The organism is Geomicrobium halophilum (assembly GCF_014207655.1).
In the GTDB taxonomy this organism is placed as follows: domain Bacteria; phylum Bacillota; class Bacilli; order Bacillales; family Marinococcaceae; genus Geomicrobium; species Geomicrobium halophilum.
Map to the genome: position 1 here is coordinate 173015 of NZ_JACHHJ010000001.1, position 230686 is coordinate 403700.

218 protein-coding genes, 1 tRNA gene, 1 pseudogene, 4 riboswitches and 5 other annotated features (2 of these 229 cut by a window edge) are annotated in these 230686 nt (G+C 43.7%); of the genes and pseudogenes, 163 read left to right on the forward strand and 57 right to left on the reverse strand.

Translation table 11 applies throughout. The features are described 5' to 3' along the window. The 5 genes from HNR44_RS00845 to HNR44_RS00865 all read left to right on the forward strand — a co-directional run. Window positions 1-74 carry the end of a CitMHS family transporter gene (locus tag HNR44_RS00845; protein ID WP_184402244.1) on the forward strand. The gene continues 1300 nt to the left of window position 1, outside the view, so 74 of the gene's 1374 nt are visible here — the last part of the coding sequence; the start codon falls outside the window, past its left edge; it ends in the stop codon at window positions 72-74. Between the two features lie 216 nt (window positions 75-290). Next, a complete protein-coding gene (locus HNR44_RS00850; RefSeq protein ID WP_184402245.1) occupies window positions 291-1403 on the forward strand; it encodes a PrpF domain-containing protein in 1113 nt (370 codons plus the stop codon). Window positions 1404-2016: 613 nt separating this feature from the next. Continuing rightward, window positions 2017-2234, forward strand: a binding site (T-box leader). 62 nt (window positions 2235-2296) lie between these two features. Then, entirely contained in the window at window positions 2297-4228 is a 1932-nt protein-coding gene (gene thrS / locus HNR44_RS00855) for a threonine--tRNA ligase (protein WP_184402246.1), read from the forward strand. Window positions 4229-4237: 9 nt separating this feature from the next. Then, window positions 4238-4657: a GNAT family N-acetyltransferase gene (locus tag HNR44_RS00860; protein ID WP_184402247.1), complete on the forward strand. Its 420-nt coding sequence runs from the start codon at window positions 4238-4240 to the stop codon at window positions 4655-4657. Window positions 4658-4769: 112 nt separating this feature from the next. Beyond that, window positions 4770-5537, forward strand: coding sequence for a dimethylarginine dimethylaminohydrolase family protein (locus HNR44_RS00865; protein ID WP_184402248.1), 768 nt, complete (start codon window positions 4770-4772; stop codon window positions 5535-5537). Between the two features lie 176 nt (window positions 5538-5713). On the opposite strand, the gene HNR44_RS00870 is transcribed toward HNR44_RS00865, so the two are convergent. The 9 genes from HNR44_RS00870 to HNR44_RS00910 all read right to left on the reverse strand — a co-directional run bounded on the left by HNR44_RS00870 (window position 5714) and on the right by HNR44_RS00910 (window position 16596). After that, the gene (locus HNR44_RS00870) at window positions 5714-7009 is read right to left on the reverse strand and encodes a solute carrier family 23 protein (protein WP_184403491.1); all 1296 of its coding nucleotides are present in this window, start codon (window positions 7007-7009) and stop codon (window positions 5714-5716) included. A gap of 327 nt (window positions 7010-7336) precedes the next feature. Continuing rightward, the gene (locus tag HNR44_RS00875) at window positions 7337-7666 is read right to left on the reverse strand and encodes an XdhC family protein (RefSeq protein WP_184402249.1); all 330 of its coding nucleotides are present in this window, start codon (window positions 7664-7666) and stop codon (window positions 7337-7339) included. Then, a complete protein-coding gene (locus HNR44_RS00880; RefSeq protein WP_184402250.1) occupies window positions 7663-8430 on the reverse strand; it encodes an XdhC family protein in 768 nt (255 codons plus the stop codon). The genes HNR44_RS00875 and HNR44_RS00880 overlap by 4 nt, the downstream gene beginning before the upstream one ends. 72 nt (window positions 8431-8502) lie before the next feature. Next, the gene (locus tag HNR44_RS00885) at window positions 8503-10857 is read right to left on the reverse strand and encodes a xanthine dehydrogenase family protein molybdopterin-binding subunit (protein ID WP_184402251.1); all 2355 of its coding nucleotides are present in this window, start codon (window positions 10855-10857) and stop codon (window positions 8503-8505) included. After that, a complete protein-coding gene (locus HNR44_RS00890) occupies window positions 10854-11732 on the reverse strand; it encodes an FAD binding domain-containing protein (RefSeq protein ID WP_184402252.1) in 879 nt (292 codons plus the stop codon). The genes HNR44_RS00885 and HNR44_RS00890 overlap by 4 nt, the downstream gene beginning before the upstream one ends. Next, window positions 11732-12343 carry a nucleotidyltransferase family protein gene (locus HNR44_RS00895; protein WP_184402253.1) on the reverse strand — a complete coding sequence of 204 codons (612 nt, stop codon included), beginning with the start codon at window positions 12341-12343 and terminating at the stop codon, window positions 11732-11734. Before HNR44_RS00895 ends, HNR44_RS00890 begins: the two co-directional genes overlap by 1 nt. 1 nt (window position 12344) lies before the next feature. Next, on the reverse strand, window positions 12345-12830 hold the full coding sequence (locus HNR44_RS00900) for a (2Fe-2S)-binding protein (protein ID WP_184402254.1): 486 nt from the start codon (window positions 12828-12830) through the stop codon (window positions 12345-12347). A 162-nt stretch (window positions 12831-12992) separates the two neighbouring features. Continuing rightward, window positions 12993-13092, reverse strand: a riboswitch (purine riboswitch). Between the two features lie 485 nt (window positions 13093-13577). After that, entirely contained in the window at window positions 13578-14921 is a 1344-nt protein-coding gene (locus tag HNR44_RS00905) for a 5'-deoxyadenosine deaminase (protein ID WP_184402255.1), read from the reverse strand. Between the two features lie 172 nt (window positions 14922-15093). Continuing rightward, window positions 15094-16596, reverse strand: a complete 1503-nt coding sequence (locus HNR44_RS00910; protein ID WP_184402256.1) for an NCS2 family permease — start codon at window positions 16594-16596, stop codon at window positions 15094-15096. Window positions 16597-17501: 905 nt separating this feature from the next. On the opposite strand from HNR44_RS00910, the gene HNR44_RS00915 reads away from it, so the two are divergent. The 15 genes from HNR44_RS00915 to HNR44_RS00985 all read left to right on the forward strand — a co-directional run bounded on the left by HNR44_RS00915 (window position 17502) and on the right by HNR44_RS00985 (window position 29456). Continuing rightward, a complete protein-coding gene (locus tag HNR44_RS00915; RefSeq protein WP_184402257.1) occupies window positions 17502-17861 on the forward strand; it encodes a Na-translocating system protein MpsC family protein in 360 nt (119 codons plus the stop codon). A 215-nt stretch (window positions 17862-18076) separates the two neighbouring features. Then, window positions 18077-19549: a dihydroorotase gene (locus HNR44_RS00920; RefSeq protein ID WP_184402258.1), complete on the forward strand. Its 1473-nt coding sequence runs from the start codon at window positions 18077-18079 to the stop codon at window positions 19547-19549. 30 nt (window positions 19550-19579) lie between these two features. Continuing rightward, on the forward strand, window positions 19580-20170 hold the full coding sequence (locus HNR44_RS00925) for a cysteine hydrolase family protein (RefSeq protein WP_184402259.1): 591 nt from the start codon (window positions 19580-19582) through the stop codon (window positions 20168-20170). 10 nt (window positions 20171-20180) lie between these two features. Then, the gene (locus tag HNR44_RS00930; RefSeq protein WP_184402260.1) at window positions 20181-20768 is read left to right on the forward strand and encodes a UbiX family flavin prenyltransferase; all 588 of its coding nucleotides are present in this window, start codon (window positions 20181-20183) and stop codon (window positions 20766-20768) included. Further along, entirely contained in the window at window positions 20737-22074 is a 1338-nt protein-coding gene (locus HNR44_RS00935) for a UbiD family decarboxylase (protein ID WP_184402261.1), read from the forward strand. The genes HNR44_RS00930 and HNR44_RS00935 overlap by 32 nt, the downstream gene beginning before the upstream one ends. Before the next feature lie 28 nt (window positions 22075-22102). Beyond that, the gene (locus HNR44_RS00940; protein ID WP_184402262.1) at window positions 22103-22366 is read left to right on the forward strand and encodes a BMC domain-containing protein; all 264 of its coding nucleotides are present in this window, start codon (window positions 22103-22105) and stop codon (window positions 22364-22366) included. Between the two features lie 19 nt (window positions 22367-22385). Then, window positions 22386-23333, forward strand: coding sequence for a hypothetical protein (locus HNR44_RS00945; RefSeq protein ID WP_184402263.1), 948 nt, complete (start codon window positions 22386-22388; stop codon window positions 23331-23333). 35 nt (window positions 23334-23368) lie between these two features. Then, entirely contained in the window at window positions 23369-23821 is a 453-nt protein-coding gene (locus HNR44_RS00950) for a BMC domain-containing protein (RefSeq protein ID WP_184402264.1), read from the forward strand. Window positions 23822-23839: 18 nt separating this feature from the next. After that, complete coding sequence (locus HNR44_RS00955) at window positions 23840-24118, forward strand: BMC domain-containing protein (RefSeq protein ID WP_484494489.1); 279 nt, start codon at window positions 23840-23842, stop codon at window positions 24116-24118. A 2-nt stretch (window positions 24119-24120) separates the two neighbouring features. Further along, a complete protein-coding gene (locus tag HNR44_RS00960) occupies window positions 24121-24864 on the forward strand; it encodes a hypothetical protein (RefSeq protein WP_184402266.1) in 744 nt (247 codons plus the stop codon). A 14-nt stretch (window positions 24865-24878) separates the two neighbouring features. Continuing rightward, on the forward strand, window positions 24879-25160 hold the full coding sequence (locus HNR44_RS00965; RefSeq protein WP_184402267.1) for a EutN/CcmL family microcompartment protein: 282 nt from the start codon (window positions 24879-24881) through the stop codon (window positions 25158-25160). A 5-nt stretch (window positions 25161-25165) separates the two neighbouring features. Continuing rightward, window positions 25166-26977 (forward strand): adenine deaminase, encoded by a 1812-nt coding sequence (ade, locus tag HNR44_RS00970; RefSeq protein WP_184402268.1) that lies wholly within the window; start codon window positions 25166-25168, stop codon window positions 26975-26977. Between the two features lie 9 nt (window positions 26978-26986). Continuing rightward, window positions 26987-27676 carry a cyclase family protein gene (locus HNR44_RS00975; protein ID WP_246406894.1) on the forward strand — a complete coding sequence of 230 codons (690 nt, stop codon included), beginning with the start codon at window positions 26987-26989 and terminating at the stop codon, window positions 27674-27676. A gap of 35 nt (window positions 27677-27711) precedes the next feature. Then, on the forward strand, window positions 27712-28332 hold the full coding sequence (locus HNR44_RS00980; protein ID WP_184402269.1) for a DUF1989 domain-containing protein: 621 nt from the start codon (window positions 27712-27714) through the stop codon (window positions 28330-28332). Then, complete coding sequence (locus HNR44_RS00985; protein ID WP_343069318.1) at window positions 28284-29456, forward strand: M20 family metallopeptidase; 1173 nt, start codon at window positions 28284-28286, stop codon at window positions 29454-29456. Before HNR44_RS00980 ends, HNR44_RS00985 begins: the two co-directional genes overlap by 49 nt. Window positions 29457-29546: 90 nt before the next feature. On the opposite strand, the gene solA is transcribed toward HNR44_RS00985, so the two are convergent. The 3 genes from solA to HNR44_RS01000 form a co-directional block, all read right to left on the reverse strand. Next, complete coding sequence (gene solA, locus HNR44_RS00990) at window positions 29547-30713, reverse strand: N-methyl-L-tryptophan oxidase (protein WP_184402270.1); 1167 nt, start codon at window positions 30711-30713, stop codon at window positions 29547-29549. A gap of 43 nt (window positions 30714-30756) precedes the next feature. After that, window positions 30757-31164 (reverse strand): GlcG/HbpS family heme-binding protein, encoded by a 408-nt coding sequence (locus HNR44_RS00995; RefSeq protein WP_184403494.1) that lies wholly within the window; start codon window positions 31162-31164, stop codon window positions 30757-30759. Window positions 31165-31268: 104 nt separating this feature from the next. Continuing rightward, entirely contained in the window at window positions 31269-32159 is an 891-nt protein-coding gene (locus HNR44_RS01000) for a LysR substrate-binding domain-containing protein (protein ID WP_184402271.1), read from the reverse strand. A gap of 214 nt (window positions 32160-32373) precedes the next feature. On the opposite strand from HNR44_RS01000, the gene fdhA reads away from it, so the two are divergent. After that, entirely contained in the window at window positions 32374-33585 is a 1212-nt protein-coding gene (gene fdhA / locus HNR44_RS01005) for a formaldehyde dehydrogenase, glutathione-independent (RefSeq protein ID WP_184402272.1), read from the forward strand. A 575-nt stretch (window positions 33586-34160) separates the two neighbouring features. Here the strand turns inward: fdhA and HNR44_RS01010 are convergent. Continuing rightward, window positions 34161-34850: a TetR/AcrR family transcriptional regulator gene (locus tag HNR44_RS01010; RefSeq protein WP_246406897.1), complete on the reverse strand. Its 690-nt coding sequence runs from the start codon at window positions 34848-34850 to the stop codon at window positions 34161-34163. A 382-nt stretch (window positions 34851-35232) separates the two neighbouring features. Here HNR44_RS01010 and HNR44_RS01015 point away from each other — a divergent pair, with 382 nt between their 5' ends. The 18 genes from HNR44_RS01015 to aceA all read left to right on the forward strand — a co-directional run bounded on the left by HNR44_RS01015 (window position 35233) and on the right by aceA (window position 51287). Further along, entirely contained in the window at window positions 35233-36528 is a 1296-nt protein-coding gene (locus tag HNR44_RS01015; protein WP_184402273.1) for a glycine cleavage T C-terminal barrel domain-containing protein, read from the forward strand. A gap of 66 nt (window positions 36529-36594) precedes the next feature. Further along, entirely contained in the window at window positions 36595-37425 is an 831-nt protein-coding gene (locus HNR44_RS01020; RefSeq protein WP_184402274.1) for a methylenetetrahydrofolate reductase, read from the forward strand. Window positions 37426-37604: 179 nt separating this feature from the next. Next, on the forward strand, window positions 37605-39275 hold the full coding sequence (locus HNR44_RS01025) for a formate--tetrahydrofolate ligase (protein WP_184402275.1): 1671 nt from the start codon (window positions 37605-37607) through the stop codon (window positions 39273-39275). Between the two features lie 23 nt (window positions 39276-39298). Next, window positions 39299-39475 carry a hypothetical protein gene (locus HNR44_RS17530; protein ID WP_246407175.1) on the forward strand — a complete coding sequence of 59 codons (177 nt, stop codon included), beginning with the start codon at window positions 39299-39301 and terminating at the stop codon, window positions 39473-39475. After that, window positions 39394-39858 carry a 5-formyltetrahydrofolate cyclo-ligase gene (locus tag HNR44_RS01030; protein WP_246406900.1) on the forward strand — a complete coding sequence of 155 codons (465 nt, stop codon included), beginning with the start codon at window positions 39394-39396 and terminating at the stop codon, window positions 39856-39858. Before HNR44_RS17530 ends, HNR44_RS01030 begins: the two co-directional genes overlap by 82 nt. Window positions 39859-40098: 240 nt before the next feature. Next, complete coding sequence (locus tag HNR44_RS01035; RefSeq protein ID WP_184402276.1) at window positions 40099-42090, forward strand: oxidoreductase; 1992 nt, start codon at window positions 40099-40101, stop codon at window positions 42088-42090. Window positions 42091-42689: 599 nt separating this feature from the next. After that, window positions 42690-43112, forward strand: coding sequence for a GlcG/HbpS family heme-binding protein (locus tag HNR44_RS01040; protein ID WP_184402277.1), 423 nt, complete (start codon window positions 42690-42692; stop codon window positions 43110-43112). Window positions 43113-43212: 100 nt separating this feature from the next. Next, window positions 43213-43318, forward strand: a riboswitch (glycine riboswitch). Window positions 43319-43320: 2 nt separating this feature from the next. Beyond that, window positions 43321-43398, forward strand: a riboswitch (glycine riboswitch). Window positions 43399-43488: 90 nt separating this feature from the next. After that, window positions 43489-44742, forward strand: a complete 1254-nt coding sequence (glyA, locus tag HNR44_RS01045) for a serine hydroxymethyltransferase (RefSeq protein WP_184402278.1) — start codon at window positions 43489-43491, stop codon at window positions 44740-44742. Window positions 44743-44757: 15 nt separating this feature from the next. Beyond that, window positions 44758-45279 carry a serine dehydratase beta chain gene (locus tag HNR44_RS01050; protein ID WP_184402279.1) on the forward strand — a complete coding sequence of 174 codons (522 nt, stop codon included), beginning with the start codon at window positions 44758-44760 and terminating at the stop codon, window positions 45277-45279. Window positions 45280-45297: 18 nt separating this feature from the next. Further along, a complete protein-coding gene (sdaAA, locus tag HNR44_RS01055; protein ID WP_184403496.1) occupies window positions 45298-46158 on the forward strand; it encodes an L-serine ammonia-lyase, iron-sulfur-dependent, subunit alpha in 861 nt (286 codons plus the stop codon). Between the two features lie 136 nt (window positions 46159-46294). Next, a complete protein-coding gene (gene gcvH / locus HNR44_RS01060) occupies window positions 46295-46675 on the forward strand; it encodes a glycine cleavage system protein GcvH (RefSeq protein ID WP_184402280.1) in 381 nt (126 codons plus the stop codon). A gap of 269 nt (window positions 46676-46944) precedes the next feature. Next, window positions 46945-47097, forward strand: a complete 153-nt coding sequence (locus HNR44_RS17975; RefSeq protein WP_425489434.1) for a hypothetical protein — start codon at window positions 46945-46947, stop codon at window positions 47095-47097. Window positions 47098-47150: 53 nt separating this feature from the next. Beyond that, window positions 47151-47324: a hypothetical protein gene (locus HNR44_RS01070; protein ID WP_184402281.1), complete on the forward strand. Its 174-nt coding sequence runs from the start codon at window positions 47151-47153 to the stop codon at window positions 47322-47324. A gap of 51 nt (window positions 47325-47375) precedes the next feature. Further along, the gene (gene lipA / locus HNR44_RS01075; protein WP_184402282.1) at window positions 47376-48263 is read left to right on the forward strand and encodes a lipoyl synthase; all 888 of its coding nucleotides are present in this window, start codon (window positions 47376-47378) and stop codon (window positions 48261-48263) included. Window positions 48264-48335: 72 nt separating this feature from the next. Continuing rightward, window positions 48336-48465, forward strand: a sequence feature (ribosomal protein L20 leader region). A gap of 128 nt (window positions 48466-48593) precedes the next feature. Continuing rightward, complete coding sequence (infC, locus tag HNR44_RS01080) at window positions 48594-49115, forward strand: translation initiation factor IF-3 (RefSeq protein ID WP_184402283.1); 522 nt, start codon at window positions 48594-48596, stop codon at window positions 49113-49115. Between the two features lie 16 nt (window positions 49116-49131). Then, window positions 49132-49332: a 50S ribosomal protein L35 gene (rpmI, locus tag HNR44_RS01085; RefSeq protein WP_184402284.1), complete on the forward strand. Its 201-nt coding sequence runs from the start codon at window positions 49132-49134 to the stop codon at window positions 49330-49332. A 33-nt stretch (window positions 49333-49365) separates the two neighbouring features. Then, the gene (gene rplT / locus HNR44_RS01090; protein ID WP_184402285.1) at window positions 49366-49719 is read left to right on the forward strand and encodes a 50S ribosomal protein L20; all 354 of its coding nucleotides are present in this window, start codon (window positions 49366-49368) and stop codon (window positions 49717-49719) included. Between the two features lie 278 nt (window positions 49720-49997). Beyond that, window positions 49998-51287 carry an isocitrate lyase gene (gene aceA / locus HNR44_RS01095; RefSeq protein WP_184402286.1) on the forward strand — a complete coding sequence of 430 codons (1290 nt, stop codon included), beginning with the start codon at window positions 49998-50000 and terminating at the stop codon, window positions 51285-51287. 364 nt (window positions 51288-51651) lie between these two features. On the opposite strand, the gene brnQ is transcribed toward aceA, so the two are convergent. The 3 genes from brnQ to HNR44_RS01110 all read right to left on the reverse strand — a co-directional run bounded on the left by brnQ (window position 51652) and on the right by HNR44_RS01110 (window position 54690). After that, window positions 51652-52956, reverse strand: a complete 1305-nt coding sequence (gene brnQ, locus HNR44_RS01100) for a branched-chain amino acid transport system II carrier protein (RefSeq protein WP_184402287.1) — start codon at window positions 52954-52956, stop codon at window positions 51652-51654. A gap of 110 nt (window positions 52957-53066) precedes the next feature. Then, window positions 53067-53720: a carboxymuconolactone decarboxylase family protein gene (locus HNR44_RS01105; RefSeq protein ID WP_184402288.1), complete on the reverse strand. Its 654-nt coding sequence runs from the start codon at window positions 53718-53720 to the stop codon at window positions 53067-53069. 73 nt (window positions 53721-53793) lie between these two features. Further along, the gene (locus tag HNR44_RS01110; protein WP_184402289.1) at window positions 53794-54690 is read right to left on the reverse strand and encodes a LysR family transcriptional regulator; all 897 of its coding nucleotides are present in this window, start codon (window positions 54688-54690) and stop codon (window positions 53794-53796) included. 122 nt (window positions 54691-54812) lie between these two features. Between HNR44_RS01110 and HNR44_RS01115 the strand changes: the two genes are divergently transcribed. Further along, window positions 54813-56978: a malate synthase G gene (locus HNR44_RS01115; protein WP_184402290.1), complete on the forward strand. Its 2166-nt coding sequence runs from the start codon at window positions 54813-54815 to the stop codon at window positions 56976-56978. A 69-nt stretch (window positions 56979-57047) separates the two neighbouring features. Here HNR44_RS01115 and HNR44_RS01120 read toward each other — a convergent pair whose 3' ends face one another. Continuing rightward, on the reverse strand, window positions 57048-57437 hold the full coding sequence (locus HNR44_RS01120; protein ID WP_184402291.1) for a sigma-w pathway protein ysdB: 390 nt from the start codon (window positions 57435-57437) through the stop codon (window positions 57048-57050). A gap of 213 nt (window positions 57438-57650) precedes the next feature. Here HNR44_RS01120 and HNR44_RS01125 point away from each other — a divergent pair, with 213 nt between their 5' ends. After that, the gene (locus tag HNR44_RS01125; protein ID WP_184402292.1) at window positions 57651-58736 is read left to right on the forward strand and encodes a M42 family metallopeptidase; all 1086 of its coding nucleotides are present in this window, start codon (window positions 57651-57653) and stop codon (window positions 58734-58736) included. A 43-nt stretch (window positions 58737-58779) separates the two neighbouring features. Here HNR44_RS01125 and sspI read toward each other — a convergent pair whose 3' ends face one another. Beyond that, complete coding sequence (gene sspI / locus HNR44_RS01130) at window positions 58780-58986, reverse strand: small acid-soluble spore protein SspI (RefSeq protein ID WP_184402293.1); 207 nt, start codon at window positions 58984-58986, stop codon at window positions 58780-58782. Window positions 58987-59083: 97 nt separating this feature from the next. Between sspI and HNR44_RS01135 the strand changes: the two genes are divergently transcribed. From HNR44_RS01135 to HNR44_RS01145, 3 genes are all read left to right on the forward strand, one after another. Further along, complete coding sequence (locus tag HNR44_RS01135) at window positions 59084-59830, forward strand: TrmH family RNA methyltransferase (RefSeq protein WP_281381329.1); 747 nt, start codon at window positions 59084-59086, stop codon at window positions 59828-59830. Window positions 59831-59842: 12 nt separating this feature from the next. Next, window positions 59843-60643 carry an SDR family NAD(P)-dependent oxidoreductase gene (locus HNR44_RS01140; RefSeq protein WP_184402295.1) on the forward strand — a complete coding sequence of 267 codons (801 nt, stop codon included), beginning with the start codon at window positions 59843-59845 and terminating at the stop codon, window positions 60641-60643. Between the two features lie 89 nt (window positions 60644-60732). After that, complete coding sequence (locus tag HNR44_RS01145; protein ID WP_184402296.1) at window positions 60733-61044, forward strand: MTH1187 family thiamine-binding protein; 312 nt, start codon at window positions 60733-60735, stop codon at window positions 61042-61044. 74 nt (window positions 61045-61118) lie between these two features. Here the strand turns inward: HNR44_RS01145 and HNR44_RS01150 are convergent, their stop codons facing one another. The 4 genes from HNR44_RS01150 to HNR44_RS17790 all read right to left on the reverse strand — a co-directional run bounded on the left by HNR44_RS01150 (window position 61119) and on the right by HNR44_RS17790 (window position 62475). Continuing rightward, complete coding sequence (locus HNR44_RS01150) at window positions 61119-61463, reverse strand: DUF421 domain-containing protein (protein WP_246406903.1); 345 nt, start codon at window positions 61461-61463, stop codon at window positions 61119-61121. Between the two features lies 1 nt (window position 61464). Then, window positions 61465-61788, reverse strand: a complete 324-nt coding sequence (locus HNR44_RS17490) for a DUF421 domain-containing protein (RefSeq protein WP_221434187.1) — start codon at window positions 61786-61788, stop codon at window positions 61465-61467. Window positions 61789-61883: 95 nt separating this feature from the next. After that, on the reverse strand, window positions 61884-62246 hold the full coding sequence (locus HNR44_RS01155; protein WP_184402297.1) for a DUF4363 family protein: 363 nt from the start codon (window positions 62244-62246) through the stop codon (window positions 61884-61886). Window positions 62247-62340: 94 nt separating this feature from the next. Continuing rightward, window positions 62341-62475: a hypothetical protein gene (locus HNR44_RS17790; RefSeq protein ID WP_281381330.1), complete on the reverse strand. Its 135-nt coding sequence runs from the start codon at window positions 62473-62475 to the stop codon at window positions 62341-62343. Between the two features lie 252 nt (window positions 62476-62727). Between HNR44_RS17790 and HNR44_RS01160 the strand changes: the two are divergent. The 18 genes and pseudogenes from HNR44_RS01160 (at window position 62728) to sdhB (ending at window position 86474) form a co-directional block, all read left to right on the forward strand. Then, window positions 62728-63589 (forward strand): annotated as a pseudogene (locus tag HNR44_RS01160) (SDR family oxidoreductase). A gap of 337 nt (window positions 63590-63926) precedes the next feature. Then, window positions 63927-65495 carry an FAD-dependent oxidoreductase gene (locus HNR44_RS01165; protein WP_184402298.1) on the forward strand — a complete coding sequence of 523 codons (1569 nt, stop codon included), beginning with the start codon at window positions 63927-63929 and terminating at the stop codon, window positions 65493-65495. A 63-nt stretch (window positions 65496-65558) separates the two neighbouring features. Further along, window positions 65559-65770, forward strand: a binding site (T-box leader). Between the two features lie 43 nt (window positions 65771-65813). Then, window positions 65814-66848: a phenylalanine--tRNA ligase subunit alpha gene (pheS, locus tag HNR44_RS01170; protein ID WP_184402299.1), complete on the forward strand. Its 1035-nt coding sequence runs from the start codon at window positions 65814-65816 to the stop codon at window positions 66846-66848. A gap of 123 nt (window positions 66849-66971) precedes the next feature. Beyond that, entirely contained in the window at window positions 66972-69389 is a 2418-nt protein-coding gene (pheT, locus tag HNR44_RS01175; RefSeq protein ID WP_184402300.1) for a phenylalanine--tRNA ligase subunit beta, read from the forward strand. Between the two features lie 410 nt (window positions 69390-69799). After that, on the forward strand, window positions 69800-70045 hold the full coding sequence (zapA, locus tag HNR44_RS01180; protein ID WP_184402301.1) for a cell division protein ZapA: 246 nt from the start codon (window positions 69800-69802) through the stop codon (window positions 70043-70045). Window position 70046: 1 nt separating this feature from the next. After that, window positions 70047-70574, forward strand: coding sequence for a CvpA family protein (locus HNR44_RS01185; RefSeq protein ID WP_184402302.1), 528 nt, complete (start codon window positions 70047-70049; stop codon window positions 70572-70574). 15 nt (window positions 70575-70589) lie between these two features. Next, window positions 70590-72317 (forward strand): DNA polymerase/3'-5' exonuclease PolX, encoded by a 1728-nt coding sequence (polX, locus tag HNR44_RS01190; protein WP_281381331.1) that lies wholly within the window; start codon window positions 70590-70592, stop codon window positions 72315-72317. A 10-nt stretch (window positions 72318-72327) separates the two neighbouring features. Beyond that, window positions 72328-74694, forward strand: a complete 2367-nt coding sequence (locus tag HNR44_RS01195) for an endonuclease MutS2 (RefSeq protein WP_184402303.1) — start codon at window positions 72328-72330, stop codon at window positions 74692-74694. 405 nt (window positions 74695-75099) lie between these two features. Continuing rightward, a complete protein-coding gene (locus HNR44_RS01200; protein WP_184402304.1) occupies window positions 75100-76812 on the forward strand; it encodes a long-chain-fatty-acid--CoA ligase in 1713 nt (570 codons plus the stop codon). Window positions 76813-76979: 167 nt separating this feature from the next. Continuing rightward, window positions 76980-77579 (forward strand): fatty acid metabolism transcriptional regulator FadR, encoded by a 600-nt coding sequence (gene fadR, locus HNR44_RS01205; protein ID WP_281381332.1) that lies wholly within the window; start codon window positions 76980-76982, stop codon window positions 77577-77579. Between the two features lie 25 nt (window positions 77580-77604). After that, window positions 77605-78375, forward strand: coding sequence for an enoyl-CoA hydratase (locus HNR44_RS01210; protein ID WP_184402305.1), 771 nt, complete (start codon window positions 77605-77607; stop codon window positions 78373-78375). A 114-nt stretch (window positions 78376-78489) separates the two neighbouring features. Next, entirely contained in the window at window positions 78490-79263 is a 774-nt protein-coding gene (locus tag HNR44_RS01215) for an electron transfer flavoprotein subunit beta/FixA family protein (protein ID WP_184402306.1), read from the forward strand. A gap of 13 nt (window positions 79264-79276) precedes the next feature. Continuing rightward, window positions 79277-80254, forward strand: a complete 978-nt coding sequence (locus HNR44_RS01220; protein ID WP_184402307.1) for an electron transfer flavoprotein subunit alpha/FixB family protein — start codon at window positions 79277-79279, stop codon at window positions 80252-80254. 226 nt (window positions 80255-80480) lie between these two features. After that, a complete protein-coding gene (gene trxA, locus HNR44_RS01225; protein WP_184402308.1) occupies window positions 80481-80795 on the forward strand; it encodes a thioredoxin in 315 nt (104 codons plus the stop codon). Between the two features lie 81 nt (window positions 80796-80876). Beyond that, window positions 80877-82655, forward strand: coding sequence for an excinuclease ABC subunit UvrC (gene uvrC, locus HNR44_RS01230; RefSeq protein WP_184402309.1), 1779 nt, complete (start codon window positions 80877-80879; stop codon window positions 82653-82655). A 635-nt stretch (window positions 82656-83290) separates the two neighbouring features. Continuing rightward, window positions 83291-83923 (forward strand): succinate dehydrogenase cytochrome b558 subunit, encoded by a 633-nt coding sequence (locus HNR44_RS01235; protein ID WP_184402310.1) that lies wholly within the window; start codon window positions 83291-83293, stop codon window positions 83921-83923. 14 nt (window positions 83924-83937) lie between these two features. Then, a complete protein-coding gene (sdhA, locus tag HNR44_RS01240; RefSeq protein WP_184402311.1) occupies window positions 83938-85719 on the forward strand; it encodes a succinate dehydrogenase flavoprotein subunit in 1782 nt (593 codons plus the stop codon). Continuing rightward, the gene (gene sdhB / locus HNR44_RS01245) at window positions 85716-86474 is read left to right on the forward strand and encodes a succinate dehydrogenase iron-sulfur subunit (protein WP_184402312.1); all 759 of its coding nucleotides are present in this window, start codon (window positions 85716-85718) and stop codon (window positions 86472-86474) included. Before sdhA ends, sdhB begins: the two co-directional genes overlap by 4 nt. Window positions 86475-86603: 129 nt before the next feature. Here the strand turns inward: sdhB and HNR44_RS01250 are convergent, their stop codons facing one another. Next, a complete protein-coding gene (locus tag HNR44_RS01250) occupies window positions 86604-86828 on the reverse strand; it encodes a helix-turn-helix domain-containing protein (protein WP_246406906.1) in 225 nt (74 codons plus the stop codon). A gap of 717 nt (window positions 86829-87545) precedes the next feature. Here HNR44_RS01250 and HNR44_RS01255 point away from each other — a divergent pair. The 9 genes from HNR44_RS01255 to HNR44_RS01295 all read left to right on the forward strand — a co-directional run bounded on the left by HNR44_RS01255 (window position 87546) and on the right by HNR44_RS01295 (window position 94572). Further along, window positions 87546-87809 (forward strand): phosphocarrier protein HPr, encoded by a 264-nt coding sequence (locus HNR44_RS01255; RefSeq protein WP_184402314.1) that lies wholly within the window; start codon window positions 87546-87548, stop codon window positions 87807-87809. Beyond that, window positions 87809-89521: a phosphoenolpyruvate--protein phosphotransferase gene (gene ptsP, locus HNR44_RS01260; protein ID WP_184402315.1), complete on the forward strand. Its 1713-nt coding sequence runs from the start codon at window positions 87809-87811 to the stop codon at window positions 89519-89521. Before HNR44_RS01255 ends, ptsP begins: the two co-directional genes overlap by 1 nt. A gap of 154 nt (window positions 89522-89675) precedes the next feature. Then, on the forward strand, window positions 89676-90113 hold the full coding sequence (locus HNR44_RS01265) for a MarR family winged helix-turn-helix transcriptional regulator (RefSeq protein ID WP_184402316.1): 438 nt from the start codon (window positions 89676-89678) through the stop codon (window positions 90111-90113). Window positions 90114-90127: 14 nt separating this feature from the next. Further along, window positions 90128-90931 (forward strand): glutamate racemase, encoded by an 804-nt coding sequence (racE, locus tag HNR44_RS01270; protein WP_184402317.1) that lies wholly within the window; start codon window positions 90128-90130, stop codon window positions 90929-90931. A 378-nt stretch (window positions 90932-91309) separates the two neighbouring features. Beyond that, window positions 91310-92377 carry a GerMN domain-containing protein gene (locus HNR44_RS01275; protein ID WP_184402318.1) on the forward strand — a complete coding sequence of 356 codons (1068 nt, stop codon included), beginning with the start codon at window positions 91310-91312 and terminating at the stop codon, window positions 92375-92377. A 139-nt stretch (window positions 92378-92516) separates the two neighbouring features. After that, complete coding sequence (gene rph, locus HNR44_RS01280; RefSeq protein WP_184402319.1) at window positions 92517-93284, forward strand: ribonuclease PH; 768 nt, start codon at window positions 92517-92519, stop codon at window positions 93282-93284. Then, entirely contained in the window at window positions 93281-93895 is a 615-nt protein-coding gene (locus tag HNR44_RS01285) for an XTP/dITP diphosphatase (protein WP_184402320.1), read from the forward strand. The genes rph and HNR44_RS01285 overlap by 4 nt, the downstream gene beginning before the upstream one ends. Further along, complete coding sequence (locus HNR44_RS01290) at window positions 93892-94404, forward strand: metallophosphoesterase (protein WP_184402321.1); 513 nt, start codon at window positions 93892-93894, stop codon at window positions 94402-94404. The genes HNR44_RS01285 and HNR44_RS01290 overlap by 4 nt, the downstream gene beginning before the upstream one ends. Window positions 94405-94495: 91 nt before the next feature. After that, a tRNA-Arg gene (locus HNR44_RS01295) sits at window positions 94496-94572 on the forward strand. Between the two features lie 143 nt (window positions 94573-94715). Here HNR44_RS01295 and HNR44_RS01300 read toward each other — a convergent pair. Beyond that, entirely contained in the window at window positions 94716-94940 is a 225-nt protein-coding gene (locus tag HNR44_RS01300; RefSeq protein WP_184402322.1) for a hypothetical protein, read from the reverse strand. 450 nt (window positions 94941-95390) lie between these two features. Between HNR44_RS01300 and ilvE the strand changes: the two genes are divergently transcribed. The 15 genes from ilvE (at window position 95391) to yihA (ending at window position 115618) form a co-directional block, all read left to right on the forward strand. Continuing rightward, window positions 95391-96296 carry a branched-chain-amino-acid transaminase gene (ilvE, locus tag HNR44_RS01305; RefSeq protein WP_184402323.1) on the forward strand — a complete coding sequence of 302 codons (906 nt, stop codon included), beginning with the start codon at window positions 95391-95393 and terminating at the stop codon, window positions 96294-96296. Between the two features lie 411 nt (window positions 96297-96707). Beyond that, window positions 96708-98438, forward strand: coding sequence for an acetolactate synthase large subunit (gene ilvB, locus HNR44_RS01310; protein WP_184402324.1), 1731 nt, complete (start codon window positions 96708-96710; stop codon window positions 98436-98438). Then, window positions 98435-98950 carry an acetolactate synthase small subunit gene (gene ilvN, locus HNR44_RS01315; RefSeq protein ID WP_184402325.1) on the forward strand — a complete coding sequence of 172 codons (516 nt, stop codon included), beginning with the start codon at window positions 98435-98437 and terminating at the stop codon, window positions 98948-98950. Before ilvB ends, ilvN begins: the two co-directional genes overlap by 4 nt. A 25-nt stretch (window positions 98951-98975) precedes the next feature. Further along, the gene (gene ilvC / locus HNR44_RS01320) at window positions 98976-99998 is read left to right on the forward strand and encodes a ketol-acid reductoisomerase (RefSeq protein ID WP_184402326.1); all 1023 of its coding nucleotides are present in this window, start codon (window positions 98976-98978) and stop codon (window positions 99996-99998) included. After that, window positions 99985-101529 carry a 2-isopropylmalate synthase gene (locus HNR44_RS01325; protein WP_184402327.1) on the forward strand — a complete coding sequence of 515 codons (1545 nt, stop codon included), beginning with the start codon at window positions 99985-99987 and terminating at the stop codon, window positions 101527-101529. Before ilvC ends, HNR44_RS01325 begins: the two co-directional genes overlap by 14 nt. Window positions 101530-101544: 15 nt before the next feature. Next, a complete protein-coding gene (gene leuB, locus HNR44_RS01330; protein ID WP_184402328.1) occupies window positions 101545-102621 on the forward strand; it encodes a 3-isopropylmalate dehydrogenase in 1077 nt (358 codons plus the stop codon). Window positions 102622-102634: 13 nt separating this feature from the next. Next, window positions 102635-104047 carry a 3-isopropylmalate dehydratase large subunit gene (leuC, locus tag HNR44_RS01335; protein ID WP_184402329.1) on the forward strand — a complete coding sequence of 471 codons (1413 nt, stop codon included), beginning with the start codon at window positions 102635-102637 and terminating at the stop codon, window positions 104045-104047. Between the two features lie 13 nt (window positions 104048-104060). Then, window positions 104061-104642 carry a 3-isopropylmalate dehydratase small subunit gene (gene leuD, locus HNR44_RS01340; RefSeq protein WP_184402330.1) on the forward strand — a complete coding sequence of 194 codons (582 nt, stop codon included), beginning with the start codon at window positions 104061-104063 and terminating at the stop codon, window positions 104640-104642. A gap of 402 nt (window positions 104643-105044) precedes the next feature. Next, window positions 105045-106472, forward strand: a complete 1428-nt coding sequence (locus HNR44_RS01345; RefSeq protein WP_184402331.1) for a sodium/glutamate symporter — start codon at window positions 105045-105047, stop codon at window positions 106470-106472. Window positions 106473-106500: 28 nt separating this feature from the next. Beyond that, complete coding sequence (locus tag HNR44_RS01350; protein WP_184402332.1) at window positions 106501-107508, forward strand: tetratricopeptide repeat protein; 1008 nt, start codon at window positions 106501-106503, stop codon at window positions 107506-107508. Window positions 107509-107640: 132 nt separating this feature from the next. Next, window positions 107641-108969 (forward strand): trigger factor, encoded by a 1329-nt coding sequence (gene tig / locus HNR44_RS01355; RefSeq protein WP_184402333.1) that lies wholly within the window; start codon window positions 107641-107643, stop codon window positions 108967-108969. A gap of 408 nt (window positions 108970-109377) precedes the next feature. Next, on the forward strand, window positions 109378-110655 hold the full coding sequence (clpX, locus tag HNR44_RS01360) for an ATP-dependent protease ATP-binding subunit ClpX (RefSeq protein WP_184402334.1): 1278 nt from the start codon (window positions 109378-109380) through the stop codon (window positions 110653-110655). A 315-nt stretch (window positions 110656-110970) separates the two neighbouring features. Continuing rightward, complete coding sequence (lonB, locus tag HNR44_RS01365; protein WP_184402335.1) at window positions 110971-112641, forward strand: ATP-dependent protease LonB; 1671 nt, start codon at window positions 110971-110973, stop codon at window positions 112639-112641. Window positions 112642-112707: 66 nt separating this feature from the next. After that, entirely contained in the window at window positions 112708-115044 is a 2337-nt protein-coding gene (gene lon, locus HNR44_RS01370; RefSeq protein ID WP_184402336.1) for an endopeptidase La, read from the forward strand. Then, window positions 115031-115618, forward strand: a complete 588-nt coding sequence (gene yihA, locus HNR44_RS01375) for a ribosome biogenesis GTP-binding protein YihA/YsxC (protein ID WP_184402337.1) — start codon at window positions 115031-115033, stop codon at window positions 115616-115618. The genes lon and yihA overlap by 14 nt, the downstream gene beginning before the upstream one ends. Here yihA and HNR44_RS01380 read toward each other — a convergent pair. Beyond that, entirely contained in the window at window positions 115615-116112 is a 498-nt protein-coding gene (locus HNR44_RS01380) for a LiaI-LiaF-like domain-containing protein (RefSeq protein WP_184402338.1), read from the reverse strand. The two genes, yihA and HNR44_RS01380, sit on opposite strands and share 4 nt — an antisense overlap. Window positions 116113-116409: 297 nt before the next feature. Between HNR44_RS01380 and hemA the strand changes: the two genes are divergently transcribed. From hemA to HNR44_RS01530, 30 genes are all read left to right on the forward strand, one after another. Beyond that, complete coding sequence (hemA, locus tag HNR44_RS01385) at window positions 116410-117825, forward strand: glutamyl-tRNA reductase (protein ID WP_184402339.1); 1416 nt, start codon at window positions 116410-116412, stop codon at window positions 117823-117825. 35 nt (window positions 117826-117860) lie between these two features. After that, window positions 117861-118691: a cytochrome c biogenesis protein CcsA gene (locus HNR44_RS01390; protein ID WP_184402340.1), complete on the forward strand. Its 831-nt coding sequence runs from the start codon at window positions 117861-117863 to the stop codon at window positions 118689-118691. A gap of 27 nt (window positions 118692-118718) precedes the next feature. Next, the gene (hemC, locus tag HNR44_RS01395) at window positions 118719-119651 is read left to right on the forward strand and encodes a hydroxymethylbilane synthase (RefSeq protein ID WP_184402341.1); all 933 of its coding nucleotides are present in this window, start codon (window positions 118719-118721) and stop codon (window positions 119649-119651) included. A gap of 5 nt (window positions 119652-119656) precedes the next feature. Beyond that, a complete protein-coding gene (locus HNR44_RS01400) occupies window positions 119657-120403 on the forward strand; it encodes a uroporphyrinogen-III synthase (RefSeq protein ID WP_184402342.1) in 747 nt (248 codons plus the stop codon). Between the two features lie 7 nt (window positions 120404-120410). Further along, window positions 120411-121403: a porphobilinogen synthase gene (gene hemB, locus HNR44_RS01405; protein ID WP_184402343.1), complete on the forward strand. Its 993-nt coding sequence runs from the start codon at window positions 120411-120413 to the stop codon at window positions 121401-121403. A gap of 5 nt (window positions 121404-121408) precedes the next feature. Then, complete coding sequence (gene hemL / locus HNR44_RS01410) at window positions 121409-122701, forward strand: glutamate-1-semialdehyde 2,1-aminomutase (protein ID WP_184402344.1); 1293 nt, start codon at window positions 121409-121411, stop codon at window positions 122699-122701. 274 nt (window positions 122702-122975) lie between these two features. After that, window positions 122976-124292 carry a LysM peptidoglycan-binding domain-containing protein gene (locus HNR44_RS17915; RefSeq protein WP_184402345.1) on the forward strand — a complete coding sequence of 439 codons (1317 nt, stop codon included), beginning with the start codon at window positions 122976-122978 and terminating at the stop codon, window positions 124290-124292. After that, on the forward strand, window positions 124285-125304 hold the full coding sequence (locus HNR44_RS01420; RefSeq protein ID WP_184402346.1) for a phosphotransferase: 1020 nt from the start codon (window positions 124285-124287) through the stop codon (window positions 125302-125304). Before HNR44_RS17915 ends, HNR44_RS01420 begins: the two co-directional genes overlap by 8 nt. Window positions 125305-125537: 233 nt before the next feature. Then, window positions 125538-125990: a GNAT family N-acetyltransferase gene (locus HNR44_RS01425; protein ID WP_184402347.1), complete on the forward strand. Its 453-nt coding sequence runs from the start codon at window positions 125538-125540 to the stop codon at window positions 125988-125990. Between the two features lie 412 nt (window positions 125991-126402). After that, window positions 126403-126621 (forward strand) — a binding site (T-box leader). Window positions 126622-126668: 47 nt separating this feature from the next. Then, window positions 126669-129320, forward strand: a complete 2652-nt coding sequence (locus tag HNR44_RS01430) for a valine--tRNA ligase (protein WP_184402348.1) — start codon at window positions 126669-126671, stop codon at window positions 129318-129320. 22 nt (window positions 129321-129342) lie between these two features. After that, window positions 129343-130620: a bifunctional folylpolyglutamate synthase/dihydrofolate synthase gene (locus tag HNR44_RS01435; RefSeq protein WP_184402349.1), complete on the forward strand. Its 1278-nt coding sequence runs from the start codon at window positions 129343-129345 to the stop codon at window positions 130618-130620. Window positions 130621-130709: 89 nt separating this feature from the next. Next, window positions 130710-131459: a prepilin peptidase gene (locus HNR44_RS01440; protein WP_184402350.1), complete on the forward strand. Its 750-nt coding sequence runs from the start codon at window positions 130710-130712 to the stop codon at window positions 131457-131459. A gap of 119 nt (window positions 131460-131578) precedes the next feature. Beyond that, complete coding sequence (locus HNR44_RS01445) at window positions 131579-132532, forward strand: hypothetical protein (protein ID WP_184402351.1); 954 nt, start codon at window positions 131579-131581, stop codon at window positions 132530-132532. 64 nt (window positions 132533-132596) lie between these two features. Beyond that, complete coding sequence (locus tag HNR44_RS01450) at window positions 132597-133187, forward strand: Maf family protein (RefSeq protein ID WP_184402352.1); 591 nt, start codon at window positions 132597-132599, stop codon at window positions 133185-133187. Between the two features lie 39 nt (window positions 133188-133226). Further along, complete coding sequence (gene radC, locus HNR44_RS01455; RefSeq protein ID WP_184403499.1) at window positions 133227-133901, forward strand: RadC family protein; 675 nt, start codon at window positions 133227-133229, stop codon at window positions 133899-133901. A 562-nt stretch (window positions 133902-134463) separates the two neighbouring features. Further along, window positions 134464-135501, forward strand: a complete 1038-nt coding sequence (locus tag HNR44_RS01460; RefSeq protein ID WP_184402353.1) for a rod shape-determining protein — start codon at window positions 134464-134466, stop codon at window positions 135499-135501. Between the two features lie 152 nt (window positions 135502-135653). Next, window positions 135654-136577, forward strand: a complete 924-nt coding sequence (gene mreC, locus HNR44_RS01465; RefSeq protein ID WP_184402354.1) for a rod shape-determining protein MreC — start codon at window positions 135654-135656, stop codon at window positions 136575-136577. Then, the gene (gene mreD, locus HNR44_RS01470; RefSeq protein ID WP_184402355.1) at window positions 136577-137098 is read left to right on the forward strand and encodes a rod shape-determining protein MreD; all 522 of its coding nucleotides are present in this window, start codon (window positions 136577-136579) and stop codon (window positions 137096-137098) included. Before mreC ends, mreD begins: the two co-directional genes overlap by 1 nt. A 213-nt stretch (window positions 137099-137311) precedes the next feature. Next, the gene (gene minC / locus HNR44_RS01475) at window positions 137312-138010 is read left to right on the forward strand and encodes a septum site-determining protein MinC (RefSeq protein WP_184402356.1); all 699 of its coding nucleotides are present in this window, start codon (window positions 137312-137314) and stop codon (window positions 138008-138010) included. A 15-nt stretch (window positions 138011-138025) separates the two neighbouring features. Further along, the gene (minD, locus tag HNR44_RS01480) at window positions 138026-138826 is read left to right on the forward strand and encodes a septum site-determining protein MinD (protein ID WP_184402357.1); all 801 of its coding nucleotides are present in this window, start codon (window positions 138026-138028) and stop codon (window positions 138824-138826) included. A gap of 752 nt (window positions 138827-139578) precedes the next feature. Beyond that, on the forward strand, window positions 139579-140391 hold the full coding sequence (locus HNR44_RS01485; protein ID WP_184402358.1) for a M23 family metallopeptidase: 813 nt from the start codon (window positions 139579-139581) through the stop codon (window positions 140389-140391). Beyond that, the gene (locus tag HNR44_RS01490; RefSeq protein WP_184402359.1) at window positions 140384-141232 is read left to right on the forward strand and encodes a M50 family metallopeptidase; all 849 of its coding nucleotides are present in this window, start codon (window positions 140384-140386) and stop codon (window positions 141230-141232) included. Before HNR44_RS01485 ends, HNR44_RS01490 begins: the two co-directional genes overlap by 8 nt. Before the next feature lie 85 nt (window positions 141233-141317). After that, window positions 141318-141394, forward strand: a sequence feature (ribosomal protein L21 leader region). A gap of 13 nt (window positions 141395-141407) precedes the next feature. After that, a complete protein-coding gene (gene rplU / locus HNR44_RS01495; protein WP_184402360.1) occupies window positions 141408-141716 on the forward strand; it encodes a 50S ribosomal protein L21 in 309 nt (102 codons plus the stop codon). A gap of 12 nt (window positions 141717-141728) precedes the next feature. Continuing rightward, the gene (locus HNR44_RS01500; protein WP_184402361.1) at window positions 141729-142061 is read left to right on the forward strand and encodes a ribosomal-processing cysteine protease Prp; all 333 of its coding nucleotides are present in this window, start codon (window positions 141729-141731) and stop codon (window positions 142059-142061) included. Between the two features lie 14 nt (window positions 142062-142075). Then, complete coding sequence (gene rpmA, locus HNR44_RS01505) at window positions 142076-142360, forward strand: 50S ribosomal protein L27 (RefSeq protein WP_184402362.1); 285 nt, start codon at window positions 142076-142078, stop codon at window positions 142358-142360. A 242-nt stretch (window positions 142361-142602) separates the two neighbouring features. Next, the gene (locus HNR44_RS01510) at window positions 142603-143670 is read left to right on the forward strand and encodes a zinc-binding dehydrogenase (RefSeq protein ID WP_184403500.1); all 1068 of its coding nucleotides are present in this window, start codon (window positions 142603-142605) and stop codon (window positions 143668-143670) included. Between the two features lie 252 nt (window positions 143671-143922). Continuing rightward, a complete protein-coding gene (locus HNR44_RS01515; protein WP_184402363.1) occupies window positions 143923-144318 on the forward strand; it encodes a DUF1516 family protein in 396 nt (131 codons plus the stop codon). A gap of 97 nt (window positions 144319-144415) precedes the next feature. After that, complete coding sequence (locus tag HNR44_RS01520) at window positions 144416-145093, forward strand: superoxide dismutase family protein (protein WP_184402364.1); 678 nt, start codon at window positions 144416-144418, stop codon at window positions 145091-145093. Window positions 145094-145346: 253 nt separating this feature from the next. Next, the gene (locus tag HNR44_RS01525) at window positions 145347-146021 is read left to right on the forward strand and encodes a superoxide dismutase family protein (RefSeq protein ID WP_184402365.1); all 675 of its coding nucleotides are present in this window, start codon (window positions 145347-145349) and stop codon (window positions 146019-146021) included. 131 nt (window positions 146022-146152) lie between these two features. Next, on the forward strand, window positions 146153-147727 hold the full coding sequence (locus HNR44_RS01530) for a chemotaxis protein CheA (protein ID WP_184402366.1): 1575 nt from the start codon (window positions 146153-146155) through the stop codon (window positions 147725-147727). A 193-nt stretch (window positions 147728-147920) separates the two neighbouring features. Here HNR44_RS01530 and HNR44_RS01535 read toward each other — a convergent pair whose 3' ends face one another. Next, a complete protein-coding gene (locus tag HNR44_RS01535; protein ID WP_184402367.1) occupies window positions 147921-148241 on the reverse strand; it encodes a hypothetical protein in 321 nt (106 codons plus the stop codon). Between the two features lie 124 nt (window positions 148242-148365). Between HNR44_RS01535 and HNR44_RS01540 the strand changes: the two genes are divergently transcribed. Together HNR44_RS01540 and HNR44_RS01545 are read left to right on the forward strand one after the other, a co-directional pair. Next, window positions 148366-149160, forward strand: coding sequence for a polysaccharide deacetylase family protein (locus HNR44_RS01540; protein ID WP_425489435.1), 795 nt, complete (start codon window positions 148366-148368; stop codon window positions 149158-149160). A 283-nt stretch (window positions 149161-149443) separates the two neighbouring features. Further along, on the forward strand, window positions 149444-150604 hold the full coding sequence (locus HNR44_RS01545; RefSeq protein WP_184402369.1) for an FtsW/RodA/SpoVE family cell cycle protein: 1161 nt from the start codon (window positions 149444-149446) through the stop codon (window positions 150602-150604). Window positions 150605-150666: 62 nt separating this feature from the next. Here the strand turns inward: HNR44_RS01545 and HNR44_RS01550 are convergent, their stop codons facing one another. Next, a complete protein-coding gene (locus HNR44_RS01550) occupies window positions 150667-151119 on the reverse strand; it encodes a DUF4064 domain-containing protein (RefSeq protein WP_184402370.1) in 453 nt (150 codons plus the stop codon). 251 nt (window positions 151120-151370) lie between these two features. Here HNR44_RS01550 and HNR44_RS01555 point away from each other — a divergent pair, with 251 nt between their 5' ends. From HNR44_RS01555 to HNR44_RS01585, 7 genes are all read left to right on the forward strand, one after another. Then, window positions 151371-151793, forward strand: coding sequence for an organic hydroperoxide resistance protein (locus tag HNR44_RS01555; RefSeq protein WP_184402371.1), 423 nt, complete (start codon window positions 151371-151373; stop codon window positions 151791-151793). Window positions 151794-152232: 439 nt separating this feature from the next. Then, complete coding sequence (locus HNR44_RS01560) at window positions 152233-152445, forward strand: hypothetical protein (protein ID WP_184402372.1); 213 nt, start codon at window positions 152233-152235, stop codon at window positions 152443-152445. A gap of 159 nt (window positions 152446-152604) precedes the next feature. Continuing rightward, window positions 152605-155832, forward strand: a complete 3228-nt coding sequence (locus HNR44_RS01565; RefSeq protein ID WP_184402373.1) for a DEAD/DEAH box helicase — start codon at window positions 152605-152607, stop codon at window positions 155830-155832. 460 nt (window positions 155833-156292) lie between these two features. Then, window positions 156293-157267, forward strand: coding sequence for a hypothetical protein (locus HNR44_RS01570; RefSeq protein WP_184402374.1), 975 nt, complete (start codon window positions 156293-156295; stop codon window positions 157265-157267). A gap of 595 nt (window positions 157268-157862) precedes the next feature. Beyond that, a complete protein-coding gene (locus tag HNR44_RS01575) occupies window positions 157863-158471 on the forward strand; it encodes a transglutaminase-like domain-containing protein (protein ID WP_184402375.1) in 609 nt (202 codons plus the stop codon). A gap of 107 nt (window positions 158472-158578) precedes the next feature. Beyond that, complete coding sequence (locus tag HNR44_RS01580) at window positions 158579-158863, forward strand: GIY-YIG nuclease family protein (protein WP_184402376.1); 285 nt, start codon at window positions 158579-158581, stop codon at window positions 158861-158863. Between the two features lie 84 nt (window positions 158864-158947). Then, a complete protein-coding gene (locus tag HNR44_RS01585; protein ID WP_343069323.1) occupies window positions 158948-159238 on the forward strand; it encodes a reverse transcriptase domain-containing protein in 291 nt (96 codons plus the stop codon). A gap of 86 nt (window positions 159239-159324) precedes the next feature. Here the strand turns inward: HNR44_RS01585 and HNR44_RS01590 are convergent, their stop codons facing one another. Beyond that, window positions 159325-159492: a hypothetical protein gene (locus tag HNR44_RS01590; protein WP_184402377.1), complete on the reverse strand. Its 168-nt coding sequence runs from the start codon at window positions 159490-159492 to the stop codon at window positions 159325-159327. A 396-nt stretch (window positions 159493-159888) separates the two neighbouring features. On the opposite strand from HNR44_RS01590, the gene HNR44_RS01595 reads away from it, so the two are divergent. The 3 genes from HNR44_RS01595 to HNR44_RS01605 are packed head-to-tail and all read left to right on the forward strand — an operon-like array spanning window position 159889 to window position 162591. Continuing rightward, on the forward strand, window positions 159889-160842 hold the full coding sequence (locus HNR44_RS01595; protein WP_184402378.1) for an ABC transporter permease: 954 nt from the start codon (window positions 159889-159891) through the stop codon (window positions 160840-160842). Beyond that, a complete protein-coding gene (locus HNR44_RS01600; RefSeq protein ID WP_184402379.1) occupies window positions 160832-161782 on the forward strand; it encodes an iron chelate uptake ABC transporter family permease subunit in 951 nt (316 codons plus the stop codon). The genes HNR44_RS01595 and HNR44_RS01600 overlap by 11 nt, the downstream gene beginning before the upstream one ends. A 5-nt stretch (window positions 161783-161787) precedes the next feature. Beyond that, on the forward strand, window positions 161788-162591 hold the full coding sequence (locus tag HNR44_RS01605) for an iron ABC transporter ATP-binding protein (RefSeq protein ID WP_246407064.1): 804 nt from the start codon (window positions 161788-161790) through the stop codon (window positions 162589-162591). A gap of 478 nt (window positions 162592-163069) precedes the next feature. Here HNR44_RS01605 and HNR44_RS01610 read toward each other — a convergent pair whose 3' ends face one another. Then, a complete protein-coding gene (locus HNR44_RS01610) occupies window positions 163070-164305 on the reverse strand; it encodes a YeeE/YedE family protein (RefSeq protein ID WP_184402380.1) in 1236 nt (411 codons plus the stop codon). A 330-nt stretch (window positions 164306-164635) separates the two neighbouring features. Between HNR44_RS01610 and HNR44_RS01615 the strand changes: the two genes are divergently transcribed. From HNR44_RS01615 to HNR44_RS01625, 3 genes are all read left to right on the forward strand, one after another. Next, window positions 164636-166525, forward strand: coding sequence for an ABC-F family ATP-binding cassette domain-containing protein (locus tag HNR44_RS01615; protein ID WP_184402381.1), 1890 nt, complete (start codon window positions 164636-164638; stop codon window positions 166523-166525). Window positions 166526-166540: 15 nt separating this feature from the next. Further along, on the forward strand, window positions 166541-166975 hold the full coding sequence (locus HNR44_RS01620) for a peptidylprolyl isomerase (protein ID WP_184402382.1): 435 nt from the start codon (window positions 166541-166543) through the stop codon (window positions 166973-166975). Between the two features lie 146 nt (window positions 166976-167121). Next, a complete protein-coding gene (locus HNR44_RS01625; RefSeq protein WP_184402383.1) occupies window positions 167122-167658 on the forward strand; it encodes an HD domain-containing protein in 537 nt (178 codons plus the stop codon). Between the two features lie 43 nt (window positions 167659-167701). On the opposite strand, the gene HNR44_RS01630 is transcribed toward HNR44_RS01625, so the two are convergent. Beyond that, window positions 167702-169198 carry a BCCT family transporter gene (locus HNR44_RS01630; protein ID WP_184402384.1) on the reverse strand — a complete coding sequence of 499 codons (1497 nt, stop codon included), beginning with the start codon at window positions 169196-169198 and terminating at the stop codon, window positions 167702-167704. Window positions 169199-169436: 238 nt separating this feature from the next. Here HNR44_RS01630 and HNR44_RS01635 point away from each other — a divergent pair, with 238 nt between their 5' ends. From HNR44_RS01635 to HNR44_RS01670, 8 genes are all read left to right on the forward strand, one after another. Then, the gene (locus HNR44_RS01635) at window positions 169437-170693 is read left to right on the forward strand and encodes a M20/M25/M40 family metallo-hydrolase (RefSeq protein WP_184402385.1); all 1257 of its coding nucleotides are present in this window, start codon (window positions 169437-169439) and stop codon (window positions 170691-170693) included. Window positions 170694-170789: 96 nt separating this feature from the next. After that, window positions 170790-171434, forward strand: a complete 645-nt coding sequence (locus tag HNR44_RS01640; RefSeq protein ID WP_184402386.1) for an SDR family oxidoreductase — start codon at window positions 170790-170792, stop codon at window positions 171432-171434. A gap of 181 nt (window positions 171435-171615) precedes the next feature. Beyond that, window positions 171616-172284 carry a phosphatase PAP2 family protein gene (locus tag HNR44_RS01645; RefSeq protein WP_184402387.1) on the forward strand — a complete coding sequence of 223 codons (669 nt, stop codon included), beginning with the start codon at window positions 171616-171618 and terminating at the stop codon, window positions 172282-172284. A gap of 228 nt (window positions 172285-172512) precedes the next feature. Continuing rightward, on the forward strand, window positions 172513-173724 hold the full coding sequence (gene pgsB / locus HNR44_RS01650) for a poly-gamma-glutamate synthase PgsB (protein ID WP_184402388.1): 1212 nt from the start codon (window positions 172513-172515) through the stop codon (window positions 173722-173724). A 19-nt stretch (window positions 173725-173743) separates the two neighbouring features. After that, a complete protein-coding gene (pgsC, locus tag HNR44_RS01655; RefSeq protein ID WP_184402389.1) occupies window positions 173744-174193 on the forward strand; it encodes a poly-gamma-glutamate biosynthesis protein PgsC in 450 nt (149 codons plus the stop codon). Window positions 174194-174209: 16 nt separating this feature from the next. Then, window positions 174210-175358: a CapA family protein gene (locus HNR44_RS01660; RefSeq protein ID WP_184402390.1), complete on the forward strand. Its 1149-nt coding sequence runs from the start codon at window positions 174210-174212 to the stop codon at window positions 175356-175358. A 33-nt stretch (window positions 175359-175391) separates the two neighbouring features. Next, window positions 175392-177092 (forward strand): gamma-glutamyltransferase family protein, encoded by a 1701-nt coding sequence (locus HNR44_RS01665; RefSeq protein ID WP_184402391.1) that lies wholly within the window; start codon window positions 175392-175394, stop codon window positions 177090-177092. A 28-nt stretch (window positions 177093-177120) separates the two neighbouring features. Continuing rightward, complete coding sequence (locus HNR44_RS01670; RefSeq protein ID WP_184402392.1) at window positions 177121-177831, forward strand: hypothetical protein; 711 nt, start codon at window positions 177121-177123, stop codon at window positions 177829-177831. A gap of 54 nt (window positions 177832-177885) precedes the next feature. Here HNR44_RS01670 and HNR44_RS01675 read toward each other — a convergent pair whose 3' ends face one another. The 8 genes from HNR44_RS01675 to HNR44_RS01710 all read right to left on the reverse strand — a co-directional run bounded on the left by HNR44_RS01675 (window position 177886) and on the right by HNR44_RS01710 (window position 186263). Next, window positions 177886-179064 carry a serine hydrolase domain-containing protein gene (locus HNR44_RS01675; RefSeq protein WP_184402393.1) on the reverse strand — a complete coding sequence of 393 codons (1179 nt, stop codon included), beginning with the start codon at window positions 179062-179064 and terminating at the stop codon, window positions 177886-177888. A 120-nt stretch (window positions 179065-179184) separates the two neighbouring features. Further along, window positions 179185-180075, reverse strand: coding sequence for a metal ABC transporter permease (locus HNR44_RS01680; protein WP_184402394.1), 891 nt, complete (start codon window positions 180073-180075; stop codon window positions 179185-179187). Further along, window positions 180072-181370 carry an iron chelate uptake ABC transporter family permease subunit gene (locus HNR44_RS01685; protein WP_246406910.1) on the reverse strand — a complete coding sequence of 433 codons (1299 nt, stop codon included), beginning with the start codon at window positions 181368-181370 and terminating at the stop codon, window positions 180072-180074. Before HNR44_RS01685 ends, HNR44_RS01680 begins: the two co-directional genes overlap by 4 nt. Next, on the reverse strand, window positions 181363-182115 hold the full coding sequence (locus HNR44_RS01690; RefSeq protein WP_184402395.1) for a metal ABC transporter ATP-binding protein: 753 nt from the start codon (window positions 182113-182115) through the stop codon (window positions 181363-181365). Before HNR44_RS01690 ends, HNR44_RS01685 begins: the two co-directional genes overlap by 8 nt. A gap of 43 nt (window positions 182116-182158) precedes the next feature. Next, window positions 182159-183097 carry a metal ABC transporter solute-binding protein, Zn/Mn family gene (locus HNR44_RS01695; protein WP_184402396.1) on the reverse strand — a complete coding sequence of 313 codons (939 nt, stop codon included), beginning with the start codon at window positions 183095-183097 and terminating at the stop codon, window positions 182159-182161. 709 nt (window positions 183098-183806) lie between these two features. Beyond that, the gene (locus tag HNR44_RS01700) at window positions 183807-184676 is read right to left on the reverse strand and encodes an SMP-30/gluconolactonase/LRE family protein (RefSeq protein WP_184402397.1); all 870 of its coding nucleotides are present in this window, start codon (window positions 184674-184676) and stop codon (window positions 183807-183809) included. Between the two features lie 66 nt (window positions 184677-184742). Further along, a complete protein-coding gene (locus tag HNR44_RS01705; RefSeq protein WP_184402398.1) occupies window positions 184743-185306 on the reverse strand; it encodes a cysteine hydrolase family protein in 564 nt (187 codons plus the stop codon). A gap of 21 nt (window positions 185307-185327) precedes the next feature. Beyond that, window positions 185328-186263, reverse strand: coding sequence for an AEC family transporter (locus tag HNR44_RS01710; RefSeq protein ID WP_184402399.1), 936 nt, complete (start codon window positions 186261-186263; stop codon window positions 185328-185330). A 152-nt stretch (window positions 186264-186415) separates the two neighbouring features. Between HNR44_RS01710 and HNR44_RS01715 the strand changes: the two genes are divergently transcribed. The 4 genes from HNR44_RS01715 (at window position 186416) to HNR44_RS01730 (ending at window position 191003) form a co-directional block, all read left to right on the forward strand. Further along, window positions 186416-187402 (forward strand): metal ABC transporter solute-binding protein, Zn/Mn family, encoded by a 987-nt coding sequence (locus HNR44_RS01715; protein WP_246406913.1) that lies wholly within the window; start codon window positions 186416-186418, stop codon window positions 187400-187402. Window positions 187403-187665: 263 nt separating this feature from the next. Continuing rightward, window positions 187666-189693, forward strand: a complete 2028-nt coding sequence (locus tag HNR44_RS01720) for a thioredoxin domain-containing protein (protein ID WP_184402400.1) — start codon at window positions 187666-187668, stop codon at window positions 189691-189693. A gap of 81 nt (window positions 189694-189774) precedes the next feature. Beyond that, complete coding sequence (gene resA, locus HNR44_RS01725; protein WP_184402401.1) at window positions 189775-190332, forward strand: thiol-disulfide oxidoreductase ResA; 558 nt, start codon at window positions 189775-189777, stop codon at window positions 190330-190332. A gap of 53 nt (window positions 190333-190385) precedes the next feature. Then, entirely contained in the window at window positions 190386-191003 is a 618-nt protein-coding gene (locus tag HNR44_RS01730; protein WP_184402402.1) for a CPBP family intramembrane glutamic endopeptidase, read from the forward strand. Window positions 191004-191137: 134 nt separating this feature from the next. Here the strand turns inward: HNR44_RS01730 and HNR44_RS01735 are convergent, their stop codons facing one another. The 5 genes from HNR44_RS01735 to HNR44_RS01755 all read right to left on the reverse strand — a co-directional run bounded on the left by HNR44_RS01735 (window position 191138) and on the right by HNR44_RS01755 (window position 195798). Continuing rightward, window positions 191138-192037 carry a cation diffusion facilitator family transporter gene (locus HNR44_RS01735; protein ID WP_343069325.1) on the reverse strand — a complete coding sequence of 300 codons (900 nt, stop codon included), beginning with the start codon at window positions 192035-192037 and terminating at the stop codon, window positions 191138-191140. A 12-nt stretch (window positions 192038-192049) separates the two neighbouring features. Beyond that, window positions 192050-192343 carry an ArsR/SmtB family transcription factor gene (locus HNR44_RS01740; RefSeq protein ID WP_184402403.1) on the reverse strand — a complete coding sequence of 98 codons (294 nt, stop codon included), beginning with the start codon at window positions 192341-192343 and terminating at the stop codon, window positions 192050-192052. A gap of 374 nt (window positions 192344-192717) precedes the next feature. Then, entirely contained in the window at window positions 192718-193449 is a 732-nt protein-coding gene (locus tag HNR44_RS01745) for a (S)-benzoin forming benzil reductase (RefSeq protein WP_184402404.1), read from the reverse strand. 7 nt (window positions 193450-193456) lie between these two features. Then, window positions 193457-194113, reverse strand: a complete 657-nt coding sequence (locus HNR44_RS01750) for a DUF4328 domain-containing protein (RefSeq protein ID WP_184402405.1) — start codon at window positions 194111-194113, stop codon at window positions 193457-193459. A gap of 206 nt (window positions 194114-194319) precedes the next feature. Beyond that, window positions 194320-195798, reverse strand: a complete 1479-nt coding sequence (locus HNR44_RS01755) for a spore germination protein (RefSeq protein WP_184402406.1) — start codon at window positions 195796-195798, stop codon at window positions 194320-194322. 145 nt (window positions 195799-195943) lie between these two features. Beyond that, window positions 195944-196107, forward strand: a riboswitch (M-box (ykoK) riboswitch). 205 nt (window positions 196108-196312) lie between these two features. Here HNR44_RS01755 and mgtE point away from each other — a divergent pair. Next, entirely contained in the window at window positions 196313-197677 is a 1365-nt protein-coding gene (gene mgtE / locus HNR44_RS01760) for a magnesium transporter (protein ID WP_184402407.1), read from the forward strand. A 138-nt stretch (window positions 197678-197815) separates the two neighbouring features. Here mgtE and HNR44_RS01765 read toward each other — a convergent pair whose 3' ends face one another. The 5 genes from HNR44_RS01765 to HNR44_RS01785 are packed head-to-tail and all read right to left on the reverse strand — an operon-like array spanning window position 197816 to window position 202893. Further along, entirely contained in the window at window positions 197816-199471 is a 1656-nt protein-coding gene (locus HNR44_RS01765) for a CocE/NonD family hydrolase (protein ID WP_246406916.1), read from the reverse strand. Window positions 199472-199487: 16 nt separating this feature from the next. Continuing rightward, window positions 199488-200150, reverse strand: coding sequence for an ABC transporter permease (locus HNR44_RS01770; protein WP_184402408.1), 663 nt, complete (start codon window positions 200148-200150; stop codon window positions 199488-199490). Then, window positions 200150-201067, reverse strand: coding sequence for an osmoprotectant ABC transporter substrate-binding protein (locus HNR44_RS01775; RefSeq protein ID WP_184402409.1), 918 nt, complete (start codon window positions 201065-201067; stop codon window positions 200150-200152). Before HNR44_RS01775 ends, HNR44_RS01770 begins: the two co-directional genes overlap by 1 nt. 14 nt (window positions 201068-201081) lie before the next feature. Further along, window positions 201082-201726: an ABC transporter permease gene (locus tag HNR44_RS01780; protein ID WP_184402410.1), complete on the reverse strand. Its 645-nt coding sequence runs from the start codon at window positions 201724-201726 to the stop codon at window positions 201082-201084. 15 nt (window positions 201727-201741) lie between these two features. After that, entirely contained in the window at window positions 201742-202893 is a 1152-nt protein-coding gene (locus HNR44_RS01785; protein WP_184402411.1) for a betaine/proline/choline family ABC transporter ATP-binding protein, read from the reverse strand. Window positions 202894-203161: 268 nt separating this feature from the next. Here HNR44_RS01785 and HNR44_RS01790 point away from each other — a divergent pair, with 268 nt between their 5' ends. The 5 genes from HNR44_RS01790 (at window position 203162) to HNR44_RS01810 (ending at window position 207423) form a co-directional block, all read left to right on the forward strand. Then, window positions 203162-203752: a GbsR/MarR family transcriptional regulator gene (locus HNR44_RS01790; protein WP_246407067.1), complete on the forward strand. Its 591-nt coding sequence runs from the start codon at window positions 203162-203164 to the stop codon at window positions 203750-203752. Continuing rightward, complete coding sequence (locus HNR44_RS01795) at window positions 203745-204629, forward strand: beta-keto acid cleavage family enzyme (RefSeq protein ID WP_184402412.1); 885 nt, start codon at window positions 203745-203747, stop codon at window positions 204627-204629. The genes HNR44_RS01790 and HNR44_RS01795 overlap by 8 nt, the downstream gene beginning before the upstream one ends. 13 nt (window positions 204630-204642) lie before the next feature. Further along, window positions 204643-205608, forward strand: coding sequence for a 3-hydroxyacyl-CoA dehydrogenase NAD-binding domain-containing protein (locus tag HNR44_RS01800; protein ID WP_184402413.1), 966 nt, complete (start codon window positions 204643-204645; stop codon window positions 205606-205608). After that, a complete protein-coding gene (locus HNR44_RS01805) occupies window positions 205598-206068 on the forward strand; it encodes a thioesterase family protein (RefSeq protein ID WP_184402414.1) in 471 nt (156 codons plus the stop codon). The genes HNR44_RS01800 and HNR44_RS01805 overlap by 11 nt, the downstream gene beginning before the upstream one ends. Before the next feature lie 155 nt (window positions 206069-206223). Continuing rightward, window positions 206224-207423, forward strand: a complete 1200-nt coding sequence (locus HNR44_RS01810) for an aminotransferase-like domain-containing protein (RefSeq protein WP_184402415.1) — start codon at window positions 206224-206226, stop codon at window positions 207421-207423. A gap of 22 nt (window positions 207424-207445) precedes the next feature. Here the strand turns inward: HNR44_RS01810 and HNR44_RS01815 are convergent, their stop codons facing one another. Further along, the gene (locus tag HNR44_RS01815; protein WP_184402416.1) at window positions 207446-207673 is read right to left on the reverse strand and encodes a hypothetical protein; all 228 of its coding nucleotides are present in this window, start codon (window positions 207671-207673) and stop codon (window positions 207446-207448) included. A 536-nt stretch (window positions 207674-208209) separates the two neighbouring features. Here HNR44_RS01815 and HNR44_RS01820 point away from each other — a divergent pair. Together HNR44_RS01820 and HNR44_RS01825 are read left to right on the forward strand one after the other, a co-directional pair. Continuing rightward, window positions 208210-208347 carry a lmo0937 family membrane protein gene (locus HNR44_RS01820; protein ID WP_184402417.1) on the forward strand — a complete coding sequence of 46 codons (138 nt, stop codon included), beginning with the start codon at window positions 208210-208212 and terminating at the stop codon, window positions 208345-208347. 65 nt (window positions 208348-208412) lie between these two features. Continuing rightward, entirely contained in the window at window positions 208413-209153 is a 741-nt protein-coding gene (locus tag HNR44_RS01825; RefSeq protein WP_184402418.1) for a YwaF family protein, read from the forward strand. Here HNR44_RS01825 and HNR44_RS01830 read toward each other — a convergent pair. Next, entirely contained in the window at window positions 209105-209482 is a 378-nt protein-coding gene (locus tag HNR44_RS01830; protein WP_184402419.1) for a YhjD family protein, read from the reverse strand. The two genes, HNR44_RS01825 and HNR44_RS01830, sit on opposite strands and share 49 nt — an antisense overlap. A 187-nt stretch (window positions 209483-209669) precedes the next feature. Here HNR44_RS01830 and HNR44_RS01835 point away from each other — a divergent pair, with 187 nt between their 5' ends. From HNR44_RS01835 to nfsA, 4 genes are all read left to right on the forward strand, one after another. Further along, the gene (locus HNR44_RS01835) at window positions 209670-209987 is read left to right on the forward strand and encodes an IDEAL domain-containing protein (protein WP_184402420.1); all 318 of its coding nucleotides are present in this window, start codon (window positions 209670-209672) and stop codon (window positions 209985-209987) included. 190 nt (window positions 209988-210177) lie between these two features. Continuing rightward, entirely contained in the window at window positions 210178-210708 is a 531-nt protein-coding gene (gene dcd / locus HNR44_RS01840) for a dCTP deaminase (RefSeq protein ID WP_184402421.1), read from the forward strand. 65 nt (window positions 210709-210773) lie between these two features. Further along, window positions 210774-212183, forward strand: coding sequence for an allantoinase AllB (gene allB, locus HNR44_RS01845; protein WP_184402422.1), 1410 nt, complete (start codon window positions 210774-210776; stop codon window positions 212181-212183). Next, window positions 212173-212916, forward strand: coding sequence for an oxygen-insensitive NADPH nitroreductase (gene nfsA / locus HNR44_RS01850; protein ID WP_184402423.1), 744 nt, complete (start codon window positions 212173-212175; stop codon window positions 212914-212916). The genes allB and nfsA overlap by 11 nt, the downstream gene beginning before the upstream one ends. A 219-nt stretch (window positions 212917-213135) precedes the next feature. On the opposite strand, the gene HNR44_RS01855 is transcribed toward nfsA, so the two are convergent. The 4 genes from HNR44_RS01855 to HNR44_RS01870 all read right to left on the reverse strand — a co-directional run bounded on the left by HNR44_RS01855 (window position 213136) and on the right by HNR44_RS01870 (window position 216235). Next, the gene (locus HNR44_RS01855) at window positions 213136-214566 is read right to left on the reverse strand and encodes an MDR family MFS transporter (RefSeq protein ID WP_184402424.1); all 1431 of its coding nucleotides are present in this window, start codon (window positions 214564-214566) and stop codon (window positions 213136-213138) included. 601 nt (window positions 214567-215167) lie between these two features. Further along, on the reverse strand, window positions 215168-215590 hold the full coding sequence (locus HNR44_RS01860; protein ID WP_246406919.1) for a DUF948 domain-containing protein: 423 nt from the start codon (window positions 215588-215590) through the stop codon (window positions 215168-215170). A gap of 17 nt (window positions 215591-215607) precedes the next feature. Next, window positions 215608-215745 (reverse strand): DUF5665 domain-containing protein, encoded by a 138-nt coding sequence (locus HNR44_RS17545; protein WP_246406922.1) that lies wholly within the window; start codon window positions 215743-215745, stop codon window positions 215608-215610. A gap of 211 nt (window positions 215746-215956) precedes the next feature. Continuing rightward, on the reverse strand, window positions 215957-216235 hold the full coding sequence (locus tag HNR44_RS01870; protein WP_184402425.1) for a 4a-hydroxytetrahydrobiopterin dehydratase: 279 nt from the start codon (window positions 216233-216235) through the stop codon (window positions 215957-215959). Window positions 216236-216514: 279 nt separating this feature from the next. Here HNR44_RS01870 and accC point away from each other — a divergent pair, with 279 nt between their 5' ends. From accC to HNR44_RS01900, 6 genes are all read left to right on the forward strand, one after another. Then, entirely contained in the window at window positions 216515-217855 is a 1341-nt protein-coding gene (accC, locus tag HNR44_RS01875; RefSeq protein WP_184402426.1) for an acetyl-CoA carboxylase biotin carboxylase subunit, read from the forward strand. A gap of 163 nt (window positions 217856-218018) precedes the next feature. Next, window positions 218019-218495, forward strand: coding sequence for an acetyl-CoA carboxylase biotin carboxyl carrier protein (accB, locus tag HNR44_RS01880; RefSeq protein WP_184402427.1), 477 nt, complete (start codon window positions 218019-218021; stop codon window positions 218493-218495). Window positions 218496-218600: 105 nt separating this feature from the next. Beyond that, on the forward strand, window positions 218601-220136 hold the full coding sequence (locus HNR44_RS01885; RefSeq protein ID WP_184402428.1) for an acyl-CoA carboxylase subunit beta: 1536 nt from the start codon (window positions 218601-218603) through the stop codon (window positions 220134-220136). 172 nt (window positions 220137-220308) lie between these two features. Next, window positions 220309-221850: a flotillin family protein gene (locus HNR44_RS01890; RefSeq protein WP_184402429.1), complete on the forward strand. Its 1542-nt coding sequence runs from the start codon at window positions 220309-220311 to the stop codon at window positions 221848-221850. A gap of 173 nt (window positions 221851-222023) precedes the next feature. Then, window positions 222024-222599, forward strand: coding sequence for an NAD(P)H-dependent oxidoreductase (locus HNR44_RS01895; protein ID WP_184402430.1), 576 nt, complete (start codon window positions 222024-222026; stop codon window positions 222597-222599). A 16-nt stretch (window positions 222600-222615) separates the two neighbouring features. Beyond that, entirely contained in the window at window positions 222616-223521 is a 906-nt protein-coding gene (locus HNR44_RS01900; RefSeq protein WP_184402431.1) for a fumarylacetoacetate hydrolase family protein, read from the forward strand. A 49-nt stretch (window positions 223522-223570) separates the two neighbouring features. On the opposite strand, the gene HNR44_RS01905 is transcribed toward HNR44_RS01900, so the two are convergent. Further along, on the reverse strand, window positions 223571-224761 hold the full coding sequence (locus tag HNR44_RS01905) for a KamA family radical SAM protein (RefSeq protein ID WP_184402432.1): 1191 nt from the start codon (window positions 224759-224761) through the stop codon (window positions 223571-223573). 348 nt (window positions 224762-225109) lie between these two features. Here HNR44_RS01905 and HNR44_RS01910 point away from each other — a divergent pair, with 348 nt between their 5' ends. Further along, window positions 225110-226492: an aspartate aminotransferase family protein gene (locus HNR44_RS01910; RefSeq protein WP_184402433.1), complete on the forward strand. Its 1383-nt coding sequence runs from the start codon at window positions 225110-225112 to the stop codon at window positions 226490-226492. Between the two features lie 51 nt (window positions 226493-226543). Continuing rightward, window positions 226544-227398 carry a MurR/RpiR family transcriptional regulator gene (locus HNR44_RS01915; protein ID WP_184402434.1) on the forward strand — a complete coding sequence of 285 codons (855 nt, stop codon included), beginning with the start codon at window positions 226544-226546 and terminating at the stop codon, window positions 227396-227398. 45 nt (window positions 227399-227443) lie between these two features. Here HNR44_RS01915 and HNR44_RS01920 read toward each other — a convergent pair whose 3' ends face one another. Then, a complete protein-coding gene (locus HNR44_RS01920) occupies window positions 227444-229363 on the reverse strand; it encodes a TRAP transporter permease (protein WP_184403508.1) in 1920 nt (639 codons plus the stop codon). Window positions 229364-229588: 225 nt separating this feature from the next. Further along, window positions 229589-230686 carry the 3' portion of a TAXI family TRAP transporter solute-binding subunit gene (locus HNR44_RS01925; RefSeq protein WP_184402435.1) on the reverse strand. Its footprint extends 3 nt past the window's final position, so only the last 1098 of its 1101 coding nucleotides appear in the window; its start codon lies off the right edge, out of view — the gene reads right to left on this strand; its stop codon occupies window positions 229589-229591.

Sequence of the window (230686 nt, forward strand, 5' to 3'; positions counted from 1 at the left end):
CTTTTTTCTGGATATGGGGCTTCAGTATCGTTATGCTCGTGATTGCTTATTTCATAGGTATCTTTACCATTTAAGTGATGTTGGATGGTATCGGATCCATTTTCTGCAAATGTTCCAGGGGCCAGGGGCTGTTACGTTACTCGTGCAACATTTCATAAGATATGTTTTCGGCATTCTTCCCGGTTCTAGAATGTATGAATGCTTGTAATCTTTTTCCGAAGTATTTAGGAATGAATGTCTGAAACACGCCGCTAGTGTCAAACACAATGCAAGCATCAGGAGGGTTACGGATGACACAATATTCCATTCCGTGTAGTGTCTATCGCGGAGGAACGAGCCGTGGTCTGTTTTTTCACGAGAAAGACTTACCTGCGAATCGCCAGGAAAAATATCGGGTTTTTCTAGAAGCGATTGATGCCTATAACCCATCACAAATCGATGGACTTGGTAGCGGGACAAGCCATACGAGCAAGGTTGTCGTGATCTCACCTTCCGGACAAGAAGATGCCGATGTCAACTATACGTTTTACCAAATCGGGATTGGGCAAGAAATTGTCGATGATAAGGGGACGTGCGGGAACTTGATGGCTGCTGTTGGCGCGTTTTCCGTCAATGAAAAGCTCGTCGAGCCTTCCGATGGTACTGGTGTAACGGTTCGAGCAGTGAATACAAACATTGGAAAAATCGTCTCGATTCATGTGCCGGCCGAAAACGGTGCGGCTAAAGTTCAAGGTGCCTTTCAAATGCCCGGAACCGCGATGCCCGGGGCAAAATATACCGTCCGCATTCTCGATCCCGGTGGCGGAAAGACCGGCAAAACTTTGCCACTTGGTAGTGTACATGAAGAGAATGACCGGGCTTATTCATTCGTTGACCTCGTGAATCCCTTTGTCCACCTAGAAGCGAGTGCTTTTCATCTGGATGGAACGGAAAGCAATGCCCGGATTAGCGACAATCAAGACCTGTTGGCTGCACTGGAAATCGTCCGGGCCGGATCAGCAGTTGCCTCCGGTATGGAGGAGACAATTGAAAATGCACGGAAAGCGCCTGCTGTTCCAAAAGTTACGCTCGTTGCACCTCCGCAGACCTACGTTTCTACATCGGGAACAATGATCAACAAGAAGGATATTGATATCATGGCTAAAATGATATCGATGGGAAAGGTACATCGTACTTTTGCCGGCAGTGGTTTGCTTAATCTTGCTGCCTCGACACTCCTGCCGGGGACAATTCCCAATCGGCTTGTAAGCGCACAGCCAAACGGAGTTGTACGTATTGGACATCCAGATGGTATCGCAGAGGTGATGGTTTCCCTCAACGATGAGGGAAATGACATTTCCTCTGTTGGATTAAACAGAACGGCACGGCTGATTATGAAAGGGGAAGTATATATTCGTGCATAGACTTCTTTAAATTTCAATATCCCGACCCACTTTCAGTGTGGGCTGGGATTTTTTTAATACCAAATTCACTAGCGTTGCATAAATATAGTAAGAAATCGAGCGAAAAAAGATAACTTTGAACAAAGGGTCGCTCTGTTCATTTGGTAATTTTATACAATAGCGTCTAATCTTCCATTTATTTTGATGGATCTGTTTGTAACTCTAGTGATGCAGTTACTATGAAAAATGCGTTAGCTAAAGAAGTGGAATGTATCTTTCCCTGAATTCTTCCATCAAAGGAAAAGTTCTTAGGCGAATGATCGAGAGCGAGCGAAACTGGATTCGGCGCGGGGGGGTTTTTTCGGCGAAGCAACACGTTTATTCAGCGCGTGACTTAGATAATTCGGCGCGCCGGGCATTTTATTCAGCGTTTTAGGAACTTTATCGGCGCGCTCGCCGGGCAGCATTAGCCGAAAGAAGAAAGAACTTCTGGCACGGAGCACTGGAAGTCAAAGCGCGAGCGGCTTGGTGATAAAAAAGCTAGAATGAAGAAACCTTACCGTGGGGATTAGCAAGTGAATAGGATTCGATCGCTTGCATTTTTCTTCGTTTCTCTTTATAATACGGACAATAAAGAAAAGCACGGAAGAGGACACGAGTGTCAGGATACGAATGACAGAGAGAAAAGCCGGCGGCTGAAAGCTTTTTATTACGGTCTTGATGTCTTACCCCCTCAGAGCTGCAATGAAGAACGGAGTTAGTATTTGTTGCCGTCCCGGGCGTTAACCGGATAAAGCGTCTTGCCTTTGGCGAGGCACTAGGGTGGAACCGCGGGTTAAGCTCGTCCCTATTTAGGGACGGGCTTTTTTGTGCTCTTCCTATTTTGTAATAACGTGAAGGAGATGAAGAAAAAAATGGCAGAGCAGTTAGCATTAACGTTTCCAGATGGATCTGTAAAATCCTTCGATCAAGGGGTGACATTAGAAGATGTTGCATCGTCCATTAGCTCAGGCTTAAAAAAACAAGCGGTGGCTGGGAAATGGAACGGGCAATCTGTGGATCTGCGCACCCCGTTAAGCGATGATGGAGAGATCGAAATTTTGACGTATAAAGATGATGAGGGGCTGAACGTGTTGCGTCATAGCAGCGCTCATTTATTGGCGCAGGCGGTGAAGCGGCTATACCCAGATGCTAAGTTTGGTGTCGGTCCTGTTATCGAAGGCGGCTTTTATTACGATATCAAATCAGAGCATACCTTTTCTCCGGAAGATTTACCGAAAATCGAAAAAGAGATGCAACGCATTATTGATGAAAATCATGAGATCTTGCGTAAAGAGGTATCTAGGAAGGAAGCAAAAGAGATATTCAAAAACGATGAACTGAAACTTGAACTCCTAGACGACATCCCTGAGGGTGAAACAGTTTCCTTATATGAACAAGGGGAGTTCGTTGATCTTTGTCGTGGTGTCCACGTGCCGTCGACAAGTAAGCTCAAAAAGTTCAAGCTCATGAATATTTCCGGTGCCTACTGGCGAGGTGACAGCAACAATCAGATGTTGCAACGCATTTACGGTACTGCTTTCCCGAAACAAAGTGAGCTGGATGAGCACTTGCGTCTGCTTGAAGAAGCAAAGGAAAGAGACCATCGTAAGCTTGGCAAGGAATTAGATTTATTTACGATCGATCAAAAGGTGGGCCAAGGGTTGCCGTTATGGTTACCGAAAGGGGCGACCATCCGTCGTACGATCGAACGCTACATCGTCGATCTGGAAGAGCGCCTTGGCTATGACCATGTGTACACTCCCCTTCTTGGCAGTGTGGATCTTTATAAAACATCAGGGCATTGGGAGCACTATCAGGATGATATGTTTCCAGCCATGGAAATGGATAACGAGGATCTTGTGCTGCGTCCAATGAATTGCCCTCATCATATGATGGTCTATAAACATGATATGCATAGTTACCGGGAGCTTCCACTGCGCATTGCTGAACTAGGTACCATGCACCGCCACGAGATGTCCGGGGCACTTGCTGGTCTGCAACGTGTACGTGCGATGACGTTGAACGATGCCCATATCTTCTGTCGCCCTGATCAAATGAAAGACGAGTTTTTACGCGTCGTTGATTTGATTCAAAACGTGTACAAAGACTTCGGGATTGAGGATTATTATTTCCGTCTCTCTTATCGGGATCCGGAGGATAAGGAGAAATACGTAGATAACGACGAGATGTGGGAAAAAGCGCAAATTCTTCTGAAAGAAGCGATGGATGAACGTGATGTGGAATACGTAGAAGCGGTTGGAGAAGCAGCGTTTTACGGACCTAAGCTTGACCTGCAAGTGAAAACAGCCCTTGGAAAAGACGAAACCCTTTCGACTGTACAATTGGACTTCCACCTTCCGAACCAATTTGACCTTACGTATATCGGGGAGGACGGCAAAGAACATCGTCCGGTAGTCATCCACCGCGGAGTTGTTTCAACGATGGAACGCTTCGTTTCATTTCTCATCGAAGAATATAAAGGCGCGTTTCCGACATGGCTTGCTCCAGAACAAGTACGGTTAATTCCGGTATCCCTTGATGCTCACAGCGATTATGTACACCAAGTAGAAGAAAGGCTTCAATTTGCAGGCGTTCGAGTAGAAGTTGATGTCCGGGAAGAAAAGCTGGGGTACAAAATTCGGGAAGCGCAAACGCAAAAAATTCCTTATACACTTGTTTTGGGTGATCAGGAGCAGGAAGCGTCTGCGGTTAATATTCGAAAACACAAAGAGAAAGAAACGGAGACGAAATCGCTGGATGCATTTGTCGATCACATTTCTAGTGAGATCCAAAAAGGACAATAAGTTCGCCATATGAATATTGAATCGGTAGATTATGAAAGCACGAAAGATGCGATTGTCCGGCATCTACAAGCCGATACAAAAGTGAAACGGCCAGCATTTGTGAATAGGGAAAAGAAACTGATCGGTTTCGCGGCCTATGAGAAAGGCGAAATCGTAGCTGGAATTAACGGAGAGATTTTTTGGAACAATATGCATCTCTCTCTTCTCTCCGTTAAACATTCCTATCAAGGCCAGGGATTGGGGAAAGCACTGCTAAAGAAAATGGAAGAAGAAGCAATGGTTCATTCCTGCCGCATGATGTATGTAGAAACGATGAGTTGGCACGCGCCAGACTTTTACAGAAGGTATGGTTTTGAAATCGTAGGAACGTTGGATGGCTACCCAATAGAAGGTGAATGTCAATATTACATGCGAAAATGGTTGGTATAGTTGGTAGAAGAAGGCTTTCCGGTAGCGGAGCCTTCTATTTTTGAATGAGAGTTCCATTTTGTGAAAAACTAGGAAGAGCCGACATGCATCCTTTAAAAAACGGAGGGATCCTATGTTTACATTTTCACAAGCTATCGTCCGCCAAGTAGGGAACAGCTACGTCGACGGTTTAACCGACTACGATTTAGGGACGCCAGATATTGAAAAAGCACGTGAGCAACATCAACAATACGTGGAAGCGTTGCAATCCTGCGGGCTTCGTGTAACGGTTCTTGAGCCAGATGAAGAACATCCTGATTCCATTTATGTTGAAGACCCTGCCGTGGTAATTCCGGAATGCGCAATTTTGACAAACCCGGGAGCCCCAGCGAGGACGGAAGAAAAATATGAAATGGAGCCGGTCTTGAAACGGTTTTACGAAAAGGTCGAAGTCATGAATACACCTGGATACTTGGACGGCGGGGATGTCATTCAGGTAGAAGATCATTTTTATATTGGCCTTTCTGATCGAACAAACGAGGATGGTGCCGAACAATTTCGAGACATTGCGGCAAAGTATGGATATACGACTTCTTTTATCCCCGTCAATAATTTTCTTCATTTAAAGACAGGCGCAACCTATATTGGGGATCAACATGTGCTTGTGGCTGGAGAATTCATCGAGGGACCTGCTTTCTCATCACTTAAAAAAATTGTCGTTCCAGACGATGAAGCATACGCGGCCAACTGTCTTCGTATCAACGATTGTATCTTAATGCCAAAAGGGTACCCTGATACATACAAACAAGTAGCGGGTCTCGGATACCCTATCATTGAATTAGAGGCGTCGGAATTCCGGAAAAAAGAGGGAAGTTTGACTTGTCTTTCGCTAAGGTTTTAAACAGAAGGGTGGCCAGGGCTAAATATCTACTTTTTGATCAAGACGGCACATGCCGTTTTCTAGTCAACACAGCCCGGCTCACCTACTCATCATCAATGAACGCATCCTGTGGAATAAAATGGATGATCTTACGTCGTTCGTCATTTAAGACGGCCAACTACTTTCATAAGCAAGATCTATACCAACCAAATAAAATACACGATAAAAATAACGAGCAAAAAATACATGATAGGATGAATTTCTTTGTAAGCCCCTTTTACAATTTTTAAAATAGGATAAGAGATAAACCCTAATGCAATTCCATTAGCAATACTATAGGTTAGGGGCATGGCAATAATTGTTACGAAGGCAGGTATGGCATATTCCATATCGCCCCATTTTATTGAGCCCAAAGAAGAGGCCATTAAAACTCCAACAATGATTAATGCGGGAGCCGTAACAGATTCAGTAACAACTTCCAAAAGCGGTGATAAGAATAAGAACAAGAGAAAGCACCCCGCTGTAACCACTGAAGCAAATCCTGTACGTGCGCCGGCGGCAACACCCGCAGCAGAATCAATATAAGAATTGGTGTTGGATGTACCTAAGATCGATCCAAGGACAGAAGCGATAGCATCAGCTCCTAATGCTTGTTTAGCCCGTGGTAAATGATTATTCTTAAGAAATCCTGCTTTTTTAGCGATTGCGATAAGTGTTCCGGTTGCATCAAAAAAGTTCACGAACAGAACGGTGAAAACTACCGTGAATATTTCTGGTTCAAGAACGTTTGGCAGGTGGGTAATGGCTGCACCAAAAGTGGGGGCTAAACTCGGCACGGAAGAAACCACTTGAGAGGGGAGAGGAATTAACCCAGTAATGATTCCAGCCGTAGCGGTAATGACCATGCCGAAAAAAATAGCAGCATGAACCCCCCGCACCATCATTACGGCAGTTACAACAAAACCAAACATAGCCAATACAGTAGTCGGATCAGTAAGTACACCGAGCGTCAGTAGCGTTTCACCATCTGCAGCAACAATTCCTGCATTTTGTAATCCAATAAAGGCGATAAACAATCCGATACCCGCAACAGTCGCTTCCTTTAATTGGGGAGGAATAGCATTGAGAACCTTTTCTCTTAATCCCGTTAATGTCATAACGAGGAAGATCAATCCTGCTACCAGCATACCAGCAAGTGCAGTCTCCCACGGAACTCCCATACCTATGACAATCGTGTATGCAAAAAACGCATTCAAACCCATCCCGGGTGCTAACCCAATCGGATAATTGGCCCACAAGGCCATAATAATACACGAAATAGCTGCCGTAAGGCCTGTAGCCACAAACACAGCCCCATCATCCATCCCTGCATCACTTAAAATCGCTGTGTTAACAAACAGTATATACGACATAGCCATGAAGGTTGTTACTCCACCTATGGTTTCCCTTTTGAAATTCGTATTTCTTTCTCTGAAACCAAAATATTGTTCAATTTTATTCCCTTTTGGTTCTTTGTTTTTTTGAATTTGAGGTTCTAAGTTTGAATTCATATTTTTCCTCCATTGTGTACAATTATAAATCACGTTAAAAGTAACGCACCCTCCTGGTGGGATATCTAAACTGACTTAGAAGAAGCCTCTAGAAACATTACGTTTCATTAAAAGGTTGTTCAAAGAATCCGGGAAAACAGCTTTCTATCTCTTCGTCGTTACTAGCAGGATGCTCGAACTTGCGTCTCCTTGACTCTTTATTCCTTCTTTCTGAACACGCTCTTTAAACACTTAAAGAGCGGTTTTCCCAGGGATAGAATTATAAGTCTTTTATGAGTGATAGGGGAGGGTTGATTCGATAAACACATCCATAATCCCTCCGCAAATTCCGCCATCTTCATAAAGAAGGCCTTCTGTTAGGTCAACTTGGTGCTGTTGAGGTTTTCCTGTTTCAATAACAAGAAGTGCTTTTTCAATGACTTCACCTTCACCGCAGCCACCGCCAATTGTGCCGTGCAATTTACAGTCGGGATAAACAATCATTTTTGTGCCTGTTTTTCTAGGAGTGGACCCTTTTGTCCGTATGACAGTAGCTATAGCTGCTTTTTGTCCTTGCTTACGGAGAGACATCACTTTCTCATAAAAATCTAGATGATTCATTTTCTATCCCTCTCATAAAATTTCAGTTTTTCATAGTCCTGGATTTTCTCTCGCTTTGATCGACCGGGCGAGCTGTTTTGGACTTTTAATATTTCCGCCATAATGCTGATAGCAATTTCAGCGGGTGACTGGGCTCCGATATCCAATCCAACGGGTGAGTATATGTTTTTAAAATGATGATGGGTAAATTCACTTTTAAGCTGTTCAAAAACACCGGCAATGCGCCTTCTGCTTCCGATCATTCCGATATATGTTGTTCGTTCTTGAGCTTTCAGTTGTTCTTCGCGTTTGAGTAATTCCTGTAGACTGATGACATCGAACTTGTGTCCACGGGTAAGAAGTAAAATGTAAGTTTTAGGTGTGATACGGACTTCTCTGAAGAAATCAAGATAAGACATGCAAATAACCTCATCGGCTTCCGGGAATTTTTCGCGATTTGCAAATGCCTTTCGATCATCAATAACAGTGACATAGAACCCGAGCATTCGTCCAATTTTCTCCACGGGTTCAGAAACGTGTCCCGCCCCAGCTACAATTAGACGGGAAGGGGCAGGGAAGACTTCGATGTAACATTCTACTTTTGCCGTTTCCCATGGAAATGTAATGGACTTTGTTTGTTGTTTCAATAACAATGGCAGGCCATGGGCAACCAGCTCATTGGAAAAAAGTTTTGAGTATGCATTGTCGCTAAATATGCTCCCGTCAGACCAAAGTAACGATTTTGTCCCAATTAGATGAATGTTGGTGTGTGAAGTTATCGTCATCAAGGCAACCTCATGTTGCTTCTTCAGTGACTCAGACAACTTCTCAAATAGTTTGGTGCTGAGCAATTATGATCACCTCGATGAGATAGGAGCTGACTTATTCATGGGTTTCATTGCTTCAAAAATTCGTTCCGGGGTGGCAGGTAAATGCCTGACCCTTGCACCGGTTGCATCGTAAATCGCGGACATAATCGCTGGAATGATCGGGATCATGACCACTTCGCCAATTCCTTTGGCGCCAAATGGATTTGTCGGTTCAGGATCTTCGACGGGGATGGTTTCAATCTCTGGTGTTTCCCTTATGGTTGGGAAAATATAATCGGCGAAATTTTTTGTTTTATGGTACCCTTCTTCGATGGCGACATCTTCGTACAACGTATATCCGATCCCCATAATGGCGCCACCTTCTGTTTGTCCTTCAAGACCTTGTAAATTCATAACTCTGCCGCAATCCGGTATGGATACAACACGCAAAACATCTGTTTCTCCGGTTAATGTATCTACCTCCACCATAACGACGTGTGTCATGTACCCGTAAATATGATGGGGGGCTCCACCGGAACCTTTGATTTCTTCTTTCTCTTTCGGTAGATAGAAGTGTCCGTTTACTTTGGTAGATGCTTTGGCTTTCGATAAATAATCGTAAATTTCGATAAATGTAAGAGAATTGGAAGGATCTTTTTTATCAATCACTGTACTATTTTCGATTTCCATATTTTTTGCTGGCGTATGAAGTATTTCAGCTGCTGTTTCTGCGAGCAGTTGAATCATCTGTGGTGCTACCGTGGCGATAGCTTTTGAGCCGGTGTATATGGACCTAGAAGCAGTGACCGTACCACCGTCTAGCGTCTCAGAAGTGTCTCCCTGAACAACCGTTATGTCAGACATGTCGCAGTGAAGCATCTCGGCACAAACTTGGGCGTACACCGTTCCATTACCGGTGCCGATTTCTTCACATCCGACTGCGACTTTCAAGCGGCCATCAGGAAGTAATTCGATGGAAGCCGCACCGTAATCAGGTGTTCCAATGCCCATTCCCACACCGTGAAAGGAGGTTGCAACGGCCACACCTCTTTTTTTCCACGGTTCACTCGGTTGTTTCTTATAGGATGCACGGTTGACCCACAAGTCGCAGTTTTGGGCCTTATCCAATGTTTGGTGAGTACCGACGCTAGATTTGACAACGTGTCCGATACTTGAGGTTTCACCTTGACGGTAGGCATTTATCTTTCTGATTTCAATGGGATCCATTCCGATCTTTTCGGCGGTCATATCGAGATGTGTTTCAATGCCGACACAGACCTGGTTAACACCAAAGCCTCGAAAGGCACCGGCAATGCCGTTATTGGTATACACACAAAACCCTTCAATATCAACATGGGGAATTTTGTATGGTCCGCACGCATGCTCGACGGCCAATGCTATCACGGCCGGACCTAGAGAAGCATAAGCACCTGTATCTGCAACCGCTCTTACTTGATTGGCAATGATGGTTCCGTCTTTTTTTGCGGCGGTTTTGACTTGAACTTTAAAAGGATGCCTTTTCATACCGGCTTGAACGGATTCTTCCCGGCTCAAATGAATTTTCACGGGACGGCCGCCGCTATGCAGTGCTAATAATGCAAGATAGATTTGCACAGTGATTTCATCTTTGCCGCCAAAAGCGCCTCCGTTAGGGCTGGAGATGACATGGATGCTTTCCGGGTTCAATCCAAGGGCACGCGAAATCTGCAAACGGTCTCTGTAGGCATACTGCCCAGGGCATTGAATGGTCAATACACCGTCTTCCTCAAGCATTCCCCAGCCGCCTTCAGTTTCTATGAAAGCGTGCATTTGACGCGGCGAGTAATACGTGTTTTCAAAAATATAATCAGCTTCCTCAAAAGCCTGGTTCACATCTCCATTGTTGATTTTGACGTGACTGTGAATATTACCGTCCGGATGCAGTTGTGGTGCTTGCTCGGTCATGGCGTATTCAGCATCTGCTACAACCTCCAACGGTTCATAATCAACTTGGATGAGATTGAGGGCTTCTTCGGCAATTTCGTTTGTTTCCGCAGCAACGAGTGCAACAGCATCCGCGGTACATCGGACAACGTCTTCACAAAGAACAGGCTGATCGGGTGTAACAATACCAAAACCGTTAAAACCTGGAATATCACGATAAGTTAATACACAAATAACGCCGGGTAATACTTTCGCTTGGGTTGTGTCGATGTTTGTAATTCGGGCATGAGGATATTTCGCTCTCAGCACTTTTCCCCATACCATGTTAGGGTAACTTCGGTCCGTCATGTATTGGAGCTCTCCGGTTACTTTTTCAGGACCATCGATACGAGGAACTCGTTTACCAATCCATTGAAACCGGTCACTAGAAGTTTCTTGCCGATGCTTTTTACCAATGGGATTGTTAACTTTAATGCTCATTTGTTCTCCCACCTTTTCATTAATCGATATAACCCTCTTTCTAACAGGGCGCTCGCCATATCTTTTCTGTAGTTTGCTGAAGCACGAATGTCAGAAATTGGGGCGACTTCTTTCCAAGCAACCTTTGCAATGTTTTGGATCATGTGCTCATCTAGAGGATCCAATAAGAGCATGGACTCACATTTTTTTGCACGGATGATGGTCGGCGCCACTGAACCGAAAGCCAATTTCCCGCCAATACATTGTCGTGTTTGCGCTTTTATTTTTAGCGAAGCAGTAAAATTCACGATGGAAATTGATTGTGCTTTACGCGGCCCTAATTTTTCGAATATGCCAATTTCATTTTTTTCTTGGGGTCGGATCACGATATCCGAGATCATTTCGTCGGGTTTTATTACGGTTTTGCCAGGGCCGATAAAAAAATCCTTAATAGGAACTGATCTTATTTGGTGAAGGGAACTTAATTGAATGTGGGCATCCAATACGTAAAGCGCAGGAATGGTATCGCCGGCAGGGGAAGCGGTCCCTAAATTGCCACCTAAAGTGCCCATATTTTGCATTTGAGTGGCACCGACTTCTTTCGCGGCAAACGTTAAAACATCCGCTTTACTTTGTAGAAGTTCGGACTTAACAATATCGGTGTGTGTCGTCAGGGGACCAATGTGTAGGCCACTGGCATCCTCACGAATGTAGCGAAGTTCTTTCAGGCCTTTGATATTAATCCAAATATCAGGCATCCAATTTCTATCCTTCATGCGAACGACCGCATCTGTTCCCCCGGCGATCAGCCGGCTGCTTTTTTGTTGGTCAGTAAGTGCATGTAAACATTCATGAACGGACGTCGGTGAAATCATTTCCATTTCCGATACCTTCATCAGGATTCTCCTTTCGGCTTTTTGAACTGTGACCAATAGTCATTGGGGGTGTTAAGGTTAAACAGAATATTAGGATCATCTACCTCCAAATGGGATACTTGATGACTGAATTTTTGTAATATACTGCGTAAACCTTTGGTTTCTTCATTGACATTTAGTAACTCTTGCCTAAAATTATTGTGAAATAACACAGGGTGTCCGCGTTTTTGTTGATACACAGGAACAACAATAGGTGCGTTTGTTTTTTTGAAGTGATCGATGATCAAGTTCAAGGTAATCTGTGAAACCGGTTGGTCTACAGCACAAATTAATATTCCTTTTGCCTTAGCGTTTGCGGCCTCGATGCCTTTTCTAATCGATGAACTTTTCCCTTCGTAAAATCGATGGTTCCAGACAATTTGTACGTCATAGGATTGAATCATTTCTGCGATTTTTTTATGCTTGAAGCCTGTTACAATAAGGAGATCTTTGACTCCAGTATTCTTGAGTTGAGTGATTTGATACTCGATCAGACTTTTCCCTTCCCACGGCAGGAAAGCTTTTAATGTGCCCATGCGTGTAGAGCGGCCAGCGGCTAATAAAATAGCGGAGCAGTTGTGGTCATTTATCATTTCATTTCACCGCGTAAAAGGGATTCTGTATTTTTGCAGCCGTCTGAACGGCTTTGATGATTTTTTGGTAACCAGTACAGCGACACAGATTCCCGCCAAGAGCGGTTTTCACTTCATCAGTTGTTGGTACGTGCTCAATACTGTTTAAAAAAGATTTAGCGGCTACGATGATCCCGGGTGTACAATAACCGCATTGGGTCGCACCTTCGTTTATAAATGCCTCTTGCACAATGTCCATGTTTTCCCTAAGTCCGACTCCTTCAACTGTGATGATGGTTTCATTTTCAATTTGTCCGGCTAATACGAGGCAAGAACAAATCACCTCATCACCGATCATGACCGAACACGACCCACATTCCCCCTTACCACAGCATTCCTTACTACCTATCAATTCCAGGTCTTCCCGTAATACATCGAGGAGTGTTTTGGCTGGTGGACATTGAACATTACTTTCTTTGCCATTTACATGAAATCGAATGTTTTTCATTAGTAAACCTCCTAATTTTAGCATCTTTACATATCGTTAAAGATGTGGATTCCTTTTTAAACAATGAAAGAATATCGAAAGAAGATCGGCATAAGGCATCTCCAAGCGATGTAGCATAATGATTGGTCTAGGCATTAAAAAAGCTACAAAAAGGTTTCCAAAATAGAAGGAAGCCCTTTTCGTAGCAAGGAAATTTACGGTTTCCTGTAGAGACCCTCAATCCGATTATTGAGGCTATACGAAAGAGTAAAGTTGTTGTTCTATTCATGCATTTAAAGGTTTTATAGAAAAAATAAACCGCAACGATAGAATCAACCTCGAGGGTGATCTAAAGTTGCGGTTCATATTTAATCCGTAAACAGAAAAATACGGAACCACTTCGTATATGTGGGTAAAAGGTAAGATGCTCTTTTGATTTTCAAAAATATATGGTTGCTACTAGGCTGTAGAAATAAGGAGTACTTACCTTATTTAACAAATCCCTCTCCATGTTCATGGATGGATCAGCTCATAGCTCTTCGAATAAGCTTATTAAATTCAAAGGGTATGAACAATATAAGAAGAATTTTAAAAAATTCTAATAAAGGATCATGCTATTGTCAAGGGTAGAATTCAGAATTTCAATGCGTAACTTTGCTTTAAAGCTACTATGAATATTGATTTTATGGCAATACAAACATATTCATTGACTACCCGGTAATAAAAAAATTCATATTATGAATCATGGTATCTTTCAAAATGTGGTTTCTAACTATACTGTATAGTAGGCATCCGTTTTAAAAGTCGATCAATCGACTTATTGGATTCTTTCAAGATTATATCCTTGTCAATGGTTTTCATCACTCGATCTTCCATAACAGGCCGTCCATTAATGATGGTCGTTTCCACGTCGCCTCTTGTAGCAGAATACACGATACGGGAAACAGGATCCACACCGAAGGAAGGGTAAACATGGAAGTCATTTAAATTTAGAATGGATAAATCTGCCTTTTTACCAACTTCCAAACTCCCAATTTCATTTTCTAATCCTACGGCCTTTGCTCCTTCTATGGTTGCCATACGAAGGACTCTTTGGGCATCCATAGCTGTCGGTCCGTGTATCGGCTTTTGGATCGTCGCTGCTAACCTTATTTCATTAAACATGTCCAGATTATTATTACAGGGGGCCCCGTCTGCTCCCAAGCTAACAAGCAAATCTTTATCCAACATATCAGGCACTTCGGCAACCCCTGATGCTAATTTTAAGTTAGAGCCAGGACAATGGCTGACTTTAACTCCCCTGTTTTTAATAATTGATTTTTCTTCATTATCCAACCAAACACAATGGGCAAGAATTAAACGCTCATTAGCTAATCCAATGTGATCTAGATAGACAACATTTCTCATTCCAGTTTTCTGTTCAACGATCTCAATTTCTCCTCTGTTCTCTGCGGCATGAGAGTGAACGCGAACATCATAATTTGAGGAAAGATCTCGAACTTGAGTCAGCAAGTCTTCCGAGCACGACACGACAAATCGGGGGGAGAAGGCGTATTGAATTCTTCCATTATCATGATTATGCCATTTCTCCAATAAATCTACGCTTTCCTGAATAGAAGTTTCTGTTTCTTCTTGCAGCAATAAGGGAACTTCATCACCATAATCCATCATGACTTTTCCGCTTAATGCCCTCATGCCGCTTTCAGCGATGGCTTGAAAAGCTGAGTCAGAGTGATGAACCGTTTCCATATCAACGACAGTGGTTGTTCCACTCTGAAAAAGTTCTCCTATACCTAACATGGCTGAATAGTAACTAGATTCTTCATCATGGGATGCTTCCAGTGGCCAGATTCTTTTTTGGAGCCAATCGAGCAGCTCTAAATCGTCTCCTTGACCTCGGAACAGTGTCTGACACAAGTGAATATGGGTGTGGATAAAACCTGGAACAACCGTTCGATAACGAGCATCAATCACTTTGTCTATGTCTACGTCATCTATATGTGAATCAATTTTGGCAATCTGATCATTTTCAATCAATAAATCTCCGTATACGATCTCATTCTTCGGATTTACGGTCACAATTTCAGCATTTTTAATAAGTAGTTTTGACATGAGAATTCCTCCTGTATTAAATGTGGAAAATTTTAGATCCAAGATGAGTGAATATTAGAATCGCAAACGATTTTATTTTAAGAGGTTATTCAAAACAGCCCAGGAAAAATAGCTTCGTATCTCTCCCTCGTCTTGCTTCCCTCCCTCCTCACGTATGTTGAAAGCAACTTGTTCATTGATCTAAATGTTGATTTCTGTCAATTTTTACATCTTTGAGTGCTTGATAAAAGAAGAAAACACCCATCATTAAATATCCCAATGCAAACTCCGGTGACGCATTGAACGATAGCTCCGGGGCGTGCATGAATCCAAAAAAGGAGAAAACAGCTCCAATACCAGAAAATACAGTTGCTTTTTTAAATTCACCATCAATAATAAAGACGGTAATAGCTCCAAAAATTAAGGCTGTGAACATGGCCCCTTCTCCCAACGGGACAATTCCTGCGGAAATATCCGCTACAACCTCACCGGCATCACCATTAAACCGTGTCATTATATAATTTGAAAAATACGGCAGCATGGCTACCACCACAGCAGGGTAGTATTTTGTAGCATTCGACTCAAATGCCGTGGCCACCATTGAAACACCCACATAGACAAGGATAGGAGCTATAACAGCTACAGGAATAATGGACGAAATGGCAGCGATTAAACCAAACAAGGCTGTGAGCGTATACACTATCGCATTTAAAATACTGTAACCTCGTCCTGCACCCATGTGCTTAGCACCGATGGTTGCAAGATAAACGGTGGTGGGGAACAGTCCGCCGAAAAGAGTCCCAATCATTGTCCCTACCCCGTCAACTGCCTGACATTCTCGTACATCATACTTATCACCGGCTGCGTCCATGGCTTCCACATTATTCATCGTTTCCACTGCATTATAAATAGTGATAGGAAGCACAGCGGCGAGTAGGGCAATCATGGTTCCGAACAGGTAGGTCATTCCTTCGAAAACTGCTGTCGTAGGCAAGAACGGGTAAAAGCCCACATATGCTAATCCTTCCGTAATCTGATCAAGGCTGGCGTGTCCTAATGTATACGCCAAAGCGGTACCGATGATAATAGCAAATAAAGAAGCTGGGATTTTAAATGGCATGGTTACCTTACCGATAACACCTACAATAATAATAGCCAATGCCAAAAGGCCCGCCACTGGTATTTCCATCGTCATAAATAGCATTTCACCCGCAATAAAACTTAGTGCTACTCCACTGATAGCACCGAGCATAGCTGCTCGCGGTAAATTCCTTTGGATCCATCGGCCAATAAGGCTCACGATCACTTCAATCAATCCACTGATAAAAGCAGCAGAAACTCCAATTTTCCAGGCTAATTGCGGATCATCCGTTAACGTAATGGCCGGAAGTAAAACTCCAAATAAGAAAATGAACATGACTGGAGTGCTTATACCATAGGATAAAGCTGTTACATCCAATCTTTGTTCCCGTTTTGCCAAACGATTGGCTGTGTAGGCATAGTACAGGTTACCAGCTAATACCGCTACGGCGGCTCCGGGGATAACCTGTCCGAAGACAATACTTGTCGGAAACCCCATGCTAAGCATTGTTATGGTAATAATAACAAAATTGGCAAGATTGTTCTGGAACAAAGCGAAAAAAGCGTCCGTATCTTCTTTCTTAAACCATGGATAGTGAAAAGCCTTTTGATTCAAACCCGCACCCCCTTATGATTTTTGAAGCAATACAGAAAAGCAGAATCATTCAAAAAAAAGAGGAGCCGTAGATAGAAGATTTACTTCTTCATCTACGGCTCCTGAAGCCTCCGGTAAACAGAGGCTAAGTAACCGTTCTTATTTGGTTTGAAAATGAACCGAACGATCGTATTCATCTTCAGATGTTAAAGATTATAAAGTAATATAACAGAGAAATCAATATGTTCTAACAACTTATTCATGCCTCTTTCTAGCAGGGCCAAATCTAAACTGTATAAATAGCTACACTGGTTAACAATCCGTCACCTGTGTTTCGCTTACTGGATAATTTTTTAGGCTAATTCTCTAGCATTACATTTATTAGGGCTCGTTTTAATAACTCATATTCAAACCGATAAAGAAACATACTAGACAAAAATTGAAGGCTGCATGACAAACGCTTATACGAATTAAATCCCAATAGTGGTTGTCCGGAAAAATAGCATTCGTATCTCTTATTGTGAAGAAACGCTTGCGAAGATGCCCACTTGCGCTCCGCTCTACAAAAAAGCCCGCTTTTCCTTTGTGAGAAGTGAATGCTTTCGTGGTTACAAGTAGGATGTTCAAGGTTACCTCTTTTTGACCTCCCCGGTTCCTTTTCTGTGAAAGGAATGGTGACACTAGCGATTCATTCTCAGTGAAGCGTTGAGCTGAGTTAGGCTCTAGAGTGCTCATGTGGCCAAAGTGATATATGTGAAATTACAGTTCAAGTTGTTTATCAATTTAGAGAATATAGAAAAAGTATTGACGATGATAAAAAGAAAGTATATTATTAAGGCATAGGAAATGACATAATTTTTATATAACTCAAAAGTATTGCCTTGAAACTGTTTCTCCAGATGACTCTTAATAATAGGAGGGGGAAAATGGAGGTTGCTTCTGATCCAAAGAAAACTACTCTGAAGAAAAATATTTCACAGCTATATAACAAAGTCAATCAGGAGATGTATGGTGTAGGGGTAAAAAAACAAAAAATAGAGATTCTTAAAAATACGGTGGTAATTTTCAGTGAACATAAGCGTGCCCCTGACTTAAAAGCTCTCGATCATAAATATAGAGAGATCACTATGGCAGCTGATGCCGCACTTATTTCTGAATTTAAAAAAAGGTTAAAATGGGAGATTCAACAGCAAATGAGTAAAGATGTCCACACCGTATTAAAGGATTTTGACCCTGAATCTGAATTTGCTTGTACAGTGATCCATTTTAAGGAGGAAAACTTTTAAGATGTTAAGGACATGTGAATAGGGTGCCAAGGTGATTAAATGGGGAGCTTAGATGATTTGTTCGTCGCAGTTTCTCATAATAAATGTAACACGGGTGCTTGTTCTTTGTTTAGACGGAGAAATAAGAAACCGTAGATGTAAATGGTATGTTATATACCATCTATCATCTGCGGTTTTTTATATTATAAATATTTTTAAATGAAAGGAAGTCTTTTATGGATTTAATCTTGAAAAATGCCAATATTCCTCAAGGGGATAGGAAAGTATTGACTAATATTTTGGTCGATCAAGGAACGATCGTAGGTTTTGCCAACTCTATTAATGGTTTGCAAGCCGATAGGGTCATTGATGCGAAAAATAATCTGGTAGTACCAGGGTGTATTGATCCCCACACCCATTTTATGGAGCCAGGATTTACCCACCGTGATACGTTTGATGCCGCTGGACGATCCGCAGCAAAAGGTGGTTTAACTTCACATATTGATATGCCGTGTTCAACGAAACCATCTGTACGGAGCCGTGAACAATTTCATGAAAAGAAAGATTCAATTAATGATAAAGCCATCATCGACTATGCATTTTGGGGTGGGATGACAGGTGAAGATGTTCGCGAAGGGACGCTTCACAATATTCAACCTCAAGTGGATGAAGGGGTTGTAGCTTTTAAAGTCTATATGACACCTTCTGTCCCGACGTTCCCGCCAGTATCCGATGGAGAAATGCTCGAAATATTCCAACATATTTCCCCTACTGGCTTACCGATTGGGGTTCACGCTGAAAATTATGACATTTGCACTTTTTATTCAAACAAACTTGAATCAGAAGGTCGTAAAGACCCAGTTGCCTGGTCCGAGGCGAGAGGGGTCATTGCTGAAAAAACGGCTATCGAATTGATTCTCAGTTTTGCTGAAGAAACGGATGCTCGTGTTCATGTCGTTCATATGACCTCGAAAAAAGGCGTCGAACTCGTTCGTGAAGCGAAGAAGCGTGGGGTTAAGGTAACATCAGAAACATGCCCACAATATTTGGTGTTAAATGCTGAAGATGCCATGAACAAATGGGGAACCTTTGCAAAAATTGCCCCGCCATTACGTGGTAAAGAAGACAATGAGGCCTTTTGGCAAGGACTTGCCGATGGGACGGTTGACTTCGTTGGCACTGACCATGCGCCGTATAACATTGAAACCGAAAAGGACGCTCCGGACTCGACGATTTGGAACAGCTTTCCAGGCATGCCAGGAGTGGAACAAATGGTGCCGATCCTTGTAAGCGAAGGATTGAACAAAGGACGTTTATCATTGTCGCGGTTTGTAGAAGTCACAAGTCGGAACGCTGCTATCCATTTCGGTATTTATCCGAAAAAAGGTTCGCTTGAATTAGGAAGCGATGCCGATTTTACAATTATTGATCTCGACCGTGAGTACACGATTGATAAGGACAATGTGCTAACACAAGCGAAATATACCCCCTTCCATGGGATGGAGTTAAAAGGTATTCCCGTACAAACCATTGTTCGCGGGAAAACCATCTACGATGCTGATAACGGTGGTATTGTCAGCGAACCCGGTTACGGACAATATATAGAACGTCAAGGCATTCAGCGTCTTGAACGTGAGTTGAAATATGAGACGGAAAACACGCTAGGAAAACCTGTTGAGAATGTAAAAAAAGAAAAACAATTCGTATAATAAACGATCATAAATGGAGGTATTAATAATATGGAATTAAAAGGAAACAAACATGCGGTTATTGTCATTGATATGTTAAATGATTTTATTGCAGAAAACGGGGCACTACGGGTTGAAAATAACGCAAAAATCGTTCCGAAAATTAGAGAAGTCATTGACTTTAGTCATGAAAACGATATTCAAGTTGTATTTATTCAAGAAGCTCACCGAAAAAACGATGCCGACTTTAAGGTGCGTCCTGTTCATGCCATCAAAGGAACATGGGGGGCAGAATTTATACCTGAATTACAACCGGAAGAGGACAAGGGGGATTATATCGTTCAAAAAAGGCGGCATAGTGCATTTGCATATACTGATCTTGACCTTTTCTTGCGCGAAGAAGGCATTGATACGGTCGTCCTTACCGGGAACTGGACGAATGTTTGCGTCAGAAGCACTGCTTCGGATGCGTTGTACCACACCTATAATGTGATTTGTCTATCGGATGCGACAGCTTCAAAGACGGATGAAATGCACGAGGCAGGATTGGTGGATATCGGAATTTTCGGTCAAGTAGTGAATACAGAAGAATATAAACAAGGTGCAAAAAAGAAAATCTCCCAGAAGCAACAGACGATTTAAGTACACGAAAATGAGAATTATTGTAGGTATTACAGGGGCAAGCGGATCATTATACGGATATACATTGATCCGCACCCTGCATCAATTGGGAATTGAGACGCATGTCATTGCAACCGAAATGGGAGTAAAGGTGATGCAATACGAATGCGGGGTGAAAATGAAAGATGTGAAGCAATTTGCTCACGTCCATAATAATCAAAACTTGTTTGCCTCTATTGCCAGCGGTTCGTTTAAAACAGATGGAATGGTGATTGCTCCTTGTTCGATGAACACATTAGGAGCGATTGCAAACGGTGTTGGAGATACATTGTTAAGTCGTGCTGCTAGTGTTGTGATGAAAGAACAGCGAAAATTCATCGTTGTTCCAAGAGAAGCGCCCTTTCATTTGATTCATTTGCAAAATATGACCAAGCTGGCTGAAGCAAACGTGTCGATCATGCCGGCTTCTCCTGGCTTTTATCACCGCCCGCAAGAAATTTGGGAATTAATTAATTTTATGGTTGCCCGTATATTGGATGGACTCGACATCGATCATGAGCTAATCGAAAGATGGGGGGAGAAGAGCAATGAATCCCGTATCAATAAGAGAACTAATTGAAAACTGGGAAAACCGGAATCTCCTCTATCGGATCAAAAGAGAAGTTGATCCCAAATTTGAGCTTGGTGCGGTTATTAAAGCAAAAGATGGGGAGCAGCCTTTTCTGTTTGAAAGAGTAAAAGGGTACCAATCTTCAATGGTGGCCGGGCTTGGTGGTGACAGGGAGTTAATGGCTGACAGCATAGGCGTTTCATCACCTGAACTGATTCCATCGTTGATGGAGGCGATTGTTCATCCGAGGAAAACCAATACCGTCACATCCGCCCCCATCCATGACAATGTTGTGATTAACCCGCCCCAATTGGATGACTACTTTCCGATTCCAACCTTTCACGCAGAAGATTGCGGTCCGTATTATGTTTCAGGTGTACTGGTCGTTAAAGATCCTGAGGGACAAAAAAGATATACATCGATTCGTCGTATGGGATTCATCGGTGAAAATAAAACGAATATCGCGATTACTTCGCCGGAGTTACAACGTCAATATGCCGCCTTTGAAAAGCGTGGGGAACCGTTGGAAGTTGCGGTGATGTTTGGTGTTGTGCCGGCTGTTGTTCTCGCTTCGCAGGTTAGCACAACCTTGTTCCATACCGACAAACTTGATGTCGCAAGTGCGTTGCTTGGGCAATCGTTGGATGTTGCCAAATGCCGAACCGTCGATCTTGAAGTGTTGGCGGAAGCCGAAGTTGTTCTCGAAGGGAAAATTCTACCTCACGAACGTGATGCAGAAGGTACTTTCGCGGAACTCGGTGGTTATTATGGGGGCGATATGCCGCAACCAATTGTCGAAATATCGGCGCTTACATTTAGGGACGGTGCGATGTCACAAACCATTTTCCCTGCTAGTGCGGAAGAGAAATTACCGATGTGTATCGTCCGTGAAATGACCCTGCTCAGCACTGTTCGGCAGGTGGTTGAAAATGTAAAGGCGGTGCATGTTCCGATGGCTGCGGCTGCTCGTCTTCATGCTGTCATTCAAATCGATAAAATGTCGGAGGGGGACGGAAAGCAAGCAGCAATGGCTGCCTTTGCCAGTGATAAAGACTTGAAACATGTTGTTGTCGTTGATGATGATGTCAACCTCCTTAACCCTGAGGATGTTGAATGGGCTATTGCTACAAGAGTCCAGGCTGACGTAGATATATTTATTATGCCCGGAGGCAAAGGTTCACCACTTGAAGCCTCTCACAATTTAAAAGGGGTGACGGCAAAAATGGGAATTGATGCCACAGTTCCCTTAGATCAAAAGGAAGCATTTAGAAGAGCTTCTATACCGATAGATATTGATCTGAACGATTATTTGTAAACGTACACCTGTTTAGAGGGGGGAAACTATGAGTGCAATCGGATTAATCGAAACAAGAGGGTTAACCTCGGCTGCTGAAGCTCTGGACTCGATGGCGAAAGCAGCTAACATCCGCTGTGTGGATTTAAAAAGAGTCGGTTCAGGTTTGATCACCGTCATTATAGAAGGGGACGTTGCCGATGTTAATTCAGCGGTAGAAATCGGGAAAGATTCTCCAGGCCGTGTTGGTGGAGAACTCATTTCTAGTAATGTCATCCCCCGACCGCATATAGAAATAGAAAAGCTATTGTAGAGGAGGTGGCAAAACATAAATGACGGAATTTATGAAAGATATAGTCGGGCAAATACTCAACCAGAGTCAAACGGAAGCTCCCTCCGAAGAAAAAAATATAGCATCTTCCCAACTAGAAAATCGCACGTCTTCAATTGAAGCTATTAACCGCCCGAATTATCAGTACCAAAACAAGGAAAAACGATTGTCGATTCATCCAGATAAAAAGTCGTCTTCGGGCGATGTAGCGACAAGAGAAAAATCAAAGCTTCAACCCAAACAGCCGGACCTGAATGTAACGGCAATCCCAAAACACTATGACAAAGATACACTTTCGAATTTGCATAGGATGTCCCTCGTTCAGGGGAATGAACCCATAGCTTCTGGAAACAGAGACTTGGGTGCCGCTAAAATGATTGGCAAATCAAAAAGTGGAGGTTCAGCTTGGCTTTTCCCCAATCCATCCGAAACAATAGGGAAATTTTTCAGAAGGAACCCTCAAAAAGATGCTGTAGGTGTCGTCCATTCTCCGGAGAGTTTACCGAGTCAATTAATGTTTCTTCATTCCATTCTCTGTGAAAATCCAGAGGTCAAATTTTACATTGAATGGGATAAAGGAAATGAAGGGGAGTTTTTGCTTGAGCTGTATCATCAAGATGCAGGGTTTTTAAAAAAAATTCTTAACAATTTGTTTCAGCAAATCAATCGTCGCGCGATGAAAAGTCACGAAACATATAGCGCTGACTTTCCAAGTGCCTGGTTGTCGAAGCAACTCGGTATACATTTAACGGTGGAGAGACTTTCTATCATTGAAGGCCTTTCGTATTATAGCAACATTTCTTTGTTAGATCATGTGATGAAGTCAATCCCAGAAGGTACCATTAACTTTGATGTTGAGAACAGCTATCTACTCGTGGCGGGTAATAGTGATGTCGTGTCAGAAGTGGAAGAAGTTATCAAAAAAAACGGGGGCCAATTTATTGAGTAATCAATCGTGATTTACTATGAGGGAGGTGGATATCATTGTCTGCGCTGGGATTGATTGAAACGATAGGATACACGACCGCCGTATCTGCAGCTGACGCAGCTGTTAAAGCTGCAGATGTCGAGATTCTTGGGGTTGAAAACGTCATCGGAGTCGAAGGTTATCTCGGTGTGACCATCCATTTAAGCGGAGATGTCGCGGCCGTTACTTCAGCGGTTGAAGCAGGAAAGGAAGCTGGGGAGACCATTGGAAAAGTAGTTTCAACACAAGTGATTCCGCGAACACATACGAATGTAAAGGACAAATTATTAAACAAATTTTTTGAAGGAACAAGTAAAGAATCAGCAAAGGGGTCAACACAAACTAAAGATAAGCCTGTGAAAAAAACAGAGAATCAAGGTGAAGAAAGTAGCGAAAAATCAAGTAACATTAAAGCAGGGCAGAAACGAGATAAGGAAGATAAAGGAAACGGAAACACAAAAAAGGCTTAAACTAGGGAGGTAATCATGATGGGTGAAGCATTAGGATTAGTGGAAACAAAAGGACTTGTAGGGGCTATAGAAGCAGCTGACGCTATGGTAAAGGCAGCTAATGTAGAAATTTGTGGGTACGATAAAATTGGTTTTGGATTAGTAACAGTCATGGTGCGAGGAGATGTAGGCGCCGTCAAGGCAGCGACAGATGCCGGTGCCAATGCTGCCGGACGAGTAGGAGAACTTATTTCTGTCCATGTCATTCCACGCCCACACAGCGAAATCGAGCGTTCCCTTCTTTCTAAGGGTGAATAAGTATGAATCCCAAGCGGCAAAGTGCGGTGGTCACATACACTTTGCAGGCACTTTTAAACAAGAATAAAAAAGAGTCGGAACCATCTCACCCCCCAGAGATTCTGGCTCTTCTTTCCCGTCACAAAGTCGGGATGGAACAAGGTTTCGCTGCGTTAAAAACGTTAAAAGCGAGTGGAGCAACGGTTTATATAAGCATGGAAGAGTCGATTTTAGACGAATATAGAAGAGAAGAAATTGCTGCAATGACAGGTATTGACGCCTTTGTTTCAGAGGATGAGCTCGAGGAAGTTGAAGTTAGATTTTCATCTTTTTTTATACCTGTTTTATCTTTTTCACTCGTTTCCGATTTATTACGGTTCAACAGTAATCGCCCGTTTATCCAAGTTTTATTGTGGGCTTTAATGAAAGATAAATCAGTTAGCGCCTTGGGGATTGGCTCCAACCCATATCATTCGGTATGGCAAAATGCTGGATTGAATTACGGGGCTCCGTTATTGAAACATGAATTGAAAAAGCAATTGGACCAGCTCCGTGGTTACGGCATCCAATTGTTAGAAGGCGAACGAGAAATTCATCAACACCTAATTTCTCGATTAGCAAGTAAGAAAAGAATCATAACAGCAGAAGAAGTTAAACAAATGGCAAACCAATCCCACAGTGAAGTTTACATCGATTCCCAAACGATCATTACCCCTCTTGCTAGAGACTTCGCAAGAAATTACGATATTCAAATTCATGAGGAATGAGAGGACGATGGATAATGGAAATCGGTATTGTAATCGGGACGGTTACAGCAACGAGGAAAGATGAACATTTAGTCGGTACAAAAATGTTGGTTACACAACCTGTTGGTATTGATGAAAAGCCAACTGAATCACAACCCATTATTACTGTCGATACAGTTGGTGCAGGGGTTGGAGAAAGTGTGATTTTCGTTAAGGGTAGTATGGCTTCTAGAGCGGTTCATAATAAGGATTCGCCTGTTGATGCGGCTATTGTTGGTATTATAGATGTTTTGGAATGCGACTATAGGAAAGGGTGAAGCAAATGGAAGCAACTGAATTTAAAGAAGCGATCCAACGCCGAAAATTGATCGATGTATTGTTGGATCATCACCAGTTCGCTGATCTTGTTCTTCAAGGTGGTTACGTGATCAACACGGTAACTAGAGAAATTTATGAAGCGGATGTCGCTGTCAAAGGCGAGTATATTTTACTAATCGGAGATGCAAAGGATTTGATTGGATCATCAACCACTGTGCAAGATGTACAGGGCAAGTTTATCAGCCCCGGATTTATAGATTCGCATATGCATTTTGAAAGTGCAATGTTGACGAGTACGGAATTTTCAAGACTTTCGATTCCTACGGGAACAACGACCCTTGTTGGGGATCCACATGAGATCGGAAATGTCCTTGGCGTTCATGGTATGCAGGAAATGATTAAAGAAGCGAAAACATTGCCAAATCAAGTGTATTTTACTGTCCCGTGTGCAGTGCCTGATGCCCCCGGGTTGGAGACTTCCGGGGAAGACGTAGATGCAAGGCACATGAAAGAATTGTTGCAAGATGAAAATGTTCAAGGAATCGGAGAAATCCAAAGTTTCAGTAATATTAATCCCGTCTTTCAAAATGCTCCGGAAATCATAGACGATTTGGTAGCTTCGGTGTCCTATGCAAATAGCATTGGCAAAACGGTTGAGGGAAACGCCCCGGGTTTGTTTGGCAAAGAGCTTGCGGCACATATTATTAGTGGAGGAACACATATTTCTTGTCATGAAACAACGACGAAGGAAGAAACGGTTGAAAAATTACGTTACGGTGTGAGTGTGTTTATGCGGGAAGGCTCTTCCCAAAGGAACATGGCAGAATGTGTTCGCGCTATTAAAGAAGAAGGTATCGATTCGAGGCGTGCCATAGTTGTTTCAGATGACATGGTTCCTGAAGATCTTTTAAAAGATGGCCACATGAATGACATTATCAGAAGGACGATCGTCGAGGGAATTGATCCGGTTGAAGCGATTCAAATGGCGACGATTAACCCAGCCACCCATTTTGGTATGAAGGATGTGGGTGTTTTGGCTCCTGGTAAGCGCGCAAATATTGCGGTCATTAGCGATTTAAACGAGATGACGATTGATAAGGTTTACTTGAACGGAGTTGCGGCAGCGGAAAAAGGCGAACTGACGATTGACCTTCCTGCTTACACGTACCCGGAAAGTGTTAAAACTTCGGTAAAGAGAAAGCCGGTTGAAGCCGGCGATTTGCATATCTCGGCTAGTGGTAGCAAAGCCCGTGTACGATCAATCGTCGCTATCCCTGATCAGAATTTAACAGGTGCAAAAGAATTTGATTTGAATGTTTCCGATGGCATCGTACAACCTTGTCTTAAACAGGATGTTCTTCCTCTTTTGGTGGTCGAGCGCCATGGAAGAAGCGGAAAAATCGGAAAGTCGTTTTTGCACGGGTTCAAGCTGCAAAATGGTGCTATTGCTGAAAGTGTTGCGCATGACACACATAATATCATCGTGACTGGAACGAACTATGACGATATGGTCACTGCAGTTAATCGCGTTATTTCAATGAACGGTGGCATTGCCATGATCAAGGATGGAAAAGTGGTCGGTGACTTGCCACTTAAAGTTGGCGGATTGATCACCGATGAACTGAGCGGAAAAGAAGTGAGTGAGCGTGTCGGTGAACTTTCACAATTAGCTAAAGACGTACTGGGCTGCGGTATGCACGTCCCATTCATGCATTTGTCTTTTTGGTCGCTCGTGACAAGCCCTGAATGGAAAATCACCGACATGGGCTTAATTGATGTTGACAAATTTGAAGTGCTTTCTGCTGTTGTAGAATAAGGGGGTTCAATGATGAGCAATGTAAGATTAATAGATCTTTCTCAAGAGATTTACAATGGCATGCCAGTCTTTCCGCTTCATCAAAAAACGTTTATATTTCCAAACAAAACACACGAAGAAGCAAAAAAAGAAATTGGATTTGAATTTGCAACCAACAATTTGTTGATTAACGAACATGGACCGACACATACTGACGCCACATATGAATTTGATCCAAATGGAAAAACACTTGATGAAATGTCGCTGGATTATTTTTATGGCCCTGCCGTCTGCCTTGATCTATCCCATGTTTCACCAGATGCTTATATAACTGCCGATGAACTTGAGAGAGCATTAAACCATTCGGGCCAAATGCTTGATAAAGGTGACATTGTTCTTCTTTATACCGGGCATTACGAACGTGCTTATGGAACGGACGAATGGCTCAATCGTTATACAGGGTTGGATATCGAAGGGGCTAGATGGCTTGCAGAGAAAGGTGTTGTCAACATTGGAATAGACGCTCCGGCCATTGATAATCCGAAAGACCCGAAATTTTCAGGTCATCTGATTTGCCGCCAATACGAAATGTCAAACACAGAAAACTTGTGTAACTTGGATAAAATCGCAGGCAAACGATTTTTATATTTTGGGTTACCGTTACGGATTCGTGAAGGGACGGGTTCACCGATTCGAGCAGTGGCTGTATTTTTAGAATAGGTAGGCAAATGAAAAAGTAAAGGGGAGCAAGAGACATGGTGCTTACGAGGGAAGTTATTCATGAAGAAATTTTCATCCCGCCTTACGAGGGGAGAGGTGCGGAACTAAAGGCTGGAGATGAATTAATTATCATCGATGTGGAAGGAAAGCAAGTGGGTGATTTTGTTTGTTTTAACAAACATGATGAAGATGAACATATCTCACCGGTTCATATGCGTGCTTCATTGAGCAGTATTCGGTTAAAACCGGGGGACGGCTTATATAGTAACAGACGGCGTCCACTCATGGAACTCATCGAGGATACGGTCGGCAAACACGATTTCTTTTTTCCCGCCTGCGATGATCACAGGTATAGAGTGGATTTCGGCAAGGAAAATCACCCGAATTGCCACGATAATTTGCAACAAGCTATAAAGACATTTGGGCTTAACCAAGTCATGGTCCCGGACCCGATTAATTGGTTTATGAACAACGTCCTGGATGAAGTTGGAGATTATAAGATTCACGAACCATTATCGAAACCGGGTGATTATGTGCGTCTTAGGGCCGTCGAGGATGTTGTCATCGCCTGCTCAACTTGTTCGCAAGATATGGAGGCGGTTAATGGGTGGAAAGTAACACCTTTGAAACTGCAAATCTTGGGGGGAGTCCGGTGAATGCGGTCCAATTTTTACAAGAATTGATCCGGGTGGACTCCTCTAACCCTCCAGGTAATGAAACTGGAGTTTCTGAGATTTTTGCAGATCGTTGTAAGAAAATCGATTTGCCGTACCATATAACTGATTTAGGTGGGAATCGAAGTAACCTTGAAATTCGTTTAAAAGGAAAGAACAGCCGTGAGTTGTTACTTTGCGGACATATGGATACAGTTTTACCTGGTAAACAAGAATGGGAATATCCACCGTTTGAAGCCAAACAAGTGGAAAAGAAATTATACGGCAGGGGCGCTTCAGATATGAAGAGTGGCCTTGCCGCGATGTTTTTAGCTGTTGAATCGTTATTTTTACAAAAGGAAGAATTGCCGCATGACGTCGTTTTCCTTGCAACAGCGGGGGAAGAAGTCGACAGCTGCGGGGCAAGAATGTATTTGAAAAACCATGGTGTATCAAATGTGGAAGCAATGGTGATCGGAGAGCCGACTCGCGAGAAAGTGGTTGTGGGTCACAAAGGGGCATTATGGCTTGAAATCCTTACTTTCGGGAGGACGGCCCACGGCGCTATGCCGCATCAAGGGGTTAACGCCATTGAACGGATGAAAAAAGTAATGGCGTTACTCGATGAATGTCGCCTTAATTGGAAAGTAACCGGTGAACCGCTTGGTGAAAGTAGTTTGTCGATAAATAAAATTGAGGGGGGTGTGCAGGCAAACGTTATTCCGGACCAATGCCGTGTATATGTCGATATACGAACCATCCCCCCTCAATCTCACAAAGAACTAATTTTGGAATTGGAAACGAAGTTGCAGGCCCTCTTTGCTGAGGAACGCGAAGATTCTCCTTTCCAATTACAAACGTTATTGAACAGGCCTGGTATTTTAACAGAGTCATCAAGCCGTATCATTCAGACCGCGCAGGAAATCAATGGAGGTGATAAGGAGGTTCACGGTGTATCATATTATACGGATGCGGCTGTACTAAATCCTGAAAGTCAAATCCCCACACTCATTTACGGCCCTGGTGACGAGCGATTAGCTCACCAGCCCAATGAATACGTGGACACAGATGCATATTTGCGATCAATCGAATACTATAAATCGTTGGCGCTTACGTTTAAAGCATAGCGCATTGACAAAATATGAGATCTCAAAAAAACGAACAGAGAAGAAGCGCTAGCGCTTGTACGCAGCTTCTCTCTGTTCTTTCTATTATGGTTATTGGCGTAACGTTTTCCCTGTATGCTGTAAATCCTGTCGTGTAATGGAGAAGATCGAGATGTCATGTTCGGTATTTCCATCCAACGCCAATTGACTCAAAATTTCCCCAATGACACTGGCAAATTTAAACCCATGTCCGGAAAACCCGGCGGCAATGGTAACGTGTGAATGTTGTGGATATAGATCTACAATAAAATGTTCATCTGGTGTTCTTGTGTATATACAAGCGATACCACGCTTTAATTTTCCGGCAGCCTCTGGCATATACCTTTCCAAAAATTCACGTCCGTAGTTTTCATCTTCTGGATATATACCGTATTCACGGTTAACATAAGCTGGTTCCGTTTTTTGCCCGATGTCGTGGCGACCGATTTTTAAGCCGCATCCGTCGAAGCTGGGAAACCCATAATATACCCCGGATGGCATGTCAACAAAAAAAGCAGGGAAAACATCAGATTCATATAAAGAGGGATCGGAATCAAACCAGGTGGTAGTTTGGCGAGTCGGTTGTAATGGTATATCTAAACCTAAGTTTGATAGAACTTTCTCGTTCCAAGCTCCAGCGCTGATAATCAGCTTTTTAGCCGTATAAGTGTCTTGTTCTGTTGTAATAGAAACGGAATCCTCGTAGATTTCAATATCTTTGGCTGGTGTATTCGTTAATATGGTAGCGTTATTTTTTGTAGCTAATTGTCGATAAGCGCGAATACAGTTTTCACTATAAAGCACACCGGATTCTGGTTCAAAACAGCCTTTGTACCCTTCCGGTAGCTTAATTCCTGGCCACCGCTTATTTACTTCACCGGCATCTAATAATTCAAGGGGTAATGAATACTGCTTGGAGCTAGCTATAGCTTCATCGATAAACGCGGATCCTTCTGGGCCAAATCCAAGTACTCCCGTTTTTTTAAATATGGTTTCGTCAACTTCCTGCTGCAGTTCATTCCACAATGTTTGTGCTCTTAACGCCAAAGGTACATATTCTCTGCCTTCCCCATATGCATGACGAATAATTCGGGTATCCCCGTGATGACTCCCATTTGTGTGAGGCGGGTCGAAGGCATCAATAAGCAGTGTTTTTGCCCCTTGTCTGGTTAAATAATAACCGGCTGCCATCCCCATGGATCCGGCCCCAACAACGATCACGTCATAATCTGCGTTCATTCTATCCCCCCATGTTTTGGCTCAAAGGATTTCACTAATCTCCCTAGCTTTCAAATTTTTTTACAGCTGCTTCTGCCACTTTCACATCGTGATCGACTGTACTCCCACTCACACCTATGGCACCGATCACCTTCCCGTCGTTAATAAGTGGAATGCCTCCGCCGAAAACGACAATTTTTCCTTGATTAGTGGTGTTTAATCCATAAAGTTCTCCTTGAGGGGCCGTGGCATCTGCCAGATTGGATGTCGGCATTTTGAGTGCGACGGATGTCCATGCTTTATTCTGGGCGATATCGATACTGGCCAACCAAGCATCATCCATACGATGGGTGGCGATCAGGTTTCCACCCTCATCCAGAATCGAAATCACCATCGATACGCCTAGGTTTTGCGCTTCACGCTCAGCGGCTTCAATCAGTGTTTTGGCTGTGTTTAAATCCAATGTACTCATCATAAACTCCCTCCAATGATTGAATTTTCATAAATGAATGCCATTTGTCTGTAGTATAGATGAGATTATATATCACGTAAAATGACTGTTATTGATATCATCAATCATTCAAACTGATACCTTATCCATCCCGTTTGCTTGGGTTCCGGTGTTGTATAGATCGTCTCGATGAATTTTTGCATCGAATTCGTTAAATAAGCGTCAGATCGTCGGATAAAAACAGTTGTCACGTGACTGTATTTTTCCGGCAGCTTCATGCAGCGGACGACACCATCCTGTTCGAGATGGCGAATGGTGGACTTCGGGAGGAGCGTGACGCCTAAGCCGGATACCACACATCCTAAAATCGTTTCTAGCGTGCCAAATTCTATAATATTTGCAGGATAAATTCCCTCAGCATTGACCCAGTCTGTCAATTTCGCCCGGTAGCTGCACCCTGATTTAAACACAAGCAACGGTTTATGGGCGAATTCATCCAAAGAAATATCTTTATTATTTGAAATCAATGTCAATTCTTCTTGGAACACTTCATGTTGAATAATTTTAGGATGCTCCTCAAAGCCGGTGACAAAGGCCCCGTCTAATTTGTGTGTAAGTACCTGCCCTACAAGGTTTTCCGTTACACCTGTAACCAATGATAAATCTACATTTGGATAATTCTCATAATAGGAGGATAAAATGTGGGGGAGCCTGATGACGGTTTCAACGGTTCCCAGGTCGAGTTTACCTGAAGGCTGATCCGAATCTTTAACAACTTTTACCATCTCATCGATCATGGATAAGACATTTTCGGTATACGATAATAGTTTTTTTCCTTCTGGATTTAAAATCATTCCGCGACTGTCACGGTGAAATAACTGCGTGTGCAATTCTTTCTCCAACAATTTAATTCTCGTCGTTACATGGGATTGGACATAACTTAACTCGTTAGCTGCTTTACTGACACTTCCGTGAAAAGCTACAGAATTGAAAATTTTTAAATCTCTGATTTCCACCTTTATCAAACCTCGCCCTTATTACACAAAATGATAGAAGCTATCGTTTTTAATCATTTTACATGATTTAGTCCCTTTTATACAATTTATATCAAGGAAAGGAAGCGATTTAATATTTTCAATTTAAATTATATTAAAAAATAAGTTCGTACCCTTGTAAAGATTGTAAAAAAAATATAATCGCTTTCAAAATTATTCATGGAGGGGGAGCATTATGGCATCAAATAAAGGCGTCGTTTATCAAGGTAAGGGAAAAGTCACTGTCGAAGACATCGGTTATCCGGAACTTGTTCTCAGAGATGGTCCCGGTGTGCCGAAAGAAAACGTAAACCGAAAATGTGAGCATGGCGTCATCCTTAAAGTCATTACTACGAACATTTGCGGAAGCGACCAACATATGGTACGTGGCAGAACGACTGCCCCTCAAGGCTTGGTTCTTGGACATGAAATCACCGGGGAAGTCATTGAAACAGGACGTGATGTTGAATTTATTAAAAAAGGGGACATGGTCTCTGTTCCTTTTAATATCGCGTGTGGACGTTGTGTCATGTGCCAACAGCAAAAAACTCATATCTGTACAAATGTCAATCCTGATCGCCCAGGCTCCGCATATGGCTATGTTGACATGGGCGGTTGGGTCGGCGGCCAGTCCGAATATGTGATGGTTCCATATGCTGACTTTCAACTGCTTGTATTCCCAGATAAAGATCAGGCGATGGATAAAATCCTGGATTTAACGATGCTAACGGATATTTTTCCAACCGGTTTTCATGGAGCCTATACAGCAGGCGTAACGATGGGTTCAACCGTTTATGTTGCTGGAGCCGGTCCTGTAGGACTTGCGGCAGCACATTCCGCACAACTCCTTGGAGCATCCGCTGTTATTGTCGGTGATTTAAACGAAGAACGGCTTCAACAAGCGAGAAGCTTCGGCTGTGAAACGGTTAATTTGAAAGAACATGATCGATTGGGTGAACAGATTGAACAGATTCTCGGAATACCGGAAGTGGATGCAGCTGTTGACGCGGTAGGATTTGAAGCTTCAGGGCATGGAGAAAGCGGGGAACAACCTGCTGCTGTATTAAACGCTATTATGGATGTCACGCAGGCCGGCGGTGGACTTGGCATACCCGGGTTGTATGTAACCGAGGACCCTGGAGCTTGGGATAAAGACGCTCAGACAGGGGCGTTGAAAGTCCGCTTTGGACAGGGATGGGCAAAAGCGCATACCTTTGTCACTGGACAAACTCCGGCAATGCAGTATAATCGTGGCTTGATGAAATCAATCCTATCCGGCAATGCCCAGATAGCAAAAGCGGTCAATGCACAAGTCATTTCCCTCGATGATGCGCCGGATGGATATGCCGACTTTGACAGCGGGGTTGCGAAGAAATTCGTCATTGATCCGCATGGGTCAATTCAATAAAAAGAAAATTCAGGAATATGTAAACCGAGCAATTTGCCGGAAGATAGAAGGGTGTGTCAAGGGATCGCTTGTCACACCTAATACCGGAAATACAATAAAAATGAAAGGCAGCATCGACAAAAATGCAGTATTGAGAGCTTAGAGTAAGATTTGAACAATAAGAATAAATGAACCATTAAAAGTCACTTATCATTAGAGAGGATAAGTAAAGCCTTCATTGGTCTAGTAAACAATGCACCCGGAACCGCATCCGCTATTCCGGCAGTACTCGTTCTCTTTGGCTGGAATGACCCGACCTTGGTCGTCACCGTAACTTTAATCTGTGCAATAATAGGATGGATCATAGGAATAGGTGGAGCGAAGTTGTTCTCCAATTATAAAAAGATACTCCCTGAGGATGTTAAGAAAGATGTAGGTGTTTGAGAAAAATTCAAGAAGATTTCATTGAGTAAGTATTTTGCGGCTGAACCACTTGCTACTTATCTAAAGTAACATAATGGTATGAGGCTCCCTCGTCATTTGCGGGGGAGCCTTTTTATGTTTTTTGTCTTACCCTTTTTGTTTCTGTAAGGTTTTTAAGAATTCCGTTGATCCAAAGCAAAGTCAAAGGAAAACGAATTGGCATTTTCCAAGATTTCCTTGATGTATTTCATCGTAATTTCCGTTGCCTTTTCGCCGGAGTAGTCATATCTCCGGTTCAGAACAAGGGTCAGCATACCCTGCCAGATCAGTTTTATCATTTCCTGTACGTGCTCTGCGTTTTCTTCTTTAATATACCCCGCTTGAACACACTCCTCCATCGCGATGCGTTCCCTGGTTGTCATGTCAAACTCCAAAAACATCGGTTTTAAATCGGCAGGTAGATCGTCGAGATCATCCGGGAACTGATCATAATACTCATCCATCAGTTCTTTGGATCCGCCTCCGACATTCGATGAGAAAATGGCATGATAGATGTGTGGTTCAGCAAAGGAATATTGACAAAAGCATTCCCACATGAGCAAAAATCTTTCCAGAGGGTTGCTCCCTTTCTCCATATAGGCGGGGAGGGCTGATGTATATTTTTTCAACATTTTTAACGAAGAATAAAAAATAAGGTGAGAAAGTTCGTGAAAGTAATTATAAATGGTCGCGCTGTTGTAACCGGCCAAATCGGATACTTTCCGAATTGTTACATTTTCAATGCCTTCCTCTTCAATGATTTGAACGGTGGCGTCTATAAAATATCTCATCATGCGGACGGTTTGAATCGCCTTTTTGTCCAAGCTGTCACCTCTTTTCAGGATGAAAATGTGAATTCCGATTCATCCTTACTTTAATCTAGCACATTTGTCCAATATTCTTCAAACAGGTACGAAATGGCGCAAATGGTGTCGGAAATTATTTTACTAAAAATTTGAAAAACTGGTTCACGTTTGCTTATATATCGATCATAATATAATCAAGAATATAAAATAATCATGATTATATGAATGGGGGAATAAGAATAAGGTAATTCAGATTTTTCTACCGTTTTTTTTGAAAGCGCTTTAAATGATCTTCTGTTCAACATGCCAGGGCAGGCGGAGAATGTTTTGGATGTGTCTGACGGTGTCAGTGTTGTCTCGTGTTTATTTAATTTTATTTTCAAATAAGGAGGCAATTGGTATGTCTGTTGAGGTGAAGCCGATATCAGGATTCAAGACGTCTAACGATCTCGAGGTACTGGACGTGCACAGGCACGTCCCGGTCAACCTGCGCCAAAGCGGAGACAACGGTTCACGCATGTTGATTTCACAAAGGATGCGTAAGTCCCCCTTCTGGCACCTTTCCCAGGAAGCCGGCTGTTGGTGCTATGAGGTATACAACCATATGTACCATCCGCGCGCCTATGTCCCGTGGGAGGAGGGCGGAGTCCTCAAAGAATACGAATACCTTACCGAACACGTCACACTTTGGAATGTCGCTGTAGAACGGCAGATCCAAGTGAAAGGTCCCGATGCTTCCAAGCTGGTCGACTTGGCCATCACGCGCCCGGTTGAGAAAGTCAAGGTAGGAAAGGCCCGCTACGTTATCTTGTGCAACGAAGAAGGCGGCATCATAAATGATCCGGTCCTCCTTCGTCCGAATGAAGATGAATTTTGGTTCTCTCTCTCCGACAGCGACGTTTCCCTGTGGTTGCAGGCGCTCAATATGACGAACAAATTTGATTGTACGGTACGCGAAATCGATGTTGCTCCCGTGCAAATTCAAGGTCCGAAGTCGACAGCGCTTATGATCGACCTGTTTGGCGAGCGGATCCATGATGTGCCCTACTACGGACTGCTCGAGGGCGAGGTGAATGGTTGTCCCGTCATCGTGTCCCGGACGGGATTCTCGGGTGAGGCCGGCTATGAGATCTACCTCTATGACGCCAGCATCAATGCTGAACGGCTCTGGTACCATCTCCTCGAAGCCGGCAAAACGCATAATCTAAAAGTGATTGCCCCGGGTCACATCCGTCGGATCGAGGCGGGTATCCTCTCCTACGGTCAGGACATGGATCTGGAGACCAATCCATACCAGGTCGGATTGGCTTGGCAAGTGGACCTGAACAAATCTCGATTCGTGGGTAAGGAAGCCCTCGCTCGCATCAAGAATGAAGGTGTTACCAGCAAGCTGGCAGGGCTGAAGTTTGGCGGTAAGCAGATCGACTGGTACCCCGCCGATTATTACATCGTCTACGCTGAGAATGAGACGAAACCGGTCGGCTACATTACCTCTGCTTTTTATTCGCCGACGCAAGGGTGTAATATTGGTTACGCGATGTTGCCCAACTCGTTTAGTACGATCGGAACTCAGCTTGAAGTGCACCTGCCCGAACCATATGCAGGTGGGCGCGTTAACGCGGAGGTTGCAGAGACGCCGTTCAAGCCGCCCGAATTCCCTGGCACGGGATTGACCCAGACCGGCCGGAAGCTTTAGACGCGATAATTCGAGATGCAACGGGTCTGCCTGCGGGTAGGTCCGTTGCAGAAAGAGGTGATGGCAATGAGGGAGCAACAATTGCCGGTTGCACAGTTTGGACAAATGAGTGAGCCACGTTTCGAACTCATCCCCACCCACCGTATCGTTGAGCGGGCTGAGGCGGCACTCCCGCCTCACGCCACGCTGACGATTACCTGCTCGCCGAAGAAAGGTGTCGATGCTACGATCGAAACGGCTGTCGCTCTGGCCCCTCGGTTTGCCCGGGTTGTTCCCCATATTGCGGCGCGAATGGTCCGGAGTGAAGAACATCTTGAGGCGGTGTTAGATAAGCTCCTCGCCCACGATTTGGAAGAGATCTTCGTCATTGGCGGCGACGAGAGGCAACCGCTGGGCCCGTATCGTCATGGCCTTGATCTGTTGGAATTCCTGGCCACACGCGAGCACGGGATACGCCGCATCGGCATTCCGGCGTATCCCGAAGGGCACCCTGACATCGATAATGACATCCTTGCCAAGGACCTTTTAGCGAAAGCGCCTTACGCGCACTACGCCGTGACGCAGATGTGCTTCGATCCCGACCGAGTCCTTGCTTGGTTGCGGCGACAGCGTGAAGCTGGTCTCGGGCTGCCGTTCTACTTGGGCATCCCCGGTCCGGTGAAACCTGATAAACTACTTCGCATCGCAACCCGTATTGGTGTGACCGACTCGATCCGCTTCCTTAGAAAAAATTTCAAGTTGACGGGGAAAATGTTGCGCGGGTACGACGCCTCCGATTTGTTGAATGCCTACGCCCCGCACTTAAATGAGTCGGACCATGGGATTGCCGGCTTTCACATGTATTCATTTAACGAACTAGACACGCTTAAAAAAATTTTCGCGCGTATAGCTATTTGATTGCAGCATTCATCCTTTTAGCATATTTCATTCTTTTTTTAAGTTCCTATTTAATGGTTTCGGTTACAATGAATACAGGCAAAGTAGATGTAGCTCATCCATCGTAATTTCGACAACAGGTTCGAATCGGTCCCAAATCGCTTTGCCAATTACTACACTACTATTGGAGGCTTGTGAAAATGAAATCAGATGTAGAAATAGCGCAATGTACGACGTTGAAACCGATTGAAGAGGTTGCCGAAAAAATGGGAGTGGGGCGGAGTAACCTTGAATTATACGGAGACTACAAAGCAAAAATTAACGAAGATCAGAACGAAAGGTTCGATGAAGAAAAAAATGGAAAATTAATTCTTATGACGGGCATTAGTCCAACACCTGCCGGTGAAGGGAAAACGACAACCTCCATCGGTTTGGCTGATGCCCTTCAAAAAATAGGAAAAAATGCGGCTGTTGCGATAAGGGAACCTTCCGTTGGGCCTGTGTTTGGCATGAAAGGCGGGGCTGCTGGAGGCGGTTATTCCCAAGTTGTGCCTATGGAAGATATCAATTTGCATTTTACCGGTGATTTTCATGCCATCGGTGCAGCAAATAATTTATTGGCTGCCATGATTGATAATCATATCTACCATGGGAATCCCTTGAATATTGATACTCGCAAAATTAAATGGAAGCGAGTGCTCGATATGAACGACCGGCAACTCCGCCATATCGTGGATGGTTTACACGGAAAAGGAAACGGGACGCCACGTGAAGATGGATTTGAAATTACGGTGGCTTCGGAAATTATGGCGATCTTTTGTTTATCAAATGACATCAAAGATTTGAAAGAAAAGTTAAAGAATATTGTCATTGGTTATACAACAGAGGATGCCCCTGTTACCGCGGGACAATTGAAAGCACACGGAGCCATGGCCGCACTATTGAAAGATGCTATAAAACCAAACCTCGTACAAACGTTGGAACATACGCCGGCATTTGTCCACGGCGGACCCTTTGCCAATATCGCCCACGGTTGCAATAGTATACAGGCGACAAAAACAGCATTGAAATATGCGGATTATGTTGTGACGGAAGCAGGATTCGGTGCTGATTTAGGGATGGAAAAGTTCATTAATATTAAATGCCGTTTATCTGGTTTAAGACCGTCCACCACCGTTGTCGTTGCAACTGTCAGAGCATTGAAATTGCATGGCGGCATTTCAAAAACCGAGTTAGAAAAAGAAAATATCCAGGCGCTTGAAAAAGGGCTGCCCAATTTATTACAACATCTGGAAATCATGCAAGAAACATTCGGCGTGTCAACGGTTGTTGCTATCAATAAATTTCCAACTGACAGCGAAGCAGAGTTGGAAAAAGTTGCAGAACAATGTCGGGAGCAAGGTGTTAAAGTCGTGCTTTCCGAGGTATGGGCAAACGGAGGTTCAGGCGGTGAGGAACTGGCACAGGAAGTTGTTCGGCTGGCCGATCAGGGAAGCCAGACCACGTTTACTTATGACTTGAAAGATTCGATTATCGGGAAACTCGAAAAGATGGTCCAAAAGGTATACGGTGGAAAAGGGATCGAGCTTACCAGAAATGCGGAAAAAGAAATTCAAAAGCTGGAGGCGTTAGGGTATGGGGATCTTCCGGTATGCATGGCAAAAACGCCATTCTCATTTTCCGATGATCCGACGAAAATAGGGAGGCCGCGTGATTTTACTATTACGATAAGGGATGTGAAACTTTCCGCTGGAGCGGGATTTATTGTCATGTTAACCGGCAACATTATGACGATGCCAGGGTTGCCTACATCCCCTTCAGCTGAATCCATTGACGTTGATGATGACGGAAAAATTGTTGGCTTATATTGAGACATGTTTGTGAAGGAAAGCCATTGAATAAAGAAGAACTAAGAAAAGAAGGGATAGATTTACTTAAAAATTTAAACGAAAATAAAAAGTCAAGTATTGCAATGAAATTAGCCGGTGATTGCTGGCATCGCCAGAGTGGAAGAAGGCGAAAACCATTGGCATTACCGTATCCCGGGATCCAGAGTGGAACACAAAAATGATTATGGAAAAAGGATGGAAGCAGGGAAAGAAGGTATGTGTGCCAAAATGCTTCCCCGCCAAAAAAGAACTGCAGTTTTATGAAATTGATGGTTATCATCAATTAGAAGACGGTTTTTTTGATTTAATTGAACCTATTCCGGAAAAGACAGACAAAAAAAATAAAGAAGAAATGGATGTGCTTATTGTACCCGGGCTGATTTTTGACCGTCGTGGGTACAGGATAGGATTTGGCGGCGGTTATTATGACCGCTTCCTTAGCGATTTTCCCAATCAAACCATATCGCTCGCATCAAGTTTTCAGGTGCGGGCAACCATCCCTGCCTGCGAATATGATATTCCGGTTCAACAAATTATCACGGAAAATGAAATCTTATCCTTTTGAATACGTTTGAGTTTTCTACTTCATCGATGATGGGGAGTGATATCTATTAAATGGAGGCTCAACACCAAATTGACTCATCCCCCTATGTTTTTTGGTCGCAAGGGTGACATAGATTTTATTGAAGACCTTTGGGGGATTGAATTTATGATACAAGCCACGTGGACGTGATTCAGCGGTAGAATCTAACCCTTTTTCAAGTGTTATTTTCAAAATATTCGATTTTATTTGGAGGGAATACTTGTGAATAATCATCAAATTGTACAGACCGATTTGAAAACCTTATTTAGTCCGTTAAAAATTGGAAGGAAAGAGGCCAAAAATCGAATCGTATCAACGGCACATGCTGTAGGGTGGGATAATGGTACGGGCATTATAAATGAGCGTCATGTTAAATATCATGAACGTAAAGCTGCCGGAGGCGCCGGGATCATTATGACGTTTGGCTCTGCCAGTGTCTATGAGGAATCAGCAGCTTCTTATGGATCCGTAAGTTTATGGAATGAGAAAAATGAACCTTTATTGAAGGATCTTGCCGATCGTGTTCATGCCCATGGTGCCTTAATTTTGTCACAGGCAACCCATATGGGAAGACGTGCAGATTCGTCGATAAGTGGCCGCCCTATACAAGCACCATCCGCCATTCCAGAGGAGGTGCATCGTGAGATCCCACATGTTTTGCGTACGGAGGAAATACCACCAATCGTGGAATCCTTTGCTGAAGCCGCTGCACGTCTTGAGAGGTGTGGCTGGGATGGCATTGAAATCACATCCTTTGCAGGACACTTAATTGAACAGTTTTGGAGTCCTGCTCTTAATCATCGCACGGATAAATACGGTGGGGACTTTGCCGGTCGTATGCGTTTTTCGATTGAGGTGATTCAAGCGGTTAGAGAGGCTGTATCAAGTGACTTCATTATTGGTTGTAGAATGACTGGTGATCCTAAAACCGATACACTAGGTCTTGACCATGAGGATATGCTAGAAATTGCCAGAACACTTGATGAGCTAGGCTGCATTGATATGTTTGGCATTAGCGGTGGTACCGGTGCAACCTATAGCGCTCAGGCCGCAGTTGTTCCTGGAGATACGTTTGCAAGGGGCACCTTTAATCATGTGTCGGGAAAAATGAAAGAGCATCTTTCGGTACCTGTTTTAGTTGCGGGACGTAATCTTGATCCCAGTCAGGCAGAAAAAGCTTTAACGAATGAAGATTGTGATCTTGTTGGTATGACAAGAGCCATTATAGCGGATCCGGATATGCCACACCTAGCACAAAAAGGGGAGTTTTCTCGAATAAGACCGTGTATTGCATGCACGGAAGGTTGTATCGGCAGATTATATATGGGAATGCCGGTTCTTTGTACGGTGAATCCTGCCATGGCTGATGATTCTTTAGATCATCTCACCCCTGCACACCATCCACGCAAAATTGTTATTGTCGGTGGCGGCCCGGCAGGAATGGAGGTTGCTCGCGTATCGGCCATTCGCGGACATGAGGTTCATCTGTTAGAAAGTACCGATAAACTAGGGGGGAAAGTTTATTTTGCTGCAATGGCCTCCGAACGCCCTCATTACGGTAGGCATATTAAATGGCTGGAGCAAGAATTAGAACGGCTAGGAGCAAACGTTCATCTTAATAAAAAAGGAACGGCCCATAATGTATTGGATTTAAATCCTGATGCCGTTGTGCTTGCTACTGGATCCAATTCAACATTCTTAGAAGCAGCTGATTTGAATACCCGTTATGTAATGGATGTTGAGCTTCTTGATGGCAAGGTTTCGATAAATGCAAATAGTAAAGTATTAATCTATGATCGAGAAGGAAAATTTAGAGGTGGCAGCGTTGCTAACTTTGCAGCAGAAGCAGGAGCTTCCCAAGTGGAGATTGCCACACCATCGTGGTCAGTTTCAGAAGATTTGGATGAAATGCAAAAGCCTGAATTATTCCGATTATTGTCAGAAAAGAAGGTGACACTATCTCCAAATAAAAATTTGGTCAAAACAAAGGAAGGCAATCATGTATTGGAGGACAAATGGACGGATACGAAGCGGAGTATCGAAAAGGATGAGATGATCATATTAATCGGCTATGAAGAAGGAGATAATAGCTTGTTTAATCAGCTAAAGTCATCTGTCTCTGATCTCGATGTCCAGCTGATCGGTGACGCTGTTTCCCCCCGCCGATTAAATGATGCTATCTCAGAAGGGGTACGTGTAGGAAGTTTATTATAAGAGGATGTTCAAAAAGTCCGGAAAACTTCCTCGAAAAAGAAAATTACTTTTCATCGTGCGAGGATCATTCGAGGGAGAGGATGCTAGAGCTGTCGAATTTCTGCGTCAGCTTGCGGAGTGAAGGAGGCCAGCGTGTCATTATCAGTGACACGCTGGCACTAGCGCCTCTGGCGCGTCGTACGTACCCAAAACGTATCCTCGAAAAAGATAACCGCTTTTTCATCGTGCGAAGGAACGCTTCCGAAGCAGCCAGCTGGCGCTTTTCTCCTCGGAAAAGAAACCCCCTTTTCCTTCGTAAGAAGTGAATGCTTTCGTGGTTCAAGCAGGATACGCGAGACGGGATTCCTTGCACTCCAGAGCATAAGAAAGTTTAGACTCGCCATCTTGGCGTTAAGCTAACATTTTCTAAAACTTCTTGGCTCTTTTTGTTCTCCTTTCTATTCAAGATCACAGAAAGAAAACATAAGAACCTGATCAGATATCACTCTTACTGATCGAAGCTATCAACAACAGTCATTTTACCTTATTCGTCATCTCGTCTATACTATAGACAAATGCCATGTATTTATAAAAAATTCAACCATTGGAGGGATTTTGTAATGGGCACATTGAACTTAAACGCGGCAAAAACCTTGATCGAAGCTGCTGAACATGAATCGCAAAACCTTGGGGTGTCGATGGTGATTTCGATTTTGGACGAGGGCGGCAACCTGATCGCCACTCATCGCATGGATGATGCTTGGTTGGCAAGTGTCGATATCGCGCAGAATAAAGCATGGACGTCCGTCGCTCTTAAAATGCCGACATCCAATCTGGCGGATGCCACGGTTCCCCAGGGCGAACTTTATGGATTAAACACCACCAATCAAGGTAAAATTGTCGTCTTCGGTGGAGGGATCCCGCTCATTAAAGATGGGAAAGTGATTGGAGCCGTAGGCGTGAGTGGGAGCACAGTTTCCCATGATGTTCAAGTGGCAGAAGCAGCGGTGAAAACATTTGAAACGATGGATTTGAAAGTTTAGAAATAAGAATGAGCATGAATTTTTTTATGATTTTGAAATATTTGTTGCATTAAAGCCTTTGCTTTGCTATGATAATTACAAATAAAATGACAATTTGCGAATGAACATTGTGGGAGAGATCGACGTACATGTCGGCACCGAAGGGGCAACATTCACATAAATGCCTTGTGAATGAATCTCTCAGGTAAAAAGACCACAATGGGACGCATCTCTGGAGAGCGCTTAAGCCACCAAAGGGGTAAACTCCGTCACTCGGGAGTTGAACTCTCAGGTACAAGGACAGAGAAAAGGTTTGTATACCTTTTCTCTGTCCTTTTTTGTTGTTGGTCCAATGTAGGGGACGAGTCATTTTAACATTTTACCAGGAGGGGTTTCGATGAGTCTGAAGGATAATGACGCGACGATTTTTTCGGCTATGGAGGAAGAGCGGGGCAGACAGCATGACACGCTCGAGTTAATTGCGTCAGAAAATTTCGTGAGCGAAGATGTGTTGGAAGCGATGGGGTCAGTGATGACGAACAAATACGCGGAAGGTTATCCGGGGAGACGATATTATGGCGGCTGTGAATTTGTGGATGTAGCAGAGAATGCCGCGATCGAACGATTAAAAGAGTTGTATGGCGCAGAATATGCCAATGTACAGCCGCATTCCGGAGCGTCTGCCAATTTGGCGGTCTACTATTCGCAGTTAACGCCCGGGGATAAGGTGATGGGCATGAATTTGTCCCATGGAGGACATTTGACGCACGGCAGTCCTGTCAGCATTTCGGGAAAATGGTTTGATGTCGTTTCTTATGGTGTCAGGGAAGACGATCATTTAATTGATTATGATCAATTGGAAGAACAGGCAAAAAAAGAAAAGCCTAAGCTCATCATCGCCGGGGCGAGTGCTTATCCGCGGGTCATTGACTTCGCAAAATTTAAAGAAATTGCCGATAAGGTTGATGCAAAATTGATGGTTGATATGGCACACATTGCCGGGCTTATTGCTGCAGGGGTTCACCCGTCACCGGTGCCACACGCGGATGTCGTGACCAGTACGACACATAAAACGTTAAGAGGCCCTCGCGGTGGATTTGTTTTAACGAATAACAAAGATATGGCAAAAGCGATTAACAAAGCTGTATTTCCTGGTTTGCAAGGTGGACCTTTAATGCATGTCATTGCCGCAAAAGCTGTTTCTTTTAAAGAGTCCTTGCAGCCTTCATTCAAAACTTACGCCAATCAGATCGTCGAGAATGCGAGAACGCTCGGAGACACTTTAAAAGAAAAAGGTGCTGCCCTCGTTTCAGGTGGAACCGACAACCATTTATTACTCGTTGATGTCCGCCCTTGGAATCTCACCGGAAAAGAGGCGGAACAGTTGCTTGAGAAAATCGGTATCACCGTTAATAAGAACACCATTCCATTTGATCCTGAAAGCCCGTTTGTTACCAGTGGCATTCGAATCGGAACGGCGGCGCTTACGACACGGGGGATGGGAAAACAAGAGATGATCGACATCGGTGAAATCATTGCCGATGTTTTGGGAAGCAACGGCCGAGCCGATGTGCTTGAAAAGGCTAAAAATAAAACGAATGACATATGTAAAACATTCCCTCTTTTCCAAAAAGAAGCGAGCGTTTTATAAGGGAGGATCGTAAAAGTGGATTTTCAAAGCTGTTTTGATATTATCGGCCCCGTTATGGTAGGGCCGTCCAGTTCCCATACTGCTGGCGTCGTATCCATTGGAAAATTTACGTATGAACTCCTTGGCGGCTGTCAGCCAGAAAGAGTTCGCATTACTCTGTATGATTCTTTTGCGCAAACGTATCAGGGCCACGGCACAGACAAGGCACTCCTCGGTGGTCTGCTCGGGATGGGGACAGAGGATGTCCAGATAAAAGATGCCATTGCCTTAGCCAAAGAAGAAAACATCGATTACCAATTTCTTCTCGAAAAAGATCACTGCCCCTATTATGATCATCCAAATACGGTAATCATTGTCGCTGAAGTGGGATACCGCCGTGTAAAAGTGGGTGGCGTTTCCCTTGGCGGAGGCTTATCACAAATTTTTTTAATCAATGATGCAGAAACGGCGATCCGTTTAAGTACAGAAGATGATTTACGCTCGATTTGTAACCGGCTGCCCTTATATATGCTTACAAATCATCAACAGGAGGTGTAATACGTGCAACTCAATTCAATGGAGGAACTCCTTTCTTACTGCGAGACACAAAACGTAAGCATTGCTGACATGATGATCAACATGGAAAGCGAAAAGACGGAAAAGACGCGTGAGGATATTTTTAATAAAATGAAAGATCGTTTAATCAAGATGCAAGAGGCCGTCGAATCCGGGAAATCGGACGGCACCCCTGCACCGAGCGGCATATCAGGGGGAGATGCGCTGAAAATGGGGGAGTATATTAACAGTGGTGACACCCTTTCCGGCTCACTCATTACCCGGGCGATGCGCTATGCAATGGCTACTTCTGAATGTAATGCAAGAATGGGGGTTATCGTCGCGACACCAACTGCGGGTTCAGCGGGTGTGCTTCCCGGGATCCTTTTCTCGCTCCGGGATAACGATGATTATTCGCTTGATGAGCTGACGTACGGATTGTTTACGGCAAGCGCACTAGGCTACATCATCGCCAATCGTTCATTCGTTTCAGGGGCAGCCGGTGGCTGCCAAGCTGAAGTCGGCTCGGCAACAGCAATGGCTGCAGGCGTCATTGTGGAAGTGAAGGGTGGCACGCCTGTTCAAGCTGTTCATGCGACGGCTATGGCTTTGAAATCGCTGATTGGACTTGTGTGTGATCCTGTTGGCGGTTTAGTTGAAGTGCCTTGTATTAAACGGAATGTCATAGGTACATCGATTGCATTTTCTTCGGCAGATATGGCTCTAGCGGGCATTGAAAGCCGTATTCCTTGCGACGAAGTTATTGAAACCATGTACAGAGTCGGTCGTGAGATGCCCCGAACATTACGTGAAACCTCACTTGGAGGGTTGGCTACCACACCGACAGGAGAGGAAATAAAGCGAAAGTTGTACAACCGATGATTGATGATTCTAGAACAACATGTAAGAAATGGCCGGGTGGCCTCTTTAGGCCACCCGGAATAATAGGATTATTGGTCATGCGTTAAGCAAATTCGAACGAATAGCTTTAAATACTAACAATCGTAAGGAGAAATATATGAGTAAATTGTTTAGCAAAGAACACGAATGGGTGGACGTCTTAAATGATGATATTGTTCGAGTTGGAATAACCGATTATGCGCAGCAAGAACTGGGGGATATTGTATTTGTTGAAAACCCGGAAGTTGATGAGACAGTAACTGCGAATGAGAGCATGGGCACGATTGAATCAGTCAAAACCGTTTCGGAAATATATGTTCCGGTATCCGGGGTTGTGGTTAAAATCAATGAAGAACTGGATGATGAGCCGGAATTGGTGAATACAAACCCGGAAGATGAAGGTTGGTTGGTAGAAATTAAGATAACAGACCGTGAGGGCTTAACAAACCTCATGAATCGAGAGGAGTATCAAAACTTCATTGAAAACGGAGGGGAATGATGTATCGCTTTCTGCTGGATACTTCTACCTCTGGAATCCACAGAAAAATGGTCTCATGACCTGACCATATTCGGTAGAAAGCGCCGTTAGATATTGCGGAGCCTTGCGAAAAAATAAAAATAACAAAGATTTTATCAGTTTCCTCGGTGTCGGTACCTATGATCATTTCGTTCCGAGCGTCGAGAGCCATGTTCGAGAACCATGTTATTATACGTTCAGCATTTTAAATAACGTATACGCCTTACGAAGCAGGGGTTAATCAGGGGGAATTGCAGGGCATCTTTGAGTTTCAAACAATGATTTGTGAATGGATGCAGTCAATTCCTCCATGTACGACGGCTTTACCGCTTGAGGAAGAAGCGACTTCACTCGCCGTTCAGCCGACAATACGGACAACCCGGAATCTCAAGACGCCCGGTTGACTATGGATATCATCCACCGACCATCTACTTTTCCGACACATGTAAAGGAAGAGATGATGATTGAATCGACAGAAACCGAAACAAAAGAAACGGTTGATTCATTCGCTGGTGTCATGCTCAAAATCAATGAAAAAATCGAGAAAACCCCTGATATAATCTTAGAGGCCCCTCGGCAGATCGCGAACCGGTACGATGTTTTGAGAGAGAAGGGGCAGGAGAGGAACTAAAAACACCATTGTCAATTCAGTCATAATCTACGTTGGGAAGGGGATGATTACATGTCGAAAACCGATGAATATGTACGTAAGCCTGAATGGTTAAAAACGAAAATTAATACAAATAGAAATTACACAGATATAAAAAAAATGATGCGGCAAAAAAAGTTGCACACGGTTTGTGAAGAAGCGAATTGCCCGAATATTCATGAATGTTGGGCAGAAAGAAAAACAGCGACATTTATGATATTAGGTGATGTATGCACACGAGCTTGCGGGTTTTGTGCTGTGAAAACAGGGCTTCCGAACGAGTTGGATTGGCAAGAACCAGAACGTGTTGCAGAATCGGTGGAACATATGGGGCTTAAACACGTGGTTATTACATCTGTTGCCCGGGATGACCTGAGAGACGGAGGCGCTGCTGTTTTTGCAGAAACGGTGCAGGAGATCAACCGACGTAATCCGTTTTGTTCTGTTGAAGTGCTTCCGGCTGACATGAAGGGTGAATACGAAAACTTAAAGATTTTAATGGACGCTGGCCCTGATATTTTAAACCATAATATTGAAACGGTTCGACGGCTCACGAAGAAAGTTCGCGCCCGCGCCAGGTACGACCGTTCTTTACAATTGCTACAGAACGCGAAGAAAATCAATCCGGAGACCCCAACGAAATCGAGCATTATGATTGGGCTTGGTGAAACGAAAGAAGAGATCATCGAAACGATGGACGATTTGCGGGCTCATTCAGTTGATATTATGACGATTGGACAATATTTACAGCCGACAAAGAAACATTTAAAGGTACAAAAATACTGGCATCCGGACGAATTTGCAGAATTAAAAGAAATAGCACTTTCAAAAGGATTTACTCACTGTGTGTCAGGTCCACTCGTTCGTTCTTCATATCACGCTGATGAACAGGTAAAGAAGGTCAAAGAGACATCACTCTAAAATGTTGTTCTAAATTCAGATGTTGACATGGTCAATCAGAACTAGTATCATAAATAAGTAATTGAACATGTTGCACTCAAGCAGAAGCACCCGCTTCTCACCTGATTGACGCCAAAGGGCAGTTGACTGGTACGCAATCGAACGGATCGTGTTATTTAAAGTGGGTGTCGTATGCAATAACGGCACCCACTTTTTACGTATGTGTAAAGCTCTGATGTGTGCATGTTACAATAAATGGTCGAAATGTCACTACCGGTTTATTTTACACCCTTTTGGTGAACAGTTTCATCTAAAAAAATTCAATGGAGGTGGCTCATCATTCGTAAGGATATGAAGCTTAATGATGGGATTCGTGCTCGCGAGGTTCGGCTCATCGATGCAAATGGCGAACAAGTAGGGGTTAAGCCGAAACGGGAAGCACTTGAACTTGCTGCAAATGCTGAATTAGATCTCGTACTTGTGGCGCCAAATGCAAACCCGCCAGTCTGCCGCATCATGGATTACGGGAAATATCGATATGAACAGCAGAAAAAGGAGCGGGAAGCACGAAAGAAGCAAAAGGTCATCAATGTAAAAGAAGTGCGTTTAAGTCCGAACATCGAAGAGCACGATTTCAATACGAAGCTTCGTAATGCACGTAAATTTTTGTCTAAAGGTGACAAAGTCAAAGCAGCGATTCGTTTCCGCGGCCGTGCGATCACGCATTCATCTATTGGACGTGATGTTTTGGAACGCCTTGCGGAAGAATGCAAAGATGTTGCAGCGGTTGAAACAAAACCGAAAATGGAAGGACGCAGTATGTTTTTGATGCTTGCACCTAGATCAGACAAAGACACTAAGAAAAAGTCGTAGCAAGGAGGAAGTCATCATGCCGAAAATGAAAACTCACCGCGGAGCAGCCAAGCGGTTCAAGCGAACAGCTAATGGCAAACTAAAGCGTAACCACGCGCACACAAGCCACTTGGCTCGTAATAAGACAGTTAAACAGAAACGTCATTTGAGACAAGATACAGTTATGGATAAGAGTGACCAAAAGCGTGTAGAACCACTGCTTCCTTATAAAAAATAAGAAACAATCGTAAATGAATAGGAGGGGTCGACGATGCCTAGAGTTAAAGGTGGTACAGTCTCCCGTAATCGTCGCAAAAAGGTATTAAAACTGGCGAAAGGATATTATGGCTCCAAGCATGCCTTATTCCGTGTAGCCCAGCAACAAGTAAGAAAATCACTCCAATATGCTTACCGTGACCGTCGTCAACGCAAGCGTGAATTTCGCAAATTATGGATTACACGAATCAACGCGGCGGCTCGTATCCATGGACTTTCTTACAGCCGTCTCATGCACGGACTAAAGCAAGCGGATATCAATATTAACCGCAAAATGCTCGCGGATCTTGCTGTCAATGATAAGGAAGGATTTGCAGCACTAGCTGAAAAAGCAAAAGCAAAATTGTAAGAAATGAAGCGCGAACCCTGAAAGAAGGGTTCGCGCTTTTTTTGTAGAGTAGTTGGATTTATGATGCGGGAGGAAATCTTTATAGATGACTCTTTACATCTTATTAGCCTTTAATGTAAAAAAATTAATAAACTTCAACAAAAAGGGTTGCATTAAAGTATCAACTGTTATATATTAGATACATAAATTAATAGTTATATTAATACAGAATAAGTTCCGAGCAAGGGATTGGTTGCTGTGCCTGAAAAATTTTAAAATGTGGAGAGGAGAGCTGTAATATGACACAATCATCATTTCAACAGCAAGTTGAGGAATTGAATAGACAGTGGGAAACGGAGGAACGTTGGCAAGGGGTAAAACGGCCGTATACAGCTGAAGATGTTGTTCGCTTACGCGGGTCTCTGCAGATCGAACATACACTGGCGCGTAGGGGAGCAGAAAAGCTTTGGGACGATTTACACAATGAATCCTATGTAAATTCCCTTGGTGCACTAACGGGAAATCAAGCGGTTCAACAAGTAAAAGCAGGACTGAAAGCGATTTACTTAAGCGGGTGGCAAGTCGCTGCCGATGCCAATCTCGCCGGCCAAATGTACCCGGATCAAAGCCTTTACCCCGCGAATTCGGTTCCGCAGGTTGTTCAACGAATCAATAACGCCCTCACTCGTGCGGATCAGGTACAGCACATGGAAGGGGAGGGTGACATTGATTATTTCGCACCGATTGTAGCTGATGCAGAAGCGGGTTTTGGGGGTCAGTTGAATGTTTTTGAATTGATGAAAGCGATGATCGAGGCGGGAGCAGCCGGGGTCCATCTGGAAGATCAATTAGCGTCCGAAAAGAAATGCGGGCACCTTGGAGGCAAAGTATTAATTCCAACGCAAACCGCTGTAAAAAACCTTGTTTCTGCGCGATTTGCAGCTGATGTCTCCGGGGTTCCAACTGTATTGCTCGCGAGGACAGATGCCGATGCTGCTGACTTAATTACAAGTGATGTTGATCCTGCCGATGCTGAATTTCTTACTGGTGAACGAACAGCGGAAGGGTTTTACCGTACAAATGCTGGGATCGATCAGGCGATCGCTCGTGGTTTGGCCTACGCACCTTATGCTGATTTAATCTGGTGCGAAACGTCTAAACCAGACCTTGAAGAAGCACAGAAGTTTGCAGATGCAATTCATGAACAATACCCGGATCAAATGCTTGCCTATAACTGTTCACCATCATTTAATTGGGAGGGTAACCTCGATAAAGAAACCATCGAAACGTTCCAAGCCGAGATTGCAAAGATGGGATATAAATTTCAATTCGTTACCTTGGCCGGATTCCACTCTCTTAACTACAGCATGTTTGAACTTGCGCGTGGCTATAAAGAAAGAGGGATGGGGGCCTATTCAGAATTACAACAGGGAGAGTTTGCTGCTGAAAAGCATGGGTACACGGCTACCCGTCATCAACGAGAAGTCGGCACAGGTTATTTTGATGAAGTTGCCCAAGCGGTTTCAGGGGGAACCTCGTCAACGACAGCACTTGCAGGTTCAACCGAAACAACACAATTTCAAAAGTAATGAAACGCATCAAAAAGGGTTGGCTCGTAAAGAGCTGACTCTTTTTATTGTTTTACAACAGAAAAAATGACTCCAATTGTTGGAGTCACTCAAGGGTTATTCAGCATGGCGCAGGCATTTTTCGCACTGCGTAAAATTTGCATCTGGGATTTCGCTTAAAACTTCTCCACAATCATGACAAATACGGGGGTTGAATTTTGCAGGGGGGTAAACATAATGAGTCATTCTGCTAGCAACACTTTTCATAATGGGAAACCCTCCAATATGTTTTGTTAACATTTATTGTACTATAACAGTAATGTAAAAGCAATGCTGTTATATAAAAAATCGATAACTTTTTTCGTTATCGATTTCGGTGAATGCTTTATTTTTTAAACGTCCCGTGTAAAAGGCCGATAGCAACCCCTACAAGTGCTGGTACTACCCATCCTAAGTTAATGGCTGCAAATGGAAGGTAATCAAAGATTGCGAGCTCTATTCCTGCTTCCCGCAGCCCATCTGAAGTACTCACAATCGCTGTCAGCAAAACACTCCAGCGGTAGACTTCCTCTTTCCCTTGAAACCACCGATCGGTGAAAGAAAGCAAAATCAATACAATAATAATAGGATAGATAAATGTAAGCACTGGCATTGAAAATAAAATCAGTTGATCAAGTCCCATGTTTGCAATTCCTGCGCTAAGCAACGTGAAAAAAAGCACGAATAAACGATAAGAAATGCTAGGAAACCAAGATTGAAAATAATTAGCGCACGAAGAGATCAACCCGACGGCTGTCGGTATACAGGCAAAAATGATAGAAATACTTAAAATGATATTCCCATAAATCCCAAAGTATTCGCCTGCGACCAAGGACAAAATGGAGCCGCCATTGTCCTGGACACCGATGGCTGATGTACTGGTAGCACCAAGAAAGGCTAGTCCTGTGTATATGACCACAAGAAGGACACCGGCAATGGCACTTGCTTTCAATGAAACGGATTGAATGAGCCGTTGTTCTTGCACTCCCTGACTTTTAATGGCTTGAACAACGATGATCCCGAATACGAAAGCAGCAATCGTATCCATCGTTAAGTATCCTTCTTGAAAGCCGTTAAACAGTGCCCATTGTTCATAATCGTTCGTAGGAGAGGAATAGGTTCCAAGTGGACCAGAGACTGTACGAACCAGTAAAATGAATATCACAAATAAGAGTGCAGGTGTAATAACTTTCCCGATTCGGTCGACAAATTTTCCAGGGTTCAAAGCTAACCAATATACAATGGCAAAATACAAAACAGTGAATATGAATAGACTAAGATTTTTTACATCACCATCGGGAAGGAAGGGGATGATTCCAATTTCGAAAGAAACTGTTCCTGTTCTTGGAACTGCAAATAGTGGTCCGATCGTTAAAAAGGTTAAACTTGTAAATGCAGTGGCAAACCGTGGATGAACACGTCGACTGATCGCTTCGGGCTCCTCCTTGGCTGTATATACAATAGCGAGGACACCGAGAAGGGGCAACCCAACGCCCGAGATAAGAAATCCAATGATCGCTGGCCAAAAATTCGTCCCGGCCTCTTGACCGAGAAGGGGAGGGAAGATGAGATTTCCGGCTCCGAAAAATAATGAAAATAGCATAAGACCAATAAAAATGATCTCACGTGAAGAGTTCCGTTGCGATTGCATAGATGTGAATTCTCCTCTTTCTAAAAAACAATAAAGTATAGTTTAGCATAAATCCTTTATTAAAGAAAAGAGCCCACCGACGGGGTCGGGGGCTAAGGCTAAAGAATCTATTATCGGTCATAAGCGTTTAATGCATTGACTCCATGGGCAAGGGCAGAACCAGCCTTTAACGCAGTAGCTACGAAAATGATCTCTGCTAACTCTTCTTTACTAGCTCCTTGTTCGTTGGCAGCTTTGGTGTGCAGTTCGATGCAGTAAGGGCATCCGGTTGTATGAGCAACAGCGACGGCAATAAGCTCGCCCTCTTTTTTACTCATCGTCTTTGGAGCTAACGCTTGTCCATCGAAATCAACGAACGATTTGAACATCTCTGGCTGTAATTCTGAGAATTCACTAAGGCGGTCAAAATAGCTGCGCTTGAAAAGCGTCTCATCATCAACCCCATCATACGCGTTCAAGGCGTTTACGCCGTGGGCCATGGAAGAACCAGCTTTTAAGGCGGTTCCCATAAGAATGGCTTCACTCATTTCTTCTTTACTGCCGCCGGCTTCCTTTAAATTGTTCACATGGAGTTCAATGCAATAGGGGCATCCCGTGACATGAGCGACCGCGACAGCTGCCAATTCTTTTACTTTAACGGAGAGTGATCCGTGTTTCATGACCCCTTCATTGAATGTCATGAATTCTTTAAACATATCTGGAGCCAGATCGGAAAACTCGCTCAGCCTTGAAAAATACGAACGTTCAAATAAGCTTTCGGACATAATTACCCCTTCCTTTTCATTATTATAATACGATCCTTAATATCCCCTTTACCCTCTTTATTTTAATAATAATCTATCCTAATGGCTCATGAAAACATTTTTCCGAAGTTTCAATAAAAGCTCGAGCCGCGAACGACTGGTATACATTTTTCTTCCAAATCACACCAAGGTTCAGTTTAATGGGATCCCCCGTCAATGGTACGGTCGTCAATGTCGGCTTGGGGATTTCATTTGCAACCTGACTAGGCAGAAGTCCGACCCCTAACTTGGCAGCAATCATTTCCAACATGAAGTCCTTTTGCGAACTTTCACAGACCACTTGTGGATAGAAGCCATTTTTCAAACATTCTTCAATGATCGAATCATGCAAGGAAAAGTCACTATGGTAAAAAACCATCCGCTCATGTTCTAATTCTGAAACGCCTATGTCTTGACGCTTACTAAGTGGATGGTCGTTATGGGCGACGAGTACTAAAGGGTCCTCCAGAAACTTCAGCATTTCAAAATGATCTTTTTGATGAGGAATATTACAGATGAAACCAACATCGAGGGAGCCATCCTCTATTCTCTGCTGTATTCGATTACTACCGACCTCGGTTAGACGCAAGTCCACGCCCGGATAACGCTCTTTGAATTGAGTGATTAATGAGGAAAAGAAAGCAGCTCCAATAATCGGTGGAATCCCAATTTTGATTACTCCTTTTTCCAGATTCATAATGTCTGAAAGTTCTGTTGTTAATTGATAGAAGGAATCCAGAACCTGTTTCGTGTTTGTAAGCACAGCTTTCCCAGCATCCGTTAATTGTAACTGTTTTGAGGAGCGGTAGAAGAGGGGGACGTCTAATTCTTCTTCCAAATGCTTGATGGCTTTACTCAAAGATGGTTGAGAGACGTGCAAATATGCGGCAGCTTTTGTGAAACTTAAACGTTTCGCCACCTCTGTGAAATATTGTAACTGCCGAATATCCATAGGGGACCCACCTTATAACTAAAATGCATATGGTTCATGCGAAATATGTATTTTTACAATTGATACTTGTATTATAAAATAAAAATCAAGAATTATCTATCAGTTAGAGGAGAGGTTTCACTATGGGGTATGAGCAAATGGGGAATTTGCGTGTGGATTCATTATTATTTGAATTTATTAACCGTGAGGCCCTTACAGATAGCGGCCTTACAGTTGAACAGTTTTGGGCTGATTTTGACCAGATTATCCAAGACTTTTCGGAAAAAAACGCAACTCTTCTCAAGAAACGAGAAACCATTCAACAACAAATCGATCAGTGGAACCGAGACCATCAAACGGGCTATTCTTTAGAGGAATATAAGTCTTTTTTATACGATATCGGTTATCTGGAAAAAGAAGTAGATGATTTTGAAATTACGACGGAAAATATAGACAGCGAAATCACTGCGCAAGCTGGACCGCAACTTGTCGTGCCGGTCAATAACGCCCGTTACGCTTTGAACGCTGCCAATGCACGATGGGGAAGTCTGTATGATGCCCTATATGGAAGTGATGTTATTCCGGAAGAAAACGGGGCCGAACAAGGCACGTCCTATAATCCTTTGCGAGGGGAGAAAGTCGTTGCTTATGCGAAACATTGGCTGGATGAAACCGTACCATTAATGGAAAGCTCTCATAGCGATGTGAAAGGATATCAAGTGGTGGACGGCGCTCTTCAAGTGGATCTAGGTGGAAAAACAGTAAGTCTGAGGGACCCTGGGTCATTTGTTGGCTATCAAGGGAATGACGAAAAGCCGGATGCGATTTTGCTAAAGAATAATGGCTTGCATTTTGAAATTCAAATCGATGCTGCAGATCCAATCGGCCAATCCGATACAGCAGGGGTTAAAGATATTCTTGTAGAATCTGCGGTCACCACGATTATTGATTGCGAAGATTCTGTAACGGCGGTTGATGCGGAAGATAAAGTCGAGGTTTATCGGAACTGGCTAGGGTTGATGAACGGTACCTTATCCACAACTTTTCAAAAAGGCGGAAAAACGGTGACGAGAACGCTGAACCCGGATCGTACGTATCGTACTCCAGACGGTGAAACCATATCGCTCCCAGGCCGATCTCTCATGTTCAATCGAAACGTCGGACACTTAATGACAAGCGATGCCATTACTGACAGAGATGGAAATCCTGTGCCTGAAGGAATTGTAGACGCGGTCGTGACAAGTTTAATCGCGAAACAGGACGTACTTGGAAACAGCAGCGTCCAAAATTCAACAGAGAAATCGATTTACATTGTGAAGCCGAAAATGCATGGGTCAGAGGAAGTTGCTTTTACCAATGAGCTGTTTGATCGGGTTGAGGATATGCTAGGTTTAGTACGTCATACAATTAAGGTTGGTGTCATGGATGAGGAAAGACGAACAACGCTGAACTTGAAAAACTGTATCCATGAAGCCAAAGAACGGATTATTTTCATTAATACGGGCTTTCTAGATCGTACGGGAGATGAAATTCATACTTCAATGGAGCTTAGTCCGATGATTCGTAAAAGTGAGATGAAAACCTCCAACTGGTTACACGCTTATGAAGATTCGAATGTTCGTACCGGGATAAATAGCGGGTTCAAAGGAAGGGCGCAAATTGGTAAAGGGATGTGGGCGATGCCGAACTTGATGAACGCTATGATGGAACAAAAAGGCGGGCAACTTAAGGCCGGGGCAAATACAGCTTGGGTTCCATCACCGACTGCGGCAACGCTGCACGCGCTCCACTACCATGATATCAATGTGTTCGATTTTCAAGATAAAATTACATTTGAGAATGACCCGGATAAAATGCTAGACATTCCTGTGGATCGAAAACAAGACTGGAGTCAAGAAGATATCCAAAAAGAACTGGACAACAATGCTCAAGGTATTCTCGGATATGTCGTTCGTTGGGTGGAGCAAGGAGTTGGTTGTTCAACGGTTCCTGATATTAACAATGTCGGCCTCATGGAAGATCGGGCAACGTTACGAATATCGAGTCAGCACATGACGAACTGGTTATATCATGGGATATGTACAGAGGAAGAAGTGCTTGACACGTTGAAGCGTATGGCGAAGGTTGTTGATGAGCAAAATGCCAATGATCCTGATTACCAACCGATGGCTCGAAATTTTGATGAATCCATAGCCTTCCAAGCCGGATGTGATCTTGTGTTTAAAGGAAGGGAGCAGCCAAGCGGTTATACCGAACCGATTTTACACCGCCGCCGCCAGGAAGCCAAGGCAAAACTGTCCGTACGATAAACAAAAACCAGTGCTGTTGGAATAATCCAAACATGCACTGGTTTTTGTTTTACGATTAAGTGGCGAGGTCTACTTGCGTCTCCGTTTCATAAGTTCCTTAATCGGGCTTTGCCATTCAATGGAAGCATAGGGGTAACGTTGTTCGATTTCTTTTTCGATAAACAAAAAGTCCTCGTATTGCAATCCCTCGAGTTTTTCCGTTCGTTTTGGAGCGAGGACGATTCTTACGACTTCAAACGCGTTTTCTGTAGAACCTACGTATTTTTCACCTTCAAACATGGCACCTTTATAGGTAATAAAAAAATTTTTGAGGGCATCTTCCATATGATCATGCATAAAAAAATCGTTTCTTTTGTGTGCGCTTTCCAATTGACGTAAAGGGTCGCGCATATAACGTATGCCTGTATAGACAAGAATGATTAGGGCGGCCAGAATCAACAACTGAAGTATCAAGGTCATTATTTCATCCCCTCACTTCATCCTTAAACTTATCATCATTTACGAAGGTATATCGTCGAAGGTTTCATCCATATCCTTTTATCATCATTATAGATCTTTACCCTTCTACGCGACAATGAAAACGGAAACGTTATGGATTGAGCAAGTGAAAAAATGAGCGTATACTGATAAGGAGATATAGTACATATTTAAATGGGTGAAGGAGGAATAATATTGGCACAATTGGACGCAACACAGGCCATGTTAAAAGATTTAACAGACGCATATGGCGTTCCGGGGAATGAACGGGGAGCACGAAATGTCATGAAGGAGCATATTACTCCATATGCAGACGAGGTGACGACCGATAATCTCGGCAGTTTGATCGCTAAAAAAGTAGGGAAAGAAAACGGACCAAAAATCATGGTTGCCGGTCATCTGGATGAAATTGGTCTAATGGTTACGCAAGTGGATGAGAATGGATTCTTGAAGTTTCAACCGCTTGGTGGCTGGTGGGAGCAGGTCATGCTTGCACAAAGGGTACACGTTCTCACGAATAAAGGCTATATCATGGGAGTTATTGGTTCAAAGCCTCCGCATATTCTCCCTGCTGACGAACGTAAAAAAATGGTAGAAAAGAAAGAAATGTTTATTGATATCGGTGCTTCCAGTAAGGAAGAGGCAGAAGAATTTGGCGTTCGTCCCGGTGATTCTGTCGTACCGGTTTGCGATTTTGAGGTCATGAATAATGAGAAATTAATGATGGCAAAAGCCTGGGATAATCGGATAGGCTGTGCCATTGCGATTGAAGTATTGCGGAAGTTAAAAGACCAAGCGCATCCGAATGTCGTTTATGGTGTCGGCACGGTGCAAGAAGAAGTGGGCTTGCGAGGGGCTCGCACATCAGCGCATGCGATCAAGCCGGATATTGGGTTTGCTGTTGATGTTGGAATCGCTGGTGATACACCAGGAGTGAACAAAGATCAGGCGCAGGCTGCCATTGGATCAGGCCCGCAAATTCTCGTTTATGATGCTTCCTTGATTTCGCACAAAGAATTACGTGAATTTGTTGTTGGAACAGCCGATCAGGAGGAAATTCCATATCAGTATGATATGATGTCCGCTGGAGGAACAGATGGAGGGGCGATTCATCTAACAGCAGATGGAGTACCTGCCCTTTCCATTGGTGTTCCAACCCGTTACATTCATACTCATGCTGGGATCTTACACCGTGATGATTTTGAGCATGCCGTCGAGTTAATTACAGCAGTGATTAAAAAGCTCGATGCGGAAACCGTCAAAGAAATCACGTATCAATAAAAAAACAAGGAGCCCACCAAAAAATGGGGCTCCTTCCCCTTTGCTATTGAACGCCTTGGGTAATTTGATCGATAATGTCTTGTCTCGCATCCTGATCCACTTCATTCCAATATACTTCGAACAATACACCTAAACCTGGCAACATTTTTTCTTCACCACTGCTAATGGCATCTGTAATGGTGTCCTCGATTTGTGAAGCGTCACTTCCAGACACATTATCCAAAATCGCGTGTCGCAAGTTTAAACCCATACGATTTCCTCCTTATGTGTAAACGTATCACCCTTTTAGGATTAGGAAACGGAACCCTTCTTATACATGGAATCTAGATTTCAAATGAGGTGTAATATTGATCACATCGGCAAACAACACTTTAATTAAAAAATTAAAAAAACTACATCAAAAAAAGCATCGTACCAAGGAGGGGCGTTTTCTAGTGGAGGGTATTCACCTTGTGGAAGAGGCACTCGCTGCGGATCTTCATGTGGAAATGCTTGTCAAAAGTGAAGACGCTCCTTGGCTGCCATTTGACATTGGAGCTCAGCGTGTAGTTGAGGTGAAGGCATCTATATTCGAGGCGCTCTCTGATACCGAATCTCCACAAGGATGGCTTGCTGTTTGTCTTATGAGTCAACAACCCAAAATGGGCAGTGGGAACGTTTTACTGATCGATGGGATACGGGATCCCGGTAATATGGGGACAATCATTCGAACGGCCGAAGCAGTAGGAATGTCAGGTATCTATGTAAGCCCTGACACGGTTGATGTGTATAACGGCAAGGTCATTCGTGCAACGCAAGGGGCACTTTTCCATATTCCCATTGTCGCTTATGACTTAGAAGATGCTATCCGTTCATTGATTGAAGAAGGCAAAGTGATTTACGGAACCAGTATGCACGCCGAAGCGTCTTATATGAAGGCGGCCCCCCGAGAGTCTTATGCGCTGCTTCTCGGCAATGAAGCAGAAGGGATATCGCCGCCATTATTAAGGATGGTTGACAAGACGGTTTCGATCCCGATAGTAGGAAATGCAGAATCATTAAACGTTGCTGTGGCGGCAGGGGTATTGATGTATGGATGGTTAAACCATGATTGAATGTGGAGGGATATGATGATTTTTTCAGCAACAGCCTTGAAAAATGAACATGTGCTCATTACAGGGGCTACAGGCGGGATCGGTTATGAAACGGCCAAAGTCATCGCGGCGATGGGAGCTCTAGTTACGATTACTGGCAGAAATGAAGACAAGCTCGAGTGTCTTCGAAAAGAGCTGGAAGAAGTGACAGAACCGGGAAATATCTACGTTCACGCCACAGATATTACTTCGGAACAGGCACGTTACAGGCTTGTGGAAGACGCAACGAATAAGCTCGGTTTCATCTCTGGCTTCGTCAATTCCGCAGGTGTGGCAGGAAATAAGAAAGTAGCGGATATGGAAGAGGAATTTTTGAATAAGCTCATGGAGTTGAATTATAACGCCGCTGTTATGCTTAGTAAACATGTGTATAACAAAATGATCGAGAAGCAAAGAGGGGCGATCGTGAATGTTTCATCCCTTTCAGGGTTACGGGGAACGTTTGCGAATACCTCCTATGCTGCGAGTAAATTTGCTCTGATTGGTTTCACGCAATCATTTGCTGTTGAAGCCATCGAGCAAGGGGTTCGGGTCAATGCGGTTTGTCCAGGGTTTGTAAATACGGAAATGGGGCAGCAAGCGATTGAAAGAAAGGCGAACCGAAACAACCGTACCTATGATGAGCAAATGGAAATCGTCAAAGCCGGACTCCCATCAAGTAGAATTACTGAACCGATAGAAGTTGCCAACACGATCGCCTATTTACTCACGGATGCAGCGGAAAATGTCGTTGGCGAAAGTGTCAAAATTTCCGGCGGTAGCGTGATGAGATAGGAGTTCTTCCGCTATAAATGAATGTTTACCGCAGCTCGTTATAGGGAAATAGCCTCAAATAAGAGAACATTCATAAGGAGGTTTTAACGATGGCAATGGCTGATATTTCTATCGTGCCGATTGTAGAAGATAAGAAAAATAGTTTAGGAGCAGAAGTGGCAGCTATTCATGAAGAGCTAGATAAGCATAAGGATAAGATTCGCTATGAACTTACCCCTATGAGTACTATAATTGAAGGAGATATTGATGACCTATTCCCAGTGATTCAAGCGCTTCACAAGGTCACGGTTGAGCGGGGATGGTCTAGAATCTCCACCGATATCCGTATCGACGACCGCAGAGACGGTAATGCTCATACGTTGGAAGAGAAGAAAGAACGTGTAAACCAATTTAAATCTTAAATGAAAAGGGGCGAATGAGTGATAAGCTTATTTGCCCTTTTTGGATTTTGAATCTGCCAACGATTTTTTACAGCTTAGAGGTTGTTAATGACTCCATCATCAACCATCATTTGATGATTTTTATCCCTCACGGTGGCTAAAAAGACCTCTTCTGGTTTCGTGTATCCTTGTTTTTGGAGTTCGTATCGTAACCATGATTCATCTCGATGAAGGAGTTTAAGGTTTTCATGTTGAATGATTCCTTCGACGATAACGACGATGGGAATACCAGCTTCTTCGACATCAAGATGTAAATCTCGAGGTGTAACGGGCTGGATTTCTTCCTTTGGAAGGATACTTAGATCTCCGAAAGGCTCAAGGATGGCGTACTGAATGCCTTGAACACTTGAATACCCTTTGCTTCTAAGATTAGAAAGCAACTCAAGTAACGAAAATCGACTTTTTTTTAAATTGGATTTGATGATTTGTCCATTTGATGAGAATGATCGGCTCCCCGATGACTAAGTGATGGAATTTGCGAAAGAGGCTTAATCTTGACAAGCATAGGTGAAGAATCCCTACAGTAATCACTCCGGCGATTGCTTGACCAATGGTATTGACTTCAATGGGTCCTGTGGAGACGATAACTAAAAAAAAGACGGCTACTAAGTCATGAGGGGTAATTTGTGAAAAAGCGGAATGACCGATCACTCGAATAATAATGATCGTTACTAGAAATAATAGAATAATTTCAACGATAAACACTAGGTATTCACCTCGAGATTACAAAAAGTCCTTATACAAGAGACCGAGCAGAAGGATTGAATAAACAATGAAAAAGAGATGCCATTGATGGAGTTCTAACCCAATTCGGACCATAATTCATAGAAATAATAGAGTTCTGGAGAAATGCTGCTTGTGTCTTCCTCCTTAATCCCTCCTTCGATTCTTGAAAGTGTTTCGCTTATCGCAAGCATGTCTTCCCGTTCAACACTATATTGGATGCGTTTTGATATCGTATCCCACGCCTGTTGAGCGTTCTGATGTTCCTCTGAAGCTTCTTCCCAATTTTCTTCTTCAATGAAATGTTCAATGTTCTGAACGTATGAAAAAAGGTCATCATGAGCCCCCATAGGCTCTTTAATCCAACTCCCTCCTGTCATTAGGACTACAGAGAGAATGAGAAACAACGATGGAACCGAAAAAAGCAAAAACTTTTTCATGATGGAATCCCCTTTTGACTACTTCTACCGGCCAAAAAATATTTTTGGCTCGTAATTGCTTCATGAGTTGGTCTTTCGTGATTCTGACCTTTTGTCAGTGCTCTTCCAATAGTTTTCCTTTTGATGTAATCACAACATGGTAAAATTCCCAATTTGTGTTCCCCAAAGATTCTGGGAATAACAAAAAAATACTGATGGCTCGCACGATGACAACCAGCGACTCTTGCATGTCCTTACCACCTTCTAAAAAAATGGGTATGATTAAGGTTTTCCTTGTTTTTCACCTTTTATGTATATCTGTGAATTTAAGAATAGAATCCCTGCAATTTGGCCTCCGGAAAGGATGGGGGAAGAGAGCTGAAGTGTGAATAAGGGGATCCTCACAAAGGAATGCTTTATGTTGATGTTTTCATGTTTGGCATTTCGCTAGAAAAGGAAAAGTATTTGAAAGAAATAAAAAGCAGGAAAGGAGAGACGGTCGATGGATCCAAGGAATATGCAAAAGGGAAGCACGCCTCGTCAGCGTCAAGACAAGCAGCCGGGGATTGAATCAAAAATGCAGCCACTGCCTGCACAGCCAACGGAGTATCAAGGCACAAACAAATTAAAAGGAAGAGCCTCCCTGATTACCGGTGGCGATAGCGGGATCGGACGGGCGGTAGCTATTGTTTATGCAAAAGAGGGGGCCGATGTTGCCATATCCTATTTAGATGAACATGAAGATGCGGAAGAAACGAAAAAAATGGTTGAGGCAGAAGGGGTGAGATGCTTACTTCTCCCTGGTGATATCCAAGAAGAATCACATTGCCAACACCTCGTTGAAAAAACGGTGGACGAGTTTGGCAAGATCAATATCCTCGTCAATAACGCCGCCATTCAATATATCCGTGAGGATATACTTGATATCTCTTCGGAGCAGTTTGAAGAAGTTTTTCGGACCAACTTCTTTTCCCAGTTTTATTTAACGAAAGCCGCTGTGAGACACATGCAATCAGGCGACTCCATAATTACTACTTCATCCATTAATGCATACCGCGGGAACCCAATTCTTATGGATTACTCGGCAACGAAAGGAGCAATCACTGCTTTTACTCGCAGCATAGCCCAAAACCTTGCCAGTAAAGGGATTCGTGCTAATTCAGTCGCGCCTGGTCCTGTATGGACACCACTTATCCCCTCTTCTTTTGATGAAGACGGCGTTGAAAACTTTGGGCAGGACACTCTTATGGAACGGACAGCCATCTGAACATGCGTGGCCTTACGTAATGCTCGCTTCAGATGAAGGATCTTATATGACCGGGCAGGCTATCCATATTAATGGCGGTGCATATACGTCATCTTAAACAAGGGTGATGCACAGGAACACACTCGTTGGGTTCTTGTGCTTTTTTGATGTTATAGAGGATGTTCAAAAAGTCCGGGAAAACTTCCTCGAAAAACTTCGTGAGAATGAGTGCTTTCGTGGTGCAAGCAGGGTGCTTGAAGCTTCGCTTTTTTGCACTCCAGAGCATAAGAAAATCTAGACTCCCTATTTTAGTGATAAGTTAACATTTTATAAAATTTCTCGGCTCTTTTTGAACACGCACATACACCGTCAATCCCCACCTCTTTTCAATAAGTATAGATGGTTGCAAAAAGCAAATAATAAAAACATCACTTGTATTTTGAGGGGGGTCACCTTTGAAAGATCATCACATTGAAGAACAATACGCAAAAACGTCTTGGCAAGCATCCATAGACTTACCGGCTTTTGAGCAATTAAATGAGGATTTACACGTGGATGTCGTGATTGTAGGCGGAGGGATTACGGGAATTACAGCTGCTTATTTGCTTGTACAAGCGGGCATGAAAGTAGCTTTATTAGAAGCGGGGAAACTGTTAAACGGAACGACGGGGCATACGACAGCGAAAATTACCGCTCAGCATGGATTAATTTATGATGAATTGATACATTTTGGCAAAAGTAAAGCAAGATTGTACTATGAAGCAAATACGGAAGCCATGAATTTCATTCAGAATACCATCGATCACTATCAGATCAATTGTGATTTTAGCAGACAGGATGCTTATATTTACGCCACAACCCATCAATATCGAAAGAAAATTGAAAAGGAAGCAGAAGCCTATGAACAACTGAATATTGAAGGGGATCTCGTTCATGATCTCCCATTTAATATTGATGTCGAAAATGCACTAGTAATGAAAAATCAGGCCCAGTTTCATCCGCTGAAATACTTGGCTCACCTTGTAAAAGTCATTACCGATAAAGGTGGACTTATATTTGAACACACCGTTGCTGAACATGTAGAAAGAGGCGAAGAAGCCACCGTCCTCACCCGTGGTGGCCCGCGCGTGACCGGTGGGCATATTCTTTCCTGTTCACATTTCCCTTTTTATGAAGGGGTTGGATTTTATTTTACGAGAATGTATGCAGATCGTTCTTATGTCGTCGCCGCAAAAACGAAATCTGAATATCCGGGTGGTATGTATTTAAGTGTGGATCAGCCTAGTCGCTCTCTACGCTCTATGGTCATCGATGGTGAGGAAAGGGTACTTATCACTGGCGAGAGTCATAAAACAGGGCAGGGGGGGGACACGCTTAAGCATTACCAGGCATTAGAGACATTTGGAGAGGACGTTCTTGGCATTGACAAACTCATTACTCGTTGGTCTACACAGGATTTAACGACTATTGATAAACTTCCTTATATCGGCCCCCTTACATCTTGGCCTTCGCAGCAAAATATTCTCGTAGCGACTGGTTACCGAAAATGGGGGATGACCAATGGAACAGCTGCTGCTCAATTACTCGCCAAGCTTGTATTGAAAAAGAAAAGCCGGTTCGAAGACGTGTTTACGCCATCCCGATTTTATGCAGATCCAAGTTTGAAGAAATTTTTCCAGGAAAACCTTAATGTCGCTAAACATTTAATTGAGGGAAAAACGGATACTACACACAAGGAGATCAACGATTTATCCGAAGATGAGGGGGCAGTCGTTCGGATTGATGGAAAACGAAAAGGGGCTTATAAAGATAAAGAAGGAGAGCTTCATGTCGTTGATACTACCTGTACGCACATGGGGTGTGAAGTGAACTGGAACGACGGCGATCGAACCTGGGATTGCCCTTGTCACGGGTCCCGGTTTTCATATACGGGTGAAGTGGTGGAAGGTCCTGCAGAAAAACCCTTACAGAAGGTGGACCATAATATGTTGGAAAGCTTTATAGGGGAGAAGTCGGGTTATTAAGAAAGGAGAGGGCTTGCAACCGCCCTTCAAACATCATATACTAGATTCAAATGAGATGATAAGTAAAAAACCATGATAGAGAGTAGTACTTGGAATACCAGCGGCCAGGAAGGGGGAGTCATGGATTGGAAGCTCCCCTGCGTGAGGATCCTTGGAATTCACTCTGGAGTTGACACTGAAATCAAAGTGTACCGGATCGCAATCCGTTATTTGCATGAGAAGTGAACGGCTCTTGCCGTTAATAAGGGTGGTACCGCGAGGCCTTCGTCCCTTTTGGGGCGGGGGTTTTTTTATTGCTCGAAAAAAGGAGGAGTAACGATGATTGAACGATTACAGGAACTTGAAGCTGAAGGGCTAGCCGCTGTCCGTGCAAGCGAGAACAAGAAATCGCTTGAACAAGTTCGGGTTCAATTTCTTGGAAAAAAAGGCGCGATTACGGAAGTGCTTCGCGGGATGGGTCAACTGTCCAAAGAAGAACGGCCGACAGTTGGTCAGAAAGCTAATGAAGTACGGGAGAGTATTCAAACTGCCATTGCTGAGAAAACACGGGTTTTTGAAGAAGAAGAACTTGAACAAAGGCTTGAAAAGGAAGAAATCGATGTTACGTTGCCGGGCCGCCCCGTTCAGCAGGGGTCTACACATCCGCTGACAGCTGTCGTTGAAGAAATCGAGGATATTTTTATCGGGCTTGGCTTTAGTATCACGGAAGGGCCGGAAGTAGAGCTTGATTATTTTAACTTTGAGATGATTAATCTGCCGCCCAATCACCCAGCCCGGGATATGCAGGATTCATTCTACATCAGTGAAGATACGTTACTGCGTACGCAAACTTCGCCAGTTCAGGCGCGGACATTGCAAAAACACCAAGGCAAGGGTCCGGTAAGAATTATTTGCCCTGGAAAGGTGTATCGCCGTGATGAGGACGATGCTACCCATTCCCATCAATTTATGCAGATTGAAGGGCTTTACGTCGACCAAAACGTACGAATGAGTGACCTCAAAGGAATCTTTGATACGTTTGTCAAACAGTATTTTGGCGAAGATCGGGAGATCCGCTTGCGTCCAAGCTTTTTCCCTTTTACAGAACCATCTGCGGAGATCGACGTGACGTGTGGGATTTGCGCGGGAGAGGGATGCAGAATTTGTAAATTCAGCGGCTGGATTGAAGTGTTAGGTTCCGGGATGGTGCACCCGCGTGTTTTGGAATTAAATGGTTTTGATCCCGAGGTCTATAGCGGCTTCGCTTTTGGCATGGGTGTAGAACGCTTCGCTATGCTGAAATATGGTATTGATGATATTCGCCACTTTTACACGAATGACACTCGTTTTCTATCGCAATTTCAACACTTATAAAAAGATGAAATGCTGGGTTGGCTCCTTAGCTCTCGTTGGTGATCCTAAAGCCTCGGCTCTTTTACAATAAACAAACGGAAAGATACGACATGAAAATCTATGAATGAAGGAAGGTGAAACGAGATGCTCGTTTCCTATCAGTGGTTGGCTGATTATATTGATTTGTCCGATGTGACACCTGAGGAAGTGGCAGAATACCTCACGCGAGGGGGGGTAGAAGTTGATCGGCTCCATCGTTATCATAACGGGATCGAAGGGGTCGTTGTTGGCGAAGTATTAGAAACGTCTCCTCATCCAGAGGCAGAGAAATTAACGGTGTGCCAAGTGGATGTAGGGGAGAACACCAATCAAATTATCTGCGGTGCAAACAATGTAACAAAGGGACAAAAGGTTGTTGTTGCCCTTCCCGGTACAATCCTCCCGGGGGAAAAGAACATTACAGAGACAACGATCCGCGGTGAAACTTCTGCAGGAATGATCTGCGCACTCGATGAATTAGGTTTTAGTGAGCGTATGCTTGCCAAATCTGAGCAGGATAAAATTGTTGAACTGCCAAATGATACGGTACCGGGGAGCGATGCCCTAGAGATTCTTGGGCTCAATGATGTGATCATGGAATTGGATTTAACCCCTAACCGTCCCGATTGTTTAAATATGCTTGGGGTGGCTTATGAGCTATCAGCTTTGCTGGATCGTCCGATCCACCTCCCTGAGAATGAACACGGAGTCATCAGAAAAAATGCTGCAGATCATATAACAGTTGAAGTCACAAATGGAGAAGATGTTCCTTATTATGGAGCGAAAGTCATTGATGAAGTAACGGTAGCCCCCTCGCCTTTATGGTTACAAACACGCCTAATGGCAGCTGGTATTCGTCCGATCAATAACATTGTGGATATTACAAACTATGTATTGTTGGAGTATGGTCAGCCGCTCCATGCATTTGATTATGATCGTTTTGGTTCAGATCAAATTGTCACCCGCCGGGCAAAACAGAATGAAACGATACGGACATTGGATGGGCAGGAACGTACACTTTTCGAGCAGGATGTGTTGATTACAAATGGCGAGGAACCTGTTGCGATGGCCGGTGTAATGGGCGGTGCTTTTTCAGAAGTACAGTCCAATACAAGGACGGTATTGTTAGAAACGGCACAATTTGATGCATTGCGCGTGCGGCAAACATCAAAGGAGCATGGTTTACGTAGCGAAGCGAGTCAGCGTTTTGAAAAAGGCTTGGATTTTGAGCGAATACCAGAAGCGGCTGAACGGGCAGCGACTTTGATGGAACAAATTACTGGCGGGGTTGTTTTAAAAGGAACGGTCGAATCTGGTGAATTGCCAGCGTTTGAGCAAGAAGTTTATTTAAATCTGGGGCGTCTTAACGTACGTCTAGGGACAGAACTTGGCGTTTACGAAGTAGAGACGATCCTAATCCGTCTTGGATTAGAGGTCACTGATATTGGTGAGGAGTGGCGGGTCCGAATCCCTTCCCGTCGTATGGATATAACCATTGAAGAAGATTTGATCGAGGAGGTTGCTCGTCTTTACGGCTATGACCATATTCCGACGACGTTACCTACCGGGGCTCGCTCGGCTGGTGCACTAACGGACGAACAAAAGAGACGTCGCAAAATCCGGCGTTATCTTGAGAGTACAGGAATGCAAGAAGCAATTACTTACTCCCTCACAAGCGCCCAAAAAGCAGATGAGTTTCTCATCAATGATCATGACCAGGGTATTCGCGTGCTTATGCCGATGAGTGAGGAGCGCGAGGTGTTAAGGAGAAGCCTGATTCCCCATCTTCTTGACGCCACCTTGCATAACTTGAATCGGCAATTAGCTAACGTTGCCTTATTTGAAGTGGGTACTGTTTTCTTTCCAACTGCTGATGAAAATAAGCAGCCTGAAGAACGTTTACACATTGGAGGAACATTGAGTGGACAGTGGTACCACTATGCCTGGAATGGTGAAGAGGTCCCTGTGGATTTCTATGTTGTAAAAGGAATTGTCGAAGGAATGCTGCAGCAGGCGGGAAAAGAGCAGAAGGCGAAATTCCGTGCCCGTAAACGAGACGGGATGCATCCGGGACGCACTGCCGATGTGATCATGGACGGTGAGGTTGTTGGTTTTCTTGGTCAGCTTCACCCAGCTATTCAGGAGGAGCGGGGACTGGCACCTACATTCGTTTTTGAATTAAATGCGGCAACCGTATTTACAGTTAATAATGAAGAACTTCGTTATCAACCCCTTCCTCGATTCCCATCGATTCGAAGAGATATGGCTGTTGTCGCCGATGCAAATATTGCCGCAGCTGAGATTGAATCAGTAATTTCTGAAGCGGCAGGAAAGTGGCTTGAGGATATTCACCTTTTTGACGTCTACGAAGGGGAAAATATCGAAGAAGGGAAGAAGTCACTGGCATATTCGTTACTATTCCTTAATCGTGAGCGTACACTTAAGGATGAGGAAATCGCAAATATTCATGAAGACATTGTAGCTGCATTAAAAACACGTCTAGGCGCGACACTGCGCCACTAAAGTCACGAGCACCCATTTCAAGTCAAAAATGGGTGCTTTTATTATAGAGGATGTTCAAAAAGTCCGGGAAAACTTCCTCGAAAAAGAAAATCACTTTTTCTTCGTGCGAGGTAACCCTTACGAAGCAACCAGCTGGCGCTTTTCTCCTCGGAAAAGAACTCCCCTTTCCTTCGTGAGGAGGGAATGCTTTCATGGTGCAAGCAGGATGCTCGAGACGGGCTTCCTTGCACTCCAGAGCATAAGCCGCTAAGCGAACCTTTTCTAAAACTTCTCGGCTCTTTTTGTCTCCTTTTTGAACACGCACTTATAGCGCCCCTTTTTGATTTTCAATAGTCATGGAATCTGTTATGATGAAGTATAAAATAGGGTTAGTATGTTCGCTTTACATAAATTAAGGGAGGCGCTCACAGGTGGCGGAAGATCAGAAAAAAAAACGAACGACTGTGTCGATTTATGGAAATAAATATACAGTGATCAGTGATGAGTCGCAAGAGCATGTCAATGAGGTATCAGCTTATGTGGATGCAAAAATGAGGGAAATGAAAGGCGTGAATCCATACCTTGATACGAGGCGGCTTGCTGTACTTACGGCTGTTAATATCGCAGACGAATATATAAAAAAACAACAAGAAATAAACACCGAAGAAGAGGATTAATATGTTGAGTTTATTTATAGTGCTTATTTTTTTAGCTAACTTATTTGTTGGGTCACGACGGGGATTTGTTCTGCAGTTCTTTCACCTTATCAGTTTCTTTGGGGCGCTTATCGTCGCCTTTTTATTCTTTAATCCCGTTGCTGAATATTTACGTTTATGGGTGCCTTATCCGAACTTTTTAGACGGAAACAATGGAGACATGTTTATATCGGCGTTCAATTTTGAGTCTGTATATTATAACGGCATTGCCTTTGCCATTCTTTTTTTCGCTACGCGTATTTTATTGCATATAATCGCTTCGATGTTAGACTTTGTCAGCCATTTGCCCATTCTGCGTACTGTCAATCGCTTGTTGGGTGCTGTCCTTGGTTTAGTCGAAGCTTATTTAATTGTGTTTGTCCTGCTGATTGTTGCCTCTTTCTTACCCTTTGCGACAGTCCAGGAAATGATTGCCAACTCTACAATTGCGAGGTTTATGATTGAGTACACTCCGTTTTTGTCACAGTGGTTGCAAGAACTATTGTCATAGGGAGGTGCGGAGCTCTTGGATAAAAAAGAAGTGATGCAAACGTTAGAGACGATTGCCATTTACCAGGAAATATCCGGGGAAAACCCTTTTAAAATTGCGGCTTACCGTAAAGCTGCCCAAGCGCTTGAACGAGAAGCGCGCACCCTTAGTGAAATCAATGACCCCGGGGAGTTGAACGGGATCGGAAAAGGGACTGCTGCAGTTATTGAATCCCTTCGTGATACAGGTAGAACCGAAGTGCTGGAAGACCTAAAAGCAAAGGTCCCAGCAGGCTTGCCTGTCCTTTTACAATTGCCGGGTTTAGGAGGAAAAAAAATAGGTAAGCTTCATCATGAGCTCGGAGTTACGGATGCCGATTCGTTAAAACGGGTCTGTGAAGAGAAACAAGTACGTGAATTGGCAGGTTTCGGCGCTAAAACAGAGGAGAAAATATTAGAAGCGCTGAGTACAGCGAATGAACGCCCTGAACGTTTACCGGTTGCTTTTATGTTGCAAGTAGCTGCTGAAATCGAGAAAGAACTTGAGCAGTTTACGGATACCATTCGCTTTGGACGGGCGGGCAGTTTACGACGTCTGAAGGAAACCATCCGTGATCTTGATTATGTAATTGCAAGTCGGGATCCGGAGTCTGTTCAAGCACAGCTCAAAAATCTGCCGGATATTAGTGAGATCATAGCCGATGGCGAAAAGAAGGTTTCCTTGCAGCTGGATAAAGGCTATTCTGTCAATGTTGATTTCAGGATTGTTGCAGATGAAGCGTTTGCGACGGCTCTCCATCATTTTACTGGTTCCAAGGATCACCATCTGCTGATGAGAAGGATTGCGAAGGAGCAAGGAGAGAAGATTAATGAATACGGTGTGGAAAATATAGATACAGGAGAAATCATCACATTTAAAGATGAAAAAGAATTCTTTGCCCATTTTGGTTTATACGAAATTCCATCGGAAGCCCGAGAAGGGACGATTGAAACAAGTTGGTTTAAGGAAAGGGATGACAATATAGACCTTAAACTTATACGCGGCGACCTCCATATGCATACCGTTTGGAGTGATGGGGCGAACTCGATCGAGGATATGGCAAAAGCAGCCATCGAGCGTGGTTACGAGTATATCGCCATCACCGATCATTCACGCTATTTGCAAGTCGCTAATGGCTTAAGTGAAGAGCGTGTACTTCGTCAGCAAGAGGAGCTCCGAAATGTCAACGAAAAGCTGAATGATATTCATCTATTTTCGGGTATTGAAATGGATATCCGCCCAGACGGAACCCTTGATTATTCAGACAAAACCCTAGAGCAGATCGATTTTGTCATTGCTTCGGTTCATTCCGGTTTTTCTCAAACAGAAAGGCAAATACGCTCGCGCATAAACGCAGCCCTAGAAAATCCTTATGTGAATCTGATTGCCCATCCGACCGGTCGCCTAATTGGCAAGCGGAATGGGTATGCTGTGGATATGGACTGGTTATTCAAGAGAGCGGCAGAAACAGGAACAGCGTTAGAGTTGAATGCCAACCCTCATCGTTTAGATTTGTCAGCAGGTGTGCTGAAACGCGCGGTCGACCAAGGCGCGACGATAGCGATCAACACGGATGCGCACCGAGCAGAAGGTCTGGCGCAAATGGTGTTTGGGGTAGGAGCAGCGAAGAAAGCATTTCTTCTCACCGATCAAGTGATGAACGCTTGGTCAAAGGAAGAGATCAAGAATTATGTTAAAAGAAAACGAATGTCGCTAGAAAAATGAGGTGCCAGCTATGCAAGAGGATATGCTTCGCACATTAGAATACAGGAAAATGAAAAGCCAACTGGCCGATCATGTGGCCTGCGAACTTGGCAAAGATAAAGTGAAAGACCTTGTTCCCCATACAGAAATGACTGATGTGGCCAACGCTCTGGAGGAAACGAGAGAAGGAGAACAGGTTCTTCGTTTTCGTGGACATGCTCCCTTGGGCGGAGTGCATGATGTTCGCGCAGAAATCAAGCGTGCTCAGGTTGGAAGTGTCCTTGATGCCCAGACGTTTACAGATATCGGTGATACGATTCGCGCAGGTCATCAACTAACAACGTTTATTGAGCAATTACTTGAAGAGGAAGAAGTACTTTCTCTTTCTCTTTTACGTACCTATGTGAATAATATTTGGCCATTAAAGGAATTGGAGCGTACGATTCGTCAGACGGTGGGTGATGACGGATATGTTCTTGACCATGCGAGTTCTGCCCTTCGTACAGCAAGGCAGCAAATGCGTACGTTCGAGTCATCCATTCGCTCAAAATTGGAGCAGATTCTCCGTTCCAAGGATGCTGAAACAAAACTTTCAGATCGTGTAGTAACCATTCGTAATGAACGCTACGTTATTCCGGTAAAGCAAGCGTACCGAAACGCGTTTGGAGGAATTGTCCATGATCAATCCTCTTCAGGTCAAACTCTTTTTATAGAACCACAATCAGTCGTAACGGCCAATAATCAGCTTCGTGAGGCGAGGCTGAAAGAAAGACAGGAGATTGAAAGAATCCTCCGTGAACTAACCGAAAAGGTAGCGGCTGAGGATGAGGCTTTATTAGAAAATATGGAAATTCTTGCCCAGCTGGATTTTATTTTTGCCAAGGCACGGTACGCGCAAAAAATGAAGGGTGTCCAACCAAAATTGAATGATCGTCAGTATGTACATTTCCCGCAAGCAAGGCATCCGTTATTGAACGCTGAAGATGTCGTTCCCATCGACATTACGATTGGCGGTGATTATCAATCGCTTGTCATTACCGGTCCGAACACGGGCGGGAAAACCGTGGCGTTAAAAACGACGGGACTATTTACCCTGATGGCTCAATCAGGGTTGTTTTTGCCGGCATCGGAAAAAGCAGAAGCCACAGTTTTTAAGAATGTTTATGCTGATATTGGTGATGAACAGTCTATTGAACAAAGCCTGAGTACGTTTTCTTCCCATATGACGAACATCGTTTCCATATTGCAAGAAGTAGACGAACAAAGCCTTGTGTTATTCGATGAATTAGGAGCCGGAACAGATCCAGCTGAAGGAGCGGCGCTTGCCGTTTCCATCCTTGATGAAGTGCACGAAAGAGGTGCACGTACAGTAGCTACTACTCACTATACAGAGTTGAAAGGCTACGCCTATAACCGTCGAGGCGTCATGAATGCAAGCGTAGAGTTTGATGTTGATTCCTTAAGCCCAACCTATCGTTTACTCACCGGTGTTCCTGGACGGAGTAATGCTTTTGCTATATCCCGTCGTCTCGGTCTATCTGAGACGATTATTGAAGCTGCAGAGAACGAATTATCTACTGATACGAAGCAGGCTGAGCAAATGATTACGTCATTAGAAGAACGTTATCAACAGGCCGAGGAGGCGGAGAAAGAAGCTGTAGAAACACGTCAGCAAGCGGAAAAGCTTCATCGTGAGCTAAGGCAAGCATTTACTGATCTACAAAATCAAAAACAAGCAATTTATGAAGAAGCAGAACAAAAAGCGGCTACTGAAGTGGATAAGGCGAGGAACGAAGCCGAGGAAATCGTTGCTGATTTACGACGTCTACAACAAGAAGGCCACGAAGTTAAAGAGCATGAACTTATTGAAGCAAGAAAAGGTCTCGAAGAAGCCGCTCCGCAATTAACAAAAAAGCAGAAACAAGTAAAAAGGAAGGCACAGCGAGCGCAAAGCTATGCCCCAGGTGAAGAAGTGTTCGTCCCAAGATTTAATCAAAAGGGCCAAGTGATTGAGGAGTCAGGCAAGGGCGAATACAACGTGCAGGTTGGGATCATGAAAATGAATCTTAAAAGCGAAGATATGGAAAAAACAGAGCAGCCAAAGGCTGAAAAACCTCAGAGAACACTCACTCGTGTAAGTGGAAATCAGGCAGGCGTCAAACCGGAATTAGACTTGCGTGGTGAACGTTACGAAAATGCAATGGCACGAGTGGAAAAATACCTTGATGAGGCAGTTCTTGCTGGCTATGCGCGTGTCCATATTATTCATGGAAAAGGCACTGGAGCGCTTCGAAAAGGGGTCAAGGAACTGCTGAAAAAACACCCAAGTGTAAAAGGAACACGTGATGGCGGCATGAACGAGGGCGGCATCGGAAATACAGTTGTGGATCTAAAATAGTTTTGGCGAAAACGTGCGGAGGAGGGGCATCGCGCCTCTCCTTTATTTTCCCTAGGAGGCTGATGGGCTTGGATACATTGTGGAAAGTTTTGATTACATGTGGGGTCGGTTTTTTCATCGTAGGTATTATTTATTTAGTGATTGCCCTGTAAGAGGCTGTTCAAAGGCCGGGACAAAATCCTTAAGACAAATGTTGAAAGCTGCGTCTTCTGTGAACGACTCGGCTCTTTGTGCACTTCACTATGTTTATCGATAAGAGACGGGCATGGTTGCTAATTGATCGCCTTGACAAAAAATGTTTCTATAATTTTTTTAATAAAATAGTCTTAAAATATTTATTATTGGTAGCGTTTGCATTATGATAAAGGTGGGTCGGATTAATAAGTCATCGAAGGAGGAAGTTTTATGGTGAATCAAGAAGCACCGGCTTGGCTGCAAAATTATCCGTCAGAAGTATCAGCATCTTATCAATACTCGAAAAGACCTCTGGCTGATTTCTTAAAAGAGTCTGCTGAAGAATATCCTGAAAAAAAGGCAATTCACTTCATGGGAAGGGATATGACCTATCAGGAGTTGTATGACTACTCAAAACAATTTGCAAATGCACTAAAATCTCATGGTGTTGAAAAAGGTGACCGCGTGGCTATAATGCTTGCCAACACTCCGCAATCAGTGATCAGCTATTATGGAGCGTTGCTTGCAGGTGGAATTGTTGTACAGACAAATCCTTTGTTTGTGGAACGGGAAATTGAACAACAAATGATCGATTCCGGAGCGAAAGTGCTCGTCTGTTTAGACATGGTGTTTCCCCGTGTCCAAAAGATTCGTAACAATACGAAACTTGAGCATGTTTTTGTCACCGGCATCAAGGATTTTTTGCCATTCCCTAAAAACAAGATTTATCCATTCATTCAAAAGAAAAATACAGGTATGAAAATTGAAGTAAGCTATGATCATATGACACATCACTGGAAGGAATCAGTGGAAAGGGCAAGCAAGGAATGGGAAGACGTAAAGATTGATTCGAGAGAAGACCTGGCGTTAATTCAATATACAGGAGGGACAACGGGCACTCCTAAAGGAGTCATGCTTACGCATTATAACCTAGTGGTGAATACTGAGCAATGCATTAAATGGATGTATCAGGCGGAGAAAGGCAATGAACGTATTTTAGCAGCTTTACCTTTTTTCCATGTTTATGGAATGACGACGGCAATGAACCTTTCCATCATGCACGCCGCTGAATTGGTGATCGTGCCAAAATTTGATGCAAAACAAGTGTTAAAAACGATTGAAAAGAAGAAAGTTACCTTATTCCCCGGAGCACCAACGATGTATATCGCGATCACAAATCACCCTGATCTTGAAAAGCATGATTTGTCCTCGATTAAAGCTTGTTTGAGTGGTGCAGCTCCGCTTCCAAAAGAGGTGCAGGGCACATTCGAAAGAAAAACGGGTGGTAAGCTTGTGGAAGGTTATGGGTTAACCGAAACGTCCCCCGTGGCAGCTTCTAATCCAATTTGGGAAGTTCGGAAACATGGAAGCATTGGTATGCCATGGCCGGATACGGAGATGGCGATTTTAGATCAGGAAAACGGCACGTTTGCGGATATAAACGAAGTTGGTGAGATCGCCATTCGAGGTCCGCAAGTCATGCAAGGCTATTGGCAGAAAGAAGAGGAGACAAAAGCGGTTTTTCAAGAAGATTGGTTTAAGAGCGGGGATATGGGGTATCAAGATGAAAATGGGTACTTTTATATCGTTGACCGTAAGAAAGATATGATCATTGCAGGCGGATTTAACATCTATCCAAGAGAAATAGAAGAAGTGCTTTACGAACATGAAGCGATTCTGGAAGCAGCAGTAATTGGAGTTCCCGACCCTTATCGTGGTGAAACCGTGAAGGCATTCGTCGTTTTTAAAGAGGGGCAGGAACTTAGTGAAAAGGAGCTTGAAAAGTTTTGCCGAACCAAGTTGGCAGCCTACAAAATTCCTCGTGTGTTTGAAACGAGAAAGGAATTGCCGAAAACGCTCGTCGGCAAAGTTTTAAGACGAGTACTCGTTGAAGAAGAGATGTCTAAAACAGCCGAAGATGATGAGATGAAAAAGCAAGGGTAGGCTGAAACGTTCGGTAGATCAGTTTGAGCGCTGGTACATCGAACTGATTTACCATTCTTAAAAAATTCGCGAGGGATCCCTCATTTGACAGATGTTTGTAATTCAGATATACTGAATGAGTAATCATTCATTAAAGTTTCAGACGAAGTATAAGTAAGGAGAAGCCGATGATGGCACTGGATAAAAAGAACTCGCAAAAGTACCAATTAATTATTGATGCGGCTGTCCGTGTGATTGCAAGGCATGGGTATCATCATGCACAAGTCTCAAAGATTGCAAAGGAAGCGGGCGTTGCAGACGGAACGATTTACTTATATTTTAAGAATAAGGAAGATATTCTCGTCTCGTTGTTCCGTATGAAAATGGGGGCATTTATCTCGACGATTAAGGAGCGCATGTCGACGTGCTCTAATGCACAAGAAAAGTTACAACAAATTGTCGAGATGCATTTTCGGCAATTCTCTGACCAACCGGACTTAAGTGTCGTTATGCAGTTGGAAATGCGTCAATCAGCAAGGGATTTACGTATCCAAATCAATGAGGTTCTTAAAATGTATGTTCATTTAATGGAAGATGTCTTACAAACAGGGAAAGAAGAAGGGGTTTTTCATAAAGATCTAGATGAAAAGCTCGGTCGGCAGATGCTTTTTGGTACTCTTGATGAAATGGTCACAAATTGGGTGATGAAAGAGCGGAAATATGATTTGAAGGCGCTTTCGCGTCCGGTATATGAAATGTTGTATGCCGGGTTTAGAAACCATTTATGAATTCTAGGACAAGGAGGCTGGTGAAATGATTCATAAAAAACAAGAAGGAGTCATTGCCTGGCTTACAATTGATCGCCCCCCGGCGAACGCGTTGTCTCAAGCTTTGTTGGACGATTTAGACACAGCCCTCACTGAACTTAAAACCGATCGAAGTGTGAAAGTTGTTGTAATTCGTGGAGAAGGAAAATTTTTCGTAGCTGGTGCTGATATTAAAGAGTTTTCCTCTCTTCCGTCGGGAGAAGAGTTTTCACGGTTTTCCAAGAAAGGGCAAGCCATTTTTAATCTAATGGAAGATTATCCTAAACCAATCATCGCTGCTATGCATGGTGCTGCATTAGGGGGAGGCTTAGAGCTTGCCCTGGGATGTCATATACGGCTAGCGACCACAGATGCAAAGCTGGGCCTCCCTGAAGCGAATTTGGGAATTATCCCGGCCTATGGTGGGACACAGCGATTACCGCAAGTGGTCGGAAGCAATAAAGCTATGGAAATGATGTTGACTGGTGAGCCCATCAGCGGTGAAGAAGCTTATCGGTTCGGGTTAGTCAACGCGGTTGCTGAAGATGAAGCTGGTTTACGAAAACAAGCAGAACGATTAGCCAAATCCGTTGCTTCTAAAAGTATCAATAGTATAGAAGCTATTCTTGAACTCGTTCCTTTAGCCAGGGAAGCCAGCCGGGATCATGGGCTTGAGCGAGAGGCAGCACTATCTGGTAAGGTATTTGATACTGTTGATCGCCAAGAAGGGGTTCAGGCATTTATCGACAAACGGAAACCCGAGTTTAAAGACCAGTAATTTTTTACACTACTAAGAATGATAGGGATCCTGTATGATGTATGAAAAGACTTAAATTTTCGCTATTTGCGAAGATCCAGTCTTTCTAAATAGTGAGAAGGAGGAAAGGGACTTATGAATATCTATGTCGTTATGAAACGAACATTTGATACCGAGGAAAAAGTAGAGATTAATGATGGAATCATTGACGAAGAAGGCGCTGAATTTGTCATCAATCCTTATGATGAATACGCCATCGAAGAAGCGATTGTTCTTAAGGAAGCTCATGGAGGCGAAATCACAGTCGTGACCGTCGGTAATGAAGACGCGGAAAAGGAATTGCGGACCGCGTTGGCGATGGGGGCTGACCAAGCAGTATTGCTCGACACCGAAGACTTGGATGGCGAGATCGATCACTATACCATCTCTGAAATGCTCAGTGCCTTTTTCCAGGATAAAGAGTATGACATTATCCTGGGTGGGAATGTGGCGGTTGATGATGGTGCAGGCCAAGTTGCTCCCCGCCTTGCTGAAAAATTAGAAATTAATCAATTGACAACGATCACAAAACTGGATATCGATGGTGAAAGTGCATACATTGAACGGGATGTTGAGGGTGACGTTGAAATCGTTGAAGCTAATCTCCCCTTACTCGTGACTTGCCAGCAAGGACTAAACGAACCACGTTACCCATCGCTCCCTGGGATTATGAAAGCGAAAAAGAAGCCATTAGAAACATTGGATCTTGATGATCTTGATTTGGATGAAGATGATTTGGAAGCTAAAACAAGAACCGTTGATCGATTCCTTCCGCCAGAGAAAGATGCTGGCAAGAGATTAGAAGGTGAACCCCATGAGCAGGTTCAAGAGCTGATGAGCTTACTGAAAAACGAAGCGAAAGTCATATAAGGAGGAGTTGCCAATGGCTGAAAAAGTATTAGTGCTCGCTGAAGTTCGTGATGGCGAATTAAGAAATGTCAGTTTTGAAACAATCGCGGCAGGACGAAAAATCGCCGGGGACAACGAAGTTGTAGCGTTATTATGCGGTGATCAAGTCAGCGATTTCTCGGAAAGATTGATCCATCATGGTGCGGACCGTGTTTTGCTTGCTGAGCATAGCGATTTGAAAAATTATACGACGGATGCTTATAAACAAGTGATTTTACAAGTGCTCGATGAAGAGTCTCCGGATGCACTTTTAATCCCGCATACATCACCGGGAAAGGATGTGGCACCACGAATCGCTGCAAAATTAAATTCCGGTATGGTTTCTGATGCTGTCGATCTTGAGGTTGCTGGAGATGAAGTGATTTTCACCCGGCCCATTTATTCGGGAAAGGCTTTTGAAAAACAAAGTGTCACAAGCGGCCTACTTTTTGCAACATTGAGACCAAATAACATTCAACCTTTAGAAGAAGATCCAAGCCGGAGCGGGGAAACAAGCCAGGTTTCTGTGGAACTAAAAGATTTACGGACCGTTGTAAAAGAAGTAGTGAAGAAGACAAGCGGCGGTGTGGACCTAGCGGAAGCGAATGTCATTATTGCTGGAGGCCGTGGAGTTAAGAGCGAGGAAGGATTTAAGCCGCTCTATGAATTAGCAGATGTTCTTGGTGGTGCCGTCGGTGCTTCCCGAGGAGCATGTGATGCAGAGTATTGCGATTATTCCTTGCAAATTGGTCAAACCGGTAAAGTTGTTACTCCAGATCTTTACATTGCAGTTGGCATTTCCGGGGCTATCCAGCATTTGGCAGGTATGTCGAACTCCAAGGTTATCGTAGCGATTAACAAAGATGCTGAAGCGCCGATTTTCGATGTCGCGGATTACAGCCTCACTGGTGATCTTTTTGATATTGTACCGCTACTTACTGAGGAATTTAAGAAAGAAATGGCCGGTGCATAATTTATAAACAGGGGACAGCAGCTACCTGCTGTCTCTTTTAGTTTATGCACTCACCAAATTGCAAGCGGGTGAATGTGATGGTAAGAGAGCCTTTCGTGCGTTCAAAAACTGTGCCCTTTCTAGCTATGAAGGGTCTTTTCATGATAATAAGCAGATGATTCGCTCCGTGTTTATGTGAATGCTATAATGCATGTGTGATATGATAACTATGGAAAGGAGAATGGAAATGGCTATTAAAAATGTAACGGATCAAGATTTTGATCAAGTAACATCAGAAGGTGTCGTTCTTGCTGATTTCTGGGCAACATGGTGCGGACCTTGTAAAATGGTAGCTCCAGTGCTTGAAGAAGTTGATAGTGAAATGGGAGATAAAGTCACCATCGCGAAAATCGATGTTGATGAAAATAAAGAAACCGCAGGCAAGTTCGGAGTCATGAGCATCCCTACATTGTTGGTGTTCAAAGACGGTGAACAAGTTGAGCAGGTCGTCGGCTTCCAACCGAAAGAAGCACTCGTCGAATTGTTGGAAAAGCATACGTAATGAAAGCGAATGGATGCATTGTGACTAAAGCCTGGTGATTATACCACCAGGCTTTTTTCCACTTCTTCAGGATCGGAGGTGATGAATATCAGCGCACTGAAGGAAAAAATTAGTGTTCTTCCTGCCAAACCAGGATGCTATTTAATGAAAAATAAAAACGGGGTTGTTATTTACGTTGGGAAAGCGAAGATCCTTCGAAATCGCGTGCGTTCCTATTTTATTGGCAGTCATGACGGCAAGACTCAGACGCTCGTCAGTCAAATCGAGGACTTCGAGTATATTATTACATCATCCAATATTGAAGCGTTAATTTTGGAAATGAACCTTATCAAAAAGTATGAACCCAAGTATAACGTTCTGCTCAAGGACGACAAGTCGTACCCGTACTTGAAAATTACAAACGAAGAGCACCCCCGCTTGATTATAACCCGTAAAGTGAAAAAAGACGGCGGCCGTTATTTTGGCCCATACCCGAATGCCATGTCTGCAAATGAGACAAAAAAACTGCTGGATCGTTTGTATCCACTTCGAAAATGCCGTACCCTTCCCGACAGGGTTTGTTTGTATTATCATATCGGACAATGTGTGGCTCCGTGTGAATTTCCGGTTTCGCAAGAAAAAAATAAAGAACTCGTCCAAGGCATTCAGCGTTTCTTAAACAACGGTCATCAAGAAATTCGTGCTAACCTCGAGGAAAAAATGCATGCAGCTTCCGAGGATTTGAACTTTGAGCGGGCAAAAGAGCTCCGGGACCAAATCAAACACATTGATGATGTGATGCAAAAACAGAAAATGACAGCCACTGATGGCACGGATCGAGATGTTTTTGCTTATGCTTACGATAAAGGATGGATGTGTGTCCAAGTCTTTTTTATAAGACAGGGAAAATTAATCGAACGGGATGTCTCGATTTTTCCTTTTTATCAAAATCCAGAAGAGGATTTCTTGACGTTTGTCGGCCAGTTTTATTGGGAAGATGCCCATATTAAACCGAAAGAAATCATTGTACCCCCGAGTGAATCTACTGAAGATATGAGGAAGATGCTTGAGATTAAAGTGTTAGAGCCCAAACGTGGAGAGAAAAAAGAATTACTAAACTTAGCGACACAAAACGCGGAAGCTGCTTTAAAAGAGCGGTTCGATTTAATCGAACGGGATGAAGAGCGAACGGTTCGCGCCGTAGAGAAACTTGGAGAAGCTCTTGATATTGATCCCCCTTATCGAATAGAGGCATTTGACAATTCAAACATTCAAGGGACGAATCCAGTGTCTGCAATGGTTGCGTTTGAGGACGGAAAACCCTTTAAGAAGGATTATCGTAAGTATCGTGTCAAAGAGGTTCAAGGGCCCGACGATTATACTTCAATGAAAGAAGTCATCCGTAGACGTTATCTACGACTATTGAGAGAAGAGGCGCCATTGCCTGATCTAGTGCTTGTGGACGGCGGCAAGGGACAATTATCAGCTGCTATCAGCGTTTTGCAAGATGAACTTAATTTACCCCTCCCTGTCGCAGGGATGGCGAAGGACGACAAGCATAAAACATCCCAACTTTTTATTGGAGAAAGCGCAAAACCAGTTCATCTCGCCAGAGACAGCCACGCTTTTTATCTATTGCAACGAGTACAAGACGAAGTCCACAGGTTTGCCATCAGCTTTCACCGGCAAACACGTGGAAAAAATGCGTTTTCGTCTATCCTTGATGATGTTAGCGGGATCGGTGAGAAGCGCAAGCGAAAATTACTGCGTCATTTTGGTTCCATGAAGAAAATGAAAGAAGCAACGCTGGAGGAGTTTAAACAAGCTTCAATCCCTGAGCAGGTGGCAAAAGAGGTTATGAGAAAACTTGAGGATGCGTAACCCCCCTATTTCACGTGATAAATAGGGGGTTTTTACTGTTGAATGGAGAGGAATGTCATTTTTTCGGTAGTTTGCCGCACTTTAGTACATAATAGGAGATCACGTTTATCCACATTAATCATACCCGTAATCACTGTATATCGGTTTGAGGAAATATCGTTTCCGATGGGAAGATGAATGAAAGCACGATATTCTTCCTGGCTTTGTAAAGGTTGTCGAATAATGTTATATAAACAATCATGCTTTCTTGACGATAGTGGGACGGGAGAGTACAATAAAAATTGTCGGAAAGATGAACATACGTAAAATAGGCATGACTTTATATAACTGGATAGCTTCGAATTACATATTTCGATTTGAAGAGATCTGTAGTCATGTGTCGTCCCTTACATTTATGAGAATGATAAATAGGAGAAGAGCGTTTTGTCGGCAGTTTTCTAATGTAAGGGGACACAAAACACGCGGAGCAAAAACAAGCCATACTCCGTGTTTGTTCAATGCCAAAGGGAGGTTGATTATAGAAAAAGAGGGTAGGAAACAGAAAATTTTGTATGATCATCAACGCTAATGTTATGTTTTATTGCTTTTATCCTTTTAAACATTAAAGATCAAGCAAACTAGAGGGGAGCTTAACCATGCCTCAGAATCAGGAGTTTTTTAATCGGAGGTTACACTCACTGCTAGGGGTAATCCCAGTTGGCGTTTTTCTTATTCAGCATTTAATTGTGAATCACTTTGCTGCTTATGGAGCTAGCTCGTTTAATGCAGCCGCAGATTTTATGGCAGGTTTGCCATTTCGTTATGCATTGGAAATATTTGTGATTTTTTTACCACTACTCTATCACGCGGTTTACGGAATTTACATTGCTTTTACCAATAAAAACAATACCCGCAGGTATGGAACTTTCCGTAATATTATGTTTTTGTTCCAAAGGGTTAGCGGCATTTTTCTCGTTATTTTTATCATTTGGCATGTGTGGGAGACAAGAATAGCTGAAGCTTTAGGGCGCGCTGAGGTCAATTATGACATGATGGCAGATATACTAAGCAGCCCGTTTATGCTTATCTTCTACATAGCAGGTGTTGTTGCTGCTACGTTCCATTTTTCCAACGGTTTATGGTCATTTGCTGTGACTTGGGGCCTCACAGTGTCTCCACGTTCACAGAAGATCATGACATATGTAAGTCTTGGAGTATTCGTGGTGTTAACATTTATAGGTCTACGTGCTGTTTTTGCATTTCTTGATCCTGGACTAGCAAACATGTAAGGAGTGGGGTTTTCATGAGCAAACAAAAGGTCCTCGTTGTCGGCGGCGGTCTCGCCGGATTAATGGCAACGATTAAAGCCGCAGAAGCTGGGGTGAATGTAGACTTGTTTTCAATCGTCCCAGTGAAGCGGTCACACTCCGTTTGTGCCCAGGGCGGCATAAACGGTGCCGTAAATACAAAAGGGGAAGGTGATTCCCCTTGGGAACATTTCGATGACACGTTATACGGTGGGGATTACCTTGCTAATCAGCCACCGGTAAAAGCCATGTGTGATGCCGCACCAAGCATCATCCACTTGCTGGATCGCATGGGAGTTATGTTTAACCGTACTCCTGAAGGCTTGTTAGATTTCCGTCGTTTTGGCGGTACGCAACACCATCGTACAGCTTACGCCGGAGCCACAACGGGTCAACAGCTACTTTATGCGCTGGACGAGCAAGTCCGCCGTTATGAAGTAGAGGGATTGGTTCAAAAATATGAAGACTATGAGTTTACATCGGCGGTTATTGATGATGATGGACGATGCCGAGGAATCACAGCCCAGAATTTGACTTCGATGGAAACGCAAAGCTTCCGTGCCGATGCGGTAATAATGGCTACTGGAGGCCCGGGAATTATTTTTGGCAAATCAACGAACTCCATGATCAATACAGGTTTCGCTGCTGCTAAATTGTACGAGCAAGGAGTTTATTATGCCAACGGCGAATTCATTCAAATTCATCCGACCGCGATTCCCGGTGACGACAAGCTGCGTCTCATGAGTGAATCTGCTCGTGGCGAGGGGGGCCGCATTTGGACATACAAAGATAATAAGCCATGGTATTTCCTCGAAGAAAAATATCCGGCGTATGGAAATCTCGTTCCCCGCGATATTGCTACGCGTGAGATTTTTGATGTATGTGTGAATCAAAAACTGGGGATTAATGGCGAAAACATGGTCTATCTTGACCTTTCCCACAAAGATTCCCGCGAGTTAGATGTAAAACTTGGCGGCATTATGGAAATTTACGAGAAGTTTGTAGGGGATGACCCTCGTAAAGTACCAATGAAAATTTTCCCAGCGGTTCACTATTCCATGGGCGGCATGTGGGTTGACTACGATCAAATGACGAATATTCCTGGATTGTTCGCTGCTGGTGAATGTGATTATTCTCAACATGGAGCCAATCGCTTAGGTGCAAACTCATTATTATCAGCCATTTACGGAGGAATGGTTGCCGGGCCAAAAGCCGTTGAGTATACACAGGGCTTAGAGACACATGCGGAAGATCTTTCCTCATCCCTCTATGAAGCGGAAGAGAAGAAGATAAGAGACGAGTATGAGGATATTTTGAATATGGATGGCGACGAAAATGCTTATACTCTTCATAAAGAGTTGGGAGAATTGATGACAAATAATGTCACAGTTGTCCGTGAGAACGAAAAACTTCTGCAAACCGATGAGAAATTACAGGAACTTCTGGAGCGCTGGAACAATATAAACATGCATGACACGGCGCGCTGGAGTAACCAAGCCGCACCCTTTGCCCGTCAATTAAAAGGAATGATCCATTTAGCACGGGTGATTACCATTGGGGCTTATCATCGTAATGAAAGCCGCGGTGCTCATTACAAACCGGAATTCCCGGATCGTAATGACGAAGAGTTTCTTAAAACCACAAAAGCCAAATTTGATCCGGAAAATCAAGCTCCGACGATTGAATATGAGGATGTGGATACATCCTTGATTACGCCGAGAAAACGGGATTACTCCAAGAATAAATCGACAGAAAAACAAGGAGCTGGGAAATCATGAGTGAGAATCAAACCGTACGCTTTATTATCACTCGGCAGGATAGTCCAGATGATCAGCCTTACAACGAAGAATTCGAGATTACCTATAGGCCGGGGATGAATGTCATTAGTGGTTTAATGGAGATCCGCGAAAACCCGATTACTGTAGATGGAAAGCAATCGAAGCCTGTTGTTTGGGACATGAATTGTCTGGAGGAGGTGTGTGGTGCTTGTTCAATGATCATTAATGGGAAACCCCAGCAGTCCTGTACTGCATTGATAGATGACTTTGAGCAGCCGATCCGCCTTGCGCCGATGAAAACATTTCCAGTAGTTCGGGATCTCATTGTTGATCGAAGCCGTATGTTTGACTCCTTGAAGAAAGTAAAAGCTTGGATTCCAATTGATGGTACGTATGATCTTGGACCAGGGCCTAGAATGGCAGAGAATCGTCGCCAATGGGCATATGAATTATCCAAATGTATGACTTGCGGCGTCTGTCTCGAAGCTTGCCCAAATGTAAATAGTAATTCTGAATTTATTGGTCCAGCCGCTGTCTCTCAAGTGCGGTTATTCAATGCTCATCCTACTGGTGAAATGAACAAACCGGATCGTTTAAATGCTTTAATGGGTGAGGGTGGCTTGCAAAACTGTGGGAACTCCCAGAACTGTGTAGAGTCATGTCCCAAAGGAATTCCGCTTACGACTTCAATTGCTGCACTCAACCGCGATCAGACATTGCAGTCATTTAAAAATTTCTTCGGTGGTGGTCAGTAAACTGGAAAAACCGGATGCTTACCTTAGTATTAAGGAGCATCCGGTTTTTAACTTGCATAAAAGAAGTATCTATGGTCATTGTCATTAAGGTGAATGAGAATCCGGCCTTCAATGGAAAGCCGGATGTACTTAAATTTGGATCTCGCCAAGACGTATCAGCTCAATTACAGCTTGTGACCGACCTTTGACGCCTAATTTTTGCATAGCGTTGGAGATATGATTACGGACTGTTTTTTCGCTGATGTAAAGGTGTCCGGCAATTTCCTTAGTGGTTTTGTCCTGTACGAGTAGGTCAAAGACCTCCTTTTCCCTTTTTGTTAAAAGGGATCGCGGACCACGTTCCAAGTCCTTCAATCGTGTCACCCTTTCTACCCAGGCCACCCTCGTCGCGCGTTCGGCTCTAACGGCATTTCGACGATGAAGAAGAAAGTATTTAGTCACCATATCGTATGTGCGTAAATGGCAGTCGGTGAGGAATTAAGCGAAAAGCGGCGGACGACTATGACGGAAATATTTGAGGGGGGACAAAAACTATCCAGTTTTTTGAACCTATTTCAAATCGTTAATGCCGTCATTATCGTATTCAAAGTCGGTAGAAGAGGTGATTATTGCTTGTTGACTTTTAGTAAGAATAAGCGCATATAATAGCGTGTTCAAAAAGGAGAACAAAAAGAGCCGAGTAGTTCGAGAAGACGCAGCTGCGAGCACCGGAGCGTATGGTTTTCATACGTGAGGCGCGCAGAAGCAAGTCGACGAAGAAATACGACCGCTATTTTTCCCGGACTTTTTGAACATCCTCTATAAGTAGAGATCAGGGGTTCTACAGGGTGAAAGAGTGCATGGAGATTGCTCATACAATGAGTCCCGCCGCTGTAGTTCAGTGAAATGATGTTAGGTGTACTAAACCGAGAATCACGGTTTTGTCAAAAGCTCATATAACATTCGCCTTGTTTTGAGGAAACATGTATAATAAAATAAAGACGCTAAGTACATAAGTGAAAATGTAAAAGTCATGACTGTACGGGCGTATTAACTAACGAATGCATATTTTTAGTAAAAGGGGTCGAAAAAATGAAGCAAAAGACTTTTACGATTACTGCAGATACGGGATTACATGCCAGACCAGCGACACAATTGGTCCATAAGGCAAGCCAATTTTCTTCTGAAATCCATATAGAATCCAAAGGAAAGTCAGTGAACCTTAAATCCATTATGGGGGTTATGTCTTTAGGTGTTGGCAAAGGCGGCGAAGTGCAAGTGACCGTTGAAGGTAACGATGAAGAGGAAGCTATGGAGGCTATTACAAGTACAATTCAAGAAGGGCTAGGAGAATAATGACTGATTGTTTGCAAGGTATCGCCGCCTCCAACGGAATTGCGATCGCTAAAGCTTTTCTACTTGAACAGCCAGAGCTCGATATTCAAAAAGAGATCGTTTCTGATGTTGAAACTGAAATTTTACAACTTAAAGAGGCGATCGCAAAAGCAAAAAAAGAACTTGAAATGCTCAGAGATAAAACGAGGGAGCAGCAAGGCGATGAGAATGCGGAAATCTTTTCTGCCCATTTACTTGTGCTGGAAGATCCGGAGTTGATTGATGCTGTCACAGCAAAAGTAAAAGAAAACAGCGTTTCGGCTTCTCATGCATTGCACGAAGTTTCTTCGATGTATATACAAATGTTTGAGGACATGGATAATGCTTATATGCGGGAGCGTGCTGCAGATATAAAAGATGTTTCCCAACGTGTGCTCTTGCACCTCGCAGGTGTAGAGAATACAAGCTTGGCTTCTATCAATGAGGAAACCATTGTATTGTCCCATGATTTAACACCTTCGGATACTGCGCAGTTAGATCGGCAATTCACGCTAGGGTTTGTTACGAATATAGGAGGCCGCACCTCTCATTCGGCGATTATGGCTCGTTCGCTTGAAATTCCTGCTGTCGTTGGCACAAAAGACATAACATCGCAGGTACAAAACGGGGATTTAATCATTGTGGATGGTTCCACTGGGGATGTTATTATTAATCCCGATGAAGACAGCATCCAAACCTACCGCGAACGTCAACGCCAAATTGAAGCAGAAAAAGAAGAACAAAAAAAATTGGTCAACGAACCTTCAATCTCGGCTGATGGATACCAGGTTGAACTTGCTGCTAATATTGGTACACCTGATGATATGGAAGGTGTCATTGAAAATGGGGCAGAAGGGGTTGGCTTATACCGGACGGAGTTTCTTTATATGGGCAGGGACAGTGTCCCCGAGGAAGAGGAACAATTTGAAGCCTATCGTACCGTTGTTGAGAACATGGATGGCAAGCCAGTTGTGATTCGTACCCTTGACATCGGCGGGGATAAAGAGCTTCCTTATCTTGATTTGCCAGAAGAGCTAAATCCATTTCTTGGATTTAGAGCCATTCGTTTATGTCTAGAGAAAACTGACTTGTTTCGGACGCAGTTACGTGCGCTTCTACGCGCGAGTCATTATGGGAACTTGAAAATCATGTTTCCGATGGTCGCTACATTAGAAGAATTACGCAATGCGAAAGCTCTCGTGCAAGAAGAAAAGGAACGGTTGAAGGAAGAAGGAAAGCCTGTAAATGATGAGCTTGAGATTGGCATTATGGTCGAAATCCCGTCAACAGCCGTAGCCGCTCCACAATTTGCCAAAGAAGTGGATTTCTTTAGCATAGGCACAAACGATTTAGTGCAATATACATTAGCTGCGGATCGGATGAGCGAGCACGTCTCCCACTTATACCAGCCTTACCACCCTGCTGTTTTACAATTGATTAAGAATGTGATTGATGCTTCACACGCGGAAGGAAAATGGACGGGCATGTGTGGTGAAATGGCAGGTGAACGTACAGCTATTCCATTATTATTAGGGCTAGGCCTGGATGAATTTAGTATGAGTGCAACCTCCGTTTTGGCGGCTAGAAGCACACTTAGAGAGATTCAGCTAAATACGGCTCAGGATTTGGCTTCGCGAGCATTAACATGCAGTACATCGGAAGAGGTAGAAACGATGGTTCGCAATCATCTGTAATAAGCGCCTACACTGTAGGTGCTTTTTTTCAGCTGTAGAGGATGAGCACTGTGCTAAGAGGCTAAAAATCTATCGAATGGTATCCCTTATGGCTTGCAATCCCGCCTCTAAACAGTGACAATAAAGGTATTGAGCCCGTGATAAGGGGGATTGTATGACTGAACAAACGCAGGTTGAATATATTGAGAAATCGTTGCGGCGAATATCATATACGATTAAACAACGAGGGCGCGAAATTCTCAATCATTTTCCGATCACCCCGCCGCAATTTATTGCTCTGCAATATTTACAAGAAAAAGGAGATTTAACGATTGGGGAACTTTCTGCAAAAATGTACTTAGCCTTTAGTACAACTACGGATCTTGTAGATCGGATGGAAAAAAATGAACTGGTACAACGTGTAAAGGATCAATCCGACAGAAGAGTCGTACGTGTACATATCTTATCCAAGGGAAAAGATATCATCCGGGAAGTGATCCAGAAACGCCAGGACTATCTAAACGATGTTCTTGGACATTTTTCAGAGGAAGAAATTAATCGGTTAGAACAAACACTTTCGTCATTACATGAGGAAATGGAGAAAGGCCAATAGGAGAGAAATGAACATTGGATAAACCTATAGGCGTGATCGATTCTGGGATCGGGGGTTTAACCGTCGCAAAAGAAATCGTCCGTCAGTTACCTAAAGAACGAATGATCTACATTGGAGATACAGCCCGCTGCCCTTATGGACCTAGAGCGGTTGAAGAAGTTCGACGGTTTACTTGGCAAATGATTCAACATCTTTTAGAAGAAGATATAAAGATGCTCGTCATTGCCTGTAATACAGCGACTGCTGTTGCTCTTGAGGAAGTTCAGGCGCAACTGTCTATCCCAGTGGTAGGCGTTGTTCAACCAGGCGCGCTTGCAGCGCTCAATGTTACGCAAACGAATGAAATTGCCATCATTGGAACAGAAGGAACCGTGAAAAGTAATGCTTATCCGCGGGCGCTCAAAGCAATTCAAGGATCACAAGTAATCGTTCATAGTTTGGCATGTCCCACATTCGTGCCACTCGTCGAGCAAGGGATGTTAACGGAAGAAGATGCATATTTTGTCGTTAAGGACACGTTGCAACCGCTTATCGGCCAATCATTTGATACGTTAATACTGGGATGTACCCATTACCCGCTTTTAACTCCGGTGATCCAGAAGGTCGTTGGGACGTCCGTCCAGGTGATCTCTTCCGGTGCTGAAACAGCAAGAGAAGTGAGTACCATCCTCCACCATCAAGGAATCAACCAAAATGTTGGGCTCACCGAAGCACATAAATTCTACATTACTGGTTCGATTCATCAATTTCAAATGATTGCAAAACGGTGGCTGGGCATCGGAGGACAAAAGATTGAAGAGCTGACATTTACACCATAAGGATCATTGACCACGATTTTACACTCGTGGTTTTTCTTATGGTTAGAGATCATACGTGCTCTCAGAAATTTTTAAGGCTTACGTTTGCTACTACACCGTGCCAGAAGTTCTTTCTCTATTCGGCTAATGTCGCGCTTCGCGCCGAAAAAGTTCCTAAATCGCCGAATAAACGTGTTACCGCGCCGAATTGTCTAGGGCTTGCGCCGAATAAATGTGTGGCTGCGCCGAAAAAACCACTCCTCGCGCCGAATCCCGTTTCACTCGCGCTCGATCATTTACCCGATCTTTTCATGAACAGCTTCTTCATAGAAGGCAGGTCTAATTTTGATGAGTAGCTCGTATACTCAAAACAGATGAGCATTCTAAGGAGGGAAGATTGTGAAGAAGATATGGAAGGGGCCTTCTTTATTACTGTTGGTGTCACTCGTTGTTTATGGTTGTAGTTCCAGCAGTGACATCCCTGAACAAGAGGAAATGCAGGAGCGAGGAGAATCAGCAGCAGAAATAGAAGAAGGGGATGACGGTGAAGGAGAGGAAGATGGAAGTGTAGAGGATGAAGATCGGATAGATGGTGAAAGGGTTCAGAGAGAACTTTATTTACTCGATGAAGCGGGGCTCGTCGTACCGCGTACATTTCAGTTAGAGAATGACTCTGAAGTGCTCAAACAGTCCCTGGAACATCTTATTATAGAAGGCCCTATTACTAATCAATTACCAAGTGGATTGCAGGCGGTGCTTCCACCGGATACAGAGGTACAAGGGGTTGACTTAACAGCTGACGGAACCGCGATCGTTGATTTCTCTCCTGAATTTGCGGATTATCCGGAAGAACAAGAAAAGGCATTGTTACAGTCGATCACATGGACGTTAACGCAGTTTGATGAAGTAGAGCAGGTAGAAATCCAAATCAACGGACATGAACAAGAAACGCTTCCCAATGCAGGTACGCCTGTAGGTGATGGAACTGCGAGAGCTCAAGGAATTAACCTTGAAGGAGGAGGGCCTGCAGATATTACCGCCAGCGAAGCGGCCACGCTTTACTTTGTCAGTGTAAAAGAAGATGATCACTACTATGTTCCTGTAACAAGGCGAATCGAGGGGAATGGAAATGAAGCGGTAGAGGTTATCCAGTCTTTGTTGGATGGTCCTCACCCTGAATCGAAGTTAATCAGCGGTTTGCGCCAAAGCATTGAATTATTGGATGAACCTGAATTGGAGGACGGTGTTTTAACCGTAAACTTCAACGAAGGTATTTTGACTGAAAATGATGGAACAGCTATGTCAGATGAAGCGTTAAACATGCTGACTCTGTCATTAACAGAAATCGATCAGGTTGAAGAGGTAGATTATCATGTAAATGGTGAAACTCAGCTGGAACGAGTCGATGGTGAGGTACTTGCAGAGCCTGTTTCTCGTCCCGATATGCTAAATCAGGAAGAGCTTTAGCAAAGGGTCTGAAAAGATGTTATAATGATTAAAGAAGGTAGCACACTGTGGCTACCTTTTCATTGTGTAACAGATAAAAAAATGAGTAAGCCAAGTTTTTCTAATGTTTGGGTTATACATAATTGAGGAGGAAGGCAAATTGCGTGCGGATGGTAGAGAAAAAAATGATGACCTTCGATCCACAGTGATTGAACCTGATTATGTAAAACATCCGGAGGGTTCAGTACTTATTAGTGTTGGAGATACCAAGGTCATTTGTTCAGCAAGTGTTGAGGAACGTGTGCCATCGTTTATGCGCGGACAGGGGAAAGGTTGGATCACCGCGGAATATGCGATGTTACCCCGTGCAACCGAACAACGTAATATTCGTGAGTCCTCAAAAGGAAAAGTTTCCGGACGGACGATGGAGATTCAACGGCTGATCGGCCGTGCACTACGCTCTGTGATTGATCTTGAATCCTTTGGAGAACGTACTTTGTGGGTCGATTGTGATGTTATTCAAGCAGATGGTGGTACAAGAACAGCGGCGATTACCGGGGCTTTTGTCGCTAGTACGATGGCATTTTCGAAATTGGAAAGAGAGGGAAAGCTTAGCACGTTTCCGGTGACAGATTATTTGGCGGCTGTTTCGGTCGGCATCGATGAAAAAGGGGAGACGTTCTTGGATTTATGTTTTGAAGAAGATTCTGCGGCAGCGGTGGACGTTAACGTTGTCATGACAAGATCAGGACAGTTTGTGGAAATCCAGGGGACGGGTGAAGAAGCCACATTTTCCAGACAGCAATTGGACGAAATGCTTCGGTTGGCGGAAGAGGGGATTCGTAAACTGATTGCGATTCAGAAAACAGTATTGGAATCCACCATATCTGCCCTCCCTAGATCTGAAGAGGAAGTGAATGAAACATGAAAAAAATCGTCCTGGCTACCCAAAACGAGGGAAAACGAAAGGAATTAGACACTCTACTATCTGGAATGGTGGACGTCCACTCTCTTAGCAACTTTCCGGATTGTCCGGACGTAGAGGAAACAGGTGAGACGTTTACAGAAAACGCTCGTTTAAAGGCTGAATTCGTCGCAAAATATACGGGCTTACCTACCTTAGCCGATGATTCAGGTTTAGTCGTGGACGCTCTTGATGGAGCTCCTGGTGTGTACTCCGCACGCTTTGCCGGTGAAGACAAAAATGATGAGAATAACAATCATAAACTCATGCGGTTACTGGAAGGAAAGACAGAGCAGGAACGGACAGCACGCTTTGTTTGTTCCCTCGTCTATGTAGATCCAGACGGAGTTTCCATTGACGTCTTGGGTACATGTGAAGGTCGTATCGCCCATGAACCAAAAGGGACGAACGGCTTTGGATATGATCCGCTCATGTACATACCCCATATGCAGCGAACAATGGCGGAACTCTCGTCAGCTGAAAAAAACAGCATTAGCCACCGCAATGATGCCCTGAAAAAGATGAAAACAGAATGGGAAAAACGCGGCCTTTTATCGAAGGGGGGTCCAAAATGAAATGGCTCGTTGTCAGTGATACACACGGAGATCGGGAAGGATTGAAAATGCTGCGGGAGCGCCACGATGGCGATGTGAGCGCCATTTTTCATTGTGGTGACTCTGAATTAGCAAGTGACGATCCATTACTGCAGTCTCTCTATGTGGTGACCGGTAATACGGACCTGAGAGGAGAATTTCCTGAAGAGGAAGAGATACAATGGGGCGGTGTTCGCATTTGGATGACGCATGGACATTTATATCAAGTAAAAAGTACAAATCAAGTATTACAGGATAAAGCAACCGAAAAAAATGCCCAACTCGTCTTACACGGTCATTCTCATTTCGCAGGTGCCTATGAAAAAGACGGGATCATTTACGTGAACCCAGGAAGCCTCACCCTGCCCAAAAGGCCAAAGCAAGCAACCTATGCGATAATTACTGTGATGGATGAACAAATACAAGCTGTACGCTTTTATGAAAAAGAAAGCGGGGAAGAGATGACAGCTTTTTCACTACTAAAACACTGAGAACGTTTACAGTAGGTAAACGTTCTCCTCCGCAAGAAAAATAGCTATTGACGTAGGTGAAAAGATTCGCTACTATAGAGATTGTCGTTATGTCCCAGTAGCTCAGCTGGATAGAGCAACAGCCTTCTAAGCTGTAGGCCGCAGGTTCGAATCCTGCCTGGGACGCCATTTACAAAAGTTAAACATCTCGTTTTGGGGCAGTAGTTTATGTATACCCCTATTTGATGAAAAATAGTACATAAAAAAAGAGGCGGAAATTTCATTCGGTCTCTTTTTTATGGTTAAAAAACTTCTACCGCCAAATAGCGAGGTTAATAAGCTTTTTCCTTCTGTTGCATTCCAGCTTGTTGGCTCCCGGGATTAGGTTTAGCCCCTGAATAGGTTTGAACCATTCTTTGTAACTCATGGTGAGCTTCTCTGACTTTAAGAGTTTGATCGAGAATTTGTTGAAAGCCTTCAATTTCTTTATCAGAAGCATTTAGGATGGACTTAGGCATACCTTCAGCGATTTGTTTTAAGGACAGTTCTTTGTTCACAAAAAACGCAACCTTTCTAATGTGGTTTGATGAATGAGTGACCTCTCTTATATAAGTTTTCGATTGAATAGTCATTTTCCTGCAAAAAACATTCATAATATTTTCAACAATAATCTGCAGGTTTCGATTTTTTAATGCTGGATCGACCATTGATTACGCGTGAAATGAGCATGAGTCTTAATTTTCGATTTTTCAGAGCTATACTTAACTTCATACCTGAGCTTCAATTACCTTAGCCTGAAATTTTCCGTATTTACGTAAAAAATTATGTAATGTCAAATTATTTTATAGAAAACGGTTGACCATAGCAAAAAAACGGCGTATTATAAACGACATACACTTTTTGTCGCTCAGGGGGGAACATTTGGCCACTCCATGCGCACAAATAAGCAGAAGTGACATCTGTTTATTATAGCATTAAGCAGGATCATGAGGCGGGGTGAGAAGATAATGGCAGAAGAAGATCAATGGATTTTTTTAAGCGGTGAGTTTGTGAGGAAAGAGGATGCCAAAATCTCCGTATATGATCATGGTTTTCTATATGGAGATGGCGTATTTGAAGGTATACGTGCATATGATGGAGTTCTATACAAGTTAGACGAACACCTTCTCCGTCTTTATGAATCTGCCAAATCAATTATGCTTGATATTCCCTATGATGTTGTAGAGATGAGGGAATTAGTTGTTGATACAGTACGCAAAAATGATCTAAGAGACGCTTACGTACGTCTCGTGGTTTCAAGAGGTGTAGGTAATCTTGGGTTGGATCCAAATAGCTGTAGCACGGCTCAAGTCGTTATCATTGCAGAAGAATTAGCGCTTTTTCCTAAGGAACTTTATGAAACTGGTCTCGAAATTGTTAGTGTGGCGACAAGACGTAATCGTCCGGATGTGTTAAGCCCGAAAGTAAAGTCACTTAATTATTTGAACAATATCCTTGTAAAAATTGAGGCTAACCTTGCTGGCGTACCAGAGGCTCTCATGATGAATAATGAAGGATTTGTGGCTGAAGGATCAGGCGATAATATTTTCCTTGTAAAGAATAAAACCCTTTATACACCGCCCGGTTATGTTGGTGCTTTGGAAGGTATTACACGTCAGGCGATCATCGAATTGGCCGAAGAAGAAGGATACGTGATTAAACAAGAACCTTTTACGCGTCATGATGTTTATGTCGCTGATGAAGTTTTTCTCACTGGCACTGCAGCCGAAGTCATAGCCGTTGTAAAAGTGGATGGACGCGTCATCAATGACGGAAAGCCAGGGCCGGAGACGGAATATATTACAGAACGCTTTCGAGATAAGGTAAAAACCGATGGAACATCAGTCTATGGGGAAGAGATAGAGGTTGGTTAAAAAATACTATTGCATTTATAAGAAATATCGGTAAAATAAGAATAAATATTAACGAAAGCAATAGTAGTGAGCATAAGGAAATAATGGTAAAACGTAGAAGAGGATAAGTATTCAGGAAGTTCTCACTTTACAGAGAGCCGCGGAGGCTGAGAAGCGGTGGTGCCCTTTCTGAGGAACTCCCCTCTGAGTGCTGGGATGAACGTATGACTAGTAGTTTCAGCCGGCCTGGTTTACCTCATCAGGTCGTTAGCCAATAGACGCGGATGTAGCGTCGTGAGCTGCATAGCGAAAGCTATGTGGGAATGAAGGGTGGTACCGCGGAAAGTCTTTTCGCCCCTTTGACCTTACGGGTCATTGTGGCGAGAAGGCTTTTTTATTAGCTAAGAAAAATTACAATAAGGAGGAGGAGAGATGGGCTTGAACGTTAAGGCGCAATCAGAAAATAAAGAGAAAAATTCGGAAGCCCCACAGATGAATGGAAGTCAAATCGTTTTACGTTCCCTTGCGGAAGAAAATGTTGAGATGATCTTTGGCTACCCGGGCGGCGCAATCTTGCCAACATATGATGAGATCTACAAAATGGGGATTCGTCACATTCTTGCCCGTCATGAACAAGGGGCCATCCATGCTGCGGAAGGATATGCGCGGGTTTCGGGAAAGCCAGGCGTTTGTATCGTTACCTCAGGTCCGGGAGCAACAAACGTTGTGACGGGAATCGCTGACGCCATGATTGATTCATTACCACTTATTGTTATTACCGGCCAAGTTGCAACAAATGTTATTGGAACGGATGCCTTCCAGGAAGCGGATGTAGTCGGTGTGACTATGCCGATTACCAAACACAATTTCCAGTTGCGGGATGTACGGGATATCCCTCGGGTTATGAAGGAAGCCTTTCATATTGCTACAAGTGGTAGACCAGGGCCGGTACTCATTGATCTCCCAAAGGATGTTTCAACAGCTTTAGGGGAGTTCACTTACCCTAAGGAAGTAAATATGCCCGGCTATCAACCAACGATCCACCCTAACCGTTTGCAGCTGAAAAAGTTAAGCAATGCTATTCAGCAGGCGAAAAAACCAGTCATTCTCGCAGGGGCAGGTATCCTTCATGCTGAAGCCTCGGAAGAATTACTTTCGTACGCGGCCGAGCATCAGATTCCGGTAACCAATACGCTTTTGGGGTTAGGCTCTTTCCCGGGGGATCATCCATTGTTCCTTGGGATGGCCGGCATGCATGGTTTATACGCAGCTAACATGGCCCTTCACGAATGTGATTTGCTCATTAACATCGGTGCACGTTTTGATGATCGTCTTACAGGAAACTTGGATCATTTTGCCCCTCAAGCTGAAATCTCGCATATCGATATAGATCCTGCGGAAATTGGAAAAAATATCGAAACTTCAATTCCTGTCGTCGCTGATGCAAAAGAAGCATTAAAAGGCCTGTTGAATTTGCAAAAAGAGCCGGTTGATTATGATGAATGGCACAACCATCTTCAGCTCTACAGTAAAGATTATCCCCTTTGGTATCAAGAGGATGGAGAAACGTTAAAGCCTCAAGCTTTACTGGAAATGATTTATGAAGAAACAAAAGGAGAGGCGATCGTTACAACCGATGTTGGTCAGCATCAAATGTGGGTAGCCCAATATTATTCCTTTGCCAAACCTAATCGATGGGTAACATCCGGCGGTCTAGGGACGATGGGATTTGGATTCCCTGCTGCCATTGGTGCACAATTCGCTGAACCTGACCGAGATGTCGTTGCTGTTATTGGCGATGCGGGTTTTCAAATGACATTACAAGAAATGTCCATTTTACAAGAGCTAAATCTTCCCGTAAAAATTGTCCTTGTAAATAACGCTTCTCTAGGAATGGTACGGCAATGGCAAGAGCTTTTCTACGAGGAACGCTATTCGTATTCCCTTTTCCCCACTCAGCCGGATTTCTTAAAACTTGCTGAAGCATATAATATCTCGGCATACAAAATTACAGATCCGGAAAAAGCTCGAGAGGTGTTTAGAAAGGGGCTAAATGAGAATGGTCCGGTACTTTTCGATTTCCGTGTTACGGCTGATGAGAATGTGTATCCAATGATTGCACCAGGCAAAGGACATCAAGAAATGGAGGGGATCCGACCGTGAAACGAACCATTACAGCCACTGTCAATAACTCATCAGGGGTATTAAACCGCATTACGGGTTTATTTGCCCGTCGGCAGTTCAATATTGAAAGCATTACGGTCGGTGTAACAGAAAATCCGGAAACTTCCCGAATGACGTTTGTTGTCAATGTTGACAGCCAACGAGGGCTCGATCAAGTTGTTAAACAGCTGAATAAACAGATTGATGTTCTAAAAGTGCGTGATATCTCCGATGAAACCATCGTGGCCAGGGAACTGGCATTGATTAAAATCATGTCAACCCCGCAAAACCGTAGTGAAATTGAGACACTCGCGCGACCTTTCCGTGCTTCGATTGTCGATGTAGGGCCAGACAGCATGACGATACAAGTGACGGGCGACCATCAAAAAGTGGAGGCACTCATTGACTTGCTCCGGCCATATGGATTAAGAGAATTAGCAAGAACAGGTGCAACGGCTTTGAAAAGAAGTACAAAAAAACAATCAGATGTTCAGTATTCATTTATCCAATAATTATCGAAAAAGGGGAAATGTAAAGATGGCAACAGTATATTACAACAACGATGTAAATGAAGGTGCACTACAAGGAAAAACAGTCGCGGTTATTGGTTTTGGTTCCCAAGGCCACGCACATGCCCTGAATTTAAAAGAAAGTGGCGTTGATGTCATTGTCGGCTTACGCAGAGGTAAATCATGGGAGAAAGCGGAAGAAGAAGGGTTTAACGTTTATGAAGTAGATGAAGCAACCGAAAAAGCGAGTGTGATCATGCTCGCCCTTCCGGATGAAAACCAGCCGCAAATCTATGAACAACAAATCAAACCAGCGCTCACGAGTGGTAAATCTTTAGTTTTTGCCCACGGATTTAACATTCATTTTAGCCAGATTCAACCACCGTCTGATGTCAATGTTTTCATGGTTGCCCCAAAAGGACCAGGGCATATTGTTCGCCGTACGTACGAATCCGGCGCAGGTGTACCCGCTCTCTACGCCATTTATCAAGACCCATATGGTGAAGCAAAAGAGCTTGCCCTCGCTTACGCTAAACAAATTGGTGCTGGCCGTGCTGGAATTATCGAAACATCTTTCCAGGAAGAAACGGAAACAGACCTCTTTGGTGAGCAAGCGGTTCTTTGCGGTGGAACAACTGCCCTCGTCAAAGCAGGCTTTGAAACATTAGTCGAAGCGGGTTATCAACCTGAAATTGCTTATTTTGAGTGCCTGCACGAGATGAAGCTCATTGTAGACCTTATGTATGAAGGTGGTCTTGAACATATGAGATATTCGATCTCGGATACAGCCCAATGGGGTGACTTCCAGTCTGGATCACGGATCATTACTGAAGAGACAAAGCAGGAAATGCGCGAAATCTTGAATGACATTCAGACGGGTAAATTTGCTAAAGGCTGGATTTTAGAAAACCAAGCGAACCGTCCGGAATTTAACGCCATTAATAAACGCGAACTTGAACATGAAATCACAGCCGTTGGCCAACGCTTGCGAGAAATGATGCCATTTGTAAAAAACGATCAAAAGGGAGTGGTGTCACGTGCGGAGAGTTGAGTTTTTTGACACAACATTGCGGGATGGAGAGCAGCAACCTGGGTTGAATCTTAACCGGGAAGAGAAGCTAAAAATTGCTAAGCAGCTCGACCGTCTTGGAGTGGACATTATAGAGGCTGGTTTCCCAGCCTCTAATGATGCCGACTTTACATCCGTACAACAGATTGCAAGAGCGGTTCAAAATAGCACAGTAACAGGCTTATCCCGACTTGTGAAAAGTGATATTGACACCACTTGGGAAGCATTAAAGGAGTCCAGGAACCCACGTATTCATCTTTTTATTGCAACATCTGATGTCCATATTAAGCACAAATTAAATATGACTCAGGAGCAAGTCATTGAAGAATCGGTGGAAGCGGTTCGTTATGCGAAAGAACGCTTTTCCGTTGTGCAATGGTCGGCTGAAGATGCCTGTCGGACGGATTGGGGTTTTCTAACAAAAATCATGACAGAAGTCATTAAAGCCGGAGTGGATGTGATCAACCTTCCTGATACGGTCGGCTATACATCTCCGTCTGAAATTAAAGCTATGTTCCAATTTTTGAAAGAGAATGTTGAAGGAGCTGAAAATATCACACTTTCCAGTCATTGCCATGACGACTTGGGAATGGCTGTAGCGAACTCACTCGCGGCCGTTGAGGGGGGCGCCGATCAAGTCGAGTGTACCATTAATGGAATTGGAGAGCGTGCCGGTAACGCCTCGCTTGAAGAGATTGCTGTAGCCCTTCACATTCGCGAGGATTATTATCAAGTTAAACAAAACCTTCATCTTCCGGAAATCAAGCGAACGAGCAGCCTTGTTAGTAAACTAACCGGTAATGTTGTTCCCGGCAATAAAGCAATCGTAGGAAGTAATGCGTTTGCCCATGAATCAGGTATTCATCAGGATGGTGTTCTAAAAGAAAGCACCACTTATGAAATTATTACCCCAGAGCTTGTAGGAGTGGAAACGAATAAACTGGTTCTCGGAAAATTATCCGGGAAGCATGCCTTCAGAAATAAAGTGCTGGAGCTCGGTTTTGATCCACCGGATGAGGAATTAAAACGTGTCTTTAAGGCGTTTAAACAATTGGCCAATAAGAAAAAAGATATCTCCGACGATGATATCTTCGCGCTTCTTGCTGCTGATAAGGTCGAGGCAGAAGCGAAAGCGTATGAACTGCTTTCACTGCAAGTCAATGTAGGCACGCACAATATTCCAACCGCTACTATTACCATGAAAATGCCTGATGGTGCAGAAGCACAGGAAGCCGCTACTGGTTCCGGAAGTGTTGAAGCGGTTTATAATACACTTGAGCGTATGGTTGGTTCTCCTATCCGATTGGATGATTATCGGATTCAATCTGTCAGCGGTGGTGAAGATGCACTTGCAGAAGTTGTCGTTCACGTTTCCTATAATCAGCAATCCTCCATTGGCCGCGGAACGGCCCATGATGTGCTCGAAGCTTCCGCGTACGCTTATGTTAATGCGGTGAATCGTATTCTTGCTGAAGCACCAGCCGAACAACCAGAACCTTCGATTAATTCATAATAAGGATCGATGTATATGACACAAAAAACGATTACCGTACTTCCGGGGGACGGTATTGGTCCCGAAGTTACCACAGCAGCGATTGAAGTACTTGAACGGATCGCTCAAAAGTTTCACCATAAATTTTCTTTCCAAGAAGGGTACATTGGTGGGAGTGCCATTGACGCCAAAGGTGAACCCTTACCAGAGGAAACAAAAGAGATGAGTGCAAAAAGTGACGGAATATTACTAGGCGCTGTAGGTGGTCCTGATTGGGATCACCTTCCTGGTGCCAAACGTCCGGAAAAAGGACTGCTTGAAATCAGAAAGTCTTTAGATCTATACGCGAACTTACGCCCAGTTAAGGCTTATTCATCTTTGGTTGGAGCATCGCCATTAAAACGAGAAAAAGTCGAAGAAGTTGATTTTCTTATTGTAAGAGAGCTCACAGGCGGGCTTTATTTTGGAGAGCCACGTAAACGTGAAGAGGTGAATGGCGAAGAGCAGGCAGTTGATACTCTCGTATATAAGAAGTCGGAAATCAGACGCATCGTAAAACGGGCATTCGAAGCTGCACAATTACGCAAAGGAAAAGTCGTTTCTGTTGATAAAGCCAATGTGCTGGAATCAAGTAGATTATGGCGCGAAACTGTTGATGAGTGTAAAACGGATTACTCGAATGTTGAACTCGATCATATGCTCGTCGACAATGCGGCTATGCAACTCATCTCACAACCTGATGCATTCGATGTCATTGTAACAGAGAATATGTTCGGAGATATTCTGAGCGATGAAGCTTCTATGCTTACAGGTTCATTAGGTCTGTTGCCTTCCGCAAGTCTAGGTGCAACTGGGGTGGGTCTTTATGAGCCAGTGCACGGCTCTGCTCCGGACATTGCAGGTAAAAATCTTGCGAATCCATTGGCAGCCATTGCCTCATCGGCGATGATGCTGAAGTATGGATTCCAATTAGAAAAAGAAGCGGCACGGGTAGAGGAAGCCATCGAGAAAGTATTAGGAGACGGTTATCGAACGGCAGATATTGCACAGGATTCAACAGGAGTGGTGACTACGACGGAAATGACGGAAGCTGTCATAAAAGCACTTGAATAAGGAGGGGGACAGGATGGGGAAAACGATTATTGAAAAAATTTGGGATCGCCATAAAGTTTATCAGGAAGAAGCCAAACCGGATTTATTGTATATCGACCTTCATTTAGTACATGAAGTCACCTCCCCACAAGCATTTGAAGGCTTGAGATTAGCTGGACGAGACGTGCGGCGGCCCGACTTGACATATGCAACGATGGATCACAACATTCCTACCAAAGATCGCTGGTCGATTACGGATCAAATTGCAAAAAAACAAATCGACGTTCTTGTCGATAACTGTAACGAATTCGGTGTGGAACTTGCAGGCCTTGATAGTCCGAACAACGGAATTGTTCATATCATAGGCCCAGAGCTAGGCTTAACCCAACCAGGAAAAACCATTGTGTGTGGGGATAGTCATACGTCCACGCATGGTGCTTTCGGTGCACTGGCTTTTGGAATTGGAACGAGTGAGGTCGAACATGTGCTGGCCACTCAAAGCTTATGGCAAAACCGCCCGAAAACGATGGAAGTTAAAATCGACGGCAGGCTGTCTTCAGGGGTGAGTGCCAAGGATATTATCCTCGCGTTAATTGCTAAGTACGGCGTTAATTTCGGAACCGGTCACGTTGTAGAGTACCGGGGAGAAGCGATTCGCGGGTTAACAATGGAAGAGCGAATGACAATTTGCAATATGTCGATTGAAGGTGGTGCTCGTGCCGGATTGATTAGCCCGGACCAAGTCACTTTCGATTACTTGGAAGGGCGCCCTAATGTTCCACAAGGTGAAGCCTATCAGGCACAGGTGGAAGAATGGAAGCAATTAGCTACCGATGAGGATGCGGCTTTTGACAGTACTTTAACTTTGGATGCCTCAGAAGTAAAACCAATGGTCACATGGGGAACAAACCCTGGGCAAGGTGTGGCCATTGACGGGACTGTACCGGCACCTGAAGAAGGGAAGACAGAAACAGAACAAAGGGCGATCAGGCAGTCATTAGATTATATGGGGTTAACGCCGGGGACGAAAATGGAAGACATTCAAATCCAGCACGTCTTTCTCGGCTCTTGTACGAATGCACGACTCAGTGATTTACGCGAAGCCGCTCGTTATTTAATAGGAAAAAAAGTAGCCAAAGGCGTGCGTGCGATGGTAGTACCGGGCTCAATGAAAGTAAAGCGCCAAGCTGAGGAAGAAGGACTGTCTAAGGTATTTATCGATGCTGGGTTTGACTGGCGGGATGCAGGCTGCAGTATGTGCTTAGGCATGAACCCTGATCAGGTGCCTGAAGGAGAACGCTGTGCTTCAACGTCGAACCGCAATTTTGAAGGTCGTCAAGGGAAAGGCGCTCGCACTCATTTAATGAGCCCGGTTATGGCTGCTGCGGCGGCAGTACATGGACGATTTGTTGATGTGCGGGAGTTAGATGTAACGACACAAGCTTAAGAAGGTGATAGGGATGGAAGCGTTTCGCGAACACCGAGGGAGTGTAGCCTCCCTCCCTTATGTAAACGTAGATACGGATCAAATTATTCCGAAGCAATTTTTGAAAAGAGTCGAGCGAACAGGGTTTGGTCAATTTCTTTTCTACAACTGGCGGTTTCTAGATGGTGACTCCAAAAATCCAGATTTTCCCTTGAATCAGCCGCATATGGAGGGCGCCTCGATTTTAATCAGTGATCATAATTTTGGTTGCGGTTCTTCACGCGAGCATGCGGCTTGGGCACTACAGGATTATGGTTTTAAAGTAATCATTGCCCCGAGTTTTGGTGATATCTTTTACAATAATAGCTTCAAAAATGGATTATTACCTCTCCGTATGCCTGAGGACATTGTCCATTCTTGGTTGGAAAAGGGGAAGGAATCAACATTTCAACTAAGGGTCAATCTGGAAGAACAAACCATCGAAGATGAAGAAGGTGCTCATCATTCCTTTGATATCGACCCATACTGGAAAAATATGCTGATATATGGCTTGGATGAAATTGGAATCACACTTCAGTATGAGGATTATTTAAAAGAATACGAAGCTGCAAAATAACAAAAATACGCCTATGAGGGGCGTATTTTTTATCTAAGACACTATATTCTTAATATGGGCTTCATCTCATCGATGAAAAAGAAAAAAGGTTGATACATTTGACGGTAAAAGATAAAATGACGGAGGGTTTGGGAAGTATACTTATATGAGTATTAAAGAGGACGGGCAAAAGTCCAGGGAAATTCATCGAAAAAGATAAAACATTTTTTCGTCATGGGAATTTCTTTTGTTATGGCTTGTTTCACTTAGCTCCTTGAAAAAGCAAAGCCAGTTTGCTTGCGTGAGGCGTCTATGCTCACGAAGTGACAAGTTGTGTACTCGAAGGCTACATTGGCTCGAATGATTCAGCTCTTTTTGTCCTCCTTTTTGAATACAATTTAATGGAAGAAAGAAGGTGAGGTTTTGTCTTTAGAAGTAGTAGGATTTGCGCTTATCGTCCTTAGTATTATATTGATTATCGGGAAATGGATCAGGCTTAAAGTGCCGCTTTTTCAAAAATTATTTTTGCCAAGTTCGTTAATTGGCGGTTTTTTTGCCCTCCTTCTCGGACCGGAAGTTCTAGGCAGGATAACTGATGAACAAATTATGCCTTATGGAATCTTCACTGAGGATATGTTTGAGGTTTGGTCTGAACTACCTGGGCTGCTCATCAATGTAATATTTGCTAGTCTTTTCATTGGTTTTGCCATTCCAAGAGTACAAGAAATCTGGCGAACGGGCGGGCCCCAAGTAGCGCTTGGATATACAATATCTTGGGCCCAATATGTTGCTGGGATCTTGTTGGCCGTAACGGTACTTTCGCCTATATTTAATTTGGATCCAGCCGTTGGTGCCTTGATTGAAATTAGTTTTGTCGGTGGCCATGGAACAGCTGCAGGTTTAGGCGGAACCTTTGAAGCGATTGGCTTTGAAGAGGGGCAGGATTTAGCTCTCGGGTTAGCAACGATTGGACTTTTATCCGGGGTCATTGTTGGAATCATCTTGATCAACTGGGCGGCCAGAAAAGGGAAGTCAAGGACGTTAAATCACCCCGATGATATTTCCATAGATCAGCGCACAGGTGTCGTCAAAAAGGAGCATCGTGAATCAGCTGGAGAATTGACAACATCCCCCATTTCCATTGAACCACTAGCTTTTCACTTGGGACTTGTCGGGTTGGCGATTTTTATCGGCTATTTCATATTAGAGGCCCTGGTTTGGCTGGAAGATGTTACATGGGGAAGTGCTTGGGACCTGTATCTATTTGAATATGTGCCATTGTTCCCGATTGCAATGATTGGCGGTATTATTATACAGGTGTTCATAGCTAAAACGGATAAGGTGGAGATTGTGGATCATGCAACGATTAGTCGGATTCAGGGTCTTGCTCTTGACTTGTTAATCGTTAGTGCAATGGCCACGTTAAGTCTTGCTGTGATTGGAGATAACATCATTCCGTTTGTGATTCTCGCTGTTGTAGGTGTTACCCTCAATATTATAATGTTTATGTATTTAGCACCTAGAATGATTCCCAATTACTGGTTTGAAAGGGGGATGGGAGACTTTGGGCAGTCCATGGGGGTTGCAGCCACGGGTATTTTGCTTATGAGGATTGTTGACCCTGAAAATAAAACGCCGGCGTTAAAGGCATTCGGTTACAAGCAAATTCTGTTTGAGCCAATGGTCGGCGGTGGATTAGTCACAGCTGCTTCCATCCCGTTTATTCTTCAGTTTGGCCCGATCCCTGTTTTAATTGCAGCAACCATTCTTATGATAGCTTTCTGGTTATTAGGAGTCCTGTATTTTGGGAAGAATAAGGCTGAGAAGAACCATAGTGTGAGAGATCAATAAGGACTTCAAAGTTAGGTGGAGAAGAACTGTGGGTGACAATGATAATATCGTCATGTTTCCGGGAACGATCCGCCGTTTGCTGAGCCACGGTCTAACCTCCCTTGAAACTGGACACTTTCAACAAGGATTAGAACAGTTTAATCAAGTTCTTCAACATGATGACAAACATGAAGAGGCGCGCTACGGGCGCCTTGTTTGTTTACTTGAGCTGGGAGCGCTGAAAGAAGGAAAAGAAGCAGCAGAAAAAATGCTCCATGAAGGGGTAGGAGAATATTATGATGTACTTTTCTTCTACGTATCTGCTCTTGTCCAGCTTGGAGAATGGGAAAAAGTTGTAACGACAGTAGAAATGGTGCAAAGTGAAGGGAAGTTGCCAGCAAGATATGCCGAGCAATTCTTTCAATTTTTAGCAACAGCCAGGACAATGAGGGAAGGTTCAACAACCATTGTTGAAGGCTCACATGAGGAAGATGAACTTGTGGATGTCAAGGAGGCTGTATTTGAAGAGCTCATGGATCCATCTCCTGAGAAGCAATGGAGCGCATTTCAACAATTGAAGCAGCTGAGTTGGCCGCAAGTGAGAACCACCTTTCAACTAGCGCTTGTCAATCACCATACGATGGGGATGCTTAAGACAATGATCCTGTTGACCATGAAGGATTGGGAAATCGGCACAACGAACAAGATATGGAAATATGACAAAGAAATCAATGTAGTTCCTGTACACTTGGATAGTTTTGCTGAATATGAAGAGGGATATAAGCAAAGTATTCTTCACTCCCTTGAACCCGTATTAGGGCAGGACAATCCTATGCTTTATCAAACAGCCCAATCGCTTTTGGAGTGGATCTTCCTTGAATATTACCCACTTGAGCTGCCGGAAGCAAAAGCGACTGATTGGGCTGCACTCCTTCATATTAAAAGCCTTCACTATATTGGCGGGGATGAGGATCCAGAAAAAGTGAGAAGGCAATATGAGGCAAGTGCAGAAGAAATAGAGAAATTGCATACGTTTGTAACTGAATTGCAATTGTAGAAGAAATAAATCGACATCACCTTCTTGTGGTGACAAGTGATTCTAGTTGATTGAAATGATGCATTGATGTGTTATAATATAATGGTTGTAAATCTGGAAGCGTAACCTATGAAACTTGGAGGGAATTTATAAATGACTGCTAAATGGGAAAAGGGCGAAGGAAATGAAGGCGTCCTCACCGTAGAAGTAGGAGCAGATGAGTTTAAATCTGCGCTTGATCAAGCATTTCAAAAAGTGAAAAAAGACGTGAACATTCCTGGATTTCGTAAAGGGAAGGTTCCGCGCCAACTATTTGAACAACGTTTTGGAGTAGAAGCGCTCTATCAGGATGCTGTTGATATCGTGCTTCCTTCGGCATATTCGAAGGCAGTTGAAGAAGCTGGGATCGAACCGGTAGATCAACCGGAAATTGATATAGAACAAATTGAAAAGGGCAAACCGCTTATCATTACTGCTAAGGTCGTTGTCAAACCTGAGGTTGAGCTTGGGGACTACAAAGGACTTGAGGTTGAGGAATTTGATACAACGGTCACTGATGAGGACGTCGACCAAGAACTTGAACAGCTTCGTGAAAAGCAAGCAGACCTCGCTGTCGTAGATGAGGAAGCTGCTCAAAACGGAGATACAGTTGTATTTGATTTCGAAGGCTTCGTCGACGGTGAAGCTTTTGAAGGCGGACAAGCTGAGAATCATTCGTTAGAACTTGGATCAGGTCAATTTATTCCTGGATTCGAAGAGCAGATGATTGGCTTAAAGTCTGGGGATGAAAAATCAGTAGAGCTCACATTCCCCGAAGAATATCACGCTGAGCATTTGGCGGGAAAACCAGCTACGTTCAACGTTAAACTACACGAAGTAAAGCGGAAACAACTCCCAGAACTTGATGATGAATTCGCGAAAGATGTCGATGAAGAAGTTGAAACAATTGATGAATTGAAAAAGAAGAAAAAAGAAGAGCTTGAAAGCAATAAAGCGCAGGAAAAAGAAAACCACGAACAAGATACAGTCGTCGAAAAAGCTTCAGAGAACGCAAGTATTGATATTCCAGAAGCGATGATTACCTCGGAAACGGATCGTATGGTGCAAGAAATGGAACAGCGTTTCCAATCTCAAGGGATCACCATGGATATGTATTACCAAATGGCAGGTACAGATGAAGAGGGTATGAAAGAACAATTTAAGCCTGAAGCTGAAAAGCGTGTTCGAATGAACCTGGTTCTAGAAGCCATTGCTGATGCTGAAGAGCTTGAAGCAGATGATGAACAGGTTGATAAGCAGCTGGACGACATGGCAGAAATGTATCAGCGGGACAAAGAGGAGATCCGTCAGCTTCTTGATATGCAAGGCGGCGTAGAGACGTTGAAAAAAGATCTTCGCATTCAAAATGCTGTTAAATACCTTGTTGATCAAAGTGTTACGGTGGAACCGAAAGAAGAAAAGGATGAAGAACAACAAGCGTAAAAGATAGGCACGAGAATCAATCGTGCCTTCCTTTTTTCACGATCGTATTTAAAGAGGATGTTCAAAAAATCCGTGAAAAGAAAAATAATTTTCACGCTTGAGGGATGGGCTTACAAAGCGGCGAGCCTTGCGTATCGCTCCTTAGAAAAGTTAAATTCTATTCCTTCGTGAGGAACTATGCTTCGAACGGGCAAGCTGTGTGCTTGACACTCGTCTTCTTGGTCGATATGCCCCTTTTTTTGAACACTGACTACAGACCTTTTTAAAAAAATAACGCATGAATTCGTGATATGAAACGTAAAGCTTAGGAAGAATGGGTAGCCTATACCTGGAGGATAAAGTCTTTTGTTTGACTACGGCTTGGATTAAGGTGTAAGGTACAGTATACAGTGAGGGGTGAATAATAACATGATCAAGTTCAACGAGGAAAAAGGACAATTGAAATGTTCTTTTTGTGGAAAAACACAAGATCAAGTCCGTAAGCTCGTAGCTGGACCGGGTGTATATATATGTGATGAGTGTATTGAACTTTGCACAGAAATCGTCGAAGAAGAACTAGGAACGGATGAAGAAGGCGTAGAACTGGAAACCGTACCTAAACCGCAGGAAATTGACGGTATCCTTGATGATTATGTGATCGGGCAGGAAAGCGCGAAGAAATCTCTTTCCGTAGCTGTGTATAATCACTACAAGCGTGTAAATTCTGCCGCAAACTCCAGTGGGGAGGATGTTGAGATTTCCAAGAGTAACATCTGCCTCATAGGACCTACAGGCAGCGGAAAAACATTAATGGCGCAAACGCTCGCTCGTATTCTGAATGTACCGTTTGCGATTGCAGATGCAACCTCATTAACGGAAGCAGGTTACGTTGGTGAAGACGTAGAAAATATCCTTTTAAAGCTTATTCAAGCTGCGGATTACGACGTAGAAAAAGCGGAAAAAGGAATCATTTATATTGATGAAATCGATAAAGTAGCACGTAAGTCTGAAAATACGTCGATTACAAGAGACGTTTCAGGTGAGGGTGTTCAGCAGGCCCTCCTAAAAATTCTTGAAGGAACAACAGCAAGCGTACCACCACAAGGTGGGCGTAAGCATCCTCATCAAGAATTTATTCAAATTGATACAAGTAACGTCCTCTTTATTTGCGGCGGGGCCTTTGACGGGATTGATCAAGTGGTCAAACGCAGACTTGGGAAAAAAGTGATCGGCTTCGGATCAGAATCTGAAAGCGGAGACATGGGCGAGGATCAATACCTTGAAAACATTCTCCCTGAAGATTTACTTCGTTATGGTTTAATTCCAGAATTTATTGGAAGACTTCCAGTCATTTCAAGCCTCAAATCACTCGATGAGACTGCGCTGATTGAAATCTTGACAAAACCAAAGAATGCACTTGTTAAGCAATTCCAGAGATTGTTGGAAATCGATGATGTTGAACTTGAATTTACAGATGGAGCCTTGCGCGAAATCGCTAACAAAGCCATTGAACGGAAAACAGGTGCGCGTGGCCTTCGTTCAATTATCGAAGCGATCATGCTTGACGTGATGTACGATCTTCCTTCCAAAGAAGACATTGAAAAATGCACAATTACTGCGGAGTGTGTACGGGAAGAATCATCGCCGGAATTAACGACGAAAGACGGCGAACTCATTAAGCTTGACGAGCCAAGGGAAAGTGCTTAGAATAAAATTTTGATACGGCATGAGTCATTCGTTGACTCATGCCGTATTTTACTTTAAAAACCGGGAAAAGCTTCCCGAAAAAGAGGGGTTTAAATTTCGTAACGTTTATAGTACAAGGAGCTAAGGGTCCCGCCTGAAGATTTGGTGAACAGATAAGGTGAAATTCTGATGCGATCTTACCAAAATTTCCACTTACTTCTCCTCGTAAATGGCATAGCTCACATCTTCAAGAGTCATACTAACGAGCAGTAAACTCTTACAAAGATGAGCGCACAGTCTATATCAATGGCTTGACCGCGCGAGGAGGAACTTATCATGAACTGGACGTCACTAATCATGCTTGTACAAGTATTTTTCGGTATTGTTATCGGATTGTACTTTTGGAACCTACTTAAAAATCAACGCACCCAACGTGTATCTGTAGATCGGGAATCAAGAAAAGAAATGCATCAGCTTCAGAAATTACGTTCTGTTTCTTTGAATGAGCCATTGGCAGAAAAGGTCCGTCCTTTATCTTTTACTGATATCATTGGCCAGGATGAAGGGATCCGTTCATTGGAAGCGGCGCTTTGCGGCCCTAATCCCCAACATGTGCTGATTTATGGTCCGCCAGGTGTAGGCAAGACAGCGGCTGCCCGCCTGGTCATGGATAAAGCCAAAATGAATACAAATTCGCCCTTTCTTATGGAAGCTCCCTTTATCGAATTGGATGGAACAACCGCTCGTTTTGATGAAAGAGGAATTGCTGACCCCTTAATTGGCTCCGTTCATGATCCGATCTACCAAGGGGCAGGTTCGATGGGGCAAGCGGGGATTCCTCAGCCAAAACCCGGAGCTATCACAAAAGCGCACGGTGGGATGCTTTTTATCGATGAAATCGGAGAATTGCATCCGATCCAGCTAAATAAATTGTTAAAAGTGCTAGAAGACCGCAAAGTTTTTCTGGAAAGTGCATACTATAATGAAGAAAACATGTCAATTCCACAGCATGTCCATGATATTTTCAAAAATGGTTTACCTGCGGACTTTCGTTTAATCGGTGCGACCACCCGAACGCCAGAGGAGATCCCGCCGGCGATTCGTTCGCGCTGCCTCGAGGTCTATTTTCGCCCTCTCAAACAAAAAGAGCTGGCAACGGTAGCGCAAAGAGCAGCGGAGCGATTGAAAATGGTGATTGCGGAAAAAGGGTTAGACACTGTGTCTTCCTATGTGACGAACGGTCGTGAAGCTGTAAACACCGTACAAATTGCCGCTGGTCTTGCGACGACGGAAGAACGAAACGAGATCGAAGTCTCAGATATTGAGTGGGTCGTGCATGCCAGTCGTTTAAGCCGCAGACCGGAAAAAAGCATTCATCCGGAACCTGCCGTTGGACGCGTAAATGGACTTGCGGTGTACGGGCCTGATTTAGGAATGCTCCTCGAAATTGAATCGACAGCCAAAGAGACGGAAGGGACAGGAATGCTCACAGTCACAGGGATTGCCGAAGAGGAGAATGCCGGTAATCAGATGCGGTCCATCCGACGTAAGAGTATGGCAAGGAGTTCGGTGGACAACGTGATGACTGTATTGCGGCGATTACATGTTCCAGTAGAACAGTATGACATTCATGTGAATTTTCCGGGAGGTACCCCCATAGATGGTCCCTCTGCTGGGGCAGCGATTGCCACTGCTATTTATTCAGCGGTTAACCATACGAAAGTGAAAAACGATGTAGCCATCACAGGTGAATTAAGTATTTGGGGAACGTTAAAACCAGTCGGCGGCGTGCCTTCAAAAGTGGCAGCGGCTAGAGAAGCTGGAGCGACGAAAGCGTTTATACCTGCAGATAATGACGAGACGATGTTACATCAGATGGAGGATATCACCGTTACTCCACTTAAAACATTGGATGAACTATTTGCAAATGTACTCGTGAAGCAAGACGATCATAAGCGTCAGCAAGTCCCGGTAGGAGAAGCGCCCTCTTCCTCTGTTCAACTATAATTTATAGACACCTTTCTATGGTTAGGCTAAAATGGAAAAATGAACAAATTTGAATGGAGGTTGACGATGACGACAACCGAAACAAGTCGGAAAATCCCGCTTTTACCCTTGAGGGGCGTACTCGTTTTTCCAGGGATGGTATTACACCTGGATGTAGGTCGTGATAAATCGGTACGCGCGATTGAGCAAGTAATGGCGGATGATCAGAAAATCATATTGGCAAGCCAAATTGATTTCTCTATTGATGAACCGGAGAAAGATGATTTATATGAGACAGGAACACTTGCTTATGTCAAACAAATGTTAAAGATGCCGAACGGAACGACGCGAATACTCGTCGAGGGTCTGCAACGGGCGGCGATTCATGAATTTATAGAGAACCAACATTTTTATGAAGTCAACGCTGAAATGTTGCCGATTGCTGAGGATAACCAGGCTGAAGTAACGGCATTACAACGAAAAGTTTTAGAGCATTTTGAGCAATACGCCAAACTATCCAGTAAAATATCAGATGAAACGGTAACTTCTGTTCGAGACATGGAGGAACCCGGTTATTTCGCAGATATACTTGCATCGCATTTGCCTTTGGAAGTGAAGCGAAAGCAGGAAATCCTAGAAGCCGTCGATATTAAAGAACGGCTTCAACAACTGCTCGAAATTTTAACAAATGAAAAAGAAGTGCTTGGTATAGAACAAAAAATTGGACAACGTGTAAAGAAGTCCATGGAAAAAACGCAAAAAGAGTATTATCTGCGTGAACAAATGAAAGCTATTCAAAAAGAGCTGGGAGATAAAGAGGGAAAAGGCGAAGAAGTAGAAACGCTGCGCACCCAGATTGAAGAAGCACAGATGCCGGAGAACGTAGAGGAAAAGGCGCATAAAGAACTAACACGGTATGAACGTGTGCCAGCGGCTTCTGCGGAAAGCTCCGTCATTCGTACATATCTTGATTGGCTCGTGGCGCTTCCCTGGCATGAAGAAACGACGGACCAACTGGACCTTGAAAATGCTGAGCAAGTCTTGGACGAAGATCATTATGGGTTGGAAAAAGTAAAAGAACGGGTATTGGAGCATCTCGCTGTTCAGCAGCTTACCCAATCCTTACGCGGTCCAATTCTCTGCCTGACAGGCCCTCCAGGAGTAGGAAAAACATCGCTTGCAAAATCCGTCGCAAGATCACTCGGGCGTGAATTTGTTCGTATTTCTTTAGGCGGCGTGCGGGATGAAGCGGAAATCCGCGGTCATAGACGTACGTATGTTGGGGCATTGCCTGGGAAAATGATTCAGGGGATGAAAAGCGCAGGGGTTGTCAATCCTGTTTTTCTATTAGATGAAGTAGATAAGATGGCAAATGATTTTCGCGGAGACCCTTCATCGGCGTTGCTTGAAGTGCTTGACCCCGAGCAAAATCATCAATTTGGCGACCATTACATTGAAGAGACGTATGATCTCTCTAATGTTATGTTTATTACGACGGCGAACAATATATCGGCGATTCCTGCTCCCCTTTATGACCGGATGGAACCCATCTCCATTGCTGGTTACACAGAAATTGAAAAGAAGGAAATCGCCATCAACCATTTGCTTCCGAAACAATTAGAAGCGCACGGCCTTTCCAAAAGTCATTTGCAAATTAAAGACGATTCATTAGTAAAAGTGATTCGTTACTACACACGGGAAGCAGGAGTAAGAAATCTGGAGCGTGAATTGGCGACCATTTGTCGTAAGGCAGCCAAAATGATCGTTACAGGGGAGAAGAAGAAAGTGATCGTTACGGTGAATACGGTCGAAAACATGCTTGGAAAGCCGCGTATGCGGTACGGCCAGGTTGAGGAAAAGGATCAAGTAGGGGCTGCCACCGGCCTCGCGTATACGACAGCAGGTGGCGATACACTTTCCATTGAAGTTTCCCTTTCAAAAGGAAAAGGGGAATTAACGCTCACCGGACACCTTGGGGATGTGATGAAAGAATCGGCACGGGCCGCTTTTAGCTATATTCGATCCAGCGCTGATGAACTGGGTATTGATGAAGACTTTTATGAAAACATAGATATCCATATTCATGTTCCTGAAGGTGCGACACCAAAAGATGGGCCATCGGCTGGGATTACGATGGCTACTGCGTTAATTTCAGCTATAACCGGACGTGCTGTCAAAAAAGAAGTTGGGATGACTGGAGAGTTAACGTTACGCGGCCGGGTACTTCCCATTGGCGGTGTGAAGGAGAAATCCATGAGTGCCCATCGGGCCGGATTAACCAAGATTCTTCTACCAAAAGATAATGAGAAAGATTTGGATGACATCCCAAATAGTATCCGGAACGATATGTCGGTCGTTCTCGTATCTCATCTAGATGAAGTCATCCAACATGCATTGGAGGCTCCTTCCCATGAACGTTCATAAAGCAGAGCTATTGATTAGTGCTGTAGGGCCTGATCAATATCCGGACGGGAACCTGCCAGAAATTGCATTTGCAGGGCGCTCAAATGTGGGGAAATCATCTTTTATCAATACGATTACCCAGCGTAAAAAATTGGCATATACATCACAGCAGCCAGGGAAAACACGGACGCTCAATTTTTTTTCCATTAACGATATCTGCCATTTTGTTGATATTCCTGGTTACGGTTATGCAAAAGTATCAAAGAAAGAACGGGAGTTTTGGGGGCGGATGACTGAGGAATACTTACAAACCCGTCCCCAATTAAAAGGTGTTGTTTTGCTGATTGACGCCAGGCATGAACCTTCTGACCAGGATTTGATGATGTACGATTGGCTGAAGTATTATGAACTTCCCGTCATTCTCGTCATTACGAAGATGGATAAAGTAAAAAAGACGAAACGTACGGCCCATATTAAACAAATTTTATCGAGCATTGATCCTTCTTCCGAGGATGGACATGTACTGTTTTCTTCGGAAACAGGGGAGGGGAAGGAGGAGGCCTGGCGCGCGATACGAAGACTCGCGAGCATTTAGCCTTTGACTTTTCTCTTTTTTTGACGTTTAAATAACAAAATGAATCCTGTAACAATGAGGAGCAGCGGCCAGATAAAGGCATATGTTTCGGTCGCTGTTTCGATTCTTTGTACTAATGGCTCAAAAAAGATAAATAGAAATCCGATACACATAAGTAAAATTCCAATAAATAGGAATTCTTTTTTTGTTTTCAAATAAGTGATTAAGCAGGCGATGCCTAACAGAGTTGCAATCATCCCTGCATGAGTAGGCCAGTTGGGGTAGATGGCAATTGCATGAAAATGCAGACCCATTCCGACCATAAAGATTCCCGGTAAGAGCGTCGTTCCATTTCTCCTGATAAAACCGTCCATAGAAAGGGCAAGGCCAATCCAGATTAAGAGTGTTTCCCAGCTCAACCAATGTTCCGCAAGTGTGGGAGTAATCTCTTGTGTTAAGTAATAAACGCCGAAGCCTATAAAAATCATTCCAATAAAAATGTTGTTACGTTTCATTCGATTTCCCCGTTTTTACATATTTTAGCTTCCATTTGGAAAACAATATACATAAAGGTAGTTACAGTTACAAACACATCATTTGCGAACGAGAATCGGATGTGTTTCAATAGTAAAAGTCATTCACGTTTTTATCTTAACATATATCCTTTTGAATCTTGTTCACAATTTCTGAAGAGTATTAGAGATATATTCGTGTTATAATGGAAAATAACGAATGGGCATAGAGAGTACCCAAAATGAACGGACCAGATACTTAGAAGGGGCCTGTTTCACAAAGTGGGGGTGGAGGTATATATGCATATCATTGTTGCGAGCATCGATTATAAAAATGCCCCTGTCGATTTGCGCGAACAATTTGCTTTTGACGATGAAGATTTGCCGGAGGCGCTTGAGACTTTGCGGGAGATGAAAAGCGTTCTGGAATGTGCAATCATATCCACATGTAACCGTACGGAAGTGTATGCTGTTGTTGATCAACTTCATACTGGGCGTCACTTTACGAAGAAATTTTTATCCCAGTGGTTTGAAGCACCTCAAGAAAGTTTTTCGCACGTATTGAACATGAGAGAAAACGATGATGCCATCAATCATCTCATGCGAGTAAGCACTGGGCTTGAGTCCATGATTCTCGGAGAAACGCAAATTCTTGGACAAGTGAAAGCAAGCTTTCGAACAGCGCAAAAGCTTGGCTCTACGGGAACGGTATTCAATCAATTGTTCCGCCAAGTGATTACATTTGCCAAACGAGCACATAAAGAGACGGGGATTAATGATAATCCGGCATCGGTGAGTTATGCAGCTGTCGAACTTGGGAGACAGATGTTCGGTGATTTTGCAGGGAAGAATGTGCTCGTTGTTGGAGCAGGGAAAATGAGTGAACTGACGGCGCAGCATCTAAATGCCAACGGTTCTGAAAGTATCACTGTCATGAATCGGACGTATGAACGGGCTAAGGAGCTTGCTGAAAACGTAAAGGGACAAGCACGGCCTATTGAAGAATTAGAGAATTCTCTAATAGAAGCAGATATCATGATCTCATCTACGAGCTCCGACCAATATATTTTAGAGAAAGAACAATTAAAAAATCTTATTAAAAAAAGAAAAGGACGCCCTTTGTTTATGATAGATATCGCAGTTCCGCGCGATCTTGATCCGGCACTTGGAGCACTTGAAGATGTCTATTTATATGATGTTGACGACCTTGAAGGAATTGTTGCTGCCAATATGAGCGAAAGAAAAACAGCGGCTGCCGACATCGAGGAGATGATGGGAGCGGAGCTTGCTGCGTTTAAAGATTGGATTCATACACTTGGGGTTGTACCGGTCATTTCTGCTCTGCGTACGAAGGCACTATCAATTCAGGCAGAGACGATGAAGAGTATTGAACGTAAAATGCCGGATATGGATGACCGGGAGCGAAAAGTTTTAAGCAAACACACGAAAAGCATTGTGAATCAACTGTTGAAAGAACCGATCACCCGTGCCAAGGAAATGGCAGGAGAGGAAGACAGTGAAGAGTCACTGAAGCTTTTCACCGAGATTTTTGGTCTTGAAGATGAAGTTGCTGACGCGAAGGAAGCGGAAGCATTGAGGTTGCTCGCTGACGCTGAGAAAGAAGTAGATTCAGACCTTGAAGAAGAAAAAAAACGAGATAAAAAGAGAGCACCGGCGATTCTCCAAGGTGCGTATGCACAAGATGCCCCTGTATAAGCGACCCAATGATAGAAAAGGTGGTATGAACGGAAGTGGCCGCCTCAAATGGAATCTATGTTTTGACGATTATCCTCTATAGTCTAAGCGTGTTTGCATATTTTATTGACTTTCTTCAGAACAACCGGAAGGCTAACCGTGCGGCCTTCTGGTTGCTTTCTATCGTCTGGATGTTGCAGACGATCTTCTTACTTATTCGAACTTTTCAATTTGAGCGATTGCCTTTGTTAACCCCCTTTGAAGGTTTAATCTTTTATGCTTGGGCAATGGTCACACTCTCCTTAATGATTAACTTTTACTTTCGTGTGGATTTTCTCGTTTTTTTCATGAACGTGGTGGGTTTCTCTTTGATGGCTGTGAGTATATTCTTGCCAACGGGCAATCTACCTTCAGATCTGGAGGAAATTCTCACCTCAGAACTTCTTCTCTTGCATGTGACGCTGATCATTCTTTCTTATGCGGGATTTACACTCGCCTTTGTCTGTTCTGTTATGTATATGCTTGAACATCAAATGTTAAAGAAAAAGACGTGGGGGAAAAGGCTTTTACGATTTGGAAGCTTGTACAAACTTGATCGCTTTACATTTGTCACAACGATGTGCGCGTACCCTTTATTACTATTAGGGGTTATTCTCGGGTTTATTTGGGAAGGAGCGATCTTTACGCTTCCATTGTTTGATCCGAAGATCCTTGGTTCCTTAGTCGTGTTATTATATTATGGAGTGTATTTATATCAACGAGCGGTAAAAGGAAAACAAGGGTATGGCATGGCCTTTTATAATATGCTTGGGTTTATCGTTTTACTTGCCAATTATTTGTTGACGAGTGAATGGTCAACCTTTCATCTTTGGAATGATGGAGGGTAAGATGTAGTGGTAGAACGGGAGGCAAAAATGAGAACAATTGTAATTGGAACGAGAAAAAGTAATTTGGCACTGAAGCAAGCAGAATGGGTCGTTCAGAAGTTAGAAGCCCTTAACCTGCCCTATAACTTTGAGTTGAAAAAGATCGTCACCAAAGGCGATCGAATTCTCGATGTGACGCTATCCAAAGTAGGAGGAAAGGCACTTTTCGTAAAAGAAATCGAACAGGCCTTAGAGAATGAAGAGATTGATATTGCTGTCCACAGTATGAAAGACATTCCATCTGTCATCCCGGAGGGGTTTACACTTGGAGCAGTTACAGATCGTGAAGATCCAAGAGATGTATTGATTTCAGAATCTGGTGAAACGCTTCATGAACTACCGGCCGGTTCAGTTGTTGGGACGAGTAGTTTACGCAGACAAGCGCAAATTCTCGCAGCTCGTCCAGACGTAGAAGTGAAGTGGATCCGTGGGAATATCGAAACTCGGATGCGTAAAATGAAAGAGGAAGATTTTGATGCCATCGTGTTAGCGGCTGCCGGTTTGTCAAGAATGGGCTGGTCAGAAGAGGTGGTTACTGAATATTTACACCCTGAAGATAGTTTGCCGTCGGTAGGGCAAGGTGCCCTTGGCATTGAATGCAGGGAAGATGATGATGATAGTAAACAATTGCTTCAGCATATCCACAACGATACTGTAGCTCGGACGGTTCAAGCAGAACGAGCATTCTTAAAACATGTAGAGGGAAGTTGTTCCGTTCCGGTAGCCGGACATGCAACACTTGGAGAAAATAATGAGATTACCCTGAAGGCACTTGTCGCTTCACCAGATGGTAAAACATTGCTTCAGGATGAGGTGAAAGGAGATAATCCGGATCATCTTGGGAAAGTGATCGCTGCTAACCTCCTGGAGCGCGGGGGTAAGGAAATTCTCGATCAAGTGAAAAATGAACTGGAGCAGTAATTCAAATGCCAGCGAGGTCATCGATTGCTCTTGTAACGAGAGCGAAAACAGATCAGGGGGCTGAAGATCCTTTAGTCAAAGAACTTCAGGCATTGGAAGTCCCAGTAAAGCATATTCCGCTTGTCAAACAACAAGCCCTTGATAGTTACAAAAAAATCCCCTCTGCAAAAGAGGCAAACTGGCTGGTTTTTACAAGTGCAACTGCCATTCATTATTTTCATGCCTTGATGGAAACGAGTGAATGGATTACTTCCGACATGCGGGTGGCAGCTGTCGGCCCCAAAACAGCTGAAGCAGCTAAGGCAGCTGGATACTCGGTAGATGTGATTCCGGATCACCCCTATACTGCCGAAGCACTTGCTGAGGTCTTAAGTGTTAAAATAAACATCGGGGACACGGTCGTACTTCCAAAAAGTAAACAGGCCAGACCGGTACTTGCTGAGTTTTTACGAAGGCAAGGGGCGAATGTGTTCGAGGCTGCCATCTATGAAACGACGCCAAAAATAGAAAGCGCACCCGATCTGGATAAATTCCTGATGCTGTATCCAAGCGCTGTGATTACGTTTGCAAGCCCAAGCAGTGTCCAGGCCTTTACGGCGATGCAAACGAATACTTCAAAGGTCCAGGCTCTTTGCATCGGATCGATTACAGCAGAAGCTGCCCGGTCTGCAGGCTTTTCTTGGGTACAAGCCGCCTCGACACACACATTCGCAGATTTAGCCAAGTTAACTTCAAACTATGTATTGAGGTGATCGTGAGATGAAAGAACTTCAATTTGACCGTCATCGTCGTCTTAGAACGACGAGCTCCTTAAGAGATCTCGTGCGTGAAACGACTGTGGAAAAAGCGGATTTGATATACCCCGTTTTTACGGTGGAGGGAAGCGAGGTCAAAAACGAGGTTCCTTCGATGCCAGGGGTATATCAATATTCCATTGACTTACTAAAAGAAGAGATCGACGATGTGGTGGAGCAAGGCATTCAAGCCATTCTTCTCTTTGGAGTTCCGGAAAGAAAAGATGAGGTCGGAAGCAATGCGTATGCAGAGAACGGGATTGTCCAGAGGGCAATACGGGAATTGAAAGTACGCCATCCGGAACTAACCATCATTGCAGATACGTGTCTTTGTCAATTTACGGATCATGGCCATTGCGGTGTCATTGAAGATGGTACGATCATAAATGACACTTCTCTGGATTTACTTACGAAGACAGCAGTCTCTCAGGCTGAAGCAGGAGCTGATGTGATCGCACCTTCGAACATGATGGACGGCTTTGTCACGGCTATTCGAAATGGCTTGGATGAAGCGGGCTTTGTCCATGTACCGGTGATGTCTTATGCGGTGAAGTATGCTTCTGCTTATTATGGCCCGTTCCGTGATGCGGCTCACAGTTCTCCATCATTTGGTGATCGACGAACCTATCAGATGGACCCTGCAAACCGAAAGGAAGCCCTTCGTGAAGCTTCGTCCGATGATGAAGAGGGAGCTGACTTTTTAATCATCAAACCAGCACTATCCTATCTTGATATCGTTCGAGATGTTAAGGAACAGATCAATCGGCCCATTGTTGCCTACAATGTCTCCGGGGAGTACTCGATGATCAAATCAGCCGCCGCGCAAGGGTGGCTTGATGAAAAAGAAACAGTCATCGAAAAATTAACGAGTATGAAACGTGCAGGTGCGGATCTAATTGTGACTTATTTTGCGAAAGATATGGCACGTTGGATTGATGAAAATATTAAGGGAGAGTGATCAGCATGCGTACATTTGAACGTTCGAAAGAAGCATTTCAGAAGGCAAAACCTCTGATGCCAGGGGGAGTAAGCAGTGCAGTTCGCGCGTATTCATCTGTTGGGATGGATCATGGCATTTATATGAAAAAGGGTGAAGGAGCAACCATTACAGATCTCGATGATCAAACGTATATTGATTATGTATTGTCATGGGGGCCACTACTTCTTGGCCATGCTGATCCCCATGTTGTCAACCGTTTGCAGGAAACAGCAGCACTCGGAACCAGCTTTGGGAGTTCTCACGAAATGGAAACAGCTCTCGCTGAACTTGTCATTGACCGTGTCCCTTCGGTTGATGTCGTACGTTTTGTCAATTCAGGAACTGAAGCAACGATGAGCGCATTGCGACTTGCACGTGGTTTCACTGGAAGGAATAAAATCGTCAAAATGGAAGGGTGCTATCACGGCCACGGTGATTCCTTGCTGATTAAAGCTGGCTCCGGCGTTGCCACGTTAGGATTACCAGATAGTCCGGGCGTACCGGAAGGTACAGCATCACAGACACTTACCGTCCCCTACAATGATTTGGAGAGCCTTTCGCTTGTGTTCGAAAAGTTTGGGGAGGACATTGCGGCGGTCATTCTTGAACCGGTGGCGGGAAATATGAACGTCGTTCCTCCAGAAGAAGGTTATCTTGAAGGTGTTCGCGAGATCACCGAGGATCATGGAAGTTTGCTCATCTTTGACGAAGTAATGAGCGGTTTCCGTGTGGGGTATCATTGTGCCCAAGGAAAATTTGGGGTCACTCCAGATTTAACCACACTTGGAAAAGTGATTGGTGGAGGTCTCCCCGTAGGCGCTTACGGTGGTCGAAGTGATATTATGGCTAAGATTGCCCCTGATGGACCGATTTATCAGGCGGGGACATTATCGGGAAATCCACTTGCAATGACCGCAGGGTATGAAACTCTTTCACAAGTTGGCCCGGAAGACTACGAACAATTCGAACGACGGGGTGAGCGCTTGGAAGAGGGACTAAGCGCAGCGGCGAAAAAACATGGAATTCCACATCATATCAATCGAGCTGGTTCCATGATAGGCTTCTTCTTCACGGATGAAAATGTGAGGAACTTTGAAACGGCTCAATCTGCGGATTTGCAATTGTTCGCTTCCTATTTTAAAGAAATGCTCCAGGAAGGAATATCAATTGCCCCATCTCAATTTGAAGGCATGTTCCTCTCTACCAAGCACAACGATGAAATTATTGAAGAAACGATATCAGCTGCAGAACGAGTCTTTGCGAAAATTGCAAGGTAATGGAAAAACCGTCCAAACGTTTAGTTTGGACGGTTTTTTTGAGGCTTCATAACTGTCAAGGGCGGCTGTTTGTGTTCCTCTCATTGATCCTCTTTCTTTTCTAAGCGAATGAAGAGCTCCCAGAGGGAATGGAAGTATAACTCGGAGCGATGTCGCTTGTTGGATAAAAGGGCCCTAAGAAACTACGCATAACCGTAGTTGCTGATACATACGTTGGTAGCGTACAAAAAAATTGCGGAACGGACCGTATTTTAACAAAGAGGGGGAACAAACCGTGACCCAAGAACAACCAACATCTCTGACTTTTAACCTTGAAGAGTCGGTATGGCTCGATCAAGGTGAACGAATTCAAACGATTTTAGGGCTAGAGCTGGAGCCAGATATTACCATGCGAGAGGATGATCATGAAGTTGTCATTCGAGGTGGACTTCACCTTATTGGGCAGTATCATCCATACGATAAGAATGAAGATGAACTGAATGATGAATATCAGCAAAAATTTACTTCGCAAAAAGCTGATAGCGTTCGGACAATCGATACGGGGGAGCGGGAAATCAAACATTTTTTTCCCGTTGATGTAACCATTCCTATAAGCCGTATTCAGAGTCTCGACGAATTATATGTACAAATTGATAGTTTTGATTATGATCTTCCTGAGCCGAGTTGTATTCAGTTAACGGCAGATGTAACAATTTCGGGGATGAAAGAAACAGAAGAGATGGGTGCTGCTGAAAAAACGGTCGGCCCACCACCTATGCCCTTCCCGACCTTTACACACGAAGTGAAAGTCCCGCCCCCGGAAAAAGAGACATCCAGCAGTGATTTACCTGGTATGCATACGAAGGACAGGATGGAAAATAAACAGGAATCGCCACCGCAAGAAGAAGAGGAAAAAGTACCTGAGATGAATGTTGAACCTAGGCCAGAAGCCAGGGCGGAAATTGAACAAAAACCAACGGGTCCTAACCCCGACCTAGAACAACAGTCAGAAACAAGGGCTAAACCTGAATCCGAGCAAGAACAACCAGAAACGGCACTAAAATCCGAACCTGAACAACAACCGGAAACAAGGGCTGAGCCTGAATTCGAGCAAGAAAAAACAGAAATGGAGTCAGAGCCTGAACCTGAACACAATTTAGAACTCGAGACAGAACCCGAACAAAAATCCGAACCTGAACCCGAGGTAGTACGTATCGGAGTAGAAAAAGAAGCGAGATCCGAAACGCGTATAACGGATCCTTTGACCGGTGATCAGGAAGAAGAATATCAAGTCGTACAGGCTGATGGCGACAATGAGGTTGATGTACGGGACGAAGGCGAAGAAGTGTATGATGAAGAGGTTCCAGAGCTAGAATCAGCCACTAACAAAAAAGATAATGCTCTTTATCTAACGGAAATGTTGGAAAAAGGAGACCGAGAATCTTTCACAAAAATGCGCATGTGTATCATCCAAGAGAATGAATCGTTGGATACCATTGCTGATCGCTATGGTTATTCTGTTCAACAGCTTCTTAGATGGAACAATATGGATATGAACCATGTTGAAGAAGGTGAAATTGTCTATATACCGGTGCATAAAGCAAATGAATGAATTCAATGAACAGCGACTTTTAGACAAAATAAATCTTCAGGGAGCTGACTGGACGTGGATCAGTGAGCGGGTCCTAAAGGCTGAAGCTCCAACGGGTCCAATAGCCATTAAAAGATGGCAGCGTACGGACACTGATCGGGAAAATTTTTTGCATCACCTTCGTTACGCAGAACGTGCAGGTATTCAAGGTGTTATCCCTCTCATGCAAAGAGCAAAGGGGGATTTGCCTGTTTTTGAAGTAGACGAGCAAGTGTATTACCTTGAACCCTGGATCGAGGATGAACCCATTCCTTCCCCTCCTCCAAAGGAGCTTAGGTTGTTAACCATCCTTGCGAGTAATCATAAGACTTCCGAGTCCGAGGAAAAGTTGAGTGAAGAAGAAGTCAAAAATTATAAACAGGAAGTGGAACAGTTAAGGCAGCAAGACCAGCTCATGATGGAACGAATCACTGATCAGTTTGAACAATCTAGATTCTTATCCCCGTTCGAACTAACATTTTTAAATGGATATCCATTCCTTAATCAGCTGTTTAAAGAGGCAAGGAAAGGGTTTCAAAAATGGGCACGGCAAATTCAGGAAAAAGAGTCGTATCGTTTCGTATTCTGTCATGGTCAGCCTACGCTGGAGCATGGCCTTATTGAGGCTGATGGTAACGCTTGGTTTACGAATTGGGAAACGAGTGGCCCGGGGCCTCCGGCATACGACCTCGCCTATTTCTATCGTGATTTAAGCCGAAAGCAGCCTTTCCACCCTCTAGATGGTAAAAAACTTTACGGAACGTATGAAGCTTATGGGCCGAGCTGGAGTGAAGCGGATACCGGACTCTTAAAAGCGCTGACACTCACACCTACACCGATTTTAGAATTTGCAGAGTCGTATCGTACCACCCCCCGCAAATTTGCTGAACATCAGTGGACGGCAATGCTTCAATCAAAATTAAGCAGCTTAAGATATTTACACCAAATGATTCAATGGAAGGAAACACAGGAAACGTCCATGAAAGGTAAATAACCGATCATGGGCGTTTATCGTTATTAGGATAAGTATTTTGAAATCAAAATTTGGGGTAATGCGGATAACAATGATTTGTAAAAAAGGAAACAGTGAAGGTGATGGACGGATGAAAGGAAATCTTCTTTTGATGAGTCTCGTTTTCAGTTTAATTGAGGAAGTAAAGATGCTATCGTGTGTACATAAGTGAGATGATCTAAAGAAGGATAATTTTGTGGGTAAAGGGAGTTACTGTGATTATTAGAAAGGCAACAATGAAGGATAACGTAACCCTTAGCGATTTAGCTTATAAATCAAAAGCTTACTGGGGTTATACTGACGATTTCATGGAGATATGCAAAAAAGAGCTAATAGTTACTAAAGATGAGATTAAAAACAATCCTGTATATCTAATGGAAAGGGATCATAAAATTATTGCTTATTACAGTTTCGCTTTCACTTCAGATCCCGTACAACTGAAAGCATTGTTCCTTGACCCAGATTATATAGGTCATGGGTTGGGGAAGATGATTTGGAAAGACATATTAATGAAAGCTAAGGAATTGAATATAATCGAATTTACCATTGAAAGTGATCCTCATGCAGAAGGATTTTATCAAAGAATGGGTGCCGAAAGAATAGGTGATGTACCATCAACCGCTTTTTTACACCGAAAACTCCCTCTCATGAAAGTCTGTGTACCATAAATTATGTCTTCTGAAACAATAGGGACGTTCGTTCAAGGACTAGCACACGTTCCTATCGGGATTCTGCAGACATGTATTAACACGGTGTTTTTCGGAAATACAAATATAGAAGAATAAAGGTAATTAGAATAAAGACATCAAAGCTAGTCGGAAAAATAAATGTGCGTAACATTTGAAAACAGATGAGGGGCAGGAGAACTTGTGCTGCGGCCAAGCGCCATTTTAAAAACCAGGGTGGTCTTTTTTTTCCATAAGGAGGCCCTGGCGGCGGCTTGTAATAATTTCGTTTCAAGAAAAGCCCTCTCCTTTCTCAACGTTTTAGCTTCTTATATTTATATGAAGGAGCATTTTAATCTGACACTAACATTGACGAATCGTCATATGATGCTTAAAATAATAGTAATTATCCCGATGAACAGCGAAGACTGGAAGTAGTACATACAACCCCTTACAGAGAAAGAGTCCTAGGCTGGAAGACTCTCATGGGCAATGGTGTGGAAGTCGTCCGCAAGCTGCTTCTCTGAATCATGAGTAAGAGGAGCCGTTAACCACGTTACGGTTATCGAGTGTATGAATGAGATGAGGATCGTTCATAAACAAAGGTGGTACCGCGAGCGCTTTCGTCCTTTGAGGGAAAGCGTTTTTTTTGTTGTAAAAAATATGCCAGGAGGTCTATTCATGAGTGAAAAGCAAGAAATGCCTAGTAAATATGATCCGAAGAAAACGGAAGCAAAATGGTACCCTTACTGGGTGAACAATGGTTACTTTGCAGCGACTCAACAAGGAGAACGGAAAGGCGAGCCATTTTCGATCGTGATCCCGCCGCCGAATGTTACCGGTCGCCTTCATCTTGGTCATGCCTGGGATGTGACACTTCAAGACATTATTGCTCGTCGAAAAAGGATGGAAGGTCGCGACATGCTTTGGCTTCCAGGTATGGATCATGCCGGTATTGCCACACAGGCCAAGGTAGAAGGAAAGTTAAAAGAAGAAGGGAGAAGTCGTCATGATTTAGGACGTGAACAATTTCTAGATGTAAGTTGGGACTGGAAGGAGGAATACGCGGACTTTATTCGTGAGCAATGGTCAACGCTTGGCTTGTCTCTCGATTATACAAGGGAACGTTTCACCCTTGATGATGGTCTCTCGAATGCGGTTCGTGAAGTATTTGTCCGTCTCTATGAAAAAGGGCTCATCTACCGTGGACAATATATTATTAATTGGGATCCTGCGGCACAAACAGCCCTTTCCGATATTGAAGTAGAATATAAAGAAATTGAAGGCTCTTTTTATCATATGAAATATCCGCTCAAAAATGGAAAAGGGCATATCAAAGTGGCAACCACCCGGCCGGAAACGATGCTCGGGGATACGGCTGTCGCTGTGCACCCGCAAGATGAGCGGTATCAGTCACTTATCGGTGAAACGGTCGTCTTGCCGATTGTCGAAAGAGAAATCCCAATCATTGCTGATGAATATGTTGACCGGGAATTCGGTTCAGGAGCCGTAAAAATTACCCCTGCCCATGATCCGAATGACTTCGAGATCGGTAAACGCCATGAGTTACCGCGGGTATTGGTGATGGATGAAGCGGGTGTGATGAATGAGAACGCTGGCAACTATCAAGGACTCGACCGTTTTGAGTGCCGCAAAAAAATTGTAGAGGATTTACAGAATGAAAGCACTCTATTTCATACAGAAACTCACATCCATTCTGTTGGTCACTCTGAACGCTCGGGTGCAGTTGTTGAACCGTACTTGTCCACACAATGGTTCGTTCATATGGAACCTTTGGCACAAACGGCGATCGATTTACAAAAGCAGGAGGAAAAGGTGCATTTCATCCCGTCCCGCTTTGAGAAAACGTATTTACAGTGGTTAGAAAATATTCATGACTGGTGTATTTCTAGACAATTATGGTGGGGGCACCGGATTCCTGCTTGGTATCATAAAGAAACCGGAGACATTCACGTTAGTAAACACGCACCGGAGGACATTGAAAACTGGGAGCAAGATGAGGACGTTCTCGATACGTGGTTTAGCTCAGCACTTTGGCCATTTTCCACGATGGGCTGGCCGGATACCGATGCAGAGGATTTACAACGTTTTTACCCAACGAATGTACTCGTAACGGGCTATGACATCATCTTTTTCTGGGTTTCTCGAATGATTTTCCAAGGACTGGAGTTCACAAATGAACGGCCATTCCAGGATGTTCTTATTCACGGTCTTGTCCGTGATGCTCAGGGTCGTAAGATGAGTAAATCCCTTGGCAATGGTGTCGACCCTATGGATGTTGTGGAAAAATATGGTGCAGATGCCCTTCGTTTTACATTGGCCACGGGAACGACCCCAGGGAATGATTTAACGTTTCAATGGGAAAAAGTGACGGCAAATTGGAATTTCGGGAATAAAATCTGGAATGCCTCCCGTTTTGCGCTTATGAATATGGAAGGATTCACCTATGAAGATATGGATCTAAGCGGGGTGACATCGACAGCTGATCGCTGGATTCTTACAAAGCTGCAACATACGATTGCGGAAATTAATCGTCTGATGGATCGATATGAGTTTGGGGAGGCAGGCCGAACGCTATACAATTTCATTTGGGATGACGTCTGTGATTGGTATATTGAGATGGCAAAGCTCCCACTTTACGGTGATGATAAAAAAGAAAAACAAACCGCTCAATCCGTTCTATCCTATGTCCTTGATGAAACCCTGCGTTTATTGCACCCATTTATGCCGTTTTTAAGTGAAGAAATCTGGCAGTATCTTCCTCATGAAGGGGAAACGATAACACTTGCTTCGTGGCCGAAAGTAGATGAATCTCTAAGTGATGATGAAGCACTCAAAGATATGGAAATGTACCAATCGGTGATTCGCACCGTTCGCAATACTAGGGCAGAGATGGATGTGGCGCCGAAGAAAGAAATCCCGCTTCATGTAAAACCAACCTCTAAGGACGCAGAAGAAAGAATCAAACGCGGGAAACAGTATATCGAACGTTTTTGTAACCCGGAACCGCTGGTCATTGATCCTCAGCTCGAGGTTCCCGAACAAGCTGTATCTCATGTGTTAAGTGGTGTTGAGTTATATATTCCGCTTACTGGCCTTATTGATGTAAACGCGGAAATCACTCGTTTGCAAGCGGAAAAGGAGAAAATGGATGAAGAAATCAAACGCGTGGAGCAAAAGCTCGCCAATGAAGGTTTTGTAAATAATGCACCGCAAGCGGTTGTAGAATCGGAACGCGCAAAACAAGCCGACTATACGGAGAAACGCTCGGCGATTGTAAAACGGATGAGCGAGTTAGAGAATATCGGATAGTTATGGGTGAAAGGGGAGGAATATGGAAACGTATGAAGAAGTGATGTCATGGTTGAAGGGGGCTCAAGCTTTTGGGCTCAAACCTGGATTGAATCGTATGGAATATATACTGTCGGCGCTTCATCACCCCGAGCGCCGACTTCCGTCGATCCACATTGGTGGCACGAACGGAAAAGGATCAACGATCGCATATTTACGTTCAATATTAGGGGAATCAGGCTTGAACGTGGGGACTTTCACCTCCCCGTATGTAGTGGAATTTGAAGAACGGATCAGTGTCAATGGAATTCCGATCCATCAAGATGATTTGATCTCGGCAGCAAACGCGATTGCCCCCCATGCTGAAGCACTTGCAAAGACGGAATGGGGAGCTCCCACCGAATTTGAACTTTTAACAGCGATGGCCATTTGGCATTTTGCCAAGGTAGCACTTCCTGACATCGTGATCTGGGAAGTAGGATTAGGCGGACGACTTGATGCAACGAACGTCGTTCATCCGCTCTTAGCTGCCATTACAAATGTCGGCAGGGATCATATGCACATTCTCGGCTCAGAGATTACAGAGATCGCTAGTGAAAAAGCAGGCATTATTAAACAAGAGGTACCGGTGATTACCACTTGTCAAAACCCCGAAGCGAAAACGGTCATTCGTGAACAGTCATTAGCAAAAAGCGCCCCATTTTACGCGTTAAACGATCATTTTGAGGTGATCAACGGGCATACGAGCACTGATGGAGGGACGTTCACGATGCGCACGCCTTTCCGTTGTTATGAGGATCTTCATGTTGCTCTGCGCGGTGAACACCAGTTGGAAAATGGCGCTCTTGCTGTGATGATCGCCGAGTACCTCAGGGACTCCTGTTCTTTTTCAATTGATGATACATCGATAAAAACAGGCTTGGAACGGGCCTTTTGGCCGGGCCGCCTAGAGAAAGTTCAAGACTCCCCTCCTGTGTTTTTAGATGGAGCCCACAATCCTGAGGGCATTGAGCGCTTAGCCCACTTTCTTAGCCGGCTAGACTCGGAACCCTCCATTCATATATTAACAGCAGTTACGAAAGAGAAAGAGGTCCGTGGGATGTTTGATCCATTGTTCTCTCTCAACCCGGAAAGTTTCATACTATCGAGCTTTGATCATCCTAGGTCAGCCGACCCTGCCCAGTTGCCGCTAAAAGCCGAGGTTTTTCACAGTTGGAAAGAAGGGCTTCATGAATTGCTTCGCCGCGCAGCTCCTTCGGATGTGATAGTCATTACTGGGTCTTTATTTTTAATATCAGAAGTGCGAAGTCAATTTTTTTAAAGAAAAAAGAAGGATATTCGACAAAACCAGCGAATATTCTTTATATAGGTGGTTGTGTTATATTCGATGAATGAGAAAAGAGGAAGGGTTTGCTATTTGAACTAAGCTTTTTTTTGCTTTTGGGACTTACTTTCGGATCGTTTTTCCAAGTCATCGGTGTGCGTGTGCCGCTAGGGGAGCCGATCGCTTGGAGCCGTTCCGTATGTCCTCGCTGTAAAAAGATATTGCGGGCGCGTGATCTTTTCCCTGTTCTTTCCTATCTTATCACCTTTGGAAAGTGCCGTTATTGTGCCGTGCGGATATCTCCAGGTTATCCACTTGCTGAAATTGTAACCGCCTCCCTTTTCGTACTCATTTATGTACGTTATCAGGTTTCTCCCGAAACGATAATGGCCATTATCGTTATTTCCCTCGTTATTATTGTTACGATTACTGACCTTCATTATATGCGCATCCCCAATTCAATTCTTGCTTTTTTTGCTTGTCTATTGATTTTCGTTCGCATATTCCTTCACCCTTTTGACCCATGGTGGGACCCATTTATGGCAGCTCTACTTAGTTTTAGTGTCCTGTTTGTTTTGATGAACATGAGTGGCGGCGGTCTTGGAGGAGGAGATGTAAAATTATTTGCGGTGCTTGGGCTGGCGTTTGGGTTGTTGGATTTGCTTCTTGTCTTTTTTCTTTCGACATTGGTCGGAACAGCGATAGGCATAGGCAGTCGTATTCTTGCACGTCTTAAGCCTGGGCAGCCATTTCCCTTTGCCCCGAGTATCGCACTTGCGGTCATCATCGTCGTGATGGCAGGTGACTGGTTGTGGCACTGGTATTCTATAATATGAACCGCGTGATTCTGTCGGATCTTTTCACCCTTTAGGTGACAAATCTCACCTTTTTTCTGAGAGGAATTATGGTATGGTGTGGGCGTTATAGGCAACGTCTAATCGACCAGGAGGCTGAAATGGGACAAGATCACCGAAAAATGACCTTTAAAATAAACGGAAAAGAAATAGAGTCTCATCGGGACACGAATGCTGAAAAGGAGAACGATCAGGGAGAAAGAAAACGTCCGGAAGTCATCGATCTTACCCAAGAGCGTAAAGAATGGGCGGGGCGAGAGAAGGAATCAGTAAGGCGGCCACAAAAAGAAAGCCCGGGATTACCTCTGAATCGAAAAAAGAAAAAAACAACGGTTACGTCTAAAAAGAACTGGTCTTTCCAGCCGTTCAAAATTCCTGTTCTGATCATTGCAGCATTATGTGTGGGTCTATTATTTGGTTTGCCACTGCTGCAAGTGACGACGAATTTTTCACTCACCTCAGAAGAAATTACCGCAACCTTCAATGATCCCGGAAGCGGATCGGGAGCAGCTGAAGATTTTTCTTCAGAGGATCAACTGCTCTTAGATGTTGTACAAGCGGGGGCTTTTGAAACCAATGAAGCTGGCCAGGAAATGAAAGAGACCTTTGCAGAGGCAGGTTTTCCAACGCTATTGCATGATATTGAAGAAGAAGAAATGGTTTATTTATACGTGGGGATGACCCCACAAGGGCAAGCGGAGGAAGAAGTGATTCCCGAGATCAATAATGAAGGGTTAGAAGGATATGTAAAAACGTTTTCCATTCCAACGTCCCCAGAAGAAGCCGATCCTGCGACGGAGGAACTTACGAGTGATCTGGGAGCATCTTTAATTAAAGGGTTAACGGCAACAGCTCCTGGTGAGAACGGGGAAGAGGCAGAAGCAACAATGGCTAATGTGAACATGGAAGCATTATCGACGATGTCAGAAGACAGTGAGAAAGCTGAAGAACTACTCCAGGCATTACAAGTGTTACAAGAAGAAGGGAATGAAAGTGACCATGAGGTTTGGATGGAAGTAACGTTGGCCTACGAAGAATGGACAACAACTCTTTAGTTAACGCTTTTAATTGGGATATACTACTACAAATACGAAGATACGAAAAAGGGGTGGCCCAACGATGTCTGAACCCGCACTCATCCTCGCATCTGCTTCTCCTCGTCGGCAACACTTATTACAAAAAATGGGCTATAACTATAGCGTCGATATTAGTCATACGAATGAGTCATTACAAAAAGATGTAACGCCGAGGGAAAACGTCATCCAACTAGCGGAAAGAAAAGCGGAAGAAGTCCAGAAACGACATCCACATGAAGTTATTCTAGCAGCTGACACGATCGTTTCTCAAAATAAAATGCCCCTCGGTAAGCCCTTGGACAAGACTGATGCCCTTCGGATACTCACACAACTATCTGGAGACAGTCACCAGGTGTATACAGGTGTTTGTATAAAGTATGTTGATCAGTTACGTACGTTTTCTAACAAGACGAATGTACATTTTCACCCCTTGTCTTCTGAAACGATTCAAGCATATGTTGAAACCAGTGAGCCTTTGGATAAGGCCGGTGCTTATGGCATTCAAGATAAAGGTGGATTGTTTGTGAGCCGTATTGAAGGGGACTACTTTAATATCGTGGGCCTACCAATGGCTATGGTTGCCCGGGCTTTGGAAGAATTTGAGATCTATCCCCAATGGCTAAAAAAAGAATAATGAGGTGAAGAATTGACACACTCCCCCGTAGTAAACACGATGAAATCTCCTCTCCCCGCCAGTGAAATGCCTCGCGAACGACTCGTAAAGGAAGGGGCTGAACGCCTTTCCAATCAAGAATTAATCGCCATTATATTAAGAACTGGTACACGCAGTGAAACCGTGTTGCAGTTGGCCAATCGTGTACTTAGGGAATTCGATGGCATTATGATGTTGAAAGACGCAAGTCTTGAAGAGCTTCAGGCGATGAAAGGCATCGGCCAGGTGAAAGCCGTTGGACTGCGAGCAGCCCTTGAACTTGGGAAACGCATCCACACTGCACGTGAAGGTGAACGCTATGTGATAAGGACACCAGAAGATGTATCAGATTATGTCATGGAAGAAATGCGCTTTCTTAGCCAAGAGCACTTTGTTGCGATTTATTTAAATACAAAGAATCAGGTATTGCACAAAAAAACAATATTTATCGGCAGTTTAAATGCCAGTATCGTACATCCTCGTGAAGTTTTTAAAGAAGCTTTGCGGCGCTCGGCAGCATCGATCGTGTGTTTGCATAATCACCCTTCCGGAGACCCTGCCCCGAGCAAAGAGGATAGTGAAGTAACGAAACGGCTCGTTGAGTGCGGTAAAATTCTGGGCATAGATGTATTAGATCATATCATTATCGGTGACCTTCAATATGCAAGCTTACGAGAACTTGGGATTATTACTTGAGAATTCAAAAAACCAGTGCATGAATCGTGCACTGGTTTTCGTCTGTCTTCTAAGACTTTGACATAGAGGTTGCAAAATTTGTGTATTTTCCTCTGCACTTAAACGTATTATATGATATTGTGAGATGATATGAAGGAATTTATGAAAGGTTAGTGAAATGCTATGTTTTTCAGGAAAAATTGCGTATAATGGGAAAGGGAATTTTGCTATTTTCCTGAGAAAATTATGTTAATGACGTGTTCAAAAAGGAAGACAAAAGAACTAAAATGTTCCAGAAGATGCAGTCTTGAGGGCGCAGTGCCTGTCACACTGTAAGCAATACTCGCACAACAGTGCTTCTTGTTTCGAGGAAATGGTATTCATATGTGCGGCTAGCGCCGCTTTGCCACAGGGTATAGTGGTTTTAGCCGGCTTCCTTAAATAGACTGCTATTTTTCTCGGGCTTTTTTAACACCCTCAATAAAGATATAAGTAAGGCAGAGAGTTGGAAAATCGTAGAACGTCGCTCTATATCAATCGACATGTTACTCATGGTAGGGTTAGAATGAAGGGAGATACATAGATGTTTAGTGGTTTTTCAAAGGATTTAGGCATCGATTTAGGGACAGCAAACACACTCGTCTACGTAAAAGGGAAGGGCGTTGTTGTACGGGAACCATCAGTTGTAGCCATTCGTTCAGATTTACAAACCATCGAAGCAGTAGGAAATGACGCAAAAAACATGATCGGAAGAACCCCAGGAAATATAAAGGCTATTCGACCGATGAAAAATGGGGTAATTGCTGATTTCGATACGACTGCAACGATGATGAAATATTTTATTCACCAAGCCCAAAGAAATCGATCGATTTTCACCCGTAAACCGAGTGTAATGGTTTGTGTTCCGTCAGGAATTACAGCTGTAGAAAAACGTGCGGTTGAAGATGCTACAAAACAAGCAGGGGCACGGGAAGCATTTACAATTGAGGAACCATTCGCTTCGGCGATTGGAGCAGATCTGCCGGTTTGGGAGCCAACGGGAAGCATGGTCGTTGATATTGGAGGAGGAACAACTGAGGTGGCGATCATTTCCCTTGGAGGGATCGTGACAAGCCAGTCCACTCGAGTTGCTGGGGATGAGATGGACCAAGCCATTATTCAGTACATTAAGAAGACATACAATCTGATGATCGGGGAGCGTACGAGTGAAAGCTTGAAGATGGAGATTGGAATGGCAGGCCAACCAGGAGAAGTGAAGAGTATGGATGTTCGTGGACGTGACCTCGTGACAGGTTTGCCAAAAACATTATCGATTGAATCAGATGAAATCTCTCACGCCTTGAGTGATACGGTGAACGCGATTGTAGAGACCGTAAAGGCAACGCTTGAACAAACACCGCCAGAACTAGCAGCTGATATTATGGATTTGGGGATCGTTTTAACAGGCGGCGGTTCTCTTTTACAAGGTCTCGATAAATTCATAGGTGAAGAGACGAATATGCCAGTCCTTGTTGCTGAAGAACCATTAGATTGCGTGGCTTTAGGTACAGGCCGGGCATTAGAAAACCTTCATTTATTCCGTCCCCGTACCGGGATTAGCGCGCGCTCTACTCGTAAATAAAAAACATTTTTGCTAAAAGAGCGTGTTCAGTATTGGCTACTGTTTTCTTAATTCAAGGCTTGAATCGTTTCGGCGACTGTCGTTGGCCTTACCCGCAAACAAACGATGAATGTGGATTCGTTTCGTTAAGATTAATCTAGAAGGTGTCGTGCATGCCCCACTTTTTTTCGAATAAGCGATTGATCTTGCTTATGGTGAGCATTATCTTGCTCGTTGTTTTAGTTGGATTAACACTAAGGGAGCGAGAAGAGGTTACATTGCCTGAGCAATTTATGAATGATTCAGTTGGTGCTGTTCAATCCGTATTCCAGCGTTCGGCTCATTTTGTTCGCGGGCTCTATGATAACGTGATTGATGTTATAAATGTGTATGAAGAAAACGAACGATTAAAAACACAGATGAATGACTATGCTCTAATCACTTCAGAAGTAGAAGGTTTGCGGCAAGAGAATGCCAGTTTGTTAGAGATGCAAGAGTTGAGTGATCGTCTTGGTGATTATTCAAGTGTTTCTGCCCTTGTAATTGAACGGCAGCCAGATCAATGGACAGAAACGATTGGTATTAACCGAGGGTCTCAGCATGGAATAGAAAGTGATATGGCCGTCATAACTGTAGATGGATTGGTCGGCCGCATCCAACATACCGGCATGTTTACATCTCAAGTGCAATTGTTGTCGGATGGCGAGCGCATGAACCGTATTTCTGCAAAAGTAGAAATCGAAGATGAAAATCCTGTCCATGGATTTATCGAGGGTTGGGATCGTGAAGAAGGTGCTCTTCGTCTTCAAAAAATGGAGGCTGAAGCAGAGATTGAAGAAGGACAATCGGTTAGTACATCAGGGCTAGGGGGTCTTGCCTTTCCGGCTGATATCCCGATTGGTGAAATTATTGATATTCAAATGGATGAATATGGGTTAACACAGACAGCCCTTGTTGAGCCAGCTGCTGATTATTATAATATGGAACATGTTATGGTACTTGATCGTAATAGCTCTGCTCTTGAGGATTTTGAAGAAGAGGATGAATCCGAGGAAGAGGAAGCCGTAGAACTTGATCCTGAAGGGGGCACTGATTGATGCGTTACTTGCTCCCTTTGTTTGTGGCTGTCCTTTTTCTCTTTGAGGGCACTTGGTTTCAAGTATTATTCCCGCGGACACTGGAAAGTGAGTTTATTTGGGTTCCGCGTTTTACGCTTGTCTTGATTGTTTTAATATCCATTTATAAAGGGTCATCAACGGGACTTATTTACGGTATTATTGTCGGTTTTTTTCAGGATGTAGTCTATTCGTCATTACTTGGAATTTACCTATTCTCATACGGTCTTCTAGGTTATATGAGCGGGGTTTCCTATGAAGCTGTGAAAAATCGAGTAACACTTCTATTCGTAGTTGTTGTACTCGTTGTGAGTAGCTTAGAATTGTTTACTTATGGTATATACCAAGGGATTGGATATACAGCGATGCCATTTGCAGATTTTGCACAATACCGGTGGCTCCCTTCTCTCCTATTAAACGGAGTCTTCCTAATGATCATCGTTTTTCCAATACGAAAACTTATTCGCCGTCTGAACGATGAAGAACGTCTACTGAGCCCATGAATGATATAGGATAAGGAACAAGATTGTTGAAAAGTCCGGGAAAACCTCCACGCAAAAGGAGCGATGATCAAACCTGCAGTTTCCTAAATACTCTTTTTGTCTTCCTTTTGAACAAGTATTTAGAAGGAAAATGACTTTGAATTGCAGAACTATATATATAGGTAATAGGATGACATCATTTATCCTTAGGGTAAAAGTATCTGAGGTGAGGTAGTGAAAACGGAGTTCTCAAAACAATTAGTAACGATAAAAGGTACAAAAGATGGTCTAGTCATTCGTCTTGATGATCATTGTGCGTATGCGGATCTATTAGAAGAATTACAAACAAAAATGAAAGAAAATATGATCGGAGAAGAGCAGGACAAAGACGTTCATATCGCTGTACATGTAGGTACACGCTATGTCGATGAGAAACAACGCGGAGAGATTACATCGGCTATTGAGCAGTCAGGAGCGATTTCTGTCGATGAGATTACGTCTGATGTTATAACTATGACACAGGCATTAAAAATGAAAGAGGAAAAACAGATTCACTCGTATACATGTCTGGTTCGTTCTGGTCAAGTTTTAAGCGTAAAGGGCGACCTATTGATACTAGGTGATGTCAATCCAGGAGGGACGATCGAGGCTACAGGAGATGTTTATGTCCTGGGGACTTTAAAAGGTAAAGCGCGTGCGGGGACAGAAGGGGACGAAGACGCAGTCATTGCGGCCTCGGTACTGGCACCTTCCCAATTGATGATTGCGGATCGCCTTTATTTATCTGAAGCAACACGGGAGCAGCAGGAAAGTGAATCTATGCATATGGGTCCGCGTTATGCGAGTATTGAAGAAGAGAAAGAAGAAATGGTTTTTCATAATATGAGCAGTTTAGCGGCTTTAAGAAGCCGAAGACAAAAAGCAATCGACTAAGGAGGAAATGCTGCTGTGGGAGAGGCTATCGTCATTACATCCGGGAAAGGCGGCGTAGGGAAAACAACTACGTCTGCAAATATTGGAACCGCATTGGCATTGCAAGGAAAACAGGTTTGCCTCCTCGATACGGATATAGGATTACGAAATCTTGATGTCGTAATGGGGCTGGAAAATCGAATTATTTACGACCTTGTGGATGTTATGGAAGAACGTTGTAAAGTTCAACAAGCATTAATAAGGGACAAGCGATTTGAATGTTTACATTTATTGCCCGCCGCCCAGACGAAAGATAAATCTGCCGTAACACCCGAGCAAATGGCGGCGGTTGTCAATGAATTAAAACCTGAATATGATTACTTAATTATTGATTGTCCTGCCGGGATTGAGCAAGGTTTTCGTAATGCCATTTCAGGTGCTGATCAAGCGATTGTGGTTACCACACCTGATACATCGGCTGTACGTGATGCTGATCGTATTATTGGACTTGTGGAACAAGAGGACATTCCATCACCAAAGCTCATCGTTAATCGCGTTCGTAAACAAACGAAAAACGGAGAGGAAGATTTGCTAGATGTCGATGACGTTGCTTCTACACTTGCCATCGACCTTTTAGGTATTGTCTTCGATGACGAAAATGTCTTGCGTGCGGCTCATAAAGGGAAGCCAGTCGCGACAACGCCGAACACTTCATCATCACTGGCATACCGTAATATAGCCAGGCGTATTCTGGGCGAATCGGTCCCGCTCCTTTCGGTTGAAACGAAAAAAGGTTTTTTCGCGAAGGTGAAAAATTTGCTAGGGCTACAAGCGTAAAAGTGCGCTAAGAGTTCTTATTCCAATGCTTTAGCCAACAGTCTTTTCACGGGACATGGAAAAATGTAAAAAACGACACGTTTTCACAAGGTGGGAAGCGGTGTCGTTTTTTTATAAGGTAAAAAGCCTGGATGTAACATGACCTAGACTCAGGATGTCATCGGCTCGACTCAGTTCAGATATTTCTAGCCCTCCAGAAAGCGGATTCCGTTCGTTTAGATCCTTCTAACAGCTTAGTGCAGAACGTCTAAAATAAAAGGTCACCAGTGGAAGTGGTTCCTTTGTAGGTATAGAGTGATGATATGCGATGACAATAGCGGTGTATAAAGGTTTAAAATGACAATAACACCACTTAGAGGAATCATTGATCAAAAAGAGGGGTCATGAAGGGGTATTTTACCAAATGATGAAGTGAGAAACGTCGATGTACCCATCATTGGCGTGAGTGGCTGATTCAGCTATCTGCTGCGTGCCGCGCCGAAAAAGTTCCTCAAGCGCTGAATAAAATGCTCTGCGCGCCGAATCGAATCTCGTTTTGCTCGTGCTTGATCATCCGCACTTTTGAAACATTACACCAGTCCTGGCAGTTTTAGGGCATGATGGTCTGCCTCGATCATGAATGCCGGTTACGCTTTGCGCGAAGGAGGTGTCACTGCGCGGCAAGTTTCTTGTGTTTTAATGGACGCATATCCTCTTCCCGTATCTCATAACATGTACAAGGTGTACGAGTCTATGAGGAGCGGAGGGATGGTATGAGCCTGGATATCGACCGCGTACGTAAGGAAGTAGCGAGAAAGCGAAAGCAGGAGCGCACCACCGGAAAAAAAGAGTCAACAATACCGGATCAAAACCCGTATTATAGCTATTACCCGAGTCGTGAAGAATTGAATGAGCATGAGCCTGAATTCTATATGTGGAGAGACCGTGATTTCAAGAAACAACCAAGTGACCGTAAGGAAAAAATGAAACAGCGTTTTTTCATACAATGGTTGGGGGCGCTGGCGCTTTTCTTGGTCACCGCGATGCTTGTACAAACGAATACTCCAATGTTTAGTGATGCAAGGGAAACTGCGCTTAATCTTTATGAGGATGAATTTCAATTTGCCATGGTTGCGAATTGGTATGAGTCGCAATTTGGACGTCCATTGGCCCTTTTCCCGGAAGAGCAGGAACCAATGCCGCCGGAGGACCAAATGGTCAGTTCTGAGGGTTACGCGTTGCCGGCATCCGGTCGAGTAGCGGAAAGTTTCTCTGAAAATGGACGTGCGGTTGTACTGGAGACAACAGAAAATGCTCAAGTCACTGCTGCGCGCGGCGGGGTGGTCATTCAGTCTGGAAGGGATGACGATTGGGGGCAAGTAGTCGTCGTGCAGCATGATGATGGAACCGAAGCGTGGTATGGGACGCTTGATTCGATTGATGTAAGCTTATATGATCATGTCGGTGCGGGCGACTCGCTGGGAGCTGTCATGATCGATGAGCATGGTCAAGGAGGACGTTTCATGTTCGCGATTCGAGAAGATGACGAATATATCGATCCTAACGAAGTGATGACATTTGATTAGTCTGCTGCTTCTCGTGCGTGTTCACCCGCTTTTTTGGTTCGTTATCGCGCTTGGGGTTGCCACCGGTTATTTTCGTGAATTACTTATTTTGTTTTTTATTGTTTGTTGTCACGAGCTTGGACATGCGATGGCTGCTAAGTATTTCGGATGGCGGTTGCGGAAAATTGAACTGCTTCCCTTTGGAGGCGTGGCAGAAACCGAAGAATACGGCAACCGCCCCTATCATGAAGAACTCATCGTCATACTGGCCGGGCCGTTCCAACATCTCGTCCTTATCGCTTTATCTTGGATAGCGCTCATGCTCTTCCCCTTTTGGACGACAAGTGACCATAACCTTTTTTTATTCCACAATAGTGCACTCCTTCTTTTTAATCTGCTCCCGATATGGCCACTTGATGGCGGAAAGCTTTTACAATTGGTGGCTTGTAAAATTTGGCCTTTCCGAGAGGCACAAAGGTGGACGTTACGGCTTTCGCTTATGTTTCTGGCGATAGCAGCTGTGTTTACGGCAGCCTGGTACCCGTTGCATCTACAGTGGTGGATGATCCTCGTCTTTCTAGCGATTGCGCATTATATTGAATGGCGCCAGCAGCCGTATGGGTTTGTACGTTTTATATTGGAACGAAGATTATTGCAGAAAAAGGATAAAGAAAAAGCCGTTATTACTTCAGTTCCGTCTAAGGAGAGCGTGCACGTTGCACTGCGACGATTGCATAAAGGGAAAGTGACCGTATATAAAATTATGGAGAGTGGTCATTTTATCGAAGAAGCCGACCTTATCGAGTATTGGTTTCACACCCGGGAAGGACAAGTTTCCATCGGCACGTTTACAAAAGGATAAATGCGCGTATCTTGTGGGCTTGAGTGTGCTTTACTCATTGACAGCCATTTGTCCTTATGGTAACATATTCGTGTTGTTTGGAGCCCCCAAACTACAACCGCACATCGTGAGGTTTTAAGCTAATGTGTATTGGCACCCCACATGGCGAGTCTGAGGAATACGGGAGGTGCATAGAATGTACGCAATTATTGAGACAGGTGGAAAGCAGCTTAAAGTCGAAGAAGGACAATCGATTTTCGTAGAAAAATTACCAGCTGATTCTGGTGATGAAGTAACCTTTGATAAGGTACTTGTCGTCGGTGGAGACGAGACAAAAGTAGGATCTCCATACCTTGAAGGTGCCAAGGTATCAGGAAAAGTTGAGAAGAACGGTAAGAACAAGAAAATCATTGTTTACAAATTTAAGCGTCGTAAAGGCTATCGTCGCAAACAAGGTCACCGTCAACCTTATACAAAAGTGACCATTGACAGCATTCAAGCTTAAGGTTGAACCGCGATGATACAGATGACGGTTGTACGCAGTGAAGCTCATACGATTCAATCTTTCACATTATCCGGCCATGCAAATGCTTCCGATTATGGTGAAGATATCGTTTGCGCTGGCGTGTCAGCGGTTACGATTGGAACGGTAAACGCCATTGAATCCTTATGTCAAACATCGCTTCATGTCGAAAGCAAAGACGATGGCGGCTATTTGCATTGTGAAGTACCGGAAGCTTGGTCTGGCCGAAAAGCAGAAGATGGACAATTATTGCTTGAAGGAATGCTTGTAGCTATTAACGGTATCCAGGAATCGTATGGTGATTTTATACAAGTGAACGAAAAATAAGGAGGTGCAGATCAATGCTTAACATGGACTTGCAATTTTTCGCCCAGAAAAAAGGGGTTGGGAGTACGAAGAACGGTCGTGACTCCATTTCGAAACGCCTCGGCACAAAGCGTGGTGACGGCCAGCTTGTTACGAGCGGCTCGATCCTTGTACGTCAGCGCGGAACAAAAATTTTCCCTGGCGAAAACGTCGGTAAAGGCGGCGACGACACGTTGTTCGCGAAAATCGACGGCAACGTAAAATTCGAGCGCCTCGGTAAAAAGCGTAAACAAGTGAGCGTATACGCGAAAGAAGCGTAACATTTTTTGTAGAAGACCCCGGCTGATGCCGGGGTTTTTTGTTTGTGCCAGTGGTATGGCACACGGCATGTAGTTTCATGAAAGGGAAGAATGTTATATGTTTCTTGAGGCGATTGAAGAGTTTGTACAATGTGTTATCCTGGATGGTGCTCGACAGTTACATCATCTTCGTATGGATCGGCTCATTTTGTTCTCCTTTTTGAACAGGTGCTTTAAAGATATAGGAGGGAAAGCAATTGAAAATGCAAGCTTTTCAGGTAACAGGTTTTGGGGGATTGGAGAAATTACAGGCGAATGAAGTTTTGGTTCCAGAACCCGGGCAAGATGAAGTGTTGGTAAAAATTCATGCCACGGCTCTAAATAACTCGGACATTTGGATGAGAGAAGGAGGATATGGAACGGATACATCAGCTAGTGCCTCGGCCGGGTGGAGGCGCGAAGGAATTGATTTTCCCAGGATTCCCGGCTCAGATGTTGCGGGTGAAGTCGTAAAGACAGGAAATGGCGTAAGTACAGATGATTTAAATAAAAAAGTGGTTCTTTTTCCATTTCAGTCATCAGGTGAAAAAGGGTACGAGCATATGTCAAATGATATCACCTATATTGGTTCCGAATTTGATGGTGGGTATGCTCAATATGTTGTTTGGAAAGCTGATTTATGTTTTGAACGACCTTTGTCTAACTACGTAAAAAGCGCTGCGGTTCCAGTTAGTGGTCTTACTGCCTGGCATATGGTAAAACGTGCTCATATTCAAAAAGATGACAAGGTATTGATTAACGGGGCAACCGGTGGGGTGGGCTCTCTAGCTACTCAAATCGCTTCGAAAGTTTTCGGGTCTGAAGTCATAGCTGTCGTGAGAGACGATTCGATGAAAGATAAAATGTTAGACCTAGGAGCTACGAACATTGTAACGTATACATCTGATTCCTTATTAGAGGATATTTACCAGGTAGCAGGTGGCCATGTTGATGTAGTTATCGATGTGGTTGGTGATGCACTGTTTTCAACGTCCCTAGCTGCTTTAGGTGTCGGAGGTCGATTTGTAACATCAGGTGCTTCAAGTGGGGCAGTTAGTGAAGTAGATTTCAGGACTATATATTTAAAGCATTTAAATATATATGGAAGTACATTTGGAACAAAAGAAGAGTTTGCTGATTTGCTAAAAGCAGTATCGAACGGTAACATTAAACCGTTGATTGATAAAGAGTTTCCTTTAAGCCAAGCTAAAGAAGCACAAGAATACTTTAAAAAGTCAAAGCGATTGGGTAAGGTGGTTCTTTTACCAAATGAAAATCACAATAAACGTTAACTGCTATTCAGTAAACGAGTAATACAAACACTCAGCGTGCATGTGAAGCTAAAATCCGACTCCGAAATTTTTTACCGTCTATCTATTTTGTTTTTTCGCTCTAGGATAATCACTTTAGACTATCCCTAGAATGTTCTGTTACGGCATGACACGGGTGTTGTGTTATTCTCCATATGATTGAGACGTTAACGTTTGCCTGAGTACGCAAGCGTTAACACTAATGAAAAGAAAATGCCGAAGGGAGGACTCCCATTGCTAGAAACGTTAAACCAAATTTTACTTGCTATGCATCGGGGCGGGTGGATCTTGCTAGTCATCGTATTTTTCGCTGCGTACATACTGCTAGCAAATGATAAACATAGAGGTTTTTCGATTAGTCAGCAGATTGCAAGATTCTTCTATATTGTGTTGATCATAAGCGGCGTGTACAACCTTTTTTATCTTGCATCCGTTGCCGAAATTTTCCCGTGGAACTATGCGGCAAAAGGTATCATTTCCATATGGGTCATTTATTTAATGGAAACTATTCTTGGGAAGAAAAATCGTGGTGAGTTGGCCGGAAGTGTCCGTACATACTACTGGCTGCAATTCATCATTTCTCTAGTGGTCGTTGTACTGATTGGCTTTGAAGTGATTTTGGCTGTGTAACGAACCTAACTGAATTTGGATTTTTTCTATGAATATATGGTTTATGACACTTCTCATTGGCAATACTGCAGTTAGACAGTTATAGAGAGGTGTTCAAATGAAAAAACGAGCTTTTCACTTTATTTTTACAGGAATTTTCGCTCTTGTTCTTGCTGCCTGTGCTCCAGAGGATAATGAGAATCAGCAACAACAAGAGGGAAATGGTGGAGAAGTAGGAAATGAAACAGAGGATTTGACAAATATGACAGGTGCAAATGGTGAAGAGGCAATGAATGATGAAGCGGATGCTGTGGCCGAACTTGAAGATGAAAATGAGCAATCGGTTGGAACGGTCACCTTCATTGAAAATGAAGAAGATCATACGATTGTCACTGCAGATGTTAAGAATTTAGAACCGGGTTATCATGGTTTCCATATCCATGAAGCAGGTGCTTGTGAGGCTGACGCAGAGGGAGGAGCCTTTGATACGGCTGGAGGTCATTATGCGCCTGAGGAAGGTGACCATGCAGAACACGTTGGAGATTTGCCGCCCCTTTTCGTTAATGAAAACGGAGTGGCTAAGTTTTCGGTCGTCGTTGACGGTTTTACACCGGATGAATTAGTCAGTGAAGGTACAACGATGATCATCCATGAAGATCCGGACAATTTAGGTCATATTCTTGAGCGCTATCAATCTGAAGAACAAGATGAACCTGGGCCAGATGATGGTTCATTGGCGACTGGAGATGCTGGGGATCGTATTGCTTGCGGTGTCATTGAAGGGCCGGCGGCATAGTGGAGATTGTGCTAGTAATGGTAATTGCTAGCACAATTTTTTTCGGCAGATAAGAAAGTTGGTTTATACTTTCTTATCTGCATAAGTGCAACTAAGGAAAAGCTAAGTTTTCTAAAGTAAAAGTATAAAATCGGCTCCAGTTTTCCGACGAGTTTCTTCTTGTGCTTTTCTATTAGATAGGTCGAGAATCTAGTTTATAGCACCTCTTAGTGTGGTATTAGCATAATTAACCATTCCAATAGAGGTGAAAAACATGAAGAAAAGAGCTTTTTACTTAACACTTGCAGGCAGTATATCAATTCTTCTTACTGCCTGTGCCCCAGAAGATAGCGGGGAGCAAGATTCAGGAGCAGAAGAGAACGAGGTAGAAGATAGTACAGGCGAAGGGAACGGAAATGGTGAAGAAGAGCAAGGAGAGAACCAGGAAGCGAATGAACCAGAGGCTGTGGCTGACCTTCAAGATGAAAACGAGGAAGAGGTTGGCACGGTTCGTTTCTTTGAAAATGGAGAGGGTCATACACTTGTCACTGCAGAAGCGGAAGGTTTAGAGCCAGGTTATCATGGTTTCCATATCCATGAAGAAGGTGTCTGCGAGGCTGATGCAGAGGAAGGACCATTCGATTCAGCTGAAGGTCATTACGCTCCAGAAGATAACGAACATGGTGGACACGCCGGTGATTTACCTCCACTCTATGTGAAAGAAGATGGATCAGCCAAGATGTCGGTAGAAGTCGACCGTTTTACTCCGGATGAACTAGTCGACGACGAAACAGCCATGATGGTTCACGAGGATCCGGATAATTTTGGCCATATTCCAGATCGTTATCAATCTGAAGAACAGGATGAATCTGGTCCTGATGAAGAGACATTAGATACCGGAGATGCCGGGGACCGTATCGCTTGTGGTGTGATTGAAGAATCCGCGTAAAAACTAGCAGGCATGAGCAGTCAATGAGATAACTGCTCATGCCATTTTTATTTTGAATAAAGGGACTAAATGACTAAATCAAAAGAGTTTTTATGGTATGATATAACCATTAGATGGTAAGGGTGGTTAAGATGCCTATTTCAGGATACTTGCAAGTGTTTATTGATGAGAGCCAAGAGCATGTTCAAAGAATGAATGAACATTTATTGCAGCTGAATAAGAATCCGGGAGACATTAGTCTTATTGAAGATGTCTTTCGTTCGGCCCACACGTTAAAAGGAATGGCTGCGACGATGGAATATCATGATCTTACGAAGTTAACTCATACGATGGAAAACGTATTAGATTTAGTTAGAAATGAAGCGATAACGGCAAACGCCTATATCTTTGATCACATTTTCAACATCTTAGACGCCTTAGAGGGTATCATTCAAGATATTACGGAAGGAGGAACTGGAAAAAAAGATATTGCGAACGATCTCCTTGTTCTCGAAACGATTACGGCAGGAATAAAAGAGGGATCCGCTGCTCAAATTAAAACACCTATTGAACTACAGAAATATGGTGAATTTGAACGGATGATCTTAGGACAAGCAGTGGATCAAGGCCTTACGCTATATGAAATTACAATAATTTTAGATGAAGGAACGCAGCTTAAAGCAGCTCGTGTTTTGATGGTATTTCGTGCATTGGGAGATGACGGTGAGGTGATTAAAGCCAATCCCACTGTTGATCAGCTTGAGAAAGAGAAGTTTGACTTAACATTTATGATTTCTTTGATATCAAAAAGAACAGCAGCAGATTTGGAACAAAAGATTATGAAAGTCTCTGAAATTGCTTATGTACATATTCATCCAATTGACGGCTTGTATCATGAGCTGCGGTCCGTCAATCAAGAAGAGAAGACCTTGGGTAAAACACAAATAAGCAGGAATAATAGGCCGCAAAGGGAGACGAATCGAATGGTTCGTGTAAATATTGATCGGTTAGATACACTGATGAATGTGTTCGAAGAATTCATCATCGATCGCGGTCGTTTAGAAAGGATTTCACAAGAATTGAAAAACCCTGAGTTAAATGAAACGGTCGAGCGAATGAATCGCACCTCGGGTGAATTGCAGGATATTATTTTAAACATTCGTATGATGCCTATAGAGTTTGTGTTTAATCGTTTTCCAAGAATGGTTCGCAGGGTATCTAAAGAACTTGGCAAACAGGTAACGATGGTGATTGAAGGGGCCGAAACAGAACTTGATCGTGTGATTCTCGATGAAATCGGAAATCCTCTCGTCCATTTACTGCGAAATTCCATCGATCACGGCATTGAGTCACCAAGCGCTCGTGTTGCAGCAGGAAAAAATGAAGAAGGAATGATTCGATTAAGCGCTTATCATAGCGATCATCATGTCTGCATTGAGGTGGAAGATGACGGCGCAGGTATTAATAAGAAAAAGGTTGTTAAACGCGCACTGGATCAAGGCATCGTTTCCGAAAAAGAGGTAAGGGAAGTCTCCGATCAAGAGTTGTACGGCTTATTGTTTTCATCAGGATTCAGCACAGCGGAATCCGTCACTAGTATATCAGGTAGAGGCGTTGGGCTGGATGTGGTACGTCAAACAATCGAATCCCTTGGGGGCATGGTTAAGGTTGATTCGGATCCTGGAAGGGGGTCTATCTTTACTATTCAACTACCTTGGACACTCTAGGGTTCATTACACCGGTAATGGATGTCGTGTAGGCGTTAAAGTGGCTCCTTCTATTGAAGCTTTAACAATTGAACAGATTCCCGAAATAAACAGGGAGAACAGATTCCCTTATTTTCAAGGGATAATTAAAGACGGTAAATGGGATATAAACGTTGTGTCACATTAAGAAAGGACTTAAGGACATCAATGGTGATCAATCCCTCTGACGAATGAAAAAATCAACAGCGAATACGGCAAGCCATAGCATCATTAATAGGGAAAGCACGAAAAATACATTTTCCTCTTCATAAAAGAAAGCTGTCCCAATCAAAACACCATTTAAAGCCCAAACGTTATAAAACCAGCCCGTATTCAATACAGTGTAAAATAAGTAATAGGAAATCAAAGACAAACAAAAGAAAGTTAGCGCCAAGACAAGAAATGGAAAGTTTTCCGTTCCTTCTATACTGAATATTAAGGTCCCTAACGCCAAGCAAGAAATGATAATAAAAATGATCCGATCTTTGATTTGCATGGAAAGAGTCCTTTCTTCAATAAAAACCATCAATCATGATCTCATTTTAACATGTGATCTCTCTTACATAAAATGTATACCTTAGCCCAAACTATGGAAAAGTAGTTTGGAAAGGATGAAGCGAGTGAGAAAAAAATGGATCATGGCACTTATGGTGTTCATCTTTTGCTTCAGCATAGGAGCAGGAGCTGTGCAAGCAAATGATGAGGAAGAAGTCCCTCCTTTACGTGGAGGAAGTGAAAAGGACGTTCGGAATCCTGAGACTGTTCCGCTTCCGGATTTGCAAATGGAATTTCCGGAGGTGGTATTTGTTCAAGGGGATCCAGAGAGTAATCAAGTGGCTTTAACATTTGATGATGGGCCGGATCCTCGGTTCACCGAATCTGTGCTGAATACGCTTGAGGATTATGATGTACCAGCTACTTTTTTTGTTATGGGAGCACGGGCTGAAGCTTATCCGGAGTTTCTTGAGCGTATGGAGGCAGAAGGGCATGACGTTGGCAACCATACGTATTGGCACCCGACCTTGACAGATGAAAGTGTGGAACAACTCGAATGGGAAGTTGAGGAAACCGAAGCGGTCATTGAAGAAACGATAGGATATCGACCGCGGTTATTCCGCCCCCCATATGGAAGTGTGACTACTGAGCAAGTGGAACGTCTTGAAGAATTAAATAATGTGGTGATTGGTTGGGGGGTCGATTCCTATGATTGGGAAGGGATTCCTGCTGAAGAAGTGACCGAAAATGTTCTGGAAGAAGTAGGGCCAGGCAGCATTGTCCTCATGCATGATGGTGGAGATTGGACGCAAGACATTCATTCACCCGAAGCTTTAGATGACATCATCCCGGAATTACAAGATCAGGGGTACGAATTTGTAACGATTTCAGAGATGTTTGATATACCAAGAGAAAAATGATGGGAACGGCCAGGAGCGCAAATGCTTCTGGCATTATTAGTTATATAAGAGAGTTAAAAATTTGTTTTGTGCGAGTCCATGGTTTGCGAAACGATTAGTTTGCGGTCTTCTGTACCCTAAGCTTACGTCTTCTCGAACGGCGCAAGTCTTTATGTTCCCTTTTTTGAATATGATTTATATACGATGGCAGAAAAATCATGTATGATTGTAGCAGGAGTTGTTAACGCTGGTCGTCGTATCCTCACCTCGGAGGATGATAACGAAAAATGCAGGGGATGAAGACGTGAAACCATATAATAATGAAAAACAATACGACATCAATATGATGTTTGTACTGTTTATTTTTGCTGTCGTCAGTTGTTTTTATGTATACTTAGCCCAGCAGCAGCCGCAATATGATTCAAACTTTGTGATCATGCAAATCGCTTTTTATATGTTGTCATTTATGGTAGCCATTGTGGTTTTGCACTTTGATTTTGAGTATTATTTAGATTTACATTGGTTATTTTATGGCCTTGGACTTTTTATGTTGGTGTCATTGGCCCTTTCACCCGAGAGTATTGCTCCAACGATCAATAATGCTCAAAGATGGTTTGACATTGGACCTGTTAATCTTCAGCCTTCGGAATTTATGAAAGTGTTTATTATCATCACACTTAGCGCTGTGATTTATCAGCATAACAATATGTTCCCCCCGAAGGAAATCAAGTCTGACCTATGGTTACTCGCAAAAATGGGAGCTATCATTATTCCGCCGATTCTTCTATTACAAGCCCAACCAGACATGGGTATGGTGATGATGATGATGGCGATTGCCGTTGGGTTAACGCTTGTATCTGGCATTTCTTATAAGTTGCTTATGCCTTTGTACGGGATTCCTGCAATTATACTTGGAGTGTTTATCGTTGCTTATTTCCGCTTTCCGGATGTTGTACAAACGTATATTTTTGACCATCTCCCGGCTTATCAAGTCGATCGCTTTCACGGATGGTTACAACCGTTGGAAAACCCGGACGAAGGTTTTCAAGTTGCTCAAGCGATGACAGCCATTGGTTCTGGGGGGATGTCGGGAGGTTCTGATCACTCCGTTTATTTTCCAGAGGCTCATACTGATTTCATTTTTGCTGTTATAGGGATGGAAACGGGCTTTATTGGAACAGCCCTCGTGATTACCCTTTATTTCATTCTCTTCTATTTAACTATGATGACGGCGATTCGCTGTCACCATAGTTTTGGCACCTACTTGTGCGCCGGTGTCATTGCGCTTTTTACATTCCAGGTCTTTCAAAATATCGGCATGAATATCGGTTTACTCCCTGTAACCGGATTTACATTGCCGCTTATGAGTTACGGTGGAAGTTCACTATTAAGTTCGATGCTTGCTCTCGGGATTGTACTTGGCGTTCACTACCATTCGAAGTCGTACTTCTTTGAAGAGGTATAAAGGGAGACTTCCCCAGGATTGCGGCATAGCACAAAAAATCGAGGGGGCTGCCCCCCTCGATTTTATTCTGTTCGTGGTTCTTCTGGAGGCTCCGAGCTTACGGGCGGTTTACGCACTAAGCACATAATACCTGCAATGATGAACAGAATTGATTGAATCAAGGTAAATCCGAGGGTTAGGATCAGCATACCCCCGCCCGCTACTAAGAATAAAATACCTGCAGCTTTCCCATTGTTTTTGAGTTTCACCAGTGCGATAATCCCTAGGATGAGCCCTATCACATGTATGGCGACGATCCACCACCCCATGGGGGCAAACATTCCCATCATGCCCATGACGGCCTCTGCTTCTTCGGCTTGAATATTGGGGTCATTCATCAACTCGTTTTCAATGAGATCTGATTCTTGGTCGAAACCGACTTGTAAGCTTATCGTCATGAAAGTCCCGATGATTGCCGCTATAGAATTAATGACAACACCGATGATTCCTAACACTAATTCACCTGTACGTTTCAACTGGTAGGCAGCCTCCTTTTATATATGTATAAGGTTTTATTTATCTATTACCCCAAAGGACACGTTTGTAAACGAAAATGAATGTTCTCAGGTGCTGGGGTAGTCATTTCTCATTATACCGAAATTTTTTTACCGTGAAAGTCGATTTATGAAAACTTAGTAAAAAAATGGACGTTTAAAAAACGAAATGATCGTTAACATATATATTAGAACGAAAGAATATGAAACTTATCATAAAGGAGACGATAAACATGGCTGATAAAGTATTTACAACAAAAGCAACGGCAAACGGTGGAAGAGAAGGACATGTAAAATCTGATAATGGTGTTGTTGACGTAGACCTCACAATGCCAAGTGGCGACGACATTCCATCTGACGCTTCTAATCCGGAACAACTATTTGCATCTGGTTACGCAGCTTGTTTTGATGGAGCGTTCAATTTGATGGCAAGTAAAAATAACGAAGAGGTTGAATCTGAAACAGAAGCGGCCGTAAGTTTACTTAAAGATCCAAACGATAACGGCTTTCAATTGGGTGTGCAGCTGAACGTAGAGGTAAAAGGCGTAGATCAATCTAAAGCTGAAGAATTGGTGGAAAAAGCTCATGATTTCTGCCCTTATTCAAAAGCTACGCGAGGAAACGTAGATGTATCCTTAAACGTAACAGCGAAATAAAAAAGAAAGTGCCCGATCCCAGGACGGGTCGGGTACCTTCCTTTCCTGCTATGATCCTCATTTTCCCACATTCTCCTTCACATCCGGAAAACTTTCCTAAAAGAGCTGCTAACCTTCAGTAATAACTGATGAAATGCAAATAGGCTTCCTGTGACATTGGTAAGTAGCGATACAGTGTATATAATGATAAAATACTTATAGAGGGTGTTTAAAAAGTCCGGGAAATTTGAACATCTTATAGGCATTGCATACCTAAAAATGAGTGAGGGAGGTTTTCATCATTAATGTAGGCAATATATTAAAAGAATCGGTTTGGCTGCTTGAGTCCTTACGGTTAAATTCGGTTCGAAAACCGAATATAGAATGTAATATATGTAAAAAAAACATCCAAAATAAATATCTAAAACTAGGTACCCGGAGAGGATGTTACTACTGTTTATTGAAATTTTTAAACCATACCAAGTTTGACAGCTACCGGGGAAAAGTAAAAAATAATTCGGATGATCCCGGTGTTGATACGGTTCAGTTGATGGCTGACCTTCGTTTTATTATACAAAAGCGGTCCATAGCTGGACTGGTGCGCGATGAACGTAATAAAGAGGATGATGAAAATGTGCAAAAACTCGTGGAAGAGTACAAGCGCGAAGGATAAAGGCAGCACACGGCTCTGTAAAAAGACGTGTGTTTTTTTCGATGAGGAAAGACCTTAACTTTTACTATTTGAGCCCCAGCGTTTCGACCATTCATAGAACGCAGGTATGACATATTAAAAGAATGTATGTAGCTGTGCATAGGAAGAGGGAAGTACTTCATGGTAACAAAGCAAGTTGAGGATTATTTATATAATCATTCGTTTCCCATCACGGTCCAACGAGGAAAAAAGTATTATGATGAAGGGAAGATCAGAAGACTTTCGCAAAAGGGAAAAGGTGAATGGAGAGCAGTGGCCGTTGGATCAGAAGCAAATATCTATCATGTTCAATTAACAGTTCATGAAAGGGACGGCGTACCTTTGGACTATCATTGCTCGTGCCAAGCTTTTGCTGCCTACCCTGGTTTGTGTAAACATCTGGTAGGTACGATATATGAATGGGCAGAGCATGCTGAGACCGTTTCTCAATCTTCGCATATTCAACCACCACAGGCTTCACACAGGGACACGGCTAAAGTAAACCGCTTCATTCAATCTTTTGCAGATTTGTACGAAGAATACAAAGAAGAATTACTCGAACGTGAAACTCTTCAAGTAGAGTATTTTATTCATATACGACCTGCAGGTTTTTTTGCAAACAGTGGGTTTGTAGAATTAGAGATGAAATTAGGCGGGAACCGCACATACGTCGTCAAAGATATTGATGAATGGCTCAACGCTTATGAACAGAAAAGAAGCCTTACATTCACGAAAAATTTTACGTACGATCCGCTCGAGCATAGATTAACGCCGGAAGATGAGAAAATCATGTCTTTTCTTGGGGATCTTAAAAATATGCGTCAGGAGCCCCGTTATCGCTACTCTGGATCGAAAGAAAGGACGAAGTATATCCCTGGCCCTTCCCTTCGTCCCCTGTTGGAGCTTCTTCAATATACAAATGTCCAGATGGTGAAAAATTCAGATGAAGAACATCATAAAGGGATTGAAGTTCGCGATCGAGATTTCCCTCTTCACTTCCGTTTACAAGCAAAAGAACAGCACTATGAGTTGGATTGGGAGAATGGATCAGAGGTCCGTTACCTCGGTGAAGATTACCGGGCGTTTGTAATTGAACATACGTTCTATATGATGAATGAGCAAGAGCAGAATATTTTTTCGCGTCTATACAAACGGATGAAACGGGAAAATGATACGCTCGTGATTCCTAAAGATTCATTTGAGATGTTTTGTTCTTATGTGTTACCGCAAGTAAATCAACTAGCGGAAGTAAAAATCAAAGAGGAAGTAAAAGAAGAGCTAACCATCGATTCATTACGTGCTTCCCTCTACGTGGAGGAACAAGAAGGTAAATTGCTGGCAAGGACTATTTTTTCTTACGGAAGGAATCAGGTCGATCCGTATAGTGATCAGCACCTAGAAGGGCACGACAGTTATGTGATGCGTGATATCAAAAAAGAAAATGAAGTGATGGCACGAATCGAACGCATACCTTTCACGTATAATGAACAGGGCTTGATGTTAAAGGATGAGGCGGATATTGCTGCCTTCCTGATGGAGGACCTGCAGGATTTATCGAAGGTTATGGATGTGTATTTAACCGATGCAGTCCAAAGCTTTGTTTTTTCACCTAAGGATTCTCCTTCTTTAGATATTGCTGTTAATCAGAGTATGAACTGGCTCGATATCAATTTTCAGTTTGCTGAGCTGGGTCAAGAAGAGGCAGAAGCACTATTACAGGCGATGCTAGAACGGCGGTCTTATCATCGATTGCAGTCAGGTGCGTTTATAAACTTACAAGAGGATGTTTATCAAGGGATCAGTTCAACGCTTGAGAAAATAACCCCGCCGGGAACAACACCGACACAAGAGATGACAGCACCATTATATAAAGCTTTTCAACTTGAAGAAGATCAAACATCGGTTACATTTACAGAGCGTTTAGAGAAACTGGTTGAAGATATATCGAACCCTGAAAACTTGGAAGTTACTCCGCCGGCACACCTTGAAGGTACACTACGTGAATACCAGAAAACGGGTTTTCGTTGGCTAACGTCCCTTGCCCATTATGGATTCGGAGGAATTTTGGCTGACGAGATGGGGCTCGGAAAGACCATTCAGGCAATTTCTGTTATCGCTCATGAAGTTGAACGTAACCCCCAAACTGAAACATTGGTCGTTGCTCCAGCTTCATTGATTTACAATTGGAAAAAAGAACTGGAGCTTTATGCACCTGAGTTAAAAGTGGCGGTCATTCACGGGACGAAAACCGAAAGAGAAGGTGCCTTAGCACAAGAAGCGCATGTTTTTATTACTTCTTATCCTTCTTTACAGCGTGATGAAGCCATGTATTTCGGACGCATGTTCAACACATTGATTGTCGATGAAGCGCAATACCTAAAGAATGATCGTGCCAAAACGACACGGGCTGTTCAATCTGTACAGAAGAAACACGCTTTTGCGCTTAGCGGAACACCTGTAGAGAATCGCAGTGATGAACTTTTCTCATTATTTTCAGTAGTGATGCCTGATTTGTTCCCGGTTAAACGCAAGTTCAAGCAATTGAGCAATGACGATATTTCCAAAAGGGTGCAGCCATTTATTATGCGTAGGTTAAAGACGCAAGTGCTGGAGGAACTTCCGGAGAAGCAGGAAAATGTTCAATATACGGAACTGACACAGATGCAAAAACAGCTGTATGTAGCGCAAGTGGAACAGATTTCCAATGAATTGCAGGCATCGGTTCGTGAGCGCACCTTTTCACAAAACCGCTTTCAAATTCTCGCAGGCCTTACGCGTTTGCGCCAAATTTGCTGTCATCCGCAACTTGTTATGGATGATGCCAAGCCGGATAGCTCAGGAAAACTGGAATTTTTGAGTGAATACGTTCGTTCCGGTCTTGTGGCCGGGAGGAGAATGGTGATTTTCTCACAATTTACATCGATGCTTTCGATTATTCGAGAACATTTCGATGAGCAAGGTTGGGAATATTATTATCTTGATGGTGGAACGCCTGTATCTGACAGGTTAAAAATTGCTGATGCCTTTAACGCTGGAGAGAAGAATTTATTTCTTATATCTTTACGGGCAGGAGGGACTGGCCTAAATCTTACAGGCGGGGATACGGTTATTCTTTATGATTTATGGTGGAACCCTGCGGTTGAACAACAGGCTGCCGATCGTGTCCACCGTTTTGGACAGAAGAAGCAAGTTCAGATTGTCCGGCTTGTGACCTCAGGGACCATTGAAGAAAAAATCATAGCTCTTCAGGAAGAGAAAAAAACACTTGTGGATGATCTCATTCAACCAGGAGAAACGTTACTAGAAACGTTGCAACCCGAAGATATTCAATCATTGCTCGATACGAGTATGATTGAACAGGAAGGCTAGTCACGGGTGCGATACTCGTGACCACAGCCTTAAGAAGTTGTTGTTTAAAAACCGAAGGAAAACTTCATTGAAGAAGAAAGAAAATTTTTTCATTGCAAAACGAAAGGGTCCCTTATTGTCTGCTCGCCAGAAAAGATCTTGTGCAAGGGTTAAGTCTTCTTGAACTCCAAATTTCTTTTTTGGATTTTTTGAGGTGGAATGAAATAAAATCGTTTACATATTTAAGAAAAAGGGAAATTTTTAACAGCACATTATAATATCATAATAGAGCATGTTCAAAAAGAAGGATAAAAACTAACATGACGCTTCACTGAGCATGATATGCCAGGGTTAATGTCACAATTCTTCACGGAAAAACGCCGGGTAGGCCGAGGAGACGCGGTTTCGGGCATCCTGTTTGTAATCACGAAAGCTTTTGAACATCCTCTAATAGTGATGAAGAGGAGGGAGAGGTGAGTGAATGGCTAAGTTGATGGCGACGATTTTGATACTATTGAGTACCTTGATTCCACTGATGGGTTGTTTCGATACTTCTGGTGATGAAGTAGAGGGAGAATTAGAAGGGCCAGACTCTGAAGAAGCGCAAAGAACAGAGGAGGGCGCTGAACAAGAAGAGAAACACGCACGTGATCATGGGGACCTTGAATCATTTGTATTTAGTTTTTTGGAAGCCATCAATCGAGGCGATGAAAATGAAGTTGAGCTTATGGTTCGTTTTGAGAATGGTGAGGAAGAAAGCCCAGCTGATTCTGTTATCGCTGAATTTGTAAATTTTAGCATGGATACGGCCAATGTACATGTTTTGGAAGGGGAACAGGCACGAGCAACCACTTCGAAGTATTTTGATGACATGGAGCAATATGAAGCAGAAATTGTAAGTATCCTTATTGCAGGTAGATATGAGGGAGACGGTGCAGAGAAGTATGGAAACAGCAGTATGATGATCCGTAATGATCTATTAGTTCGGGAACAGGAAGACAATTGGGAGGTCGTCGGCAGTTTCACCCATACCCCGTTATCCGTAGAACAGATAGCCGCGAATCAGGGAGGGTTATTGTTTACTCCAGAAGCATTTATTTCAGAATACTACAACCAACTAGAAAATAAAGAACATGACGAACTATTCAACAAATTTTCAGATACATATCACACATATCAAGAAGATGGATTGCAAACGGATGCTGAAAAGTTCGTGGAAAAATTAACGAAGAGGGAAACGGAATTACAGGATATACGGGTCATCATGGGGGATTTATATAATGAAGAAATTCAAGAAGTCATACCAGAACTTCTACCCTATACAACCGAAAAAGATGATTATATTGTTCGTGTTCAATATCGATTGAACCAAGGGGGCCCACCATATACAGAAGATATACTGGTTTCTGAGATCAATGGCGAGTGGCAAATATCCACGATCCACCGTTATGATTAAAAGATTCCTATAGAATAGCGTGGGGAGAAAGTATGAACATAAAAGAGCTTGATCAAAAAAGAGCCGAGGAGGTCGAGAGGATGCAGCTTCGAGCATCCTGCTGTAGCCACGAAGGCACTTCTCACGAAGGGAAAAGTGGGTTTCTTTCCGAGAAGAGGAACGTAAGCTGGCATCGCATTAATTCTTGCTCTCACCGGTCATTTTAGCCCATTTGTTCATCCAGCCGTATTTTCGTTAGGATTCATTGTGTTGCTGTTCTATATAGATGAATCTAAAGGATTTCAAGCATATCTGTCGAACCTTTTTTAAGTTAAGAGGCAGATCGCAAAAGAAAGTCACAATCCAAAAGAAAGATCTAGATCCAGCCATTCATGGGGTTGGGGAGTGATAAGTATGACCAAGAAACAAAGTGTTGCTTTGATCAAAATTTGGTGATCAACAAAATCTGAGTACTATATAAGTGGTAAAAAAGGATTTTAAGTCATTCAATTCGCAGTCTTATAGGGAACCCTAATCTGTTTTCCTGGAGGATTAACGCTCGGACTATCTCCGGGTCGACCTACAAATAAGTATACATCAATGGAGGGGATATACTATGAATATGGTTTGTGAGTCTGAGGAAATGAGTGTCTATTTACTTGACTCCAATGAGGTTAACTACTCTCAATCGATCATTCAGGATAAAATTGCTGAACTTTTTGATCGTTCTCAAACAGAAGTAGAGAAAGCCAAGATTGCTTATGAATTCGTCAGAGATGAAATCCATCATTCATGGGATATTCAAGGAACCAGGGTGACTTGTGAAGCTTCAGATACCTTGGCTTATAAAGAAGGGATTTGTTATGCAAAATCCCATTTACTTGCTGCTTTATTACGTTCGCAAAATATCCCAACGGGATTTTGTTATCAACGCTTAATGCTCTTTGATACACCGGAAAAGGGTTATTGTATCCATGCTCTAAATGCCATTTTTCTAAAAATGCTTAATAAATGGATTCGAGTAGATGCTCGTGGAAATAAAAAAGGGATTGATGCTCAATTTTCAACTACTAAAGAATTGTTAGCTTTTAGGACAGATGAAGATAAAGACGAAAAAGATTACCCGCTCATTTACGCAAAACCACACCCAGAAACACTTGCCGTTTTAAAAGAGCATACAGATGCGGTCGAAATGTATAAGCATCATTTGCCAGAATATTTATAGATGTTCTGTTAATGGGTGCAACAATGTAATAAATGCGCCCGATCTTTTGGAAATTCCATATTGTGGAATAAGATAGCAGTTTGAAGAATGAAGGGAAACTGTCAATTATGAAAGTCATTTATAAAATAACGTATCCAAATGACAAAATTCATATTGGGAAAGATCTCACAGATAGTATTAATTATTTTGGGAGCGCGAGTAACAAATTAATTGAAAAAGACTTTACAAGAGAAGAGCGAAAGGACTTCACAATCAAAAAGAAAATATTGTGGGAGTCAGGAAACGCTACGGATAAGGAAGTCAACCAAAAGGAGATAAAGTATATAAGGTATTATAAATCAAACGATCCCAGTATAGGATATAATCAATGGCCAAAATTCAAACAAAAATAGGTGATCCGTATTACATAAAAGGAGCGTTTTTTACAATCATAGCTATGGGGTCCTCCCCTTCGGTCTGCTCATTATGCGATGGCGATGGCAAGAATCCAAACATTGATCAATACCGCCCAGTGCCATTTTGTGGTGGATATTGATATCAAAAGTTTCTTTGACCATATTAACCATACGTTACTCATTAAGCAACTATGGAATATGGGCGTGCGAGATCGAACAGTCTTGGTGTGCATTTCGGAAATGCTCAAAGCGGAAATTGACGGAGAAGGTAAACCCACCCGAGGCGTACAGCAAGGCAGTTATGCGAATCTTTGCATAAGGGAGAGCCCTAAGTCCATTAATTTCCAGTATTCACCTACATTAGTTGGATGATTTGATGAAGGAACGCGGGCATCACATCGTTCGGTCTGCGGATGATTTCGTCATTATAGGGCGCAAATCTGAGCGCGAGAATGGTCTTACGGATAAAATCCATTATAGAGTTGGCTGAAATGGTCATATATTTTGCGAATCGTTGCCGTCCCCCAATAGGTTTGTTCAAAATGATTAGATATGGTTTCAACCAATTCTCCTACTTGAACAGCTACGGTTTCCATGTCTTCTTGTAATTCATCGAGAACAAACAATTCCATAACACCAATAACAAGGGGTTATTCAGCAACCCCTAATAAAGCTTGGACACTTTTTCCATAAAAATAGAAGAACGATGTTTCATTCGAATTTACTAAAAGCAGTGTGCCCAACGGTAGGGGTACATTGCTTTTTGCTTTTTAAAAGGCCCTCAATCCAATTCGTGCTTTGTAGCCCTTCCTATAAATTAAAAAGAACAGGATATTCGTTGACTCATTCTAACTAAACGATTTTCTCAATAAGCATTGACGCAGCGGTTAAAGGTGATATAATCATAATTGGTATAGTTGATAATGATTTTCATTTGCGTTGAATAGTTCGTTCGCAACAGCTAACCTTACCCTTGAAGAGGAGGGGGGGCGGACAAAGGGCTGCTGCCATTTTGAACCATTATGAAAATAAAATACTTATTGCCGCTACTCATTATACTATCGATTTCATCTTTATTCGTCGGTGTACAAGAGATTTCCCCATTAGACATTTTTAATCTCAACGACGAACAGGTTCAGACCATTCTTATCAGTCGGGTCCCACGATTGATCAGTATCATCATTGTTGGTGTAAGCTTGAGTGTATGTGGATTGATTATGCAGCAGCTCACCCAGAACAAATTCGTCTCTCCAACGACTGCGGGGACGATGGATTGGGCGCGCCTTGGAATTCTTGTGGCTATCCTCGTTTTTTCGCAGGCGAGTACGTTAGAGCGTATGTTTGTTGCTTTCTTATTTGCACTCGGTGGTACATTTCTATTTATGAAAATCCTGGAGCGGATCCGGTATAAAAACGTGATTTTTGTCCCGCTTGTAGGCTTGATGTTAGGGAGTGTTGTTGAGGCCATTACAACGTTTTATGCCTATCAATACGATCTGATGCAAAGCTTATCTTCTTGGATGCAAGGGAGCTTTTCACTCGTAGTTAGAGGGAATTATGAAATTTTATATATCGGTCTACCGCTTGTTATTATTGCTTTTTTGTTTGCCAATCGCTTTACAGTTGCTGGTATGGGCAGAGACTTTTCAGCAAATCTAGGCTTAAATTATCAACGAGTCATGAATACTGGACTGTTCATTGTGGCTATCATTACTGCAACCATCGTGGTGACGATTGGATCGATTCCCTTCTTGGGGCTTATTATTCCAAACATCGTATCGATCATGGTCGGCGATAATCTCAAGAATACCCTTCCGCACACCGCTTTATTCGGAGCGATATTCTTATTAGCTTGTGATATATTAGGTCGAATTGTGATCTATCCTTATGAGATCCCAATCGGACTGATGGTGGGTATCATCGGAAGTGCCATCTTTCTCTATCTTCTCTTAAGGAGAAACTCTCATGCAGCCTAGATGGATATTTACATTACTTATTGCAGCCTCAGTTGGATTGACCGTCACGTTTATGTTTATAGGCCTTACCCCGGAGGGGTGGGATTACGCACTTCCGAGGAGAGGGCGGAGTGTTGTTGCGATCATCATTGTTGGTGGTTCCATTGCATTTTCGACAATGATTTTTCAAACCATCACCAATAACCGCATATTAACACCAAGCATTATTGGCCTTGATAATCTTTATATACTCGTACAAACAACATTGATTTTCATTTTTGGTACGGCTGGGCTTGTTACTTTCAGTCAGGAAGCGAACTTTCTCGTGTCCATTGTTTTTATGGTGTTGTTTGCACTGTTACTTTACGTATTATTATTTAGGGGCGGGCAACAAGATTTGTACTTTCTTCTGCTCGTCGGGATCGTTTTTGGCACGTTGTTTTCAAGTTTTTCTACATTTATGCAAGTACTTATTGATCCGAATGAGTATTTATCGGTTCAAAACCAGATGTTTGCAAGCTTTAGTAATATTAATGTAGATTTGTTATGGATGGCAATTGTTATTGTCATACTTACGCTGATTTATGTATGGCCATATCTGAAATATCTTGATGCGCTTTCACTTGGGAGAGACCAGGCTATTAACCTTGGTATCCCTTATGATCGTGTCATTCGCAGATTTCTGATTGTGATCGCTATTTTAGTATCGGTATCAACGTCCCTTGTTGGTCCGATTATGTTCCTTGGTCTGCTCGTTGTAAATGTGGCACGTGAACTCGTGGTATCATTTAAACATACACAACTGATCGGCGCCTCCGTTCTTGTCAGCATCGTTATGCTCATTGGTGGAACCCTGGTGGTTGAACGAGTGTTTGAATATGCTGCACCGCTAAGTGTAATCATCAACTTTATTGGGGGCACTTACTTTATTTATCTACTCTTAAGGGGGACAAAACGCTAATGGCTATGAAAATGTTGGAAGTTGAGCAACCCGCCGTCCAAACGGAATCTGTCCTTGAAGCAAATAACCTAACAAAAATTTACGATGGAAAAACAGTCGTTGATGATGTATCGGTATCGGTGAAGAAAGGGACAATTACTTCTTTCATTGGACCAAACGGGGCAGGGAAAAGTACGCTTATCTCAATGATCAGCCGCCTGATTAAAAAAGATGAGGGGAAGGTATTTTTCGAAGGAAAAGAAATCGATAACTATAAAAGCAATGAACTTGCTAAAAAAGTATCGATCTTAAAACAATCCAACAATATTAATATTCGTTTAACGATTCGAGAGCTCGTTAGCTTTGGACGTTTTCCTTATTCACAAAATCGGCTTACGAAAGAAGATTGGTCATTTGTGGATGATGCCATTGATTATATGTCTTTACGTGATATTCAAGATAAATATTTAGATCAATTAAGTGGTGGACAGCGGCAAAGAGCCTACATTGCAATGGTTCTTGCCCAAGATACTGATTATATTATTTTAGATGAACCATTGAATAACCTGGATATGAAGCATTCTGTACAGATTATGAAAACGTTAAGAAGTCTCGTTGATGATTTGGGTAAGACGATTATGATCGTTGTTCATGACATTAACTTTGCCTCCTGTTACTCCGATGATATCGTCGCTATGAAAGATGGGCGCGTTGTGGAAAAAGGGCGTTGCCACGAAATCATTAATCCAACATCACTGCGCAATATTTATGACATGGATATCGATATTGAAGAAGTGAACTGCAATAGAATTTGTGTTTACTTTACTTAGACGTAAGAGAACATGGAAACCCTAGGTGAAATCATTGCAGCCGCTATCTTGAAGACCTTCAACAAAAAACCGCTGAGTAGACTGACATCGTGAAATGAGACAGAAATCAAACACCCTCTTAGGCTGCTTTTACCATAATCAATTGGTGAAAGGTAGCCTATTTTTTCTTGAATTCTTTCTTTATTATAATCTTTTAAATATTGTTAAACTCGTATGTTACCTTCGTTGTTGCTTAAAGAATGAAACCTGGTAAGGCAAATTCCTCAGATTTCAAATTAGAATGGCTTCACTACTGACCATTTTACTTCATTTGAATACACGTTTTTGCCCATGCAAAAACACCTCCGCTAAAGTACTTATAGTTATTGTACCATTTCGAAGGTGTTTTATATTGTCTCAAAATTTTAGGTTAGTCTAGAGCTCTTTATGGAACTTGGGGTTTTTATCTGGGAGCTATAAAGTAAAAGAGGAGAGTAATTTACTCGTTTTCCTCTCGTTGTTTTGTGACGAGGTTAAGTCTTTTCCCAACCCCATACGCTGTATATACGCCAAGAATGGCCATGCTTGCCCAAATCCAGGCGTGAAGACTGAACGAAGCGATTCCGCTAAAATAAGCGCCAACATTTGCGCCGAAGGATAAAGTAGCGCCATACCCCATAAGCAAACCACCTCCCAGTGCGATAAAAGCGAGATAGATTGGGATTTTGGAAAATCGAATGAGCCCTCCAAGCGTTAAAGTAAGAAAGGTTCCTATGATTACGCCAAAATTTAGCACGCTTGTCGAATCCATGATGATCGGTTGTTGCAGAGCGATAAGCCGTTCTTCTGCTGCCCAATACTCCCAATGGATCACATCTATACCAACGTTCATTAATAGCTTTGATCCCCACAGTGTAAAGGCAGCTGTTAGCTTCCAAGGTTCTCCTTGAAGAATAAAGACGATGGCATTCAGGAAAGCGAGAACCGTGGCTCCCACCCAAAGCGGCCAGGTACCAAAGAAGATCCTTCTCCAGCCTGCAGCAGAGGGTAGAGGAGGGAGTAATGGTGGTCGTTTTCTTTTTTTATATAGGTAAGAGATCACAACAATGAAGGCAAATATCGCAACTTGTACCACCCAAGCACCGATATAACCGAGGCCGGTATCGGTGGCAAGGGAAATTTCAGAGATTTCCGGAAGCGTTTCATTCCAGAAACCGAAATGATACGCTCCGAGTACAGAGCCTGCTAGGAAACCAAGAAGTGTACAGATCATGGCAGATCGTCCCCCTTTTGCTTGATATAAAGAGGCGGGGGCGAGGCCACTTCCCATTTCCATTCCAAATCCGAAAGTAAAAGCTCCAACAACTAAGCCGATGCTGATCGGTGAAAGCGCTGCTGAAGGCATAGAACCGAACGCTCCTATATCAAACATCAAAATAGGAGCAAAAAACGTAGCGGCAATTCCTAACATGAACATGTGCGCACGTAGCATTTCTGTGTTCCCGCTCTCAACAATTTGACGATAAACGGAGGCGAAACCAAAGCGGGCATGAAATAATGTAAACCCTATGAGTATCCCTGTCCAAAGTATAAAAACGAATTCTAAACCGGAAGCTTGATAGGCAAAATAAGTCAAGGTGATTGCCGCAGCCACTCCTAAAAGGGTTAATAAATTTTGAGGATCCCGTAGCTTGGGGGCCGCTGAACCGTAGGGCTGGTCCTTGTTTTGTGCCATGTAAACACCTCTTCTGTAAATGTCTCAAAAATATTTGCGTTGATGAAAGCATTTTCAACCGAATTCCTTAGCCGTAGTGCTAAATCTCCGTTCTGTGTGTTGAATTCTCGGGTGATGAAACCGAAATATTGACTCCTCCCCCTGAAAAGGAGGAAAGATAGAACATTCACGGGATTTTTATTATGGATCAGCCAACGTTCTTTATGTATATCGCATCTTTCCCTTGATAGACATTTTACCCGCTCGATGAAGAGACCAAAACGTTTAAAATATGATGGCATTGTGGTCGTATGTTAAGATATAGCAGACAGTGATGGAAGGAGGACATTGATGAGTCTTCTAGTTGCAAATAACCTCAAAAAAACTTACGGGGAAAAAACATTATTGGATGATGTCTCTTTTACCATCGAACCCAAACAACGGATTGGATTAATCGGAGCAAATGGAACGGGAAAGTCAACGCTGCTTCGCGCCTTAAACGAAACGGAAGGTACCGAAAAGGGGACGATTCGGCACGCGAAGGATTTTAGTATAGCTTTTGTTGATCAAGAGCCGCAGTTACGAAAGGATCAAAGCGTTCTTACGACTGTTTACGAAGGAGAAGCGCCAATGATGCGTACGCTCCATCGTTATGATCAAACCCTTCGACGCTATCAACAGAACCCAACGGATTCACATATGGAGAACCAACTGTATAAAGCTCAGGCAGACATGGATGCTTTCGGCGCCTGGGAAGCAGAGACGCAGGCGAAAACGGTCCTTACCCAATTAGGAATAACGGATCACGAGGCACTGGTGGGGGAGCTTTCCGGTGGTCAGCAAAAACGTGTTGCACTTGCAAAGGCACTGATCCAACCTGCCGATTTATTAATTCTTGATGAGCCTACGAATCATCTTGATGCGGCTTCGATCGCATGGCTTGAGTCATTTTTGTCCAATTATAAAGGGGCGCTACTGCTTGTCACTCACGACCGTTACTTTTTAAATCGAGTAACTGATTCGATTTTTGAACTGGAAAATGGTAAACTTTATTATTATGAAGGGAATTATGAAGCGTACTTAGTCAAACGAGCGGAACGTATCGAACAAGCCGAGCAGGAAGAGGAAAAGCGACAAAACACATTGAAGAGAGAACTGGCTTGGTTAAAACGTATGCCGAAGGCGCGAGGGACGAAACAAAAAGCACGGGTTGACCGTGTAGAAGCCTTGAATGCAGAGACGCCTGAACAGAAACAGGGAACGTTGAATTTCGTTTCAGATACGAAACGGCTCGGGAAAAAAGTCATAGAAGTGACAGATATATCGAAGTGGTTTTCAAATAAAAAAATCTTGGAAGACGTGAGTACGCGCATTGATCGAGGAGACCGTGTAGGCATTACAGGTGAAAACGGAACGGGGAAGAGCACGTTCCTTCATATCCTGGCAGGAAGGCTTCAACCGGACATGGGAGATGTAGAGATTGGAGAAACGGTCCGAATCGGATACTTCACCCAGGGAGAAGCAGATATCGATGATTCGTTACGTGTTCTTGAATACATTCGAGAAGGTGCTGAAGTCATTACGACGAAAGAAGGCGTGACCATTACAGCTGAGCAAATGTTGGAGTACTTTCTTTTTCCCCGCGCCCAGCAATGGACATACATCAGCCGGCTTTCCGGGGGTGAGCGCCGTCGTTTATATTTACTCCGAATCTTAATGGAAGAGCCGAATGTATTGTTTTTAGACGAACCGACGAACAACCTGGATATCCCAACGCTCAGGTTACTTGAAGAATACTTGACACACTTTCCCGGTGCAGTAGTGACCGTTTCCCACGACCGATATTTTCTTGATCGGGTGGCTCACCGTCTGCTTATTTTTGAATCTGAAGGCAAAATTGAACGCTTTGATGGTTACTTTGAAGATTATTTAGAAAGAAGAGAAGCACGTCAGAGGGAAGCTTCCCATAGCAAAACGACGAGCAAGAATTTCACAGCTGAATCCGAGCAACGTCCGAGAAAAAAAGTTTCGTATAAAGATCAACAAGATTGGAAAACGATTGAGGATACCATTGCCAACCTTGAACAACAGCAAACGGAATTGGCTAAAGAAATGGAACAAGCTGGCAGTGATTCTGTACGCATTCAAGAACTGTTACAGGAACAAGAAAATGTAGCGGCAAAATTGGATGAGGCGATGGATCGTTGGGCAGAACTTGCAGCGATCATGGAAGAAGAATAATAAATGGAGGTTTTAATGGTGGTAAAAACAGGACATATTGAGCTTGAAAATGGTGAAAAACTTACCTTTGAATTGTATCCGGACGAAGCTCCGAAAACAGTGGCAAATTTTGAGAAGCTCGCAAACGAAGGTTTTTATAACGGACTGACATTTCACCGCGTGATTCCTGGATTTGTCTCTCAAGGGGGATGTCCAAAAGGAAATGGTACAGGGTCTGCCGGATATACCATTCCTTGTGAAACAGAAGGTAATCCTCATCAGCATGAGAAGGGATCCCTCTCCATGGCCCATGCCGGGAAGGATACGGGCAGCTCGCAATTTTTTATCGTGCACGAATCGCAGCCTCATTTAGATGGGGTGCATACCGTGTTCGGGAAAGTTACAGAAAACGCCGAACTTGCCCGGGAGATGAAAGTCGGCGATGTCATGAAAACGATCGTCGTACAATAATTTCAAGAAATATCCGTACTGGCTGTGGTGCGGGTATTTTTTTGTAGTTATGAATTTACCAAGCCATGCATATTCTCCAAATTTTTTTATTGCAGCATTAGTGATTTTTGTGGTATGTTGTTATGAAAAGCAAAGGAGGGAGTGCTATGCAACGACTGACTTTGTCAAAGATTTATGAACATCCAATTGCGAAAAAGTATGTCGCAAGAGCTGGCTTGGATCATGCGATTGCGACGGCATTCTCCGCGTATGATTTTGCTTTGCGAGAAGGTGTCGATGTCGATCTTGCGACAAAGGCTGCATTTTTGCATGATATCGGTCATTATACTTGGTATCGAAACGGAGAATGGGATTTTAACTTATATGCCGAAAATGATATTCATGCCATCAAAGGCGCAGAACGTGCGCATAAACTTTTGATTCGTCTTGGAGAAGACCGAAAATCAGCGAAAGAAATTGCACTCGCAATTCTATTACACACAGATTCCTATTTGCCGCAAGGTCATCTCCATCTTGATCCGCTGCAGCAAGTCGTGGCGCTTGCTGATCAGGAGAATGAAGAACCGGATGGAATGCATCATTATCATCATATTTCGGAAGAACGTGCGGTTTTACGCTTGCAACAGCTAGATCGACGTGTAGAAGAGTCAAAAACCTTACAATTGGATAAAAAGTCAAGTTAACCCGAAAAGCCGAATCCTCGTTTTTCGGGTTTTTAATATGTCATTAAGAAGAATCCCTGGTTTTCGTTTTTTTCTTATCCTCACGTAAAGCTTTCAATAAGGAGTAAACCATTAGTAACATCACAACCGAAAAAGGAAATGCAGCTACGATCATGGTGTTCTCTACAGCTTGGAGGCCGCCGGAATATAAAAGTACAGATGCTATGGCTGAAAGTAAGATTCCCCATATAAACTTGACTCTTCGGGCAGGATTCGTCGAGCCATTGGTTGTCTGCATCCCGAGTACAAATGTTGCTGAATCTCCCGATGTAATAAAGAAAATAGCAATAAGCACAATTGATAAGATCGACGTAACAGTGGCAAAGGGGAAGTGGCTCAATAAACCAAATAGCATTTCTTCCGTTGCTAATGATGAGATGTCTGCCCCTTGCTGGTCTTCTAGAAAAATCGAAGAACCTCCAAGGAAAGAGAACCAGATAAAACCAGCAACCGAAGGAACGAGGAGTACACCAATTGTAAATTGGCGCAATGTACGTCCTTTTGAGACACGGGCGATGAAGGTACCTACATATGGCGACCAGGCCATCCACCAGGCCCAATAGAAAATGGTCCAATCATCGATCCACTCTCTTGCATCTGCATCGGTAGGTGCGATACGAAAACTCATTTCCGGCAGGGTCTGTATATATTTACCAATGGTGTCCGTAAAAATGTTTAAAGCGTAAAGAGTCGGCCCCACTATTATTACAAATAGTAGTAATACAGCGGCAAGGGTTAAATTTGTGTTACTTAAATAACGAATCCCTTTTTGAAGTCCAGTTGCAGTTGATATGAGGTAGAGAACGGTAATGACAGCGATGATTCCTAATTGAAATAGGAAACTTTCGCCGATCCCCATTAAGAAAGAGATTCCCCCGTTGATTTGGGTAGCTCCGAACCCTAATGTGGTGGCAATTCCAGTAACGGTAGCAACAACCGCGACCACATCAATGACTTTGCCTAAAGCTCCATCCATATTAAAAAGGGGAGAAAGCGTGGAGCTAATCGTTCCTGGCGCTTCTTTTCGAAACTTGAAATAAGCCAGGCAAATGGCAACGATAGCGTAAATGCCCCAAGCATGTAACCCCCAATGAAAAAACACAAATCTCATGGATTCAAGAATCGCCTCATCGCTGCCGGTTTCGGCTGTTGGCGAATCGATCGCATAGTGAGAGATAGGCTCAGCCGCACCCCAGAAGACAAGCCCTGTCCCCATACCAGCACTAAATAGCAATGCAAACCAGGAAGGTAAAGTAAACTCAGGTGTGTCATCAGGCTTACCAAGCTTAATTTTTCCGTGAGGACTGATTATAAAAAAGAGACAAACAATCACAAAGAGGGTCACAATGATTAAATAATACCAACCAAAGATCGTTGAAATCATAGTTTGAGCTTGTTCAGTTATTCCCTCGAGAAAATCAGGGAAGAAGACTCCGACAGTAACTAATGCTAAAATGATACCTGCGGACCAGTAGAAGACGGCGCCGATTCTATTGGGCATGTTCTCGACCTCTTTTCGAATAAGACTCTTTCTTTTATCATCTGTAAATAACGTCAAATCATACAAATTCTTCAACAAAGTTTGGTATCATGAGAAAAGAAGTGTTTTATGTAGCAACAAGTTTTTGCTTCGCTCTTCAGAAGAGACAGCTACTTTTCCTGCGTAAAAAGTTTTATTACGGACGTGACAAGCTGAGTGCCCGAACTACTCGGCCCTTTAAGATAGAGGAGACATGAAGATGAAACATGTAAACAGAGAGGTTCATTCTGCCTACGTACATATAAAAACATTGGAGAGCGTCAGCCAAGCCCTACAGTTTTTGAAAAATGATGCTGGGGATACTTTGAAAGAACAAATAGCCCTCGCCGAGATTCCCGCTCCCCCATTTACTGAAGATAAGCGGGCAACTGTATATCAAGAATGGCTACATTCGCTCGGATTAGAAAACGTAAAACGAGATACCGAGGGAAATGTATACGGGATTAGAAAAGGGAAAGGGAGTGGTCCAATACTCTTTGTGAGTGCACATATCGATAGTGTTTTTTCTGCTGATGTTGATACAACAGTCACGGAAAAAAAGGGAGTCTATTACGGCCCGGGAATTACCGATGATGCTCGAGGGCTAGCGGCACTGCTTTCTATCGTCCGTGCGTTCCAAGAAACAGGGATTCAAACCGTTGGTGACATCATTTTTGGGGGTACCGTCGGTGAGGAAGGACCAGGCAATTTACGGGGAGTCAAGGCCTTTTTCCAGGAAAATAAGGATGTTGATGGATTTATTTCGATTGATGCTGTTTCTCCAAGCGATATTGTCTATAAAGGAACAGGGTCTTATCGTTATCAGGTTACGTACGAGGGGCCAGGAGGGCATAGTTTCGGAGCTTTCGGTACACCCAGTGCCGTTCATGCGGCTGCTCGAGCAACAACAGAAATCGCTGACCTTCAAACAGAAGAAAATCCACGGACAACGTTTAATGTCGGGGTGATCGAAGGGGGAACCATTCCAACAGCAATTGCAGAAACTTGCCAGCTTGGCGTAGACATTCGTTCGAATGGAGAAGCAGAATTAGAAAAATTAGAGGAAAAGATTTATCGAACCCTTGCGCGAGCGGCAAAAGTGGAGAATGAACGGTGGGGGTACACGGAAGCCGACGGTATAACCTATAGGATTGAGAAGGTCGGGAACCGTCCTGTAGGCATGCAAGCAGAGGATGATATTGTAGTGCAAACAGCTTTGGAAGCTACGAAAGCACTATCACTCAAGCCAAGACTTTCAGAAGCCGTAAGTACTGATGCGAATTATCCAATCAGTATTGGTATCCCAGCTCTTACATTAGGGGGCGGAGGAGAAGCCGGAGCAGCCCATTCACTGGACGAATGGTATCATCCGCACAATAGCTACCTTGGTCCTCAACGAATTCTACTCACCATTCTTGGATTGGTGGGAATTTATGATGAAGTAGAAGAAATCCGCCCCCTTTTAAAGAGACAATAAGTATTTCCCGGTATGGTATGTTTGGCATGTAAGTGATTGGGGTAGTAATATAGCAGTGCTAATCACTGAAACCCAGTTGCAAGGGAGTGTATATTCATGAACGTACTCGTAATAGGAGCAAATGGAAAAATAGGGAAACAATTGGTTGAGAAACTAACGAATGAAGAAGAATATAAACCGAAAGCAATGGTGCGAAAAGAAGATCAGCTGCAACAATTTAAGGATATGGGTGCTAACACTGTGCTTGCAGACGTGGAAGGGAACATCGATGATCTTACAGCTGCTGCCGAAGGTATGGATGCGGTTGTTTTTACAGCAGGCTCAGGTGCACATACAGGCGCAGACAAAACGATGATGGTTGACTTTGATGGTGCGGTTAAAGCCATGACAGCCGCAGAAAGAGCTGGTGCTAAACGTTTTATTATTGTGAGCGCGATCGGGGTCCACCACCGTGAGAACTGGATGGAAAAAGCCCCTTATTATAGCGCGGCAAAACATTATGCAGACGTTTGGCTAAGAGCGAGTGGTCTAGACTACACCATCATTCGCCCCGGACTCTTAACCAATAATGCAGGGATTCGAAAAATACAGGCGGCACCTGATCTCGAACGGGCTGAAATTCCGAGAGAAGATGTAGCAAATGTAATCGTGACCTCTCTTAAAGATGATAGTACGGTAGGCAAATCTTTTGATCTAGTCTCAGGTGACCAAACGATTGAAGCAGCTTTAAAAACCGTCTAACAGCGAAAAGGCTTAGCAGTTACAGTCAAGGAGCTGCTAAGCTTTTTTAAGCGAATGTTCAAAAAGCCCGGGAGAGTGAATGCTTACGCAGACGGGCTTCTTTGTAATCCAGGGCATAAGCAACTCTAAGCTTCTCGGCTAATTGAACACGCACTATATTGAAAGAGAAGGAAAGTCGAGAATGAAACATAAGATTATAAAGGTTATACTTATTTTAACTGCAGTAATTGCTATGACATGGTTCCTTAAGCCAGTGGGCCTTTGGCTCGACCAACAAGTGATGGAATGGTTAACGAATATCCATGAACTTCAGGAGCAATCGCTCCTCTATCAGAGCGCGGAAGGAATAACGGTTTTGGGTAGCTCAACGGTTTTTTTCCTCTTTGCGGCTGGCATATTGGCATTTCTTCTTTGGAAGCGCCGCTATACTATGCTTGCGGAAATGATGATATTTCTATTCGGTGGAATTGTTATTAATACACTAGTAAAATTTTTGATTGCTCGGCCGAGACCGCATGGAATTTTAAGTGAAATGGAGATCATGGGTGAAGGAATAGGCTTAATTTCTTATAGTTTTCCTAGTGGACATGCGTTTAGAGCTACTTTAATCATGTTCTGTTTACTATACGTGATTGCCTGTTTTTCGTCGTTATCTGCGAACGCTAAACGAATGCTGTACATTATGGTAGGTATACTGGCATTAGCCGTAATTGCCAGCCGTACGGTGATTGGAGTTCATTATCCGACGGATGTTATTACTGCCTTTTTATATGCCGGGACTTGGTTTGGAATCGTACTTATGGTATCTCCCGAAAAGAAGACTTCTTTCTTCCATTCAGCAAACAGCTAACGTCTCCTTGGCGTTTCAAAACTTCCTTTTTCGGACAGACTAACACTAGCCTCAAAAAGGCGAAAAATGACTACCACCATTACGAGCCATGAAAATAAATTGAGCCCAAATTGTAATTGGATTGACATTTTTAGTGGTAGATTATTTAGGTATATTCACGTATACTTTTCAACGGACCTAATTGATCGATTGGTGTCGTTACTTAGAAAAAACAACAGAATTGAAACAATGAAAGTAGGGCTGTGTGTGTTTACCCTGATCGTATGTTTTAGCTTGCTCGTTCTACTCGCGTTAGGTATTCGTGAAAAGGAACAACATCAGAAACATGTCAATGAAATTCCAATTCGAATAAACATTAATGGTAGCCGCGGGAAATCCACGGTGACACGCCTGGTTGCAGGGGCTCTCATGGAAGCAGATATCAAGACTGTGGGAAAAATGACCGGTACAGAAGCGAGCATGTTCTATTGGTACCAAGAGGAAGAGAAGCCAATTGTAAGACGATTAGAGGGGCCGAATATTCGTGAACAAAAAGTAGCGATGAAAGAGGCTGCTGATGATGGTGCCGAAGCATTTGTGAGCGAATGTATGGCGGTGCACCCAGAGTATCAAAAAATATTTCAAGATCAATGGATGCAAGCCAATGTCGGTGTTGTTGTTAATGTCGTAGAAGATCATATGGAAGTGATGGGGCCAACTCTGGGCCACGTCTTTGATGGATTTAAGGAAACTATTCCGTACAATGGTAAAATCATTATATCTCCATCCCCGTATGTCGAAGATTTTCATATGGAAGCACAAAAGCGTAATAGCGAGGTTTATGTTGCTGATACAGATGCGGTTCCAACTAGCTTTTTACAAAAATTTGAGTACATGATATTTCCAGAAAATGTCTCTTTGGCACTGGCAGTGGCAAAATCGCTCGGTATTGATGAAGATACAGCTTGCCGCGGCATGTTAAAAGCGAAAGCCGCTCCGGGTGTAACACGGGTACTTCCATTAAGTGACAACGGCAATGATCGGCAAATTTCTTATTTCGTGAACGGGTTTTCAGCAAACGAACCTTCCTCTACCATGAAGATTTGGGAGAATGTGAAGCATCTTGGCTATCCGTTAAACGACATCATTGTCATTATGAACTGTCGTGAAGACCGCCCGGAAAGAACCCAGCAATTTATTGACGATTTTCTTCCATATATAGCGATTGATCATCTCGTTTTAATTGGTGAAGGAACGTCCCCAATAGCAAAAGCTTTTGACCAGGGGCACTTTAATGTGAATCGTCTCCATAATCTAGAAGGTGAGTCTACGGAAAACATCTATCAAGTAATCACAACTACAATGGATCAGTCGACGATCTTTGGGGTTGGGAACTATCATGGCGCTGCAGTGCCGTTAATTAATGAACTGGAACAACGCAAGAAACTATCGACCGTTTAGCAGAGGAGTTGGGGGAACATTGTTTGGAACAGAGCTTTATATAGCCCTTGTAATCGGGGTTGTACTTAGTCTCATTTATACGGAGCGGACAGGTGTTATGCCTGCCGGTCTAATTGTGCCGGGGTACCTTGCACTCGTGTTTGATCAGCCGATTTTTTTAGTGATGGTATTCTTTATTAGCTTCTTGACGTACATCATTACAATGCATGTCGTCGGTCGCTTAACAGTCTTATACGGCCGTCGTAAGTTCGCGGCGATGATGACCGTTGGGATTCTCCTAAAAATGATCTTCGATTATTTTTACCCGATTTTCCCTTTTGAAACGGTAGAATTTCGGGGGCTTGGTGTAATTGTACCCGGCTTGATTGCGAACTCTTTTCAGCGTCAAGGTGTGATGCCGACTTTAGTTAGTACATTGGTTCTTAGTGGGATCACATTCTTAATCGTATCATTTCTTTACTTTTTATAATTTAGGTGTGTGAATCATGAGATCAAGACAAAAACCCGATTATAATTTAAAAGAGTCCATGCTTGCCCGTGCGAAGAAGCATAAGAAGTTGACATTACCGCATACGGTGATTGGGGCCGTTGTTTCATTGCTTATCCTCCTGTCTGTCAATTGGTGGCCAGCGGCGGATGTAGAATCGGTTGCAAGTGATGAAGAGGATGATTCCTTTACCGCATCGTTTGTAGGAGATATTATGACCGGCCGTTATGTAGAACAAGTAATGGATCATCGTGGCTTGGATTTTCTTTTTCAATATGCCTCACCTTATTTTGAAGATGCGGATTACGTAACTGGTAACCTGGAAAATCCAGTGTTGCTTGAAGGTGGAGAGTACGAGGCTGAAGATAAAGAAATTCACCTTGAAGCCGGTGTAGAGTCTGTTGATGTGTTAGAAGATGCTGGTTTTTCCGTCCTCAATCTTGCGAACAACCATATCCGTGATTATGGAACGGAAGGGCTCCAAGATACACTTCATGTTTTTGAGGAATCCAATATGGAGGCGGTAGGCGCTTATACTGATTTTTATGAAGATCAGCTCCATATTGAGGAGCATAATGGGATCGAAGTTGCCACTGTTGGGTTTAACGACGTATGGGGGGCTTCAGGCAGCGAAGGTGTTGGAGATGCAAGCCCCGAAGAAGCATTGAATTTGATTGATAGGGCAAATCAGGAGGCAGATTTAGTTGTCGTCCACCTTCATAGTGGCGTTGAGTATACCAGTACACCGACCGAGCGGCAGGAATCATTAACGAAAGCTTATGTTGATGCAGGGGCTGACATAGTCGTTGGAGCTCACCCGCACGTGCTGCAGTCAGTCGAAGTTTATAATAACGGAATTATCTTTTATTCACTTGGAAACTTTGTGTTTGATCAAGGGTGGACGAGGACGAGGGACACTGCTCTTGCTCAATACGAATTAGGGGAAGATGGAATGGCTGAAATTGAGCTTGTTCCTTTTCGCATCCATGAGGCACAACCACGTCCAATTGACGGTCTTGGAGAATCTTATTATCGGGAGCGTATTTTCCAACAATTGACCAAGGATACAACAGATGACTCTGTATATGAAAAAACGGAGGACGGTCGACTTATATTCGAGGTTGATCATTCACATGTGCTAGAATAAAAGCTATGTATGATGGAAGAAGGAGGTCGCGATTTGTCACGTAAAATGACAGTGGTTTTGTCGATGGCTGCGCTCCTATTGGTAGTCATCGGCTATCTAATTGGTCAAGATGACGGTGAAGAGCAGGCTGATAATGATACGGAATTCAGCGCGGACGATGGTGAAGATGGAGGACAAGTCGATTTTGATGGAGATGTTGGTGTCAGCACATCGCATCCACTCGCTCAAGAAGTTGGAGAGGAAGTTCTTCAAGATGGGGGAAACGCCGTTGATGCTGCGATTGCTATATCTCTAGCCCTTGGAGTTGTTGAACCATTCGGTTCAGGTATTGGCGGGGGCGGAGCGATGTTGATCCTTGACGATCCATCAGAGACACCGCATTACTATGATTATCGGGAAATGTCACCGTCTGTTGAGAATAATGAAGATGTTATCAACTTTGCAGGAACGCCAGGTTTTTTGAAAGGAATGGATCAGATTCATGAGGACCATGGTTCTCTCGATATGGAACGCCTGGTTAATCCTTCAATTGAGTTGGCGGAAGAAGGATTTGATGTTGATCCCATGTTAGCCAACCGGCTGTTTTATGCAGGCACCCTGGAAGATCCAGATGGCCGGATTGATCAATCAGCTGCAGAACCTTTTTATCCCAACGATCGTCCCATTCGAGAAGGAGAACCACTTGAACAACCTGACCTTGCAGAAACGTTAACTCACCTAAGGGATCATGGGTTTGAAGAATTTTATACAGGCCAGTTGGCTTCTGAAATTGCAGCAGAAGATACCTCGAGTATAACCGAAGAGGATTTGGCGGCTTATGAAGTGTTGGATGAAGAAGAACCGGCTTCGGGAGAATTCTATGGACACCAAGTCTATTCTTCCGCTCCTCCGACTTCCGGAGTAACGTTCATCCAAATGTTGCAAATGGCTGAACAGCTGCAGGTTGGGGATGTAGAACCAGACTCTGCTTCATTCGCCCACCTATTTACAGAAATTAAAAAGCAAGCATATTCGGATCGGCTCTCAGAAATCGGAGATCCAAGTCATACAGATATTAATACCAATGAATTAACAAGTGAAGAATGGACGAACCAGTTAGCTAATGAGATCAACAGTTCTCAAGTGAGCATGGGAATGGATCAACTTGATGCCCCTGCTGAAATAAATGATCATTCCAATACCACCCATATTGTCGTTGTTGACGATGAAGGCCGAATGGTTTCAGCGACAAATACACTTAGTAATTTCTTTGGTTCTGGTCAAATGACGGAGGCTGGATTTTTTCTCAATAACCAAATGAGTAACTTTGCTGAAAGTGAAACCTCTCCGAATGCATATGAACCCCATAAACGTGCGCGTAGTTTCATCGCACCATCGATTATTATCAGTGATGATCAACAGGAAGTTATGGGTATAGGGAGCCCAGGCGGGAGAAGGATTCCACAAATTTTAAGCCAAGTAATCATTAATACAGAACGTTTTAATGACATTGATGAGGCAATGGAATACCCCCGTTTTGTTCATGAAGAAGATGATATTACTGAAGAAGACCAGATACAAATGGAAGGCAGTTGGGGGGATGATGAGAGCAGAGCTGAATTGCAAGAGTATGGGTATAACACTATAGAAAACGAAGATACGAGTGTTTTCTTCGGCGGGATCATTGATCTAACCGTTAACCATGAAGAAGGAACCGTTGAATCAGCAGAAGATCAACGCCGCGTTCTTGATTAAATAAGTGAAGGTAAATGAGGAGAGAACGATGCAGAAAATGTTAAAAAGAATACTCCCCTTTGTTATTGTTGTTATACTTGTCTTCACCCTTTATAGCTTACAATATGAAGATACGCTTAGTGTAGAAGAAGAAGAATCGATTGAAGAATTCACTGAACAACAGGAAGAACAAGAGGAACGATTAGCGACCTTACAATCCACGTTTAATAACGAACGCTTTGAAGACGAAGCTCAAGATGTTATGAATCAATTCTTAGAAGGTGACCCGATTGAAGTCGCTGTAGTTTTCGCTTCTGAGACCCAAGAGAGTGATGATTGGACGGATCAGTTCGCTGAAGGGTTAGAATCCTATTACGGAGCCACCAGTTTTGATGTGCAGAACATCTCAATGGAAGATATGGATCATAACACCTCTTCAGTGGATTTTGTGCAACAGGAAGGATGGACAGAGTTACAAAATTATGATGTTGTCATTTATGAGCCTCTGGCCCATACGGATGCCGGAATTTTGCCGATGGAGCAAACGCTGCAATTGACAAATCAGATCATTAATGAATTCGATGGTTATCCGGTCTTGAAAATCCCTACTAGAAACTCTCAGGAATGGGTTACATTTGCTGAAGAGGAAGACATTCAATATGTGAATCCTTATAGTGTGGGGGGAGATAATCCTGCTTTCACACAGGCGGATCCGGAAGACGTTAGTGAATCATTTTTGCATTACTTTACTGATGCGTAAAAAAAGAGCATTCTTCCCGATGGGAGGAATGCTCTTTTGTTGATAAATCTTTCCTTAATCCTGTTCCGACAAATGTCGCGTGATTTCACGAAAAACCGCTATGGTTTCGAGTTCATGATCTTCAAAGTCAGCATCGATGCTTGTCTTCACGATGATTGTATTTTGATCAGGATGCACATAAATGTATTGTCCCCAGATTCCAATGGCAAGAAAATCTTTATTTTCATGGTGGGGGACCCACCATTGATATTGGTAGCCAAGTGTCTGATTGTCTTTCAGGTGCGCCGCTGTTGAGGTCGTTGATGCTTCGACCCAATATTGGGGGATGATCTGTTTACCTAACCAGTATCCTTTCTGTTGATATAGACGGCCGATTTTTGCATAATCACGTAAGGTTGCATTTAGCCCGCAAAATGACAAGTCCGTGCCTAAACGGTCTTGATTCCAGAAAGCATCATATTCTGTACCGATTTCCTGCCATATTTTTCTTTCTAGATATTGAGAAGGCTCCATCCCTGTGACATTACGGATAATCATACCAAGCACTTGGGTATCCATGCTTACATAAGCGAAACGTTCGCCAGATGGCCGCGAAGATTTTATTTTTTTCATATAATGGTCTATCGATCGGTTAAAAATGAGTATATGGTAAAACACTTGTTTAATATCAGAAAAGATCTGATGATAGTTTTCATTGAAATGGACCCCGGAAGCCATCATCAGTGCATGTTCGATGGGAACGTTTTCATATCCGCTTCCGGTAAGTTCTGGAACGTAATCGGTAATAGGATCATGGATACTGCTTATCCGGCCTTCAGCAATTGCGATTCCAATCATTGCAGAAATCACTGATTTGGCCATCGACCATGATGTGAATTTTGATGTGCGATCACTCCCCTGAAAGTAAGACTCAGAGATGATCTCGTCATCTTTAATGACGAGAAAGCCCGTCGTGTCAGTATCTGCAAGCCAATTGTTTAACCGCTTTGTTTCGCCTTTAAACGAATATGTATCCGGTAAAGTAAAGGAGCTTATATTTTCTTGAAAAGAAAAAGGTTTCTCGGCTCGGCGGATCGTTGCACTGGGTAGCACTTGATCCATATGGCGAAAATGGTGGGCACGCTTATGTTCATGAAATAAGGTAAGGGCGTTCCAGTTCTTTGCTGCTTGTGTCACAGTGTATAGAGCAGCTGCCGTAAATCCAATGGCGCTTGCTTTTTTTAATTTTCCCATCGTAATGTGATCCCTCCGATCATTTACTTTTTACGATAGCGTTTTTATTACGGATTGTCCAATGATAGAAATATACCTATCCATCGTGTTTAAAAGCAGGAAACCTGAGTGTTCATACACTCAGGTTTCAATGTCAACTTGTTGAATTTTCCTTTGTGAAAATCGTTTGGCGATGATCCCGTGGGTGGGGGAGAAAATAAAGGCAAGTAAGAATAGAACCCCTGCCATCGTCGCCATCATTCCGGCGATGGATGCATTGAGCCAGGCAGCAATGAAATAGCCCGTAACGGCTGCTATAACACCAAATACTGCACTGAGGATAAACATCATGTGTAGTCGCTCTGTCAATAAATATGCGGTTGCCCCTGGGGCAATCAACATCGCAACGACAAGAATCGCACCAACAGCGTCAAAAGATGCAACGGCTGTGATAGATGTCATCCCCATCAGCACATAATGAAGGAGACCGACAGGAAGACCAAGTGCTGCTGCAAGACCCGGGTCGAAAGAACTGAGTTTAAATTCTTTATATAAAAGGAGGATCAGAAACAGGTCAATAATAAGGACAAAGCCGAGCATCCAAACAGCTTGAGGTATGCCCTCAATCCCAAACCAATCCACAGTCATCCAGGGGATGAAAGCAATCTCTCCCATGATAGAATGTTCTACATCTATGTGAACGTCCCGCGCAAACATAGAAACGAGAATGACCCCAATGGCGAAAAGGAATGTGAAAACGACCCCAATGGCTGCATCCGATTGTACGCCTGCAGAGTTTAGCAGTTGTACGAACACTGTTGTGAGTACACCGACGATGGCAGCACCAATGAACATATAGAAGCCGTCGAGTGAATTCGTAATTAGATAGGAGGAAATAATTCCCAGTAGAACAGTATGACTAATGGCATCAGAAAGCATTGCCATTTTTCTTAAGATGAGAAGGACCCCGACGATCCCACAACTGATGCCAACGAGAGAGGCGGTTAAAAGGATCCAGAATGTATATGTCATCGGTTTATCCTCTCCGTTTCAGGAAGCCTGTGCAGTAATTTTGGCTGCAACTGATGCTCTTTCAATAAATGATCTAAGCTATTACGGTCATCTTCAGGGATCGATAGGAAATCCCAATTGTAGTGTTCCATTGGCAGGCTGGCAAATTGGAGTTCATGCATGGCATACATTTGCATCAAGCGATTGTTAAGGGTCACACGATGGGCGCGTTCACAGCCAGATAGAGTTAAAGAATAGCCATTTTTATAGGCCTCCACATCACCTGATTTTTGCAAGTTCGCTACCGCCTTCTTAAATCTAAAGTCTGATAAAGGACGTAGTGCCTCTAGCGCCTCACGCGAAAAAGCATCAATTGTTTCCGTTTTTTCATATTGTTCTTCCGTCCGTTCATAAAGACTTTGTAATATCTGTTCTTGAGCGGTTCGCTTACGCAGTTGATATAAACGCCAGGCTTTTACGAATAACCCTCTTTCCGGAGCAATCACAAGCGAGATCAAAAACAACGTACAAGCGGAAACTACAATCAGCGGCCCGGTTGGCATGCCAGTAATCGGAGCTGAGATAAATGTTCCAAGGCCTCCAGAAAGAGCGCCGACAAGTCCTGATATAATCACCATATGATCTAGGCGATTCGTCCAATAACGGGCGGTGATCGGCGGAGCGATTAGCATTGCGGCCATTAAAACCACCCCGACAGCCTGAAGCCCAATCACAACGGCAGTAACAATCATCGTCATTAATAATCCATTTAGAACGGTCGTAGGCAGACCAAGTCCTTGAGCAAACTCCCGATCAAAGATTAATAATTTCAATTCTTTAAAGAGCAAAAGGGTAATGACTAGTAAAATCACTGCAACAATGGCTATGACACGTACATCCCCACTCACCATAGCAGCCGCTTGCCCAAAAATAAACTCATCTAGACCACTTTGATTGCCGGATGGAAGTCTATTAATAAAGGTCATGAGTACGATGCCGACCCCGAAAAAAACAGATAGGATAAGTCCAATTGCGGTATCCATCTTTAAACGTGTATGACGAACAATCGCCTGAATGCAGTATGTGCCTATATAAGCAGAGATACCGGCCCCGAGTAAAAGTGCGCCCATCATTTTTTCACCGGTGATGAGAAATGCGATACATATTCCGGGGAGAGCTGCGTGACTCATGGCGTCCCCGATGAGGCTTTGCCTGCGTAATAGGGCAAAACTCCCGAGTACACCGCTGGTTATTCCAAGTAAGGTTGTACCGAATAATACCCATTGGGTGTTCGGGTCCATGAGTAAATTAAGCAAAGGGGACCCCTTCTTCCTCTTTTTGGTCAAGAAATGTTAACTTTCCACCATACGTTTTTTGCAATAAGTCGGAGGTAAAGGTTTCATTTGTTGGCCCAAAAGCAATCTTACGAACGTTTAAAAGCATAACCCAATCAAAGTAATCTTTCACTGTTTGCAAGTCATGATGGACGACAATGACTGTTTTCCCCTGCTCTCTTAGCTCACTTAATAACTGGACGATCGCTTTTTCCGTGGCGGCATCAACGCCGATAAATGGTTCATCCATAAAGTAGATGTGAGCATTTTGTGCAAGCGCCCGTGCAAGAAAGACCCGTTGTTGCTGGCCGCCGGAGAGTTGACTGATTTGCCGGTTTGCATACTGCTCCATCCCGACTTTTTCCAGACAAGACATGGCCTCTTTAACATCATTTTTTTTGGGTCTTCGAAATAACCCGATTTGTCTGTAACGGCCCATGAGTACCACGTCAAGAGCACTCGTCGGGAAATCCCAGTCAACAGAACCCCGTTGCGGGACATAACCGACGATTTGGCGCTGTTTTCGATACGTTTTCCCATAAATATTTACGTCTCCAGAAGCCTTAGGTACGAGCCCGAGAATCGATTTTAATAATGTTGATTTGCCCGCACCATTGGGACCAATGATTCCTATGAGTTTCCCTTCAGGTGCTTCAAAACTTACACTTTGAAGTACGGGTTTGCGGTGATACGCAACCGTAATATTATTCGCAGTTATTGGGTTCATGGTGTTACGCTCCTTTTAACATCCCCTTGTTCTTACTGGACAGCTACTGTAACGCATCCACGATTTGATTGACATTCGATCGATACATGCCGATATATGTCCCTTCTTCTGTTCCTGGTTCTCCCATGGCATCAGAATAGAGTTCGCCGCCATGTTCAACTTCATGTCCCCGCTGTCCGGCACCTTCGATAACGGCTTGGACGGAGCTATCGGAGACACTCGTTTCGGCAAAAATAGCCCCAACATCCTGTTCAATCATCACGTCGATAATCTGTTGTACGTCGTTTAATCCATATTCAGCATCCGTACTTAGTCCCTGAAGACCAAGGACTTCAAAGCCCATAGTATCTCCAAAATATTGAAAGGCATCATGAGCAGTGACAAGCACACGGCTTTCCTCATCAACTTTTTCAACTTCTTGGTTGGCCCACTCCTGTAACTCCGCCAGCTCATCAAGATATTCATCGGCATTTTCTGTATATTCGCTCTCGTGATCAGGGTCGAGGGCAATTAACCCATCTCTGACCTCTTCAACTGCGTGAGACCAGAGGTCGATATCAAACCAAATGTGCGGATCAGGTTTCCCGGCTTCTTCTTCATCTTCTTTAAGTTCAGTATCAGGGATACTTTCGCCAAGGGCGTACACTGGCTTTTCAGTGCCGAGGTCATCCATCATATCTACCATATTTGCTTCTAAGTTTAAACCATTATAAAAAAGAATATCAGCTTCATTAAGCAATTGTATATCCCCTTGAGAAGCCTGGTAAACGTGAGGGTCAACACCAGGTCCCATTAACGGGGTGGATTCGACACGCTCACCCCCGACATTTTCAACAATGTCGTGGATTTGCGAAGTCGTCGTCGTCACCTGCACGACGTCCCCATCTTCAATGGTAGCCGTTTCTGTTTCCTCATCGTTACAGGCAACGAGAAGCCCAATGCTCGTGATCACAGTAGAGAGAAAAATTGCTGATCTTTTCATCTATTATTCCCCTTTTTACAGATTTGCTACGGACAAACAATTTTGCGCAAGCAATTATTTTTGCCCTTGCGCAACTTCTGCTTATATCGTACGCTTTAAAAATAAATATGTCAACGTATATTTAAAAAGGGACAACCCAATTAAGCCAGGGACTAGCGCTCCGTGACAGAAGTTCTTTCTGCTGCGCGCCGCGTTGAATAAGTTCCTTAAGCGCTGAATAAAATGCCTAGCACGCCGAATTATCTAGGTCGTACGCTGAATAAACGTGTTGCTGCGCCGAAAAAACCACGCCCCGCGCCGAATCCCGTTTCGCTTGCGCTCGATCATTCGCCCAAGAACTTTTCACTCGGTAGACCCCGCACTCTGGCATCGTTCTTTTTTAGATCTCCACCTCGTTCAGGACTAATTCCCGGTTTTAGGTCTTACTGTCATGGACTCCGGTGATCACTTTGTGTTTTTCCATTGCAAAATGGCGTTGAAGAGGGGAAGAGTCAACGCTTTCATCGCCATGCTACCTCATGATGGCAGAGGGGAAAATGATGATTCTGATGGGAAGGAACGTCAGAATAGTGGCGTCCAAATTTGTAAAAAAGTGCACCCGTCACCGGGTACACCCATTCTGTTCTTACCGTATCCTATTTTGATTTTCGCTGCATTTAAAGGGTCAAAGGTACTCTCAGCATTCAACATTCATTCAGGAACACGAATTTTACCCTTTGAATCGATAACTAGGCATGCCGCGAATATTGGTATTATAGGCAAATAATCCACCGGCAAGGGGTTCTTTATCCAGGTCGGCTTCTGTTAAATCTTTACGAGCAGTTGTAATGTAGAGCGTTTGCAGATCTGTACCTCCGAATGTGCAGGAGGTGACTTGGCTGGCGGGGATATCAATTTTCTTTAGCCATTCGCCGGATTGAGGGTTAAACCGACCGACACAACTGCCACCGAAGAATGCGATCCAGACCATTCCTTCTTCATCAATCGTCATGCCATCAGGCTTTCCTATTCCCTCGGGAACTGTGATGCAAGTCACACCGTTTGTTAGCTTACCAGTGCTAGGGTCATAATCATGCACAGTTACTTTTTTGGTGGGGGTGTCAATATAGTACAGCTTCGTCTCATCGGGACTCCATGCTAACCCATTAGAGTTAGTGACTCCACTGAACATACGGGACGTCTTTAGATTCTTATCCAAACAGTAAAAGGAGGCATTCCCCTTCGTCGAAGAGATGGTGCCGGCATAAAAGCGGCCAACAGGATCAGGTTTCCCATCATTAAAACGGTTGTACGAAAGACTTTCTTCCGTGTCGTTTATAGCAGTTAATTCTTCCGTGGATTCATCAAAAAAATAAAAACCGTTTTCCATAGCAAGGAGAAGACCACCTTGTTCTCGGATCGCGAGACACCCCACTTTTTCTGGGAGATGATAAGCGATCTGTTGGTCCTGCTTCATTTTCCATTTATGAATTTTTTGTCCGTTAATATCTACCCAGTACAGCGTTTGCTTCTTCTCATTCCATACCGGCCCCTCCCCAAGATCAGATTTTAGATCTTGCACACAAGTGGCACTATTCATGAATGGTTTCCTCCTCTTAAAGCTCTTTGTGTAGACATACCCCTTATGAAGCAGGGATAAACGGGATTACATTCCTGAGACTACACTTGCCCCGAGACAATGTTGAAAATGATCAAGCGCCCAAGCGTGGCCTTTTGCATTGAAACTTTGTACGGCATCTTTATGGATCACGAGCCCAAAGCCGCGATTATATCCATCAATGGCTGTATGGAGGATACAAATATCTGTACAGACACCGACAAGGTGGAGATCCGTTACACCTCTTTCTCTTAATTTAAGTTCCAGGGGTGTCCCCGCAAATGCGCTGTAGCGTGTTTTATCCAACCAATGAAGGTGGTTCGGCCATTCTTCTCCAAAAATATCGATAAATGATTGCACACGCCCGTATTGCTGACGGCCGTTTGTTCCGCGAATATTATGCGGAGGGAATAAACTCGTCTCAGGGTGGTACAGATCATTTTCTTCGTGTACATCAACCGCGAAAAAGATATCCTTTTCATTTTGATGAAAATCAAGCAAAACAGCGGCTAACCGTTCCTCAATGTTTTGCCCTGGTTCACCGCAAGTAAGCTTTCCGTCACTGGCAACAAAATCATTTGTATAATCCACCACAATTAATGCTTCTTTCATCGAAACCAACCTCCAGTAGTGTTAAGAAATGAAATTGGCAAAGAGGACGACAATTGGAATCGTACCGAGACAAAGAATCGTCGAATAAATCACTGTCATCACCGATGTATCTTCCACATTTGTATATCTGGAAAAGAGGACGGTTGCAAGCATAAACGTCGGCATTGCCGTCAATATGACAAAAATTTGCTGCAAAAAATGATCAAGGGGCAAAAACGTAATAACTGTAACGCTGATCGCTGGAATGAGAAGCAAGCGCATGGATATCGGAAACCATAACTGCGGAAAAATGAACGATTGTCCTTTCTGAAAAAACGGCGGCAGCAAAAACCCGATGTAGAGCATCGCAAGCGGCGCAGCAATGCTGGAAAGCATACTGGTTAGATCTTGCAGGAGCACGGGGGCATTTAATCCGCTGATCGCAAACAATAATCCTGCAGTAATTGCAATTAAGGGGGCATTAATCATTGCTTTAAGGTGTCTAAAATCAAAGCTACCATGTGATTGTAAAAAATAAACACCGACGGAAAAAAGGACGACATCGAGCCCGGCGTCGAAGACCGCGGCTAGTAAGCCGCCGATCGGCCCAAATATCGTCGCGCAAAGGGGAACGCCAATAAAACCTGAATTCCCAAAGGCGGCGAGTATAGCAAGTTTTTTCGCCATGGACGTCTGGAAGCGAAAGATTTTTCCAATCAAAAAGGAAAAAAATACGGCGAAGACATTGAACACGATTGAAAATCCAAATACGATCAACACTTGCTGCATAATTTCATCCGTAAGTTCTGTATTGAAAACACCATTTAATATGATGGAAGGAACCGCGATATTAATAATAATCCCCATGAAAAGTTGTTTGACTTCGATGGTAATGGGAAATCGAAAGGCGAATCCAGCACCTAGAATAATAATGACGGCCATTGTAGCGATAGCGAGTGTGACTGTTGCTGTATCCATTATTGTTAATCCTCTTCTATGAAATAATATTCTGAATATCTATTATACTAGATAGATAGTCAAATGTAGAGGGGGTATTCATATTGACAAATGAGTTAAGATCCGCTAATCTTTAATCGTAATGATTACTATTTATAACGTAGGTGTGATGAATGAATATGAAAAAGTTTACTTTTCCTATGGTATCTGTTGTTATTGGAAGTGTACTTACCGGTTGCCAGGAAGAAGGTTCAGGTGACAATGATGCCTCTGGCTCTGAGCCTTTAATGATTCATACGACCGTGTTTGCATTGGAAGATTTCGCGTCGAAAATCGGAGGTGAATATGTAGAAGCGGAAAGTATTTATCCGCCGAATACGGATGCCCATACTTTTGAACCGACAGCAAATGAACTTATCGAACTTGCCGAAGGGGATGCTTTTATGTATTCCGGGGTTGGAATGGAGGGCTTTGCTGAACAAGCCGAAGGCATTCTTGCTGATGAAGATGTTCTTGTCGAACCTGTGGGTCAGGATATAGATTTAATCGGAGGTACGCATGACCACGATGATGATCACGAACACGATCACGAACACGATCACGAACACGATCATGAACACGATCATGAACACGGAGATGGTGACCCCCATATTTTCCTAGATCCGATTCGAAGTATTGAGCTTGCTGAAAGTATTAAAGAAACACTCGTAGAACTTCAGCCTGAACATGAAGAATATTTCACAGAAAACTTCAAATCACTTCAGGATGATTTAGAAGAATTGGACCAGGAGTTACAACTGACGTTTGACGAAGCCGATCATAACGAAATGATTGTATCCCATGCCGCTTATGGTTATTGGGAGGACCGTTACGGTTTAGAACAACTTAGCGTTTTGGGTCTTTCCTCCAATGAAGAACCATCGCAATCAGAGCTCGTGGAAATCGTGGAATTGGCTGATGAAAACAACCTGGAATATGTCGTCTTTGAAAATAATGTAAGCAGTACGACAACAGAAGTGATCCAAGAGGAGATCGGTGCAGAAGGTCTCGTTTTGAGGAACATGGAATCGGTCTCTGAAAAAGATATGGAAAACGATGAAGACTACTTCAGTATGATGAGGATGAACATTGAAACACTGGAAACAGCATTAAATGAATAGCTGCAGGTGAGACTGCTGGAGGACAAAAAGATCCGAGTCGTTCGAGAAGACGCAACTGTTGCGAGCATCCTGCTTGCACCACGACAGCATTCACTTCTCACGAAGATACGTGAGGCGCGCAGGAGCAAGTCGACGAAGAGATACAGCCGCTATTTTTCCCGGACTTTACAAGATAACTTGATCAATAAAATTAGGACGTCGTTCTTTGTTTGGAATGGCGTCTTTTCGTTTATAGTAAAAAGAGAAGAAAGGAAGGTTAATAAATGCCAAATCGTTTAATTGATGAAAAATCACCGTATTTATTAGAACATGCACATAATCCTGTAGATTGGTATCCTTGGGGTGAAGAAGCGTTTGACAGAGCTAAAAAGGAAAATAAGCCCGTTTTTTTATCCATAGGGTACAGCTCTTGCCATTGGTGCCACGTCATGGCCAATGAGTCATTTGAAGATGAAGAAGTGGCAGCACTTTTGAATCAAGATTATATTTCGATCAAAGTGGATCGTGAAGAGCGCCCCGATATTGATTCCATTTATATGGATGCCTGTCAGGCGATGAATGGGCACGGTGGCTGGCCATTAACCGCTTTTCTTACCCCGGATCAGGCGCCGTTCTATGTAGGCACGTATTTTCCGAAGAAAAGCCGCTATCAAATTCCGGGGATGCTCGATGCCTTGCCTCAAATCGCAGAGCAATTCCATAATAATCAGGATAAAATTGCTGATGTGGCCAGTCGTGTGCAACAGGCACTTTCTCAAGGATTCAGCGAAGATCAGGAAGAAATTGGCAAACATACGCTTGAACAAGGATTTGCTCAACTAGAGGAACAATTTGATGAAGTGGATGGCGGACTTAAAGGGGAGCCGAAATTCCCGATGCCGCAACAAATTCTGTATCTCTTAAGGTATGCTTCCTGGGCCGGTAATTCTGGTGCGTTGGAGATGGCCACAAAGACGTTAAGACAGATGCGCAAGGGGGGCATTTACGATCATGTTGGCGGTGGTTTCGCCCGCTATTCGGTTGATGAGCGTTGGCTCGTCCCTCACTTTGAAAAAATGCTCTATGACAACAGCCTGTTGGCACTTGCCTACACCGAAGCCTATCAGCTTACGGGTGATTCGCTTTACAAAAGAACGACAGAAGAAATCTTAAATTACTTAATGCGCGGGATGCGTGATGAGAGCGGCGGCTTTCATTCCGCTGAAGATGCCGATTCTGAAGGCGTAGAAGGGAAATTTTACGTCTGGACGAAGTCAGAGGTTGAAGAGGTTCTCGGGAGAGAAGCAGCGTTGTTTTGCGAAGCTTATAATATTAGTGAAGCGGGCAATTTCGAAGGCAAAAGCATTCCTAATCAATTGGAAGTCGATCAGGAAAAAGTGGCTGCAAAGCACAGCTTGTCGCAAGAAATGCTTGAAAAACGATTGCAAGAATGCCGTGCCCAGTTATTTGCGGCACGTGAGCGGCGAATGCATCCGCACAAAGATGATAAAATATTGATGAGCTGGAATGGATACGCGATTGCGGCATTTGCAAAAGCAGGAGCCGCTTTACAAATGCCTGCTTACACAGCGGCTGCAGAGAAAGCCTTTCATTTTCTGGAGTCTAATTTAATCGTTGATGGCCGGTTAATGGTCCGCTATCGCGATGGGGAAGTGAAAGAAAAGGGTTTTATCGATGATTACGCCAATTTCCTTTGGGCAAGCCTGGAGCTCTATCACGCCACTTACGAAGCCTCCTATTTAGAAAAGGCAAGGAGGATCGCCCAGGATCTAAAACGGCTTTTTGAAACTGATCAAGGTGGTTTTTATTTTACCGGAACAGACGCAGAAACGTTACTGACGCGCCCGTCATCATGGTCAGACGGTGCCTCGCCATCCGGAAATTCTGTCGCTAGTATCCAGCTTTTGCGGTTAGCGGAGATTGTGGCTGATCAATCGTTGTTCGATGATGTCCATAATCTTTTGCGTACAGCAAGCTGGCGGTTGGAGCATTATCCTATTGGTCATTTGCATTTACTGCAGGCGCTTCTTATGCAAGAATGGCGGGGAAAAACGTTAGTGATTGTAAAGGGAAATGATCATACGTTAGATGAAGATGATGTGGTAAAGCATGTAAGGACAACTTTTATACCGCATATTCAGCCGCTGGTCGTAAAAGAAAGCGATGAGTATATACCAACCTTCGCGAAAGATTTTACATCATTGGATGGCAAGACGACATATTATCTGTGTGAAAACTTCGCATGCCAGCGCCCAACGACGGATGCCGAACAGGTTATTAACAGCCTTTGACAACAAAGGTAAAACACTTGATAATATCCGTGTTCATGTGAGAATATAAAAATAACGCAATCATCATGATAGAGGTGAATCATGGATAAACAAGAAAGGTATAAACAAAAACGACGTCGATTGTTTATGCGTACGGCTATATTACTTACACTCACCGTTGCGGTCGGATATGTGTTTTATACGAATTTCATTGAAGCAGAAGCCAGTGTCGTCTCGGAAGGAAGCCAAGCTCCGAATTTCACGTTAATGAATATGGATGGAGAAAGAGTGGAGCTTGAAGATTACGAAGGTCAAGGAGTATTCCTTAATTTTTGGGGTACTTATTGCCCGCCGTGCGAAGAAGAAATGCCGTATATGGAAGAACAGTATCAGGAATATGCGGATGAGGATGTGGAAATTCTGGCCGTTAATGTCGGTGAATCCGAGCTAACCATCGACCGATTTGCTGATCGTCACCAACTTAATTTTCCAATACTTATGGATGAAAATCGTGATGTACTTGATCAGTACGGGGTCGGTGAACTTCCGGCTACCTATTTGATTGATGAAGAAGGAGAAGTCATTCATGTTCGTACAGGTGGGATGAGTCATCAACATGTAAAAGATTTTATGGGAATGATTGACCCGGCTGCTTCCTAATGAAGCAGTCTCTCTTTTGTATAGGCAGCATTCACCCGAAGGAGATATACTTTATGAAGATGACAAATTCACGTCTACTTCTGGCCGTGTGGCAAAGCTTTGGCTTCATGATTTTGCTCGGCCTCGTTTTAATGATTGTTTTTCGTTGGGGAGAAGTTTTTTCTTTTTTAAGCAGTCTTTTTGCACTTGAATCATTTGGTATTGATGTGTTGATTGGACTCGCAAGCGGTGGAGTCATGGCGCTCATCGTCACATTAATTGTGAAAATGACAAATATGGAACTTCCTGAAAACGAAATGACCCGACTTCTGAAAAAAATTACTCACATCCGCGGTGGCATTGTTACCATCGCGCTTGGGGCAGCAGTGGCAGAGGAATTTCTTTTCAGGGGTGCACTTGTGGGGCTGTTCATTCATGATTGGAATACAGCAATTGTACTCGTTCTCAATGCTGTGATCTTTACTGTCTTGCATATTCCTCAGTACAAGGGAAAAACGTTGATGCACGTGATTGTCTTCGTCATGGGACTCTGGCTTGCGTTCTTATTTTTACTCAGTTACACCCTTTGGGCACCCATTGCCGCTCACGCGCTCTACAATGCTATTCTTGGTCTGCAATTACGTAATCAACTAGAGGATGAATTAGAATCAGAGGCAGTTTCTGATGAATAAATGTATCGAAGTGAGTGGTCATTTGTACCAAAAAATGACCACTTATTTTTTTGCAGAAAGTATAAATCACTTTCTTATCTGCATAAGTGCAATTAAGGCTTTCGCCATAAAAGCTTGGCGAAAAGCCAAGTTTTCTAACATCCTGTCGTGCAAAGGTACGATTCACTTTCTATTTGAATGGCAGTGTGGGAAATGTGAAAATCTTCTTTTAGCATTTGTGTAGCATTCTTCAATAACTGATCACGATTGATCCCGTCCTCCACAACGAGGTGACAGCTTAATGACGGGAAGTCTGAAGTGATGGACCACAAGTGTAAGTCATGTACGGACTTAACATGCTGCAGCGCTTTTAGTTGTGTTTCTACATGTTGCAAGGAAATCAAAGGTGGTTTTCCTTCCATCAGCACATGGACCGAATCTTTGGTAATACGAAACCCGGTGGTTAAAATGATGAGTGATACCATCATGCTTACGATTGGATCAGCGAGGGTCCAATTAAATAAAAGAATCAAAAGCGCAGCAATCAGAACCCCAATGGTACTAAGGATATCCCCGAGGACATGCAAAAAGGCCCCTCTCAGATTCAAGTTCTCTTTGACATCTCCGCCACGCATTAGAATCCAAGCGATGAGTAAGTTGATCATAAGAGCAATACCTGCAACTAACAATACACCCGCTCCGGCAACGTCCGGCGGCGCAAAAAAACGTTGAATCGCTTGCCCAATGACAAATATCGAAATTCCAATCAGCAGTACCCCGTTGGTAAGGGCCGCAAGGATCTCAAAGCGCTTGTAGCCAAACGTCTTGCTCCTGCTTGAGCCACGTTCGCCGATTTTAAAAGCGAGAAGTGCCAGGCCGATCGCAAAAAAATCACTTAGCATATGTGTAGCATCAGCAAGAAGTGCCAGACTATTGGTGACAAGAGCGCCAATAACCTCAGCAAGTACGAGGGTGAAAATCAATAAGAGAGCAAGGAGAAGGGCTTTCTTATTGTTTGTATGCACATGGTGATGACCATGATGAGAATGGGTCACTGAAATCCCTCCTTATTCGTGCAAGGCATGTTTAATGGTTTGTTCGAGAACATCAAGGACGTGCTGATCCTCTGGTGAATAATAAATCGTGGTTCCGTCCCTTCTAGACTTAACAAGGCGAAGATTTTTTAAAAATCGCAGTTGGTGAGAGACCGTTGATTGACCTAGCGATAAACGCTCGACAATCGTACTTACCGAGCATTCTCCTTTCGATAGCAAGTGTAGAATTTGAATTCTTGTAGGATCAGATAGAGCCTTAAAGGTTTGCGAGACGAGAAATAACGTCTCTTCATCGAGATTAGACATTGGAAAACTCCTCTATATATGATCATATAATCATATTTTAACATTTACATGAAAAGGAAAAAAGAGAAGATTAAAGGGCTGCCCCAAAATCCCATTTTCGCTGAGTTCTTCGCTGCAGCGCCGAATCATCGTGTTGTACGCTGAATCCCCTGTTGTTTACTGAGTATGGAATTTAGAGCTGAAATATGGGGCCAGACCGCCGAAAAGGGGATGAGAAGCGCTGAATGAATCATGGATGAATATGGAAAATTGGGTGCGCGGAATAATATGAGGGGAACCGGTCATTGTGAAGTTGTGCTTTGCAAAAATATCCGTTGCGATTGTTTTCATCACAACGGATGTAAGGACTTGCGGTACAGCTGCTTTTTCTACCCTTATAAATAGTTTCTTATATCAAGCATTTTTCCGTTTGTAGCGTCTGGGTCTTCCAATAATCGCAACATGGCCTTGGCAGTAACATCAGGATCCACGAGGTCTCCCTTTTCTTTATAAGCACGAAATGTGTCTACATGCTTGAAAGAAGCTTTCGAAGTTTCACGAATCGTTGTTTGCATGCTTGTATCGACGATCCCTGGCGCGACGGATAGAAAACGGGCGGGTTGTTCGGTATCGTTTTGTTCAAGGGCAGCGGTTTTTGTAAACATATCAAGTCCTGCTTTTCCTGTGCAGTACGCACTCCAACCTTCCGTTGGCTTTCTTCCGGCTCCTGAACTAATATTTAAAACGGTCCGCTCTGCCGAAAATGATTCACTTTGTTTGAGAAATTCTCTCGTCGCGATCATTGGGGCACTGATGTTTACAGTTATGCTTTTTGCGATTTCGTGTGGATCATTTTCATCAGCCGTTCCAACAGGAGAGACAATTCCGGCGTTATTTACCAATGTGATAGATGTACAGTTTTGTTCTTCAATGTTTGTGAAAATCGTCTCAAACGTTTGAATAAGTGCATCGACATTGCTAACGTCCACTTGGTAAGTATACAGTTGATCATCTTCTGCGATTTCTGTACGTGCAAGGGCATGCACAGTTGAACCTTCCTCGAGAAAAGCATCCCGCATGGCAGCCCCTAAACCTTTGGAGGCACCTGTAATAATGATATGTTCCATTTTTTCATCACTCCTTATTTTGTATGGCTATTTGCTGGTTGCTGATCCTTACAATGATGATCCATGCTAGGCATCCGGCAAGAAACAGAGTGAATTCGGATATACTCGTCATTAATGCATCGTTTCGCAACATCTGCACGGTCGCCCCTTCTTCAGTAAAAAAACCACGGGAAGCAGCGATTAACATGGAGAAAAGAAACAACAACCACCAGATGACGATGGTTCCTTTGTTCGATTTTCTGTTCAGTGCATTTGCCTGTGCTTTGGTCAACTGCAGGGTTGAAACCAAGGGAAGAAAGAAATTCACAAACGGAATTAAGTAAAAAGAAACCGCCCACCCTGGGGTATAGATGCTTCCTTCAAGCTGCAAAGCGTATGCATTTTCATGTATACGATAGATCCAGATTAAGAAAAACACAGCAGTTGCTAATAAGAAAATGATGCGGGGAAGGATAATCACAAGGCTCAAAAACCCGAGCGTTTCTACCGTGTCACTGCGTAATTCGCCGGGAGTTGTTTCTGGCGGATACTCCGCAAGGACGAACCATTCATATAAACTGGAGATCGAAAAGGCAAGCGCAAACAATGTAGCAAAAGCTAATGGAATCAACAAGCGACGTTTTCTAGAGGTTGGATCCTGATATCTCGTTGTTACGCTGGCCATAAATATCTGACACCTTTTCTAAGTAATCCATACTATGTAAAATATATCAAAATCAGATCTAAAATGCGAAGGTCACATGTATGATTGATAGAATCAACAGGAAGAGGGTGCCCCATAATTGGCAGAAGAAAACCCGGCTACGAACCGGGTTAAAGAATATCTGTGCGGCATAGGGAAATAGGCGTTTGAAGAAAAAGAGGGTTCCTCTAACGCTTCCTCCCCGTTGCTTGTCTTTTCGAGTCTAGTGGGTGTACGAAAGACGGTCGGTGATTTTTGTATGGCATTGGCATTCGCAATAAAAGATCGGAAAGTGCTTTCGCATTGAAGGGTAAAAACGGCCACAAGTAAGGCGTATTCAAGATTTTTGTTTTCACAAGCATTAAGAAGATGATAAGGCCAATGATCAAAAAGCCGTATAAGGAGAAGAAACCGACAGAAAGAACTAGGGCAATTCGAATCAGAACATTACATAACCCTAGTTCATAACTAGGTGTTGCGTATCCGGCCATGGCACTGACGGCTGCATACATCACGACTTCATTCGTAAAAACACCTGTTTCAACGCCAATCTCTCCGATCAGAATGGCAGCAACAAGTCCAAGGGCTGTTGCCAACGCATCTGGTGTATGAATCGCGGCCATTCTCAGGACTTGTAACCCAAATTCAGCGATAAGAATTTGCCAAAATATAGGTATGTTAAAATCTTCTTCCACGCCGATGAACCCCCACACGTCTGGTCCTAACGCTTCATTGTCAGCGATTAGAAACCATACGGGAAGAAGGAAAATGGAGACAAAAACGGCTAAGAAACGAACCCACCGCAGGAAAAAGCCGACGATCGGCTCTTGCCGGTATTCCTCTGCATGCTGCAAATGATGAAAGTAGGTCGTAGGGACAATCATCGCAACATTTGAGCCATCGACTAAAATTAAAACATGCCCTTCCATGAGGTGTACGGCTGCTGTATCGGGACGCTCTGTGTATCGTACTTGAGGGAACGGTACCAAACTTTTTTTGATCAGGAATTCTTCGATGGTCTTTTCTGCCATTGGCACCCCGTCAATATCAATGGCGTTAATTTTCTTTTTTAAACGGCGCATGAGTTCTGGGTCAGCAACATTATCAATGTAGCTGATGACAACGTCTGTTTTCGAGCGGCGACCCACTTGCATAGGTTCCATAATTAAAGCGGGGTCACGTACTCGGCGTCGGATGAGACCGCTATTAAAGACAAGGGTTTCTACAAAGCCATCTTTGGAGCCGCGGGCAACGCGCTCCATATCGGGTTCCTGGGGTTCTCGTACGGGGTATTCCCGAACATCCATAAGTATAGCTTCGCTGCATCCTTCTACGATAAGAGCAGCTTGACCGGAAAGGATTTGCGTTATTAATTCTTCCAGTACATCTTCCCGTTCTAATTCAATGATGGGGATCATGCTTTGTTCCAGTCGTGTAAGGGGGTCTTTTGAAAGTGCTCCCTCTTCAAGTTTGGACAGATTTTCAATGATTTGCGTCACTACTAAATCATTTGCGAACGCATCGAGGGCATAAAGGGACATCGCCTTGCCCCCGAAATGATATTCTTGTTCAACAATATCAAAATTTTTATCTACACGGAGTTGTTTCTGTAGTAAGGAGACATTACTTTCATAGTCACTGCCGAGTTTTTTTGCACGTTTTCTCATAATAACCCTCCTTTCGATCTTTATTGTTTGCACATTGAACACTTACATACGTAAGATAAAGAAAGGATTACGGATTTCAAAAGAATGGTTGACAGTATATTTTTCCCTCTGTATAGTCAAAAACGTACCGTGATCGTGCTGATCTATATAATCTCGTTAGGTGAGGCTCCTGTATGGAGACATGCTGCTGCCCAAAAATGTCCAAAGACGCCAATGGGTGAACAGAAATCATCGAGCTAAGGTGATTTTTAATGCAGCTGGCAACGTCCTATGCCATGCAGTGCTAAAGCTCTACGACGGAGGCGCAAACCTAAGCAAATCGATAGGCTTTGCTTTCTTGCATCAACCGCCTTCCGTTGTTATAAGGCGGTTTTTATGATTGGTAAAGAAATTGAAAGAGGAGGTGAGGGGCGCTTGGTTCCCTGTTCGAGTACCAATGATTCTACAGTCAACATCAACATAGTCTGGCCGCCCCTCACTGTATATGGGGGACGGCTGGCAGGGAGGGATAAGCGTGGTTAAGTTAAATGAAGAAACTCGTGCTGCCTACAGCCAGTATCTATTAGATTTACTCCAGGATGGAGAAGATACGGTCTTTCGTTCAAAGTTCCTTGATCTTCATCCCGTAGATCAAGTGGAAGTTGTTCACCAAATGAAAGAAGAGGACCGCACGCGGTTTTATGCGATTATGACGTCTGCGGAACTTGCAGATATATTCGAGGAACTTGAGCTCGAAGAACAAAAGGATATGGCCCTTGAATGGGAAAATGGAAATATGAGTGATGTCTTTCATCATATGAATGCCGACGATGTTGCGGATTTTCTCGGAGAATTGGAAGAAGAAGAGCGAGAAAACATTTTAACCGGTATGGAAGATGAAGATGCTGAGGATGTAAAAGAATTACTCGCGTATGAAGAGGAAACAGCCGGCGCGATCATGACAAAGGAGCTCATCCACCTTCATGAAGCTGAAAAAGTCGGCGATGTCTTAGGGCGGCTGCGTGAGGAAGCGCCTGATGCTGAAATGATTTATTATTTATATGTCGTCGATGAAAGTGAAAAATTAACCGGTGTTGTTTCCTTACGTGATCTTATGGTTGCCTCCCTGGACGAGAAGGTGGGAGATGTGATGAGCCGACGCGTTGTTTCTGTTCATGTCAATGATGACCAGGAAAACGTGGCGCAGCTTATTCAAAAATATGATTTCCTTGCTGCCCCCGTTGTTTCGGCGCATAATCAGCTTTTGGGAATTGTCACCGTCGATGATGTCATTGATGTGTTTGAGGAAGAAGCAACCGAAGACCTCGCTGAGTTTTCAACAACAAGGGGGGCAACCGACGCGAACATTTCAGCGTTTCAGGCTGCAAGGAAACGTACACCCTGGATCATTTTACTCATGTTTTTTGGGATGATTACAGCTGGGATTATTGGTCAGTTTGAAGAAACGCTGGAGCAGGTCGTACTGCTTTCTGCTTTTATTCCGATGTTGATGGGTTCTGCTGGAAATGTCGGTACTCAGTCTTTGGCTGTTGTTGTCCGAGGCTTGGCGCTTGGCAATTTCGAAAGAAAAGGTCTCTTCCGTGCTCTGGTCCGGGAATTTGGGACAGGACTCATGATTGGCATTGCCTGTGCGCTGGCTTTATTAGCGATGATTCCCCTATTTTATGATGGCAATCTCTTTTTGGGATTCATTGTTGGGTTTTCGATTTTTATATCGCTTGGGATCGCAGCTGTGATCGGATCGATTGTTCCGTTAATTATTAACCAGCTGAATTTGGACCCTGCCATTGCTTCTGGTCCTTTTATAACGACGTTTATTGATGTCGTTTCGATCACCATTTATTTCTCCATCGCAACGATGCTGTTGCAGTTTTTATAGTCTTATAAAGGATGTGAATCCGGGGTTTTTCGGATTCTAGAGCTGTCGTATTCCCTCGGCGGCTCCTCTTTTTTGAATACACGAAAGTCCAGCATCTCCACAATGAAGAAATGGAGGCGCTGGACTTATGTGTGTAAATCAAGTGATCGGTATAGATAGGTAAGAAGGGTAGTGATCGCCATGCAAAATTGTATCAGCGATCGTCTTCCCGCCCGTCGTTGTCCGAGAGGTGGTTCCGTTATTTTGGTTAACATCGAAGCGGGGGGCATTGCTCCCGGCTATCGTTAGACGGAGCGCATGCCCTTTTTCAAATCGGTAACTTGTATCATTAAGGACGGTGTCCACACGTTGTGGAACCCTTGATGCATGGGACTTCCGGCGTATAAAAGTGTCAACGACGTTATAGACACTTCCGTCAGGAGCAACATCACTTACCTGAAAAAACAAGTCGATCAGAGGGGAGTGGGGCTTGACCCATACACTTGCCTGAACTCTACCATGTACGTCACAAGGGTCAGGCAATGGTTGACTTGTAAAAACTAGAGCGTCCCTTCGATCTTGTAGATCACCTTGTTGAAGTATTCCTGCCATGTGCCCGGCCATTAATAAGTTCCCGCCCCGCGTGGGAAACGGGTCTTCTGGATTTCTTAGAAGCTGTTCGGAGCGGTTCGTTTCTGGTTTCTTTTTTTCAAGTGTTCCGTTGCCACTTCGAGAATTGGCACCCATGTGACTGCTAAGGTAGTAGCGCTCTGTGCAAACGTTTTTCGGTGGCCAACTTCTTCTCGCCTCCCAGCTATTATGGCCCATGTGATAAAAATGAATCGGTTTTTCGGTATTTAATCGTTGCCCTTTTAGCCAGTGATCAAACCATCTGATATGAAGCTCAGTAAGATCTTCAAGTTGCTCTATTCCGAGCGTGTCATTTTCAAAAAAGACTTCGCCCACCTGGCCATTTAGCGCTGAATGAGTCCAAGGACCAATCCAAAGCATTTGCTCTCCTCCATATCGTTCATAAGCCTCTAAAGTTTGCTTAAGAAGAGAATCGAACCATCCCCCGACAAAAAGACCTGGAATTTCAATATTTCCTAATTTCTCTTGAACATTTATCCATTGCAACGTTTCTTTAGGCACTTGACTTTTCACAAATTCAAAGTAGAAAGAATGCACGTCAGTATCTCTAAGGGGTTTCCATTTCGTCAAAGGTTGATCATGTAGCCATGCTGGTAATTCCTTGATGTAAGCATGGGCAAGTTTAAGCTTTGTGTTACGGTTTTCACGTCTCAATTGATCGGGGAGTATTGATTCCAGGGCCCAGGTGGCAATGCTCCCCTGATCAAATGGAGTATAAGGGTCTTGAATCATATTGGTCCATGGATCAGCGATCGCCATGACAGGAGCAATTGCGTAGAGCGATGGAGGGTCTTCTACCGCTGCTGCTAATTGGGTATAGCCGTGATAAGACATCCCAAACATGCCTACTTTACCATTAGAATAGGGGAGTGCGGCCGCCCATTCTACAGCGTCATAACCGTCCTTCCTTTCATGTACAAAAGGATAAAAGGTTCCATCAGATGCAAAGCGGCCCCGCACATCTTGAAGTATAACCACATATCCTGCAGATACCATTCGCTCTACATCCAGATAACCATTGTAGTAATGAGGATTTGTTTTGTCGTAAGGGAGACGAAGGAGAAGGACCGGGTAACATTGATGATCATTAGGCCGGTAAGCATCAGCCCTTAAAATGACTCCATCTGAACACTTACATTCTACATTTCGTTCGACCTGGATCAAGATAACGTCCTCCAATTTATTGCGAAGCAGCACTAGCTTTATTCGCAGGGTTTAAGCGACGCTCGATCATCCCCATAATGAGATCGGCAATAATCGCCATAAGTGCAGTTGGTACCGCACCGGCCAAAATGATAGCAGTCCCATCGGTGGCATTTGTTCCACGGACAATGATGGCGCCAAGCCCACCTGCACCGACAAATGTACCGATGGCAACGATTCCGATGCCAACAACAAGTGCGGTACGAATGCCAGCCATGATTACACTAACCGCGAGGGGAAGTTCTACCTTTCGCAGCAGCTGAAAGCGCGTCATACCGGAAGCATGGGCGGCTTCAATGACCGTTTGGTCGACGCTTTTCATTCCCACATACGTATTTTGGATGATGGGAAGAAGGGAGTAGAAAAATAGGGTTGTGATAACCGTCGTTGTTCCAAGCCCTAAAGTAACCATTAGGAGCGCCATGAAACCTAGGGCTGGAATCGTTTGAATGATACTTCCGAAAGAAAGGACCCATTTACTAAGTCTCCCGTATCGTGAAATCAAGATTCCGATTGGAATGGCAACTATAGAGGCAAATAAAACTCCATAGGCAGCCATCAGAAAGTGTCGATAAAACTCTTCCCAGATATAATAGCCGTTCTGGGTTACATAGGTTACCAACTGTTCCCCAACCCCCATTACTCATTCACCTCCTGATCGGTTTCAAAATAGTTGTTTTCTTCCAGAAATTGTTCCGCAATTTGAGATGGATTCTTGAGATCAACATCTCCTTGATAGTTCATGTCCTGCATATCCTCTGTAGTCACAGTATCCGCAAGACGGTCGAGGATTTCCTCAAGTTCCGGATGATCTTCTATAACCTCATTTTGGATGACAGGGGATGCATCATAAGGCGGGAAGAAATCATCCTCCAGAACTTTAAGGTCATAGGCGGCAATTCTTCCATCCGAAGAGTACCCCAGTACGGCATCCATGTTGCCGCTAGCAGCTGCTTCGTATACGAGCCCAATCGCCATTGGATAAACATTGCCAAACGCGAAGTGGGTTTCAACGAAAGCATTGTAACCATCACCTTCTCGGTTTACCCAAGCGTTATCCACACCAAAGTTCATGCTATCGGCGAAAGGTTCGAGATCTTCAACATGTTCAATGCCTTCTTCTTCTGCAAATTCTTCCCTGACAGAAACCGTATAACTGTTTTCGAATCCATAAGAATCTCCCCATGTTTGGTTGAATTGCTTATCGAATTCTTTCTGTACGATATCCATAGCTTGATCCGGATCTGTAATACCATCCATATCGAGAACCCCGGCAATATCTGTTCCAGTATAACGGGTGGATGTAATATCGACTTCATCTTGCACCATAGCCTGGTGCTGGACAATCGAAGATCCTAGGTTCGTTATCAGTTCGGTTTCTAAGTCGGTATAATGCTCAATCATTCCTGCAATCGTATATCCCCATACTTCGGATTCGACAGTGTCGAGCGTTCCGATTCGAATCGTGCTATCAGGCGGACCACCAAGGCCAGGCAGTGCACAGCCTGAAAGAATGAGCGTTGGTGCTAGTGCTAAAGCGGTTAATCGTTTTTTCATTCTGTTCACCTCCATCAGGTTGCATCTCTTAGGGCAGATGGTGTTAGCCTTTTTTCCAAAATCGTGAGCAGCCAGTTTGTCAGTAATGCTAAAATCGTTGCTGGTATCGTTCCAAGCACAATGAGTTCTGGTTGATAAAGATTTAGACCGTCGAAGATGAGATCTCCAAGTCCGCCGCCGCCAATAAATGCAGCAAGCGTTGCCCAGCCGATCAAGTAGACGGTGGCAAATCGAATCCCAGCCATAATGACAGGCAGTGCCATTGGAAGTTCGATTTTTCGAATGGTTTCCATATTGCTCATCCCCATACCTTTCCCTGCCTCTAAAATATTGGAATCGACTTCTTTGACACCGGTATACGTGTTACGCAAAATCGGAAGAACTGAATAGACAAAGAGGGCGATGATGGCAGGTGTCATCCCCACTCCTAATATAGGCATGAAAAACGCGAGAATGGCCAGGCTGGGGATGGTTTGTAAAATGCCAACGAAGGAAATGAGCCGATCAGCCATATTTGGAATACGGGTAAGCAGAATCCCAGCGGGTACAGCGACGATGACGCCAAGCAATATCGCTGCAAATGAAATATACATATGCTCACCCGTTTTGGTGAGTAATTCCCAACCATAGGAAGAAAAAATATCTACAATCGTATCCATCGGTATGTTACCTCCTTATTCAGGTGTAGCGATAGCAGCTTCCATGCCGTCGCCCCAGATTGTGTCGTACACCATATCGGCTAGTGTTGCACGTGTGACGATTCCTGCAAGATGATAGGATTCGTCGACGACGGAAACGTATGATTTCCCTCGACGCAGCATCTTGTGCATCGTATCGCGGAGCAGGCTGTCTTTTTGCACGGCATACTCCTCTGTGTCCATGACTTCATGGACGTAAGTGTATTTGCGGTAATTGGAATCGACCATTTCGATGTCAATGAATCCTTGAAGTTTTTGCTCTTGATCGATCACGAGCAAGGAATCCACACGCATTTCTCGCATTTTCTGAATGGCCTCTTTCAATGTGCTTTCCATATTGATGGTCACCGGATTGGGATTCATAATCTGTTCGACAGTCGTTACCTCAGGACGGCTTTGTAACAGGCGGTCTTTTCCGATGAAATCCTCTACGAACTCGTTTATAGGGTTACGGAGCATTTCCTCCGGAGTACTGGCTTGTACAATTTCTCCTCCGTTCATGAGGACGATCTTGTCCGCCAGCTTGATGGCTTCATCCATATCATGGGTAACGAAAATAATGGTTTTATCCATTTCTTTTTGCAGCTTTTTAAACTCTTCTTGAAGAGAATCACGCGTAATCGGATCCAGTGCTCCGAAAGGTTCATCCATCAAGATTAATGGTGGATCTGCTGCAAGTGCCCGCAGTACACCAATCCGTTGCTGCTGCCCCCCGCTCAATTCGTGTGGGTAGCGGTTAAGGTAATCCTCTGGAAGGTTGACAAGTTTGATCAATTCTTTTGCTCGCTTTTCTTTTTTCTCCTTACTCCATTTGAGGAGGGAACCTACCAAGACAATGTTTTCACCGACGGTCATATGAGGGATAAGCCCAATTTGTTGGATGACATACCCAATCGAACGGCGTAGCTGCACCGGATCTTGCTGGGTGACGTCTTTTCCATCGACGATGATTGAACCTTCAGTCGTATCGATCAACCGGTTAATCATCTTCATAGTCGTTGTTTTGCCACAGCCACTCGGCCCGATAAATACCACAAAATCCCCTTTGTTAATAGTTAGATTGAGATTATTAACAGCAGGTTTCACCCCGCTTCCAAACCGTTTCGTCACATTTTTAAACTCTAGCAATGAAAGCACCTCCGTAATTGATCGCTAGTGCGTGTTAGTAACTAGTTCAGTATAGGTAATGACTCCATCGGAACAAAAGGAGCAATAAATGTATTCGCGGCGTAAAATCTATGCAATTTAAACTTTATAATATTTACGAATGGGTGTATCTTACAATTTCAAGCTTTTGCTCTTTGTAAGAGCCCGATGTGTTTTTTTTAATGAGAGAAAAGGCATGTTAAAGTAACAGGCAGTTGTTAAAAAAGAGGGGAGTTTGCTTGTGCAATCCATGTCCAATGAAAAGATGTTAGAAGAAATCAAGCAGGCAGAAGATCAGATTGCAGAACGTATCGCTGATAACATGGATACATTTGGTGTTTCGTCAACGGTAGGACGCTTGCTGGGGATTATCTATATGAATCGCACAGCAATGACGCTCGACGAACTTGCTGATCATACAGGAATGAGCAAGACACGGATGAGTCAGGTGATGCGTCAGATGATGGCCCTTAATATTGCTGAAAAGGAATTTATAAAGGGGAGTCGGAAAGAACATTATACAGTCGAAGACGATTATACGCAGACGTTTATTTCTCTTTTTACAACAAGCTGGAAAGAGGTTGTCAGTAAAAACATGACACTGGAGCGGCGTCTGCGAGATCGCATTACGAAGCTTGAGCAGGCACAGGGAGATGAAGCAGCTCCAGAAGTAAAGGATAGGATTAGGGCGTTAAAGCAAGAACTTGATGATTGGGCAGCGTATTATAACTGGATTCACCGGTTGGTTGCCTTTTTTGAGAGTGGCGAGATTTTCGATGTCGTTCCGGTTAAAGAGCCGGGGTCAGAAGATAATCAAAAAGGAGGAACTTCTCATGGCTAAGAAAACGATTATTACAGCTGCCGTTACAGGTGCAGGAGAGACAACGGAGAAAAGTCCACATGTTCCGGTGACACCGAAGGAAATTGCAGACGCTGCCATCGAATCTGCAAAAGCCGGGGCAGCCATTGCTCATATTCACGTGCGTGATCCAGAAACAGGTAATATGAGTCATGATCCAAAACTATTCCAGGAAGTCGTGGAGCGTATTCGTGAGTCCAATACGGATGTGGTTATTAATATAACAGCAGGTGGCGGCGGGGACTTCGTTCCTGATCTCGACAACCCCACCCAAGGAGGACCAGGAACGGATATTCAGACCCCAAAAGAGCGGCATGAACCTGTGGGACAGCTGCTCCCGGAAATATGTACCCTCGACTGCGGCAGTCTGAATTTTGGGGATCAAGTGTATCTTGGGCCGGAAGGCTGGTTGCGCGAGCATGCTGCCCTCATTCAGGAAAGTGGTGTCAAGCCGGAGCTGGAGATTTTTGACACAGGCCAGATCCGTTTAGCCAATCAGCTCTATCATGATGGGCTGATCGATGGAGATCCGATGTACCAATTCTGCTTAGGTATTCCTTGGGGAGCAGCCGCAGATGCTGAAACGATCACCTATATGCGGGACCGTATCGTCGAAGGTGCCAGTTGGTCAGCCTTTGGCATCGGACGTATGCAATTGCCGATGGTTGCTCAGGCCGCCCTCCTTGGTGGAAATGTACGTGTAGGATTGGAAGATAATTTATATCTTGAAAAAGGAGTATTAGGTTCAAACGCGCAATTGGTGGATAAGGCTGTTGGTATTCTTGAGGGCGTAAGCGTCGAGCCTATGACACCCCAGGAAGCTCGTGAAGCCTTGAACCTTCGGAAGTTCGAAAACTAGGAAGAGGTGCTTTATGACACAAAAAACAATGGCTGTTGTGGGGACCGGCGTCATCGGAAACGGTTGGATCGCCCGTTTTATCGCCAACGGGCACAACGTCCTCGCTTTTGATCCCGCAGCCGGAGCCGAGGAGAAGACACGGGAGTTTTTCGATGAGGTTTGGCCAACGCTTGCCACATATGGCATCAAAGATCAGGCTTCCATCGAAAACTTGACATTTACAAACACGCTGGAAGAAGCGGTGAAGCACGCCGATCTCATTCAAGAAAATGTCCCTGAACGGGAAGATGTAAAGCAAAACGTCCTCGCCCAGGTGGACGAATTAGCCCCTGCTTCTGCGATTATCGCCTCCAGTACATCGGGATATAAGCCTTCAGTGCTGCAAAGCGCTTGCAAGCAGCACCCGGAACGGGTGATTGTGGCCCATCCGTTTAACCCTGTCTATCTTATCCCCCTCGTGGAGCTGGCAGGTGGAGAGGCAACGGATCGCTCGGTGATAGAAAAAGCTCGTGGCATTTATGATGGGCTTCACATGAAACCGCTCGTCATGGCTGGTGAAATTGACGGCCATATCGGCGATCGCTTAATGGAAGCCATATGGCGGGAGAGTCTTCACATTGTCAATGATGGTGTTGCAACAACAGAAGAAGTGGATAAGGCCATTGTGTATGGCCCTGGCCTTCGCTGGGCGCTCATGGGACCGTTCATGACGCTTCATCTTGCTGGGGGGAATCAGGGTATGGCCCATATGTTGGAGCAGTTCGGGCCTGCGCTTAAACTTCCGTGGACCCGGCTGGTTGCGCCTGAGCTAACCGAAGCGTTAAGCCAAAAAGTGATTGAGGGCACAAGGGCTCAAAGTGGGGATTGTAGTGTTCAGGAGATGGAGCATCGGAGAGATCGTTTCTTGATCAAACTCATGCAGTTACTGGAAGATGAAGGATTCTGGCCTTCGGAAAGGTTGGTGCGTCATGACAGCTAAAGAGGTTTGGCACGGTGAAGTCCGTTCCGAATGGGTCGATTATAACGGTCATATGAATGATGCTGCCTATGCTCAAGTGTTTAGCGCAGCTCTGGATGCCCTCATGGAACACATCGGTCTCGATGAGACCGGTAGATCGGGAGAAGACTATACCATTTTTACGTTAGAAGCGCATTTGAAGTATTTGGCAGAGGCTCACGTTGGCCAAAAGCTTCGGGTATTTGTCACACTTCTTGACGTTGATGCCAAACGTATGCATCTTTGGTTCGTGATGAACAATGACCAAGGCGATGCGATCGCCACAAGCGAGCAAATGGCGATGGGGATGGATCAGCATTCGGGTCGACCTGCGCCATTTCCGGAAAAGGTGAACGAGTTGGTATCGAAGCTGCCATTGCTTGATCAAGAACACTGGCCAGAAGCGGCTAATCAGCCGATGGGCATTCGTCGGAAAAAATGATAGGGATGCAAAAGTCTAGCGAATCAATCAACGCTAGACTTTTTAAATCTTGCGGAGGTCATCAGCATTCACCGAATAGATTGACTTTTTCGGCAAATGCGCTAAAATTGAAGGACTTTCATTTTATAAATGACAGGATAAAAGGTGTGATTTCTATGAAGTATGCATTTGCCAAGCGCGTTCGTCACTTACAATCATCGGCTGTTCGTGACATTTTAAAAGTAGTGAATCAGGGGGATGTCATCTCATTTGCGGGAGGGCTTCCAGACGATGAACTTTTTCCCGTGGAAGCTATTGAAGAAGCCTTCTCACGGGCACTTTCCAAAGGAAAGAAAGCAATGCAGTATGATGAAACGGAAGGGTATTACCCACTTCGTGAAGTTGTCATTGAACGGATGGGAAAGAAAAACATTACGGATTATACGCCGAATCATGTATTAATGACAACAGGGTCTCAGCAGGCGATCGACTTATTTTCACGAGTGATGATTGGTCCGGGAGATGTGATTTTTACTGAAGAACCAACGTATCTTGCTGCCTTGCAAGTGTTTCAATCGTATGAAGCAAAGATTGTCCCGGTGCGCTGTGATGCAAACGGGATGGATATGGATGATTTATTGGAAAAGATCAAAATGTTCAATCCGAAAATTATCTATGTCGTACCGACGTTTTCGAATCCAGCCGGTCGTGTTTGGTCGCTTGAACGCCGTAAACAACTTGTAAGTCTCGCCCATAAACATAACGTGATTGTCTTTGAGGATGATCCATATGGAGATATTCAATTTACAGATAAAGGATACACACCGATTGCAGCGCTTGATAACGGTTCCCACGTCGTTTACACGAGTACATTTTCGAAAACAGCCGTACCTGCCTTACGCACCGGCTGGATCGTCGGGCCATACCAAGTGATTCGCATGATGTCACAAGCCAAGCAGGCCAACGACTTACATTCTAATTCACTGGCCCATCAAGCGCTATACGAACTCTGCCAACATTTTGATCTGGATCGTCATATTAACAGGATAAGCCGCTTGTACGGTCATCGCAAAGATGTGATGGTGAACGAACTAAGGCGGGCGAACATAAATGAAATGGATTTCGTAGAACCAGAAGGCGGCATGTTTCTATGGCTTGAGGTAGATCCGCGGATCAATACGGAAGCGCTCCTGCAAGAAGCGGTTGCTCGGGGCATTGCTTACGTACCCGGCGCCCCTTTTTATGCAGAAACACCTAAATACAATACCCTTCGTTTAAACTTCACCTATGCTACCGATGATCAAATTAAATTTGGCATGAAACAGTTAGCGGATCTATTTTCTGAAGTAGAAGATCAGGAACTAACCGCCCCATGATCTCTAGGGTCCCGTAGATGAATCATTCAGCCATCCAAAAACCGATGATCAATGTAAAAACAGTTCCAATAATCGTCGCCAGTCCATAGGTGAATGCCGTGCGCTTTAAACCTTTTTCCAAGAGTTCGAACAACTCTAGGGAAAAAGTGGAAAAGTCGTAAAGGCTCCACAAAAGCCAACTCCGAAAAAGTAGTAGAGGGAGGGCTGCTCCCAGCCCTCCACATATCGCTAAAAGAAGGATTTGGATCATCTTCGCTGCTTCCTTATGAAGATCTGACGACCGTTGATGGTTCCGAGCAAACACCCAGCTAAAGATCCGAGCATATCAAAAAAGGTATTCAGGATGGTTCCCTCTCGTAGTAACCCATGGTTGTTTCAGCACAAGCCGCCAATGCGGATCGAGCCAATCACATTCACGCTGGCTGTGGCTAGAAGGTGTCCTTGACAGGAGCAGGCTACAACCATATCGGAAAATGGTCCCTGAAGCTCCACCCAGTGCTATGATGATGAAATATTGAACGTGCATGAAGATCATCCCTCCACGCTGAATAGATCTATCAAACATACAAGAGATTAGCCTCTGATCATCAACGATTTTGTTTACGCTTGCTTGTATGTGGGTATTTATACTTCAAGTCAGGAGTGGTAAAAGAATTACTGTCGGGCATGGTGACTTCGATGGTCGGTTTAGAAACCCTATTCTGGACTTTTTGAACAATCTCTTATAAAGATCAGGGAGGCATAATATAGATAAGAGCAAGGGTGAACGAAAGGAGGAATATACAGATGCTTTGGACGATTATTGGCGTGCTTATTATTCTTTGGCTCCTTGGGTTTATCCAAGGAATTGGCGGGCTCATACACCTTTTACTTGTGATTGCCCTTGTTGTTCTTATTTTTCAAATGGTTACTGGAAGGCGTTAGAAAAGGTTTAAGCGTCTGCAACTCCTACTGCAGGCGCTTTTTCATTGGGGGAGGAGGGGTATATTATGTGGTGGTGGGAATACACCCATGACGGACCCGGGTTTACGTGGCTGGGAACTGCGCATATTATGGTCATCGTTTCCTTGATCGTTGCTTGCATGTTCATCATTGTGACAAGAAGGTGGTGGCAAGACAGACCGCAAAGGCAAAACGCCTTCCGCTTTAGCTGTGTGGGCATATTCGTTGTTGGTGAAATTCTTTTGCAGGTGTGGTATATCCAGGCAGGCGTTTGGGATGCTTCATTTGCGTTACCGCTGCATTTGAGCAGTATCGCCTGGATCGCGGCCTCTTTTATGCTGATCACACGTGGACGTACATGGTTTGAGATCACGTTTTTTGCAGGAGTAGGGAGTGCTTTCTTGACGATTCTGACCCCGGATGTCGGTAACTACGGTTTTCCCCATTTCCGTTTTTTTCATTTCTTTATAACTCATGCACTTGTTATTGTTGCGGTCGTCTATATGCTGGCTGTTGAAAACATGCAGTTACGTTTTCGTTCGGTATTTAAAGTGTGGCTATATTTAAATGGATATGCTGCAATGATAGTTCCCTTCAACTTCTGGGTGGATGGCAACTACATGTACTTAATGGACAAGCCATCGGGACCTTCGCCGTTCGATTGGTTAGGGCCTTGGCCTTACTACATTTTCAGCCTCCAAGCTGTGGCGCTCTTTGTATTTATCGTGATGTATGGCATCTATCGATCTGTAATTTCTGCAGGAAGTAAACGTTCGCCCCGCAGGTAGCGGGTCATACAGCGTCCTGTTTGTCTTTTTAAATTGGCATTCATATAACGGTTCTGTCCTTCGTAACGATTGCATACATAACCATAAGTGGAAAATGTCACATCGTTATCCACTAAGTATACGCGAATGTTCCGTTTCTGTTGTGCCCGTCTGAGCTGCTGCAAGTCGTGGCATAGTGAAGTGAGTGCTTCGTGAACGACGGTCATGTATGGATCTTTAATGTGTACGTATTGCTCGAGGTTCGATTGGTCTTTTTCAAACGTCTTTTTCACTAATGGTAGGATCACGGAATAATGGATGAGGGTGAGATCCGTTTCCTGTACGAACATGTCATCGCCTCTTTGATTCAAGATTTTATATCTATAGTTTAACGAATGTATGTTCGTTCAATCAAGTGGGAAGTTTTGCAAGAAAGATGGAGAGAAAACGTTTAAAAATGTGAGCATTGGGGTAAATGATTAGCAATACTGAAAAGGACAAATGGTAGCGTATCCAAATCATATTGGGGGGATCACGATGGCAGCTTCAACATATGAAAATGAGTTGTTTGAAAAGTTAAAAGTGATTCGCAAAGGATATCGGGCACCCAGACAAGTTTTGCAATCACTTTATGCGCGCATGATGTTAGAATATTCCGTATATGAATTTACGAAAGCCCGTTTTGAGCGGCTTATTGATAAATCATTAGATGCGAAAGATCAAGAACAATTTTATCAATTGAGCAAACAATATAGTGAATGGATTAACCGTTATCAAACTGGGTGCACGATATCTGAACAAGGGTATGAAATGGAATGCAATTTCGAAGATAAGAAAAAACGAGTCGGCAGCTAAATGCTGCCGGCTGTTTAATTGTGACAGAGAATGTACTTCATCCAAGAAAATGACTTTTCCGACGGTTGCTCGAAGGTTACGTTCTCAAAACTTCTCGTTTTTTGGCTACATAATATAAATGAATTTGTTGGCGATCGCTGCCGAATCGGTTATACTTAGGGGTGAAATTGTCGCTCAGGAGGAACAACCTTTGATATTATCAGATGCCACGATTAAAACAATGTTGGCTCGCGATGAGCTGATTATTGAGCCATTAGAAGATTCACAACTCCAACCTGCGTCTGTAGACATACGTCTCGGCACGCATTATTTAAAGATTGATGAGAATGCGATCGAATCGATTGCTTTGGATACACCGGCACAGTACGTCGAGTTTGAAACAGAAGAAGTGATTATCCCGCCAAATTCGTTTCTGCTTGCAACGACGAATGAGTACATAAAACTGCCGGAAAACTTAACGGCCTTCGTCGAAGGGCGCAGTTCTATCGGTCGCATGGGGTTATTCATTCAAAACGCAGGTTGGGTGGACCCGGGATTTGAGGGTGAAATCACTCTTGAACTTTTTAATGCGAACCGCCTACCCATTCGGCTCATCGCGGGCCGGAGAATCGCTCAACTGGTCTTCGCTCAGATGGATCAAAAAGCAAATATGCCATATAATGGTAAATATCAAAAACAGCATAAGGCCGTAGGCAGCCGCATCTATAAAGATATCGATTAACCAAGTTCAATAAAGTTAGCTTTTTCCTGTACCTCCCCATTCTCGATTTGTGGAGTTGATACGAAATGTATGACGTAAAAATTGAAAACGGTCAACTGGTAACGAGTAGGGACACATTTTCCGGAACGATTCTCATTAAGGAGGGAAAAATCGCTGCGGTGACTGCTCCAGGTGGAGATGAGCAAGCGCGTGAGGTGATTGACGCTGCCGGAAAACATGTACTCCCAGGCCTCATTGATACTCACGTTCATTCCCGTGATCCTGGTCCTACCCATAAGGAAGACTTTGAGACGTCCACACGTGCCGCCGCTGCCGGCGGGATTACTACCCTTTTTGAGATGCCCAATACTACACCGCCAGTTCAGAATGCAGAAAGTTTTGATCAGCAGGTGCAAAATTTACGAAAGAAGGCAGCCGTACATTTTGGACTCTGGGGGATATGTCTTGGACCATTGAACCGGCCGGATTTTATGGACCTTCATCGTAAAGGAGTGATTGGTTATAAATACTTCTGGGGATACGGTATTCATCGAGAAACGTTTCAGCTTCTTTATAATGTAAAAGAGGCGGACGAGCAAATCATTCAGCCTTTTGATGATGGAGAAGTGTATGCGATGATGAAGGCAGTCGCTGAGACCGGACAGCTATTTGCCGTGCACGCTGAAAATCATGAGTTGATTCGCCAGCTTGACGAAGAAAAACCTGCCGACGATGAATCATATCAGACATTGTTAGCGTCAAGGCCGGGAGTTGCCGAACAACTCACTGTAGAGACTGGACTTACGCTTGCCAAAAAAGCAGGTGTCCATTTTCACGTTTTACACGTCTCTGCCGCGGAAAGTGTTGCGGCGGTTCGCCGAGCCCAGGCAGCTGGACAGAATGTGAGTGTAGAGACGTGCCCGCATTACTTATTTTTAAGCGATGAAGATTACGAAACGGTCGGAAAGGATATGAAGATTTTCCCACTCGTCAAGACGGCTGCTGATCAGGAAGCCATCTGGGAAGGGATAAACGATGGAACGATTACAGTCGTTTGTTCCGACCATGCTCCTCATACCGAGAAAGAAAAATATGGCGGCAAGCTCAGTGAAATTCCTGCCGGCATGTGTGGAGTCGAAACGATGGTTCCCCTCATGCTAAATGCGGTGAATGAAGGTAAATTAACGCTGAACCGCTTTGTGGCCTTGCTCGCTGAAAATCCTGCCCAGCTTTACGGCGTTTCTCATCGTAAAGGAACGTTCACCCCGGGGAGTGATGGAGACATTACGATTGTGGACATGGAGAAAACAGGAACGATCCGAAAAGAAGACCTGCATAGTAAAAGTAAAATCACAGCTTTTGATGGCCGGTCGACGAAAGGCTGGCCGGTCCGTACCATTATATCAGGACATACAGTGATGCAGGATGGAATGATTGTAAGTGACGAAAAGAAAGGGCAACTCGTGACTCCAGGAGGTATTTCAAATGAATCATGAAAACACTCGTAACCTCATTCAAACGCACCAATCGATTCGCAAATTTAAAGAGACCGCTGTTTCTGAAGAAATTGTCACGGAGCTGGTTGAATCTGCTCGCTGGGCGCCGACGTCCAGTCATGTTCAGGCTTATACCATCATTCGTGTGCGCGATCAAGAGAAAAGACAAGCCCTTTCAGAGGTTGCAGGGGATCAAAAATATGTACGTGAAAGCCCACTTTTTCTCGTTTTTGTAGCAGATTGGCATAAGCATGTGATCAACAATGAAAAATTTGCTGCAGGGTATGAATTGGAAGAAACGGAGAATGTCCTCGTCGGAGCCGTTGACGTTGCGCTCGCCGCCGAAAACGTTCTCCTTGCTGCCCGCTCCTATGGCCTAGGGGGCGTAATGATTGGCGGTATTCGTAATGATTTGTATCGAACAAAAGAAGTGCTTGAACTCCCCAAGCATACGTTTCCGGTGATGGGGCTTTGCCTTGGATATCCGGATCAGGATCCTGGACAAAAGCCGCGCTTTCCAAAAGAGATGATCCTGCATGAAGATCGTTACCAAGCTTCCCGCTATCGCGAAGGCTTGGAGGAGTATGAGCGTGAGACGAGCGCTTATTATGAAAAGCGGACGAAAGGGAAGCGAGCCGACGGCTGGGGAGCGAATATGGTTAACTACCTTGAGAAACCTCGCCGCCAGCAAGTAACGGACTTTTTAAAGGATCAAGGCTTCACGTTAAAGTAGAAACAAGTTTAAAACAATGAGAAAAAGGAAACGATAATCTATATACCCCCCCTTTTTTATAAAAGACGAGGACGTGCATCATGGCGCCCTTGTCTTTTTTTATGCTATGAGAAGCATGTTAATTTGGAGGGATAAGACAACGATGAGAGAAAATCATGTTGAAGCCGGCGGTAATCACCGTCTCCAAAGTCTGATCAGCTGTTCCTTCAATATATAAACCTAAGCTCCCTGTTTTAGGCCTGCATCCCACTCTTCATCCGTAGGTGGGTATGTTCGTTTCAATCGCAGGGAAAGCAAGAGCGCAATGGCAGTCAAAAGACCTATCAACCCAAAAGAGACGAGAGCTCCTAATATGGCTGGATTCCCGATGTGCGGGTTCGAGCTAGTGGCTTGCGCTGTCGTCGTCATCGTAGTCACCAGCACTGCGGTTCCAATCGATGCAGCCATTTGTCTCATTGTATTGGTAACGGCAGCCCCGTGTGGTATCAGCTTCGGTGGCATCGTATTTAATCCAGCAGTGTTAACAGGCATCATTACCATGGAAAAACCAAACATGCGGATCGCAAACATGACCGCCAGGAAAATGAGTGAAGTGCTGGTGTCAACCAATAGAAAAGCAAACGTCGATAGTGTCATAAGGATGAGTCCTGGAATGGCAAGTGCCCGCGCACCGATCCGGTCGAAAATACGTCCTGTGATCGGCGCCATCAACCCGGACAGCAGGGCACCTGGCAATAAAACAAGGCCAGCTTCCACTGCTGTAAACCCTCGCATATTTTGCAGATACAAAGGAATTATCGTTTCCAATCCGATCAAGCCCAAAAAGCCGATACTACAAATAATCGTGGACAACGTGAACGTTTTTTGTTTGAACACCCTGAATTCAAGCATTGGATGCTCCATGCGAAGCTGACGAAAAATAAAGATTACAATTGTGACGATACCAACAGCAAGAACGGTTAACGTAATAGGACTTGCCCAGCCATTATTACCAGCACTGGTAAAGCCGTAGAGCAGCCCCCCGAAGCCAAAAGTAGATAAAATCACGGAGATTGGATCAACTTTTGGGTGCTTAAGCTCTGTAACATTTCTCATAATAAAATAAGCAACGACTATCATGATCAACGCTAAAGGAAAAATCCCCCAAAATAAAAAACGCCATTCAAAATTTGATGTTACCCAACCCGAAACCGTCGGCCCAATAGCGGGAGCAAACGAAATGACAAGGCCGATGTACCCCATGGCTGTTCCACGACGCTCCACCGGAAAAATGAGTAGAAAGATCGTCTGCATCAGTGGCAGCATCACCCCGGCACCTGCCGATTGAATGATCCGAGCGGTGAGCAGAGAAGGGAAGTTCGTTGCCAGCCCCCCAAGCAAGGTACCGAGGGTAAAGATTCCCATTGCTGTTAAAAAAAGCTGACGTGTCGTAAACCTTTCAATCAAAAAAGCAGAGACTGGAATCATAATCCCATTGACGAGCATGAACACAGTCGTTAGCCACTGCCCCGTATTTGCTGTAATGTTCATCTCTTCCATAATTGGAGGAATGGCGGTAATCATTAACGTTTGATTCAAAACTGCAATAAAAGAACCTGATATTAAAAGAGCTGCGATCAAAATTTTATTGTAATTTTCATCTTGATTCATACAAGCCCCCCGATTTTGTATTAACCATGCTGCAATTTCAGAGCCTGAAAATTTAGTATACGCCTTTATGAGGGATACGGCAAACCATAGGTACCCATAGATTACAGAGGAAAATGAACAATGGGGGCAGGAAACTTAGCTATTGCACGGCTGCTGCATCGTATGGTGGATGGGAAGACAAATAACTTATAGGAAAGGATCGTCTGTTTTTGAACATCTTCCTTACGGACTGGTTTATGTGGAGATCCATAAAACTATGAAAGGGAGAGGATAACCTATTGCAAAGTTCATTTTAAAAGGTGAGGACGTCTTTCTCGATCGTTTCCTTATGAGGCAATTTAAAGTGACTATATTGAAAGGATTTTAGGTTTTGGGCTCTCAATCATCATTGGTCCTTTTGGCGTTATGGGCGGCATAACGCAGCCGCAAGAACTTGTCCATACGCTCATGAATACGATAAATAGATCAAGCTGGAGAGGTGTTAGAGGATGTCTTTACCTTTTTGTGCTTTCTTCGCAGTTGTGTCGAAGGTCTCTGATGGTCATTTTACACCCTACTAAATAACCGAGTGTTAGGTCCTAGCCTGCACTCGGTTTTAAAGCTATTTTTCTTTTCTCTTTTGGTTTAGGAAATATATGAAAGCCGCCAAGCCGTAGAAACCGCTTAGTCCTTTTTGATCAGAGGTTTCTGTTGCCTGGTTGGTTCCCTTTTTCATGGAATTTGTCATATCTACCAGCGAGGATGAAAATTTTCGTGAAGCATTGCCTGCGTCTTCAACCATTCCAAAGATCGGATTTAAGGTAGCCACCTTTTTATTAACGTCTAAAATGGTTTCATTTGTATTATGAAGAACGGTCCCCGTTTCTTTCGTGATCTCATCAAGTTGGTCTGGGAGTTTGCCAACAGTCACTTCTGTCTTGGCAAGTACATCTGCTAGGTTACGCAGGGCTTTTGCCAAGAATATAACGAGTACAGCGAAGGCAATTGCAACGACTAAAGCAGCTATTCCCACAAGGTCCATCATTACCCCTCCTTTTTCTATTAACGATTGATATATTTAGTTTCCCTCTGACCATCTACAATATCCAATCGTTCGGCAATATCATCACCGATGACTGGCAAAGAAATCATTTGGGAAAGAAGAAGAGCAAGCCAGGCTAATAAGACGGCAGTACCCATCGATAGTCCTACACCACGAGCAATACCTGCAATCAGGTTGCTTTTTCGTGTTGAAGTGGTAGGCTATGTCTCTTAGCCTTGACTTGGTCGTCATATCTTCCATTATATCAATTAATGCTACAAGTTTCTCAATTTTTTCGTCATGGGGGATCGTCTTCCCGTCCCTTTTTCGGCAGTTTTCGATGAAGTCCTACACCGCCCCAGTCCTGGTTTAAATATAATTACTCTTTAACAAGTTTTCAGAAGCTTGAGCGGCAGTAATGTCTTTTTCTGTTAGTGCTCCCTGATCTACCGTTGTCCATTGGACGGTCACGTTCGTATGATCAATGGTTACATGAGGATGGTGCTGGACACCTTCTGCATAAACTGCCAACTTCTTCACAAAAGAAATTCCCTCTAAATATCCGTTAAATTGGAACGTCTTCCAAATCTTTTCCCCTTCTAATGTCCAACCATCTAACTGTTGAGCTTTTTCTTTTACATTTTGCACGATAAGTCACCTCCAAAATCTTTACCTAGTCCCACTATACCTGTTTCAAGGTGATAACAAACCCCCATTTTGTCTAAAATTGAAAAAAGGCCGCTTCAATTGCTCATGATTATAGGTGAGGTTCGACAACCAAGATCCGAGATCGATGTTACTATAGGCTAGATAAGGTTTGAAGATACTGGAACATTGACGGAAGGTGTGTTTTTTTTTAAAATTTAGAAGGACAGACTGTACGGTCGATCCTTAGCACGGAAAATTGGGAAGGGAGACGCTTAAGGCATGATAAATAAGGTCTTAATCGCCAACCGCGGTGAAATTGCTGTTCGGATCATTCGAGCATGCCGCGAATTAAATATTGAAACAGTAGCTGTCTATTCAGAGGCAGATCAAGAAGCATTGCACGTGTTAATGGCTGATGAGGCCTACTGTATTGGACCAAATGCCTCAGCTGACAGCTATTTAAAAAAATCAAACTTAATTGCAACCGCGACGAAAACCGGGGTAGATGCGGTTCACCCTGGATATGGTTTTTTGTCTGAGAATGCTGTGTTTGCAGAGATATGTGCTGATCATGGGCTGACATTTATCGGGCCTCCTCCGGATGCGATTGATCGAATGGGGGCAAAAGCACGTGCGCGTGAGACAATGAAAGAGGCTGGCGTACCTATCGTACCAGGAAGCGAAGGCCTTCTTGAAAATGAGGACGAGGCACTCGAGATTGCAAAGAAAATTGGATATCCTGTCATCGTGAAGGCAACAGCAGGCGGCGGCGGGAAAGGTATGCGCGTAGCTCATGATGCGGATGAACTTTCCCATTCGTTTACGATGGCACGACAGGAAGCAGAAACCAATTTCGGGGACGCGGGCATATACTTAGAAAAATTTATTGAGGAACCCAGACACGTTGAAATTCAGATTATGGCAGATCGTTTTGGTGACGTCGTTCATTGCGGCGAGAGAGATTGCTCTATCCAGCGCCGCCATCAAAAACTTGTTGAAGAGGCTCCGTCTCCCGCGTTAAACGGGGAGATTCGCACCCAAATGGGGGAAGCAGCGATTCTGGCAGCAAACGCTGTCGATTATGTAGGGGCCGGAACCGTCGAGTTTCTTCTAGATAAGCACCAGCAGTTTTATTTTATGGAAATGAACACTCGTATCCAAGTAGAACACCCTGTGACAGAAGAAGTAACAGGAATCGACCTTATTAAAGAGCAAATTTTAGTGGCGAGCGGACGTCCTTTGTCCATCGAGCAAAATGATGTAAACGTTCAAGGCCACGCCATTGAATGCCGGATCAATGCTGAAGATGCAAAGCGGAATTTCAGACCTTCACCAGGGAAGATCAGTATGTACTTGCCGCCGGGCGGTCCAGGTGTACGTGTGGACAGCGCTGTTTATACTGGCTATACCATTACCCCTTATTACGATTCAATGGTGGCAAAACTGATTGTATATGGAACGACGCGGGAAGAGGCGATTTCTCGGATGAGACGGGCATTGTCTGAATTTATCGTTGAGGGAGTAGAGACGACGATTCCTTTCCATCTTGATCTTATGGATCACGAAGTGTTTGCTTCAGGTGACTTTGATACGTCTTTTTTGGAAAAGCATACCATTTAAGAGCCGAGTCGTTTAAGAAGGTTCGCTCATACGCATACGTATGACGAGTGTGATGTTTACCTAAGGATGTATCGGTATGTACGACAGCTCTTGAATCCCTCTTTGAGTAATCCCTCGAAAAAGTACTTTCTTTTTCGAGAAAGTAAAAGGAGCAGATCAGATTATGTATAGTATTGAAGAAATTAAAGAGTTAATAAAAACGGTTGATGAATCTGGCATTGGAGAATTAGAAATCAAAAACGAGGAAAAAGCGACTATTGCCATTAGGAAAGAGAAGGCTGAACCAGTACAACAGGTTTCAGCACCTCTTCCTCAGGGGGTTCCAACTCCACCACCTGCACAAACTCCGGAGCAGTCAGGGGGGGCGACAAGTACATCTTCCACTGATATAGAACCTGCGGATGACTGTAAGAAAATCACTTCCCCGATGGTAGGAACGTTTTATCGCTCCCCGTCTCCAGATACAGATCCTTACGTACAAGTCGGGGATCGAATTGAGGAAGCATCGGTGGTTTGTATCGTTGAAGCAATGAAATTGATGAACGAGTTGGAAGCCGAAGTATCCGGCGAAATTACTGAAATCCTCGTGGAGAACGGAGAACTCGTTGATTATGGGCAGCCGCTTTTCTTTGTAAAATAGGAATCAATGATTTCGGGCAAGCTAAGCGAGATGCTTGCGAAGATAAGTACATGAGCATCAATCCAAGCGCCTGGCATTTAGAGGCGCAGATTGGAGAGATGAAGCATGGATATGGAAGAGAAACTGGAAGCACTTAAAAAGAAAAAAGCTCAAATTAGCCAGGGAGGCGGGAAAGAGCGCCAAGATGCCCAGCATGCACGAGGGAAATGGACGGCACGGGAAAGAATTCGTTTTCTTGTGGATGGAGGCAGTTTTTCCGAGCTGAATGGTTTTATCCAACAACCCGGAAACTCGTCGGAAGATGCCAATGGCGAGGGTGTGGTGACAGGAACGGCAAAAATTGATGGCCGCCTCGTGTGTGTGTTTGCGCATGATTTCACCGTGCACGGAGGGGCTCTTGGAGAGATGCATGCCCGTAAAATTGTGAGGTTAATGGATTTAGCGGCAGATGCAGGTATTCCAGTGATTGGCTTGAATGATTCAGGGGGCGCGCGTATTCACGAAGGTGTACGGGCGCTGGATGGTTATGGCCAACTTTTTCAAAGGAATGCAGAGTATTCTGGGGTCATTCCGCAAATATCTGTGATCATGGGTCCGTGTGCCGGAGGCGCTGTATACTCCCCAGCGCTTACGGACTTTGTCATTATGGTGGAATCATCTTCCTACCTATTCATTACAGGTCCTAAAGTTTTAAAGTCAGTGACGGGTCATGAATATAGCCATGAAGATTTAGGCGGTGCTAAATTACATGCTCAAAAAAGCGGGGATGTCCATTTTATAGCAAAAAGTGAAAAGGAAGCTTTGAGGAAGGTTCGTAAATTATTATCGTATTTACCCTCTAACGCCCAGCAATATCCTCCACATGTGTGCAGTACGGAGCAAAGGAAAGAGATGAAAAGTGATCCGCTGCAGTCGTTAGTTCCAAGTGATCAAAGGCGCATTTATGATGTACGGGAACTGCTTACAGCAATCCTTGACCCAGGATCCTTTCTAGAAATACAACCTTTATTTGCAATGAATCTCGTGATCGGTTTTGGACGGTTGGCGCACCAAACCGTAGGGGTGGTTGCGAACAACCCGAAGGTGAAAGCGGGAGCTCTCGATGTTGACGCTTCAGATAAGGCCGCTCGTTTTATCAGATTTTGCGATAGCTTTCATATCCCTATTTTGACATTCGAAGATACAAGTGGCTTTGTTCCAGGGTCTGAACAGCAAGAAAATGGAATTATCCGCCATGGTGCAAAGATTTTATATGCATTTAGTGAAGCCAGTGTACCTAAAATTACGGTGATCTTACGCAAAGCATACGGAGGCGCTTACGTGGCCATGAATAGTAAAGCGATTGGTGCTGATTTCGTTTTTGCCTGGCCTACAGCGGAAATTGCTGTCATGGGAGCTGAAGGTGCTGCTCAAGTATTGTTTACAAAAGAGGTGGAAGCTTCTGATGATCCTGAGAAGTGCCGAAAGGAAAAAATAGAAGCCTATCGTGATACATATACAAATCCCTATCGGGCCGCTGAATATGGACTTGTCGATGACATTATTGATCCAGAAGATACGAATAATCGTCTCATACGTGCCCTTGAGATTTTAAAAGCAAAAGGCAAGCGCGGCCGAAAGCATGGAAACATGCCTTTTTAAGAGTGAAAGAACCAAACGTTAACACGGATTGGTTCTTTTAGTTACTATCAAAATTTGAGGAAAAAGATTACTTTGAAAAATGATGAAGATCTTGTATGATGAATTCGTACATATACTGATAAGAGAAGCACTGTTAATGTTCCGTAAAATTTAACATAGAGGTGAGACGTGTATGATGGATATTTTTTGGTTTGTTGTCATTGGAATTATTCTGTTTATTCTGCTTATCGTTGGGGTTACCGGTTTAATGATTTTAAAAAAGCGCTACAAAACTGCGAGCTCCAATGAAGCATTGATTATTACCGGCCCTAATTTGGGTAACCCTGAAGCAGACAATCGCATCTTCCATGATGAAAATGGCCGTAGCATGAAAATTATCCGCGGTGGTGGTATCCGTTTAAAGCTTTTTCAAACGAGTACCCCTGTTGATTTAAATGCTTTTCAGATTAAGCTAACAACGCCGAAAGTATATACCTCGCAAGGTGTTCCTGTCGTTGCGGATGCAATCGCTACCATCAAAATTGCCGACTCCTTAGATGGGATTGCCAACTACGCAGAGCAATTTCTGGGCAAAAAACAAAATGAAATTGAAGAAGAAGTGTCCAAAGTACTCGGAACAAATTTACGAGCCATCCTTTCGAAATTATCCGTGGAAGCCATTAACAATGACCGTGAATCGTTTAGCCATCAAGTGCAGGATATTGCCCAAGTAGAACTTGATAACATGGGCTTCAAAATTACATCCTTTGGATTGGATGATCTTCGTGATGCTGACGAGGAGAATGGCTACCTTGAGAATCTAGGCCGCCCTAGGATTGCTGAAATTCGTAAAAAAGCAGACATGGCCGAATCTGATGCGGAGAAAGAGACACGGATGTATCAGGCGAAAAACGATCAAGAAGCACAAGAGGAAGAAAATCAGCGCCTGACATCGGTGGCTGAATCTAGAAAAGAGAAAGACATCAGACAAGCGCAAATTAAAGAAGAAACGGAACGGGCGCGTGCTAAATCAGAACAGGCGTATCAATTAGAACAAGAAAGATTGAATCAGGAAGTTAAAGAAGAGGAAATGCAAGTGCAATATATAGAACGGCAGCGGCTTGTTGCCCTTGAAGAAGAGGAACAAAAGCGGAGAAAAGCCGAAGCCGATGCGAATGCCTACGATATAAAAGCAAAGGCAGATGCAGAAGCTGCGAAAGCCCGTGTTGATGGGGAAACGAAAGCGGCTATCGAGAAAGAGGAAGGACTTGCTCAGGCAGCTGTTATTCGAGAGCAGGGTCGAGCTGAGGCAGAAGCCAAAGAATTAATGGCAGAAGCGATGGAAAAATATGGTGAAGCTGCGATAATGGAAATGTTTATTAAAGTACTTCCAGATTACGCCCGCGAAATTGCAGCGCCGCTCAGTCAAATTCAAGATATGAAAGTCATTGATATGGGAGGTTCTGACTCAAATGGTGGTACAACGAAAGTTGCAAATAACGTTACAAAAACGATGCTTGGAATTCAGGATAGTTTAAAAGAGACGACAGGGATGGATTTAAAAGCAATGCTTGAAAGCTATATGTCAAGGGGAAATGTCTTTCATCAAGCTACAACTCACAAAGAACAGGAGAAAAGCGAACCTCAAGAGAGGACGGATTCCAATAAAGAATCTGTAGATAGAAGCGAAGAAGAAATAAAGACAGATGAAAACCCCCATTCATCGCCTGAATAAAGATAAGAAATAAAGGCCAATCTGTACGAACAGGATTGGTCTAAAAATTTATGCGGAGGAAAAAACATGTTAATATTTACATACAAGTGATGTTTCCATACGTATTGAAGTGAAATGTCCTCTTTCAGAGAATTCTTAAACGTCTTAATCAGTGTTAGAAGGAGAGACGCAGTATGCATCTAATTATCTATATGCATCCAAGTAATGATAGCTTTAATCGCGCGATTTTGGAGAGGTATAAGAAAGCATGGCAGGCGCAGGGAGAAGAAGTTGTTGTTCGTGATTTGTACCGTCTCCCTTTTGCGCCACTGCTTTCCGAAAGAGAGTATGAACAAACGCTTACGTATGATTATGCAGAGGATGTTGAAAACGAGCATCAATTCATTGAACAGGCAGACGGAATTACGTTTATCTTCCCTGTGTGGTGGGGAGGTTTACCTGCAATAGGCAAAGGATACGTTGATCGTGTATTGGCCTATGGCTTTGCTTTTGAACTTGAAGATGAAACTCCGATTCCGAAAATGGAGGGCAAACCGCTAGGCATGATTTATACGACGGGAGCTCCACAAGAAGTATGGGCGAATGGACAAAAAGATTGGATGGAAAACCTTTTTAAAAAGGCGATTGGTGATTTTTGCGGATTTACCACCCTATCACCCCTGCATTTAGGGTATGCAGTGCTTGCTGATGAGAAAGATAGGGAAAAGATGTTTAAACATGCACAAGAATATGTGGAGCTGTTTCAATAAAGAAAGAGAGGGGATCATGATGCGGTTGCTTTCCATGCTTTATAACGATCAGGAGCAGCTTGGAATTGAGGACAAGAACAGTAGTCAAATATTAGTATTAGAAAAAGCGTTTCAGCATTTTCACCCTGGAACAGAGTGTCCAGCTGATATGATCACAGCGATTCATTTAGGAGAACCCTTTTTGAATAGTGCTGAAAAGGTGTTGGAACAGGCACTTACGATACCTCACGCTGAATTTTGGATCAGTGCCAATGAGATCGAATGGCTGGCTCCAATTACGAAACCACCAAAGAATATCATGTGTGTAGGAAAAAATTATGCAGCCCACGCACGTGAACTAGGCAGTGATGCTGATATCCCTGAGTACCCGATCATTTTCACAAAGCCTCATACGAGTATCGCGGCACATGAGCAGCATGTTGACTTGCATCGTGAAGTGAGTGAGCAAGTGGACTATGAAGGAGAAGTAGCCATTGTGATTGGCAAAAAAGGGAGCAAAATCAAACGGGAAGAGGCCTGGGATTATGTATACGGGGTCACTCTCCTGAATGATCTCACTGCTCGAGATTTGCAAGCGCGTCATAAGCAATTCTTTCTTGGTAAAAGTCTGGATCAGTTTAGTCCGTTAGGCCCGGTCCTTGTAACGAATGTGAACGAGATGATTACGGCAGAAGAAACCATTACAACGAAAGTTAATGGAGATATACGACAATCAGCTCCGTTGACCGATATGATTTTTGATATCCCGGAGTTAATTCACATTATTTCCCGGGGAATCACTCTAGAGCCTGGAGATATTATTGCAACCGGTACTCCGGCGGGTGTTGGAAAAGGGATGAACCCTCCGCAATATTTAAGGGCTGGCGATGAAGTATCGATTCATCTCCCATTGATCGGTACTCTCGTCAATCAAATGAAATGATAAAAACATCGAGTGAAAGGATTCCTTTCACTCGATGTTTTTTATCTTATTAAGATGTAGGCTGTCGCGGAGCACGTCGTTTTCCTTTCTGCGGCATGTCAGACATTTGGTTTACGGATACTACATCTTCAGTCTTTTTCTTCGGCATTTCCCAATATGCTTCATTCCCAGGTAATTCGTCAAACCAACCAGCATTGTCCGGGCAATCAAGAATCATAAATTTGCCGTAGTTGCCGTCTCTGGATTGATGGTATTTCAAGTAGGCTTTGCCGTCTTCGATTGCTAATATTTCAATTTTACCCGAAGTATGGCTCATAGAAAGGCGAATTCGTTTTCCTAAGCCGCTCGTACGAGCTTTTGCTTCCTCAACCGCTTCATAGGCTTCCTTGAGAGTGAGGACAAAGTCGTTATTGCCAGCGACAGGACGGTTTATAAAGAAGTAATAAGGCGTTACCCCTGCCCATGATAGTTTATCCAGCAACTCTGCAAGGTCATCAGGATTGGAGTTGATTCCTTTTAATACGGGCGTTTGGTTAACGACGATTACTCCAGCATCATGGAGGGCTTGAAAACCACGTCGTGCCTCGTCCGTAATTTCACGCGGGTGATTCACGTGAGCCATAACGTAGATGCGATTTTCAGGCGTAGAGTATTCCCTGAATAAATCTAGTAGAGCTTCATCTTCGTAAATCCGCATCGGATTGAACACCGGCAGTTTGGAACCGATGCGAATGATTTTAACGTGCGGAATGGAGCGAAGCTCTTCAATAATGTAGCGAAGTTTTTTCGTTGCGAGAATTAACGGATCGCCGCCGGTAAGGAGGACGTTGTTAATCTCTGGATGATTGCGAATGTATTCGATTCCAGGGTCGACATCAGACATTGCTTCTTTGACATCATTTCTAAATAAGCGCTTTCTAAAGCAATAGCGGCAATAAGCCCCACAAACTTCAGAACAGATTAAGAGAGCAGTCGTTTCATATTTATGTTGGCAGCCCGGAACAACATAATTTGTATCTTCATCAGAAGCATCCCAGCGCCCATATTCTTCAAGTTCATTTTCATTAGGAATGACAAGATTTTTAATCGGATCATTAGGGTCTTCCCAATTGATCAGTCCTAAGTAATACTCATTCACTCGGAACACAAATTTTTCTGTGATCTTTTTTAACCTTTCTCTTTCCTCATCAGGTATTTGTTCAATTTGATCAATTTTAGTTACGTATTTTGGTTGAGCCACTTGAATCGCCCCTTTCCAAAAATGAAAAATATGGACTTAGATCCAACAATGATGTCAGTATAACAGCCACTAACGATAAAGGTCAAAAAAGAATTATAAGATTCAAAAAAATGAAGTGAATGAAATAAACGCTTCAAAACTGGTGTCGAAAATGTATTTTGAGGCGAAGATCTTGATGGGTAGAGCGGCTAAGGGGATTACGGAAAGGCAGATGATGAATAATTAATTTCTTATTTTATATAAAATGAAAAAAAGGGTTCACAAGAAGTTGTCCGTAGCGTAAAATGAAGTATAACATTCATCAATAAATTATTATGAAACTAATATTTTATGGAGGATTTTGAGACAATGACGATGCCTGAAGTGGTTAACCCTGATCAGACTTACGCGGAACGGACAACAGAGTCACTAGCTCATATGGAGCGGGCACAAGCTGTAATGCCAGGGGGAATGACGGCAAATATCAAGCATTTTGCTCCCTATCCTTTAGCGATCAAAAAGGCAAATGGGTGCAAGCTTTATGATGTTGATCATAATGAATACATTGATTATTTAATGGGATATGGAGCGTTAGCCCTTGGTCATGCACACCCCTATGTGTGCCAATCTATCTCTCGCCAGATTGAAGAAGATGGCACCTGGTTATTTGGTACTCCTCATGAGAAAGAAGTAACGATGGCCTCCCGCATTCAAAAACATTTCCCATCGATGGAACTATTGCGATATGCGAATTCAGGAACCGAAGCCAACTTATTAGCGCTGCGTTTAGCAATGGCCCACACGAAAAAATATAAAATCGCGAAGTTTGAAGGTCACTACCACGGTGCCATTGACAAACTTCTCGTAAGTGTTCACCCAACCCCAACGGAAGCAGGTATTCACCAGTCCCCCCATTCTGTCTCTGATTCTAGTGGTATGTCCCAGGAGGACGTTGATAATACGGTCGTTCTTCCATTTAATGATGCCGAGAGCTGTGCACGTATTTTAGAACAGCATGGGAATGATGTAGCTGCGGTTATTATAGAGCCGATGGAAAGCGGAATTATTGCTCCGAAACCAGGATTTCTTCAGCAATTACGCAAAATCACAAACCGTCTCGGTATCGTACTCATTTTTGACGAAGTCAAGACTGCTTTCCGAACTTCACTGGCAGGAGTGCAAGGACTTTATGGAGTAACGCCTGATTTAACAACGATGGGGAAAGTTGTAGGAGGAGGCTTTCCATTCGGGGTTGTTGGTGGAAAAAGGGAGATTATGGAACAGAGTTCACCGTTAAAGGGGAGTGATTTTTTTGCGGACGGATCCCAAGATCATCATGAACAAAAAGCATTATTCCACAGTGGCACTTATAATGGCCATCCATTAATACTAGCGGCCGGAATTGCGACGTTAGACATTCTGGAGTCTGAGTTTAATGCACTTGTTACCCGTACTGAATGGTTTAAGAAGGAACTTTCCGCATTGTTTCAGAAATACGATATTCCTATGAAAACGCTTGGCAGTGGAACGATGTTTAGTGTACTATTAACGGAAAGAGAGGAGATTTCTAGCTACCGAGATTTGCAATTGTGTGATCACAAGTCAAGGGTCAAGCTTGACAAGGCGCTATTTGAAGCGGGGATCTATACAAAGCCGGGGAATCGCTACAGCCTCTCCGTTGAGCATGATGAACATGCACTGGCACAGACGCTAAAAGCTTATGAAAAAGTAATTCCTGAAGTACTTTTATAGATACGTACGCAAACGGCTTCTGAATGTTTGTGAAAAAGGAGGAGCGAGCGTATGACCGTTAAAGATATTTATGAACAAATGATAGCTAAGCGGCATGAAATGAGCAAATCCCAACGAAAGATTGCCAATTACTTGATCAATCATCAAGAATCTGCCCCATTTTTGACTGCATCCAAACTTGCGAAAAACGTAGGGGTGGGTGAGGCAACGGTTGTGCGCTTTGCCTTTTTCTTAGATTATGAAGGTTACCCTGATTTACAGCGGCATATGCAAGAGGCGTTACAGCGGAAATGGACCTCAGCAGAAGTGTTTGCAAGGACGACCGAACAAGGAGAGAACCCGGAGGATACGGTAAGCGAAGTATTATCCGATGATATTAATAATTTACAACAAACATTGCAGCAAATGGACAAGAAAGAATTTCAAGGCGCTGTAGAGGAGATTGTTGAGGCGGAAAGAATCTATATCATCGCTTATCGAAGTGCAGCAAGTGTAGCGTTGTTTTTGGAATTTTATCTTGATCTTGTTTTGCAAAACACGGAAATGTTACGTTCTGCAGATGGGATATCTGAGCATCTTCTGGATATTCAGGAGAATGATCTTGTCATTGCTTTTGGTTTTTCCAGATATACAAAGCGAACGGTAGAAGTTCTCAAATATGTTAAACAAAAAGGAGCGAGGACCCTTGTGATTACCGATCATATGCTCTCACCGCTTACGCCATATGGGGACCGGAAATTGTTAGCGTCCACTGAGATCAATTCTTTTATCGATTCTTTTTCTGCCCCGCAAAGCATCGTAAGCGCCTTGATCACCGCAATCACCCGTTCAGAGCACGAAAAAGTAGAAAGAAGACTTGAGCAACTTGAGCATCTATGGGATGCTTTCGATGTTTTCCAGGAATAAAGAAGAGCCAGTAAATCAAGTCGATGTTGATACTGGCTCTTTTTATTATGCCGTCGTTGGCGAAGGATCTTGATCTTGTTTTTTCTTACGGAAATACTGGATAAGGCCGATAACAACTATAATTGCTATGCCTCCAAGAGAGATGAAGATATCGTTTGGGTAAACGGACATAATCCCCCCTGCAAATAAGAAAAAGCGCTCAATAATTGAAGGTTTATCAATGAAGTAATTCATTAGTGTAGCACTTATGGCTACCATTCCGATGATCGCGGTGAGTAATGGTCCAATTAAAGTGGCAAATGTCCAGTCTTGAAGCAGCAGCACAGGGTTCGCGACGAAAACATACGGAACAATGAAAGCTGCGATTGCGACTTTGAAAGCCATAACCCCAGTCCGCATTGGATTTGCCCGCGCGATTCCGGCACCGGCGTACGCTGCCAAACATACCGGGGGCGTAATGTCAGCTACAATTCCAAAATAAAATACAAACATATGTGCAGCAATGGGCGGTACGTCAAAGGCTAAAATCGCTGGGGCTGCAACAGAAGCTGTTACGACATAGTTTGCGGTAGTGGGAAGCCCCATTCCTAGAAGGATACAGGCAAGCATTGTCAAGAAAAGAACAAGGAAGAAGTTTCCTCCTGCGATTTGAATAATGCCATTCGCGAGTGTACCGCCAAGTCCGGTGAACACGACAATGCCAACAATGATTCCCGCACTTGCACAAGCAGCAATGACTGGGAGGGCGACTCTCGCTCCCTGCTCCATCGCCTGTAAAATGCCGAGCAGGCTTAAACGGGTATCACTCCGTAAGAAACTGATAGCAAATGCAGCGCCAATTCCCCAAAGCGCAGCATATGTAGGGGTATAGCCGATTAAAAGTAATCCGATAATCGTCACTAATGGCAGGATCATGTCCAACCGTTTGGCAAAGGATGAAACCGGCGGTAATTCTGACTTCGGCACACCAAGTATGCCATGTTTTCTTGCCTCAAAGTGTGTCCCAAGAAACACCCCGAGAAAATAAAGAATGGCTGGGATAATCGCGTAAACAATCAGTTCATTATACGGGATTCCGACATATTCAGCCATAATAAAAGCTGCTGCACCCATGATTGGCGGCATAAGCTGCCCGCCTGTTGAGGCTGTGGCTTCTGCGGCTCCGGAAAACTCTGGTCTAAAACCTGACCGTTTCATCATAGGAATCGTAAAGGAACCTGAACCTACTGTATTCGCAACAGAACTTCCCGTTACCATCCCTTGCAAACCGCTGGCAGCAACGGCTGCTTTGGCAGTTCCACCTGTATAACGCCCTGTGAGACGAAACGCCATATCATTAAAGAATTGTCCGATATTTGTTCGCACGAGCAATACCCCGAAAAAGAGAAAGAGGTAAATGAACGTCGATGAAATTTGAATTGGTGTACCGAATATGGCCTCGGTTGAGTACATTAATTGAGTGGTCATATTGCTCCAGGAAAACCCGGAATGTGAAAAAACGCCAAGCCAAGCCATATTTCCGTAAACCCCGTATAAAAGAGCAGCGATGGCAATAATGACAATCGGCATTCCGACCGCACGTCGAGTCGCTTCTAATAGCAGAACAATAGCGAGGAATGACACAATAATATCGAGGGGCTCAAAACCAAATAAAACGGTATCGGTAACGAGCCGTTCATAATGCCAAACTATGTAAAAGCAAGAAAATAGGGCAGCTATGGATAAAAGTGCATCGTACCACGGAACCCCTGCTTTACCTTTTGCACGTTTGTTGATCGGATATAAAATATAGATAAGTGCTAAAGCGCTGCCAAGGTGAATGGCCCCCTGTATCAAGGCTCCATAAGAACCTACAAATGCCGTGTATAAATGAAAAGAAGTTAAGGAGATCCCAAGGATCGCTACGACCCAAATCCATTTCCCAAGGTCATATCTGTTATTCGATTCTTTATCGTATTTCTCCATAATCGCCTGTTTTTCTTTTTCATCGATTTCAACCGTTTCATTTCTCGTTTTGTTCGTCACGAGGACACCTCCTATCTTTCATTTGAAAAACGTAACGGCTGGACGTCTACCGTTATTATTTTCATTTAATGTGGAAAGCTCCTAGATTATAACATAAATGAGAGAAAGGTCCATGCGAAGTAGAAAGACCGGGCATGGTTGCCCGGCCCGTTAACATCATCATGTTTATTCATCTTCGTCTTCGTCTTCATCCTCATCATCATCTACCTGATCCAATAGATCATTTTCTTCGAAATATTGTTCAGCTCCAGGGTGAAGCGGTAAATCTTCAGAACCAAGCATGATGTTTTCCATCGTCATGTGCTCTCCTTGATTGTGAGAAACCTCTTCTGAATTTTCATACATGCCTTTCACGATTTCATACCCTAATTCTTCGTCAATATCTTCGGTGGACCCAATAAGAACAGCATAAGCAGCAATTCCTTCAACATCTTCTTCGAGGAAGTCGTAGCTATCTTCCTCAATGGTGATGCGTTCATATTGACTGTTGGCTTCAATCTCATCGAGTTGTTCTTCATCAATACTTAACAGTTCAATGTCTTGTTGAGCTGCTAGTTCTTCAAGGTTTGTTGCAGGCAAACCGAGTAAGCCAAATGTTGCATCTACGTTTCCATCCTGCATCATGCTTGCCCCGTCCCCGAAACCTTCTTCAAAAGCTTCATAGTCGCCATCTTCAAGGCCATAGGACTCAAGAATTAATCTGGCGGCTCCTTGTGAGGCAGAGTTTGGTGGCCCAATGTTAACGCTCCTGCCTTCTAGGTCTTCAATGGAATCAATATCACTATCTGCAAGTACCGCAATTTGATTCGTTTCCGGATAAATATAACCCATGAATCCAAAGTTTTCCATTTCTTGTCCTTGGAAATCACCTTCACCTACTAGTGAATCGATGGCAGGAATATGCACGGTCATCCCCAATTCCAAGTCTTGTTCAGAGACTCTTGCTATGTTCTCGACAGATGCATCTGTCGCTACGGCGTCTACTGAAAATCCATCGTAATCGACATGTTCATTCATGACATTTGCCATTTCCTGGCCCAGTGCATAATAGGTTCCGCCAGTAGAACCTGTACCCATTTGCAGGGAGGCGCTTGTACCTTCATCAACCTCATCATCGCCTGCGTCGTCATCAGCAGCTCCTTCATCTCCAGCGTCAGGGATATCACCCTCATCCACTTCAGGTGCTTCTCCATCCCCATTACAAGCAGCAAGTGCTAAAGCGGGAACTAAGAACATGGATGTAAATAGTGTATTTTTCTTTTT

Excerpts from the sequence above, each read along its gene's own strand:
- HNR44_RS00850 (WP_184402245.1), top strand. The coding sequence starts at position 291 with ATGACACAATATTCCATTCCGTGTAGTGTCTATCGCGGAGGAACGAGC.
- thrS (WP_184402246.1), top strand. The coding sequence starts at position 2,297 with ATGGCAGAGCAGTTAGCATTAACGTTTCCAGATGGATCTGTAAAATCC.
- HNR44_RS00860 (WP_184402247.1), top strand. The coding sequence starts at position 4,238 with ATGAATATTGAATCGGTAGATTATGAAAGCACGAAAGATGCGATTGTC.
- HNR44_RS00865 (WP_184402248.1), top strand. The coding sequence starts at position 4,770 with ATGTTTACATTTTCACAAGCTATCGTCCGCCAAGTAGGGAACAGCTAC.
- HNR44_RS00875 (WP_184402249.1), bottom strand. The coding sequence starts at position 7,666 with ATGAATCATCTAGATTTTTATGAGAAAGTGATGTCTCTCCGTAAGCAA.
- HNR44_RS00880 (WP_184402250.1), bottom strand. The coding sequence starts at position 8,430 with ATGACGATAACTTCACACACCAACATTCATCTAATTGGGACAAAATCG.
- HNR44_RS00885 (WP_184402251.1), bottom strand. The coding sequence starts at position 10,857 with ATGAGCATTAAAGTTAACAATCCCATTGGTAAAAAGCATCGGCAAGAA.
- HNR44_RS00890 (WP_184402252.1), bottom strand. The coding sequence starts at position 11,732 with ATGAAGGTATCGGAAATGGAAATGATTTCACCGACGTCCGTTCATGAA.
- HNR44_RS00895 (WP_184402253.1), bottom strand. The coding sequence starts at position 12,343 with ATGATAAATGACCACAACTGCTCCGCTATTTTATTAGCCGCTGGCCGC.
- HNR44_RS00900 (WP_184402254.1), bottom strand. The coding sequence starts at position 12,830 with ATGAAAAACATTCGATTTCATGTAAATGGCAAAGAAAGTAATGTTCAA.
- HNR44_RS00905 (WP_184402255.1), bottom strand. The coding sequence starts at position 14,921 with ATGTCAAAACTACTTATTAAAAATGCTGAAATTGTGACCGTAAATCCG.
- HNR44_RS00915 (WP_184402257.1), top strand. The coding sequence starts at position 17,502 with ATGGAGGTTGCTTCTGATCCAAAGAAAACTACTCTGAAGAAAAATATT.
- HNR44_RS00920 (WP_184402258.1), top strand. The coding sequence starts at position 18,077 with ATGGATTTAATCTTGAAAAATGCCAATATTCCTCAAGGGGATAGGAAA.
- HNR44_RS00925 (WP_184402259.1), top strand. The coding sequence starts at position 19,580 with ATGGAATTAAAAGGAAACAAACATGCGGTTATTGTCATTGATATGTTA.
- HNR44_RS00930 (WP_184402260.1), top strand. The coding sequence starts at position 20,181 with ATGAGAATTATTGTAGGTATTACAGGGGCAAGCGGATCATTATACGGA.
- HNR44_RS00935 (WP_184402261.1), top strand. The coding sequence starts at position 20,737 with ATGAATCCCGTATCAATAAGAGAACTAATTGAAAACTGGGAAAACCGG.
- HNR44_RS00940 (WP_184402262.1), top strand. The coding sequence starts at position 22,103 with ATGAGTGCAATCGGATTAATCGAAACAAGAGGGTTAACCTCGGCTGCT.
- HNR44_RS00945 (WP_184402263.1), top strand. The coding sequence starts at position 22,386 with ATGACGGAATTTATGAAAGATATAGTCGGGCAAATACTCAACCAGAGT.
- HNR44_RS00955 (WP_484494489.1), top strand. The coding sequence starts at position 23,840 with ATGGGTGAAGCATTAGGATTAGTGGAAACAAAAGGACTTGTAGGGGCT.
- HNR44_RS00960 (WP_184402266.1), top strand. The coding sequence starts at position 24,121 with ATGAATCCCAAGCGGCAAAGTGCGGTGGTCACATACACTTTGCAGGCA.
- HNR44_RS00965 (WP_184402267.1), top strand. The coding sequence starts at position 24,879 with ATGGAAATCGGTATTGTAATCGGGACGGTTACAGCAACGAGGAAAGAT.
- ade (WP_184402268.1), top strand. The coding sequence starts at position 25,166 with ATGGAAGCAACTGAATTTAAAGAAGCGATCCAACGCCGAAAATTGATC.
- HNR44_RS00975 (WP_246406894.1), top strand. The coding sequence starts at position 26,987 with ATGATGAGCAATGTAAGATTAATAGATCTTTCTCAAGAGATTTACAAT.
- HNR44_RS00980 (WP_184402269.1), top strand. The coding sequence starts at position 27,712 with ATGGTGCTTACGAGGGAAGTTATTCATGAAGAAATTTTCATCCCGCCT.
- solA (WP_184402270.1), bottom strand. The coding sequence starts at position 30,713 with ATGAACGCAGATTATGACGTGATCGTTGTTGGGGCCGGATCCATGGGG.
- HNR44_RS00995 (WP_184403494.1), bottom strand. The coding sequence starts at position 31,164 with ATGAGTACATTGGATTTAAACACAGCCAAAACACTGATTGAAGCCGCT.
- fdhA (WP_184402272.1), top strand. The coding sequence starts at position 32,374 with ATGGCATCAAATAAAGGCGTCGTTTATCAAGGTAAGGGAAAAGTCACT.
- HNR44_RS01015 (WP_184402273.1), top strand. The coding sequence starts at position 35,233 with ATGTCTGTTGAGGTGAAGCCGATATCAGGATTCAAGACGTCTAACGAT.
- HNR44_RS01020 (WP_184402274.1), top strand. The coding sequence starts at position 36,595 with ATGAGGGAGCAACAATTGCCGGTTGCACAGTTTGGACAAATGAGTGAG.
- HNR44_RS01025 (WP_184402275.1), top strand. The coding sequence starts at position 37,605 with ATGAAATCAGATGTAGAAATAGCGCAATGTACGACGTTGAAACCGATT.
- HNR44_RS01040 (WP_184402277.1), top strand. The coding sequence starts at position 42,690 with ATGGGCACATTGAACTTAAACGCGGCAAAAACCTTGATCGAAGCTGCT.
- glyA (WP_184402278.1), top strand. The coding sequence starts at position 43,489 with ATGAGTCTGAAGGATAATGACGCGACGATTTTTTCGGCTATGGAGGAA.
- sdaAA (WP_184403496.1), top strand. The coding sequence starts at position 45,298 with ATGGAGGAACTCCTTTCTTACTGCGAGACACAAAACGTAAGCATTGCT.
- gcvH (WP_184402280.1), top strand. The coding sequence starts at position 46,295 with ATGAGTAAATTGTTTAGCAAAGAACACGAATGGGTGGACGTCTTAAAT.
- HNR44_RS01070 (WP_184402281.1), top strand. The coding sequence starts at position 47,151 with ATGATGATTGAATCGACAGAAACCGAAACAAAAGAAACGGTTGATTCA.
- lipA (WP_184402282.1), top strand. The coding sequence starts at position 47,376 with ATGTCGAAAACCGATGAATATGTACGTAAGCCTGAATGGTTAAAAACG.
- infC (WP_184402283.1), top strand. The coding sequence starts at position 48,594 with ATGAAGCTTAATGATGGGATTCGTGCTCGCGAGGTTCGGCTCATCGAT.
- rpmI (WP_184402284.1), top strand. The coding sequence starts at position 49,132 with ATGCCGAAAATGAAAACTCACCGCGGAGCAGCCAAGCGGTTCAAGCGA.
- rplT (WP_184402285.1), top strand. The coding sequence starts at position 49,366 with ATGCCTAGAGTTAAAGGTGGTACAGTCTCCCGTAATCGTCGCAAAAAG.
- aceA (WP_184402286.1), top strand. The coding sequence starts at position 49,998 with ATGACACAATCATCATTTCAACAGCAAGTTGAGGAATTGAATAGACAG.
- brnQ (WP_184402287.1), bottom strand. The coding sequence starts at position 52,956 with ATGCAATCGCAACGGAACTCTTCACGTGAGATCATTTTTATTGGTCTT.
- HNR44_RS01105 (WP_184402288.1), bottom strand. The coding sequence starts at position 53,720 with ATGTCCGAAAGCTTATTTGAACGTTCGTATTTTTCAAGGCTGAGCGAG.
- HNR44_RS01110 (WP_184402289.1), bottom strand. The coding sequence starts at position 54,690 with ATGGATATTCGGCAGTTACAATATTTCACAGAGGTGGCGAAACGTTTA.
- HNR44_RS01115 (WP_184402290.1), top strand. The coding sequence starts at position 54,813 with ATGGGGTATGAGCAAATGGGGAATTTGCGTGTGGATTCATTATTATTT.
- HNR44_RS01120 (WP_184402291.1), bottom strand. The coding sequence starts at position 57,437 with ATGACCTTGATACTTCAGTTGTTGATTCTGGCCGCCCTAATCATTCTT.
- sspI (WP_184402293.1), bottom strand. The coding sequence starts at position 58,986 with ATGGGTTTAAACTTGCGACACGCGATTTTGGATAATGTGTCTGGAAGT.
- HNR44_RS01140 (WP_184402295.1), top strand. The coding sequence starts at position 59,843 with ATGATGATTTTTTCAGCAACAGCCTTGAAAAATGAACATGTGCTCATT.
- HNR44_RS01145 (WP_184402296.1), top strand. The coding sequence starts at position 60,733 with ATGGCAATGGCTGATATTTCTATCGTGCCGATTGTAGAAGATAAGAAA.
- HNR44_RS01155 (WP_184402297.1), bottom strand. The coding sequence starts at position 62,246 with ATGAAAAAGTTTTTGCTTTTTTCGGTTCCATCGTTGTTTCTCATTCTC.
- HNR44_RS17790 (WP_281381330.1), bottom strand. The coding sequence starts at position 62,475 with ATGCAAGAGTCGCTGGTTGTCATCGTGCGAGCCATCAGTATTTTTTTG.
- pheS (WP_184402299.1), top strand. The coding sequence starts at position 65,814 with ATGATTGAACGATTACAGGAACTTGAAGCTGAAGGGCTAGCCGCTGTC.
- pheT (WP_184402300.1), top strand. The coding sequence starts at position 66,972 with ATGCTCGTTTCCTATCAGTGGTTGGCTGATTATATTGATTTGTCCGAT.
- HNR44_RS01185 (WP_184402302.1), top strand. The coding sequence starts at position 70,047 with ATGTTGAGTTTATTTATAGTGCTTATTTTTTTAGCTAACTTATTTGTT.
- HNR44_RS01195 (WP_184402303.1), top strand. The coding sequence starts at position 72,328 with ATGCAAGAGGATATGCTTCGCACATTAGAATACAGGAAAATGAAAAGC.
- HNR44_RS01200 (WP_184402304.1), top strand. The coding sequence starts at position 75,100 with ATGGTGAATCAAGAAGCACCGGCTTGGCTGCAAAATTATCCGTCAGAA.
- fadR (WP_281381332.1), top strand. The coding sequence starts at position 76,980 with ATGATGGCACTGGATAAAAAGAACTCGCAAAAGTACCAATTAATTATT.
- HNR44_RS01210 (WP_184402305.1), top strand. The coding sequence starts at position 77,605 with ATGATTCATAAAAAACAAGAAGGAGTCATTGCCTGGCTTACAATTGAT.
- HNR44_RS01215 (WP_184402306.1), top strand. The coding sequence starts at position 78,490 with ATGAATATCTATGTCGTTATGAAACGAACATTTGATACCGAGGAAAAA.
- HNR44_RS01220 (WP_184402307.1), top strand. The coding sequence starts at position 79,277 with ATGGCTGAAAAAGTATTAGTGCTCGCTGAAGTTCGTGATGGCGAATTA.
- trxA (WP_184402308.1), top strand. The coding sequence starts at position 80,481 with ATGGCTATTAAAAATGTAACGGATCAAGATTTTGATCAAGTAACATCA.
- uvrC (WP_184402309.1), top strand. The coding sequence starts at position 80,877 with ATGAATATCAGCGCACTGAAGGAAAAAATTAGTGTTCTTCCTGCCAAA.
- HNR44_RS01235 (WP_184402310.1), top strand. The coding sequence starts at position 83,291 with ATGCCTCAGAATCAGGAGTTTTTTAATCGGAGGTTACACTCACTGCTA.
- sdhA (WP_184402311.1), top strand. The coding sequence starts at position 83,938 with ATGAGCAAACAAAAGGTCCTCGTTGTCGGCGGCGGTCTCGCCGGATTA.
- sdhB (WP_184402312.1), top strand. The coding sequence starts at position 85,716 with ATGAGTGAGAATCAAACCGTACGCTTTATTATCACTCGGCAGGATAGT.
- HNR44_RS01255 (WP_184402314.1), top strand. The coding sequence starts at position 87,546 with ATGAAGCAAAAGACTTTTACGATTACTGCAGATACGGGATTACATGCC.
- ptsP (WP_184402315.1), top strand. The coding sequence starts at position 87,809 with ATGACTGATTGTTTGCAAGGTATCGCCGCCTCCAACGGAATTGCGATC.
- HNR44_RS01265 (WP_184402316.1), top strand. The coding sequence starts at position 89,676 with ATGACTGAACAAACGCAGGTTGAATATATTGAGAAATCGTTGCGGCGA.
- HNR44_RS01285 (WP_184402320.1), top strand. The coding sequence starts at position 93,281 with ATGAAAAAAATCGTCCTGGCTACCCAAAACGAGGGAAAACGAAAGGAA.
- HNR44_RS01290 (WP_184402321.1), top strand. The coding sequence starts at position 93,892 with ATGAAATGGCTCGTTGTCAGTGATACACACGGAGATCGGGAAGGATTG.
- ilvE (WP_184402323.1), top strand. The coding sequence starts at position 95,391 with ATGGCAGAAGAAGATCAATGGATTTTTTTAAGCGGTGAGTTTGTGAGG.
- ilvB (WP_184402324.1), top strand. The coding sequence starts at position 96,708 with ATGGGCTTGAACGTTAAGGCGCAATCAGAAAATAAAGAGAAAAATTCG.
- ilvC (WP_184402326.1), top strand. The coding sequence starts at position 98,976 with ATGGCAACAGTATATTACAACAACGATGTAAATGAAGGTGCACTACAA.
- leuB (WP_184402328.1), top strand. The coding sequence starts at position 101,545 with ATGACACAAAAAACGATTACCGTACTTCCGGGGGACGGTATTGGTCCC.
- leuC (WP_184402329.1), top strand. The coding sequence starts at position 102,635 with ATGGGGAAAACGATTATTGAAAAAATTTGGGATCGCCATAAAGTTTAT.
- leuD (WP_184402330.1), top strand. The coding sequence starts at position 104,061 with ATGGAAGCGTTTCGCGAACACCGAGGGAGTGTAGCCTCCCTCCCTTAT.
- tig (WP_184402333.1), top strand. The coding sequence starts at position 107,641 with ATGACTGCTAAATGGGAAAAGGGCGAAGGAAATGAAGGCGTCCTCACC.
- clpX (WP_184402334.1), top strand. The coding sequence starts at position 109,378 with ATGATCAAGTTCAACGAGGAAAAAGGACAATTGAAATGTTCTTTTTGT.
- lonB (WP_184402335.1), top strand. The coding sequence starts at position 110,971 with ATGAACTGGACGTCACTAATCATGCTTGTACAAGTATTTTTCGGTATT.
- lon (WP_184402336.1), top strand. The coding sequence starts at position 112,708 with ATGACGACAACCGAAACAAGTCGGAAAATCCCGCTTTTACCCTTGAGG.
- yihA (WP_184402337.1), top strand. The coding sequence starts at position 115,031 with ATGAACGTTCATAAAGCAGAGCTATTGATTAGTGCTGTAGGGCCTGAT.
- HNR44_RS01380 (WP_184402338.1), bottom strand. The coding sequence starts at position 116,112 with ATGAAACGTAACAACATTTTTATTGGAATGATTTTTATAGGCTTCGGC.
- hemA (WP_184402339.1), top strand. The coding sequence starts at position 116,410 with ATGCATATCATTGTTGCGAGCATCGATTATAAAAATGCCCCTGTCGAT.
- hemC (WP_184402341.1), top strand. The coding sequence starts at position 118,719 with ATGAGAACAATTGTAATTGGAACGAGAAAAAGTAATTTGGCACTGAAG.
- HNR44_RS01400 (WP_184402342.1), top strand. The coding sequence starts at position 119,657 with ATGCCAGCGAGGTCATCGATTGCTCTTGTAACGAGAGCGAAAACAGAT.
- hemB (WP_184402343.1), top strand. The coding sequence starts at position 120,411 with ATGAAAGAACTTCAATTTGACCGTCATCGTCGTCTTAGAACGACGAGC.
- hemL (WP_184402344.1), top strand. The coding sequence starts at position 121,409 with ATGCGTACATTTGAACGTTCGAAAGAAGCATTTCAGAAGGCAAAACCT.
- HNR44_RS01420 (WP_184402346.1), top strand. The coding sequence starts at position 124,285 with ATGAATGAATTCAATGAACAGCGACTTTTAGACAAAATAAATCTTCAG.
- HNR44_RS01430 (WP_184402348.1), top strand. The coding sequence starts at position 126,669 with ATGAGTGAAAAGCAAGAAATGCCTAGTAAATATGATCCGAAGAAAACG.
- HNR44_RS01435 (WP_184402349.1), top strand. The coding sequence starts at position 129,343 with ATGGAAACGTATGAAGAAGTGATGTCATGGTTGAAGGGGGCTCAAGCT.
- HNR44_RS01445 (WP_184402351.1), top strand. The coding sequence starts at position 131,579 with ATGGGACAAGATCACCGAAAAATGACCTTTAAAATAAACGGAAAAGAA.
- HNR44_RS01450 (WP_184402352.1), top strand. The coding sequence starts at position 132,597 with ATGTCTGAACCCGCACTCATCCTCGCATCTGCTTCTCCTCGTCGGCAA.
- radC (WP_184403499.1), top strand. The coding sequence starts at position 133,227 with ATGAAATCTCCTCTCCCCGCCAGTGAAATGCCTCGCGAACGACTCGTA.
- HNR44_RS01460 (WP_184402353.1), top strand. The coding sequence starts at position 134,464 with ATGTTTAGTGGTTTTTCAAAGGATTTAGGCATCGATTTAGGGACAGCA.
- mreC (WP_184402354.1), top strand. The coding sequence starts at position 135,654 with ATGCCCCACTTTTTTTCGAATAAGCGATTGATCTTGCTTATGGTGAGC.
- mreD (WP_184402355.1), top strand. The coding sequence starts at position 136,577 with ATGCGTTACTTGCTCCCTTTGTTTGTGGCTGTCCTTTTTCTCTTTGAG.
- HNR44_RS01485 (WP_184402358.1), top strand. The coding sequence starts at position 139,579 with ATGAGCCTGGATATCGACCGCGTACGTAAGGAAGTAGCGAGAAAGCGA.
- rplU (WP_184402360.1), top strand. The coding sequence starts at position 141,408 with ATGTACGCAATTATTGAGACAGGTGGAAAGCAGCTTAAAGTCGAAGAA.
- HNR44_RS01500 (WP_184402361.1), top strand. The coding sequence starts at position 141,729 with ATGATACAGATGACGGTTGTACGCAGTGAAGCTCATACGATTCAATCT.
- rpmA (WP_184402362.1), top strand. The coding sequence starts at position 142,076 with ATGCTTAACATGGACTTGCAATTTTTCGCCCAGAAAAAAGGGGTTGGG.
- HNR44_RS01510 (WP_184403500.1), top strand. The coding sequence starts at position 142,603 with ATGCAAGCTTTTCAGGTAACAGGTTTTGGGGGATTGGAGAAATTACAG.
- HNR44_RS01520 (WP_184402364.1), top strand. The coding sequence starts at position 144,416 with ATGAAAAAACGAGCTTTTCACTTTATTTTTACAGGAATTTTCGCTCTT.
- HNR44_RS01525 (WP_184402365.1), top strand. The coding sequence starts at position 145,347 with ATGAAGAAAAGAGCTTTTTACTTAACACTTGCAGGCAGTATATCAATT.
- HNR44_RS01530 (WP_184402366.1), top strand. The coding sequence starts at position 146,153 with ATGCCTATTTCAGGATACTTGCAAGTGTTTATTGATGAGAGCCAAGAG.
- HNR44_RS01535 (WP_184402367.1), bottom strand. The coding sequence starts at position 148,241 with ATGCAAATCAAAGATCGGATCATTTTTATTATCATTTCTTGCTTGGCG.
- HNR44_RS01555 (WP_184402371.1), top strand. The coding sequence starts at position 151,371 with ATGGCTGATAAAGTATTTACAACAAAAGCAACGGCAAACGGTGGAAGA.
- HNR44_RS01565 (WP_184402373.1), top strand. The coding sequence starts at position 152,605 with ATGGTAACAAAGCAAGTTGAGGATTATTTATATAATCATTCGTTTCCC.
- HNR44_RS01570 (WP_184402374.1), top strand. The coding sequence starts at position 156,293 with ATGGCTAAGTTGATGGCGACGATTTTGATACTATTGAGTACCTTGATT.
- HNR44_RS01575 (WP_184402375.1), top strand. The coding sequence starts at position 157,863 with ATGAATATGGTTTGTGAGTCTGAGGAAATGAGTGTCTATTTACTTGAC.
- HNR44_RS01580 (WP_184402376.1), top strand. The coding sequence starts at position 158,579 with ATGAAAGTCATTTATAAAATAACGTATCCAAATGACAAAATTCATATT.
- HNR44_RS01585 (WP_343069323.1), top strand. The coding sequence starts at position 158,948 with ATGGCAAGAATCCAAACATTGATCAATACCGCCCAGTGCCATTTTGTG.
- HNR44_RS01595 (WP_184402378.1), top strand. The coding sequence starts at position 159,889 with ATGAAAATAAAATACTTATTGCCGCTACTCATTATACTATCGATTTCA.
- HNR44_RS01600 (WP_184402379.1), top strand. The coding sequence starts at position 160,832 with ATGCAGCCTAGATGGATATTTACATTACTTATTGCAGCCTCAGTTGGA.
- HNR44_RS01605 (WP_246407064.1), top strand. The coding sequence starts at position 161,788 with ATGAAAATGTTGGAAGTTGAGCAACCCGCCGTCCAAACGGAATCTGTC.
- HNR44_RS01610 (WP_184402380.1), bottom strand. The coding sequence starts at position 164,305 with ATGGCACAAAACAAGGACCAGCCCTACGGTTCAGCGGCCCCCAAGCTA.
- HNR44_RS01615 (WP_184402381.1), top strand. The coding sequence starts at position 164,636 with ATGAGTCTTCTAGTTGCAAATAACCTCAAAAAAACTTACGGGGAAAAA.
- HNR44_RS01620 (WP_184402382.1), top strand. The coding sequence starts at position 166,541 with ATGGTGGTAAAAACAGGACATATTGAGCTTGAAAATGGTGAAAAACTT.
- HNR44_RS01625 (WP_184402383.1), top strand. The coding sequence starts at position 167,122 with ATGCAACGACTGACTTTGTCAAAGATTTATGAACATCCAATTGCGAAA.
- HNR44_RS01630 (WP_184402384.1), bottom strand. The coding sequence starts at position 169,198 with ATGCCCAATAGAATCGGCGCCGTCTTCTACTGGTCCGCAGGTATCATT.
- HNR44_RS01635 (WP_184402385.1), top strand. The coding sequence starts at position 169,437 with ATGAAACATGTAAACAGAGAGGTTCATTCTGCCTACGTACATATAAAA.
- HNR44_RS01640 (WP_184402386.1), top strand. The coding sequence starts at position 170,790 with ATGAACGTACTCGTAATAGGAGCAAATGGAAAAATAGGGAAACAATTG.
- HNR44_RS01645 (WP_184402387.1), top strand. The coding sequence starts at position 171,616 with ATGAAACATAAGATTATAAAGGTTATACTTATTTTAACTGCAGTAATT.
- pgsB (WP_184402388.1), top strand. The coding sequence starts at position 172,513 with ATGAAAGTAGGGCTGTGTGTGTTTACCCTGATCGTATGTTTTAGCTTG.
- HNR44_RS01660 (WP_184402390.1), top strand. The coding sequence starts at position 174,210 with ATGAGATCAAGACAAAAACCCGATTATAATTTAAAAGAGTCCATGCTT.
- HNR44_RS01670 (WP_184402392.1), top strand. The coding sequence starts at position 177,121 with ATGCAGAAAATGTTAAAAAGAATACTCCCCTTTGTTATTGTTGTTATA.
- HNR44_RS01675 (WP_184402393.1), bottom strand. The coding sequence starts at position 179,064 with ATGGGAAAATTAAAAAAAGCAAGCGCCATTGGATTTACGGCAGCTGCT.
- HNR44_RS01680 (WP_184402394.1), bottom strand. The coding sequence starts at position 180,075 with ATGACATATACATTCTGGATCCTTTTAACCGCCTCTCTCGTTGGCATC.
- HNR44_RS01690 (WP_184402395.1), bottom strand. The coding sequence starts at position 182,115 with ATGAACCCAATAACTGCGAATAATATTACGGTTGCGTATCACCGCAAA.
- HNR44_RS01695 (WP_184402396.1), bottom strand. The coding sequence starts at position 183,097 with ATGAAAAGATCAGCAATTTTTCTCTCTACTGTGATCACGAGCATTGGG.
- HNR44_RS01700 (WP_184402397.1), bottom strand. The coding sequence starts at position 184,676 with ATGAATAGTGCCACTTGTGTGCAAGATCTAAAATCTGATCTTGGGGAG.
- HNR44_RS01705 (WP_184402398.1), bottom strand. The coding sequence starts at position 185,306 with ATGAAAGAAGCATTAATTGTGGTGGATTATACAAATGATTTTGTTGCC.
- HNR44_RS01710 (WP_184402399.1), bottom strand. The coding sequence starts at position 186,263 with ATGGATACAGCAACAGTCACACTCGCTATCGCTACAATGGCCGTCATT.
- HNR44_RS01715 (WP_246406913.1), top strand. The coding sequence starts at position 186,416 with ATGAATATGAAAAAGTTTACTTTTCCTATGGTATCTGTTGTTATTGGA.
- HNR44_RS01720 (WP_184402400.1), top strand. The coding sequence starts at position 187,666 with ATGCCAAATCGTTTAATTGATGAAAAATCACCGTATTTATTAGAACAT.
- resA (WP_184402401.1), top strand. The coding sequence starts at position 189,775 with ATGGATAAACAAGAAAGGTATAAACAAAAACGACGTCGATTGTTTATG.
- HNR44_RS01730 (WP_184402402.1), top strand. The coding sequence starts at position 190,386 with ATGAAGATGACAAATTCACGTCTACTTCTGGCCGTGTGGCAAAGCTTT.
- HNR44_RS01740 (WP_184402403.1), bottom strand. The coding sequence starts at position 192,343 with ATGTCTAATCTCGATGAAGAGACGTTATTTCTCGTCTCGCAAACCTTT.
- HNR44_RS01745 (WP_184402404.1), bottom strand. The coding sequence starts at position 193,449 with ATGGAACATATCATTATTACAGGTGCCTCCAAAGGTTTAGGGGCTGCC.
- HNR44_RS01750 (WP_184402405.1), bottom strand. The coding sequence starts at position 194,113 with ATGGCCAGCGTAACAACGAGATATCAGGATCCAACCTCTAGAAAACGT.
- HNR44_RS01755 (WP_184402406.1), bottom strand. The coding sequence starts at position 195,798 with ATGAGAAAACGTGCAAAAAAACTCGGCAGTGACTATGAAAGTAATGTC.
- HNR44_RS01770 (WP_184402408.1), bottom strand. The coding sequence starts at position 200,150 with ATGGGGGTTGGGGAACAGTTGGTAACCTATGTAACCCAGAACGGCTAT.
- HNR44_RS01775 (WP_184402409.1), bottom strand. The coding sequence starts at position 201,067 with ATGAAAAAACGATTAACCGCTTTAGCACTAGCACCAACGCTCATTCTT.
- HNR44_RS01780 (WP_184402410.1), bottom strand. The coding sequence starts at position 201,726 with ATGGATACGATTGTAGATATTTTTTCTTCCTATGGTTGGGAATTACTC.
- HNR44_RS01790 (WP_246407067.1), top strand. The coding sequence starts at position 203,162 with ATGTCCAATGAAAAGATGTTAGAAGAAATCAAGCAGGCAGAAGATCAG.
- HNR44_RS01795 (WP_184402412.1), top strand. The coding sequence starts at position 203,745 with ATGGCTAAGAAAACGATTATTACAGCTGCCGTTACAGGTGCAGGAGAG.
- HNR44_RS01800 (WP_184402413.1), top strand. The coding sequence starts at position 204,643 with ATGACACAAAAAACAATGGCTGTTGTGGGGACCGGCGTCATCGGAAAC.
- HNR44_RS01805 (WP_184402414.1), top strand. The coding sequence starts at position 205,598 with ATGACAGCTAAAGAGGTTTGGCACGGTGAAGTCCGTTCCGAATGGGTC.
- HNR44_RS01810 (WP_184402415.1), top strand. The coding sequence starts at position 206,224 with ATGAAGTATGCATTTGCCAAGCGCGTTCGTCACTTACAATCATCGGCT.
- HNR44_RS01815 (WP_184402416.1), bottom strand. The coding sequence starts at position 207,673 with ATGATCCAAATCCTTCTTTTAGCGATATGTGGAGGGCTGGGAGCAGCC.
- HNR44_RS01820 (WP_184402417.1), top strand. The coding sequence starts at position 208,210 with ATGCTTTGGACGATTATTGGCGTGCTTATTATTCTTTGGCTCCTTGGG.
- HNR44_RS01825 (WP_184402418.1), top strand. The coding sequence starts at position 208,413 with ATGTGGTGGTGGGAATACACCCATGACGGACCCGGGTTTACGTGGCTG.
- HNR44_RS01830 (WP_184402419.1), bottom strand. The coding sequence starts at position 209,482 with ATGTTCGTACAGGAAACGGATCTCACCCTCATCCATTATTCCGTGATC.
- HNR44_RS01835 (WP_184402420.1), top strand. The coding sequence starts at position 209,670 with ATGGCAGCTTCAACATATGAAAATGAGTTGTTTGAAAAGTTAAAAGTG.
- allB (WP_184402422.1), top strand. The coding sequence starts at position 210,774 with ATGTATGACGTAAAAATTGAAAACGGTCAACTGGTAACGAGTAGGGAC.
- nfsA (WP_184402423.1), top strand. The coding sequence starts at position 212,173 with ATGAATCATGAAAACACTCGTAACCTCATTCAAACGCACCAATCGATT.
- HNR44_RS01855 (WP_184402424.1), bottom strand. The coding sequence starts at position 214,566 with ATGAATCAAGATGAAAATTACAATAAAATTTTGATCGCAGCTCTTTTA.
- HNR44_RS01860 (WP_246406919.1), bottom strand. The coding sequence starts at position 215,590 with ATGATGGACCTTGTGGGAATAGCTGCTTTAGTCGTTGCAATTGCCTTC.
- HNR44_RS17545 (WP_246406922.1), bottom strand. The coding sequence starts at position 215,745 with ATGGGTACTGCCGTCTTATTAGCCTGGCTTGCTCTTCTTCTTTCCCAA.
- accC (WP_184402426.1), top strand. The coding sequence starts at position 216,515 with ATGATAAATAAGGTCTTAATCGCCAACCGCGGTGAAATTGCTGTTCGG.
- accB (WP_184402427.1), top strand. The coding sequence starts at position 218,019 with ATGTATAGTATTGAAGAAATTAAAGAGTTAATAAAAACGGTTGATGAA.
- HNR44_RS01885 (WP_184402428.1), top strand. The coding sequence starts at position 218,601 with ATGGATATGGAAGAGAAACTGGAAGCACTTAAAAAGAAAAAAGCTCAA.
- HNR44_RS01890 (WP_184402429.1), top strand. The coding sequence starts at position 220,309 with ATGATGGATATTTTTTGGTTTGTTGTCATTGGAATTATTCTGTTTATT.
- HNR44_RS01895 (WP_184402430.1), top strand. The coding sequence starts at position 222,024 with ATGCATCTAATTATCTATATGCATCCAAGTAATGATAGCTTTAATCGC.
- HNR44_RS01900 (WP_184402431.1), top strand. The coding sequence starts at position 222,616 with ATGATGCGGTTGCTTTCCATGCTTTATAACGATCAGGAGCAGCTTGGA.
- HNR44_RS01910 (WP_184402433.1), top strand. The coding sequence starts at position 225,110 with ATGACGATGCCTGAAGTGGTTAACCCTGATCAGACTTACGCGGAACGG.
- HNR44_RS01915 (WP_184402434.1), top strand. The coding sequence starts at position 226,544 with ATGACCGTTAAAGATATTTATGAACAAATGATAGCTAAGCGGCATGAA.
- HNR44_RS01920 (WP_184403508.1), bottom strand. The coding sequence starts at position 229,363 with ATGGAGAAATACGATAAAGAATCGAATAACAGATATGACCTTGGGAAA.